This window comes from Elusimicrobiota bacterium (genome assembly GCA_026388155.1).
Taxonomy (GTDB): domain Bacteria; phylum Elusimicrobiota; class Elusimicrobia; order Elusimicrobiales; family UBA9959; genus UBA9634.
Genome location: JAPLKI010000006.1, coordinates 1 through 174,452, shown reverse-complemented (window position 1 = coordinate 174,452; position 174,452 = coordinate 1). Strand labels below are relative to the sequence as shown.

Below are 174,452 nucleotides of genomic sequence, written 5' to 3'. Positions count from 1 at the left end.
CCCGCAGCCCGCAGCCCGCAGCCCGCAGCCCGCAGCCCGCAGCCCGCAGCCCGCAGCCCGCAGCCCGCAGCCCGCAGCCCGCAGCCCGCAGCCCACTAAGCCTCCAATAAACCGCAGTAAAAACTTTAAAAGAAATTCCGGGGCAGCAACGCCTTCGGCTGTTCTCACACGTCCCTGCCATTCAAACTTCACTAATCAACCGAAAGCAACGAGGTTGAAGGCGGGTTCACACCCATGAAACCAATCATCCGCATAGCGATAACAGTGCTTTTAGTTGCAACCATTTTGGGTATTGGAATTATCAGCCGTCGCAGACACAATGATAAAACTAAAGATGAAGCTGCCGAAATGATTACGGGCACGGTTATGGATGGCGGCAATAAAATTGAAGCCGGGGTCCTGATATTCGCGAGTACCGGAACCATAACAGATCCGCCGCCCGTTCTCTACGCCAAAGCACCACCGGATTCAACCCTATACACGACTGTAAGCGGCACGGACGGTAAATACAGCCTGGAGGTGCGCGCAAGCAGGTCTTCTTATAATATGCGCGCTTTTTACTCGGTACCGAATTCCAACAACCAGACTTTTACCACTACCAGTAAAACCAAGTCGGGAATAATAGTCAACAAAGGTTCCAAAGTATCGGATCAGAATTTCGCATGGCCATGAATCTTAACCGCCGCTCCAATCATCTTCCCATCGCCCACAAAAAACCCGGCGTAACCACACTATGCACTTCTGAGCCGAATGGGCATATCTTCGGGCAGGCGCGTTGCGGGGTTACGCTGGTGGAATTAATGATGGCGCTGGCGCTAATGACTATCGGCATTGTAGGCCTGATGGGGTCCTTTAAGTACATACAGCAAGCTATTCAGTCCTCAAAAAACCGCACACTCGCTTCAAACCTGGCGCAGGAAAAAATGCAGATATTGAAGCAGAAAAATTATTATCAGGTATTGGTCACCTCGGACCCGGCCCATAACACCACGGATTTCGCTCCGGAATCCATAGACTACGACACCGGCTATTTCCCGCCGGAAGATATAACCGCAGCCGGCGTTACTTATAGGCGTTACACTTTAATTCAGGTGGCACGGGATGACTCAGGGACAATGGTTACGCTCAGTCCTTCCACTCCGGATACCGGCCTGAGGCTTATAACCGTGACGGTTGTCTGGAGCCAGGGCGGGGCCAAGAAGAAACAGCGGGCAAGAAGTCTGCTGGCCAATCCCAATACGGTTATGGCCAACGCGGTATTCAACGGCCTAGTTAGAAATTCGGTGACGCTGGCCCCTATATCAGGGGCGCTTCTTAACGCTGCCGAAAACATGGGCTGGCGGGACACCACCAACGCTTCCGGCATATATTCCATAAACCTGTCTCCCGGCAACTTCACGCTTGTCGCTTCAGCCCCCGGTTATTATACTGAGTTCCGCACCGTGTCCATTGCCGCCAATGCCACTCAAACACAGGATTTTAACCTGGCGAAAATAGCCACCGGCACGGTTACAGGAACAGCCTGGGTCAACCCCAACCTGCTCATCAGCCAGGTTGTGGTAGAAACCAACACCTGGGTTAGTGCCGCGCTGGGAAACAGGAATGTGGAATACATAGAACTTTTCAACCCCACGCCCGGCCCGATTGATATCGGTGTGACCGGAGATCCGGAGATCCGCATTGATTATGACTGCGAGCCGGCCGGACAGGACCGCGCCCACACCGCCTTTAACTTTATGTTCGTGAGTACCTATGTGGCCCCGGGCCACTATTATCTGCTGGCCAGCGCAATGACATTCATGATCAACGGTTCCATGATTAACGCCGACGCCTGTTTCGGCTCGGCCGCCGGTTGTAACACCGCGCCGACATTTCCTGATTATCTTGATAATAACCGGGCAGGCGACATACAACTAAGTCGTTATTCGGACAATGCGGTTTACGACATCGTCGGCTGGAAGGACTCGGAAGCCGGCTCGGACATGCCGGACTATTGGGAGGGAACCCCGATCCCAAACAAGGCCGGCTCTGATGGGATGGAGGAAGGCAACCAGATCGTGCGTACCTCAAGCCCCTCTTTCCCAAGCGGCATCTATGGAAAAGCTTATGATTCCGGCAACAACAGCGCCGATTTCATCTATCCCTCCGCAACCTTCACCGGCATCTCATACCCTCCCAGAAACAGCCTTGCCGCGTCACAAACACTCATAGCCGGCACTCCCGCGGCCGGGGCCGTGGTAACGGCCTCAGACGGCCTGTCGGCCTCAACCGTGGCCTGGCTGAGCGGAACGCCGCCCAGCGCCGTTTTTACCCTGGTGGATGTGGCAACCGGCACCTGGACGGCTATAATTTCAAGCGGCAACTTCACACTTGAAAACGATACCGTTACCATAGCCGCGTCCGGCTCCGTGTATAATTTCCCAAGCTCCACCACATTTTTAAATCAAAGTGCCACGCAGGGTTTAATTACCGGCCGGGTTCTTAATGTGTTTGGCCTGCCTATATCGGCGCCATCGGCTATCGTTTTAAGCCCCGGAGCTGCCGGAAGCGATGCAATAGCTGATACTTCCTACGGCAGGTATACTTTACGTGTCAGCTCGGGTTTGGTAGACGTTACGGCAAATCCCGCTAATACCAACCCGAGCTATGTTTCTATTTCCTCTTTGACCATACCCGTGGAATTTGGCGAAGTCCATTCCGGTGTGGATTTTATGCTTTGTCAGGGCGCTCGGATAAGCGGCTTTGTCACAAGGGATGGGATTAACGCCTTGCCCGGCGTGGCAATGGTAATTCTTGACTCAAACGATTCTTCCCGCGACGTGCAGATTACCGGCCCTGACGGGCGGTTTACCACTATAAGCGTCTCTACCGGTGTCTATACCGTTGAGCCGGCTCTTAGCTCGTATGAGCTGTCTGCCCCAAGCAGCGCTACTGTAAGCCTTGTTACTGCCGGTTCCACCCTATTCTCTACCACCTTTACGGTAAGCGGCGCTATGGGCGCCATAAGCGGCTCTGTCACCTCCGGTGGCCAGCCTATAAAAAGCGGAGCGCTTATTGTGGTCACTACCGCAACTCTTACAGGCACGCCGCCGGCCCCGCCTATTTTAAATTACGCCACGAGCACAGGCGGCACAAAGTATTATATTGTTTCCAGCCTGGAAACCGGCGTTTATACGGCTGAGGCACCCCAGGGCATATACCGTGTTTACGCTTATTACTCCACGCCTTCCGGAGCCACGGCCACAATACTCTCGTCAGCTACCGCTAATATAAATGTTATCGCCGGGCAGACCACCACGGGGGTGAACTTTTCATGGTAGCTTTTAGCCGCCGGGGCGTAACGCTGACGGAAATGATGATTGTCGTGGCTATTGTGTCCGCGGTGTTCGCCATTGCTGCGCCCATGTTTCTCCAGATCAACCGCACATTTATAATGAACCGCACGAGGATTGAACTACAGCAGGAGGCCCGGGCGGTTATGTATGTGGTAACGCGCACTCTGCGCCAAGCACAGTCCGACACTATTTCTATAGACCGCGTCAATACCAGCCAGCCGTTTTATTCAAAAATAACATTCACCAAGCAGCAGGGAACAACGCTGGTTTTTCAGCAGGAAGGAGTTTATCTATACCAGGTGTTCGGCACGGGCAAACGGGCGCTCAGTAAAAATCTTAAATATCTGGAGTTTAGTCTTACGCGCTCCGACGATATGGGTATAATTTCAGTTTCCCTTACCCTTGAGAAAAACATGTTTGAAGGCCGGAAAAAAGCGTTTCATATGGCGTCTGAAAAAGTGCGCGTGATGAACTAGAAAGGTTGAAACCATGAAAAACAGAAAGGGGTTTTTATTGCCGACGGTGATATTGATGTTCGCGTTACTGATGATTATGGTGCCACTGATGGTTAAATGGGTACAGGACGATACCAAGCTTTCCGTGAAAGACCAGAACGCCAGCGCCGCCTTCAACCTGGCTGAGGCGGCCGTGGACCGCGCCTACTGGAAGGTTAAGAGTTCTACGGCCACTTTCGTAACCATAAGGGATGGCGGCTCCCTTACCGGTTACAGGTTCGATACGACATATGCGGATGTTCCCGGTGGAACTTACCGCGTCTCTGTAACTTCCGGCCCCCTTGACGACCAGATAACGATACTTGGCGAAGGCCGGAATTCAGGCCGTGGCGAAGTGCGGGCGATAAAGGCTGTTTACCAGAACACCGCCATCCCCGGCGCGGTTATTTCAGCCGGAAACGTGAATCCGAAGGATAACAGCGTGGTGAACTGGGGCCCCATAATGGCCATGGGCAATATCACCATAACCGGAACCGCCGCCTTAAACCGCTATTCTCCGAGGAAACTTTCCAAACTGCGTGTTGTGGGCAGTGCGACCTACCCCCGCGATCTGAACGCCTGGAACGTAGCTCCGAACTGGGCCGGCGCTGACCCTAATTTAAGTGAGTGGTGGTCGGGTTATGATGTGCCGGAACTACCTATGTTTGATTTTGAAACAATGAAGACCTCGGCGATAGCGAACGGCACCTATAACTGCGGGGCCTCGGCAGGTTCATGGAACGATACCACACGCGTGTGGACGGGCCTTAAGCCGGAAGCCGCTAATAACTGGACACTACCTTGCAACGGCACGGCTTCGGTATGCACGACCGCGGTCTGTAAAGTCGGGAATATCTACGCCGACAGACGTTATAACAGCGACATGATCTGGTATTGGGACGAAGGGAAAACCGTCACCCTGTATAATACCGGCGTGAAAGGCACTTTTATAGTCAGGGGACAACTTATTGTTGAAGGGGATGACTGTTATGGCCCCACTTACGGCATGAATGATAGCGGCCACTATTGCGGAAGGGGCACCTGGACTGCGGGCCCCGGGAATGTTACCGTCAATTTGCCGCGCGACGCCTGGAAGCAGTATCGGAAAATAACAAAAACCACCGATGATACTGTGACTCTCAACCAGTATCCCGGTGATTTGGGTATAAGTTCAAGCGCGGTCAGCTACCTGATGGGCAGTTGCAGCGACACCTGCGAGGGCGGTGCCACCGGCGGGGATATCGGCTTTTACGGGTTTATATATACGGGCGGTAACTTTACCAATAACCTGGCCTCGGACGTTTACGGGGCCGTCTGGGTGGGTGGTGACATGCTCGGTACCGGCAACACCAATATTTTCTATAACTCCGGTCTCAGACTTCCGCTTTTAAACGTCGTGCTTATCAGGCAATCCTGGCAGGAAACAAACCCCAGCGCCCAGGCCTGGCCGTGACATTGAGCAACCCCCATCTGCCTTAACGGATTTTTACGGTATTTCGAATCCCGACCACCCGTGAAGTCCACTATTCTAAATTTAGCGAGAAGCGGATTCAATAGCCATTTTCAAGGCAAAACAGGCAGAGTTCGAATCCAGTTGACCACTAAGTCAACTGGATTCGAACTTTTGCGTTAAAAAGTGGGATTAGAGGCATTCCGGGACCATCGAGAGGAATCTTTCGCCCTCATAGCCGATGATTCTGAAGAGGTCTAAACGCAGTTCAAAGGCAGGCATAAAACGGGTTTTCCCTATGAAGGACGAATCTAAAAAGTTAGTTTTTGGCCCCCGTTGACCGCGCCAATTTTTTGGCACCGCAAAAGATAAAACCATTTGCTGATCCGCTACAAACCGAACTTGTTCACCGGAGGTATATATGCCTGCTTCACGCATTCTTCTAACATGTCTACTGAGTTTAGCCTTTTACCCGCTTTCGCTGCGGGCCCAGGCAGCCGCCCCGCAGGGCCAGGTCACGGATGTCGCCATAGCCGGCCAGGAGCGCGGAGCGCAGGCGCCGCAGCTTTCTCCGGAACAAACTGAACTTGCAAAGCTCACTACTGAGAACCTGCTTTCCGACCAGAAACTCAAAAAAAAGCTCCAGCAGTTGAACGACGAAAAAGAAGAGCTGCGCGCGAAGTATGAGCTGTCCCTGCAGAAAGAAAAAACAAAAATAGCGGAGATGGACGCCGAGCTTGACCGCCTCAGCACGGAAAACAAGCTCTCAGCCGAACAATACCAAAGCCAGATAAAAATCTTGAAAGCCGACCTGGAGAAAGCCGAAACCGAAAATAAACTGGCGGACGAAAAACACAAGGCGGAAATTTCACAACTGGACAACGAATACCAGAAGCTGACCGAACAAAATAAGCTTGCTCAAGAACAGACGGCGGCACAACTCTTCAAACAAAACAAGGAACTGGACACCCTGACGCTGGAAAACAAAATTTATTCGGAAAACAACAAGAAGGCTCTCCAGGCGCTCTCGGGCCAGCTGGACCAATTGCGCCTTGGCAACGACCTTATTGCGGAACAGCAGCGCAAACAGCTCACCTCGGACGCCACTGAAAAGAGCTCGCTGGAACTGGAGCTAAAGCGGCTGGAGGTCAAGGAACGCAAGCTGAACTTTGAAAGGCTGACCTTTGACAGCAGGATGGACAAGCTGAAAAGCGATCTGGAACTGCGCGGCAAAAAAGAGGAGTGGAAAAAACAGGCGAACACCGAGCCTGTTTACCTTGACAATCCGTTCAGGGACGGACGGCTTGTGGTGAGCGACCGCCGCATTTCGCTCAACGGGCCGATATTCACGGGGGCAGCGGATTACATAACGGAGCGGATCAGCTATTACAACAATATCTCAACCAGCCCTATTTTTATAGTTATAGACCGCTCCCCCGGCGGTTCGGTAATGGAAGGTTATCGCATTATCAAGGCCATGCAGGCAAGCCGCGCGCCGGTATCCGTGGTGGTTAAATCCTTCGCGGCCAGCATGGCGGCTGTAATCGCGACGCTGGCCGAAAAATCCTATGTCTATCCCAACGCCATTCTTCTCCATCATCAGATGTCAACGGTCAACTGGGGCAATATGACGCAGCTTAAGGAACAACTGGAACTGGCCCGTGAATGGGAACGGCGCCTTCATGTGCCTGTGGCGAAAAAGATGGGGGTTTCACTGGACGAGTTCAGAAAAATGATGTATGAGAAGAACTCGAACGGCGACTGGGAAGAGTTCGGCGACAAGGCGGTAAATTATCACTGGGCCACCAGCGTAGTGAATGAGATAGATGAAACCGGATTCGTTAAAAATCCGGATGAGAATACGGGCCCGTCCAAAACGCAGGAAGACATCCTTAATGAAAAAACGGACGAGAAAGGGCAGCGCTACGTCTCTTTACCGCGCCTTGAACCTTTTGATTTCTATTTCATCTATAACCCGGACCGCTACTTCCGCTGACCCGGATCTTGCACAGCCGCAAAGATCAAAGATCAAGAGTTGGAATCCCCTGGGTAGCGCCACCCCAAAAAACTAAGCCCCTGTTCGGGGCTTAGTTTTTTGGGGGCCCCTTAAAGCCCTAAAAACACCACCGCGCCGCCGCACATCAGGATGGCGAATCCCGCCATGGCGTGAGAATATTTTGCCAGCTTTCGCACTGGCAGGAATTGAATGCCGCGCAGGGCCGCAAATACGGTTATGAACATCGCCGCTATGGTGGTCAAAGCAAATACCAGCGTCACGGCAAACATCCCCGCCAGACTGCCTTTGGCCGCCGGATACATTACGAGCGGAATAAGCGGCTCGCACGGGCCGAAAACGAAAATAGTGAATAATATCCAGGGAGTGATGCTGGCTTTCCCTCCCTCATGGACATGGGCGTGTTCTTCCGAGTGCGAATGGGAGTGGGAATGCAGGAACGCGCCGTGAGAGTGTGCGTGCTCATGCGGTCTGCCCGAACAAGCCCGTTTAAGCCCCCATATGAAATAAAAAAGGCCGAACACCAGGAGCAGCCAGCCGGCCAGTCCCCCCCGGAAGGATTCTATGGCCTGAAGGCCCGCCAGCTTTGCCCCGGCATAAACGCCGGCAAGCCCCAGCAGCACTGAACTGCCGACATGCCCTAATCCGCACAGGAAAACAATGACGCCGGTCTTCGGATAAGACCAGTCCCTGGCCCTGGCCATCGCTATAAAGGGAAGATAATGGTCCGGCCCCAGCACCGTGTGAATGAAGCCGACCGAAGCGGCGGTCAGAAGAAGAGCGTTAATTTCCATGTGTTGTTATTCAGGACTTTTTCTTTAACTGGATTTACCGGCGCTGGTTACGCTTAAAGTAGCGTGCTTGACACCTTTTACGGACTTCAGCGCGTCAGCGAGCGCCCGCACTTTTGCGCCGAGGCCTTTAACGGCTATTATCTCAAGGCAATTGTCGTGGTCCAGGTGCACATGCTGGGAGGAAATGATAGTATCGCCGTGGTCGTGCTGAATATACAGCAGCTTGTTTACGACTTCACGCTTGTGATGGTCGTAAACCATAGTTATGGCGCCGGCCACGGTCCCGCCTTTGGCGAAAATATCGGCCACAAATTCCTTGCGGATGAGGTCGGCTATGGCTTTGGAGCGGTTGGTATAGCCCTCGCGCGAAATAAAGGCGTCAAAGCGGCGCAGGAGCTCCCCTTCCAGCGAAACCCCGAACCGTGAAAGTTTTTTTGCGGTTTGTGTCATCTTTCCGTAGATTGTAGCACAATGGACAGCGAAGAGCAAATAGCGAATGGCGAATAGTTATTAAGGTATGAGCTATTAGACTAAAAAACCCCGCCCCGGGGTTTCCGGGGCGGGGTTTTTATCGTCTAAGACTTTCACTTAGTTAAAGCCTACGCTCCCTGCATTCGCTTGCAAGGCTCCGATATCGCCCAGCTTTACTTCCTTTATGGTGTTATTCCTAATCAGGTCTTCCGCGCCCTTTTCGCCCGATGTCTTGGGGATGCCGCCTCTAACCAGCGCGATTTTTGTCACATCCTCACCCCTCCCGCCGTTTTGCGGGTTGACATAGTAGGTGTTTCCGCCGGTGCCGGCGGGTTTGAAATCTTTATCCCCCCGCACCAGTATCCCCTCAACGGCTTTGGTCTTTGCGTTGAAAACCGGGGAACCAGAGTTGCCCTCAAAGGTGTCAAGGTCGGTGACATAGTAGGCAGCCTTGGAGGCATCGCGCACCGTGGCGCCGGCGGCCACTTTAAGCGGCAGGCCTGAAGGGTGCCCTATTACGAAGATCTCATCGCCTTTTTTGAGCCCCGCGCCTCTGTTGACCGCAAGCGCCTTATGCCCCGCCACCTTTCTGTCAAGCTTTATCAGGGCGTAATCCCCGTCTGCGGCCGTGAAGAGGTGTTTTATTACGCTTTTGCAGGCATAGACCTCGCTTTCCGCTATTTTTTCCGGAGCGCTGCCGCCTGAGTTCGCCACGGCAAAGCCGAACGCGGCTTTAAAATCTTCGCATTTAAACCCGTGCTTAGTGTTGGCGCCGAACCTGACGCAATGCCCCGCTGTCATCACAATATCTTCGCCTACCAGAGACCCCGAGCAGAATGCGCCGACCGGCTGCGAACCAAAGGCTTCCCCCGGGCGCAAACCCTGATCCGCGGCGAGTGTGATGGTTTTGAGCTTATAGCTATTGGAGGCGGCTTCAAGAGTGATGCTGGAATTGTCCCACAGCGAAACCACCGAATCAGCCAGTGTTTTCATGTCGGCTGAAGCCTGGAACAGGTCAAGGCGGCCATCGGAGCCGTACAGGGTTTTACCGCCCGCGTTGGCAAAAAACGGTAATAGAGAGGATATTATCGTTATGGTCAGCATTGCGCTTATTGTCTTTTTCATAACTTCCTCCTTAGCTTTCATTGCTTCTACTCTGTTATACTCCGCCGGTTGACAAATATCAAAGGTCCCAGGGCCTACCCACTGGATTCCAATGGACCCAGTGCCAAATAGGCCCTTCGGCCGCCCAACAGTAGCGACTAGCAGATAGCGAATAGGGATTAGCGAATAGAAAAACGGCCCTTTCATAAGAAAAGGCCGTTTCAGAAGAACTATACACTAGCCGCTATTCGCTAACCCCTATTCGCTATTCACTGAACCCCTTGAGCGCGTACCAGGCCTGGCCGAGTGAAATACCGCCGTCGTTTGCGGGCACGGAACTATTGGAGAAAACCTGTAGCCCCCCGCGCTCAAGGCCGCCGCTTACAAGTTCCAGCAAGGTGCGGTTCTGAAAGACTCCGCCGGAGAGGCAGACTGTTTTTATGCCGGTTTCGGAGCTGATAGTTTTAAGCGCCTGGACCGTTGCGGCGGCAAGGCCGCAGTGGAAGCGTTCTGAAACCAGCCTGGCCTTGCCTTTGTCAGCCAAAGCGCCCAATATGGCTTTTGAAGGATCCATTATAAGCAGGCCCCGCTCTTTTGGCCTTGAACCGGCGCTTTTTCCCGGAGCTTGGTATGTAGTGTGTTTTCCTGCGTCGCCAAAAGGGCGGGGCAGGCTATTTTCCCTTATAATCGGAAACTCGTAAAAATCTTTGCGCGGCTTTTTAAAAAGGCTTTCCAGCTCCATGGGCGCCTGCCCCTCATAAGTAACAACATTCCTTATGCCCGCAAGACAACTGACAGCGTCAAAAAGGCGGCCCATACTTGAGGTTTCAGGGGAATTCAGGCCCAGCATTATCATTCGGTTCAGCGTTGCCAGATTTTTTGCCGGCACGCTTTTAAAGATCCGAGGGGCCGTCCGCGCGAAATCTGGCCCGAGCGCCGAACTAAGCAGCGAGAAAGCGCCGCGCCATATTTCATGGACAGCGGCCTCGCCTCCGGGCAGGCGGAAATATTTCAGATGCCCGGCCCGCCGCCAGCTTTTTTCCTCAAAAACAAGGAACTCCCCGCCCCAGATCCTGCCGTCCAGGCCGTATCCGGTGCCGTCAAAAGCCGCGCCTATGAAAGGAGTCTCCAGGCCGCGCTCGGCCGCCACGCTGAGTATATGCGCCGCGTGGTGCTGAACCGGCACTTTCCGGCCTTTAAAACCCAGGGCCATGGCGCGGGAAGCGTAGGCGGGATGGGGGTCGTAAGCTATCACTTCAGGTTTAAGCTTAAGCAGGACCTTCATTTTGGCCAGTGTTTCCAAGTAAAAATCCCTGTTAAGTTTTTCGCTTAAATCGCCTATATGCTGGGAAAGAAAAGCTTCGCTGCCGCGGGTAAGGCAAAAGGTGCTTTTAAGGTCCGCCCCGCAGCCGAGCGCTGAAAGCTTGAAGTTTCCTTTAAGTTTTACGGCCTCCGGCACAAAACCGCGCGCGCGGCGGACCAGCCGTATTTCCCCTTTTGAAACAAAAGCCACGGAATCGTCAATACGGTTATGAATCGGCCGGTCGTGAACAACAAAAGCGTCCGCAAACCCCGCAAGCGCGCGCCCGGCCTCCCCCGGCGATCTAGCTATGGGCTCATCCCTGCGGTTGCCGGATGTCATAATAAGCGGCCCGCCGCCGCCCCTCCGGCGCAACAGCTCAAAAAGAGCCGCGTGAAGCGGCGTATAGGCAAGCATAACTCCCGCACTCGCAAGCCCGGGCGCGGCTGGCTCAAGCAGCGCCTTGTTTGTTTTGAAAAGCATTAACACCGGAGCGCGGTGCGAGTCGAGCTCAGTCTCCTCCGGTTTTGAAACACGGCAAATTAACCGGGCCTCTTTTACGCCTCTTACCATGACGGCAAAAGGCTTGTGGGGCCTGTTTTTAAGTTTCCTTAAACGCGTCACGGCCGCGGCGCTGTCTGCCCGGCAGGCCAGGTGAAAACCGCCAAGGCTCTGGATAGCGGCTATGCCTCCTTTCCTTATAATATCAGCGGCAAATTCCAAAGCGGCTGGGCCGTAAAGTATTTTGCCCCGCGCATGGACCTGGCCGTTTTGTAGGCCAGTGACACTGGCCTGCCGCGGGCCTCTGGCGCTGTCCGCGGCTGAGGCCTTTGAGAAAACGACCCCTTCCCAACTGCTTAAGGGACACCGCATGGCGGTTTCCCCTCCTCCAGAGGATTGAAGGGAGGGACCGCAAACCGGGCAGGCGTTCGGCTGGGCATGAAAACGGCGGTCCAAAGGGTTTTCATACTCCGCCTTACAGGCCGGGCACATTTTAAAAGCGGCCATAGTGGTAAAAGGCCGGTCATAGGGCAGTTTTTTAACTATAGTGAAGCGCGGCCCGCAGTTGGTGCAGTTGGTGAAAGGATAAAGAAAGCGCCTGTTTCCAGGGGTCAGCAGTTCCCGGCGGCAGTCGGCGCAAAGGGCCAGGTCGACCGGTATTATGGCCGAGGATCCGGCTATTCCGCCGCTTTTAATGATTTTAAATTTGTTTTCGCTTAGCGGGGAAAGGGACGATACCGAAATGGAATCCACGCGGGAAAGCGGCGGTTTTTTAAGTTTTAAGTCGGAAATGAACTTTTTAAGGGAGGGCTCCGCGCCCTCGGCTTCTATGGTAACGCCGCCGGCGTCGTTCTTTACCCAGCCGCCTATTTTATCCGCCAGGGCCAGCTTGTAAACATTGGGCCTGAAGCCCACGCCCTGCACCACGCCTTTTACAAGTATCAATTTCCTTGAAAGTTTTGACATGATATTTTAGCCGTATAAATCTGCCATAAGCTATAAGCCATATGCCATAGGCTTGTAAGGAACTCATTAGCTTACGGCCTAAAGCATACGGCCTATGGCGCGGCTGGAACAGCCATATGGCTTATGACCGATGGCGCTACATTATCCGCTTTTGAATAATCCAGCTCGCTTCCGAGGACGCTGTGCGGGATGAAATAAACGGCGGCCGTGGCAAGAAATGCCGCTATAACCCACTTGCGCAAATTCACTCCGCCGCTTAGCGCGGAAACAGCCGACGCGGCCCAGAAGCCGAGAGGAAGCAGCGTTTTACTGTCGGTCAGGTCGTGGCCGAACGGAATACCCGTCCAATAAGAGCCGAAAGCATAATGCTGGGTAAGCGGTCCGAAGATAAAGCCGCCAAGGATGAGAAAGAAAAGATTAAAAAAAACAGCGTGCTTCAGAATCGGCCGGTTCATCAAAGCGGAAAGGGCTATTCTGACCGAGAAAAGCATGAAAGCGAACATCAGCAGTATGTGCGGGACCAAAACCAGCTCCGGCACCGCGCCTTTGAACCTGGCTACAACTTTTGGCGGGCCGATGGCTGTTTTGCCGCCGTTTTCAAGCGCATAAACGGAGTATTCCAATTTTCCGGCGGGAGGCTGATCGGGGGCAAAAGCGCACAGCGTTTCGCCCGACGCCGCGAAGGAAACAGCGGTCAGGGCGTCCGACGTTTTATAGCGCTTCCACTCGATAGAAACAGTAAGCGGCCTGTCCGTTTGTATTTTTACGGCGCCGTCATTTTGTCCGATGGTGCGGCTTCTTGGCAGCCGATAGGAGATATTTGCGCCCGTTGGTGTTACGAGCGCGCCTTTGGCCGGATAAGTTGGGCCGGTCATTCTCTGAAAAAGCGCGAAGATTACGGTTACAAAGAAACTGAGAGCCCATAAACTGATTTTTTTCATGATGTCAGCAGATCCGCGGCAGCTGCTCGCCCTCAAGCGGCAGAATTATCCGCGAGCCGCCTATGGCGGTATTCAGCCTTACCTGAGGTTTTGATTCCTTTATGACCCGGCCTACAACGGCGGCTTTCCGGCCGTATTTGCTTCTCTTTAAAGCGGAAAGTATTCCGGCAACGCAGGCCGCGGCCGCAAAAATAACGACTTTCCCCTCGTTAGCCACATAAAGCGGGTCCAAGCCGAGCATCCGGCAGGCATTATCGGTGGCAGGCGCGACCGGTACGGCTGTTTCTTCGATTTCCGCGCTGAGGCCGGCGGCTTCAGAGAGCTCGCAGAGAGCCGTGGCAAGCCCGCCCCGCGTCAGATCGCGCATGAGCCGCACTCCGCCAGGCGCCGCCCGCAAGACCCCGTCAATCATGGCGTTTAACGGCGCCCCGTCGCTTTTTATGACGCTCGAAAACCCCAGGGAATTTCTGGCGTTCATAACAGCCACGCCGTGGTCACCAAGAGTGCCGCTTACGATCACGGCGTCGCCGGGTTTTATTTTTTCACAGGATAAATTCACGCCTTTGGGAATAAGGCCGATGCCGGAGGTGTTTATAAAAAGCCCGTCGGCGTGCCCCTTTTCAACGACCTTGGTGTCGCCCGTCACTATCGGAACCCCGGCCTCGGCGGCGGCGGCTTTCATGGAACGGACTATTTTAGAAAGTCTGAGCGTATTAAAGCTTTCTTCAATGATGAAACCGGCCGAAATCGCGAGCGGGCGAGCCCCTTTGACGGCCAGATCGTTCACGGTGCCGCAAACCGCTATGCGGCCGATGTCGGCGCCGGGAAACTCAAGGGGGCTCACCACATACGAGTCCGTGGTGAAAGCGGCTCTCTCGCGGCCAAGCGCCACCTCCGCCGAATCTTCAAGCCTTGCGAGCGCCGGGTTTGAGAAATTTTTAAGAAAAAGCAGCTCTATCAGTTCGCGGGTAAGGCGCCCCCCGCTGCCATGCGCGAGAGTTATTTTTACAGGCAGGTTCTTTTTCATTGCCCGGCCCCCGACCATTTGACCAGCATTTCCATAAAACGCCGGGCCGCCGGGCTGAGCTTTTTATTTTTGCTGTAAAGGAGATACAAAGGCCTTGAAATTTTGGCGTCCGAAAATTTCATCACATGCAGTTTTCCGCCGTTCTCGCCCTCCCTGACGGTTGACCCGGGCAATATGGAAACCCCGACGCCGGAAGATACCGCCGTTTTTATGGTGTCCACATTATCCAGCTCCATGCGGATATTTACCTTTACGCCCTGCTTTTTGAAAAAACTGTCTATATAGCGGCGCGAGGGGAAAGCTTTGTCAAAAAAAATAAAATCCAGCCCGTCCAGGTCCTTTACGGCAAGGCTTTTTTTAGCGCAAAGCGGGCTGGCGAGTCCCGCTATGACCACCATATCATCCTGCGCTATCGGCACCATAGAGAGCCCGCTTATTTTTTTGTACGGGCAGGCCAGGAAACCGAAATCGGCCCGGCCGCAGGAAACATCCGCGTAAACCTGGGAAAACTGCCGGTATTCAAGGCTTATTTTGGTATCCGGGTTATCCGCCATGAATTTTTTGATGTAGTCCTGCACAAGATAGGGACCCGCGCTGTAAATGGTGGAGATCTTTATTTCGCCGGCGGTCTTAACTACGGCCAATTGTTTTATTTCGGAGAGGGAGGTTTCATAAAGCAGAACTACTTTCTTTGAGACCTCGTAAAATTTTTCCCCGCAGGCGGTTAAAACAAGCTTATTTGCCGCGCGGTTAAACAGCCGGCATCTCAGTACCAGTTCAAGTTTTTTTATCTGCTGGCTGACAGCCGACTGTGAAACATAGTTCATTTCCGCGGTTTTGGAAAAGCTGCCGGTATCGTACAGGTCCCTGAATACCTTAAGAGTTTCTATATTCATATCGTGTAGCGTATAGCGGATAGGGGCGAGGGATTAGCGCAATCGCGGAAGACACTTTTATATTTTCAGTCCGCCGCAGACTATACGCTATGCCCTATACGCTATCCGCTGCTGTATTATTATCCTCCGTATTTAAACCAGGCCGCGCAGGCGCCTTCAGAGGACACCATGCAGGGCCCGACAGCCGAAGAGGGCGTGCAGGCCTTCGCGAAAAGCCGGCAATCAGGCGGCTGGGACCGGCCCATAAGAATTGCGCCGCAAAGGCAGCCGCGCGGCTCGGGTGCCTCCCTGTAAGCTATTTTAAAGCGGCGGGCCGCGTCAAAACCCGCGAATTCCGGACTGAAGCCAAGGCCTGATCTTTTGACCCTCCCTATGGCCCGCCAGGAGGCTTCCACCGGGTTAAAGACCTTTGCTATCAGCTTTAACGCGGTTGGATTGCCGGCTTTTTTTACGGCGCGGTAATATTCATCTTCCACCTCCGCGCGGCCGCGGGCCAGCTGGCGCAGCAGCATGTTGATGCCGGCAAGAATGTCCAGCGGCTCAAAGCCGGTGATCACGCAGGGAACCTTATGGACACGCGCCACAAACCGGTAAGGCTCAACCCCTATTATGGCGCTTACATGGCCCGGCAGCAGAAAGCCGGAAATATTATTTTTGGGGTCCGACAAGAGCAGTTTAAGGGCCGGCGGGACCAGCTTAAAAAACGCTATGACGGAAAAATTTTTGAGCTTTTCTTTGCGCGCGCGCAGAACCGAAGCCGCTATAAGAGGGGCCGTGGTTTCAAAACCGACACCCGCAAATACCACCTCTCTCAGGGGATTTGACCGCGCGAAAGCAAGGGCGTCAAGCGGAGAATAAACCACAAGGATATCGGCGCCTTTCTCACGCATTGAGTTCAGATCAAGTCCGTTTGAGCCCTTAACTTTAAGCATGTCGCCGAAAGTGGCAAGCGTCACGTCAGGCAGGGCGGCCAATGCAAGAACACTATCTATATCCCCCTGTGACGTGACACAAACCGGACAACCGGGCCCGGAGAGCATTTTAAGCCCGGGCGGAAAAAGCCTGCGCATACCGCTTGAGGCTATGGCCATGGTATGCGTTCCGCACACTTCCATTATATTCACTGTTTTACCGGTCCGGCCTGAAACCTGGGCGGTCAGGGCGCGCATTTCTTCAAGCGCGCGCGCGGCAAGACCTTTATCCCGCCACATAGGCGAGTTAAAGCGGTATTTTTCTGCCGGATTACCGGGAGCGGTCATAGATCTCTTTAAAAAGTTTGAGCGTTTCACGGGCATCTTCGCTGTCTAAAAGTTGTATAGCGAAACCGGCATGAACCAGCACATAATCGCCTTTTTTAGCGGACGGCACAAGATCCAGAGAAACGCTCCGCTTCACGCCGCTGAAATCGACTTCGGCATTGCCTTTTTCAAGCGCTGTTATTTTACCTGGAACGGCAAGACACATAATTCCTCCCACTGTCGCACCCCGCTCGCACTGCACAGCGATCGGGGCGATTAACGCCGCCCTTTATAAGGTAACGGGCGATGCTCCCACAAGGAAGGGCTCTGCCCTCCTTGTGTTCACTCGCTGCCTTCACTTCGTTCAGTCGCTCGTTAAACCTCCCGAACAGTAATTTCTGAACAAAGTGGTAATATCAATCTGTCGCACCCCGCTTCGCACTCAGCGATCGGGGCGATTAACGCTCCCCCAGGCTTGGGGGTTGCTTCCACAAGGTGAAACTGCGACATTACCCACAAAAACTATAAGTTTTATTAATAACTAACCTAAATTGTACTATTTTTGCGGTGGAAAATGTCCGCTGTCGGCAGGATTTTTTTTGGTTTTTAAATTTTGCTATACTGTATCAACAGCAGCGTATAGCAAATAGAGGATAGCGGTTGAAGTATTAAGGAACTCTCCTTAATTAAACTGACCTCTAAACTCTATCCCCTATCCGCCGCGTTTAATACGGTTGGGTGGCTGAGCGGTCAAAAGCAACGGTCTGTAAAACCGTCGGGCTATGCCCTACGTAGGTTCGAACCCTACCCCAACCATTTCACTCTAGTCACAAGACACAAGTGACAAGTCACAAGCAAAAGATAACTCAAAAAAACTTGTGGCCTATAAACCCGCGCGATTACCTTCGTTAGTGAGCGCGGGTACCCTATAAGAGGGGTTCAGTGAGCGGGCCGCCAAAGGCGGCAGAGCGAACGACGAAGGGGAGCATCGCTCCCCTCGTGGAGCACCGGCCGTCACCGCTTAAAGGCCGGCGTTAATCGCCCGGAGCGCGTAGCGCGAAGGGTGCGACAGATGGGCGGGTGGCGGAACTGGCAGACGCGCACGGCTCAGGACCGTGTGGCCGAAAGGCCTTATGGGTTCGACTCCCTTCCCGCCCATACATTTAAAAAGGCTGTTCGCTTTTGCGGACAGCCTTTTTGATTCACGGCGGGAAGCGAATCAGCCATTTTACTGTAATGGCCGGTTGTCAGTGGACAGCCATCAGTTTTTCTGACCACTAATCACTGACTACTGATTACAGGGATGCTGCTCCGAAAATCATTGTAATCTCTCCCTAATCGCTGTAATCTCTTCTATAGGAAAAGGAAATATTCAGGCTTCACCAGCGAATAAAGATTTATCACCGCTCCCATGGCCAAAAAAGGACCAAAAGGGATGCTGGACAAACGCTCCGCTTTTTTAAGCAGAAGCAGGGTGAGGCCGTAAGCCGAGCCGAACAAGGAAGCCATTAGAAGCGTCGTGAGCACTCCCTGCCACCCTGTCAGCGCTCCTATGCCGGCCATAAGAAAAATGTCTCCCTCTCCCACGGCGTCTTTTTTGTAAATTTTCTTTCCCAGAACGGCCATAAGCCAGATAATGGCCGCGCCGGACGCTCCCCCGATCAAAAAACATTTTAACCTGGCAAAGGCCGCGCCTGAAAAATACGGATTTATAAAACTGCCAGCCAGGCCAAGCGCGGCAAGCGAGAACGAGAAAACATCGGCTATCAGCATGGTCTCAAAATCAATAAGGGCCGCTACCACTAACAGGTAAACCGCCGTCAAGGCGACGGCAAGCCATAAGGGATCGGCATACCATTTATAGGCAAAAAAGGCGGTGAGGAGCGCCGTAACCAGCTCCACCGCCGGGTACTTTAAAGATATGCGCGCGGCGCAGTTTCTGCAGCGGCCTTTTAGCAGGAGAAAGCTGATTACAGGGATATTATCGTAAAACTTTATGGGCGCCAGACATTTCGGACAGCGCGAGGAAGGCCTGATTATGGAAATATTCCGGGGCAGCCTGTAAACGCAGACGTTAAGGAAGCTGCCGATAATAAGCCCGAAAATAAAAGCGGCCGCGAAAATCATTTTTAAAAATCCGTGTAAAAGTGTCAGCCGCGGACAGCGCCCTTGCGAAAGGCTTTGCTGGCAGACACTAAACAAAAGGCCCCCCCTCCAAGGGGGGGCCTTTTGGCAACCACACTGTTGATCAGAACGCTGTCCAATAATTCGTAGGTTTCAGGTCCTGGTGGGTGCAGTTCACCATGATAGTGCCCCACATCGTGGAGTTAGTCGCGTTGTTAAAGTAAGCCCAGCCGCCGCTGTCAACGGTGCCGAAGCTGCCCACCGTGTCGACGGATGGGAGTCCACCCGCAGTGACGGAGGAAAACAGCATTACGGTCGTGGAATCGTAGTGCCGGGTCGGAACTTTGGCCGCAGGTATGCTGCTTATGTATTTGCCGCCCGCTGTAAGAATACTAAGCGAGTCGGTCGGGAACCAGCCTTCGTTATCGGCGTAATACACCTGCAGCGCGCTCCTGATTGACGAGAGCGCTCCCTTGGTGGCCCCTTCTTTCGCTTTATTGATTAGGTCGGAGAACTTCGGTATGGCAATGGCCGCCAGAATACCGATGATGGCTACCACGATCATGAGTTCGATCAGGGTGAAGCCCTTTCTATGCATCTTTATATGCATATTCATATCACTACCTCCTATGATAACCCATGTAACGTAACAGCCGTCACATATGATAATAGTCTCTTGGGATGATAATAGATAATACCCAAGAAACATTTACCATACTATAGTATACCTGACCACCCCCGGCTTGTCAATGGCATAAAAGTTACATAAAGGTTAAATAAAGGTTACTGCGGCTATTTTTTTAAAATGTCCCGGTCTAACCCGAATCCTGCAGATCAGGATGGTTTTCGTTGGCAAATCAGGCGGATAAAAATAGTGCAATACCCGCGTAGGCGGGGAAAGTGCGGGGCATGCCCCTTAACACGCCCAAATAAAAAGTCCCCCCTCCAAGGGGGGACTTTTTAAAGACCACACTGCTTTAGAACGCTGTCCAATTATTTGTGGGCTTCCGGTCCTGGTGGGTGCAGTTCACCATGAAAGTACCCCACATCGAGACGGCGGTGCTGTCGTTAAAGTACGCCCAGCCGCCGGTATCAACGGTGCCATTGCTCCCCCCCCCGGTGGATGGGAGTCCGGATGCCGCAACGGAAGAAAACAGCATTACGGTAGTGTCATCAGCGTGACGGGTGGGAGTCTTGGCCTTAGGGATGCTGGCGATGTATTTGCCGCTAGATATAAGAACGCCAAGCGAGTCGGTTGGGAACCAGCCTTCGTTATCTCCGTAATACACCTGCAGCGCGCCCCTTACTGCCGAAAGCGCTCCCTTGGTGGCTCCTTCCTTGGATTTATTAATGAGGTCGGCGAACTTCGGTATGGCAATGGCCGCCAGAATACCGATAATAGCCACCACGATCATGAGTTCTATCAGGGTGAAGCCTTTTTTATACATTTTCATTGTACTGCCTCCTATGACGAGACCTATACTGTCACATATGATAAGAGATTCCCGGGATGACGCCATAGATAATATCCAAGAAGCGCTTATCGTTGTTAGTTTACCTGAATATTAACGGCTTTGTCAACTGTATAAAGGTTATTTTCAAGGTCATTATCGCTAAAAAGTTAAAGTGTCATGGTCACAGGCAGAATTGGCGCCTCTGGACCGACTATCGGTCATAGCCCATTAATAAGCCCAAATAAAAAGTCCCCCCTCCAAGGGGGGACTTTTTAAAGACCACACTGCTTTAGAACGCTGTCCAATTATTTGTGGGCTTCAGGTCCTGGTGGGTGCAGTTCACCATGAAAGTACCCCACATCGAGACGGCGGTGCTGTCGTTAAAGTACGCCCAGCCGCCGGTATCAACGGTGCCATTGCTCCCCCCCCCGGTGGATGGGAGTCCGGATGCGGCGACGGAGGAAAACAGCATTACGGTATTGTCATCAGAGTGACGCGTGGGAATCTTGGCAAGAGGTATGCTGGCGATGTATTTGCCGCTCGCAATAAGAACGCCAAGCGAGTCGGTCGGGAACCAGCCTTCGTTATCTCCGTAATACACCTGCAGCGCGCCCCTTACTGAAGAGAGCGCTCCCTTGGTGGCCCCTTCCTTGGATTTATTGATGAGGTCGGCGAACTTCGGTATGGCAATGGCCGCCAGAATACCGATGATGGCCACCACGATCATGAGTTCTATCAGGGTGAAGCCTTTTTTCTTACTTTTCATTATTATATTATCTCCTTAATCTAGCCCTTTGGGATAATGGATAAACAGTGCCCAACCAGGGTATCATCTAAAATATACTTAATATACCTTTGCCTGTCAAACCAAAAAATGCCTTCACGAGTTCAAATCGCTAGTGCAACAAGCGGTGGAATTTATATGTCTCGTGGCTGCTAGTTCGGTGGTCCTGCCGGCGGATTGCCCTTCGACCCAGACCCGTGGGGGACCCAATGCCTACGCAGGTGCCGTATCAGGGCCTATGGCCATCAGACGGCCTCCCGTGGTCCCCCTCCTCCCCGCTACTGGGGCGCAGCGGGCAAACCCGCCGTCACCCCCTCCAATTATTCCCACGGCACAATGGTATTTTGACTAACCTTGTTGCACTAACACCTGGAATGTTTTGTATTAGGCAGTCAAAGACCTTACGCCCTATAAGTTTATAGAATCATGTAATGGGCGAACGGGACGGACTTTTTAAAATACTCGGCTGGGGCGCTTTCGCGTTTTCGGCCTCTGTTTTTTTTCTGCCGCTGGTAAATCCCGATCTGTTCTGGCATTTATCGGCGGGCCGCTATATCTTCGCGCATCTGGCGGCGCCAAGGGCCGATTTTCTTTCCTGGACCGCGCAGGGCCTGCCCTGGTATGATTTTGAGTGGCTTCCCCAGACGCTTTATTACGCTGTTTTTCTGGCGGGCGGCTTCAAAGCGTTGCTGGTCTTTAAAGCGCTGATACTGCTCTCCACGCTTTTTGTTTTCAAAAAAATACTGGACCTTTACAGCCGCGGCGCCGCCGCTTTTTTTGCGCTGCCCCTACTGGCAGCGGGGCTCATGTCAAACAGCGATCTGCGTCCCGAGAATTTTTCCCTTCTGTTCTTTACGCTTATCCTTTACGCGCTTGAGCGGGCGCGCCTGGCCGGCGGACTTGCGAAGGGCCCGGTGCCGGCCCTGAAAGCGTTTTTGTTCTTTGCCGTATGGACAAATTTGCACGCGGGTTTCGCTTATGGCCTGGCGCTTGTCGGGCTTTATGCCGCCGGCGCCCTGCTGCGGGAGGAACTGCCTTTCATTTACGGGCGCGGTCCCCGGGCCAGGCCGGTTCAAAGCCTGCGCCTTGGCGCGGTCTGCTTTTCCGGGCTGGCCGCCACGCTTGTAAACCCTTACGGCTGGAAGCTTTACGCGGTGCTCGCGGATCATCAGCGGTATATGGCCGTCCTTGAAGAACATATACAGGAGTGGACTTCTTTCGAACTTGCCAATTCCTACCAGTGGCCCTACGCGTTCTCGCTCGCTTTGGTTTTCGGCCTGGCCCTTTATTTTTTGCTCAAAAAAAAGCATGTGGTTTACGAGCATTTCTCCTGCCTGATGTTTTTCGCCTGGGCCTCCGCCAATCACTCGCGCCACATCCCTTTTTTTATGATCACCGGCCTTGCTTTCAGCGCGGCGCTGCCTTACGGGCGCCCGAACGGCAGAGCCGCGAAAGCGGCGGCGTCGGGCCTTGCTGCCGCCTGCGCGGCTCTCATCTTCTGGTTTTACAGCGGTTATGTCTGGCCGCATTATACCGGAAGAATTTGCCAGTTTGACTGCTATTCGGAGGGCCTGTCGGCCTTCCTTAAGACGAACAGGGACGAGCTTTCAAAATTGCGCATGTTCAATCCCTGGGGCTGGGGAGGTTATCTGGGCTGGGAGCTCGCGCCGGATTATAAGGTGTTTTTGGACGGCAGATACCTTTTTCACGACAAGCTCTCGGAAATGGCCGTCATGAAAGACAATATAAGCAACTGGGAGCGGTTCGTTAAAAAATATGATTTTGAGCTGGCGCTCATAAAAACCGATGGGCCCAAAATCGCCGTAAAACACAAGCTCAAAAGCGGCGCGACGGAGATATTCTGGCGGCCGGCATACCTGTTGTATCTGCCTAAAAAGGACTGGGCGCTGGTGTACTGGAATAATAAAATAGCCGTGCTGGCGCGCAGGAGCGCGGTACGGGCGGCCTGGCTTAAAGAGAACGAATACTCCTATTTCAGGCCCGGCGACAGCTACAACCTTCAGGCCCCGCTTTTCACCGGAGAGATATCGTTCGGGGAAATAGGGAAGGAGTTTTACCGCTATCTGCGCGTTAATCCGCCCTCCGACCCCGCGAGCGCCGGCGCGGAGCTTACGGGTTTTTACCGCTGGCTGAAAGATGCCTGCGCCGCCAAGGGGGCTGAATGCGCGAAATGATCTTAAGCGAAATAAAAAACCATCCGCTGGCGCTTTTCAGTGATTTCAGACGCCTGTTCGCGGGGCGTGTGGTTTCGGCGGTGGGAGACAAGTTTTTTGCCATCTCCATCGCCTGGTGGGTGCTGAGCCGGGCCGGGGAAAACGCCAAGTTCCACCTGGGGCTTGTGATGGCGGTCAATGTAATTCCCGTGGTGGTTTTCGGGCCCCTGCTCGGGACCCTGGCCGACCGCTCCGACAAGAGAAAAGTCATGCTATGGGCCGACGCCGCCCGCGCGGCGCTGGTTTTTCTGCTGGCCTGGTTTTTATTTGCGGAGAAACTGACTTTGCCGCTGCTCTACGGACTTTGTTTCTTCGTTTCAGCTTTCGGGCCGCTTTTTGAATCGGCGGTGGCAGGGTCGCTTGTCAGGCTTACCTCGTTTGAAAAACTTTCCCAGGCGGTGGCCGCGGATTCCTCGGTGATGCAGGTTTCAAATGTGATAGGCTCGGCGCTGGGCAGCGTTTTAATGGCCGTCATCGGCGTCGCGGGTGCGTTCGTCTTTAACGCCGTTTCCTATCTGGTTTCTTTCGCGGCGGTTTTTTCAATAAAAAAAAGCCTGGCTCCGGACGCCGGGTCCGGCTCGTCTTTCTGGGCGCAGTTTAAGGACGGCCTTTCCTATATTTTCCATAATAAACCGATACTCGCGCTTATAACGACTTTCGCGGCCTTTAATTTTTTCGTCGGGCCTATACTTATCATCATTCCGATGCTCGTCAAGTTCACGCTTAAGGCGGGCGTTTCCTGGCTGGCCGTTTTTGAGACTTTTTTCGCCCTGGGTTCCACGCTGGTTTCGGTCCTGCTCAGTTTTAAAAAAAGCTACCGCAACATATACGGCTGGTTTTTTGTATCCCTTCTTTTGATGGGATTTTCCTTCCTTGGGCTTTACTTTACGGAAAACAGATATACAATGTGCGCGCTCCTTTTAGCCGCGGGCTCGGCGCTGGGGCTCGGCAACGCCGTGGCGCTGACGCTTTTCCAGCACACGGTGCCGGAGGAGATGAAGGGCCGGTTTTTTGCCGTGCTCACCACGCTTTGCTACGCCGTGCTGCCGGTAACCTTCCTGCTTAACGGCGTGCTGGCCGACAGATTCTCGCCTGGATTCTCGATACTTATCAATTCTTCGGCCGTGCTCGCGCTGTCTATGGCGGTGCTTTTTCTGCCGAAAATAGAGGTGAAATTTGGAAACTGAAACCCAGGGCTCTTTCGCTTTAAACCGCGCGTTATTCTGGGCGGGGCTCGTTTTCTGCCTGTCGGTATTTGCCGCGCCCGTTATGAATCCGGACCTGTTCTCGAACTTGTCGGCCGGCCGGTATTTTTGGAAAAGTCTTTCCGTTCCGCGCTCGGATTGGCTGTCATGGACCATGGGGGGGCGGCTTTGGATCGACGCCGAATGGCTGGCGCAGGCCGTTTACTACCCGCTTTACCGCTTTGGCGGCTTTTGGCCGCTTTCGGTTTTGCGGCTTGTCCTGCTGTCCCTGGCGCTCTACCCGGCGTTCAAAATTTTAAAATTACGCGGCCTTGAAAGAACGGCTTTTGCGGCTTTGCCCGTTTTCGCCCTGGGGCTTTACCCGAACAGCGACCTGCGGCCGGAAAATTTCTCGGTATTGTTTTTCGCGTTCGAATTTTACCTGCTTGAAAAATTGAGGACCGGGCGGGAGCTTGACCGCGGCTGGAAGCCGTTCGCCGCGGCTTTCGCCGCTTTTGCGCTGTGGGCCAGCCTGCACGGCGGTTTTGTCTGGGGCCTGGCGCTCGCGGGCTTTTACTGCGCTGATTTTATTGTTTACGGCTTTTTCAAAAGACAGCCGCAAATATTAGCCAAAGGCGGCGCGCTTTTTTTCATTATTCTCGCGGCGTCGGCCGGCGCGCTGGCCAACCCCCGCGGGTATAAGGTTTACGGCGTGCTTATTGAACAGTACGGGGCACTGCCGGAGCTTTCCAGATCCCTTATTGATTGGCGCCCGCCCTCGCCGCTTAATCCGCTGCAGCTTCCCTACCTTTTTCTGCTTTTTTCCGCCTTCGGCCTGCTGATCTACGATTACTTTAAAAGCAAGCGGCTGGTTTACGCGCACGCTTTCGCGCTGGCTTTTTTCGGGCTTGTCTCGTCGGCACACGCGCGGCTTACGGTTTTTTTATCAATTACGGCTTTTGTCAGCCTGTCCTCCGGTTTAGGGGCCATAGTTCGAACGGTTCCTTTTGAAAAAATCAAGCAAGGAGCCGTCTTTACCGCCGCTTGCTGCCTTTTTTATGGATTTTTTTGCGTCTGGCCCAGGAATTTATCAAAGGCTCCTCCGCCGGGCGGGGAGGTTGACGGAGTGGTGTCTTATCTTTCGGTCAACAAGGAATTCCTTTCCGCCAGGAAACTTTACAATATCTGGGCGCTTGGCGGCTCTCTGGGATGGAAGCTTGCGCCCGACTACAAGGTTTTTTGGGACAGCCGGTATATTTTCAATCCTTATCTGAAAGATATGCGCCTTGGCCTTGAGTCGCCCAGGGCCTGGAACGCCTTTGTGGCAAAATATAATTTTGAACTGGTTATCCTTGCGCGCGACGGCCGGAAAGTCCCCCTGCGGACAGTCCTGGGCGGAAAACCGCTGCTTTTGGAGAGGCCGGAATATCTGGTATTCATGCCTAAGATCGACTGGGCGCTTGTGTACTGGGACGCCCGTCTGCTTGTGTTCGTAAAAAGAGAAAAAGCCGCGGAGGACTGGCTTAAGAGGGAGGAGCTTAAGTTCGTAAGGGCGGACGACTTTCCAGTCCTTAAGGACGCGCTTTGCTTCGGCGAGGCGCGGCCCGAAGAAATAAAAAAAGAACTTGAGATGTTCGCCGCAAAGCCCGGTTTTCCGATGCCGCCCAAAGAATTTATTGAGTTCAAGGATTGGTTCAGCGGGTATCCCGAAGCCTGCAAAAATATCTAAAGGCAGGATGCAGGGCAGAGGGTGCGGAAATAAGGAACTCCTTCCTAAAACCCTAACCCCTCGCCCTTAGCCCCTTTAAATATCAGCTTTTTACTATTTTTATTCCGGCTATCAGGTCATGCCAGGTGCGTCCGTCTTTTTCCCATACAGCCCAGGCGTAGCCCAGCCCCGCGGGGAGGGCGGAAACAATGCTGAAAACCGATCTCCAGAACGCTCTTTGCGGCTTGAGCCCGGTTTCAGCATTTTCCAATCCAAGGATGAGCCTGAAATCTTTCGGGCTGGAATTTAGCTCAACTGTCCGGGGCGGTGAAGCCGCAGGAGGAGCAATAGGCGGGCATAGGCGTAATGCCGGCGATGCTTTTGCGCAGCGCCAGCGCCTCCGCGCTGCCAAGGATATGCGCAAGCGTATTATCGTTAATATTTCCTATCGCAAGCCTGCCGTCAAAATCCGCGCAGCAGGGCACCACCCGGCAGTCGCTGAGAATGCCGAAGTGGTGCCTCAGCCCCAGGCAGCCGTGTTTTGCTTTTCCGCCTTCCCCGCCGGGCCAGCCCCGCCCTTTTGGGTTTTTTACATTGGGACCAAAAGGGCGGGGCCAGCCAAAAATCCCCCCGAAATTAAGAAAAATGCCTTCTCCCAGTTTCACAAAATCCGCCTCCGGCCGCCCGCCGCGGGCAAAAGCCGCCAGCAGGCTTTTCAGGGTTTCCCGGAAAAAAGTCTCTTCCCCGCCGGAACGCAGGCGGAAGCCTATGGTGAGGCCGGGAGGCTTTGAAAGAGCGAATCGCGCCAGGCGGCCTATTTCGGTTTCGCGCCCGGCCGCCGGCAGGCAGGAGAGCGCCTGCAGCGAAATTGAAATTTGCGACAGGCACTTCTCGGCAAAAACGGCGGGTGGGAAGTTTTCAAGCATTGTACCGTTGGTGACGAGGTTTAATTTAAGCCCCAGACGGGTGCAGCATGCAAGTATCGCCGGGAATTCCGGGTGGGTGAGCGGTTCGCCCAGGACATGCAGCGAAATGACTTCGGCCAGTTCCCCGGCCTGCTTTGCGGCGTTTTCAAAGGTCTTTATGGGCATGACGGCCGCTGGGCGGGAAGAAGCGGCGCAGAAAACGCAGGAGAGGTTGCATGCGTTGGTTATCTCGATAAAAGCGCGTCTGAAAGGTTTTTTCATATATCAGCTGTCTTTAACAATGCTCGCGTTCTGCATTATCCTGAATCCTGCAGTTCAAGGTCATTCTCATTTGGAAACATAAGGAACAAAAATATGCAGGATTCCCCGCGTTGCGGGTCGCAAATCAAGCGCATTGCGCGCAGAATTTGCGAGGGTGTATGCCGCGCGAAGCGCACCTGAGCTCCGCGAAGGGAAAAATTCAACTGAATTTTTCAGGCTATCGGAAGCCGGTTCATCAGCCTGAAAACCTCGGTTGACCGTTAAAATCGAGCACGGTTTCGTATCATCTGTCTGGAAGAACGGAGGAACGAAACCGTGCCTATACAAACTACCACATTACAGACCGCAAAGCCAACAGCGGCAACCTTCGCCGGCAAGCCTATAACCGCCTGGGGCGGCATGTCGCTCCTCCGTATTCCCGAAAAGCCCGGGAAAAAAGTTATAATTGTATTGGATTTTAGGAAAATCGGGATCGTTTAAGGAGCAAATACCATGCCCAATCTTACCAAGGTCGGAAAAACTGAAATTCAGGAGGATACCCAGACCATGAATAAGGATTTTAAAGTTAAAGACATTGCCCTGGCCGAATGGGGCCGCAGGGAAATAGAGATAGCCGAAAAGGAAATGCCGGGTCTTTTGGCCATACGCAAAAAATTCTCGGCCAAAAAGCCGCTGAAAGGCGCGCGGATAATGGGTTCGCTTCACATGACCACCCAGACGGCCGTTTTAATAGAGACGCTCGCGGCGTTGGGGGCCGAGGTGCGCTGGTGCTCCTGCAACATTTTCTCCACCCAGGACCAGGCCGCGGCCGCCATCGCCAGAACCGGCATACCTGTTTTTGCCTGGAAGGGCGAAACGCTGGCCGAATACTGGTGGTGCACCGACCGCGCTCTTGATTTTCACGGCGGCAAAGGCCCGAACCTTATAGTGGACGACGGGGGTGACGCCACAATGATGCTGCACAGGGGCGTGGCCGCGGAGAACAACCCGAAAATACTTGACGCGAAGGCCGGAGGAGAGGATGAGCTGGAACTCAACAATTTCCTTAAAGCGGAGCTTAAGAGGAACCCGAAACGCTGGCACAATTCCGTGAAAGAATGGAAGGGCGTCTCCGAAGAGACCACCACCGGCGTACATCGGCTTTACCAGATGCACGAAGCGGGCGAACTTATGGTGCCCGCCATCAATGTCAACGACTCGGTTACTAAATCCAAATTCGACAACCTCTACGGCTGCAGGGAATCGCTGGTGGACGGTATTAAGCGGGCAACGGGCGTAATGGTGGCCGGCAAAGTTTGTGTGGTGTGCGGCTACGGGGATGTGGGAAAGGGCTCGTCCAGGTCGCTGCGCGGTTTCGGAGCGCGCGTGATCGTTACGGAAATCGACCCCATCTGTGCCCTTCAGGCGGCTATGGAGGGCTTTGAAGTTTCCACGGTGGAAGACACGCTGGGCGTTGGCGATATCTATGTGACCACCACAGGCAACAGGGACATTATCCGCGTGGAGCACATGCTCAAAATGAAGGACCAGGCCATAGTCTGCAATATCGGCCATTTTGACAACGAAATACAGGTGAACGCGCTTAAAAAGACCAAAGGCGTGACTGTTGTCAACATAAAGCCCCAGGTGGACAAGTACTGTCTGCCGGGAGATAAGTCCATCTTCATACTGGCCGACGGCCGCCTGGTGAACCTCGGCTGCGCCAACGGCCATCCCTCGTTCGTGATGAGCAACTCGTTCTCAAACCAGACCCTGGCCCAACTGGAACTCTGGACTAAAAAGATGGCCGTGGGCGTGTACAGGCTGCCGAAACAGCTGGACGAAGAAGTCGCCAGGCTGCACCTTGAAAAAATAGGCGTGAAGCTGACCCGTCTCACCCAGGAGCAGGCTGATTATATCGGTGTAAAACCGGAAGGCCCCTACAAGGCGGATCACTACAGGTATTAACCCGAAAGTTGCAGCTGACTGCAACTTTCGCCCCAAAGAGGCCGCCCTTTTCCGACGGTAAGCAAGGCGGATGAGTATTTGGTACGGCGCGCGCAAAAAAATACGCTCAAAACCTGTCAGCGAGCGTAAAAGGGCGGGGTAATCCAGCCCTTTTACCCGATTAGTTGTTGAATCATAGGGTAAAAGAGCTGCCCTTCGGGCGAATCCTGCTTGCAGGATTCGGGTTAAGCGGTTGTTGCCCTGCGTAATTTCCCCCGGCGGCCATGAAACCGCCGGGGGTTTGTATTTTAGTCAAGGCAGCGCTTTTAAAAATAATATACCCGCGTAGTTTTCCGCGGGTATTTATTTTCTTACCGTTGGTCCAGGAAAAAAACTGGTAAGGCCGTGGGAAATAATTAAGAAGAACCTTTCCTGTTTTTCCTGCGAAATAAATAATATCCGGGAGGCAATCCTTCATTCGCGCTTATATTATCAAAACTGTTCATAATGTGCTCAAAAACCATGTGATAAGCAGCAGGAAAAGATCTGTCTTTATTGCCATCGAGATTCAAATAAGCAAAAAATATCAAGCCGACATTTCCCGTTTTTATCTCAGCGATGATCTCCTTTTGTCTGTCATCCGGTGCTTTAAATAAAGGATAAATTTCGTAAATAGGGGATTTTTGCTCTAATATCGGATATGCACCGGGGTAGAAAGGGATAGTCAAAATCGTTTCACCAGGCGACAGATATTTGTCTTTGCAATGCTTTAGCATTTGAATTAAGTTCGCTATATAAACAGGCGCAAAGATATTGTCGCCCCCTAATTTCACGATTGCCGAATTTTCACTTTTTTCGGTTAACCTTTCCGCTAATAAACTATTGTTTATGACAGGATAGGATAATAGCAGCAAAATCAGTGCTGTTGCGCCTAATATCTTTTTGTTTTTATGGTTAACTAAAAAAGGCACAGATAGTAAACCAAATAATACCGGATGAAGAGAATTGGCAAGATGTTCAAGGTCGGCCCTTGAAAGGAAGTGGTGTAAACGCGGAATAGACATGAATACGCCGGCAGCCAAAACGGTTATTGCCGGATTATCAGCGAGATGTTTCCTCTTGATAAAGAGATAGACAGGAGCCGATACAATTAAAAAAAGCCACACAATTAGAATAACACCGTCAATAAAATCTTTAAATAATACAGTATTTAAAAAGCCTGTTCGTGAGTACAGATTATTCCATACCACCCATGGCCATGGAATCGGCAGGGACAAGTTAGTGGTCCCTAATTGAAATAAGGACGTTATTTGCGCCATGCAACTTTTAAAAAATCCAGGGATAGTCAGCCACATTGCCAGTAATGGCAAGTTGCCTGCAAAAAAACCGCATATATAACTTGCAAAGCGTTTTAATAAATCATGCCGGGATATCCCTGCCCAGGTGAAAACGACAATTAAGAATAGCCCTGTGGCCGCATATAAACCATGATTTAACCCAAAAAACAGAGCAAGCCCGGCGAAAATTCCTCCGATAAAGTGTCTTAAAAGAGACGGGTTTTCCATAATAAGAACGGCAAAATAAACCCCGGCCATGGCTAGGCCTGAATCGTAAGATTTATATATAGGGAATATCCAGGTTAACAGGATAATGCCGGAAACTAAGAGAAACCATAGTGGAGCGCGCAGGCGGTTTAATGTAAAAAGCCCCAATGTAAGAGTAACAAATTGAAATATGATACAGGATAATCTTACCGAAATAAAGCCGTTTCCCAAAAAAATACTCCAAAACGCGCCCCAATAATATCGCCCCGGGAAATATGACTGAAAGTCGCGAACCGGGATTTCTCTTAAAATAGTCCTCCAGGTTCCATACCACAGAAAACCTTCATCGGCTATATTAAAACCGAAATCAATCTGCTTCCAGTCCCACAATATTGTCAATAAAAACGCCATGCAAAAAAGGTATAGGAGCGGCGTGGATATAGTTTCACTTATGGGTGCTGACTTCTTCATCTTGATCGCGAGAGGGCAATGCTTTTGTAAATTTTTTAGGTGTCCGGAAGTTTCAGATGGGGGGGTTAACAATAAGTGCCCTTATATTTACTACAGATCAGGTAGCGGTCTGTGTAACAGCGCCGGGTTTGATAAGTTCCCCTATCCGCTGACCCCTGTTTTAACCCTATACCGGATTCGGCACGTCTATGAATTCTGTTTTTACCTTGAATCTGTCTTTCAGTAATTCCGCCAGCGCCTGTACGCCGGGTTTTTCGGTGTTGTAATGGCCGGCCGAAATAAAATTTGCGGCGTTTTCGCGCGCCGTTTCCTGCACGAATTCCGAGACTTCCCCGGTAATGTAGAGGTCAAGTCCGGCTTCTATGGCCTGGATGAACATAGAATCCGCGCCGCCGCTCACCACCCCCAGCGTTTTTATTTTTTTCGGGCCGAAGCGAAAACCGAGGATGTCGGAGCCTAAGTCCCCGGTAAGGGCGTTTATCACGGCGTCAATGTTCTTGCCGCCGGGGAAAGCCCCTTTAAACCCAATGCTCACTCCGTCGTATACGCCGAAAGGCTTAAGCTGTTTCGCTCCAAGCATTTTAAGTATGCGCGCGTTGTTGCCCGCGACAGGGTGCTTGTCCAGCGGCAGATGCCAGGCGGCCAGCGACATCCCGCTTTTAAAAAGCAGTTCAAGTTTTTGTTTGAAAGGGCCTTTGAAGGGCTGGACCTTGCCCCAAAGCAGTCCGTGATGGACTATAAGCAGGTCAGCGCCTGAAGCGGCCGCGCGTTTTATACATTCAAGCGAGGCCGAAACGCCGAATGCTATTTTTTTTACTTCCGGCGCGCCTTCAACCTGCAGGCCGTTCCAAGAAAGGTCCTTCGTATTTTTGCTGTCCAGGTATCCGTCTATAAAATCTATTATTTTATCCCGTTGCATGTGAATATATTACAAAATAACGAAGGGCGTCCGCCTTAGGCGAACGCCCTTTGATTTTAAATTACTAATTCTAAAACAACCAAAGCAGAAGTGTTATTTTCTGCAGCGGCCGCTTCTGACAACCTGGCTTTCCCTGTTGCAGTTGGTGACGGAGCAGTTGCCCTGCAGGCCCTGTGTGGACTGCATGCAGCGCAGTACCGCGCTGTCCTGGGCGCTCCCCTGGTCCGGGCGCAGATCGCCGGTATAAGTGGAGGGGGCGGGCTGCGGCTGTCCGGCGGCTACCGGAGCCGGGTTGAACTGGGCGGTGCAGCGGAACTGTTCCACGGAGCAGCTGAAGCGGCAGTCGCCGTGAACCTGAAGACATTCCTGACAGGCGCGCAGCTCGCTTGGGCCGCCGCCGTGTCCGCCCCAATGTTCTTCCCAACCCATGTCCGATGCCACGCAGTTCATTCTGCCGTATTGGTCATAGCCATTGTTGTAGCCGTTGTTGTTGCCATTATTGTTGTTATTATTTCCGAAGATAGCGTCAATCCATGGATTTCCCTTGTCCATTTCGAAGAAAATGGTTCTGACCGGCTGGCCTTTTTCTGTGATGACGACGGCGGTGGCTTCAGGCTTGGCTTCAGGCAGTACCGCGGTCTGCTGCTTCGGGGCCTGGGCCGCAAGCTGGTCAATGGCTCTGGGGGTCCCGGCGAAGATGTTGGCGGATGAAGCGAGTATGAACGCTGTTATGGAACATAACACTGATTTTTTCATTTAAACTATACCTCCCTTTAATTTACTTCCGTTAAAATTCTATAAATTGTGCGGGGAGGTCATTAAGGCGCTAAAGTCCTTTTGTTTTCCGGCAACAGGCCCAGGCCGGAATAGGACTAAGGGGAAAGAAGGATTGAAGAATCCGGATTCAAGATTGAAGAGTTAAGATTAAGAATTGAAGACCTGCAAATCTTGAATTGCCCATGCTGTCAGGACTATTCCACCTAATCTTGAATCTTAAATCGTGAATTTTCTTTAGCGCGGTCTTAATGCGTAAAAGTAGCCGTTTGAAAAATCTTCCGCTATATAATCGGTTATAAAATATTTTTCTCCGGCGACCGGGGCGAGCATCAGGGCCGCATACCCCCATGAGAGCGGGTTGCCGCCAAGCAGTAATTTAGGCACCCGCACTGTTACGGCTCCGCTCTCAATCCGCGCCGCCGCACGGCCCAGCAGCTTCGGCCCTCTTGCCGTAGACAGGTAAAGAGAGGCCTTGCCGGGCAAAACCTGAAGGGCGTAGTCCCAGGCGTTATCAGGGAACAGGCGTCCGTCCGCGCCGTCAAGCAGTTTTGTGGAGCCGGCGCGCGGGCTGTGGTTTATGTCAATATAAAGGTCAAAGCGCGCGTAGCTGAAACCGGCCGGGGAACGCCTGGAATTATCTATCTGAAGCGGATAAAACTTAAACACCGTTTCGGTTTCGCCGAGAGTCGTTTCAAAGGCCGAGAGTTTCCACACCTTGTAGGGGTCTGAGTCTCTGGAGAGCGCGGGAGGGCTCTCCGGCAGTTCCGGCTTTCTGGAAGAATTAACGGCTCTGAAACCGGCGGTGTCAACGCTTACAGAAAGCTTGTCCTGCGTGAGTTCACCGCTTAACATCCGGGCAAAACCTGAGAATAGCCATGCGGGCGGATTTTTACCCATAAGGCGGTAGGCATCGGAAAGGGAGTTTTGCATTTCCGTTTCAGTTCCCCGGCCCAATTCGGTATCCGTTGAGGCCAGAAGCTCCAGCTTTTGTGTGTCTTCAGCCGCGAAATAGGCCTCAAAAGCGCTTCGCGCCGCTTTGAAATCCCCCTGTTTCTCGTTCAGGTAAAGCATCAGGTCCGCGCGCGTTTTGGCGAAAGCGGCCATGGCGCCGGTTTGGGCCGGAGCGGCGGCCCAGAGTGTGTAATCCCCGCTCCAGGGGCGCGCGGCGGAAAGCTCATGTGCCGTGACGGAAGAGGAAACGGCGATTTTAAGAGCTTGTGAAACCGTAAGCCAGCCCCCGGCCGGCTTCGCGGCCAGGAAAGACAGCAGCTCTTTTCTGGTTTCCTCCCGGGCGCCGGGCAGGGTCTCGTCAAAAACGGTGAAGGCCGCGGCGGAGCCGGGCGAGGCCTGCGAAGAATATTTTACAAAGGGAACCGCGTAAACTCCGCCGCACTCAAAGACTGAGGCCGCTGTGGACACCGCGGGTCCCGTGGCCGCCCATTTCAGCCCTAAAGCTTTAGTCAAGGGCAGATAATCCGCTAAAAATCCGCCCGGCGCGCTGACCAGCCCCTGCGGCTGCATTTTGAAAGTTTTCACGTATATATCTTTAGCCTGGGCCAGGCGCAGCGCCAAAAAATATTTATCGTTCGAAGCTATGGGCGTGGAGGGCTTGTTCTGCCACAAAACGCTTTGTTCGCCGGGGTAGTAAAAAAGCGGCAGTATGGGATCTCCCTGCGCCCGCATGGCCGGCTCAAGGCGGCCTTCTATGGCTAGTTTTTTCGCTCTTTCCTCCAGGGTTTTAGGCAGGACGCCAAGGGCTGCGGTAAGCTTAAGGTCTTTGCCGGTTTCAAGCAGGTTGAAAACTTTCTCTATATTCGAATCGTCCGCCGGAATCCAAAGCAAGGATTGCTGGGCGTTTGCCGCGCGGGAGAAAGATAAAAAGAATGAAAATATCAGTAAACGCGCGCGCATTATAATCTCCTGTGTTTTGCAACTCTCGGGTTCGCGGTTCAACGGTTGGAAATCAGGGAGCACAAGAAGATCGTAAAAAAATAATCTTGAACCGTGAAATTGAACCCTTGAACCGCGGACCTTACAACCTGAGCCGTTCCCTTATTTTACGGTAAGAAGTGAAACTTTTCGGCCCGCATCCATGTCGGTGTCCGGGTTCATGGGGTCCAAAACGCTTTGACCGTCTATATTATAAAGGTAACGGTAAACGCCAGGCGGCAGCGGCACTATCGTTTCCCAGACATTTTTTCCTTTTTTCACCAGCTCAAGCGCGTCCGGATCCCATTTATTGAAATCGGCCGCCACTTTTACTTTTTTCGCCCCGCGCAGCCTGACCGAAAATTTAATAAATCGCAGCTCCGGCTGGGGCGGTTCTCCGTATTTTACGCCGCGGTAGTGCGTTTCAGGCAGCCGGGCCAGCCTTGAGGGTTTTATCGTGGCCACGCTCCAGGAATTCACGAACTTGAAATATTTCTGAATGGCGTTGTTAAAAAGCACGCTGGGCACGCTTACAATGATGAGCGCGAGCAGTGCGACCGTCAGCAGCACGGATTTTTTTTCCATCATAGCGCAGCCCTTACCCTGGGTTTGGCGCCCAGTCCGGCAACCAGATTTTCAAAGGCGGCCATTTCCCGCCTGTCGCAATCAATGATGGTGGCGATCGTTTCCGGCAGGAGGCGGGCCGTGTCCCGTATAAAGTCTTTTACGCTTTCAAAGCCTTTTTCCGCGTATCGCGCCTGCGGGCGCATCAGTTCGGCCCAGCGCCCTGGCTCCGAGGCGTTCAGGCTTACATGTACGGCATCCACCAGGCCTTTAAGCTCCGGCGCCACATTCCTTCCGCAGATAAGGTTTGCCAGGCCATTGGTGTTCAGGCGTATCTTCATGCCGGAGGGAACGGGGGCCGCGCCGCCTGATCTGATCAGGCGCGCTGTTTCCAGAACGGCGTCCCAGCGCATGGCGGGCTCTCCGTAACCGCAAAAAACCAGTTCGTCAAATGATTTTTCCGCGTAAGTTTGAGCCGCCAGCCGCGCGACCTCCGCGGGGGACGGCTCAAGATCCTCAAGGTTTAAATTGGCTCCGCGATAGTCCATGTTCCACTTGTTTTTTATGCAGAAAACGCAGGCAGTGGGGCAGCGGTTGGTGAGGTTAACGTAAAGCCCGGTTTTATAACGGTAGACTATGCTGGGCTTGGTTGTGTTCATTGGATAAAATTCAAAATTAAAGATTCAAGATTCCAGATTTAAGATCAGATGCGGTATTCCACCGCTATTCGCTATTCTCTCCCCACTTATTCTATCATTTAGTCATGCGGATTTTAATAGCACCCAACGCATTTAAGGGCACACTTTCAGGCCGTGAGGCGGCCGCGGCGCTTGAAAGCGCTTTACAACCGCTCTTCCCTGACGCGGTTTTTGAACAGATTCCGGTTTCAGACGGCGGCGACGGCTTAATTGACGCTCTCTCTCCGGCGCTGGGCGGGCGTATCATAAGCGTCAACGTCAACGGGCCTCTTGGCGGGAAAGTTAAAGCGCGTCTGGCTTTGGCCGGTCAAACCGCCGTTATAGAAATGGCGGAGGCTTCCGGTCTGAAACTCCTGAAACCCGGAGTCAGAAAACCGATGGAGGCCGGCACCGCGGGCGTGGGAGAATTAATAGACGAAGCTTTAAGATCGGACGCCCGCGAAATTATAATCGGGCTAGGGGGCAGCGCGTCAAATGACGGCGGAGCCGGCTGCGCGGCCGCCTTCGGCTTTAAACTGCTTGATAAAAAAGGCCGCGCCATCGGTCCGGGCGCAAAAGGCCTGCTTGACCTGGCTTCCATATCCGGGCTTAATGCCGCGTTGAAGCTGGAAAAAGTGAAAGTGCGGGCTTTGGCGGATGTCGTCAACCCGCTTTGCGGCCCGCACGGTTCGGCCAGAGTTTACGGTCCGCAAAAAGGCGCCGGTCCCGCGCAGGTGAGGCTTATGGAAAAAGCGCTTATGAATTACGCGGCCGTTATAAAAAGGGATATTGGTTCCGCTGTCGCCCGTCTTGAAAGAGGGGCCGCGGCGGGCGGGCTTGGCGCGGGACTTTACGCTTTTTTCGGGGCGGAGCTTTTAGACGGCGCCGGCTTCGTTCTGGAAAAACTGGATTTCAAAACTAAAGTGAAAGCGGCGGATCTGGTGATAACGGGAGAGGGACGCTTTGACGACCAGACTTTTTCAGGCAAGGCTCCCGCCGCCGTGGCCGCCATGACAAAGACTTTCGGAAAACCGCTGGTTATGGTATGCGGCAGTTCCCGTTTTATCGCTAAAAAAAAGCTTTCCGCAGCCGGCATAACCGCCGTTATTGACGCCTCAAAATATTTTTCGCTCAAAGAATCGCTCTCTCACCCGGAAGAAACCCTGCGCCTGGCGGTTCAAAAGGAGCGGGGAAACGTATTAAGAATTATGGATGAGAGAAAATAGAGAGAAGCGGTATGGCATTGTCAAAAGGCCCACGCCGCACTGGGTCTTTTGACAAAACATAAAAGGCCGAAGGCCTCAAGTCATGGAAGTCCGGATTTTATTATATTGTACGTTGCGGCGGGGCGTAGACAGTGAAAAATTAAAGTCTGTTTAAAATTCCACACCCTTACACCCCATTTTTAACCTGACCTGACTTTTATGCGCATAGGAATTCTAGTTGAGAAACGGTATCTTTCCCAGGCCCAGCCGGGCGGCTTGATCGCGGCTCTGCGCGCCGCGGGCCATGAGACGATTTGTCTTGACCCTGAGGCCTCGGCTTACGCGCTGGAAGACAGCCGGTGGACTGAAAACCTGGATCTTATAGTGGCGCGCGGCCGCAGTTTGCATCTTCTCTGCCTGCTTGGCTGGGCTGAAGCGCGCGGAGTGCGCGTCATAAATCGGCGTTCCGCAATCGCCTCCGTTCATAACAAAGCCGATATGGCGGTGCTATTGGCCGGGGCCCGTCTCCCCACGCCTCAGACATTCCTCGGGCCGGTTCAGGAACTGTATAAAACTATTCCGTCCTCCGCCTACCCGATCATCCTCAAACCGATCTTCGGCGACAACAGCCGCGGTCTTCGTCTTGTGCACTCCCCGGAAGAAATGAAGCTGGTTGAATGGCCCGAGCCGGTTGCTTTAGCGCAGCATTTTATAGTCAATGACGGCCATGACCTCAAGCTTTACGGTATCGGGGACGAGATCTGCGCGGTGCGCAAACCTTCGCCTTTCGGCCTTGCAGTCAATGAAGGCGTTGGCGGCGGGAAAAGCCGCGCGGCGAAAGTTGAGCTTGTGCCGCTGACTACCGGGCTGGAAGATTTAGGCCGCAGTCTGCGGCGACTGTTCGGCCTGGAGCTCTACGGAGTGGACTGTATTGAAACTCCGGAAGGCCCTGTTGTAATTGAAGTGAATGAGTTCCCAAATTATACCGGCGTGCCTGACGCTGACCGGCGGCTGGCTGATTATGTAACCCGCGCGGGAGGAGAAAAGGCGCATATATGAAGATAGGCATAATCATGTCGCGTAAGGCGGCGGACCGCAAAAGTATCGTAATGCCGGAAGTGGTGCGGCTGCTCACGGAATACGGCGTGCAGGTGGAAATTATCTACCCGGAGGACCATCTTAACCGTCTGTGTCAGCTGCGCCCCGTTAACGACCTTTACGTGCTCAAAGATACCGGCGATATGGGCCTGGGACTTGCCGGTATCCTCCACGCAGCCGGGGCCGCGATCATTAACCCTTATCCGGCTTCCGTTATCCTCCGCGATAAGATCGCCTCCACCGGGGTTCTCAAGGCCGCGCAGCTGCCGGTGCCCGATACCTTTGTGACATCGGAATTGCATCAGCTCGCTTATTTGCTGAAAGACGGGCCGCTGGTCATCAAGCCGTATCGCGGAAAAGACGGGCAAGGGGTGCGGGTGGTGAGAGAGGAGAGCGAACTTGTCCATCCGTTAGACCGCCGTCGGGAACCGGTTTTCGCCCAGCGCTACCGCAAGCCGGACGGGCCGGACCACAAGCTGTATGTGATAGACGGGCAGGTGTTCGGGGTGCTGCGCAAATGGCCCGCCGCCACTTACAAGGAAAAACTCGGCGTCCCCTTGACGGTTACGCCCGCCCTGCGTAATTACGCCCTTCGCTGCGGCGAGGCTTTCGGCGTCAAGATTTTCGGGCTGGATGTCGTTATCAGTAAAGGCGAACCCTACATAGTGGATGTGCAGAGTTTCCCCGGGTTTAAAGGGGTGCCGGACGCCGCGCTCCGGCTGGCGGATTATATTTACCATGTGGGCCGTCAGGTATTAAATAAAAAGACGTGAATTTTCCGCCGCAGTTCCCGCCGTTTTCTCCACGCAAAGTCACCTTTTTTCGCGAAGGGATTGGACACAGGGCCCAAGGTTTATTAGGCCATTTGTTTTTATATACAAGGTCCAAAGACTCAAGGCAACCAGCCGGACAAAAAGATAGAGTGAGCATATGGCATGTATTGGATTTTTACGGACAGCCGCGTTTGCCGGAGATAATTTATGAAGGCGGTTGTAATCGGCGCCGGCCGGATAGGTTGCGGGCTGGCGGGCCAGCTTTTGCGCGATTCAGGGCACGAGGTGGTTTTTGTCGCCCGAAGCCCCGCGATTGCCGAACATTTTAACCGGGTGGGCCGCTACTGCGTGCGGCTGGTGGGGCAGGGGGAAACGCGGGAGGTGATGGTTGACGGGATACGCGCCGTATGCGCGGCTGAAATTGAGTGCGTGACTGAGGAGATAGCGGCCGCGGATCTTATCATTACCTCGGTCGGCTGCGATAATATTAAAAACATTTCCGGGCTTCTGGCCGCCGGCATAGAGCGGCGTGTAAAGCCGGTAAATGTGCTGGCTTTTGAAAATTCCGGAAGCATCGGACCCTCGCTGCGCGGCTGGGTGGGTCAGCATCTGCCGAAAGACTTTCCGTTGGACCGCCACGGCTTCGCCGGGGTCCTGATCTCCAGGGCCGTTACCCAGCGCATAGGCAACCCCGGGTCGGACGAGCCGTTCATATTCGTGGGGGACACTTATTCCAGATTTATCGTGGACGCTGCGGACCTGCGCGGGACGCTTCCTCATATAGAGGGTATGCTGGTGGCCGACAATTACGAAGCCTGGGTCCAGAAAAAATTTGCTATGTTCAGCGCCGCGCACGCCACCACCGCTTACCTGGGCCATCTGAAAGGTTATCGATATATACATACCGCCATCAGGGATCCGCAGATCTGCGCCGCGGTGCTGGCGGTCATAAAAGAGGGTCAGCAGGGACTGGCGGCCCGCTACGGCAAGGAGATAGCGGGCGACGACAGCGACTGCCGGGAGATCCTTGAGCGTATCGGCAATGCGCAGTTATGCGACCATATCGACCGCGTCGGGCGCGAGCCCGGCCGGAAACTGAAACACGACGACAGGCTGGTGGGAACCGGGCTGCTGGCCGAGGCGGCCGGTGTGGAGCCCAAAAACATCGGATTAGCCATCGCGGCGGCGCTATTCTTCAATAAGTACAGCGATTCTTCGGCGTTTGAGCTGCATCACTATGTTTCCACTCAAGGGGGGGTGGAGACCATTCATAAATTTTGCGGGATCGACAATACAAGCTCGCTTGGCCGGTCCGCCACGGATGCCTGGTACCGGCTTTTCGATGGGTGGCAGCATGGCAGGGTGTTGCTTGACCTTGAAAGCATGACCTGGAATTAGGGCAGGGTATAGGTGATAGGGTTGAGGGTGCGGAAATAAGGAACTCCTTCGCTATACCCTAACCTCTAACCCCTATGCCCTTTCCTTTAGGAGGCACAATGCGGCTTTGTTTCATGACGGCAAGGCGGGATCCGCCTGTGCCCAGCCAGATCGTCCTGGATGCTTCGGAGATATTGTCCCGGAAGGGCTACCAGGTAGAGAGCGAGATAGCCGAGGAAATGCTGACGCGGCTGGACGATATTAAAACGGAAAACACTCTCTATCTTCTTAAATCCTACACCGACCTGGCCCTCAGTCTTGCGGGGGTGCTTTACGGGCTGGGGGCCAGGATCCTTAATCCCTACCCTTCCTGCGCCGCCTGCCGTAATAAAATAATCTCGCTTCACTATCTGCGCGCCGGAGGCATCCCCGCCCCGCGTTCCTGGATTACCGGGGATATGGGTCTTCTCATTCCGCTCGTCAAACAGACTCCGCTCATCGTCAAGCCCTGTATGGGATGGCGGGGGATAGGCATTAAAGTGGTGCGGACCCCGGAAGAGGTCAAAGCGCTGCCCGCTCCGCAGGGCCCCGTGCTTATCCAGGAGTTCCTTGAAGGAACCGGAGAGGATCTGCGGCTTTATGTCGCGGGAGAGCGGGTTTTCGCCATACGCAAACCATTTTCCACCACCAGCTATTCGGTGCCCGGACGGTCATGCCCGGTCACTCCGGAGGAACGCGACATAGCCCTGCGCTGCGGTAAGGCCTTCGGCCTCGGCCTTTACGGGTTGGATCTAATTGAGACGCCGCGCGGACTTTCAGTAGTGGATGTCAACTGCTTCCCCGGCTATAAAGGCGCGCCGAACGCGGCCCAGGCCGTGGCGGATTATATAGAAAGTTACGCCGCGGGAAAAATTTCTCTGGCCCTCCCTTCCCCCGGGAGCGGCAGATGAAATTAAAAGTGCCGCGCGTTTCGCCTGAACTCCTGGCGCTTATCGGCGAGGGATTTCTGTCGCGGCTGAGTTTCGGAATCGTCAGTTTCGCCCTGCCTTTATACGCCTATCACCTTGGCATGAGCATGACCGCCATCGGCGTTTTGTTCGGCGTTAACGCCGTGGCGGAAGTTTCCCTGAAACCGTTTATGAGCCGGTTTGCGGACCGCTTCGGTTTCAAACCAAGCCTGAGCCTGGCCATCGCAGCCAGAAGCGCGCTCGCATTAATGCTGGCATTCGCCGGCGCGCCGTGGCAGCTCTACGGCATACGCCTGCTGCATGGCATGATAGAATCCCTGCGCGACCCGGCCATAAACTCCATGCTGGCTGAACGCGGCGGAGAGAAATCCGTGGCGTCCGCTTTTTCATGGTATTGGACCGCGCGCTACACCGCCAGCGCCATCGGCAAGACTGCGGCCGGGCTGCTGCTGGCCTGGACCGTCTCCAACTATAAATTTGTTTTTCTCTGCGCTTTCGCCCTGTCTGTATTGCCTTTATACGTGGTGCTGCGCTATACCAAAGAGCAGCCCCGTTCAAATCCTCCGGAAAAAGCCGCTTCCGGTCCTGAGCCGGCGCGGGCCCGCTCCCCCAAGGTCCCCATACTGACTTTCGCGGGTTTCGGGTTCCTGATTACCAGCACCAGCGCGATGCTGAACTCGCTCTTCCCGCTTTTAGCGACCAAGTACGCGCATCTAAGTGAAGCCCAGACCGGCCTGATTTTCGGGGTTTCAACCACTCTCATGCTGGTTTCAGGCCCGCTTTTCGGTTGGCTTTCCGATAATGTCAGCCGCAAGCTTGTGCTTCTTATCCGGAGCGCCTCAAACACTATTTCTTCTTTGCTTTATTTGATCTTCCCCACGCTGGCGGGCGTGGCGGTGGGCAAGGTTGTGGACGACATGGGCAAGGCGGCGTTCCGCCCCGCCTGGGGCGCCATGATGGCAAAGATATCGGGAGCGGACCGCGCCCGCCGCGCCCAAACCATCGGCACTATGACCATCGGCGAAAACCTTGGCGAGACGCTCGGCCCGGTCATGGGCGGGTTCCTGTGGAACACATACGGCGTAGCCTGCCTGCTGATCGCCCGCGCGGTTCTGGCTTTAAGCGCCGAGCTTTATGCGATATTTATTATTGACCCGCACATAACCCCTTCAGGCGAGCTCAAGGAAGAGCGCGGCGTTCTTGGCCGCGCCCAGGCGCAGTAAATCGTGGTTGTAAATTTTTCCCGCCGCCGCTAAAATCAGAATTATTTTTGTATTTAATGAACTGCCGGTAAGTGTGGTAGCGTAATAACATTCCTGGCTGCCGGCAGGCGTGTAAATATCGCGCCCGGCGGAAAAAACAACGGCATTCTTGTTGTTCAATATTTATGTTTTATCTGGGAGAGAACTCCTCGATTTTTGATACAATGGGCCTGTGAACAAAGGAAAAAACCTTCTATGAAAGCGATTATACTGCCGACGGTGTTTCAGATCTTGTTCTTAATTCTTCCGGCCGCCGCGCAGGATCTATCCTCCTCGACGGCGGTCGTTTACGGGGACAGCAGGACAGGCCATGAAATCCACAAAAAAATAGTGGCCGGAATCCTCCGCTGGAAACCCGCCGCCGTTTTTCATGTGGGGGACTTCGTCGGCAAAGACAAAAATCTCAATGAGTGGGCCCGGTTCCGCGAAATAACCGCGGAATTAAGGAACAAAACGGATTTCTTTCCCGCGAGGGGCAACCACGAGGGCAACGGCAAGAACTATTTCCGGCAGTTGGAAATTCCCGGCAACAAGAAATGGTATTCGCTGGACAGGAACGGGATCAATTTTATTATTCTGGATTCGGAAAGCGCGCTCGGGAAAGGTTCGGAACAATACAACTGGCTTGCAGCGCAATTATCAACCTCTTCCGGCAAAAATCTCTTTACCGCTGTCATTATGCATATTCCGGTTTTCACCTCAGGCAAACACGGCTCCGACCGGGAACTGGCGGCCTCTCTGGTCCCGTTATTTGAAAAATACGGAGTGGACATAGTATTTGCCGGCCACGACCACGATTATGAACGGCTGTACAAAGACGGCGTTTGTTATATAGTAACGGGCGGAGGCGGCGCCCCGCTTTACGACCTCAAAAAGAAGAATCCATACAGCCAGCTGTTTCTTAAAAAATACAATTATTGCGTGCTTTCCGTTTCTGAAGACGGTCTTTCCATAAACGTATTTGACGAGGAAAACAAGCGATTGGATTCGTTTATCGTGCCAAAACGCAAAGCGCGCGGGGAAAAGGCGGAAGTGAACCGCGCCCAGGCGCAGTAAATCGCAGTTGCAAGGGTTCCCCGCCGCCGCTAAAATCAGAATTATTTTTTGTATTCAATGAACCGCTGATAAGCGATGGTCGCGTAAGAATATTTCTGGCTGCCGGCAGGCGCGTGAATGTCCCGCCCTGCGGATACTACGATGGCGTGCTGGTCGCTCAATTTAAATTTGAAACCGAGATTCGCCAAAACGCGTTTTTCATCGGCATTGTTTAAATCAGAGCCGGCAATTTCACACAGAATAGCGAGTTTGTCCGTAAGCCGCGTCCCCGCGCCTAAGCTGGCGAAGGCGGCAATATGCGTATCCTCGGAGGACCTTTCACCGGAGACATTCGCGGTGACGGAGAATTTGCCGAACTCTTTCGTTAAAAGAAAAGGCAGCTCGTAAGTTACGCCCTTTTCGGCCACTCCGCCTTCGCCGCCTTCTTCCCTGGCGCCTGCGAGTTTTGAGCCCGGAGTTAGAAACTCGATTTGAGGATACACAGCCAGCGATAAACCGTTCTTTTCATTATCATAGAACTTGTACTTCACGCCAATTTTTGAATTTGAGATGCCGCGGGCTTTCTCGCCTGTGTTGTCGTTGAAAACATAGGGAACTTCGTATTTTAACTGAATGGTCTCCCCGACGCCGTAATTGATATCCAATAATGGCACTTCATAAGACTTGCTGTCTTTGGAAAGAACGGCATCGAACACGGCGTTGATCTCCCAGCTTTTAGGGCCGGGAGTGCCTGTATCGTCGGATATCATCGGAGGCGAGCCGACAGTCATTTCAACAGGCTCCGAATCCTCAGCAAAAGCGGCGGATGCGACAAAACCCGAAACAAGAACAGCGGTTAAAATACGGGCGTATACCTTCATTTTTTTCTCCTTTTCCTGCATTTATAAACAAAAGCCCTCTTTCAGGTGTAAAACCATGTATTTGCGACAGCCGCCGCTTATTTTCCCACCACCAGCAGGGTAAAACTGTCCTTTGTCGGCTGGGGTTTGGGCGTTTTTCCGTCTTTGTCGGCTTTGACCGGCAGGAATTTGGCGGACGGCAGATAGATGTTATGGGTTTTAGGGTCGATCGCCATGGTGCGGGTGCCTTTCCTGGTGGGCACTGTCTGAACAACCTCAAACTTGCCGGGTGAAATTTCCCGGGCTATAGTAAAAGTCCCGTCCCCGTTCGCGCTGAAGATAAAACCGGTTTCAGGGTCAAAAGCGTTGCCGTCTACGTCTTCGCCGATAGGTACGGCGGCTATAACTTTGCCTTCATTGGCGTCCAGTACGGTCATTATTTTATTGTCGCAGCCGGAGAATATTCTGCGGTTCTTTTTGTCAAAACCCATTCCCGACGGCTCCTCGCAAGGCTTCAGAGGATAGCGTTTTGTAATCGTAAGGTTCCGGCTGTCAAGTTCAACCACCTCGCTGGTATCTTCCATGTTCACATAAACCCGGCCTTCTCCATCCGCCGCGGGAAATTCCGGCTTGCCGCCAAGCGCGATAGTGGCTACGACGGTTCCTGAAGAAGCGTCAATCACCGTGGTATCATGGCTCTTGCCGTTGAACGTGAAAACCCTGTTCGTGGCCGGGTCGAAGAGAATTGAGTCCGGATTGCCGCCGGTCTTTACCTGGCCGAGCACTTTTAAAGTCGTCAGGTCAAAAATGGTGGCGCTGTCCGCTTTGCCGTTGCTGGTAAAGCCCCTGTTTAACGCGGGAGCGATAGCTATCCCGTGCACACCCGGAGTATCGGGTATATCTCCCGCCAGCTTATTTTTCTCTATATCCACTACCATCACATGCGTGGCTCTGGAAATATACAAACGCCGGGCCGCGCCGTCCACGGTAAGATAATCCCAGCGGCCTTCACCGCCCAGCTTGATCTTCTTTATCACGCGGTAGCCGGGGCCCGCCGCGTTAACCGCCGCGACAGACGCCAGCGCGCAGATAAAACATACTGTTTTCAGCAACTTTCTTTTCATGTCAGGTTCCGCCTTCCGGGACATTTTAAGATCCCCGGTTTTTTAAGTTTGGTAGCATATTCTATTGTAATATACATAATATCGGGGATTTCGGGCCACTTTTCCCGCTTCTGGCCCGCAAAAATATTGATTAACAGATTATATTTTTAATATCATATAGTTCAGGTTTAAACAAAGCGGACTTGTTATTTCGCGGAGGTTCCTAAATGGGTTCTCACCAGTCAAACCAGATTTCTTTCGGCACGGACGGCTTCAGGGGTATAGTGGCCCGCGGTTTCACCTATGAAATTGTAAGAAAAATAGCGCAGGGTATGGCGGATTATATCGCCTATAAGCATATGCGCAGTCCGGAAAAGCCGCAGGTGGTAGTGGGCTACGACCGCCGTTTCATGGGTGAGCGTTTCGCCCGCGCTTTTGCCGATATTCTGGCCGCTAACAAACTTACTGCCGTGCTCGCTGACGGGCCGCTTCCCACGCCCGCGATCAGCCTGCTCACGGTTAAAGGTTATGGCCTTGGCGTGGTTATAACGGCGAGCCACAACCGGCACTTCTATAATGGCATTAAAATAAAGCAGAACGGGCGCTCGGCGCCGCCTTCCGTGACAGCCGAGATAGAAAATTATTCGGCAAAAGCCGTGCCCATGCGCACTCCCGCCAACCCGCCGGCGGCCGTAAGATCCTTTAAAAAAGTTTACGTTGATTACCTGAACTCCAAATTGCCCGCAGCGGCGATAATGGCCAAACTGCCCGGCCCCGTGGTAGTGGATTTTATGCACGGTACCGGAGCCGAGCTTGCGGAAGAGATCTTTAAATCGAAAAATATCATAAAGATCCGCGCCGCCCACGACCCGCTTTTCGGCGGCATGGCGCCTGAGCCGGTGGAGCAGAACCTGGTACCGCTGATCGAAGCCGTAAGAAAGAATAAAGCGCTTTTCGGCGTGGCGCTTGACGGAGACGCCGACCGTTTCGCTTTGGTCTCCGACAAGGGCCAGTATATGACCCCTTGCCAGATAGCGCCCATGCTTTTTGAATACCTGCTTAGCCGGAACAAGTTCAAGGGGAAGCTGGCCCAGGCCGTTTCCATGGGCTATCTTACCCGTCGCATTGCCAGGGCGCATAACCTGCCTTTTGAGGAAACTCCGGTGGGCTTCAAATATATAGCCGAGAAAATGCTCTCCGAGGATGTGTCTTTCGGCGCTGAGGAATCCGGCGGTTACGCCTGGAAGGGCAATCTGCCGGAGCGCGACGGTCTGCTTACCGCTTTGATGTTCATGGAAATGGCTGTTAAGACCAAAAAAACCGTTTCGGAACTTTACAAAGGGATTGAAACTAAATACGGCAGGTCTTTCTTTGCCAGGAGGGATTTCGCGCTTGAAAAGCCGATCCCCAATAAACACTCCTTCGCCGTGAAAATAAAAAAGAAGCTGCCAAAGACGCTCCTGGGCAGGAAAATAGCCGAGACCAGCACCATGGACGGCCTCAAAATAATTTTGGAAGACGACAGTTGGCTTTTAATGCGTCCTTCCGGCACGGAGCCGCTGCTTCGGACCTATGCCGAAACGGACAGCCCGGAGAATACAAAAAAATTTCTTGAGTTGGCGCTTAAACTGACGGACCAGAAATAAATCTGGAATAACCAGGAGGATACATGAACTTCAAGGGGAAAAGGCTGGTAAGCTCGGAATCGGTGACGGAAGGACACCCGGACAAGGTCTGCGACCAGATTTCGGACGCGGTGCTGGACGAGATAATGAAAAAAGATCCGGCGGGCCGCGTGGCCTGCGAAACTTTCATCACCAGGGGCCTCGTGGTGGTGGGCGGCGAAATTACGACCAAAACCTATGTGGATGTGGATACCCTGGCGCGCCAGGTTATAAAGGACATCGGCTATACCCACGCCAAGTACGGATTTAACTACGAAACCTGCGCGGTGGTAAATGTTATAGGCCGCCAGTCCCCCGATATCGCCCAGGGAGTGGATACCGGCGGAGCCGGCGACCAGGGTCTGATGGTCGGGTATGCCTGCGATGAAACCCAGGAGTTCATGCCCATGTCGCTGGTGCTGGCGCACCGCTTGAGCATGCGGCTCGCGGAAGTACGGAAGAAAAATATTCTGGATTATCTGGGACCCGACGGCAAATCCCAGGTGACCGTGGAGTATGTGGACGGCAGGCCGAGGCGCATTGAAACCGTGGTGCTTTCTTCGCAGCACACCGAGGATATCCTTGACAAGACCGGCATGCACATCACCGAGACCTCCAAGCGCGAGATCATTGAAACGGTGGCCCTGCCGGTGCTTGATAAAAACCTGCTGGATAAAGACACCCGGTTCCTGATAAATCCGACCGGTAAGTTCCTGGTGGGCGGCCCGCAGTCCGACACCGGCGTGACCGGCAGAAAGATCATAGTGGACACCTACGGCGGCGTGGCCCCGCACGGCGGCGGCGCTTTCTCCGGCAAAGACTCGACCAAAGTCGACCGCTCGGCCGCCTACATGGCGCGCTATGTGGCAAAAAATATAGTAGCCGCGGGCCTGGCCCGGGAGTGCACCCTGCAGGTTGCCTACGCGATCGGCGTGGCGGAACCCGTGGGGCTTTATGTGGACACCCACGGCAGCGGCGTGATCTCGGATGAGAAGCTTGCAAAAATAGTGCTGAACTCTTTTGATTTCACGCCCCGCGGCATAATAAGATATCTTAAACTGCGCGAGCCCGTCTTCAGAAAAACCGCCTCTTACGGCCATTTCGGACGCATGGACGTGAAGTTTGAGTGGGAAAAAATCAACGCCGCCGAAATGCTCAGAAAAAAAGCCATGAGCGGAGTGAAAATCCGCGTCGCGGCGAGGGCATAAAATTTAAGGCTGGCCCGCCAGGCAACCCGGCGGGTCCGCGGCTGAGGGAACGCCGCACCGCGGTTTCCCCTTTGCGCGAAAATTTTCAACAGGGAAATCCGGGGTTGAAGCGAAAAGGGGGCTTGTTATGAAAGTCTTGATAGTTGACGACAACGAGCTTGCGCGCTATATTATCAGATCCATGCTGGACAAGCTGGGCCACGAGGTGGTGGGCGAAGCCGGGGACTCCGCGGAAGCGGTGCGGCACTTCACCAGGTTAAACCCTGACGTGGTGTTTTTGGACCTTATCCTGCCGGGCAAATCCGGGGTGGAGATATTTGACGAATTGCGCAAGATCAACCCGAAGCCTAAAATAGTCATTCTCACCGGAGTGGAGCAGGAGGAAATAGACCGGAAGCTTTCCGAAAAGGGAGCCGACGCTATAATGCACAAACCTTTCTCTTACGCGGAGTTTAAAAAATTACTGAAAAGCATCGCCTGAGACACTGGCCTGCCGCGGGCCTCTGGCGTAGTTCGCGGCTGAGGCGGCGCCGGGTACACTATCATGAACTCTAACAGCATCCTTGAAACCATCGCAGTCGCGGGCCTTGAAAAGTGCGTGGGAAAGCTCTCAAAAGTATCCGCCGGCCGCTGGAGCCTGGCGGATGTGAGCGTATCCCGCAGCGCTTTAAGCGAAATAGCGCTTGAGCGCCGCGCGGGAAAGGGCGGGACGGCCGTATATTTTGAAATTTCCGGAGCCCATCCTTTCACCGTCATGATAATTTTTCAGTCCGCTGATATAGAGCTCATCTCAAAGTGTTTCCTTGGTTTCGCTTTCCCCCGTATGGCCGATATAGACCATGCGCATGAACTGCTGCTTTCGGAACTTGGAAACATCATACTCAATGCGTTCATGGGCTCGCTTTCCAACGCTTTAAAACTAAGCTTTGTCCCGTCCGAGCCGAAGTGCCTGACGGGCAAGCCGCAATTTTTGCTCGAGTCCCTTTTAGCCGGCCTTGATAAAGAGCAGAAATACAGCCTTATTTCAATTATGCTCGACCTGCAATGCGGCCATCTTGTCACCCAGGCCGAAGTTATAGGCATTATCCCGAAAAAACTTGAGGAAGAGCTTGAAAAAGCTTCCGGCGGAAAATTTTCAGGGGATTTGCGGTAAGTGTGACGAAAAACTCATTTAACAAGGGGGGCTTGTTATGAAAGTGTTGATAGTTGAAGACAATGTGCTTACGCGCTATACCATTAAATCCCTGCTGAAAAGGCTGGGCCACAAGGTGGTCGGCGAAGCCGGGGATTTCGCGGAAGCGGTGAGCTGTTTCATGGAGTCGAAACCGGACGTGGTGTTTTTAGACCTCATTCTGCCGGGCAAGTCCGGGGTGGAGATACTTGAGGAATTGCGCAAGATCGACCCGAAGCCCAAAATAGTCATTATTACCGCCGTGGAGCAGGAGGAAATAGACCGGCAGCTTTCCGGCAAGGGAGCTGACGCCATAATGCGCAAACCTTTCTCTTTTGAAGAGTTTAAGGATCTATTGAAAGCCATCGCCTGAGACACTGGCCTGCCGCGGGCCTCTGGCGTAGTCCGCGGCTGAGGCGGAGCCGGAAACACTACCATGAACCCTGACAGCGCCCTTGAAACCATCGCAGCCGCGGGCCTTGAAAAATGCCTGAGCAGCCTCTCAAAAGCCTCCACCGGCCGCTGGAGCCTGGCGGATATGAGCGTGTCACGCGGCGCTTTAAGCGAACTAGCGCTTGATCGCCGCGCGGGAGAGGGAGGGACGGCCGTCTATTTTGAAGTTTCCGAAGACCACCCTTTTGCCGCCATGCTGATTTTCCGGTCCGCGGATAGAAAGCATATCTCAATGTGTTTCCCCGATTACGATTTTCCGCGCCTGGTCGATATTAACCAGGCGGAAGATCTGCTGCTTTCGGAACTTGGAAACATCATACTCAATGCGTTTACGGGTTCGCTTTCCAACGCTTTAGAACGAAGCTTTATCCCGTCCGGGGTGAAGTCCCTTAAGGGCTCGCAGCGGTTTTTGCTTGAGTCGCTTGCGGCCGGTCTGGGTAAAGGACCGAAGTACAGTCTTATTTCGATCATGCTTGGCCTGCAATGCGGCCAGCTTGTCACCCGGGCCGAAGTTGTAGGCATTATCCCGGAAAAACTTGAGGAAGAGCTTAAAAAGTGCTCCATCGGCGATAATAAAATATGATAAAAAAAACAATTCCTTTCGCGATTTTTTTTCTGTTATTCTCCGCGGCCGCGTCCGCGCAGGTGCGGGTGACGGCGGTATCCTGGGAGTCTTCATCTCCGCGCGCCAAAACCTGGACGCCGTTCATGCCGGTAGCCGGGCTGAAGCTTACGGCGCACCAGAAACTGACGGACAAGCTGCGCGCTATCTTTACCGTGCACAATTCATCCGCGTCCGCGGTGGAGGGCATTGTACTGCGCTATGCCCTGCGCCTTCGCCTGATCAAAGACGGAGACAGCCCGGAAAACGGGGTTTGGAACGTGCCTTTCCGCGTGGAAGAACTGCGTCTCGCCAAAGCGGGAGCCGGAGAGTCAAAGCAGGTGCGCGCCGAGCGCTTTGGACTGAACGAACAGATAAAAAAACTGGCCGGTACGGGCTTTTGGTTTGACGCCCTGAAGCTGGAAGTAACGGTCGATCCCCGTTATGGGGTGGAACTCCCCGGCATAACGCAAGAGTCTGTTCTCCCGGTAACGGATAAATAGCGAACAGGAAAGGAAAAACAGAAAAGACATTAATATCCGTATTACCACCACTGTTCGCCATTCGCTAGTTACTATTCGCTGTAGTTCTTATGCTTGACCTTAAATTTCTGCGTTCCAATCCCGGATCCGCCAGGGCCGCCCTCAAAGACAGGGGCGGGCGTTACCTTCCGGCGCTTGAGAAGGTTCTTGAAACCGACGCCCTGTGGCGCGGCCTGCTCGCCGAAACCGAGGACCTGCGCTCAAAGCGCAACGAGGTTTCAAAAAAAATACAGGTGTTTAAACTCGCCAAAAACGAGGCTGAAGTCGCGCTCGCGATGGCCGAGGCCAACACTGTTAAAGCGGCCATAAAAGAAAGGGAGGACCGGCTCTCCTTCCTTGAACAAGAGCTGAATACCCTGCTTTTAGGCGTGCCGAACCTCCCTCATGAAAGCGTGGTCAGGGGCGCGGGCCCTGAAGACAATAAAGAAGTGTTCGCGGACGCGTCAAACCGGCGCGAGTTCTCTTTCAAGCCGCTTGACCATCACGCCATCGGAGAGAAACTGGGAATACTCGATTTTGAAACCGCCACCAGGCTTTCGGGCGCGCGCTTCGCCCTCCTGAAAGGCGCGGGCGCCCGCCTTGAGCGCGCCATCATTTCGCTGATGCTTGATGTCCACACCCTTGAGCACGGTTATACCGAAATTTTCCCGCCTTTCCTTGTGAACGCGCAAACCATGACCGGCACCGGCCAGTTGCCCAAGTTTGAAGAGGAACTTTATAAAACAGCTTCCGAGCCGCCGATGTATCTTATCCCCACGGCGGAGGTCCCGCTTACCAACATGCACAGGGGAGACATCCTTAAAGAAGAAGATCTGCCTAAGCGCTTTGCCGCCTACAGCGCCTGTTTCAGGCAGGAGGCGGGTTCCTACGGCAAGGACACCCGGGGGCTTATACGCAACCACCAGTTCAACAAAGTGGAGCTGGTGTGGCTGACAAAACCCGAAGAGTCCATGGCGGCCCTGCTGAGCCTCCGCTCCGACGCCGAAAAAATACTTAAACTCCTTAAGATCCCTTACCGCGTTCTGGAACTATGTACCGGCGATATGGGCTTTTCCTCGGCTAAAACCTACGACCTTGAAGTCTGGATGCCGGGCGAAAACCGTTTCAGGGAAATTTCCTCCTGTTCCAACTGCCTGGATTTCCAGGCGCGGCGTATAAACATCCGTTTTAAGCGCGCGGGCGCCGGTAAAACGGAATTTGTTCATACGCTCAACGGCTCGGGCCTGGCCGTGGGCCGCACTTTCGCGGCCATACTTGAAAATTACCAGCGGGAAGACGGCTCCGTTGCCGTGCCGGAGGCGCTGCGCAAATACATGTGCTGTGAAACCTTATGAAAAGACTGTCAATTATTCCGCTGCTGTTTTTAAGTTCAGGCGCTTTTGCCGCCCGGGATGTTTCCGAGTCCATGGCGCCTGAGCTGCGGGAGCTTTCAAAAAAAGGGTTGGACGCCATTTACGAGGTGGACATTGAAACCGCGCGCGCTAATTTTGAAGAAGCGCTGAAAAAGTTTCCGGATAACCCGTTCCCCCATTTCGGCGTGGCCATAACCAAATGGGCCTCGCTTGAGTACCTTGAAGACGAATCGGACCCCAAGCTTGATAAGGAATATTCGGAAATGACCGACCATGCCATAGAGGTCGGGCGTCAGTGGCTTAAAAAACATCCGGGCGACGGCAACGCGCATTTATGCGTTGGCGGCATGTACGGCCTGCGGGCCCGCCTGGCTGTGCTGCAGCATCGCTGGTTTGCCGCGTATTTTGACGGTAAGAAAGCGCTTGCGCATACCCGTAAGGCCCTTAAGACAGACCCCGAACTTTACGACGCCTACCTGGGGCTTGGGATGTATGAATACTACGCCGGAACGCTCCCCGGCGTCATAAAGCTGCTGGCCAAACTTTTTTTAAGCGGCGACGCCAATAAAGGCATAGAATACCTGAATCTGTGCAGGGAAAAAGGATATTTCAACGCGCTGGGCGCGAAGCTGCTGCTTATAGAGATTTATACGCAGACCGGCAGCAAGTTTTCCAATCCTGAAACGGCTGTCAAGTGGTCGCGCGAACTGTTAACCCTCTACCCGGCGATACCGCAGATGCAGTTCATTGAAATAGTTTCGCTTTTTGAGGATAAAAAGTACGAAGAATCGCGCGAACTATCGCTTGATTATCTGAAGGCGATAAACGAAGGCCGCCCCAGATACCGCAAGCGCTACCTGCCGCGCATTCTTACCGCCATCGGCACCACCTACCTGGCGGAGAAAAATTACGCTGTGGCCGGGGAATACTTTGCCAAAGCCGCCGCCACCATTAAAGACGATCCGTCGGTGCATCCGGCGCGGTGGGCCGTGTGGTCCATAGTGCGCCTTGGCAATGTTTACGACCTCAAAGGCGAGCGCGCCAAAGCCGTTGAATTTTACAAAGAGGCCAAGGCGTATAAAGACGACTGGGGATTTGCCGAGTCTATAGGCAACTATCTTAAAAAACCTTTCACCGAGGCGGAACTGCCCGGCACGCTTCCGCCGCCGTAACAAGTTACAAGAGCACAAGAACACAGGAGCACAGGTCACAAGCGTGAAAACAAACAAGAGCAAAAGTAATAGCTTTTAAAAAACTTTATATTCTGTTCTTTCTTCCCGGCTTCTTACTTGTGCTCCTGTGTTCCTGTGACTTGTGACTGCCACTTATGGAACTATCCACGATAATATTCCTTGTGCTTGCAATAATCGCCTGGGGCTCGGGCGCTTTTTTGGACAAAATGACGCTGAGATATGTGGACGCTTCCGGAGCTTTTTATATCAGAACGCTCTTCATGCTGATCCTTTTCATTCCCTTCCTCGCGTGGAAATATATCCCGGCCAGGTACGCGCTTTTGAATTCCAATAAGCTGGCTTCTGTCTATATCCTCTCAAGCGTGGTAGTGACGATGGGCGGGGTCTTTTTTTATCTCAAAGCCATGAGCGGCGGCGAAGCCTCAAAAATAGTGCCTTTAAGTTCCACCTACCCGTTTATAACATTCGCGCTGGCCATGTTTTTCCTCGGAGAAAATTTTACCCTGAACAAGCTGATGGGCACGCTGCTCATCTCCGGCGGAATATATTTTATATCAAAATAGCTGTGCGATTTTGATATGCCATAAGCTATAAGTTTTAGATACGGCTTTTGCCATACGCCATACGCTTAAAACAGGCCGTAGGCGATATGCCTTAAGCCATAGGCTTTTAAGGAGTTTCTTATAACTTATGGCCTAAAGCATATGGCTTATGGCGGCTGATTATGACCATTGATGAATTTGAGAGGGCAGTGGCGGTCGCCGTAAGGGCATTGCCCGCTTTTTTTAAGGAGCGGATGGTAAATGTCGTTATCACTGTCCGCGCCCGGCCGGGCGCGGCGCAGGCGGGAAAATTCAGCGGGAAACTTTTGGGGCTTTACGAGGGCGTTCCGCTGCCGGACAGGGGGCGTTTTTACAGCGGAGCCATGCCGGATAAAATAACGCTTTTCAAGGATAACATCGAGGCCGCCTGCCTGGACGGGCGGGATATCAAGGCTGAAATACGCAACGTGGTAATGCACGAAACAGCCCATCACTTCGGAATTACCGACGCCGAACTCCGGCAGAAGGGCCTGTACTAGTGTAGTGTCTTGAAAATAATTTCAGCGCGGGGAGATTTGAATATGGAAAAAACATGGCGCTTCAAAGATGAATGGCTGCTGAAAGCCGTGGCGACAATACCCGTCGTCAGCCCGGCCCTGGTGCTTAAACTGCGCTCCGAGCAGCGGCCTTTGCTGTCCCAGGCCCTTATTGATGATAAGGCCGTTTTTCCGGAGCAGCTTGCCCAGGCGGTACTGGCCGTTTACCGCGTGAAGAGCGTCAAAATAACTCCGGAAAAAGTGGATAAGTTCGGGCTGACAATTCTTTCGGAAAGGCTTTGCCGCAAGTACCTGGTCCTGCCCGTGGCCGCCTCGGACGATGAAATACAGATAGCGACGGCCGACCCGCTTAATCTGGACGCTTTGTCCGACATCCAGGCGCTGACCGCCCGCGCCGCCGTGCCGCTATACGCTCTGCCCCGCGATATAGAAAGCTGCATGGAGGAGCTGTTTAACTAGGACAAGGTGATAGCCGAACTGCTGGCTAAAGTGGAAGCCCCGGAAGAGATAGAAGTGCTGGGGGAAGCCGCCGCGGAAGAAGACAGCAAGGTAGGCACCCCGGTTATAATGCTGGTCAACTCCATAATTTCGCAGGCACACAGGCAGAAATCCTCCGACATACACATAGAGCACGAAGAGAAGATCAGCCACGTGCGCGTGAGGATAGACGGCGTGCTGAAAAATATCATGTCCATCCCCAAGCACATAGCGGCCGGGCCGCTGGTCGCCCGCATAAAGATAATGGCCGAACTGGACATCTCAAACCACATGCGGCCGCAGGACGGCAGGGCAAAGCTCAAAATATCCGGCGTGGAAGTGGGCCTGCGGGTTTCCACCCTGCCCACCTCGTACGGGGAAAAAGTGGTAATGCGCATACTGGACCAGCGGGCGGCCGAGGTCCCTTTTGAAAAACTCGGCTTCGCGGCCGAGATTTCGCGGGCCTTTGAAAAATGCATAGAGGCCCCTCAGGGCATAATTCTTGTCACGGGACCTACCGGCTCAGGCAAGACGACCACGCTTTACTCGGTGCTGAACAAATGCAGGAGCGAAGGCACCAACATAACCACCGTGGAAGACCCCATAGAGTATAAGCTTCAAGGCATAAACCAGGTGCAGGTCAACGAGAAGCAGGGGCTTAATTTCGCGGCCGTGCTCCGCTCGGTGCTAAGGCAGGACCCCGACATCATAATGGTGGGCGAAATACGCGACCATGAAACGGCGGATATCGCGTTCCAGGCCGCCATGACGGGGCACTTGGTGTTTTCCACTCTGCACACCAATGACACGGTTTCCACTATTTCCCGCCTGGTGGATATGGGGGTCGAGCGCTTTAAAATCTCCCCCGGGTTGCTGGCGATCACGGCCCAGCGGCTGGTCAGAAAGCTCTGTCCGGCTTGCAAAGCGGAAGTTCCGCGGGACCTGTCGGACCCGGCCATCCTGGCGGCCCTCCGCGAGCATGGCTATCCGGAAAAGTATTATGTTTCAAAGGGCTGCAAAGAATGCGGTAACGAGGGGCATGCCGGCCGCACCTCCATTGTTGAGCTGCTTCTTATCACTGACGCCATAAAGACCGTTATAAATTCCGGCGCTCAAGGTGCGGAAATAACCCGCATCGCGCTGGACTCAGGTAACCTCCGGACTATGACCCGTGACGCGCTCTGGCATCTTGCAGAAGGCGTTACTTCGCTTGGCGAGATAAGTCCGTACCTGCTCCTGGACAAAAAACCGGCTGAGGCCGCCCCTGCCCCAGCCACTGCGCCTGTCCTTCAGACGGAGGCCGAGGCCGACGCGCAGGCCCGGAGCCCGGGCCCGGCTGCGGGCGGGCCGATGAGCGTGATGGTGGTGGACGACATACCGATCATTCGCCTGTTGCTGCGGAAAGCCCTGGAGGCGCAGGGCTATGAAGTGAAAGAAGCCGTGGACGGGGAAGAGGCGCTTACCTCTATAGCGGCGCAATCCCCCGACCTGCTGATTTCCGATATCAACATGCCGCACATGAACGGGCTGGACCTTATAAAAGGCATAAGGCAGGGCCTCGGCATCACCGATATGCCGATAATAATACTGACCACTGAAACCTCCGACGAAAGCCAGGAACTTGCCCTGCAGCTCGGGGCCGACGACTATATCACCAAGCCTTTCAAGCAGAACATCGTAGTGGCCAGGGTTAACGCCGCCCTGAGGCGGTTCGGGAAAGTGAAGTAACCCCCGCACTTTTTCCGAAGCGGCCAAAGTGCGGGGCAAAGGGAGGCTGAATGTCCGACGCGAAAATGCATACTGAGTTTTTGCCCGCGGAGAGAGCCGATGCGGATGAAGTCGCGCGCCAGCGGGAATTTATCAATCATATCCCGCTGCTTGCGGAGCTTCTTGACGCCATAATCGGTTTTGTTCTGATACTTAACAGACACAGGCAGGCGGTTTTTGTCAATAAAGCGTTCCGCGATTTCAACAGCGGAAAAGATGTAAAAAAAGAGATTATCGGGTTTCGTCCGGGCGAGATAATGGGATGTAAACATTCCGCGGAGACCCCGGGCGGCTGCGGAACCACGAAGTTCTGCCGTGAATGCGGCGCGGCCAAAGCATTGGCCGCCGCCCTTGCGGGGACCGAGTCGGTGGAAGAGTGCAGGATCATCACTAAAGCCGGAGGCGACGACCTCAACCTGCTGGTCAAAAGCCAGCCGTTCAAACAGGAGAACCAGGACCACATTATATTTTCCTTTGTGGACATAAGCCATGAAAAGCGCAGGACCGCGCTTGAACACATTTTCTTCCATGACGTTCTTAACACCGCGGGAAGCTTAAGCGGGCTTACGGAGCTTATGCTGATGCTCGGTCCTGAGAAGATAATTACCTATGTGCCGACGGCTCATGACGCCGCCAGGCGGCTGGTAGAGCAGATCCTGTCCCAGAGGGACCTGGCCGCCGCCGAGAGGGGAGAACTAAACCCGCAGGCGGCCGAAGTCAGGGCGCTGGAACTCATTAAAGAGATAGCGGACGTCTTTTCCGGCCACGAGGCGGCAAAAGGGCGTAAGATCACGATAACCCCCGATTCACAGGACCTGTCTCTGAAAACCGACGGCGTTCTTCTCTCAAGGGTCATCGGCAACATGGTAAAGAACGCAGTGGAAGCCGAAAGGGCCGGGGCGGAGATAAAAGTTTCATGCCGCCAAACGCCTGCGGGAATAGCTTTTTCGGTGAGTAATCCCACTCCCATGAGCGAGAGCACAAGGCTGCAGATATTCCAAAAATCCTTCTCCACCAAAGGGGTGGGGCGCGGCCTTGGCACCTACAGCATAAGGCTTCTTACCGAGAAATACCTGAAAGGCAGCGTTTCCTGTTCTTCCGGTCCCGGGGGCACGGTTTTTGAGGCTGTCTACCCGGAAAATCTCTGACCACGCCGCAGCCGGTTTATAAGGAATGATCATGAAGTGGATAAAAGCCGCAGTCGCCGCAGTTATTATCGCCGCTGCGGCGGCTTTTTTTATCCTTCGCAAGGAGAGTCCTGAGCTTTTTCGCCGGAAAACCGAAATGGAAAAACAATATCCGGTCTGTGTTATCGGGGTATCCGAGCCGACCGGAGTTATTTCAGCCGAAAAAGCCGGCATCCGCAACATTTATATAAACTGGAAAACCTCTTTCCCGGCATCGGCGGTAAAGGCTATACGGGCTTCCGGGGCGGTCCCGATGATAACATGGGAGCCGTATCTTCAAGACCTCAGGCGCGACACCCTTTTGCCGGCCATAGCCGGCGGCAAATACGACGCTTATATAGCCCGTTTCGCCAGGCAAGCCGGCGGTGGGCCGGTGTTTATACGGTTCGGGCATGAGCCTAACAGCGACTGGTACGGCTGGTCGGGCGTAAATGCGGCGCCCGAGCTTTATGTAAAAGCGTTCCGCCGGGTCCGGAAGATATTTTTAAACCAGAACAATGTAACCGCTAAATTCGTTTTTTCCGTTAACGCGGAAGATGTTCCCGCCGAAGCATGGAACCGGTTTGAAAATTACTATCCGGGCGACGACTGCGCCGATGTAATAGGCATAGACGCCTATAACTGGGGCGGCGGCCAAAAGACCTGGCAGAAATGGGTAAAGCCCTGGAAAATGTTCGGCGCGGCCTATGAGAGGACGGTAAAGGCGTTTCCTTTAAAACCGGTTTTTTTGACCGAAACAGCCTCCTGCTCAAACGGCGGCGACAAGGTTCTATGGATAGGGCGGCTGCTGGGTTCCATCGGGAAAAGATTTCCGGCGGTAAAGGCTGTTATCTGGTTTAACATCAACAAGGAGCGCGACTGGGCACTTTCTTCTGACGAAATGCGCGCTCAATTTTATGGTTCCTGTGGCGCCGGGCGTTTTGAGTGTTCGGATAAAAGCCTGGAATGGCTGTTTACCCCGCACTTTGACGGGACCCCTTCCGGGGATTGACCCACAGTGCCTCGGGCCTGTCGCGGGCCTATGGCGTTGTCCGCGACTGGCGGGCACCGCCGTAGCGGTTTCCCCTGCCTCTTGGGAAAAAGTGCGTGGTTCACGGGTAAATTATGATCTTCTGGTACTGGTACTTATTTGCGGCGGCTGCGCTTTCCTTTTCGGGGTATATCATCCTGGACATATTCCTGACGGCGGCGCTCGCGGTTATCGTGCATCTGCCGGTCCCTCCGGTCTTCTCAAAACCCCGCCTTATTACCGGCCTTAAAGCGGTTGCGGTTCCGGTTGCGGCGCTCGCCCTGCTATGGCGGGAATCTTATCTGCCTCCAGTCTCTAAACTTGTTTCCTTTCTGGCGGATCCCGTTACCCGTCCGTCAATGCAGTATGTTATGGAATTTGTCCGGCAATCCATAAGTTTATGGATGCTCTCGGCCGGGATCGTTCTTTTTGCGATAACGCTGTTAGCTTCCCGCAAAAAGTATGTGCTGCTTGCCATGTCCGCCTATTGTATCCTTACTGCGGCGTGGGTCATGCAGCCTAAGCGGACTATCCCGGATCTGGGCAGCGAGTCGCCTGAGGCTTTCTATAAAAAGGAAAGCGGCAGGGTAGTGGAATTCTCTCCGCCCGCAAAAAACTCCCCGCCTTTTGACGTGCTTATATTGCACATCTGCTCGCTGTCATGGGAGGATATTAAAGATTCAGGCTCCGACCTGATGCCGTTCCTTTCTAAATTTGATTATGTTTTCACCAATTTCAGCGCGGCCTGCTCCTATAGCGGGCCGGCGGCACTGCGTGTTTTAAGATCTTCGTGCGGACAAATGCCGCACCCGCAGCTTTATGCCGCCGCCCCCGCCAGCTGTTATCTTATGGACAACCTGCGGGAACTTGGCTTTAAGACATACACGATGTTCAGCCATGACGGTGTGTACGCTGATTTTTCCGCGGGTGTGCAAAAATACGGCCACGCGGACGCGCCACTAGGCATAGCGGGCCTGCCGGTGGAATACCAGATGTTCGACGGTACGCCTCTCTACGCCGACAATGCGGCGCTGCATAAATTCTGGAAGGCCAGGGAAGATTCCAAGGCGCCGCGGGCCGCGCTTTATTACAATACCGCCAATCTTCATATAGGCACGCATAAGGCCGGCGGTTCCAGGGGGCCGGACGACGCTGCCTCCTACAGACAGAGGCTTACCGAGATGACGGCGCAGCTGGAAGAGTTTTTCCTGGAGGTGGAAAGATCAGGCCGCAATGCGGTGGTTATATTCGTGCCGGAACACGGCGCGGCTTTGTCGGGCACCAAAATGCAGGCAAAAGACGTCAGGGAAATCCCGCTTCCGTCCATAGTCGTCTTACCGTTCGCCGTGAAATTGATCGGAAAAAGTTTTTACGCGGACACCGTAAAGCCGCAGGTAATAACCAAACCCGCAAGTCTTCAGGCACTGTCGTGGCTTGTCGCTGAATTCCTGCGGCATAACCCCTATACCAAAGACGCAGGCAAGCCCGCCGCTATCGCCTCGGAAATACCCGGCACTGATTTTATGGCGGAAAATGAAAATGCCGCCGTGATGAGGTTGGGGCTTGGGTATATTTACAAGCAGAAAGACGGGAAGTGGTCGCCGTTGCCGGCGTATGCTGGAATTCCGCCCGGTGCCATACCGTCCCCCCAGGATTTCAGACAGGCCGCCCGCAGATAGCCGGGGAAGGTTAACTTAACGGGAATTTTTAGGCTTAAGGTCCCAGGCCTTATAAATGGTGATAAAAAGTTCAAGGCCGCGATCCCGCTGGTTGATCTTCGGATACCGCCGCCACGCGTATTGCGTGCCAAGTTCTATCTCGCCGTTGCCTATTTCAAAGCCGGCGCAAACCTCATTGATGTTAAAATAATCCGCGTTGCGGGTGCGCAGGCGCCAGTTATACGAGGCGTACGGGCCCGCCATAAAGTTGTGCGGCAGCCAGAACAGGTCCGCCTCCAGTTTTGCCCAGCCCATCGTGGAAGAGCCGTTCTGGTTGCCCAGGTCGTAGGACGCGTTTCCCCAGGTAGAGAACGGAAGCGCCTTTATCAGTGAGTCCCTGCTCCATTCCTTCAGTCCCCAGTATCGGGACCAGTTGGCGAATATATTATAATCCCTGCTGCTGTTGGAGAGCGCGGTATAGCGCGGCCAGCCGAACTCGGCGCCCAGGTCCAGGCGCTTGAATGAAAACATTGTCCCGACATACGGGGTGTAAGCGTTATAATAATCCTGATTTATATTTCTGTACCGCCAGTTATAGCGCCCGTAAACCTGCAGGCTCCGCCCGCCGCTGAGGCGCAGCAGTTCAACGCCCTGCCTGACCATGCCCTGGGTGTTGGTCCCGTCTATACCGCTTGTGTCCCTGCCTGACAGCATCCATACTGCTCCGGGGTAGCCTGTGGGCGAAAAGGCGAAGCCGGGACCGTTGGCAAAAAGCAGGGATGAAAACAGGATCAGTGCTTTAAATATGCCGCAGTCAAAATAGCGGAAGGTTTTCATTTAAGGTTTCCTTCCGGCCCGCCCTGTGTTTCCTTATAACCAAAAGTTTCAAGCATGCCGGTCACTATCTTGTAATGGGCGTTCTCTTCCCGGTGCAGGCCGAAAAAAAATTTCTTTAATTTCGGGTCGTCCACGATTTGGGAATAGCCAAGGAATTTATCCCGCATGGTAAGCTCCACTTTCCTTATCTGGAGGAAGTACTTGATGTAGTCTTCTTTAGAAAACATTCCGTTTGTCCTCCTCAATTTTCTTTTTCATCTCACCGAGCACTTTCGCGTGCCGGTTGGATTCCTTTTCAAGTATGCCCAGCTGTATGCGCAATTGCTCCCGCGTGGCGGCGTTGAGACCTCTCCAGAACAGGGCGGTCTTAAGGTGGCGGCTGTATATCGGCATGGCCTGCTCTTCCAAAAAGAAGGCCTCCTCCAGCATTTTTATTAATTCTGCTTTTTCAACGCCCATCTCTCCTCCCTTTGCCCCGCACTTTTTCCGAAACGGCCAAAGTGCGGGGTTTAAAGCGCCAGTTCAACCGTCGTCTTTTGCGCGAACGCCGAAGTTGTTGTCAGGCCCGCCATTTCGCTTTTTCCTCCCTGCCAAGCACCGGCAGCTGGTTGAAAAAGAAAATATTCCAGAGTATAAAAAGGTGATAGGCGACCCAGAACATGTTTGCGCCCACCGGGTAGGGATTATGGCTGAACTTCGTCAGGCCTACAGCGAAAGCCGCAATATTGAGTCCCAGCATCACGCCGTAGGGCCAAAGGGCCGATAGCGGCATTATTTCGGCCTTGCCTTTTGTTGTCACCACGAATGTCATGCGTTTGCCAAGCAGGCCGTATACGGCGGCCCGCATAAGCAGCGGGAAGCAGAGAGAGCCGAGTATAAGACCGTAGTAGATCTGCTTGATGTTGTAATGCCGCTCCTTCATCGTCCCGAAGAATATCAGCAGTGTCAGGCAGAAATACGGTATGTAAGCGGCAAGATATATCTGGGGATACAGGAAAAACGAGGGGACATTGAAAAGCAGGTAGGCTATAGGGCAGATCATCAGAAAGAAGAATGCCCACCCGACGAAATAATAGGTGCCGGCGAGCATATATTCCCACCACTGGGCGGGGGAAAGGCTGAAAGGGTGTCTGGAAAGAGTGCTGAGCAGTTTGCGGAAAACGCTAATGGTGCCGCCGGCCCAGCGGGCCTGCTGCTTGAAATAGGCCGGCAGGGTCTCGGGGCCCAGTCCGAAAGCCACCACATGGTTGTGGTACCAGGAACGCCAGCCTTTTATATGCAGATTCACGGAGGTGGCGAAGTCCTCGGTAATAAATTCCTCCTCGAAACCTCCCACGTCCAGCAGCGCTTCCCTGCGGAAAATCACATTGGTGCCGCAGCAGAACATGGAGCCAGTGGCGTTCTTTCCTTCGCAGATGGTCTCGTAGAAGATGGCCTGCTGCATGGCCGCTCCTTTTGCCACGGGGCTTTCTCCGATGTTCGTGTAGAACTGCGGAGTCTGAACGAAGGCCAGTTTCTCGTCCCCTTCAAGTATCGGGACTATTTCATTGAGAAAATCAGGCATCGGGTTCTGGTCCGCGTCGAAGATGGCTATATATTTCTCGGTCATGCCGCGCAGAAAGTCGTTGACTATGCCGGCCTTGGCGCCGTGGCGCGCTTCGCGCCTGAATATTTTTATCCCGTGATCGCGCGCCAGAGCGTCGGCCTCCTCCTTGTATGCCTGTTCCGAGGAGTCGTCCAGAAAGTAGATGGTCTTATTCGGGTAATCCACGTTGCGGAAGGTGATTATAGTGCCCTCAAGCACTTCTTTTGGCTCGTGCCTTGCCGCCACCACTATGGCCACCGACGGTTCCTGGCCGGGTTCCGGTTTTACCAGTTTGGGCTCGCCTCGCCAGGAGGTCAGCGTGAAGACGTTCATCATATAGCCGAAGGCGTGCACCAGTATATAGGTTTCGCCGAGCAGCAGGAACAGGCCGAAGAGCTTTTCCAGCCTTGTGTAATCCGAGTAGGAGAATAGTATCACCCGGGCTATAAAATAGACGCAGACAGAGATAGCCGCTACCAGTGTGACTATGCGGAGTTTGCGCATGAAAGCGATAAGCATTATAAAGCCTTTTTTACAGAGAGTTGTTTAAACCACTACGAATGTCGATTCTACTTTATTTGACCGTTCTTTAATACAAACTCCGGCGGATCCGGCTTATCCACCGGGTTTGTAATACCGTAAGCTGTTCCTTAAATGTAAGGATTTGCGTGCAAAATCTTTTATGTCGGCGGGCGTCACGGCCGGATTTACGGCTTTCAATTTTAATTCCTTTTCGTGATTATTCCCCTGCGCGTGTAGCCCGACGCGCCCGTTATCTTAACCGTCACAAAATCCCCCGCCTTCAGCACGGGAGTTCCTCCCGCGCTGCCATAAAAGGCTGCCATAGGCTTTAAGCCGTACGCTATATGCTTTTCAGGAGTTTTCTTACGGTTTATGGCCTCTGGCATATGGCCTATGGCGGGCGCGGCGCCCTTATGGCTTATGGCGTCCGTTATCACTTCCACCTTTCCGTCAATATCCGGCGCGTCGCGGTATGTGCGGCCGAAAATATGGGAATCCATCAGAACCTTGAAAGACTTTCCTTTAAGGCCTGAGTTGATATCGTCTATCACCGTGCTCTGTGTGCTTATTAAAGAATTAAAACGCTCCGTCTTCACCTCGTCGGCGACCTGTCCTGGGAAAGAGGCGGCCGAGGTGCCGCTTTCCTGTGAATATTTAAACACGCCCAGGTTGTCAAAACGGGCTTCCCTGACGAATTTCTCAAGCCGGGCGAAGTCTTTGCCGGTTTCGCCGGGAAATCCGACTATGAAATTCGTGCGGAGCGCTATGCCCGGCACTAAAGCGCGGATCTCGCTGATCTTGCGCTTTATGGAACGCTCCGAGGAACGGCGGTTCATCTTTTTCAATATCTCGTCCGAGATATGCTGGAGCGGCATATCCAGGTAATGGCAGATGTTGCCGCGGTCGCGCATTAAAGCCAAAGTGTTTTTTGTGAGCCGCTCCGGGTAAACATACATTAACCTGAGCCACTCAAGGCCTTCTGTTTTTGTCAGGCTTCTCAGCAGTTCGAACAGTTTAGGCCTGCCGTAGAGGTCCGCGCCGTAGGAAGTGGTGTCCTGGGCTATAAGTGAAATTTCTTTGGCGCCGCTCGAAACCAGTTTTTTGGCCTCTTCAATAACGGCTTCCAGCGGTTTTGAGCGGAAGCGCCCGCGTATGGAAGGTATCAGGCAGTAGGAACAGTGGTTGTCGCAGCCGTCGGCTATTTTAAGGTAGGCGCTGTGCGGGGCTGTAAGGCGGGCCTTGAAAATTGGCGAATAAAGCCTGGCTTCAGGCGGGGGGAGGCGGGCTTTTTTCTCCCGTAAGGCCGAAACGACTTTGTTCAGTGCGTTTATCCCTACCACGGCGTCAAGTCCGGGGAAACGCTTTAGAATGTCGCCCTGCAGGCGTTCGCCAAGGCAGCCCGCGGCTACCACGGCTTTTAGTTTGCCGCGCTTTTTAAGCGACAAAAAGCGCTCAAGCTCCATCTCGGATTCGCGAGCGGCCGAGCTTAAAAAAGCGCAGGTGTTTACCAGCGCGATGTCGGCTTTATCCTCGTTGCCGGTCAGTTCGTAGCCGGCGGCCAGCAGTTCCCCCGCCATCACTTCCGCGTCCGTGAGGTTTTTCGGGCAGCCAAGGCTGACGATGAATACTTTTTCCATAGATGAAAGAAAGGGGATAGCGTATAGCGGTTGGCGCTTAGGGAATGAGTCCCTTATTTCCGCATTAAGAAACTCCTCCCCTGATCCTCTCGCCCCTAGCCCCTATCCGCTGTTCCTTTAATGTTTTTCCATGCGTTTGATGATGTAATAAGTTAGCAGGCCTATGACGGTCATAACGGCCACAAACGCCAGGAAGGCCAGGTGCGGGTCCGCTATGCCGGTAACCGTGCAGAGCTCGGACATTCCGCCCACCCCGGCGAAGAAACTCGGCACCGCCACGGCTATAACCACGGCGTTCAGATTTTTCATCATCACATTGAGGTTGTTGCTGACTATGGAGGCCCGGGCGTCCATAAGACCGGCGAGAATGCTCGAATAAATTTCAGACTGCCGCATGCACTGGTTGTTCTCAATTAAGATGTCGTCCAGAAATTCCCGGCTGCGCGGCGAGAAGCCGATCTTTTCCGCGTTATGCTTAAGGCGGTCTATCACATAGGCGTTCGCGTTTGTGGCGTTAAGGTAGTAAACCAGGCTTTTTTCCAGGGTGAACAGGTTCAGCAAATGCCTGTTCTCCATGGAGGAATTTATCTTGTTCTCCAGTTCGTCGGCTATCATGTTGATGGCCTTGAGGTGTTCCATGAAATGAAAAATAGAATTGTAAATGAGTTTCAGAAAAACTTCCCGTATCCCGGCGACATGTTTGAAATATTTGCCGGAGAACATGTTTATGTCTTCGGAAAGAGCCAGAATGAGCTTGTCCTTGAACAGGAACAGTCCCATGGAGGAAACCTTGAACAGAAAGTGGTCTTTTGAGGAATAATTCTTGGGGCGCTTTAAGATCAGCTCAAGATGGTCAGGCTCAAATTCAAGACGGGAGGGCTCTTCGGGGTCAAAGGCGGAAGTGAGGTTGTGCTCGTCCAGCTTAAAATTCTCCACCAGCCATTGTTTTTCGTCGTCGTTCGGGTTTATCACGACCAGAACCGGCGAGGCGCTGATTTCCGATAAAACCAGCTGGTTGTTTTCAAACTTATACTTTTTTATCATGGATCTGCTTCACCGTTTTTGGCTTCGCTTTAAGTACGGCGGCCGCGGTCGCGCCTATTTCGGACAGGTTCTCAACCACCGTAACACCCGCGGCTTTAAGCGCTTCCACTTTAGAGGCGTGCGTGCCCGCATTCCCCTCCACTATGGCGCCCGCGTGGCCCATGCGGCGCCCCGGGGGGGCGGTTTTTCCCGCCACAAAGGAAAACACGGGTTTGGTCATGCAGTCCTTAATATAGCGCGCCGCGTCTTCTTCGGCCGCGCCGCCTATTTCGCCTATCATTACCACGGCTTTGGTCTGACGGTCGTTCTGGAAAAGTTTGAGCGTGTCAACGAAATTCATGCCCTGCACGGGGTCGCCGCCTATGCCCACCACCGTGGACTGGCCAAGGCCGTTGCAGGTCAGCTGCCATACGGCTTCGTAAGTAAGCGTGCCGGAGCGCGACACTACTCCGACGGAACCCTTCTTGTGTATGTAGGCCGGCATTATCCCGGCCTTGCATTCCCCGGGCGTTATTACACCGGGACAGTTGGGGCCCACCAGGGTTATATTTGCGCCCTCGGCGTTAAGCCTTCTAAGGCGGCTTTTAACTTTTACCATGTCCATTACCGGTATGCCCTCGGTAATGCAGATAATAACCTTAATGTCGGCGTCGCAGGCTTCCAGTATGGAGTCCGCGGCGTACGGCGGCGGCACAAAGATCAGCGAAACATTGGCGCCCGTCTGTTTCACCGCTTCGCGCGTTGTGTTGAACACCGGAACGCCCAAATGCTCAGTGCCGCCCTTGCCGGGAGTCACGCCCGCCACTATTTTTGAACCGTAATCCAGGCACTGTCGGGCGTGAAACGAGCCCTGCGAACCCGTAAGCCCGTGCACTATAAGTTTACTGTTCTTGTTAAGTAAAATTGACATATTTTTATCTCCTTGAATAACCAAAAATGTGAATTTCGAGCGGCTAGGGGTTAGAGGCGAGGGGTTGGGGAAGGTAAAGAACTCCTTCCCTAATCCCCTCTACGCTATCCGCTAGCCTCTGATTGCGCCCACCGCTTTCTGCGCGGCTTCCCAAAGCGAACCGGCCTGCTCTATTTTTATGCCTGACGCGGCTAGTATCGCCCTGCCTTGCTCCACATTGGTGCCTTCAAGCCGCACAACGAGCGGCACGCCTATGCTCACTTTTTTTGAGGCCTCAACCACGCCGGCGGCTATATTGTCGCATTTCATTATGCCGCCGAAGATATTGATGAGTATCGCCTTTACCTTCTCGTCCTTCAATATTATCTGGAAAGCTTTGGTTATCTGCTCCACCGTGGCCCCGCCGCCCACGTCCAGGAAGTTCGCCGCGTTGCCGCCGGCAAGTTTCACTGTGTCAAGGGTAGCCATGGCGAGCCCGGCGCCGTTCACCATGCAGCCTATATTGCCGTCAAGGCCGATATAGTTTATGCCTATGGCCTTGGCCTCTTTCTCAATTTCCGAGGTCTCATGGTCCGGTTTTGAGGCCAGTTCTTTATGGCGGAAAAAGGCGTTGTCGTCGGTCACTATCTTTGAGTCTATGGCCGTCAGCTTCCCTGCGCGCGTTATGGCAAGGGGGTTTATTTCAACCAGGCTTGCGTCCTGCTCAATGAACAGCCGCACCAGGGCTTTAGCGAGTTCCGTAAATTCGCGGAACACGCCCGCCGGCATTTTCAGGCCAAAGGCGAGTTCGCGCGCCTGGAAGTCAAGCAGGCCGCAATCCGGGTCCACGGGCGTTTTAATTATAAGTTCGGGCCGGGTTTTTGCAAGCTCCTCTATGGACATGCCGCCCTCGGCCGACGCGATGACCACCGGCACACCCTCCTTGCGGTCAAGCACCACTGAAATGTAAATTTCCCTTTCAATGTCGCAGGCTTCTTCCGCCAGCACTTCCTCCACCGTAAGCGCGCGCCCCTGTGTCTGGTGCGTTATAAGCTGCATCCCGAGCATTTTTTGCGCCAGCTCACGCGCCGTGTCGGCGGTGTTGGCTATTTTAACGCCGCCCGCCTTGCCGCGGCCCCCGGCCAGCACCTGGGCCTTTATTACCCAGGGGCCCTGGCCGTCAAACTTCAGTTTTTCCGGGTTATCGCCTATTTTAAGCACGCCTATCCTTTTTAGCAGAGGCAGGCCGTACTTTTCAAAAATTTCCTTGCCTTCGTATTCAAGCAGTTTCATAAGGGCTCCTCAGGTGATGTTTTTGGCGGTCAAAAATCGGTTGTCGTGCGTTATTGATACTCTCATTATATAATTTGTAGTATAAATTTAGGCGCCAAGTCCAGTAACGGCGCTTCCAAAGAGGTGCAAAATGAATAAGTCCCCATCTAAAAAAGAAGTCAAGATAAGCGAGCTGAATTCCATAACTATACGTTTCGCCGGCGATTCCGGCGACGGCATACAGCTTGTGGGCCATCAGTTCGCCAATGCCACCGCTATAGCCGGCAATGACCTGAGCACTTTGCCGGATTATCCGTCCGAAGTCCGCTCTCCGGCGGGCTCGCTGGGCGGGGTCAGCGGGTTCCAGATAAGTTTCGGCGATGAATCGGTCAAGACGCCCGGCACCAAGCCGAATGTGCTCATAGTCATGAATCCGGCGGCGCTCGCCGTCAATATAAAGAACGTGGATAAAGGTTCCGTGATAATCGCCAATTCGGACGCGTTCAACCAGGGCGCCCTTGAAAAGGCGGGCTACAGTTCCAATCCCCTGGAGGACGGCACGCTCGCCAACTACAGGGTCCTGCCCGTGCCCGTGAATACGCTCACGGAAAACACGCTTAAGGATTCCGGGCTTACCAGGTCGCAGATCTTAAAGTGCAAGAATTTCTATATGCTGGGCATCATGTACTGGATGTACGGCCTGCCCTTAGAACCCACAGTGAACTGGATAAAGATAAAATTCAAAAAAACGCCGGAACTGGCCAAAGCCAATCAACTGGTTCTTGCGGCCGGCTCCGCTTACTCCGAGGCCACGGAGATGTTCGACGCCAGATTCCAGATAAAGAAAAGCCCCGTGGCGCCGGGCAATTACCGGAACCTCACCGGCAACGAGGCCGCGGCTTACGCGCTTATTACCGCCGCCAAACTCCTTAAAAGAAAACTTTTCTACGGTTCCTATCCCATAACTCCGGCGACCGAGATCCTTCAGACGCTGGCCAAGCATAGGGCTAACGACGTGGTGGTCTTTCAGACGGAGGACGAAATAGCCGCGATCTGCGCTTCCATAGGCGCCTCGTTCGCGGGGTGCCTGGCCGCCACCGGCACCAGCGGTCCCGGCCTCTCGCTTAAAACGGAAGCTATGGGCCTCGCGGTCATCACGGAACTGCCGCTGGTTATAGTGAACGTGCAGAGAGGCGGCCCTTCCACCGGCCTTCCGACCAAGACCGAGCAGTCGGACCTCCTGCAGTCCGTTTATGGCCGACACGGCGAATCGCCGCTGGTGGTGCTTGCCGCCTCAAGTCCGGCGGACTGCTTCACCACAACGCTTGAAGCCGCCCGGATAGCCGTAAAATATATGACGCCGGTCATAGTGCTTTCCAACGCGTATCTCTCCAACGGCTCCGAGCCGTTCCGGATACCCAAACTGAAAGAACTGCCCAAATTCGACGTTCCGCGCCTGCCGGAGCCGGGACAGTTCAAACCATACATGAGAAACCCTGAAACCCTGGCCCGCCCCTGGGCGTACGCCGGCCTTAAAGGCTATGAACACAGAATAGGCGGTCTTGAAAAATCCGACGGCGACGGCGCCGTCAGCCACGACCCGGAAAACCATGAGCTGATGTCCAAATTACGGGCCGAGAAGATCGCCAGAGTGGCGGCGGACATACCGCCGACCAAAGTCTACGGCGCGCTGGAGGGGGATCTGCTGGTCGTAGGCTGGGGTTCCACATTCGGCGCCATCACACAGGCCGTGAACGAGGCCAGGCGGACGGGTCTGCAGGTCTCATCCGCGCATGTCAAATACATGAACCCGCTGCCGCCGGACCTTGGAACGGTGATGCGCAGGTTCAGAAAGATCCTGGTGCCGGAGGAAAATTTCGGCCAGTTCAGGATGATGCTGCGCGCGGCTTACGCGCTGGAGCCTATCGGTCTCAATAAAGTCCAGGGCCAGGCGCTCAATTCGGACGAGATCCTTGTGAAAATAAAAGAAATCCTGAGAGGTTCATAGAGGAGCCTCCGCAGAATAACTTGAGCATTTGGAGGCTCAGATTTGAGATGGATGTGAGGCACGACGACGAAGGTGTAGCTGGGCCTACATTGAGGAGGAGTAACGAAGCAGACGCTCAAAGGTGAGCCTCCCCAAGGGGGCTGACCACTTTTGGGCTACAACTGCGTCACTCGTCACTTACATAGCGGTGCTATAGCGCGTTCCTCGTTCCTTGTTTCGCCACAAATTCGGTCAGTCAAATGTTCAATTTATTCTACGGAGGCTCCTAATATGGAAAACACAAAACTGACAGCCAGAGATTTCGCGCCCAGCCAGCCGGTAAAGTGGTGCCCCGGCTGCGGCGACTTCGCCATACTCGCCCAGGTACATAAGACCATGGCCGCCATGGGCCTGCCGCACGAGAAATACGTGGTGGTCTCAGGCATCGGCTGCTCAAGCCGCTTCCCCTATTACGTGAACACCTACGGCGTCCACTCCATACACGGCCGGGCGCCGGCGGTGGCTTCGGGCATAAAACTTTCAAACCCCGAGCTTTCCGTGTGGGTAGTCACGGGCGACGGCGACGGCCTTTCCATAGGCGGCAACCATATGCTGCACGCCATAAGAAGGAACATCGGCCTGAAAATACTGCTTTTCAACAACCGTATTTACGCGATGACCAAGGGTCAGGCCAGCCCCACCACGCAGTTGGGGACGAAGACAAAAACCACGCCCATGGGAACCATAGATTATCCCTTCAATCCGGCGCGCTTTGCGATAGGGCTTGACTGCACGTTTGTCGCCCGCGGCCTGGATACGGATATGGCGCTCACAAGCCGTATACTTGAGCGGGCTGCCGGGCATAAAGGCACGGCGTTCGTGGAAATATTCCAGAAATGCCTGCCTTTCTCCGAAAAGGAATTTGACGATCTCAAAGATCCGCAGAAAAAAGACGACCTGACCATAAAGGTGGAACATGGCAAGCCGCTCATCTTCGGCAAGAACAGGAACAAGGGCATAGTGTTCAGGAACTTCAGGTCCGAAATAGTGGAATTCGAGGCCGGCTCCATACCCGCCGAGGTGGCCGTTTATGACGAAACCAATGCCGAGATGGCCTACCTGATAAGCGGTTTTCAGGCTCCCGAATTCCCGATACCGTTCGGCGTATTCCGGGCCTCGGAGAAGCCGTCATATGAGGAGCTTTATTATAACCAGGTAGCCGCCGTGGGCGATACGAAGGGCAATGAGCTTGAAACGCTGCTCTCCGGCCCCGACGCGTGGGAAGTAAAATAACAGCAGAGGTTGGGATCTAGCGTACAGCGTATAGGGTATTAGGGAAGGAGTTCTTTACATTCCCCAACCCCTCACGGCTAGCCCCTGGCCGCTTGAAATTCACATTTTGCGGTTATTTATTTAAGGAGATAAAAATATGCCTAACAGATTATACGTGGCGGGAAAAGATTCTCGGTTTAAAGTCCAGGGCGCGGCGCCCGCCGGGTTCTGGGTGGGGCTATGGCACGGCCTGATAGCGCTTATCACGTTCATCGTAAGCCTGTTCAATGATGACGTTTCGGTGTATGAAACGAACAACAAGGGAAAATTATACGAATTGGGCTTCCTGATAGGCGTGGGGGCGTTTTCGGCAAAGACCAGTTCCCAGATACATTGCCATTAGAGTCTGGTTACAAAATCGCTTATGAGATTGGGGACTTGCCGCCGGGAGAATATGCCCGGCGGTTTTGTTTTACAGCAGGACGGCTGATTTTCCAACTCTTAAAAAGGTACCAGGTACCTTTTTACGGGCATATCTTCCCGGCGGTTTATTTTATGGCGGGGCGGAGAAAAGGCAGCAGGAGCCTTATATTAGTATAGAGAAAATGCTTATAAGATAAGGATAATTTATCGGGAACCAACCCTTAAAAAGGTACCTGGTACCTTTTTATGCTTTTTATGCCTTTTTACGGGCATATCTTCCCGGCGGTTTATTTTATGGCGGGGCGGAGAAAAGGCAGCAGGAGCCTTAATGGCCGATAAACTTGCGCAGGTTTTTGTGGAAAAGGCAGCAGGAGCCTTAATGGTCGGTAAACTTGCGCAGGTTTTTTGCCTGCTAAAATTGAAAAGCCCCGGGAAACCGGGGCTTTTCAATTTTACTTATTACCTTCCTCAGACTGCGGGTTTATCGGGGCCGGAGCCCTGCACCACTTTTATCGTGCCGGCCATCAGGCTCGCTATAAACGCGGCCAGCACATTTGACGAGGCGCCCTCGCCGGAGGCCCCCTGCACCAGCACATCAGGCGTTATTTTTATCTTGCCTTCCGAAACCCGCTTCATTATCTCTATCACCGCCAGCGGCGACTGGCCCAGCGCCAGCGCCTGTTTTGTGTAGGCCTGGGCGGTGGCGTCGCCTATGGCGCGTATCTTTTCGCCTTCCGCCCTGCCGACCGCCTCAATGCCGCCGGCTATTCCTTGCTGTTCAAGCTTGGTGGATTGACCGCGGCCTTCAGCTATAGTGATGGACTGCTGTTTCTGCTGGGTCGCTATCTGCACGTCAATTTCAGCTTTTACCAGGTTCGGCTGGAGGTCGGCCTGAGCTTTGGTCTTTTCCATCTCCCGGCGGCGGCCTTCCGCTTCCTGCTGGGCGTCGTACATGGATTTCTGCTGTGTGGCCACCACTTTATTCGTGAGCGTCTGCATAAGGCGCTCCGGCAGCTTTATCTGGCAGATAAGCACGCTGACGGATTCAACATGATACCTGGTCAGCTCCTCCACCACATGCTGTTCGGCCTTGCGCTGCTGCTCGTGCCGGTCCTGCATGAACATCATGGCCTCGGTGGAAGAAGCCTGGTTGCGGAACGAGCTGTCTATAAGCGGGTGTATGACCGCCTCTATCAGGTTCTGTATGGTGCCGATACGCGCCACCATGTGCGGCGCTTCCTGCGGCAGGACGCGGATTATCACTTTCACTTCCACCGTCATCTCGAACCCGTCTTTTGAAACTATCGCCAGCGGGTTGAAAACAAGCGGCATAGACTGCTCCGGTTTCTGTTCCGCCCAGTCTATGGTGATATTGGTGGTGGGGATGATATGCGGCGTGAAAGCCAGTTTGTTAAGGTAATACATGCCGGGGCCAAGAACTTCTTTCTGTATGCCGCGGTAGCCCGGCTCCACCACATAGCGCTCAACGCCCGCTTTCAGCCCGTCGCCTACGGAATCAGCCGGGGCCGTCGGGACGGGGGCCTGCTGCGAGGGATCCTTTCCTATGTTTGAAACTATAACGGCCACTTCGCCGCGCTGCACCTGCAGAACGTCGTCCGTGTTCACTTCGAACATCATGGGGTTGATGTAAACCGTGCCGGGCTTCAGGAAATCAAGCTGCGGCCCGCGCTGGCCGCCGCCCTCAAGAAAACTCGCCGCGTCCTGAAATTCCTTGTGTCCTTCAACCGGCCTTGCCACATATTCGCCCGCGGGCAAAGGCTCGCCGTCTTTTGCCGTAACCAGGCCCACGCGCCGGGTCGGCACTATGGTGGCTTCGCGCATTTCAATAAAGAACATTTTTGAGTTAATGCGGTAGGAGCCGGGCAGCAGTATATCTATCTGGGGGCCTTTCTGCCCGCCTTTTTCCAGGAACGCCTGACCGTCCTGAAAGTTATTGTGCCCCTCGCTTCTTTTGGCCAGCAGCCGGCCCGGGACTATAGGCTGGCCGTCGGCGGCCACCACCACGCCTATTTTACCGCTTGGGATCTTTACCAGCGGAACTTTCTGCACTCTGAAAAGGTAAGGGTTTATCCTGTGCAGTCCGGGCGGGAGGATCTGTACCTGCGGGCCCTTTTCGCCGCCGTTCTTTAAAAACTCCTCTCCGTCCTGGAACAGGTTGTGCCCCGGAACCACCTTGGCAAAAATTTTGCCCGCGGCCACCGGCAGGCCGTCTATGGATTCCACCAGCCCCACTTCCTGTTCCTCCACTTTTATCATCAGATTTTTTTCAACCCGGTAAAGGAAAGGTATCAGCAGGTGCAGGCCGGGCGGCAGTATGCGCGCCTGAATGCCCACTTCGTCGGGCATGGCCACCACGCGGCCTTTGGGCATCGCCCGGCCGAACCAGCGCCGTTCAAGCACGGCTATCTGCACGCCGCCCACTATGACCACGGAATTGTAAACTATCAAAAAAAGAATTATCGCCAGCGTCATTACTATCGCCGTTATAACATCCGGCTGCAGCATCAGTTGCCCAAGTGTATTTGTCATTGCCCCTCCAATACTTGTGTAGGTGCCGTATAAGGAGCTATGCTCATCAGACGGCCGATGTCTTTTACCTTCACGCTATTCTAGCAAAATCAGGAACGGCGCAGGTTGTTTAGGCTGAAGGCTGAGGGCTGAGGGCTGAGGGTTTATAAGATAATTTTCTCAACTTCAGCCTTCAGCCTTTCTTTTTGATGTACTTTATTTTCCTCAGCGCGGTGCCGGGGAAATAAAATTCAATTATTTCCCTGTAGTTCTTATTGTATTTTCCCGCAAGTCCCGCCGCGCCCGACTGGCACAGCCCTATGGCGTGGCCCCAGCCGCCGCCATAAAACCAGTAATTGCGTATCCTGCCGTCCTTGAAGCGGTTTATTTCAATTTCAAAGAGAGTGCTTTTAAGGGGGGCAAAGCCGAGCAGGTTCCGTATAAGGTGCTCTTTGGTTATGGTTATGGTCTTTTTGGAGCCCACCAGCTTAATGGAATTCACGTTGCCGGAGCGGCTGCGCCGGAGCGGCACAATTTCGCGCAGGTCGCCTATGGAATAGTCCCGTTTTACGCGGAAGTCCAGGTCCTTGTGCTTTATGATCTTCATCCAGCGGTATTCGGAAGCCCGCACTTTGCCGGGGTAATTGCAGTTGGCCTCGGGGTTGCCGGTAAGCCAAAGGTGGAATTCCCACGGGGGCAGCGCGGCGGCGGAGGAAATCTCCACGCTGTCGGGGTGGTCGTAGAGATACGGCGAATCGCCCCAGCCGCGGACCTCGCCGGAGGCCTGTATCCAGCCGCCGCAGTTCGAATGATAAAAGGTATAAGCGGGTTTGCCGTGATAGAGCAGCAGCTCCCCTTCGGTGTCAAGCACCGCGCGGTTGGTCGAGTTGGCCTCGTTTCCCATCCCCTTGTAGGCCTGGCAGTGCTCGCCGTCGCAGATATGGTAGCCGTCGGCCTTGTGCGCGCCGCCGCGGGCGCGCCGTATTATAGCCTGGGTGCGGGCTATCACGGCCTGCGCTTTCAGGGTTTCATAGGGCCATTGCGCCGAAACTTCGCTTGGCACGACTCCCATGAGGTACTGTTCCATCTCAAGAATATTTATCACGCCAAGGCCCCTGCCGCGTATAGGATAAAGCTCTATGGCCCCGCGGTACTGGCGGTCCGAGAACGCGAACCACGGGTTGCCGCATTTTTTCGAGCTCTCAAAAATAACGGAGCCGTTTTTCGCGTCTTTTGAGGCCAGAATAAGCGGCCCCTTAAAACGGCCGTAAACCGTGCCGCTTGAATCTTTCAATACCAGGCGTTCCCCGGAGTATTCCGCCGTCCATTCCTCGTCGGGCGGAAGTTCGGCGTATAATTTGCCGCTTCTCTTGCCGTTTATGGCAAGCCCCTCAAAAGACTTGAATTTCAGGTAATTATTCCGCCCCTGTTTGCCCGTGTTGCCGGTGCCTATGCCCACGCGCATTTTCGTCGACTTTGACAGGCTGTTTATCACATCCATCGGCTCCATGGAAAGCGGGCGGATTATTTTAAAAGGCGGGCGGATCTCTTCCGGTTGTTTTGTAAGTTTGCCTTCCAGCACTTTTATCGCCTTGGAGGCCACCGGATGGCCCGGCGCGGAATCAAGCACCCTGTGATATTGGTTCCATGCTTCGTTGAACTTGCCGTCCCTCGCGTAAATACCGGCAAGCGGCAGGCGGGCTTCGGTAAAAGTCGGGTCCTTGCGCAGAGCTTCTATCAGCGCGGCCTCGGCTTCTTTGTACATCTTGAAATTCATGTAATTCCAGGCGATAATATAGTCCACCCCGGCGAAATCCGGACGCAGCTGTTTATAGCGGCCAAGAAGCTCTATCGTTTTATCCTTATCTTCAAGGTTTGAATAGACGCTGGCAAGCCCGAGGGTGGCGCGTTCGTGGTCCGGCGCGAGACGCAGCGCCAGCTCAAAGGCCTCCTTGGCGGCGGCGTAATCGGCCCGGTGGAATTTCAGCCAGCCGGTTTCCGCCTGAATGTCGGGGTTGTCCGGAGCCAGGGCCGCCGCCTTGTCCATGACCTGCGCGGCCAGACGGTATTGTCCGGCCTGGCGCCAGCACATGGCGGCGTTTAAAAGCGGCTCCGGGTTCGCGGGCTCAAGCGCGGCCATACGCATATATTCGGCTCCGGCCTTCGGCAATTCGCCTTTAAGATAATAGGAATAGGCGTCCGGCTGCCCCGCACTTTGTCCGGAAGGGCCAAAGTGCGGGGCCGGCGTGTTGTCGGGAGCCGCGGCCCGGGCTTTGAGGCAGGCGTTAGACAAAATGAGGGCAAAAATAATTATAAGGCGCATGGTATAAAGTTTTATAATGATATCGTATGAAATTATTGTGGGTAGCGAAATAGCGAATGGCGAATAGCAAAAGGGCAGTGGATAGCGAATAGAGGTTTGTGGTGTTGAAGGAAACTCCTCCCCTAATCGCTATTCGCTAACCCCTATTCGCTTCTTCTTATATGACCGACGCTGAACTGATGGAGGCTTTCGCGAACGGGGAAACCGAAGCCCTGGGAGAGATCATTGCCCGCTACAAAACGCCGCTTTTTAATTATCTTCTGCGCATAACCGGCAATACGGCCGCGGCGGAGGACCTGTTCCAGGATGTTTTTGTCAAGCTTGCCCGGTCGCCAAAGGCCTACGGGGAGCGGTTTAAGTTTTCCGCCTGGCTTTTTACCGTGGCGCACCACGCGGCCATGGATTATTTCAGGCGCCGTTCGGCGCAAAAAACGGTGCCGCTTGACGGGGACGCGGAAAACCCGGGGGCCGCCGACTGCCTGGCTTCAGGCGAGCCCGGGCCTGAGCAGGCGGTTCAGAACCTGGAGCTTAAACGCCGCGTTGAAAAAGCTCTCGCGCTTCTTTCGGAAGATCAGCGCGAGATCTTTTACCTCAGGCATTATTCCGGCCTTTCTTTCAGGGAAATTGCGGCTTTGCTTAAAATACCCATAGGCACGGCTTTAGCCCGCGTGTCCAGGGCCGCCGCCGTGCTGAGGAGGGAACTGGAAAACAGGGAGTAACTGCTAAGGAATCCAGTAGCCAGAATTCAGTAGTCAGAATGAGAATACCCGTGACGAGTAAACTTCCCTATTCTGGATTCTGACTACTGAATCCTGTCTACTTGAGCAGTACCAACAAAGACCTGCAATAAAAACCCCGGATTTTGCGTTATATGGGTAGGAGGGGAATATGACCTGCGAAGAGGCGGAAAAAACGATCCTGTACTTTTACGGAGAGCTTGACGGCTCCGCGGCGTACCAGGCGGAGCGCCATATAAAAGCCTGCCGGTATTGCTCGGCCCAGATAGCCGCGCTTGCGGAGACCGGTCTTTACCTTAAAAGCGCCGGTTCCGAGCCTCCGGCCGCTTTAACGGAAAAGGTGCTTGAGCTTGTCAATGATATGCGTCCGCGCGGATTCCTTGAAATCCTGGCGTTTGCTGACCCTTTCCCAACGGCTGAGGGGACACCGCAGCGCGGTTTCCCCTGGCGCCGGACTGTCGCGGCTTCCGCGCTGGCGGTCGTTTTTGCCATCGGCTTCGCTTCAACGGGATATAAGAACGTGTCCTGGAAAAGCGATATAGAGAGCAGGCTGGATGCGGCGGAGTACAGCATTTGCCAGCTTCAGGGGGAGAATACCTCGTTATGGCAGGCCGATTTCGACTACAAGTATTCCGACCTGGAGTCAAAGATAGCAACTGGCGCGAATGCGGACAGCGTATAACAGGAATAGGGCTGAAGGCTGAGGGATAGGGGAGTTGAAGGCGTATAATAAGGAGAAATTGTATGAACAGAAAACTGGTGTTTTTAACGGCGGTTTCAGCTATACTGGCGGTTCCGGCGGTTTACAGCGCCGCACAGGACCAGGGCGGAGGCGGCCCGGACGAGAGGGAATCCGTGCAAAGAGAGGCTCCCGGCCCCGACCAGGAAATGGGCCCGGACATGCAGCAGCGCCAGAAAGAGGGCTTCGCGCCCAAGCGCGGAGTTAAGAAGGGTTTTGCCGGCGAGGCCCCCTTCGGCGAACCCGGTCTGAGAGGCGGCGGCGGACCTATGTTCCTTGCTGAGGACGAAGTTATAAGCGTCATAAAGAAACATGACGCGAAATTCGCGGAAACAATAACCGGCCTCAAGGAAACATCCCCCGGGGAATACAAGATGCTGCTTATGATGTCGGGGAAACTGCTGGGACAGGCCAGAATGGAGAACGACGATAAAATAGAGGCGGACGCGGTGCGCGGTCTTTTCCTTGAATATGAGACCAAAAGGTTGTCGCGCAAATATGAAAAGGCCGCCGATGCGGACAAAGAGGGTGTAAAAGCCGAATTGAAGGCCAAAGTCGCGGAACTCTTTGACCTGCGGCTTGTGGCCCAGGGCATAAAAGTCAAAAGGATAGAGAGCGACCTCGCCCATCTTAAGAAGAGCATCGAAAGCAGGAAAGTCAACAAGGATAAAATAGTCCAGGAGCGCGTCGGACAGCTGACCGGCGAAAACCTCGGCTGGTAGTTGAAGAAAGCGTATAGGGGTTAGCGAGTAGCGAATAGGGAAGGAATTCCTTAGCGGAAAATTAAAAAAGTCCCGCGGAATATTTCCGCGGGACTTTTAATTGTTCGCTCTTAATTCCAGCGATTCTTTAATGCGCGATCTTTGCCGCGTCTACAAGGCCCGCGCCTTCTTCAACAGGCTTAAGGCCCAGGCTTGAAGCCGATTTGGTTAGGGCTTCCCGTACCGCCGCCGGAGTTTTTGCCCCGGCCGCCACCGCCAAAGCCGCCAGGCCCGCCATATGAGGGCAGGCCATGGAGGTTCCCGACATGGTCGTGTATTTCCCGCCTTTGTAGGTGGAATAAATATTAACGCCGGGCGCTATAAAGGCGATCTCAGCTCCTCTTGAGGAGAAGGAAGCTATCTTGTCGCCTGAATCGGATGCGGAAACAGCTATAGCTTCGGGGTATTTGGCCGGGTAATTTACCGGGCCCGAATCATTGCCGGCCGCGCAGACTATGGTGACGCCGGCCTGGTTTGCCGCCGTCATGACTTTTGCCATGGCGTCCACCGAACCGCCGCCGCCCAGGCTCATGTTGATGACATTCATTTTGTTCTGGGCCGCCCATTCGATGCCTGAAATGACATTGGAATATGTGCCGGAGCCGTTCTTGTCCAGCACTTTCACGGCGTAAAGGCTTGCCCTGGGGGCTATGCCCACCACGCCAACAGAATCCCTCACCGCGCCTATGGTGCCGGACACATGTGTGCCGTGGCCGTGGTCGTCCATGGGGGTCATCGTAGAGACAATGGCGTTATAGCCGCCGGCGTAATTAGCTTTCAGGTCAGGGTGGTTGTAGTCCATGCCGGTGTCTATAATAGCCACCTTAACTCCCGCGCCTTCGGTGAAATTCCATGCGCCGGAAGCGTTTACGCGCTTCACGCCCCAGGGTATTTCAGCGAGCGCCGGGTCCGCGGCGGGTTTGCTGTCCCCGAAAACAGGCAGGCCCGCGCCTGCGCGTATCAGGTCCATCGCCTGCTCCATGGTGGGAAGCGGGTTTCCCGTCATGGACAGGGGGGTTTCCTCTATCCATTTGATATATTTGTCCTCTTCAACGGTTGTAACTCCTTTGAGGGCGTAAATGCTGGCGTCTTTAATGGCATCAGGAAAAACAGCTACCAGGGCGTCTATTATTTTAAATTCCTTTGTCACCTTTCCGCCGATGTCTTCAATGCTTTTCGCCATGGCGCCGCCGCGGTAGGCCGGATCAAAGCTTATAATTTTCTGCGAAGCCTGCGCGCGGGCCGCGCTCATCAGCAGCGCGCCGGCAAATATCCAGAGTAATTTCTTCATTTTTCCTCCCAGCGTGAATATCAAGAACTCCAAATATAGGACTTTTGTTTGATAAAAGTCAAGATAAGCTGCAAGTCTAAGAGTCTGGGAGTCAAGAGTCTAAGGGGCACAGAGGCTGGCGGTTTAGCAACCAACGGGTTACAATTAATATCTTCAATCTTGAATCTTCAATGTTTTTTACCGGTTACCGGATACTGGTTACTGGCTACCCCCGGCTTCACCCTGGCGTTTACCGCCCGCCGCCTACGTTCATCTGGTTGATGTAGTTGCTGGCGTTCGGATTGCTCATCAGCAGGCCCATGATCTTAGGGTCCTTCATCAATCCCAGCAGTTCCGGGTTCGCGGTGACGATGTCGGCCATGGCCTGGGGATTGTTCAGCAGGGCTTTGCCGGCGGGTGTGTCCAGCAAAGCGGTCACCATCCCGCTTGACGCCATGGCGTCAAGCGCCTTCGGATTGTTAAAGGCGCTTTGCACAACGCTGTCCTTCATGAAATTAGTTATCGCGGTTCCGCTTTTCAGGTAATTAGCCAAAGCCTGGGGGCTTGCCGTGGCGGCTTTTACATTGTCCCTGGACATAAACCCGTTGATAACGTATTTGTTGTTTAAAATCGCGCCCAGAGCTTTCGGGTTATTCATGAATTTTCCGACAGCGTAGCTAAGATAGCCTTCTTTGAAGCCGAAACCCCTCTGTTCCTGCGTCCGCAGGCCGGCCAGCGGCGACTGCCGATCGTCGGCCGCGCCTTTAGTATCCCGCGGGCGGGCGGCGGGGTTTTGCGCTTTGCCGGGGTTCTGTGTTTTGCCCGAGCCCCGCGTTTTCGCGTTATCCGGTTCTCTCGGCCCGTCGCCTGTTTGCGTTCCGGAGCCCCTCTTGTAATGCAGCGAAAGAACGTTATCTTCCAGGTTAGGGGTGTAAACGACAGTGCTTTTTTTTATTTCTCCCTCGGAGGAATTAAAAACCGTTTCTTCGTCCTTTGAAACGTCCACATCCCCTAAATTTACCTTCTTTGTCCATTGTATCAGGGGTATGGCTATGAGAATGTAAACAGGCGTCAGATACAGCCATATTTTCCAGCTTGATTTTTTATCTTTTTCTTCCATAAAAATGTGCCCCTGCCGCCTTTACGGCATGCCGCCCATATTCATTTTGCCCGCCGCGCCGGCTGTCCGGGGATTGTTCATCAGGGCGTTCATGATATTGGGGTTGGTGGCCAGCGTCATGGCTATCTGCGGATTGGAAACCATCAGATTGTTCAAGGCGTCAGGGTGTTTCAGCAGGTTCTGCATCGCCGGCGTATCCAGGACGGCGTTGGCCAGCTCGCTTGAGAACACGGCGTTCATCAGCTGCTGGTTCCCCATGCCCGCCTTTATCACGCTCTTATTCAAAAAACTATTCACGGCCTCGGAGTTTGAAAGATAATTCTGCAAACCCTGAGGGCTGCCTAAAGCCGCTTTTACCGTGCCTCTTGCCATGAAGCCTTTAACCACGAAAGAGTTGTTTAAAAGGGCGCTCACGCCTTTTACGGACAGGTTCTTGCCCGCCATGTAGGTAATATAGTCCTTGGTGTAGCCGATAGACATGTCCTTCCGCGCTTCTTTGGGGTTGCGCGGCTTAGGCGTTTGCCGCTCGCCTCCGGCCCCGCTTTTGCGCGCCTCCGGCTGCGCGGCCGGCTGTTTGACGGGCTCCGCCGCGGGCGCCGGCCTTGCGGCGGCGGTTTTTTCCGGTTCGTAATTGAGCGGGGTGCCGGTGTTGGGCTGCTCCGTGCCGTACTGCGGGGCGCCGGCTTTTTTAATTTCGCCCAGCGGGGCATTGACGGCTTTAGGCGCGTTGGAAATCTCCGTATCCGCCGTTTTTTTAGTCATTGCGTGTTTCACCATCGGTATGCCTACGATTATGGCAATGTAAACAGGCGACATATAAAGCAATAGTTTCCAGTTTGATGTTTTTCTTTCCGGGTACATTTTTTGTGTTCTCCCTTGCCCCGCACTTTGGCCCTCTTCGGAAAAAGTGCGGGACTTGCCCGCCCTTAGGCCGATATCTGTAATAATATAACAATGAATCCCGCCAATGTCAAATACCGGTTTATGTTATAATAGGTCAATGCAACTTCAGGCGGTTGGCGGTGTTTTATTGGAAAATTTATTTTATCTGTAGGAGGGGAAAATGAAAAAGATCATGATCGCGGCAATACTTGCCTGGCCTTTCGCTTTTGCCGGGGCGCAGGACTCAAACCCCGCTTCCGCTGACGGTCAGCAGGGGGCCGCCGATGAGCCCACAGCGGAGTCCGTGGAAGCGGTGCAGAGGCCGAACTCCCAGAGAATAATGCTCGAACTTTCCCCTCTGCGCCTGAGCTCAAAGCAGGAATCGCGGCTGACCGACGCCATAGACAAAAAGGCTAAAGAATTTGACAGGCTGATGAAGGAGTACGACAAGACCTCGGCCGAGGAAAAAAACCTGCGCTATAAAGTGGATGGGCAGCGCCGCGGCCTTCTGCAGATAAACCGCTCCATATCGGACCTTATAAAAGATTCTCTTGACGAAGAACAGCGCCAGAGCTACGCCGCCATGCTGGACGCGAAAAACAAATCCGCCCCGCAAGAGGAGCCGGCAGTGGCCGAAACGCCGGCCGTTCCCGGTAAGTCCGCCGCGCCGAAGCCTGTCAGGAAACACAGGGTGTTAAAAAAGAAACGCCTTCCCACGCCGGATGAAGTCTCTGACGCCGTCCCGGCGGCCCAGCCGGACGAAGCCGCTAAAGCCGCCGCCGAAGAGGAGCCCGGCTCTGTGATGGTGGATAAGGAACATGACTCGGTCCGGCCGCCCGCGCACAAAAAAAAGCGCGTTTTAAAGAAAAAAGCCGCGGTTCCGGCCAAGGCCCCGGAGCCCAAAGAGGATATAATGGCTAACGAGCCCGCCGCCGGCGCCACGCCCGCCGCCCCGCCGCCCCCCGCCGCCGAGGAGGATGCCGGGTCGTATCCGTAGGTGGAAAGCTGTAAGGAACAGTAACCGGTAAAGCAAAAAATATTGAAGATTCAAGATTCCGGATTCAAGATTGGCTTTAAGGTTAGGAAGAGTAAGAAGGGAATTTTAAGTCTTAAATCTTAAATCTTGAATCACTTGTACCCTCGACTTATGTTAAACAGAAAAGGCGCGACATTTATCGAACTCATGATCGCCGTGGCTGTTATTACTTTCGGCGTGCTGGCCAGCATGGGGGCTTTTAAGTATATTAACATGGCGATCTCCCAGGCCCGCCTTAAAACCATCGCCACCAACCTGGCCCAGGAAAAAATGGAGATGTTGAAAAACAAATCCTATTATCAGCTTCTGGTGACCGTTAACCCGGCGGTCAGTTCCGGTTATAGCCCCAATTTTGTATATGACTCGAGCAATTATCCCCCTGAAATCTTTGCTATGTGGGGATCACAGGCTTTTACGCGGGTCGTAAATGTGGATTATGCGTCAGTTTCCGGAACCAGCGTTTCCACGGTCCCTTACTCTTCGGATGATCCCGGCATGAAGAGGATAACCGTTTATGTTCTGTGGTCGGAGCGCGGGGTGAAAAAGAAAGTCCAGCTGGACAGCTACTACCAGAATCCCGATGCTGTCACTTTAAACTCGGGATTTAACGGTACCGTGACCATCAGCGGCGGCGGCAATCTTGCCGGAGCGCTGGTTCAGGTGATAGGCTCTCCAAGGTGGAAGGGCTACTCGGGCTCCGACGGCAAGTACACTTTCCAGGTGGTTACGGGAAGCTATACTCTTGTCTGCTCTTCGGCGGGCTTCTATTCCAACCCCACCAGCGCTCCCGTTTATGTCGCCGACGGCGCATATACGGCGCAAAATTTTTCGCTGGTCCGTATTGGTACCGGCACGGTGGGCTCAGCCAGCGTTTACACCGTAAGCCCCGGCCTGCTCATAAGCCAGGTGGTGGCTTCAACAGTTCAGGCGCCCGGCAGTTTTGACGCCCAGTATATCGAGCTGTTCAATCCCACCACCGCCGCTATTACCGTCGGCAGCAGCATTTCCGCGCATTCTATAAACCTGAACATCGCCTCTACCTGCGGCGCCGCCAGAACCTGCCAGGATGTCAACCTGAACTATGTAAACACCTCCGTAGCCCCCGGCGGTTATTACCTGATAGCGAACAGGTCTTCGGTCACGGTGATGGGAACAAATTATACCGCCGACGCCTATTACACGGACACAGCCAACATTTCCTGTTCCCCCGCTCCGCCGGACTGGTCCGCGCCGCTCGTCAAGCGGCTTATCCAGTCGGGCCATAACGGGGCCGTCTGGCTGACCGACAGCGGCGGCAATCCCCTTGACGCCGTCGGCTGGACTCACGAGTCAGACCCCGCGCAGTGCGAAGGCAACTGCATACCGTTTAACGGCGGGGCGACCCCCCACGGCCTGCTTCAGGGCGACCAGATAGTGCGGTTTTCCACGCCCTGCGCCGTGGGGATAACCTACGGCAGGGCCTATGACAGCGGCAATAACGCGACCAGTTTTTACTACAACAATGCCCTCACCGCGGCCGGCATCTCTTATAAGCCTTTCAGCAGATCCTCCAGCCTTACCGCCCAGACCATACTCTCCGGCGCGCCGGCGACGTCCGCTTATGTTTTCGCCGACGACGGACAATCCGCGGCGGCGCTGGCGTTCAACAGTTCAGTGACCGGCGCTCAGGGGCAGGTCTGCCCTGTTTCGTCTTTTACTTTAGTGGGAGTTGCCACCGGCACCTGGAAAGTTACGGTCGTGTCGGGGAACTACATGCAGACTATTTCCACCGTCATAGTGACGCAGAATGTAAGCACAGGCGTTCCCAACGGCATCACCGTGTCTTCCTGGCCCGCCTCCGGTTTCAGCTACACGGCGCTCACTTCCACCTATACCGGCGGTCTGGCTTCCGGTTTCGTTTACGGCGTGGATACGGCCTATACCGCGCCTTTGGCGGGAAAAACGGTGTGGGCGAATAACGGGGCTTCCACCGTTACCGACGCAAAGGGCTGGTATCTTCTGGCTTTGCCTGTCGGCACCGCGGCGCTTACCGCCAATTACAATTCGGCCGACTCAAGCTACGGCACCAGCGACGCTATCGTCAATATAACGCAGGGGGCGGTAACGACCGTACCCGATTTTCATCTGTCCCGGGTCGGAGTCATAAAGGGGTATGTCACCCCCGGAACGGGCGCTCTTCCCAATATCACGGTCACGGCGATTCTGAACCAGGATGTATATCAGGACGTCAGCGATAATACGGGGTACTTCTATATCAACGCGCCAGTCTCGGCAAGCTACTACACCGTTACGCCCGAGCTGGATCCGCTCCAGACTTATACTACGGCGCCCACAAGCCCTCTTCTGGCCCTGGTTACCACCGCCGGAGGCACCGTTCAGGTAGGAACTATCACGGTAGTGGGCGGCATGGGAACTATTACGGGGAGCGTCACTAACGGCGGCGCCGCTATCACCACCGGCGTGCTGATAGTCGCAAGCACGGCGGCCGTCCCCGACCCCCTGCCGGCCGTTTACGCCCAGACCTCCCCCGCGCAGACCATTCTTTATTCCGTCTCAAGCCAGGCGGACGGGACCTACAGCCTGGATGTGCGTTCCGGCGGCACTTATCAAATGCGCGCTTTTTACCCCATGGTGAACGTACAGACCGGCTCGGTGAGCTATACCAGCAAAACGCTCTCCTCTGTCGTAGTCATCGCCACAGCCACAGCGACGGGGAAGAATTTCACATGGCCATAAAACTTAAAAAAGGGTATACCCTTATAGAGGTAATGCTGACCGTCGCCATTATCGGCATCGTGGGCGGTATGGCCTTTCCGATCATGAGGCAGATGACCAACTTCTGGCGGCAGACCACGGCCAGAAACGACATTCAGCGGGATGTGAGGGTAGCCCTTGACACAATAAACAGGTTCGCCCGCCAGGCTCAGGGCGACACGGTAATAATAGACAACGCTTCGGGGCAGCCTCCCGCTTCGCGCCTGCAGTTTTCAGTCATAAATCAAAGCGGGCAGACTGTAACCATGCTCTTTTACCAGAAAGGGAACAGGCTCTACATGTCCAATAACGGCAATATCTCCGTGCTGTCCTACAACCTTTCCTACATCGCGTTCACTTACCCGCGCACGGACGACACAACCCTGATCTCGGTGGCCATCACCACCCAGTCGCCCACCTATATGGGCGGCAAGAAAGCGCTGCAGCTATCCATCCAGAAAGTGAGGATAATGAACTAGATGAGAAAAAATAAAGGGCAGGTTCTGGTCGGGGCGCTCCTGATCCTGGCGGTGCTGGCCATAATCGTTCCTATTATGGTGATGTATGTCAGAAATGAAGCGAAATGGAGCGTGAAACAGGGACAAAACTCCAACGCTTTCCAGCTGGCGGAAGCCGCGCTGGAAAGGGGCCATCAGAAAGCGACTGAATCCACCACTACCTGGAAAAGCCTCATGGACGGACAGGCCCTGCCGGGGTTTAACGCCAGCACTCCCACGGCTTACACCGAACTGCCCGGCGGCTCTTATGTAGTGTACATCACAAGCGGCCCCGGCCCCCAGTCAATAACCATCATCGGCCTCGGCCGCGATAAGAACGGCGCTACCAGTAAAGAAGTGCGGGCTGTGAAGGCGGTTTACGGCAACGCATACAACAGCAGAGCCGTCACTTATGAGGTGGCCACAGCCGTCTATATGAGCGGCAACAATGTGCAGGTTGAATGGGGCGGCATAGTCTCCCACGGAACGGCCACCATTGCCGACAAGCTCCATCCCACTTACAGGGCAGTCGCCGGCATTGACCTGGACACCAACGGCCCCTGGCCCCTCAATAACGACCCCAATAACTGGTGGTGGCATTCCTATGATACCACTGTCCCGCCTTTTCCGACAATAAACACCGAGGCCTACAAGGCCCTTGCCATCGGCCCCGACCCGGCCCACCCCCTCAAGGATCACTGTAATAACAATTTTTATACAGCCGGCAGCTACGACAAGAAGTCATTCACCGACTGCAACAAAAAGCAGGATAATGGGAATACTTATTATATCGGGGGGAACTGGTCCGACTTCAACAGCGCCTTCACCGGCAATATCATCGTGATGGGCGACCTCGCGTTCTCAAACGGCAAACAGCCCAGCGTTGACGCTTACGATGCGGTCGTCCCGCCGTTCGCATGGAAAGAGTACTGCAACGACTGGGCCGCCTACCAGGCCTATGACACGTACGCCGTGGGCAAGCCGGCCTGCTTCGGCAGCCTGAACTACAACTACCAGGCCAGCGGCGTGACCTACAACATCGCCCCCTCCATCCACGGTTTCGTGTATGTCGCCGGCAACTTCTCCATCCCCAACGGCGGCGGGAACAGCAACCTGCTCCACGGAGTCCTGCTTGTTAAAGGGGTGGCCGATGTGCAATCCAACTCTCATGCCCATGTATACTTTGATTCGTCCACCATGGCGGGCATCCAGGTTCTGAGCTACGGCGCTCCGCGGGTTTCCTGGGGGGATACGGTCTACAAATGGCCCTCCTCCCTTCCATAAGGGGCGCCGCTTGAACGCTTGAATGCGAGATGTAAAAATAACCGGGATATTGCGCGGCATCCCTGTAATAGCGTAAAATTGTTTTGAGGAACAACAAGAATGCCGTCGGATAAAGATTACTACAGACTTCTTCAAGTGCATCCGGACGCGGACCCGGCGATAATTAAGAGCGCTTATCGCACGCTGATGAGCGAGCTTAACGCGCACCCCGACAAGGGCGGTTCAACGCAAATCGCCCAGCAGTTGAACGAGGCCTATGAAACGCTGTCCGACGCCGTAAAAAGATTTCTCTATGACAAAGAAAGGCCCAAACCCCAGGCGGTAATGCCGCAGCCTGAGGCGAGAAGAGCTTACCCGGCGCCGGCCGGGCAAAAGCGGTCTTCCCCCGCGCCAAACGCTATTCCCCAGGTAAAGTGTCCTATATGCGGGAATACGATAGAAGTGCCCGGTCCGACATCCCGGCAGACCAGGGTGGCTTACATCAGGGAACTCTCGGGGTTCCAGATGTACAGCGGCCACGAAATATCCCACGCGGAAGCCGAACAGATAGCCATCAGGCTGGTGCCGAATTAAAAAAATTCCAGAATTTTAAAGGGAATCCCGGGGATAATACCGATTATGTGGTTCGGGGACATAATATTTAATTCCACACAACTTTCGCATATCAGGTCACACGAGCTTAATCCCCCGGACTTTCTTAAATTTGATATATTAGGGATATGAGGATTAAGAATGTCTATGTGGTTGCGGGGCCGAATGGGGCGGGAAAAACCACTTTTGCCAAAGAATTTCTGCCGTATTACGCCAAATGCCCCAATTTTGTCAATGCCGATTTGATAGCCCAGGGTTTGTCTCCTTTTGTGCCGCGCGCGGCGGCCATCAAGGCTGGTAAACTGGTTTTAACCCGTATACATGATTTTGCGGGGATTGGCGCGGATTTTGGATTTGAGACCACCCTTTCGGGAAAAACCTGTCTGAATTTATTTAAGCGTCTTAAAGCTCGCGGGTATAAAGTGCATATTTTTTTTCTATGGGTGCCGGGTCCCAGCCTTTCGCTTGTCAGGATTAAGGAGAGGGTCGCCTCAGGCGGACACGATGTTCCCGCGGAGGATATTGAACGCCGGTTTAGCCGGTCCATTCCCAATTTTTTCAAGTTGTATAAACCGCTGGCAAATTCCTGGATGTTGTTTAATAATGCGGGAGCCAAGCCGGTCTTGATTGCGAAGGGAAACAACGGGCATTTGGAAGTCATAGATGCCGCGTTGTTCGAAAATATTACCGGAGAGATTTGAGGCTGCATGAAGAAAAGACTTTCCTTGCAGGATAAAGCTGAATTGGCCATGAAAAGCGCGGTGCGAAAGGTTGTTGCGGAGCACAAGAAGTCCGGCCGGCCGCTGGCTGTCTGGAAAAACGGTAAAGTGGTTCGCATTCCCGCCGATAAGCTGTAACTCCGGGAATCCGGGGACACAATATTGTTTTAGAACTGTTTTGGAATTCCGCTGAAACCCCCCAACATTTAACCAGGAATTTTTGCGGGGCCTGCCCCGCTCTTTTCCGGACTTCCGCAGGCCCCCTAAAAATCACCGTCTCTTCATTGGCATCTCTCTTGAAATCCGGGTGCCTCAAGGGTAAGAGGGGGGAATGTTTTTTATCCGGCAGCCGGCCTTACGGGTTCGCGGGGCCTGCCCAGCTCTTTTGGCTTTGCGGCAACAGTCAATTATACAAGCTGGAGCTAATTAGCTATGGCTTCTGGGCCAAAAGGGCTGGGCCTGCCGCCGGACCGGAACGCGGGGACAGCCGTCCACACCGTGGCCGGCTTCCATCACTCACCTTCGGCGCTTGCGTAAGTCTCAGGTTCGCGAAGGCCCCGCTAACCCGGCTCCGGCAGCACCCGCTCCATTTATTCAAGGAAGAAACTTGTTGTAAAAAAGGGAAGAGTCAAAGGGCGGTGGTGTTTTCCCCGCGCGCTCCTTAGAGGGTTTAATCCTGAAGTCTGGAGTGGATCGCTCCGCGACGGTGAGGACCGTTCAAGTCTGAAAGCATTGTCTTTCAGACGCGTTCCGGAGCCGGCGGAAGACTTCAGGATTCTTCTTTAAAACCCGGTCCCGGAGCGCGCGGGGAAAGCGCCGGCGCCCGTTCCAGCAAGATACGCGGGCGTCAGGGTGCCTCATTGCGGAAGTCGGGTGCGGGGGAGGTCATATCTTCCGGAAAAAATCATTGCCCTTGTCGTCCACCAGTATGAAAGCGGGAAAGTCTTCCGCCTCTATCGCCCACACGGCTTCCATTCCAAGTTCCGGGTAGTCCAGCGTTTCCACTTTCCTTATATTGCGCTCCGCCAGAAGGGCGGCCGGCCCGCCGGGGGAGCCCAGGTAGAAACCGCCGTATTTTTTGCAGGCGTCGGTGACGGCCTGCGAGCGGTTGCCCTTGGCTATCATCACCATGGACGCGCCTTTGGCCTGGAGCGGGTCCACGTAGGGATCCATGCGGCCCGCCGTGGTGGGCCCGAACGAGCCGGAGGGTTTGTTCTCAGGCTGCTTGGCCGGGCCCGCGTAATAGACCGGGTGCTTTTTAAGGTATTCGGGCAGGTCCTTGCCGCCGTCCAGCAGCGCCTTGAATTTTGCGTGGGCGATATCCCTGGCCACCACTATGCGCCCGTTAAGCGAGAGCCGCGTGCCTATGGGATGTTTGGAAAGCTCGGCCAGTATTTCCTTCATGGGCCGGTTCAGGTCTATGCTGACGCATTGCGCCGCCGACGAGAATTTAGAGCGTATCTCCGCGGGGATAAGCCGGCCCGGGTCCTTTTCAAGCTCTTCTATCCAGAGGCCGTTCTTGTCTATTTTCGCCAGTATGTTCCTGTCCGCCGAGCAGGAGAGCCCCATTCCTATGGGACATGACGCGCCGTGCCTGGGCAGTCTTATTACCCTTATGTCGTGCGCGAAATATTTGCCGCCGAACTGCGCGCCGTAGCCGAGTTTATACGAGGCTTTAAGCAGTTCCTGTTCCAGTTTCTTGTCGCGGAAGGCCCGGCCGCCTTCATTGCCGGTTTCGGGGAGCCCGTCCAGGTAGCCGGCGGAGGCGAGCTTCACGGTTTTTAAACACATCTCGGCCGAGGTTCCGCCTATCACGAAAGCTATGTGGTAGGGGGGGCAGGCCGCGGTGCCGAGCGACTTCATTTTTTCAATAAGGAAGGGCTTTAATTTTTCAGGGGTCAGGGTGGCCTTGGTTTCCTGGTAGAGCATGATTTTGTTGGCCGAGCCGCCGCCTTTTGTGACAATTAAAAAATTATACTCCATGCCCGGCACGGCGTATAGGTCCAGCTGCGCGGGTAAATTGTTGCCGGAGTTCTTTTCCTCGTACATTGTAAGCGGCAGGGTCTGGGAATAGCGCAGGTTTTCCGCGGTGTAGGTCTCCCAGATGCCTTTTGAAAGCCATTCGGCGTCGTTCGCGCTGGTCCACACCTGTTCGCCTTTTTTAGCGACCACGGTGGCGGTGCCGGTGTCCTGGCAGAACGGCAGCTCGAATTTGGCCGAAATGGCGGCGTTTTCCAGCAGGCAATAAGCGATGAATTTGTCGTTTTCGGAGGCTTCTGGGTCGTTGAAAATTTTGGCCACCTGTTCCTGGTGGGCGGTGCGGAGCAGGAAGGAAACATCGCGCACGGCTTCGCGGGCGAGCGCGGCCAGCGCCTCAGGCTTTATCTCAAGTATTTCGCGTCCCCCGGCTTTTATAACTTTCACGCCCTCTTTAGTAAGCAGGCGGAATTTGGTCTTGCCCTTGGTCAGCTCGAACATTTCCTGATATTTGAATGTAAGTTTGGTTTCAGCCATAAATCTCCTTATTTATTTCTTAATGTAGTCGCCGGCAAATTTCCTGCGAACTCCGGGGAGAGGGCCAGTCATGGGGCTGCCCATTCCGCCGGAAAAAGTACCTTTTTCACTTTATAAGTCGCCAGCAAATTTCCTGCGCGCTCCAAGACCGGGTTTTGGCGGATAAGCACGGGGTCTTACGCCGGCGTGCGAACTCGCCTCGCACACAGTGCTCGGCTCAAACATTCACCGCCGTCGCTAATGATAGCGATACGCTCCAGACCCCGTGCTTAAACCCTCTAAGGAGCGCGCAGAAAATCCGCTGGCGACTTTTTATATAACACTTCCCACCCTTAATTTAGGTACATCCACATTTACCCGCCCCGCACTTTGGCCCATTTCGGAAAAAGTGCGGGGCCCGCCCAGTGGTAAACAAATATCCTTAATACCAAAAGTGGCCTGTCACCTTATTCCCCATAAGTTTTCCACCGGGTGGGTAATTATTGCCGTATCTACGATAAGGGCGGGGACACCTATTATATAAGGAGGGACAGGCATGGGATTGCTCTGTAGCCGCATAGCGGATGGGAGGCTCCAACCCCACAATCCGGGTTGGAGGGAAACCACGGGAGGGTTTCCTACGCGGCGGAATGGGCAACCCCATGACTGTTTCCTCAAAGAAGTTTCCTGATCCATTCAATATATCGCTCCACGCTGATTTTTAAGGCTTGCGCGTTTTTTTCCGGGAAAGATTTGTCAACGTATTCAATCAGGTTTTTCTGGGCCAGGATCTCTCCCAGCCTTTTTGCCTGTCTGGAAATATCAGGATCGCTGATTTTGGCGCTCAACAGCCCCACCACATCCTGGTGGGAATCCGACGAGGAACGGATACCCGCGTGTTTTACCAATAAAGCGTCCGTCGCCGATATACAGCAGTGAACGCCGGCCAGGCCCGTGGCGTTCCAGTTCTTTTTCTGGGAAGCATCCACCATGGCTTCAAAGAACTCCATCGCTTTGTCCCAGTAAAGGGTATAGCGGTCGCGTGAAATTTTTGTGAGACGGGTTTCTTTTGGCGTCATAGAATTTCCGTAAACAACTCCCCTCGTACAACTCTCCCTGTTCTCAGGATTTCCCGGGCGAATTTATCCTTTTGTTTGTACCGTTTGCGGAATTCATCCATGGTTAAAATAACAGGGGCCAGCGGATAATGATACCGTGCCAACACTTTTGGGCCATGCTCGCTGAAGCAATCCACCACTTCTTTCTCGTCTTTTTCGTTCTCAACCAAAGCCAACAGATCTATGTCGCTTTCCGGCCGGAGCTGGCTGCGCGACGCGCTTCCAAAAAGAATAAGGGATTTTACCGAATGCGGCAGTTTCCCGCCGAATTCCTTAAGTAGTTCATCCAACCACTGTTTTTCTTTCTCAAAAACAACCTTAACCACATCTTTAACTACCCAATGTTCCCTGTTCAGGCGGAACAAATGGGCCGGCGCCGCTATCTTCCGTTCCGCGATTCCCAGTGAAACCAGCGCCTTAAGTTCGTTGTGGGTTTGCTGGGGGCTGAAGCCGGAGCGCCTGGCTATTTCACGCCCCGTAAGTTCTTCTCCCGAATCGTAAAGACAGCGTAAAACTTCCAGGCGGGACTTCCGGCCAAAAATGCCTTGTGTGATAGATGTTGTCATATATAGTAGACAGATGTCTACTATATAGTACATTAAAAATCGGTGTTTTTCAAGGCTATGCCAGTGCCGTGACAAGAGCTATGCTCATCAGACGGCCAAGTCCCCGTCAACGGCAGGGTAGAGGGGCTTGGGGCGAGGGTATAGGGATCAAAAATAAGAAACTCCTTCCCTAATCCCTAACCCCTATACGCTATCCCCTGCCGTTCTTCTATTCTTCTTCCGGCACGTCGGGGGTGGAGATCAGATGCCTGGCGGCGGCTTTCGGTTCGGCTTTGCCGAACAGGTTCGCCAGCAGAAATTCGCGGTTCAGCCTGGCGATATTGGAGGCCTTTACCTCTTTGGGACAGACCGCCTCGCATTCATACTCATTCGTGCAGTTGCCGAAGCTTTCCCTGTCCATCGCCTCCAGCATGCAGAGCACCCGCCTTTCCCTTTCCGGCTTGCCCTGCGGCAAAAGCGCGAGCTGCGATACCTTCGCGCCCGTAAAAAGCATCGCTGCGCCGTTCGGGCAGGCCGCCACGCACGCCCCGCAGCCTATGCAGGCGGCCGAGTCCATGGCTTCTTCGGCGTTCTCTTTGTTAACCGGTATCGAATTGGCGTCCGGCGCGGCCCCCGTGTTCACGGAAATGTAGCCGCCCGCCTGTATAATCCTGTCCAGAGCCGAGCGGTCAACCGCCAGGTCCCTGATTATCGGGAACGATTTCACGCGCCAGGGCTCTACGACAATAACATCCCCGTCCTTAAAGCGGCGCATGTGCAGCTGGCAGACGGTGGAGTGCTCGTCGGGGCCGTGCACCTCGCCGTTCACCACCAGGCCGCAGCAGCCGCAGATGCCTTCGCGGCAGTCGCTTTCCACCGTTATGGGGCGTTCGTTTTTCCTGATAAGGTCTTCGTTTAAAACATCTATCATCTCAAGGAAAGACATATCGGGGGAGATATCATTCACCTGATAGGGGACCATCTTTCCCTTTTCGTCGGGGCCGTTCTGCCGCCAAACCCGGATAGTAACGCTGAAATGTTTGTCCATGATAAAGCCTCCTGATAATAGCAGCGTATAGGGGCGAGGGTATAGGGTTCCGAAATAAGGAACTCCTTCCCTAAACCCTAGTCTCTATACGCTATCCCCTTTCGTTACTTATAATTCCTCTCCGCCATCTTGATATTTTCAAAGGCCAGCGGCTCTTTGTTCAGAGCGGGCTCGTTGCCTTCGCCCTTGTATTCCCAAACCGCGGCGTGCGAGAAGTTGGCGTCGTCGCGCCTGGCTTCGCCCTCGGGGGTAACGGATTCTTCCCTGAAATGCGCCCCGCAGGATTCTTTGCGCTCCAGAGCGTCTTTTACCAGCAGTTCCGCAAATTCCAGAAAATCAGCCACCTTGAACGCTTTTTCCAGCGTCTGATTCATTTCCATGCTCGTGCCGGGCAGCGCCAGATTCTCCCAGAATTCTTCCCTTATTTCCGGTATCTTTTTCAGGGCTTTCTTCAGGCCGGCCTCGTTGCGGCCCATGCCGCAGTCGGTCCACATCACGTTGCCGAGCTCGCGGTGGAATTCAGTGGGGGTCTTTTTGCCTTTTATGGCCAGCAGTTTATTCAGCTTGTTCGTTACCGCCGACACCCCGGCTTTGAACTCGGCGGAGTTTTCGCTTACCAGCTCGAACTTTGACGAGCCCAGGTAGCCGCCTATAGTGGCGGGTATCACAAAGAAGCCGTCCGCGAGCCCCTGCATTAGGGCGCTGGCCCCGAGGCGGTTGGCGCCGTGGTCGGAGAAGTTGGCTTCGCCCAGCGCGAACAGGCCCGGCACGGTGGTCATAAGGTTATAGTCCACCCACAGGCCGCCCATGGTGTAATGCGAAGCCGGGTATATGCGCATCGGGACTTTATAGCCGTTCTCATCCGTTATCTGATGGTACATGTCAAAAAGGTTGCCGTATTCCTCGCGTATTTTGTTTTCTCCCTTCCTTTTTATGGAGTCCCTGAAATCCAGGTAAACCGAAAGGCCCGTGGGGCCCACGCCGCGGCCTTCGTCTATCATCGCCTTGGATGCCCTTGAGGCGATGTCCCTCGGCACGAGGTTGCCGAAAGCGGGGTAACGCCGTTCCAGAAAATAATCCCTTTCGTCTTCGGGTATCGCGTTCGGCGGGCGTTTGTCGCCTTTGCTCTTCGGCACCCATATGCGGCCGTCATTGCGCAGGCTTTCGCTCATAAGCGTCAGTTTCGACTGGTGTTCCCCCGAGCGCGGTATGCAGGTGGGGTGGATCTGGGTGAAGCAGGGGTTGGCAAATCCCGCGCCCTTTTTGTAAGCGGTCCAGGCGGCGGATACATTGCAGCCCGACGCGTTGGTGGAAAGATAGAACACGTTGGCGTAGCCGCCGGTGCATAAAAGCACCGCGTGGCCGGAATAGGTTTCCAGCTCGCCGGTGACCAGATTCCTTACAATTATTCCGCGCGCCTTGCCGTTCGAGATCACGATATCCGACATCTCGCGGCGCGGGTAAATTTTCACCGTGCCGGCGGCCGCCTGGCGCATCATTGCGGAGTAGGCGCCCAGAAGCAGCTGCTGGCCGGTCTGGCCCCTTGTGTAAAAAGTGCGCGAAACCTGCGCGCCGCCGAAAGAGCGGTTGGACAGAAGGCCGCCGTATTCCCTGCCGAACGGTACGCCTATGGCGGCGCAGTGGTCTATTATCTGGTTTGAAACCTGCGCCAGGCGGTAAACATTGGCCTCCCTGGCGCGGTAGTCCCCGCCCTTTATGGTGTCGTGGAAAAGCCGCCAGACCGAGTCGCCGTCGTTGGGATAATTTTTTGCGGCGTTTATGCCGCCCTGGGCCGCTATGGAGTGGGCGCGCCTTGGGGTATCCTGCAGACAGAAAACTTTTACATTATAGCCCAGCTCGCCAAGCGAAGCGGCGGCCGAGGCGCCTGCAAGCCCGGTGCCCACTACCAGAATGTCGAATTTTCGTTTATTGTTCGGGTTTACCAGCTTCACGTTGAATTTATGGTTGTCCCATTTCTTTTCTATCGGTCCCGCGGGTATCTGCGCGTCAAGTTTCATATTTTTATCCTCCACGATATACTGAAAACCAAATCGAAAGTGTAGAGTTGAGAGTGTAGTGTGTAGAGTATGAAGAGAACTCTTTTCCAATCTCTACACTATCCACTCTACACTACCCACTATTATATAACCACCACCATGTTTGCCGCCGTTCCTGAGTCAAGATTAAGCAGGAAATATACCGAAATGCACGCAAAACCCAGCATAGCCAGCGCCACTAGCCAGCCGCCTGCCTTGATGATAGGGGTATATTTGGGGTGGTTTACGCCCAAAGTCTGGAACGCGCTCTGCAGGCCGTGGGTCAGGTGTATGACCAGCGCCACCGCGCCGCAGATGTATACCGCCACAAAAACCCTGCTTCTGAAAGCCGAGGTAACCATCTGATAAAAGCCGATGGAATGGTCCACGAACTTGAAAGTCAGCATATGGTATGTCAGGTAAGCCAGAATTGCCGCGGCGGTATAAAGCTGGGTGGCGGAGCCTATAGTGCGGCCGCCCTGCCATTTCCGGGCTTCATAGCCTCTGGGGGCGTTCAGCCAGTCTTCCAGGCGCACCCAGGCGCCGAAAAAGATATGGACCAGAAATACCGCGGCCAGGCCCCACTCCAGGAAAGGGGTCACCGGGTTTGTAAGCAGCAGGTCCACCCAGTTGTTATAGGCTATCTCGCCCTTGAACAGCAGCAGGTTCTCGGCCAGGTGCACCAGCATAAAAATTCCCAGCGCGAGCCCGGAAACGGCCATCAGGGCTTTCCGCCCTATTGAAGTTGTAACCAGTCTTTTAATAAATGTGATATCCATGATATAAAACCTCTTTATAAGTAGAATGGCTGAAAGCCGCAATTACGAAGCGTTGAAAGAAAAACTTCAGGCTTCAGCTCTTCAGCGCTTCAGAGCCAGACAGCCTGCCGGAACATCTGTATCTATTCTAGAAACTAAAAGGGAGCGTTGGAAAGTATAAAAACTTATGTCATTTTTAAATTTTCTAATATCCCAAAAATACACTTTGCAGAGCCCGCTAAATATAATAGAATTAACCGGTAATCATTTTCAGGAGGGTTAAATGAAAAAGATCCTTTTTTATTCCGTATTCCTTTTGTCGTGCTCCTATGCGGGGGCTTATGAAAAGATAGAGTTCAAGGGCCAGATAACCAATTCGGCTATGGTAAAACCTTCAGCCGTGGCCACGGCTGAAGGCCGGATCTTCGTGGCCGACACGAAAGCCAACGCCGTTTTTATTTTTGATCCCGCAGGCAAACTGCTGAATAAAACCAAGGCGCCGCTTGCGACGCCCTCCGGGATCTCTTTCGGGAACGGTAAATTATACGTGGCTGAAAGCGATGCCTCAAAGATCGCCGTTTTGGACAGCGAAGGCAACGCGCTTTGGCAGTTTTCGGGTTCCGGTTCCGCGCCCGGCCAGCTTGATTCCCCCATGGGAGTGGCCTTCGGCCCTGACGAGCGCCTTTATGTGGCTGATACCGGCAACGCCAGGGTCGAGATTTTTAATTCCGACGGCATTTTTCTCTACGGATTCCCCGTATTTAAAGGCGGCAACGCCAAGTTCAAACTTTCAAAGATAGTCGCTGACCGGGCGGGATTTATTTATGTCTCGTCTCCGGACCAGGCCCTTATACAGAAATACGACAGGACCGGCAGGCTTGTAAAAGAATATTCCATGGAAAACAACGCCATGACCGTAAGCGAGTACGGCGTTGTGTATGTCGTAAACGGCAAGGAGGGGAAGGTGCGGGAGCTGGACCAGAACGGAGAGGTGGCGGGAACTTTCGGCACCAGGGGCAAGGGCAAGAGCGAATTTCTGAAATTAAGCGATATAACGCTTGACGCCGCCGGCCTGCTTTATCTCTGCGACGAAGGCAATAAAAAAGTTTCCATCATAAACCTTGAGGGTCAGCTGCCGGAAATGAAGCTGGAAAAAGCCGCAGCCGCGGGCCGCTTTAATATAAAAGGGCCTTCCAGTAAATACGCTTTCAAGGCCGAGGCTTTTGTGGTAAGGCCCAACGGCGCGATAGTCGCCTGGCTGCCGGAAGGCCGCGAGGCCGCGCGCATAGACGCTTCCGGCAAAAAAACGCTGCTGCGCCAGGGCAAAGAACAGGGCCAGGTGAAAAACCCCGCTGGTTTCGCCTCCGATTCGGCGGGCAGGCTTTACGTGGCGGACACCGGCAATGACAGGCTGCAGATCTTTGACGCCTCGGACACTTTCGTGAATTCGTTCGGCGAAAGCGGTTCAAAGGAGGGCAATTTTGACAGCCCTTCCGGCCTTGCCGTAAGCAGCAAGGGCAATATATACATAGCCGACACGGGCAATAAGCGGATGCAGGCCTTTAATTCCGACGGGTTTTTTCTGTTCACCGCGGGCCCGAAGATCGGCGGCATTATCCTGCAGAAACCGATCAGCGTGAGCCTGGACAATAACAGGAACGTTTATATTCTGGATGCCGGGCTTAAGAAGGTGATAGTGACCGACGCTTCGGGCAAATTTCTCAGGATCTGGGAGGATTCCGGCGATCTGCAGAACCCCGTGGCGCTCGCCTACGACGGCAAAGGCTATTTCTATATTCTTGACAAGGGAGCTTCAAATGTGAAGGTCTTTGACGAAAACGGCAAATTCACGGCCAGCTTTTTCGCCAAAGGCAAGGGCGAGCGGGAACTGCTGGACCCGCAGTATCTTGCCGTAAGAGGCAACACGCTCTACATTTCAGACAAAGAGGGCGCGAGGATACTCGCCTTCAGCCTGGATTACATACCCGAGGCCCCGCTGCTGGCGGCTTCCGTTGAAGGAGCCGCGGTTAAACTTTCCTGGCAGACTAAAGCCGGCCCCTGGATCAAGAAATTCGTCCTTTACAGGGCCAATAATCCGGACGTGGAACCCAAGCTTGTGGCTTCGCCCGTTAAGCCCGAGTATTCCGACTCCGGTCTGGCTTTGAACGCCACCTATTATTATTCCGTGGTCAGTGTTTCCGTTACCGGTTCCACAGGCGAAATGAGCGAGCCCGTGGAGGTGTTTTTAGAAGGCCCTCAGGAGCCGGCGGAAAGAGTGCAGGTGCAGTCCGCCTCCGCCGACGGCTCATATACGGGCGACGCCAAAAACATGGCTCCCATGGAAATAGTGCCCACCGAGCTTAACTATATATTCTCGGCAAATTATAAGCACTATCTCAAAAACCCGGTGGGCAGGGTGACGGTGAAAAACAACACCGACACCGCCTTCAGCAACGTCAAGCTTTCCTTCTACTTCAAGGATTTTATGGATTTTCCCACCGACACCGTGGTGCCGGAAATAGGTCCCAAAGCCACCGCCAAAGTGGACCTGATGGCTACCCTGAACAACCGCATACTGAGCATCACCGAGGATACGCCGGTGCAATGCCAGTTGACGCTGACCTATTATATGGACGGGCAGGAGAAAACTTTCCAGCTGAACAAGCCGGTAAAGGTTCTGTCAAAGAACGCCATAGTGTGGGACAGGGCGGAGCGCATGGGGAACTTCATCACTCCCAAAGACACCCCGGTGTTCGCTTTTGACCGTTACGCGCTGAGCAACAAGAAAAAGTTTGAAAAAGAATCGGACCTTTTAAACGAAAACCTGGTTACGGCCCTGATGGTCTGGGAGGCGCTGGGCGAGCACGGGGTAAGCTACTTGTCGGACCCGACAAACCCGTACGCGGCTATAAAATCCTCATCCGCAAAGGATCTGTCCCTGGACACCGTGCAGTTCCCCCGCACCACCCTGAAGCTCAGAAGCGGCGACTGCGACGACCTGACGGCGCTGTTCACCTCGATGCTTGAGGCCTCAGGCGTACACACGGCCCTGCTTGATTACCCCGCGCACATATCAATGATGTTCGACACCGGCGCCTCGGAAGCCAAGGAGGTCGGCATCCCTGAAGAATATCTTATAAATTACAACAACACTTGGTGGGTGGGGCTTGAAACCACCATGGTGGGAACTAATATTTATGACGCCATAGTTCACCAGGCCGACATGTACAAAAAAGCCGGCGCGGATGTCAGGATAATAGACACCCACGCGGCCTGGAGCGAGTTCGAACCGGTTACCCTCGCCGAAACGGGAGACGAAAAATACGATCTTCCGAATCTTGCTGAAAGGGTGACGGGGGCCGTTGACGTTCTGATGAAGGCGCGATATGAATATTTCAAAAAATACTACGGAAATGTGCTGCGTGAAAACCCAAGCGATCTGGACGCCAATCTGAACCTCGGTATTTTGGCGGGCCAGTACAAGGATTATGATGAGGGGATAAAGCGCCTGAACAAGGTGCTTGAGAAAGACCCTAAAAATGCCGCAGCCATCAATAACCTGGGCAACATAAGTTTCTCGCTCGGCAAATACGACGAGGCGCGAGCTTTTTATATGAAGGCCGCCAAGGCCGACTCCTACGACGGAGATATCTGGCTGAACCTGGCCCGGACCGCCGTAAAAACCGGAAATCAGGACGATGTCAGAACTTTCGTGGACAGAGCGGCGAAAATCAATCCGGACCTGAAGGATATCGGGGATAAACTTGCAAAATAGTTCCCGGCCGCCCGCGGCTGAAAAAAATCGTGCGGGTGAAAAGCGGCTGTGACTGAAAGTCCATTGAAAATTGTCGTTCCATGAGTTATTATATCGGTGTGCGCCGGGATTGAACGGCAGACAACTAAAAGAGGTGTGGTTATGAAAAAAACATTGTTCGCGCTGGTGCTGATGTTTTCCGTTAATTCCGTAATGGCCCAGGAATCAAAAGACTGGCAAGGCTGGTACAATAATCTCCTTAAAGGCCTTAAAACCAGGATACAGACCCGTCTTACGTCAAAAACCAGGGTGAGCGCGGTGGCCGCGGTAAGAGGCGCAAAGCAGGGTTCTGACCCCATGGCGCTTTACTGGAAGGGCGGTGTTTCGGACAACGCCCAGAAAAAACTGGACGCCGAAAAAAGCCAGTTCACGGACGCCGTCCAGCTGTCGGTGGACGGCAATGTTGAGGATGGCCGCCTGGCGCTATCTAAGTTTATAAAAGACAACCCGGACAGCGTATTCGTCCAGGACGCCAAAGAGGCCCTGTCAAAACTTCCCGCCGCTGAAAAAGCTGAAGTGAAACCGGCGCCGGCCAGCGCCGTGAAAACCGAAAATGCCGTGAAAACCGACAAACCGGCCGGTAAAACTTCCGGGCAGGCGAAAGACGAAGACTAGGCCGGACGATCAAAGCGAATAAAAAAGCCCTCCGCTTCACGCGGAGGGCTTTTTTATTACACTGTTAACGGAAAGGTTACAGGGTACAGGTGTCAGGCAGAAAACTGGAAAATAAGAGTCTTGGAAAGCCGGGGGTAAAACCACAAAACCGTCTCCCCTGTAACCTGCTACCTGACACCTGCAACCTGTTTAATCGTCAGGGTTTTTTTTCGGCGCCGCTTTTGTCAGCGTCCTGCGCCGGTACGGTTGCCGGTATCCAGGTTCTTTCCGGCGGGGCCGGTTTTATTTCCGCCGCCGGCTGGGCGGTTTCGCCTTTGTCTTCCTGCGCCATTTTTTGCGCTTGCGGCACCACCCATGTTTTGTCCGGAGTTTCCGGAACTATCGGTTTAAAATCTTCGTTATCATTGCCTGAGGGTGCGCCTTCCGCCGGTTTTGGCGGCAGCCAGGTCCTGTCCGGCGGTTCCGGCGGGCCGGCAGGGGGGCGTGTTTCCGTCCATCCCGCTGTTCCCGGAGCGCTGTCCGGTTTACGGCGTTGTCCGCGGTTTTCCTTTTCATACGCCCCGCTTTTCATTTTTTTATAAATTTCAGCGGATGCGCGCCAGATCATGTGCCTTATCAGGCTTTTTTCCCCGGCTCCGGGGGAGAGGAGCGGATACAAAGGCGCCAGCAGCAGGTGAAACGCGGTCTTGTTATAGGCTATTACTTCTGTCGTCAGCGTCCCGGAAGAAGCCGCGCATTCGGCTGTTAACGCGTAGGTGACTTTTATGGAGGAGGGGATTATAAAAACAAAAGGCGTTTCCACAAAGAACGACCTGAAAAGGTCATGGTAAGTCCAGCGGCCTGCTGTGGTAAGACTGAGCTTGATAGTGCCGGAGCCGTTTTTCAGGTCATAAAGGCCGGACTCGGTTAAAACATCTTCGGCTTTGCCCCTGAAATATTCCAGATCTTCGCTTTGCGCAGGCAGCGGAACTATTATTTTGGGATTTGAAATAGAGCCCTCGCCTATTGAGTCGGTGGGATTTCTGAACGGATAATTCTGCCAGCTTACCTGAATTTTGGAGAAGGGCTTAATGCTTTTGTCTTCAAGCAGCGCCTGAAGCGTGTTTCTTTCAAGCAGTATGTTGCCCGACTGAAACGAGGCGCAGGCGGCACTCAGCAGCGCCGCCGCGAGCGGTAAAATAATTTTTATCTTCATAAAACCGCCGGCCGCGGATTTTTTGACCTTTGCCATAGAAAAATACCTTGATTTTTACTATATTATATTAATTAAGGGGAAATCTCAAGGATAAGCTCATGCGAATGAATTTGAATTCTTATAAGTTTCGCACACATTCGCATATTCTTCATTCGCAGTATATTCGCATGAGCGAGTTGGAATTATGTCTATCAAAAAAATAGAACAGATAATAAAAGTGTCCGGCAAACCGGATGTGATAATACGCCTTGCCAAAGTTCAGGATATGCGCCGCATACAAATGCTTTACGCCGAAATATACGGCGGTAATTATTCCATTCCGATAGTCACGGACAAAGAAAAGATGCGCAGCGCCATAGAACATGACGATTATTACTGGCTGGTGGCCGAATCTTCCGACAGGATAGTTGGCAGCCTGGTTTATGAAGTGGATCTGCCTCACCGTATTTCCAAGGCCTTCGGCGCCGTGGTGTCGCAGGAATTCCGCAAGCTTGATCTGGCCTACACCATGATGAAGCTTATCCTTGACGATATCACCAAGGTAAAGGACCTTGTGGACATGGTATACGCCACGACCCGCACCGCCAATTACGCCCCGCAGAAGTTGACCGAGAACCTGGGTTTTGTGAAACTCGGTATTTTTCCTAACACCCACAAAGTGCAGGAAAATGAAACGCACTGCCTTACGGGCTATTTCACCGCCCAGGCCATGTCAAAACGGAGATGCCGGCCCCGCCTTATACCCGAAGTCGCTCCTTATTACGAGATAGTGAGCAGGCAGATGGACCTGGACAAGCCCTCAATTAAAGATGTGCAGGGGGACTACAGCGATCACAAGCAGAAAATACCGCCTCTTTCTTTTGAAGTCATTACCGCGCCGGATTTCATAAAAAACCGGTATAAAAAATTCAAAAACTCCGGTTTTTTCGAGCATATCGTAATGCCCTTTCATGAGCCGAACCTTATACTTATTACCCCCGACCAGGCCACCGAAGTTTACCTTACCTACAATAAAAAAGACAAATACAGTGTGATCGTGGGCGGCATGAGCGCGGAAAAAAGTTTCACTGTGGTGCTGGAAAGCCTGGCCCATAAAGTAAGCGAAATGGATATGGCCTACATAGAGGTGATCATAGACGCCTATTCCCCGGCCCTCCAGCGGGAAGCTATGGACGCGCGCTTTATCCCGAGCGCCTATTTTCCCTGCGTGAAAAAAGTGGGCATGAAGCGTTACGACTGCATAGCCTTCTCCCGCACCTTTGACGTGCTGGACTTCAGGAACGTGAAAATTATTTCGCTGTACAAGAACTTCTTAAGGGAATATCTTAAGCTCTGGCGTGAAAACTACATAGAACTGGTGTTCAAATCGGAGCCGAAGTAATTACAGGATGAAAGGGTAATATGTAGAAGGTTAGGTATTAAGGAACTCCTTCCCTAATCCTCTCGCCTCTATCCGCTAGCCCCTATTAATTATGGCCGACCTTTCAATTGAAGACCGCTTGCCGCCTTTTTATAAACCGCTCAAGGGGCGTACCGCGCTTGACGCGCTTTTTGAAACGCCGGCTTTTGAATATTCGCCAAAAACTTCAAAGGCCTTCTGCGCCGCTATGCGCGAAGCTATGGCCTTCCAGGCGCGGCGCTCAAAGTTCCTGAACAGTTTTTTTAAGCGGGAAGGCTTTGATCCCTCTTCAATAAAGGCGGAGAAGGACATAGCCGCCATGCCTTATGTTTTTGTGGCGGCCCTTAAAGAACGTGACCTCACCACGCTGCCCGAGAGTGAAATAGTGCTGGAGCTTAAATCCAGCGGCACTTCGGGCCAGCGCAGCCGTATGCAGCTGGATAAGGGCTCGCTTATGCGCGTGCGCCGCATGGCCTGGAAAGTGTTCGAGGGCCTGGGCCTGACGGACCTTGAGCGCGCGCACGATTATATCTGCTTCACCTACGACCCGGAAGTCGCCAAAGACCTGGGTACGGCCTGGACCGACAAACTGCTTACCGGGTTTACCAAAAAAGGCGAGATTTTCTACACTTTCCGCTGGAGCAAGTCCAAAAATGACTTTTACTTTGATATTGACGGCGCGGTTTCGGCCATGAAAAAATTCGAGGCCTCTCAAAGCCTGGTGCGCCTGGTGGGTTTTCCCGCTTTCGCCCTTAAACTCACCGAGGAATTCAAAAAACTCCATGGCCGCTACCCGCGCCTTAACCCCGGTTCCAGCGTGGTTACCGGCGGCGGCTGGAAAACGCTTTCCGACGAAGCTATAGATAAGCAGGTTTACCGCAAGATCCTGGCCGATAACCTGGGCATACCCGTGGAGCGGGTGCGTGACCTTTTCGGCATGGTGGAGCACGGCGTTCCCTATGTGGATTGCAGGCTTGGGAACTTTCACATTCCCAATTACGGCCGCGTAATAGCGCGCGACCCCGGTACGCTTAAACCGCTTGAATATGGTAAAACGGGTCTTTTGCAGTTTATAACGCCGTATCTTACAAGCTACCCGTCGCTTTCGGTGTTGTCTTCGGATTTCGGCTGCGTGCGCCGGAAATGTTCCTGCGGCCTGGCGGGGCCGGTGCTTGAAATAAAAGGCCGTGCCGGAGTAAAAAAACTGAAAGGCTGCGCGATAAGCGCGGCTACGATGTTGTAAAAGGCCATAAGCTTTAAGCCATATGCGGAAAGATTGCCATAGGCTATACGCCATACGCCATAGGCATTAAGGAACTCCTCAAAAGCTTATGGCCTAAAGCATATGGCATATGGCGCGGCTGAAACAGCCGCATGGCTTATGGCAATAATTGTATGAATATCAAAAACACTTATCTTTTTGGAAAGACTTCGAATAAATCACAATGGACTCCTGCCGAACTGGAAGAGGTCGGCCTGCAGGCGCAGGCGGCCCGGCCGCTGATGCGCGCGGCCTCGCGCGACTATATAACCGAAACCCTCGCCAAAGCGGGCAGTCTGTTCGCCCCGGGCGGTAAATACCGGAAGACGGCGCTTGCCCATCTTAAAGAAAACATACCTTTTTCCGAGCCTGTGATAGAAAAGAGCCTGGACATAATACCGGAGATACTGGATAAACACGTCCTTGTAAAGCGCATGAATATGGAGCTGTTCCTGCCTTATGCGCTTGAAGCTCCGGTGGAACGCCGCGGCTACGCGGGGGTGATAAGGGCCCTGCCCAAGGGCGTGGTGCTGCACGTGGGCGCGGGCAACGTGTTTCTGGGGATACTTGACTCCATGGTTATAGGCTTCCTGACCAAAAACGTGAATATCGTCAAGCTTTCCTCCTCCGGCTCCAACTTTATAAACCTGTTCATGGACGCCCTTAAAGAGGCGGACGAGAAAGGCATACTCTCCAAGTGCGCGGCCATCGTAAGCTGGAAGGGGGGCAGCCAGGCCCTGGAAGCTGCCGCGCTTAAAAATGTGAACGCGGTTTTTGTGTGGGGCGGCTACGACGCGGTGCAGTCCTACCGGAAGATCGCCCCTATAGACGTGAGAGTGGAAGGCTTCGGCCCGAAAACCAGCGTGGGCGTGGTCTTTGAAAGCTGCGTGGACAATGAGGGGATGGGCGAAGTGGCCCGCCGCGCGGCGCTGGACGCCTCGCTGTGGGACCAGGCCGCCTGCTCCTCTCTTCACACGCTTTACCTGATAGCCCCGGCAAAAAGGCATAAGGAGCTGGCCGCGTCTTTCCTGAAAGAGGCCAGGGGACATTTCGCGCGGCTGGCCAGGGAACTGCCGCAGGGCAGGTTGTCCCCCGACGAGCAGGCGGAGATAACCCGGGCGAGGGAACTTGCCCGCGTGGACGCGGCGCTGGACGCGGGGTCTTATGAAAGCTCCGCACCTAAAACGGATTGGACCGTGATCTACGAAAAAGATCCGGTCTACCGGGTTTCGCCCCTTAACCGCGTGCTGTACTTTAAAACCGTGGAGACCCTGGAAGAGGTTAGGGAAAAACTTATGCCTCTGCGCGGCTATATACAGACTGTGGGCGTCGGCGGTTCCATTGAGCGCAAGAAGGTGCTGGAAACGCTGGCGCCGGCGGGCATTGCCCGCGTGGTAAAGCTCGGCAAGATGCTGGAAGAGGCCAACGGCTCCCCGCACGACGGCATTTTCCCGATGATGTCGCTGATCAACTGGGTGCCCATAGAGGAGAAGCCGTCGCAGCTGGACCGTTTAAGCGAACTGGTGGAACACGCCAGGTCCCGCAGCCCTTTCTACGGCAGGCATTTTAAGGGAGTCCCGAGGATAACCGCTATAGCCGATTTCGCAAAAGTGCCTTTCCTTGAAAAACACCACGTGCTTGAAAATACGCCGCCGGACAGCGCGGACCTGCTGACCTCAAAGGTGCAGCGCGGAATTTATTTCGCGAGCGGCGGCTCAACGGGCCAGCCAAAATATGTTTTTTACGACCAGCACGAGTATGACCACACCTGCCGGATGCTCGCCTACACTTTCGAGGCGGCGGGCTTGAGCGAGAAAGATGTAATAGCGAACCTTTTTATAGCGGGTAATTTGTGGTCCAGCTGGCTTTCCGTGGAAAAGGCCATTGCCTACACCAAGGCTATTTCGGTGCCGGTGGGCAGCAATCTGCCGCTTGAAAATATTGTGCAGTATCTGGAGGACTTCAGCGTGACGGCGGTTATCGGGCTGCCGTCTTTCCTTGTTAAGCTGGCGGAATTCGTGAAGGCTAAGAAATATAAGCTCTGCGTTAAAAAGATATTTTACGGTGGAGAATATGTGGGCGAGGAGATGGTGAAGTTCTTTAAGAGCGTGTTCCCCGGGGTGGATGTGCGGTCGGGAGGCTACGCTTCGGCGGACGCGGGTGTTATCGGTTTTCAGTGCCCGGAATGCGTTAAGGGACAGCACCACTTGTTCGCGATAAGCCAGTTTATTGAATTTGTGGACCAGGACACTATGGCGCCGGTGAAGAAGGGGGATATTGGGGAGCTGGTCGTTACGGGGCTTTCAAAGAAGCATATGCCTATTATCCGGTACCGGGTGGGGGACCTGGGACGCTGGGTTATGAAGCCGTGCGGCTGCGGGCGGAAGGAACCTTTATTTGAAATTTTGGGGCGCTGCGACGACCGTATTCATGTGGGGGGGGCGCATTTGTTCGTGAACGATATCCAGAACGCTTTGGGAAAGGTGCCCGAACTTAGTTTTAATTTTCAGGTGGTTATTGAGAAGAAGGGGCACAAAGATGTGCTCAAGGTAAAAGTTGAAGTGAAAGATACGGGGGCGCTGGTGAGGGCGGGGAAGCTGGCGGACCTGTTGTGGACTGAGATCGAGGGTCACTGTGAAGATTTGCATGAAAGCGTACGTCTGAAGTGGCTGGACAAGCCTGTCATAGAGGTTCTGAAGCCCAACACAATAGAGCGGGTCCTCCGAACCGGCAAGATCCGCAAGGTAATCGATAAAAGAGTTAAGGTCTAACCCACCTTACAACTGCATGACTTTGGCTAGCCGCAGGTAGCAAAGTCGGGGGCCTGCCGACGGGATTTATTTGCGGGGGCCGGGTCGGCCAGCGCGGCCGCCCTTATCCTCGGCCTCCCCTGACTGCAAGCCCAAGTCGGCCTCCGGAAAACCCCCGCAAACAAACCCCGTCGTCACCCCTCCGTTTAACCATCACCGCTCACGTTTCTTTAAGGGTGTAATATAAATATCCCCGCCCATTAACGATACAGCGTATTTACCCACCCGGTTTTACTCTTCAATAAAAACTTGCCACCCGCCCCCTATTGTCGCATAATATCTAAACGGGTTAGATGAAGGGCTTGCAAATCACCAAAAAACAAAGCAACGCCCCCGATACCTTGGAAAATAAAAATATGAATAAAACGGATATAAGATATTGGAGAGTTGCCCCAGGTCAAGGAGGATTTTTATGGGTAGAGCAAAGAAATAACAATTGTGTTGCTGTGGGTTGGAATGAGACGGGAGACCTTGGCAGATTTAGAAACAAGGCGGGTTTTGAAAATAAATTTTTACGTATTTGGGGCAAAAAGAAGAGGAAATCAGCTAATGTATTATGGCAATTTTATAATGATGTGAAAAAAGGGGATAAGATTTTGATTAATTCTGGAGAGCAAATATTCGGCATAGGTACCATTGTCGGGGGATACAAGTTCAACAAAAACCTTTATTATAAACACAGCAAACCTATTAGATTGGAATTAAATTTTTGGGAACCCACAAACGCAAGAGAGCTTGGTTTACCTCAAAAGATAATCAAAAAAATTTGCGGTCTTAAACCAACGATTTCAAAATTAGAAGCAGATGATTGGCAAAAAATCAGCGAAAAACTACATAGAGCAAAAAATCCATTTAAGGGTATTTCAAATTATGAAGGATTGCCACGATCTCCAGCATCAGAGCAAGAAGTCATAGTTTTATTCAGCAAGATTTCGCCATTATTAAGAATGAAGATAGATGCAGTCGGCACTCGCTTTCCCGATGCTTACATAAGGACTAAAAAAAACAGGAAATGGGTCACCCAGAGATGCGAATTTGAGAAAAGTTCCTATGATTTTGTCGTGCATGGGCACGACCCAAAAGGTTGTGATATGATTATTTGTTGGAAAGATAATTGGAAAAATAAACCAAAGCATATCGAGATAGTTGAATTGAGAGCAGAATTAGAAAAATTAATTTAAAATACAGCTAGCTTTTTTAAAAGTTCTTGATACAAGCAGAGAGGATTCATTAAAAAAGGTGTCTGGCACTTTTTGTTAATTTAAAGGTGACAGGAAAAGGAACAGTGAAGGGGTGACGACGGGGTTTATTTGCGGGGGTTTTCCGGAGGCCGACTTGGGCTTATCTGCGGTGGAGGCCGAGGATAAGGGCGGCCGCGCTGGCCGACCCGACCCCCGCAAATAAACCACGGCGGCAGGACCCCGCCCTACCTTGCGCCACTTCTATAAATAACTGTATCGATTCCATGATTTCCGGGTTTATTGGATTTTTAGGGTTGGGCGGGGAGATTTGGGGAAGGTGATGTGGACGCCACGACCCAGGCTTGCGGCTACTTTCAGCAGGGTTTGCAGGGTTAGATTCTTGCTGCGGCCGGTTTCCAGTTGTGAAATGAACTGCTGCGATACGCCCAGCTTGGCCGCCAGTTCGGCTTGTTTCAGGTGATACGCGTCACGGAATTCCGCTATTTTCTGCGCCAGCTCCACCAGGGCGCACTCATACTCATAGGCCCGCCGGAATTTGGGGTCCTTTAATTGTTCTTTAAGGTCTTCTTCGACATTTTTCAGATATATCCGGCGTTTCATAAATCCTCCGTCAGTAATTTCCCGGCATCCCGGAAAGACTGCATATTTGCCTTTCGTTTAAGCGCAAGTCTTATATCCCTTTCCGGCAGCTTATCTGTTTTTTTGCGTATAGCATGCACAAACACCGCGCTTTCCTTAAGATAGAAGAAATAAAAGATCCGATTAGCTTTCGGGCGCAGTTCATATAACCCCTGGGTTACATAGTCCGCCATTGGGCGGCGCAGATTGTGTCCCTGTATGCGCAGTTCCCGTATATAAGAGTAGACTTTTGCCTGCTCATCCGGCGGCAGAGAATGGATGAATTCCATTACAGGGCACCGTCCGCGCTCATCGCTGAAATAAAAAATATTCTTCAGCATGCCGCCTCCTTATATTATACAAGCTATAGCTTGTATGTCAAGGCCTTATTTTTACATTCCATGCCTATAGTATAGCTGACCAGCACGACACCATATTGTCGTGTTGTAAATTGGAATAAAAGACGCGAAAAACAGGTTTCTTTTGACTGAGAGTGCCGCATATCCTAAAATCTACGTATGAAAAGCAATGACAAGCGGCGTGCGCCGCGGAACAGGCATAATTCGGTTATCGAGATTTTTGACGCGGAGGGTAAAGTGGCCGCTTCGGGCAGGCTTGTCGATTTTTCCACCGTCGGGGCCTCCTTTTTGGTGGGGAACCCTATTGCGCTGCCGGAAATCTTTTGGGCGAGGCTGAGGTCGCTAAAAGAAGGCATGTTCGATGTTCAGGCGTGGGTGGTGTGGATACGCAGAGAAAAGAACGCCACCCATTACGGCATAAAGTTCGGCTCGCTTACCCCTGTGCATCCGTCCGATGAGAATAGCTGATATGGAGGGAACGTGAAAATTACCGCTACGCATATTTGTTTTGAGGTGAGTAATTTTAAGACCGCCATGAAATTTTACGGGCCGCTTTTTAAGGCGGCCGGGTTTAAGAAGAGTTTCGGGGACGGCAAGAATTACGGCGGGTTCAGCAACGGGCCGTTCACGCTGATTATAGGCGCAATGAAGCCGCGCCGTGTGCTGCGCAAGGCCCCTACCGGCAGAGAATTCGTGGTGGCGGACCATGTCGGCTTTTATACGGGGAAGCGGCAGGATGTCTATACGATAGAGGCGGTTATGCTGAAAGCCGGCTTCAAGCCTTTGTTCCAGGCGCAGGAATACGCGGAGTTCGGCGGTGGTTTTCACGGAGTGACCTTCTGCGACCGCGACAACAACGTAATAGAATTCTCACATCGGCCCAAAAAATAGAGAAGGCCGCGCAACTTTTGTTTTATAGCTTTCATATGCGCATGAGAACCAGTCAGTTGACTTTTTATATCGTCGCGACCACCGACAGGCTGATCCGCAACGCGTGTATGAAAGGGGCGCTGCGGCTGGCCCGGCTTTTAAAGTCTTTGGGCGCCCCGCACGCCGCGGCGGGGCTGCTGAACGACGCGACCCGGCGGTTTCCCGTCGGCGCGCGCGGCGATTTCGGCGAAAAGGACCGGCGCATTTTCGGGCCGCATCCGGAAAAACTTATCGCCGATTACGCCGCCTATCTGAAGCGGCAGGGCCGGAACCCGGGCCATGCGCCCACGCACCAGCCCCCGCAGGATGCCCTGATGGCGCGTGAATTAATGAATGCCCGCCGGATCTTCGACCCCCTGTCAAAATTAGCGCTTACTTCGCCGCTATGGGGCGGCGCTCTGCTGTTCGCGCTGCTGGGCCTTGCCGGCTTTTTTATGGTTGCCGGGAATGGCAAAGCGGCGGGTATAACGGGTATTGTATTTTTTGCGGCTTGCATCGCGGCGCCCCTCTGTCTGCGGCTGAGGAAAAAATTCCTGGTCTGGATGACAATGCGCCTGTTTTACGCGGCTTCGCGGGAACTGGAGCGTGTCACGCACCATAACCGCCGAAGCGTGGAATAGGATGCGGGAAAACAGCGAGCCCTTAGCGGTTATTTTGCGCCCGCGGCTTTGTAATTTTGGGCCTGTTTATGCTAAAAAGTAAACAGGCGGGATCGGGGCGCGTCAACTGCACGGCAAACAGCCGTATTACATATTGACCGCTCTGGATTTTAATGGGTAAGCGGGAAAAAATATGTTAAATAAATGGAGGGAAAAATATGTTTGACACCGGTATTAACAGACAGGCTGTTTATAAATCCGCGGCGTTCTGTATTCTTACGGCGCTAGTGTTAGCCGGCTGCGCCCGCAGAAAAGAGGCAACGGTCGGCACTCCGGGAAATCCACTGGTAGTGCTTTTATCCGCGCCGTACATCCCGTCCGATTCCCGAAAGTCGCTGGACTTTATTGAGCGGTATCTCAGCACTAACACGGCGATGAGCGTTGAAGTCAGAACGGCCGAGGATTCCGTTGATGCCATAGAACAATTCGGCGCAAAAAAGGCCGACGCCGGCATCTTAACGCTGGACGAGTATCTTGTGGCCCGCGAGGAGCATGCTGTCCACGCGGACCTTCAGGTACTGCGCGGCAAGGGCGCCTCAAAATATGAAGGCGTTATACTGGTGCGCGCCGAAGATAAAATAAAAGATGTCAGCGGGCTGGCCGGCAAAAAAATATCTTTTTCCAATCCCTACTCTGTAAGCGGCTTTCTGCTGCCGAGCATCTATTTAAAGAAGGCAGGCGTTCAAATCCTTCCCGGGTTCGCGGCGAGCCATGATGTGTCCATCCAAAAGCTTATACAGGGTGAGGTGGACGCGGCCGCGACGTATTATAATATGGCGCTCCGCAACCCGAAACTGCGTATCCTGGCTAAAACGGGAACAGTGCCGAATGAACCTGTGATCGCCCGCAACGGGCTTCTGCCCGCCAAGCGCAAGGCCATAATGGCGGCCTTTGAAACGCTTGGAAATACTCCGGAAGGCAGGGACGCGCTGTCCCACATCGCCGACATCACCGGCTTTGTCCCTGTAAAGGAAGAGTCCTATCGTCAGACGCACGAGCTTATTCTTTCCGCGGGTAAATCGGTGTACGACCTGCTTCCTGAGGGATGGCATATACAGCGGCTGAACCAGCCTTATTTCCCGGCTGACCGCTGATCCTTTGTATCAGGGCCTTGAAATTTCAGGTTTTGGGAGCTATACTATATTCGGGGATGAGGGGACGGGGTCTCTCCCCTGAGGATGCAGCGAAGAGAAGTGAAGCGCAGCGCAGTTGAGACCCAGTTGAGGGCAGGCCACAGGGCCTGCCCCGTTTTTTAGCCCGGATCCTTCAACTGAATTTTCCGGGTTGACCGAAGATTTCAGGATTTACTCTTCCGTTCCGAATTTTATGCCGATGGCGTTGTCGCTGAGGCTTAAACCGGTCAGATGAACGTCCCCCACCACACCCTCGGGCAAGTAGCGTTTCAGGGCCGCGGTTGAAACAACCGCGTGAAGCGTCCATGCGGCCTTGTCATATTTGAAAACGACTATGTCGCTGGCCTTAAGCGGGCTATGGTTCTCTATCAGGCTCGCGTTAAACGCGTCCATAATGCCGCCGGTCAGTACGCCCATTATATCGGCCATCATATCTTCTTTGTTGAATTCAGGCTCGGTGTTGGCCGCGGCGGGCGCAGACACGGCGGCAGATTTGCTCTTACGGCTCGCGGAAGGAGACATTGAGGCGTGCATTTGCACGCGCTGGATCAGCATGGCGAGCTTGTCTTTGCCCTCAAAATAGGGCTTAAGGGTAACTACCGGTTCGATTATAATGCCGTTCAGGTCCAGGCGGATGTTGACGACCTTGAGCGATTCGCCGGAACGCTCCAGCACGGGCGCGGCGGGGTCTATTATGGAAAGCCGCTTATCCGAGGCCGCCATCATGACCACCGCTTTCTTTATGGCCTTGAATGGAACCCTGATGGAGAGGTCAATGCCCACCAGCTCGTCCGGGTCGGCCTTGGGCGCCCGGGGCCGGGGAACCGGCGCCGCCTTGAATTCGGTTCCGCGCAGGCCGCCGGCCGAGAGTGACGAAAGGTCGAAATCCGAAGCTGAAGCGGGCCGGGCTAAAGAGAGGGCGGCGGCTATCAGGATGTTTATCGCTATCGTTTTTTTGATAAGTTTTTTCATAAATTTTATCTCCGTGCCGCCGGCTTAAAACTCGAACCCCAGGTACATGAGGCCCTGCCCTATCTTCATATTTTTTATTATCACGCCCCTGGCGAAAGAGGGGAGGAAAGCGCTGTTTTTTAGTTTAAGTTCCACGGTGTTATCATCCAGCTTGCGGGCGGACATCGTCCGGGTCAGGTCCTGGCTGGTCATGATGCCGCTCACTATGCCGGTAATTGCCTTGCCTTGCAGCATGTTATTGATGAAGCCGGGAATGCCGATGCCGTAAGCCTGGTCCACAGTCACTTTTTCAAAGCGTATAACTATGGTGTTCGGCGCGATGAGGACAGGCGTAAGCTCTATGACGGCGTATACGTTGGGCTTGAAGGTCATGTCACGCATGTAGGCTTTCAAGGCCACTTCCACGCGGCCGTCGGCGCGGAACTTGACGCCGCCGTCGTGGCCCTGCGGGGCCAGATCGTAATCGCTGCCTTCGGCGTACTTGCGAAGAAAATTAGTGAGCAGGCCGTCGGAGAGCGCCAGATTGTAGCCGGGCATCTGGCTTATGGAGGCACCGGAACCGGATTTAACGCTCAGGATGAAACCTTTGTCGTCGAAGCTGAAGGCGGTCAGGCTGACATTGCTGATAAGGCCCGGCAGGAGCGGGGCCACGAAATCAGGGGTGACCGCTGCGCGCAGAGTCCAGGAGGCCTTGTCATAGGTGAAGGAAAGCATGTTCTTCGCCTTGAGCGGAACCTTGTTGGCGGCAAAGGACTCGTCCATGGATTCAAGCATGCTGGCGGTCAGGCTGCCGGCTATGGAGGCCATTAAGTCGTCTTTGTTGATATTGTTCATCCCTTTGCCGGTGTTGGGGCCAAAAGCGATATCCGCGTCCACTTTAGTGAGCCGGATGGCCAGGCGGTTATTCCCGTCAAAAGAGGGCTTGATAAGGACAGTCGGCTCGATATCCACGCCGTGATAGTCAACGGTGACATTGGTGAAGACTATGTGATCGCCCTGGCGGAACAGCACCGGCTTAGCCTGGTCCAGTACCTGCATGTCGTCACAAAGGCCGACCATGCGCTTATTGAGCTCGGAAAAGGGGAGTTTTATGCTCATATCCAGCGCGGGGGCCAGGTTGGGGGCCTTGGTCATAGCCGCGAGGGACTCGGCTGGGACCGGGACGGCGGCGATGGTGCCGTTATCGGAGCCTTTCAGGTCTGAAATGGAAACGGAGTTTAGATTAAAGCCGCCGGCGAATCCGCCGGAAGCCATGCACAGGAACATTGCTGCCGATAAAATAGTTTTTTTCATATATTTTTCTCCCCTGCTTATAGATATAGTCTAACAGCCGGGCGCCGGAAATCACAGAGCATTAAGGGCCCAAACCTTCTGGGCCCATAGGGTAAGCCCGGCCGGGGTGCTTTCAGGCCCCGCCTTTTTAGTCCGGGAGGCGGACTGCGCAGTGCCGTTCTTTATATTTTATAGAATAGATAAATTGTAAAGGACCCGCGTGTTATTTTTTAAAGGATCGGGCAAAGGCAAAATGAGCGTTAAAAGACAGCGCCTGATAAAATACAGCCTGATAATTTACGCGTTTTTATTTATTTCATTGTCTTTTGTGTCGTGCGGGAAAGCCCCCGGCTTCGCCAAAGAAATAAAAGTTTTATTTATCGGGAACAGTCTGACCTTTGTAAATGATCTGCCGGGGCTTACCGCCGGCCTGGCAAGATCCCGTAACTTTAAAATGGAATATGAATCGTACGCTCCGGGCGGATATACATTATCCCAGCATGCCGGGGACCCGCGCCTTTTGGAAAAAATAAATAAGGGAGGATGGGATTTTGTGGTTTTGCAGGAACAAAGCGAAATGCCGGCGTATCCCTGGGCGCAGACGGAAGTGCTGCCCTATGCCCAAACGCTTAGCCGGTTGATCAGGAATGCGAACCCGCGGGCGCAAATAGCCTTTTATATGACTATGGCCAGAAAAAACGGCGAACAGCGGGATATCCGGAACTTCCCGGAAATAGGCACGTATGAGGGAATGCAGCGAAAATTAAACGACAGTTATGATCAGATGGCCCGGGAGAACCAGGGGCTTGCCGTCCCGGTGGGGCCCGCCTGGGAAAATGTCCGGTCGCAAAACCCGTCGCTCAATTTATACGCCGACGATGTGCATCCGAACCTTACGGGAACATATCTGGCCGCCTGCGTATTCTATTCGGCCCTTTTTAAAGACAGTCCCGAGGGACTGCCGCATCCTCCGCAGATAGACGACGGTACCGCGAAGTTTTTGCAGAAAGCGGCGGGCGATGCCCTGACTCCCGAAGCGAAATGAAGCCGCAGAGAGGCGGCGCGAAGAAATAAAGGCCGGATTTTTGGCGCGGAAAAGACGGGAATATGACTCTAGTTTTGTTCCTTCTGTTGACCGGTTCCCCGCTGTCTGCCGGGGACACACGAACCGCTTCCATCGCCGTTAACGGCTCCGCCAGGAGTTTCCGCTATTATGTGCCTGGAAAACCGGCCGAGAAACCGGCGCTGGTTCTTATCCTGCACGGCGGCGGGGGCACGGCAAAGCATATGGAAGAGAAGCTTACCGTTTCGGCGTTCAATAAACTGGCGGATAAGGACGGCTTTATCGCGGTTTATCCGGAAGGCGTGGACAAGCATTGGAATGACGGCAGGGCCGCCGGAAATAAAACCGGGCGGAAGGGGGCTGACGATGTCGGGTTCATTTCAAGCCTGATCGATTTCTTCGGCGCAAACTACAAAACAGACGGAAAAAAAGTTTTCGCGACCGGCATTTCCAACGGGGCGATAATGAGTTTCACGCTTGCCTGCGGACTTTCGGATAAAATAGCCGCCATAGCGCCGGTGGCGGGGGCGATGTCGGAAAAAATATTTTCCTCGTGCGCCCCGGCCAGGCCTGTTTCCGTGCTTATGATAAACGGCACGGACGACAACCTGGTGCACTGGGGGGGCGGAGACGTAACGGGGCCCTTCGGCGGAAGGAAATTGGGCAGGGCCATTTCAGTGACGGGTTCCTTTAATTTCTGGGCGGGTAAAAACCGCTGCGCGAAGAAAGGCGCCCAGATCTTCCGGATAAATAACGACAAAAAGGACGGCACCGGCATAGAGGGGACTATTTATTCCTGCCAGGACGGCGTCAGAACGGCCCTGTATAAGATCAACGGCGGAGGGCATGCCTGGCCGGGCGGGGCGCAATATCTTCCTAAGTGGCTGATAGGCAGAACTTCAACCGAAGTGGACGCGGCCGGACTTATATGGCGGTTTTTTAAAGGGGAGGAACTGCCGTAATATTTTCAGCAGGCTGTCCGGTATGTTTTTCCTTAAGTCTTCCGATTTCCGGTCAGCGCCTCAGGCAGGCGCCTTTCCGGACATGTATTTTTTCTTAAACCATATCTCCAGGTCGTCTAAAAGCGAATAGGTGACCGGCGTCATAAGAAGGGTTATTAAAAGCGAAAGGGCCTGGCCGCCTATTATTACCAGGGCCATGGTGCGGCGCGTGCCCGATCCCGCGCCGGTGCCCAGCGCCGTGGGTATCATGCTGGCTATCAGCGTCAGCGTGGTCATGAGTATCGGGCGCAGCCGGGTCTTGTTGGCCTCGAGCATCGCCTGGTGGCGCGGCAGCCCCTTGGCCCGCAGGGTGTTGGTGTAGTCCACCTGCAGAATGGAGTTCTTCGTCACTATGCCGAAGAGCATGAACATGCCCATGATGGCGAACAGCGTCAAGTCCTGCCCGGCTATGAACAGCGAGATGATGGCGAACGGGATGGTCAGCGGCAGCACTATCATGATGGAGATGGGATAGGCGAAACTTTCGAACTGGCTGGCCAGCACGATGTAGATGAAGATAAAGGCCAGTAAGAAGGCTATCAGGAATTCACTTAACATGTTGCCGAGCTCTTTGGCCCTGCCGTAGACGTCGGCCCTGTATTCGGGCGGGGCTTTAAGCTCTTTAAAGGCCTTAGCCGCTTCTTTTATCAGCGCGCCTGTCGGGATGCCGTCTACGTTGGCCATTACCTGCACGTTGCGCTGGCGGTTGAAGCGCGATATCTGCGTGGGGCCCACGCCTTCCACCACTTTGGCGATATTGTCCAGCCGTGTCACGCGGTTGATCCCGGCGGGTATCATCAGGGCCTCTATGGCTTCCTTGCGGTCGCGGAAGCCTTCTTCGGCGCGCAGCCGCACCTGGTAAAGCTCGTCGCCGTCCTTGTACTTGGTTATGTCCTCTTCGCCTCCCACAAGTGTCCGCAGGGAGGTGGCTATGTCTTCCACTTTCACTCCCAGGTCGTGGGCCCGGCTGCGGTCTATCTCCACCCGGTATTCCGGCTTGGCGAAGGAGAAACTGGTGTCCACGTCCACCGCGCCCTTGACCTTGCGCAGCTTATCGGCCACGGCGGCGGAATATTCCTGCAGCTTGGCCAGGTCCGGGCCCATAATATTGTATTGCAGCGCGGCGTCGCCGCCGCCGAAGCCGCCTACGGCAGCCACGGAGACGCGCAGGCCTTTGTACTTGCTCATCATCTCGCGCGAGGCCAGCACCAGCTTCTCCAGGGGGAGGTTCCGGTCCTTTAGGTCCGCCAGTTCCACCAGCACGTAGCCCGAGTTGCTGGCCGCCGCACTGAAGTGGCCGCCGGTGCCGCTGCCTATGGAGGAGAGGATGTTTTTGACGTAGGGGAGCTGGCGCGTCTCCGTCTCCACCTGCGCGAAGATCTGCTTCATCATGGCGAGGCTGGTGCCTTCGGGCGAGGTGATGCTTATCTGGTACTGGCTGGTGTCGTCGGCGGGCATGAAGTCCTTGCCGAGGAATATGAACAGCGGCACCGTGGAAAGCATGATGAGAACGGCGTAAACCACCATCTGCTTGCGGCGGGCCAGGGCCCATTCCAGCATCTTTATATAGCGTGAGGCCAGCCATTCGTTGACGTTCTCGGTGAACTTCTCCAGGCCGGTCTTCTCCTTCGGGCTGATCTTCAGGAACAGGGAGCAGAGCATCGGCGTCAGCGTCAGCGCCACGAAGACGCTCAGGGCCACGGCGAAGGCTATCGTGAGGCCGTAGCTCTTGAGGAAGCGGCCTATGATGCCGCCCATGTAGGCCAGCGGCACGAAGATGACCAGCAGGGCCGCCGACATGGCTACGACGGCGAAGCCTATCTCGCGCGAGCCGTCCAGCGCGGCCTTCAGCGGGCTCATCTTATGCACTTCCATGTGGCGGTAAATGTTCTCAAGCATGACGATGGCGTCGTCGACCACGATGCCGACGGCTATGGTCAGGCCCAGCAGCGTCATGGTGTTTATGGTAAAGCCGGCCGCCTGCATGAAAATGAGGGTGCCGATGAGCGAAGTCGGAATGGCCAGCGAAGAGATCAGCGTGGAGCGGAAATCGCCGATGAAGACGAGCACCATCAGGGCGGCGCATAACGCGCCCAGCAGCAGGTGCTCCGTCACCGTATCCACCGAGTTCTTGATGAACACGGACTGGTCGCCGATTATGGTGGTCTCGATGCCCGGGGGCAGGGAGCCCTTCAGCTCTTTGATGCGCTCATTAATGTTCTTTACCACGGCCACGGTGTTCGTGCCGGACTGCTTCTTTACCACCAGCGTGACCGAGGGACGGCCGTTGTAGAAGGAGGCCGTGGTCATGCGCTCGCCGGTGTCTTCCACGCGGCCTATGTCGGAGACGCGCACCGGCGTGCCGTTTATCGTAGTGATAACGATGTCGTTAAAATCTTTTACGTCCTGTATGCGGCCAAGGGTGCGCAGTACGAATTCCCGTTCTGTCTGTTCCACCTTGCCGCCGGGGATCTCTATGTTCTGCTGGGTTATGGCGTCCTTCACCTGCTTGATGGACAGGTTCATCGCCGAGAGCTTGAGCGGGTTGACGACGATGTGTATTTCCCTTTCGCGGCCTCCCACGATGTCAACGGCGCCCACCCCGTTGACGGTCTCTATGTTCTCCTTGATCTTCTTCTTGGCTATCTGCGTCAGGTCTATCAGGTTGCGGTTGCCATAGACCACCACGTTCAGTACCGCGATGGCCCCTATGTCGAACTTGGCTATCACCGGCGGGTTGGTGCCCTGCGGAAGCTCGCCAAGCACGGAATTGACCTTGTCGCGCACATCCTGCGCGGCCACGTCGCCGTTCTTTTCCAGCGAGAACTTTATCAGCAGGACCGACATGCCCTCGTAACTGGTGGAAGTAATGTCCTCAATGCCGGAAATGGTGTTCACGGCCTCTTCGAGCGGCTTGGTCACGGAGGACTCTATCTCTTCCGGGCCGGCGCCGCGCAGCGAGGTCTGTATCATCACGAAAGGGAATTCCACGTTGGGCATCAGGTCTATGCCGAGGCGGATATAGGCGTAAGCACCGAGCACCAGGATGGTAAGGATCATCATAGTGGTGAAGATAGGTTTTTTGACGGCGATTTCGGTGATTTTCATAAGTTAAAGGTGCCATAGGCCGTAAGCCATAGGCGGTAAGCTATAAGGGAACTCCTAAAAAAGCGTATGGCATATGGCTTCGGGCTTATAGCGTTTATTCCGTCACTTTTATCTTGCTTCCGTCCTTCAGGCCGTAAAGGCCGAAAGTTATAACGTCCGAGCCTTCTTTTATCCCGCTTACCTGCACAAAATCGCTGGTCTTTATTCCGGTGCGCACCGGAATCCTGGCCGCCAAACCGTTGGGAGCGGGAACGAACACGAAGTCTCCTCCGTCCTGGCTGACCACAGCGCCTTCCGGCACTGAAAGGGCAGCTCCCCGCGAGGCGGTTATCAGGCGGACCTCGGCGAACATGCCTGACTTCAGCCTTCCGTCGTGGTTGTCCACCAGCACCTCCACCGCGGTGTTGCGCGATTTTGAGTCCACCACCGGGCTTATCCGGTAGACCTGTCCGCTAAAAGAATGGTCGGGGAAAGCGTCAACTTTTATCAGGGCCCGCTGGTCCTGAAATGTTTTGCCTATGTATTTTTCCGGCACATCCACGGCCACCCGCACCTGTGCCTGGTTTACCACCAGGGCTATTGGCGTCTGCGGCGTCAGATTGGCGCCGGTGTCCTGATAAATCCTGCCTATGACGCCGGTAAGTGTTGAGGGTACGGGGGCGGGCTCGTACACCGCGCCCACCTCGTCGCGTTCCACAAGGGCGACAGGCTCGTCCTTCTTTACCGGGTCGCCCTCCTTCAACAGGTTGCGCAGCAGTTTGCCCGAAGTTCTGGGGTAAAGCGTGGCTTCATCCAGCGCCTTAACGGAGGCTGTAAGCAGTATATACTCCTCAAGATTGCGTACCCGCACTTTTTCGGTTTTAACCAGAAAGCGGTCCTTTTCAAGGTTGTTGAGGGCTTCCACGTCCCTGCTGCGGCAGCCGGAGGCCATAAGTGCTACGGCCGCAAAAAATAGCGAATAGCGAATAGCGAATAGCGAATAGGAGCGAAGGCCGGTCCCGCAGGATATGTTTTTTGTAAGGGATTTGATCGTTTCCATAAATATTATTAATCTCCAGTCATGTGACTTGTGACCTGAAACCTTATTCTCCGAGCGTCCATTTAAGTTTCGCGTCGGCGGAACAGGTGTCGTGCTGTGCCTGTATGTAAAAAGTCTGTGATTTGTTCAGCGCCAGCGAAGCGTCGTTGAGTTCCAACTGGCTTGAAAGCCCGTTCTTGAACCTGACCTCGGTGGCGGTCAGCGCCTGGCGCGCCTGCTCTACGGCGGTTGTCTGCGATGCAAGCCTTTCTGCGGCTTCCTTCATATTGAGCCAGGCCTTCTTGACCTCTATTTTTATGTCGCGCTCCAGTTCCGCCAGGTTCGTGCGGACTATCCCGGCTTGCAGCTCAGCCTGCCTGGTCCTCGAGGATACGGAACCTCCGGCAAACAGAGGCAGGGACAGCTTCAATCCGGCGGTGGTGCTCCAGCTTTGCAGGCCGGGTGACGGGAAGCCGGAATCGCTCTGGCCCTGGAACTGCCGGGAGGCGACAGCGCTCAGGTAGGGAAAATGTTCCGCCCGTTCTATCGTTATCATCTCGGTGTACAGGTCCAGCTGGTACTTCATGTTCCGGTATTCCGGGCGGCCCGAGAGGGCTTCTTTGTAAAGTTCGGAAATTTCTCCGGGGTTCTGTGCGGCGCAGTTAAACCCGTCCGAGAGCGTAATATCGGTCTCCGGGTCCAGTCCCAGCAGGTTCTTCAGGTCTATCCGGCCTTCCTCGTAAAGGTTCTGGGCCTGCGTAAGAGCGGGTTCGGTGTTGGAAACCTCCACCTTCTGCCTGAGGACCGCGAGGTCGCTGGCTATGCCCTGTTTATACTGGGCATTTATCATGTCGAGATGCTGGCGGGCCAGGTCCAGCGACTCTTTCTGTATACCGGATATGGCCCTGGCGAGCAGCACCCCGTAATACACCTGCTTAACCGCCATGGATATGCTTTTCTGCGCGATTTTCAGCTGCTCGTCGCTGGCGTCGGAATATAAATGCGCCATCTTTATGCCGGTGGAAACCTTGCCGCCGGCCCAGAGCACCTGCTTCAGGTCCAGCGAAGCGGAGTAGACGTTGTTAAGCCCGGATTTTATCTTGGCGCCGCCGAAAAAGAACGCGGGCGACTCTATGTTGCGGGTGTACTGGCCGGTGGCGCTGAGCTGCGGATAAACCGAACCCCAGTATTCGGTGACCTTTTCCTTATATATACGGCGGGTCCCTTCGGCGGTGACAACAGTGGCGTTGTTTTTAAGCGCCGTCCGTACCGCGTCGTCCAATGTAAGGTTCAGCGCGGAAGCGCGGGCCCCGGAAACCAGGGCTGTCCACAGCAGCAGCGCTGCCGCCAGCGCCTTCGTGTGGCGCGTCCCGGCGCAGATAAGTTTTGCCAGGCGGCCCGGCAGGGCCTTTGAAAGGCTTGCTGCCCCGTGCTCGCGGGCCTCTATCATGAAATAGCTTATGACCGCGCTTATCATGTGCAGGATGTCGTCTGCGTCCTGCCGCGGGAGGTTTTCTTTTTCAAGGATCCGGCGGAGCACGGCGCGATTGCGCTGCTTTAGTTCGCGGGCCATGGAACTGAGCACGCCTGAAGAGGGGGAGGCCATTATTTTAAGCGCGCACTTCGGCATGTCGGGGTAGCGCTTTATGAAGTCCAGATGGTTGGAGAATAGCCGCGCCAGTTTTTGTTCCAGCGTCAGTCCGGGGTTGGCTATCTCTTTGTGCAGTTCTTCCAGATGTTTGGTGCCTTCCACGAAGGCCGCCTTTATAAGTTCGTCCTTGTCCTTGAAATAATAGTAGAGGACGGGCTTGGTTATCTTCAGGCGCGCGGAAATTTCCCGCATGGAGACGGCGTCAGGGCCGCGCTCGGCCATGAGCGCGGAGGCGGTCTCCAGTATGCGCCGGCGGGTTTTGTCGCCTTTTTTAAGTTTGAGCGTGGTTCGTTCTTTCATAAAAGCTACCTACCGGTAGATAAATTGTATCACAGCGGCCGCGCGCGTGTCAAGGCCGCTCAAAAGCAAGGGGCTGGGAGCGGCTGGAGATTTAGGGAGGGAGTTCTTTATTCCCCGCCTGACCCCTTTACGCTCTCCTCTGTCCGCTGCCCTTATTGCCCTAAAGGCCTATTCGAACCTGGGCCTATTTTCCCTCTTCCAATAGGTCTAAAGCACCTTGGCGGTTTTGCGCTTTATGTGTAAAATTAAAGGCAGCCGGGGCCGTCTGACGGGTATAGCCCTTTATACGGCACAGCTATAGCTAGTACCTTGTAATCCTTTGAAAGGCAAAGGAGCATCCACCTTCGGACCGAGGAATCCGGAGTAACCAGGGGAAACGGAATAATGAAAATTATTTTCGTTTCCTTTTTTTGTTTTTTAGGAGAAAAAAATGGTTAAAAAAGTCCTCTTCGCGTTTTTTTGCGGCTCCCTTTTTTGTGCTAACGCTTCCGCCCAGGAAACTCTCGGCTACGAACCCATGCTTATCGGTTCGGCTCCGTATTCAGATCCCGCTTTCCAGGATTTCATTGAAACCTCATATGGTTACCTGAATCCCAAAAACACTGTTAAAGTGCGCGGAGATTTCAGGGACGCCCCTGCCCCGCTTGACACCCCTTCGCTTAAAAAACTCAAGTCCCCTCCGCTGACGCCGCAAAAAGCCGCCCGACCGTTCGTCCGGCCGTCCATTCTCCCCGTTCTGCCCGCGGATTATTATAAACTCACTTTTGCCGGAGACGCGGGGCCTATCGCTTCTTTCGTGAAACCGCTGGAACGGGAAGGCGTATCGCCAAGGGAATATGTTTTTGTGAGCATTCTGCCTAAAGAAGCAGGCTATGCCGGCCTGGTGGAGGAAATAACTATTTCTGCGGGTTTCAAGTTTTCAGGAGAGAAAACGCTTTACTCGGAAAACACCAGACAAATCATCGTGCTCGGCTGGGCCCAGGCCGCCAGGCTTGACGCGATTTGTAAAAATCCAAAAGTGGCCGGCGTTTCCGTGGAGAAAAAAAGCTCCGGCATTCCGCTTAAAACCAGGGTAAGATTTACTTTAAAGGTGCCATACCAGAACCTTCCCGGCGCTTTTGTCAGCCGGTATATTAAAGACCTCAGTTCCGACAAGGGTTTTGTGTCGGAAAATGTTTTCCGTCTGCCCGCAAGCGGAAGCTCTTCAAAATTCACCGCTTTTGATGTAACCGGCAGCATTCCCGTCGACATGGTGGGCGAACTTTCCCGCTCGCCTTTCGTGGCCTCAGTGGAACTGAGAGAATCTTCGCTGTAACAGGCCGCGCTTTCGGGCTCCGCAGGCGGGGCGTTCCGTGAAAGTGCGGGGTAAACGGGAAGCGGTCGGGATAATTAAAAATGCCGGATGTTTTCAGCATCCGAGTCACCAAACTTTCTTCCTGCCGCCTGTGACTTTCAAACTAACCCGAATCCTGCAGCCAGGATTCGCCCGGAGGGCAGCTCTTTTGCCACCTGGCTCGGCAACTCATTGGTCAAAAGGGCTGGGTTGCCCCGCCCTTTTACGCTCATAGGCGAATTTTGAGCGCATTTTTTTATGCGTTCCGTAGTGAATGCACATTCGCCCTGCCTGCCATCGGAAAAGGGCGGCCCCTTTGGGGCGAAAGTTGCAGACAACTGCAACTTTCGGGCTAATCTCTCGATAGTCTGTTTTCGATTCCATCTGCCGCGTCCTTTCCGGGCCTGCGGCTTCCGTTCCAATATTGCTGGAAAAAGCGCTTTCACTTTGGGAAAAAAGCTATAATTTAACTTTTATAAGGCGGAAAACTATGGAAGAACATCATAACAAAGACCATCACGAAGCTCACCACGAAGCGCATCACGAGGCGCTTCAGGAAAGCAAAAGGTCGGCTGTGCGCAAGGGGTACCGGGTTGTGTTTTTGCTGGCGTTTTCAGCTGGCCTGGCTGCCGAACTTCTGCTTTTCCTGCGCGCGCAGATGACCCAGATCGCGCTTATACTTGAAGATGATTTCAGGATCGTGGCGGTTAAAAACGAGAAAGGCAAAGAGACCTCCTCCGTAGTGGAGGAGGGGCTGAAAAACATAAAAGGCACTTTAAATGTGGTTTTTGTCGACAGGGAAACCCGGCTTAAAAAGCTGAAAGAAGACGACCCTGAGCTGGTTTCTTCTGTGCTCGCCGTAGGCGGCAATCCGCTGCCCGATACATGGGAAATTGAGTTGCGGGAAGAGGCACTTGGCGGGGTGGATGCCTGGACGGAAGAGGCCTGGAAGGTGCCGGGTGTGGCTGACATCAAGTACAAGCCGCTTGAGGCCTATGCTATTTTACACGCCCTGTTTTACGCGCATCTGATAACCCTTGGATTTTACGCCGCGGCCTGTGCGTTTGTTTTGATGGCTGTTATGATCATGACTTATCGCAAAACTCCCGCCGGCCTGCTTGATGCCGTTCAAAAAGACAGCGTCTGGTTCGCGGCGGGAGCTGCAGGAGCGGGTCTTTCAGCGCTTGCGGCCTACGGCCTGATTTACCCTGTTAAGTATCTGAGTCCTCTTTGGGTGTGGCCGGGCCCCCTGTGGCACGCCGCCATTGCCGCCGCCGGCGGTTTCGGCGCCTGGGTGTTGTGTCAATGGAAAAACGAGCGGTAAATGAGAAAGGCACAGAGTAGTAAAGGCACAAAGTTACAAGCACCTCCTTCACTTTGTGCCTATGTGCCTTTGACCCTTCCGCTCCTTGTTTTGTATATGTTAAAAATTTCAACCATAAAATTCGGCTTAATGCTGTTGATGGTCCTTACAATCCTTTTCGGCCCCTCTTTATGCGCGGCCCAGGACCTTGTGGCGGTTAAAAAGAAAAATCTGGAAGAGATAAACCAGCAGCTGGAAGAAAAAAGAAAGGAGCTTGAACACTACAAGCAGGACGAGGACCGTATCAGCGGCGAGATAAGCGAGCTTAAAAAACAGGAAAAAAAGGATGGCGCGCGCCAGCGTGAACTTGAGTCGCGGCTGGTGTCGGCAAAGGCTAAAAGCGCCGAATCAGCGCAGAAATACAATTCCCTCGAAAAAACACGCAAGAGCCTGGCCTCGGATTTCCACGGCGAAATAGCCGTTTATGCCCTTTTGAAAGATTTTTACTACCCTTATTTCGGTAATCTGGAAATCTCAAAGAGCATTTTCCTCAAATACGCCGTTATTGAAAAACACGCCCTTATAGCCAAATTGAAGGGGGAATCTATAAAGGTGAACAAAGACCTGCAAACGCTTGCGCGGCGCGGCCAGGAACTAAAAGCCAGCAAAATTCTGCTTGAAAAACAGCGCTCCGCCCAGAAAAACGCGGTAAAAGGCAAATTTAACGAGTTGGAGCGCTCGCGTGAGCAGCAGGCGCAGCTTTCCCGCGAGGTGGACGACCTGCAAAACGCGGCCAAGGGACTCAGCCGGCTGGTGAAAAAACTTGAAAAACAGTCTCCCTACAGGCGTGAAACCGGCTCAAAGGACCTGCCCCTGCCTAAGCACTCCCTGCCCTGGCCTTCAAAGGGGAAAGTTATAAGCCGTTTCGGGCGCGAAGAAGTGCCCGCGCTTAAAACCTGGATAGTACGCGAGGGAATAAGAATACGCACCGAGCCCGACACCCAGGTTTTTGCCGTAATGTCCGGGAAGGTTCTTTACGCGGGACCTTTCAGAACTTACGGTAATGTGGTTATAGTGGACCACGAAAAAGGTTTTTTTACCATCTACGGCCTTTTAAGCTCCATGTCCGCGTCCAAGGGGGATGCCGTTTTCACGGGAACGGCGCTGGGTCTTTCAGGCCGTGATACGCAGGGTGTCGGCCCGGAAAAAGGCGGCGGCGACGGAGCGGTTTATTTTGAAATACGCAAGGGCGAACAGGCGCTGGACCCCATGGTCTGGCTTCAGGATTAAACGCGTTTATAAGGTATAATAGCAGTTCGCTCCAAGGAGAGGAATAATGAAGAATTTCAAGAAAATAGCTTTGGTAACCGCCGCCGCGCTGGCTATGGGGGCGGCTTTCCCCTATGTAAATCTGGCTGTGGACAATACCTATCAGCAACTGAAAGTTATCGTGGATGTCATGGAACTGATACGGGAGAGTTATGTGGAAAACATCGACTCCCAAAAGCTGGTTTATGGGGCGGCCAAAGGCATGGTGGGCGAACTTGACGAATTTTCCCAGTTCATGGAACCGGATCTTTATGAAAGGGTGAAAAGCGACACCGAAGGCGAATTCGGAGGCATAGGCATAAGGGTGGATATGCGGGAGGGCTGGCTGACCGTGGTTACTCCGCTTCCGAATACCCCCGCTTACAGGGCGGAAATGTACCCGGGCGATAAAATAGTAAAAATTGAGGGCGAGTCCACCAGGGATATGCTGATGGAAGAGGCTATAAAAAAGCTCAGGGGCAACCCGGGAACCAAGGTAACGATCACGATCGCGCGCGAGCCGGAAGACAAGAACGCGGACTGGATAAATAAGGACATTACTCTGATCCGTGAACTGATAAAAGCTGAAAATATCAGATATCGGATGTTCGATGGAAAGCTGGGTTATATAAAAATGGTGGAATTTACCGGCCACGTAGTGGAAGATTTCAGTAAAGCTCTTGAAGACCTTAAAAAACAGGGCGCTCAGGGCCTGGTGCTTGACCTGCGCTATAATCCGGGCGGCCTGCTGTCAGCCGCGGTTGACGTTTCAAAGATGTTTTTGGATTCAAACAAGATGATCGTTTTCACCAAGGGCCGCAAACCGGAAAATTACCAGGAATTCCGCGCCGGAGCCTCGGCGCCTTACGGGGATATGCCGCTTATTATTCTTCTCAACCGCTATTCCGCGTCGGCGAGCGAAATAGTCGCCGGCGCCGTGCAGGACAATAAGCGCGGCTTAATACTCGGCGAGCGCAGCTTCGGCAAGGCCAGCGTGCAGTCCATGATCCCGCTTTCCGATAAATCCGCCCTGCGCCTTACCATAGCCAAATATTACACGCCGAGCGGCCGCTCCATACAGCGCGATGTTAAAAAAGACACCGGCGGCATTACCCCCGATGTCGAAGTGAAAGTGACCTCTGAGGCCGAAAAAAAGCTTATCCTGCAGTCCGAGGAGATTTTCTATCCCGGCGGTAAAGCGGATAAGAAAGAAAAAAAGGCCGCGGACAGCGCCGCAGGCGGTGAAAACCGCGATACGGTGTCTCCGAAGGCAGAACCGAAGAAAGTCGAAGCGGTACGCGATGAGGTTCTTGACAGGGCGCTTGAGCTTTTAAAAGCCAGGGAAGTGCTGGGGAATCTGAAGCCCGCGAAATGACGGTGCTGTTGTAGTCTGAGAGTCTCAGGGTCTGAGGGTCTTAGAGTCGGGATAGGTCTTTCCCGGTATTTCTTGCGGTGACTCTCAGACTCCCGACGCTCAGACTCTTAGACTTCTTAACGATGAAAATCCTCGCCCTTGAAACCACCTGCGACGAAACCGCCGCGGCAGTGCTTGAGGGTGACCGGCTGCTTTCAAATGTGGTTTTTTCCCAAATTGCCCTGCACCGCCGCTACAGCGGCGTGGTGCCGGAACTGGCAAGCCGGGCACACCTTGATAAAATAGGCCCCGTGTTAAAGACGGCGCTTTCGCGCGCCGGCTCCGGAAAGATTCCGGTCACAGCTGTTGCTTTTTCGCGCGGCCCCGGTCTGCCGGGAGCCCTTATGGTGGGCCGGGTAGCCGCCCAGGCCGCTTCGGAGCTTTTGGGAGTGCCGTTAATCGGCGTTGATCACCTTGAAGGCCATCTGCTTGCCTGTGAATACGAGGGGAAAAGCGTAAAGAAAAAACTTAAATTTCCGCTTGTGGCCCTGCTGGTTTCCGGAGGACATACCGAGCTTTGGCACGCGCGCGGCTATGGCAGATACAAGGTGCTTGGCCGCACCCGCGACGACGCCGCGGGAGAGGCGTTTGACAAAGTGGCAAAGCTGCTTGGTCTGCCTTATCCGGGCGGGCCGGAGGTGGAAAAAGAGGCTGTACGTTCTTCCGGCCGCGGCCTTGAGTTCCCGCGGCCTTTCATGGAAGATACTCTGGATTTTTCTTTCAGCGGCCTTAAAACCGCGGTCAGTTATTACCTGGCTGAAAAGCTGGGGCGGGATTTTTACCGTAAGGGTTTGCGCCTGGCGCCAGCCCAACGCGCGCTGGTGTGCCGGGCTTTTCAGGACGCGGTTGTGGAGACCTTGGTAAAAAAGACGGCCCGGGCTGCCCGGGCGCTTGGACTCTCCCGTATAGCGGTCGGAGGCGGCGTTTCGGCTAATGGGGCGTTGCGCGCGGCTTTCGGGGCGCTTGAGGGCTTTGAGGTGCGTTTTTCCGAAAAGAATTATTGTTCCGATAACGCAGCCATGATAGCCCTATGCGCCATGAAAAGGCTTGAAAACCGGGCTGGTTGTGGTTCAGTTGAGATAGCGCCCGATCTCGACAGCGCGGCTTGGAACAGCAGAGGATAGCGGCTAGAGGCGAGCGGTGAGAGGATAAGGAAATCCTTCCCTGACCGCTATACGCTCTTCCCCAGCCCCTGCTTTTAAACTATGCTTATTTGGCTTTTATCAGATTCAGACGCTTCAAAGCATCTGGCTTTCAGTGAAACGCTTTCCGGGTTTTGCGCTCATTTTCCGGATGTTAAAGCGGAGTTTGCTGTTAAGACCAGGCATAGCCTGTGGGAAAGCGTTTTTGCCTACCTGCGCGACCCAAAACGCAACCCCATGGCCGATATTATTGAAATTCCGCACAACTGGACGGCGCTGCTTGCCAAACTCGGCCTGCTCCGCGACCTTTCCAGGGTTTTTGAAGATTTTAATCCGCTGGCTTGCCCGGAATTTATAACCAGGGAATTCGGGCCCGGAGAAAGCGGGGCCGTTTTCTCCGCCCCCTGGTGGATGGAAGCTCCGGCGCTTTTTTACAGCGCGTCCGCTCTTAAGGCTATGGGCGGGTATCCGGGGGAGCACGGGCTTTCCTGGGAAGAATTTTTGGCGGCTCTTGAAAAGCTTTCAATCGCGAACAGCGCCAGGGGAAACCGCAATGCGGTGTCCCCTCAGCCGTTGGGAAGGGGTAGCCCGCGACAGGCCGGTGTCACCGCGCCGCGCCGCGCCGGAAGCCCTGATTTTTATCCGCTCTGTTTCCCGGCATCCTCCGGCTCGCTCGGGCTTGAGGACGTTTTGCCCCGGGTCTGGAGTCGCGGCGGCGGGCTTTTTTCACAGGATCTAAGCCGCGCTTCTTTCAATAAAGACGAAACTTCGGAGGGCATTCAGGACCTGCTTAACCTGGCTGTAAACGGCCATGCCAGGTTATTTTCACCCGCTCTTTTTGAGGGAGGCGGCTGTTTTCAGGAAGGAGCCGCCTTTGCCTTTTCACCAAGGGATCTCTGTTCCGCCCGGGGCGCAGGCGCCCAAAAAGCCCCGCTCGGCATGCTGCCGTGGCCGGGCTACAATTTGGCCCACCCGCAGCCCAAAGCCGGGTCATCGGGAGCCAACGATACCGGCGGGCCGGTGAATATCAGCAATCTCGCGGTTTTTTCCGGAACGGCAGATTTGAAAGAGGCGGCTTCTTTGCTGAAGTGGTTACTGAAGCCGGAGCGGGCCGCTAAGTTTACCGCGGCTTTTTCTGTTTTTCCCTGTCATAGAGCCGAGTTTGAAGAGCGGCTGGAAAGTTCAAGGCAGGGAGGGCTTTACCGGCGCATTTTTGCCGGCGCGAGCCTCCGGCCCAATATAACGGTTTACCCGACTGCCGAAATGCTTTTTGAACGGGTGCTGTGGAACGTGTCGCTCTCCGTGGCGCGCCGGAATTATTCAAATGACGATTTAACCCGTGAGCTGATTATCGCCCAGGGAGAAGCGGATTATCTGTTGTCGCTGTATTAGTCAGAAGGCTTGGAAATTATGAGGAAGTCTAAAAAATACAGGGAACAGCCGGACGATTATTCCCAGGCCGCTTTTGCCGGCAGGGAAGCGTTTTTAAAAGCGGCGCTGGAAGCTGCCGTGCGCCGTTTTGATCTGGATGGGGCTTCTTTCTACGAATACGAGGAAAAAACCTCCCTTCTGCGCCTTTGCCTGAGGCTTGAGCGGAGCGTGGTTTTTGAACATGAGGAAAATTCCATGCCCGATGCGGACTCAAGCGCCCAGGAAGCGCTGAAAACCCTTAAGCCGGTCCCGTTTCGCGGGCCCGCCGGGTATTTTGCCGCGGTTCCCTTTAAGCTTGAGCACAGCGGAGCTTCACAGGAAAAATCAGCCGCCGTTTCAACCGGGCTTGTGCGCCTTGAACGCTCTTTGCGGAAAAAACGGTTTTCACCGTCCGAATGCGCGGCCGCCATGGCCTATATCAGGGAGTTTCTGCGCAATTATTACAAGGCGGAATTTTTTTCTCTGAACAAAAAATATTCCAGGAATATAGAAGCCATCACCGAACTTACAGAGGTCTTTGCCGGCAGCCTGCGGGTGCGCGACAGTTTCAGGCATATACTTGCCGGCATTCAGACATACTTCGGCTTTGACCGGGTGAGACTGTACCTGATAGACGATAAAAACAGGAAACTTAAAGGCGAGTTGAGCGCCGACATCAGGGGTCAGATAAAAAGCATCGCTTACGAGGAGATCCCGCTTGAGCCGGGAGCGCATCGTTTTGCCGACATCGTGCTGGGCCGAAGCTCCGGCGCTTTTATGGAGCGTTACAAGGACTGCGTGCTTTACCTGCCGCTGATCGTTCAGGGGGTTACCATAGGCCTGCTTATAGTCGATAATCTGCTCAGCCAGCAGCGCATCTCGCCGGAGGACCTGGTGCTGCTCAAATCTTTCGCCGGCCAGATAGGCCTTGCTTTGGACAATGTCCGGCTTTTCGACAAGGTCGAGGAGCTTTCTCTTTATGACGAACTCACCAAACTCCCGCTTCGGCGTTATTTTAACCAGCGCTTCCAGGAAGAGTTTTATCGCGCTGAACGCTTCAAGCAGCCGCTCGCTCTTATCTGGGGGGATATTGACTACTTCAAGGAAGTAAACGATACTTACGGCCACCAGATAGGCGATAAAGCGCTTAAGGAAATGGGACGGGTTATACTTTCAAACCTGCGCAAAATAGACTTTCCGTGCCGCTACGGCGGAGACGAGGTTATTATCATGCTGCCCCAGGCCACCGGCGCCGAGGCCTTTAAACTCTCACAGCGTCTTATTGAGGAGATTTCCGAAGTCCGTATCCCGGTGCCGTTCTCAAAAACGCGCGAACTTAAAATTTCCATGAGCCTCGGCATTTCCACTTTCCCGCAGGACGCCGTCTCGCAGGAAAAGCTGCTTGAGAAAGCGGACGACGCTCTTTACTGGGTAAAGTCGCATTGCCGCGGGCAGGCCGCGCTTTACGCGGAGTCAGCCGCAGCCGATAAGGGGAACTCCTCCAAGTCTGGCGGAATTCCGGAAGAGGGCCAACGGCAGGCCGACGGCGCCGCTGCTTGGGAAACGAAGAGAAAAAACGCCGATTCCGGAGAAAAATACAATGTCAACAACTAGTGCAGAGGTTAGAGGTCAGGGGTCAGAGGTCAGGGATCAGAGGTCCGGGGGCAGAGGTTACAAGTCACAGGTTACACGAAGTAAGGAACTCCTTTCCTATCCGCTATTCGCTATTCGCTATTCGCTTCTTCATGTTATTTGCTGTTCGCTGTTTTTCGCCGCGGGGCCCGCTTTTGCGGTGTTTGAAGACACGCCGCCCTGCGCGGTAAGTCTGGGGCTTGCGAATTCCGGCGCCGCCCTTGAATCTCCCGGTTGCGCGGGGCGTAACCCCGCCCTTAACGGTTCAGCCAGAAAATTTGAACTTAGCACCGATTTTCTTTCTTCCTTCCGTGTTCCGCAGGGTCCGGCGGATTTCAGTGAGTATTCACTGGGAGCTGCTTTCCCGCTTATGTCCTACGGCCGGCTTGCCACGTTCGGCGCGGGCGGCGTTTACCGCGATGACGGCGGGGTTATGACTGAACAAACAATGTCGTTCGGGGTCAGCACCTGGCAGCTTTTAAAAACAAACTCCGGCACGCTTGATTTTGGAACTAATTTCAAGATCATGCAGGCGGCCGCGGTAAAAGGCGGGGATTCCAAGGTCGGCGCGGCCGTAGATCTGGGGGCGCTTTTGCGCGCGGGAGAGGGCAGAACTATCGGGGTTTCGATTTTAAACCTTAATAGTCCGTCGTTTGATGTGGGCACGCTTAAGGGCAGGGCTCCGCTTTCCATACACCTTGGAGTGGTGGAAAAAAAAGAGGATTACACACTAAGTTTTGAGGCGGCAAACAGGACGGCGTCCGGAGAGTTGCCGGGAAACTTCAGCATCGCCTCCGGCTTTGAACACCTCTGGCGCACTTACCGCTACGGCATTTTGGCTTCAAGAGCCGGCCTTTTTCTGGCCGAGCGGGCCTCGGCATTAAGCCTGGGCTTTGGTTTCAAGCGACAGGCCGCTGAAATTTCTTATGCGCTTTCTGTGCCTCTGACCGGCAAAATAAAGGCGGCTCACGCTATAACCGTTATATTGCGGTTCGGTGAGAAAGATATAGAACCCGAATACGAGCGTCTTATCCGCCAGGAGATGAAATACCGGAAAGATCTGGTGTTGGCTCTTGATGAGTCGGCTAAAAGGGAAAATATTCTGAAAGACCAGCTGGCTATTCTTAAAGCTGAAATAGACGGGCTCAGCGATAAATTGCGCGCTTTGCGGGAGCAAAAGGCCGAAGTGAAGGACGCAAAGGATAAACTGGAAGCCGTGATAGAGCGCCAGCATAAAGCCGAGGAGGAGCTCAGGGGGTTGGAGGAAAAACGAAAATCCGACAAATTCAATTCACTGCGCTTTGATTTTGCGAGCGACTGGCAGAGTTATCTTAAGCTTAAAAACGGCGGGGCCCCGGCCGAAGCGCTTAGAGGGGCTTTGCAGCGCCTGGTGGCGCAGTATCAGGATACGGGCATAGATATTTCCCAGGCCACGGTGGAACTACAAGGTATAATTGGTAACCAGTAACCGGTTACCGGTCACTGATTACCGATTACCGCTGTTACCGCCGTTTCGTAACCTTTTGTTAACATTTATTTCACGGGCGGTTAATACCTTCTTGTTAAACTAATTTTAGTGGATAGTAGATAGTGGAGAGTGTAGAGCAGGAAGTGCAGAGGGTGAGGAGAACTTCCTTTCAGTCTCTACACTATTTACTATCTACTCTGCACTAGCAGCTTGATTTATGGACCCTAAAGAAATAGACCGTCAGCTGGAAGATATGTGGAAAAAGGTTTCCGGGCGCAATTATACGCCGGACGCCCCTTCTTTGCCTCCCGATGTCTGGGCTTCAAATCTTGACACGCTGAAATTACTGAAAGATAATTATTCAAAAGCCGAGGGAGAATGGCGGCGCATGCTTGAAATGAAGGAGTCGAATCTCCGCGATTTAAGCGCCCAGCTTGAAGAAACAAAGGCGCACCTGGCGGAACTTAAACAGCATTACCACATTGCCGGGGAAAAGCTCATGAACGAGGAATTATCCGCGGCGCTTAACCTGGAAGAATTAAAAAAAACCCTCGCGGCCCAGAAAAAGAACCACGCCAGGGAAATAACCCTTTTAAAAGAAGTCCTTGAGCGCACCAAGACCGAGATGGTCTCGCTTGGCGAGCGCGTGGACGCCCTGCGGCGCGAACGCGACGACTGGCAGAAAAAATTCTCGGAGCTTTCTGTTTCGGAGGCGGATTTTAAAGATAAGGCCGCGGACCTTGAACATAAGCTTGGCAACGCGAAGGAAGCCGTGGAACGCACCCTTACCGAACTGTTCGCCGAACGCAAAAACCGCCAGGACGCCGAAAACAAAATAAAGGCGCTTGAAAAAACCACAAAAGAGCTTTCGGGCGGGCTTGAAACCGCCAAAATCAACTGGGACGCCGAAAGGACGCAATGGCGGGAGCTTTGGGACCGTGAGCGCTCGGTTTGGGAAACTCATCGCCAGGAATTCGCCGTGTGGGAGGAGCGCCTGCGCTCCGAGCGCGAGGCATGGACCGCCAGGATGCGCGAGGAGGAAAACAAGGGCGTCCAGGCCGCCTCAGGCCTTTCAAGCCTGCTGAAGGACACCTCCGAGTGGTCTGAGAAAGTGACACAGATACTGAAACTTTACGCTTTAAAAGGCGTACAGCTGCCGCAGACTTTTGTTCCGTCTTCCATCCCGGCTGGTCCCGCGCCAAAAAAATTTTTTATCAGAATGGCCGCGGCGCTCCTTGCCGCCGTTCTACTTATGGCTCCGCTTGCCTGGTGGCTGTATAATTTCAGGACACAGGTCCAATTAAAGCCTGCCGGCGGTTACGCTCTTGACGCGCCCAACCCCTCAGGTCTCGCGGTTTCAAAAGACGGGTTTTGGGTAGCCGACTGGAACAGGGGCCTGATGCTTAAGGATAAGAAGGACCTGTCTACCCTTAAAATTTTTAGCGGCGCGGCGGGCGGGCCGTTCCGGCCGACGGCGCTTGCGGCTGCCGCCGACGGGCTTTGGGCGCTTGATATGTCCCAGCTGCTGTTCATAAAGAAGGATTTTAAAGACGGGACGACGCTTGAAACCGTGAAAACGCCGGGTCCCGCCCCGCAGGCGCTTGCCTATGACGGCGCCAACCTCTGGTCTTTTGACGCGGCAAGCGGCCTGCTTTATAAGTACTCCCTTGACCCGAAGGGGGGGGTGTCGGCAAGTTTTGAAGTAAAGGGCCTGAAGAACCTTTCCGCTATGCAATGGCGCGGAGGCGAACTTTGGGCGCTGGATTCGAAAAGTATGCTCTGGCGCTATAGTTTCAAAGACGGAGCTTTCCGCCTGATTTCAAGCCAGCAGCTTAAAAGCCCGGCTTTGGCTTTTTGGGTGGACGGCTCAAGCTTTTGGACTATGGAAAAAGCCGGAACTCTTGGCGGGCACGAGCTCCGGAAATACGCGGTAAAAATATATTAATCCTGGCGCAAAGCGCCAGGATTAATATACGCCATAAAGGCGCCGCGCCCGCCATACGCCGTAGGCAGAAAAGCTGCCATAAACTTTAAGCCGTCTGCCATATGTTTTGTGGAAGTTTCCTTAATAGCTTATGGCTTAGGGCATACGGCTTATAGCAATCATAGCGCTTTGCGCTATGATCTATGGCCTGAAGCATACGGCATATGGCAGACATCTGTTTTTATATATTGATTTGATATTTATAAAATGGCAGAATTGGGAGGCGAGTCTGAGCGCGCCCGCGGGCCGCAATAGAAAGTGTGAAAATATGCGGAGCGTTCCTTTGCGGGGATGGATTTATGATAAATAAAAAAATTTTGGTTCTTGCCGCTTTGGCCCTCGGGCAGTTTTTTGTCTTGAACGCCGACGCCCAGCAGCTCTTTGTAACTAAAATAGACGTGGGAGACGGCGGTTCGGCCGGCGCCGGCGTACCATCGTATTGCAATAACAATCCCCCTGACGGCCAGCTCGGCGCCACCGAGTCTTTCAACACCACGCTGACCGGCGAGGTCTGGTCCGGCTCTTCGCTTATACAATTTGAGCGCCCAAAAACCACGTATCCCGGCGGCTGTCTTTCCCTTTGCGTAAACATTGTCTGCGTCAGCACGGTGGGCGCTTTCGGCATTGACGATCTGACCTTCGAAATTTTCAAGTTCGGCCAGGGCGCTAACCCGCTTGACCCGGCCAGCACCCCGCCCATAAAAACCGTTTCCATGTATAATATCGGCATGTGCAACAGCAACAATAATGTTCCCTGTAACGTCGGGGGAGCTACCTGCAGCACCAAGCACGATTACTGCACGGCCTGGGATGGCGCATATAACTTGAACGGTATTTTCGGCAAAACCAACGGCCAGTACGGTTTCAGAGCCAAGGTAAAAACCAACGAGGTAAGCGCCACGGCGGGCAACATTTCCATAGAACAAACCGCCGCTTTTCCGGGCCAGAACCAGATCCCCATACAGATAGATGTTGTAAACATTCACACTGTGCGTTCAAGCCCCACGGTGGTCGGAAGATTTACCGGCGTGGCCGCCCAGCCGTACAATATCCTTTACCGGCTTTCAAAAGATTCCACGGTAACCATAAATATCTACGACACCGATAATTCCCATCAGACAACGCCGAAGGTTATGCCCTGGGTGCGCTCCGTACTCACAAGCGCGCCGCGCACGGGCGAAGGCATGCCCGACGGCACGCTGACGAACGGGGATTTTTGGGACGGCAGGGACAGCAAGGGCAACATAGTGCCCGCCGGCTCTTTTCTGGCGCAGATAGACGCCGGCTCCAACGATATGTGGGGCACGGACCTGGCTTACCCGTCCACGATACAGATCGCCATAGATCCCCTGCAGATAACCGATCTGGGAGTAAAGCCCCTGGGCCCGTCCTCCACCGATGTGGCCGTCATAAGCTATATGCTTACCGAAGCGGCTACTGTATATGTGGACATCTATACGCCGGGCACATCCTTCAATAACACGAACGTGTCGCCGCCGAGCGCTCCCATCGGCGGCAATCTTGTGCGGCGCTTTGTGGAGCAGAAAGACAGAAGGATCGCTGTTTCGACCTACTGGGATGGGCGAGACCTTAACGGCACCCCCGTCTGCGACGGGGATTACGTGTACGCCGTATACGCCGTTCTGCCTTCCGGCGCCCAATGGGCTACCGGCGGACAGATCTGGACGCAGAACACCAAGGTCGGGCTTATGCCCGTGGCGCGGGGCCCGGTTCTGGCCTTTATCAACCCCTCTTCCACGGTCATAGGCTCAAGTCCGGCGGTGGCGGGTCTTGACCCGTTCTATTTCCGCTATACCCCTAACAGGGACACCTATATCAGCCTGAACATACTCCCAATGACCAGTACCACGCCGGTGAGGCATGTGGTAAACAAGGAAATGCGTTTTGCCAATTTCTCCAACCGTGAATTCTGGGACGGGCGCGATGACAGCGGAAACTATGTGTCAAGCGGCGCCTACCTGGCCGAGCTTATCACCATTGACCCGTTCCAGTGCCCGGCGGTGAAATACTCTACGATGACCGCGCTTATTCCGGTGGACATGTTCCGCACGGTGGATGTGAAGGCCTCTCCCCTGCTCGGCGGCAGTTCCGACACGGCAAAGATCAGCTTTGAATTTTCTCAGGCTTTCTTCATGGAACTTAATATTTATCCGACCAATATAGTGATAAACCCGTCCGTTTGGCCGCCGACCGGGCTGGGGGAGCCTGTTTACAATGTAACGGGTATGAGGCCCGGCCGGTTCACCATAACGGAATACTGGGACGGGCGCGACAAGTACGGGCTTTTGGTGCCTGACGGGCGCTATCCGTTTACTCTGGTGGCGCATTCAACCGGGACGGCGCAGGTTGTGTATGCCACCGACAAGGTGTACGGTTCCGTTGACATAGCGCGCGGCCAGATAATATTCAGCATGTTCGAGGTGATCCCGAGCATCCCCACGCTGTACAGCTCTTCCGACACCATTAAACTGCCGCCGTTTGAAGTGGACTATGTGGTGACCAGGCAGTCTTCCGTAACGGTGCAGGTGGTTACCCTGGATATGCCGCCGAAACCGGTGGCCACCGTCACGAGCGGCGAGATACGCGACGGCGATACGCTTTATAAGGATTTCTGGGACGGCAAGACGGCCGCCGGGACCTTTGTTCCGGGCGGGACGTACAATATGCGCGTGACGGCGCAGGATATCGCCTCACAGCTTACCTCGCGGGCCACGGCGCAGCAGACCATAGATGTTTTCCCCCTCAGAATTTACGACGTGTCCATAACGCCGTTAACGCTGGACCAGCCGGCGGTCGTGTCGTATCAGGTATCGGAGCCTATGAAGGTGGTGACGAAGATCTTTAAGCCGGGCACGTCGTTCGACGGGTACGGGAACGCCTATCCGCCGGAGACGACTTCGCTGGTAAAGCGGATAATAGGCATAAGGCCCTCGCGCACGCAGATATCGGAATACTGGGACGGCACGGATATGACCTTGTCCAAGGTTCCCGACGGCAACTATGTGTTCAAACTGTACGGTTCCACTGACTCGAGCGCGATAAGCACGCTGGACGGTTCCTACGTCGCAAGCGCCACGACGCTTGCGGACGATGTCGTCACCGCCAACATACCTTTAACCAGGGGCGGCACGGCCGATCTGTGCGGGGATTTCAAGCACGATACATTCTTCGCGCCCAACCCCTATGTGGGGACCGCCGGGTGGTTCCAGATCCCGGTTATTATAAACGGCAGGATAACCCTTACTATTTATAATCTGGCCGGGGATCTGGTGTATACGCATGATTTTGGAGTTCTGAGCGCCGGCCCCGGTATTACGGACAAGTGGCTTTGGCCTAAGGTAAATTCAGCCGGCAGGACGGTGGCTGGAGGGGTTTATTTCGCGGTAATCAGGTTTGAGGCGAGCGCGGGCACGCGGGATGTGTGCCAGGTGGTGAAGAAGATACTGGTGCCGTAACGGCGGAGAATAGGGGCTGGCGTTAGGGATTTAGGGAAGGAGGTTTTTATCCTCTAATCTCTAACCGCTATTCTCTACACTCTGCCCCTTCGAGGGTAAATTTATGAAGACTATAAAAAAACGGGTGTTAAGGTTTTTGGGGCCGGTCCTTTTCGCCTCTACCCTGATCTCTCTACCCTCATCCCTCCTGTTTGCGGGCAGCGGCGCCGGCACCGGGGGTGCGGTGTTTATGAAAATTCCCGCCAGCAGCCCAAGAGTGCAGGCTCTTGGCAACTGCGGTGTTTCACTCGTGGAGGGCGCGGAAGCTATGGGGATAAACCCGGCCGGCATCGCCTCTTCGCAGATGCGGGAATTTTCTTTTTCCCACCTCGGCTGGTTCCAGGATTATTCCGGCCAATACCTCGGCTATGTGCACCCTATAGGCCAGTCCGTAATAGGTTTGAACATGGCTTATTACACTATAAACGGATTTGATGTGCGGGACCAGTCAGGTGTGCCGCAATATGGCGCCGATGTGAAAGTGCGCAACGGTTACGGCGGGCTTACGCTTGCCAAAAGTTTCTTTCTTGAAAAGTTTCTGGTCGGAGTGAGCGCCAAAGAAGTATTGGAGGACAATTCCACCCAAAAGTACCAGAACCTGGTTTTTGATGTCGGCGCGGTGCTGAAACTCGGACGCAAGCTGTCTTTGGGCTGGGCAAGCCAGAATTCCTCCGGCAAAGCCGGCCAGGTGGTTAAAATCCAGCGCCTTGGGTTCGCTTTCTCTTTTAATCCTTTCCTGACCCTGGCGCTTGAGCAGAAATCCTATTCCGACAGCGGCGCGAAGACCGGAGGCGGAGTTGAATTTAATTTACCGGAGGAAGTGTTGCAGGTCGGCCGCATAAGCCTGCGCGCGGGTTATACCGGGGCGAATACTTTCGGCAAAAACATGGATGATAAGGCCATGGAATCTTTTGGGCTTCAGAACACGGCGGGCTGGGCTTTCGGCATAGGCATTTACAGCGCCCAGGCGCTGGGTTACGGCATGGGCCTGGATTACACCATGGCGCCTTACGGCGCTTTGGGCAAGTCAAGCCAGCTGTCGTTGAAGTTTCAGTTCTAATCATAGCGCAAAGCGCTATGATTGCCATAAGCTATATGCTTTAGGCCATATAGCCATTAAGGAACTCCTTAAAAAAGCCTATGGCTTATGGCGTATGGCAGCCTTGAGCGGAAGGTGAAAGATGGCTTTTTTGGGCAAAGAATCAGGTTCCGGCTTGCGGCCTAAGGTTTACGGCTTAAAGCGCCGCGGGCAGACTGCCATAGAGTACCTGCTGGTTACGGTGTCGCTTTTAGTCGTTTTTGTGTTTCTTTATAAAAGCCTGCAGTGGTATCTTTCAGGGCAGTTCAAGAGCGGCGGGATAATTGTAATGAAGATGTACAAGCAGGACCCGAACTAGGGAAGTAAGCGGTACCCGGTAAAAGAAAGTAAAGTGCGGCGGATTCAAGGCGGATCGTAAACTAAATCGGAGGATAAGGAAAATGAAAAAAATATTCAGTAACAGGCCCGGTCAGAACACCGTGGAGTATCTGCTCATGCTGGCGGTGGTGGTGGGTGTGGTGCTTATTGCCGGCGTGGCGCTTAAAAATTACATGCCGGGCCTTTTCAGGCAGATATCAACAATGATAGGCGGCGCGGCCACCTCGCTGGGAGCCAGCGGCGGCAATCAGTAAGCTTTAAGAGTCCGGCAACGCGCGTTATCCGTCCGCCTTAGGCGGACGGGAGGTGTGCTTATGATAGTCGGGGAAGCTGAAAAAAGCTTCTTGAAGCTTTTTTTAAGCGCTTTTGTAAAGTACTTGCGCGCTTTCACGGGCAGCTGTTCTTTGAAAATCAGGAAAGCGGGGCAGGTCCCGCTCTTTTGGAGGCAGGATAGTTCGGCTGCTTCCGCAACGTTTCTTGCCGGAGGGCTTTGGGCGCGGACCAAAAGGGCGGGGCAGGTTACCGTTGAGTTGCTGTTGGTGCTGCCTATTTTCATGCTGCTGATTTTTTGCATCATGGAAATAGGAAACCTCGCCTATCAGACCATTTTGGTCCATCACTGCGCTTACGAACTGGCCCGCATAGGCTCTTTGGTAGCCGGTCCGAATGGCGGCGGATATGGTGGCGGCAATGAAGTATCAAAAATGAACAGCACGCTTAAAGAGATGCTGCCCACCGCCACGCTGGATTCTTCCAGAGAGTCGCGGCCTTACGGACCGGATCCCCAGTCCGCGGCTACCGGGAACAACTACACAAGCCAGGATCTAAGGGTAACTTTAACCTATCCGGTAAAGCTGGTTTTTCCCGGATCAAGCGTTATGTTGTCCGATCCACCGAGGTCTCGGCGAATAAAGACAATATCGGTTACGGTGAGAATGCCGATAGAAAAACCGTTTTTTCAGTAAGCAAAAAGCCGCCGGGCGGCTTTTTGAGTCACAGGTCGCAGGTCCGGCCCTTTTGGAAACAGGAGGGATGGGAGTGTGGTGCGGCGCTTCCGGCTGGAGGTCTTTGGGCCCGGGCGAAAAGAGCTGGGCGGGTAACAAGGCATAGGTTGGAAGCGGAGAAAAAGCTGTCAAGCTGCCCGGCCGTCCGGCGGCCCAGCGAAGATTTAATTGTATAGGAGGATTTAATATGGAAAAGAAAGGTGTAATCCTGCCCATGGTACTGGCTTTGGCCGCGTCCGCCATTTACTGGTTTGTTCTGACCTCAAAAGAGCGCGCGCTTTCCGCCGCTCACGAGGAGGCCTCGGTGCTGGTAGCCAGCTATGAATTGCCCGCGCGCACCATCCTTAAGAGCGACCTTGTGGAAACGGTCAAGATCCCGAAAATATACATGCAGCAGGACGCCTATGAAATCCGCAGCAATTCGGATATAAAGCTGGTCAATAATTTAGTGACCGCGATAAGAATCCCGAAAGGCAATCAGATAACGCAGTCGGCGCTGATCCCGCTAAGTCCCGAGGCGGGACTCAGCGTGAAAGTGCCGCCCGGCTACCGCGGCTGCATGATGCCGCTCGATAACGACCTGTTGCGCCTTATTAAGCCCGGTGACAAAATAGATGTGCTTGTCACCTTTGAGGCGGTCATGGCCGACAGCCGCAAGGAACGTGTGACGGCCACCATTCTGCAGAATGTTCTGGTGCTCGGTGTGGGCTCAAACCTGGGCCAGGGCCTGTCTTCCGTCCAGGCCAAGTCCAAGTCCGGCCAGGAAGCGGCCGATCAGGCTTTTTCGGAAAAAGGGGCTTTGAGCCTGGCTCTTAACCCCAACGAAACACAGTATCTTGCGCTCTCACTTGAGCAGGGCCATGTGTCGGTGGTGGTGCGCGGTCTTGGCGACGTGGAGTTGCATCCGATGGAGATAGCGAGTTTCAAGCGGCTGATAAAGTAACCGGCTTCCGCGGCGGGGAAGCCGGCTAGTCACAAGTCGCAGGTCATAGGCAGCATGGTTGGAGATTAATATGAAACCCATTACACAAAAAATACCACGAGGAACAGGGCTCCTTCCCTATTCGCTGTTTTTGGCTGCGGTCCTTGTCCTCGCGCCGTCCGCCTGGGCGCAGAAGGCCGAGATGGTGGCTGTATCCGCCGATATCGTTGAAATAAGCGGTTCCATACAGAAAACGCACGGTTTTTCTTGGAACCAGTTTTTTGATTTCACGGAGAAGACCATCTCGGGCATTATCACCCTCGGCGATTTCGAGCGAAAAACCGCTTTGAGCACTTCGCTGAAGCTTCTTGAAACGGAAGGCAAGGCCCAGCTGCTTTCAAACCCGAAGATCATCACTAAAAGCGGCACGCAGGCGAATTTCACGGTGGGCGGAGAGATCCCGGTGCCTTATTCCAACAACCAGGGCGTGGGAGCCGAGTTTAAAAAATTCGGCGTTATCCTGACCGTGCTTCCCGTGATACTCGCCGAAAAAAAAGACACGGTGGACGTGCAGCTGCAGCTGGAGGTTTCAAATCCCGATTATTCAAAACCGGTGGTCGTTTCCGGCACCACCATACCATCCATGATAACCCGCCAGATCCAGACCGAGGTTGAACTTAAAAGCGGGGAAACGCTTGTTATAGGCGGCTTAAAGCGCAGCAACCGCAATGTGGTAAAGAACAGGGTGCCGGTATTGGGCAGCATACCTCTTTTGGGAGCTCTTTTCAGCTCAACCGATGTGGTGGAAGAACAGAGTTCGCTGTTTTTGTTCGTGACGTTCGATATAATTAAGTAGGCAAGTGTACTGTCATAAGCCGTATGCCGTAAGCCATAAGCTTCAGGGAGTTCCTTATGGCCTATGGCTTATAGCTTAAGGCGTATGGCAGAGAATATGGACAACCAGAATACTACTCCCCGGGTAATAACTTTTTCAGGCCCCAAGGAGGGCGTGGGAAAAACTTCTATTGCGCTCAATTTAGCTCTTGCCTGGGCCAATTATCAAAAGCGCAATGTGCTTATCATACCGCTTGATCCGCTGTGCCGTCAGGAGCATACCGCCATGCTGGGAGTTGATCCGCCGTCGCTGGCCGAAATTGTCCGGACGATCGGGCGGGAATCCGTGGGAGCCGTCGGCGCCCTGTTGCGCGGGAAAATACCTATTTCCCAGTGGGGCGTAGGTGTGCTGCCGCTGAGCAAAAAACGCCAGGATGTGGCCAAAATGTCGCCCGAGCTGATTTTGCCCATACTTTCAAAGCTTTCCCAGTCCTTTGATCTCTTTATAGATGTCGATTCCTATTTTCCCATGCAGATCTTCGCCTTTGACATTTCAGACCTGGTTTTCTGGGTCACCAACTCAAATGTCAATGCCCTGAACGCCTCCGCTTCGGCTTTCCGCGAAATCAACGAACTTCACTTCCCGATGAACAGGTTCGAAGTGGTGGCCAACCTTTATGACATGCCCGGCGCGATCGGCCCCAAGGAAGTTGAGAAATTCTTCAAACAGATGGGCAAGGATATGCTGGCTTTCATGCCCTGGGAAGACTCCATGCCCGCTTGCGCCAATCAGAACAAACTTTTGATAGTTGAACAGCCCAATACACAGTGGATACGGATACTGCGCGTTCTTCTTGGACGCCTTGGCGAACTGAAGCCCGCCGAAAAACAGTGGGTTTCAAGCGTTTCCTCGCAGGAATTCGCCCACGGTTCCGACATGCTTTGGCGGCAACTCGAAAAAACCGCGCCGGCCGCTTCTGTCGCGGACTCCAAGGCCCCGCAGGCCAACGCCGGAAGAGTGGATGTGCCGCCTTTCTGGGAAACGCTGAAAATGTCGGTGCACCGCAATGTGGTGGCCGCGCTTGAAACTGAGCGTGTGAAAATAAGCGACGACGTGGCCGTCAACGCGGAAACCAGAAAAAAAGTCGACCTTATCATCAACGGCCTCCTTCAAAAAGAAACCGCTAACCCGCTTACCAGGGAGCAGCGGGTTAAATTCATAAACGAGCTGCTTGACGAGATCCTGGGTCTCGGTCCCCTGGAAGAAATTATGCGCGACCCCGGCATAACCGAAATCATGGTGAATTCCGCGGACCGTATTTATATAGAAAAAGCCGGCAAGCTGACGCTCACTAAATACCGTTTCAGAAGCGACGAACAGATCATGCAGGTAATTAAAAGGATAGTGGCTCCGCTTGGCAAGCGCATAGACGAATCCGTTCCGTACGTGGACGCCCGCCTGAAAGACGGCTCGCGCGTGAACGCGATCATCTCGCCGCTCGCGATTTCGGGGCCGACGCTCACCATACGGCGTTTTTCCGCCAAACCTTTTACCGACTCCGAGCTTATAAGAAAAGGCAGTATTTCCCAGACGGGGGTTGATTTTTTAAAGGCCTGCGTAAGGCTGCGCAAGGACATTATTATCTCAGGCGGCACCGGCACCGGTAAAACCACTTTCCTTAACATGCTCTCAAACTATATCCCTGAAGACGAGCGCATAGTAACCGTTGAGGACACGGCCGAATTGCGTCTTCAGCAGGATCACTGGGTGCGCCTTGAGAGCCGCCCGCCCAACATTGAGGGCAAAGGCGAGATCAGTATACGGGATCTGGTAAAGAACTGTCTTCGTATGCGGCCCGACCGCATAGTGGTAGGCGAAGTCCGCGGTTCCGAGGCCCTGGATATGTTGCAGGCCATGAACACGGGCCATGAAGGGTCTCTTGCCACCATACACGCAAACACTCCGCGCGACGCTCTTACCCGCATGGAGGCCATGTGCCTTATGGCGGGCGCCGACCTACCTATTTGGGCGCTTCGGGAAATGATATCTTCGGCCGTGCACATGATAGTGCAGCTGACCCGCTTTTCCGACGGTACCAGGAAAATCACCTCCATAACCGAAATAACCGGCCGCGAAGAGAACCAGATACTGACGCATGAACTGTTCAAATACAAGCAGCAGGGGATAGACGAAAACGGAAAGGTTGTGGGCTCATTCAGTGCCACGGGCGATCCGCCCAAGTTCTTTAATGATTTCGGAACCCATGGTATGCAAGTGCCGGTGGATATGTTCTGGACGGATGAGCAGAGGCAGCAGCGCACAGGTAAAGGATAGCGAATAGCGCATTTTACGGAATTGCTTAACTACTCTGTCTTTAAACTATGAAGAAGCTTACAGCGGGCATCCTTTTTTTAGCGGTTTTCGCCGGGAAACCGGCGAGCGCCGGAGTATTTAACCGAACGGAAATGTCCGAGGTGTCCTGCGCCGCGGTTAAAATGCAGCTTTTTTATTATTACCTCGCCCCCGAAAAAGATCCCAAAATACTCAACTACGCGATAAAGTGCGGGGGCGTGGCTTCCACTGTCCAAATGCCCAAATGGCTGGACACCACGGTGCCGGAAATGGTTTCAAAAAAAGTCTGGCATGACCCGGAAGAAGGGGATATCAGCGAAGCTTCCCTCTGGCAGACGCCGGTATCCATCCTTTATGAATACTTTGAACTTACCCGTAAAACCTTTCCGGCTGAGGCCGGCGGCGCGGAAATTCAGCCGGCGCTTTTGGTGAAGGAATACGCGGACATCCGCATCCGGTTCCAGATGTCGCTTGACCGGCTTTACCGGGCCCGAACGCGGGACTATTCCATGGGCGATTCCATGAACGGCCGCGGCCGCGCGATGATGGCGGAGTTTAACCTGATGCTGAAAGAAATGGAGTCCATAGCCGACGCCATCTCAAGCAGCAACCCCCGGCGTTACGCCGATGCCGTTACCGCCACCGCAGTGTTCTCGCAGGATTCTTTTTCCATGTTGTTCGGCGAACCGCGCAAGTATGAGGCGCCAAAACGCGAGTCAAGAGGGGGGCAGATCCTGGGTTCGGCTCTTACCGTGTTCGGCGTGCTGCTGATGTTTCTCGCTGTACGCGTTTTTTTAGCCCTCAACGACAAAAAAACCGACGCCCTGGTGGGCGATTACGCCAAAAAAGTCACAAAGTGGACCGATGCTTTTTCACGCCAGTTCATAGCAATAAATGTGAAATACCTGGTGGCTGTGCCGACGGGTATTTTTGCCCTCATCGGTTTGCTCACGTTTAATCCGTTCGCTTTCCTCGCCTTGTCCGGCCTCGGTTTTTTTGTGGGCCTGCGCACTCCGAATTTCGTGCTGAATTACATGAAGGTTAAGCGCGGAAAGAAAATTGACGGACAACTGATGGACGGCCTGATACTGCTCTCCAACTGTCTGCGTTCGGGCCTTGATGTGGTGCAGGGCTTTGAAATGGTTTCAAAAGACCTCGTTCCGCCGATATCGGACGAATTCGCCCTGGTTATAAAGAATTACCAGTTGGGCATGACTTTTGAAAAAGCGTTAGGCGTTATGGAAGATCGCGTGGAGAGCAGGATGCTGGCTTACATGATACGCGCCATTGTTCTTCAGCGCCAGATGGGCGGCAATCTGACCAAGGTTTTTGAAAGAATAGTGATAGACATCAGGGAAGAATCCAAGCTTGAGGAAAAAACAAAGGCCATGACGGCCCAGCAGAAGATACAATCCATAGTTGTGGGCATCATGCCCTGGATCATGGTGAGCGTCATGTTCATGTTCCAGCCTGAAACTATGATGAAATTTTACGGCAGTCCGCTCGGTATGGCGACCTTCATCGGCTGCGCCATCTGGATAGCTATAGGCATGAAAGTGGTTTCAAGCCTTGGCAAGATACGTGTGTAGTCATAGCGCAAGCGCTATGACTACCGCCATAGGCCGTAAGCCATATGCCATATGGTTTAAAGGAACTCCTTGAAAGCTTATGGCCTAAAGCAGATGGCTTATGGCGCGCATGGGCGAACGAATACCTCTTGTTTTGAGACGGATAATTACAGGCGCTTGTTATGGATAAAATTACCGGCATTTTTCTCTTTGTGATTTCGGTAAGCGGCTCTTTTGCGGCTTTCGCGGCTGTGCAGCGTTTTTTTTCCCCAAGGGAGGATTCACGCTCGCCGATTTCGGATATCAGCGACATGGCGGGAAAGGAAACTTCGGTTTTCAACAAACTGGAGGGCAGCAAAAATGTTTGGGACAGGCTGGACCTGCTTCTCGCGCGGAGCATGGGCCAGGAAAAAAAACTTGAGGAAACTTACATGCTTTTGGGCAGTCCCAGAAGCACCGATCCGTTAAAAATGCTGCACTTAAAACAGATTTTGGCCGTGCTCCTGCCGGCGTTGCTTTTCGTTCCTACCCAGTCTCCGTTTGTGCTTATTTTTGTGCCTCTCGGTTTTCTTTTGCCCAATGCCGCCTATTATTCAAGAAAAATACGCGCCCGCCAGGAAGATATTATAAGGAACTTTCCCACTTTCGTGGACCTCTCGGCTTTAATGATAGAGTCTGGGCTTGACTACATGACGGCTTTCACCCGCATAGTCAATATAGCTCCGGTTAAAACCGGGCTGGAGCTTGAAATAGAGCGTACCATAAACGAGGTGCAACTGGGATATTCCAGGCGCGACGCTCTGCGGCGCCTCTCGCTGCGCACCGGTCTCCAGGAGGTGCGTTCTTTTGTCGGACTTATCGTTCAATCCGACGAACTGGGAACGAGCCTCGTGGACTTGCTCAGAAATTATTCAACGGATATGCGTTTCCGCCGTCTTAACAGGGCCGAAAAGCTGGCGGCGCAGGCCTCCACCAAAATGCTTATACCGCTTTTTATTTTTATCTTCCCCACGGTATTCATCCTTATGCTCGCGCCCATGATAAGCGATCTGATAACAGGGGGAATGCCGTTCTAACATCGGGGGTTAGCGGATGGCGGATAGGGGTAAAGGGAACGAAGACAGTGAATTTTACATGGCACGGGTAAATTTATGAAGACCATAAACAAATGGGCGCTAAAGTTTTTGGGGCTGGTGCTTTTCGCCTCTGCCCTAACCCCTAACCCCTCTGCCCTGCTTTTTGCACAGGAAAGGCTGAAAGTCAAAAGCGAGGAGTCTCTTTTCCTGAATTTGCAAAAAACCGGCCTTGGCTCGCTCAGCGAGTTTGAGGAAAAAAAGCGGTTTTTGGGCACTGTGCAGCTGGAAAAGGAAAAAATCCAGCTGAAGATGCTGCAAAGTATTTACGAGAGCGCGTTTGACTATTACCGCCAGGGTAATTACGAAGAGGCAACGGAGCTGTCTTCGAAAATACTTTCCATAGACCCTAATTTTTCCGACGCGTCCATGCTTCTTGAAGCCTCCAGCCAGCTGCGCGGCGGCCAGCGCGTGTTCGTGTCCGCAAAACTCCTGATCGAGGACCGCTTCAAAACCGCTCTCTCGCTTTATAACGAGGGGCGCATAGCCGAGGCGTATAAAAAAATGGAAGAGGTGGAAAAACTCTCCCCCAACAACATCAAGGCCAAATACTGGCTGGGCCGTATGAAAGACGACTTAAAGCAGTATTATTTTGAAAAAGGCGCAGCAGCCTATCAGGCAAGGGATCTGAAAGGCGCGCTTGATAATCTCTACAACGCTCTGTTTATAAGGCCCAAAGACGCAGTTACCGTGCAGTGGATAACGCGTATAGAGGACGAATTGCGCCAGGAGCGGGCCAACGAGTCGCTGAAAGCGGCGCTTGAGTCTTACGCCCAGGGCAACCTGAAAGACGCCTGCGAGGGCCTTAAACGGGTGCTGGAGATCCAGCCGGGCGACTCCAAGGCCAACAAACTTCTAAACGAGGTCAAAGGCGAGATAGAGCAGGGCTATATTTCAAGCGGAAAAAAATTATATTCCGGCCGCCGCTACACCGAAGCTATAGCCGAGTGGAGCAGCGCGAGGCCCTACAGTCTGAATATTTCCTATCTTGAAGAACTGATTTCCCGCGCCCGCAAACAGATGCGCCTTGAATCGGATGACAAGCGCCGCCGCGCGGAAGAGACCGCCCGCCGCGTCCAGGAAGAAGAAGCCAAACGCAAGGCGGAGGAAGACGAAAATAAGAAGGCCGAGGAAGAAGCCAAGCGCAAGGGAATTTCCGTGGAGGAGGCGAAGAACAAGCCTCAGGGTATCACCGAGGAAAACCGCCTTGCCGCCCAGAATCATTATCTGGAGGGCCTCAAATACTTCCAGAACGCGAATTACGACAAGGCCCGCGACGAGTGGACCATATCAAAACAGCTTGACCCCTCGAACTCCGACTCAGGCGCCGGGCTAAAACGTATAGAGCAGATTCTGGCCGGCGGACAGTAGTTCAGAGTCAAAGAGTTATGAGTTAAGAGTTGTGGGTTTGGAGTTATTAATTTCCGAGTTCGGAATCTTTAAACTCCCAACTCCTGACTCCTAACTCATAACTCCCAAACCCCTCTATCCTTCAGCAACATTTCCGAAATACTGCTTTGGTATAATTTATCAGACACTTATGCGACTAACGCTTAAATGGTTGCTGTGGTTTATAGGTATTGGCATTTATGTGATGTGCCTCGGGGGGGTTTTTTATTACAACCTCTTTAAGTGGACCTTTGACGAAAAGCTCAAGCAGGATATTTTAGACACCGTTAAAGTTTACGCCCCGACCATCCGAAACGGTCTCTTAAACAGTCCCAAGGTTCCGACCCTGGACGAATACGACATCATGACTTCGCTCGCCAAGGACGAGCGCATTACCTCCATACTATATTTAAGCCGTCAGGGAACGGTGCGCTGGCACAAAGAATCCCGTTTTATCGGTGTGCCGTGGGACGAGTTCCAAAAGACCGTTCCGCCGCCCACCGACGCGATAAAGCAGGCCTACGATTCCAAAATGCCGAAATCCCGCCAGGTGGCGGACGAGCCCTTTTACGAGATAGCCATACCGTTCTCGGTGCGCGGCGACATCATAGGCATAATAGATTTGCTGGTTTCGCGCGCGGGCGCGAAGGTTCTTATCGGTTCCGCCATGCGCAAATATGTTTTCGGCGCTTTGGGCGTGCTGTTCCTGCTGGGGCTCCCGCTCTATTTTTTCATGCACCATTATGTGATTTTACCTATGTCTGTTTTGCGCGATAGCGTGGAGGGTATCTCGCTAAAAAACTTCGATCTGCGTTTCCCGGCCAAAGCGGATGAAATAGGCGACTTATCACTTGCTATCTCGCGCCTTCTGGGCAAAATGAAGACCGAAATGGATTCCATTTCAAACCGGGACAAAAAATACAAGGAGGCTGAGCAAAAGTGGTGGCGCTCGCTTTTAAGCATTATTGTTCCCGGTAATAATTATGTGATAGTGGTGGACGAGAATAACAATATCCTTTACGCCAATTTTGAACTGGTACAGGGCATGGACGCCAAAAATATTCATCTGCTTGACGTGGTGGACAGCCAGCAGCAGAATCTGCTGCGCCTTGTCGGCCAGGCTTATGAAACTCCCGACCAGAGCGTGGAAGGGGAAACTGTTTTTAAAAACCAGAACATGAATCTGAAGGTCCTGCATGTCGGTGAAGCCTCGGGCATAAACCGCACACTGATCCTTTTCTACCCCAAGTCGGGGCTAAGCATGTAAAATAGCGTATAGGGGCGAGCGAATAGTGAACAGGGAAGAAACGGAAACTTTATTTAAAGAACTCCGTCGCTGTTCGCTAACCCCTGTTCGCTATTCCCTTCAGCATTGCTTTTTCCTCAATAATTGCTAAAATTAATTAGTTCCCGCTCTGCTAAACGCAGCGGGAGTTGTGATTGCGCGCCTTAACGCGGATTGCGCGGGTAAAATCATCATCGGGAACCGCTGCAATCGTTTTCCGAAGTCAGTGTGAACAGGTGTTATTTATTTGTTTCTGGAGGGAAAAATGAAACTTGAAATAAGAAATATCAGCGTGAGTTCTCTGGTGATTTCTTCACTGCCGCTGGTGGTGTTCGTGATCGCAATTCTTGGCGGCGCGGTTACTTTCATGATAGTGCCGAACCCCCAGTTTTCCATGATGGGCACCGCGCAGAAACTGCTCGCGGTGGGGCTTTATTCTTTGCTTTACGCGGTGCTGGTTTCAGCCCTGCTTGTTTTTATCGCCTTCGTTTACAACATCCTGACCGGGGTGCTTGGAATGAAGGGCGTGAGCTTTGATCTTGAGGAAGTGCACGATCACGAATAAAAAGGCAAATAGCAAGAAAGCGAATAGCAAATAGCGGGAAAGCAAATAACGAATAGCGAACAGCAGGGTTCTTTCGGTTATCACTATTCGCTATCTTACTATTCGCTGTTCGCTGTCCTATAACTTAGGAGCCAATGTGAAAATAAATATTGTTTTTGCCTCAAAAGACCTGTCAAGGGCCTCGCTTATACTCGAAATGCTTTCACGGCAGGGTTACTGCGTGGTCACCGCCCATCGTTCGAGGGAAGTAATGGGAATGCTGTCCGAAAAAACATTTGATCTGGTAATAGTGGGCCAGAATCTGGCCGATGAGGAAGGCCTCACTTTCCTGCGCAATTTACGCGCGAAGAATAAAAATATCCCGGTTATAGCTATACTCGAATCTCCCGACACCTATCTTGACCATATGCCATCGGGGCTCAACCTTGAAACGCTGGCCCCCCACGGTCCCGCTTCAGGGGCCTCGCGCCCGGCGCCGAAGATCTCCTATAAGCTGGCGTTTTTTCAGCTTGGAGCCGACGAGTGCCTGTCTTACAGCCAGGATCTGCATGAAAGCATGGCCAGGATACGCGCCGTGGTCCGGCGCACCGTCTCAACCCAGCCTGACGAGGTGCTGAAGCTCAATGAAGTCGATCTTAACATGTCAAGCTACACCGTAAAAATTTCGGGCAAGGAAATAACCGTCACCGCCAAAGAGTTCGATCTGCTGTATGTTTTTCTCAGTTCTCCCAACAGGGTGCTTTCAAGGCCCTATCTTATAGAAAGAGTTTGGGGTTATAACTATTTTGGATCACCCCGCACCGTGGATGTGCATGTAAGGCGTCTGCGCTCAAAAATGGGCAAGGCCGCCAGGTACGTGCACACGGTCCCCTGCGTGGGATATAAGCTGGTGCCGAATACAAAATAAGGCTGAAGGCTGAGGATAAATTAGAAGAGGAGGCAAATGGGCAGAGACTGAAGATTTCAGGAAGACTTCCATGTGACTTCCTTTCAACTTCAGCCTTCAGCCTTCAGCCTGAACAAATAGGAGAATGTAATTATGCCTGCAAAGAAAATTTTGATAATAGACGACGACGCGCATCTTCGCGACAGCCTGGCCGAGGTGCTTGATATGGAGGGCTTCACCTGCTTTGAGGCCGGCAACGCAAAAACCGGCATAGATTCCGCCAAAAAAAACACCCCGGATGTGGTTATAATGGACATACAGCTGCCCGATTCAAGCGGCTTTCAGATCTGCCAGGAGCTGCGCAAGATGTCAAAGGAGTTTATTCTCATTATGATGACGGGCAGGTTTTTGTCTACCGAAGAAAAAACCCAGGGTTTCAGCCTTGGGGCGGACGAATACCTTACCAAGCCATTTGACATCGCGGAGCTTTGCATAAGAATACGCCAGCTTCTCACAAGGAAGGGCAAATAATGCGCCGTCTGGCCGTTTGTCTGCTTGCGTTCCTCGCCTTCCATGCGTCAGCCTCCGCCGCTCCGGCGGCAGCCAAGTCTTCAGCTTTCTCCCCCGTGAGTCTTGAGATGTTCTTTGAGGCCATGGACGGCCAGGGCTGGCAGGAGTTTTTCCTCGCCGACACCGTGAGAAAGCGCATTGGCGGCCCGGATATGAAAGTTTACCCGCTGGTCGTCAAAAACGCGGATGGAAAATTTGAAGCGCGAAAAGGGGAGGCGGAGTTGGCTGAGTCCATGCGTCTGGCGGTTTTAGGCCAGTCTTACCCCGGGAAACTTCTCACCTATTTAAACGCCAGAGCCCTGAGTCCATGGGCCGACGGCTGGCGCGACGCCGCGGTTTTCTGCGGGCTTGACCCTGATGAACTCGCGAAAAAGTCCGCCGCAGAGGGGCCGGGCGCGCTTGCGGCGGCCTATGACCGCTCCAAAAAAGCCGGTGTTGAGGCAGCTTCCCTGCTTATAAACGGCAAACTCTATTCGGGGCCTCAGCGTCTTTTGCCGCTGTTAGAGGCCGTAAACGCCGTTTTGCCGGCGGATAAGCGCGCGGAACTGCCTAAGTCATACACCGACAGGCCGAAGCTTCCTCCTCCGCAGCTGCTGGTGGTTTTAAGCTCCGGCACTTTTTCGCAAAAAAACGACGCCCTGCTTGGTGTTTTTGAAAAATATTTCGATGATATTAAGCCGAAGTTCCTTGATTACGCCTCCCCTGAGCGCGTTGAAAAAATACCCGGACTTGATTTCGTGCCTGCCTACGTCATTGAGGCCAGCACCGCCGCCAGAATGCGGCTGGACTCTGAAATTAAGGCCGGTATTTTCCGCGAAGTCGACGGCTGGCTGGTTTATTACGATCGCCAGCGCAAGGGCGTTTATCCGGGCAGGGCTAAGCTTGAAAACACGCTTGAGCTTTTTGTGATGGCCTATTGTCCGTTCGGCACGCAGGCTGAAAACGCTTTGCTTGAGGCCCAGAAAAACGGCGCTTTGCCGTCCGGGTTCAAGCTGGAGATCCATTATATAGGCGACGCGTCCAAAAAAGAAAGCGGTGAATATGAATTCAACAGCCTGCACGGCCAGGCGGAGTGGGAAGAGGATTTGCGTCAGCTTATTATAGCGAGGGACTTCCCTGAGAAGTTTTACGGGTATCTGCTTGAGCGGAACAAAGATATTAATGCCGCGCCCTGGGAAAACGCGGCCACGAAGGCCGGCATTGACCCGAAAAAGGTTTTGGGCGCTTTTGACGGAGGGAAAAAACTGCTGGCCGACGATTTCGCCCGCTCAACCGCGCTTGCCATAAGCACTTCCCCTTCCTTTGTGTGGGAAGGCCGGGCTTTTATGGTGGGAATCAACGAGCTTAACAAAATTCCCGGCTTTGAAAAGGTTGCGCTGCCCGGCACAGGCGGGGCCGGCTGCAATAAGTAAGGGCAGGGAATAGGGGTTAGCGAATAGCGGATAGGGTCGGAGTTCCTTAATATCAGATTCATTTTCCTTACCCTATTCGCTAACCCCTATACGCTATTCTCTGCTTTTGAAATATTTCCGTAACAATCTTTTGGAATAATATGTTTGGAGAAGCGGATAGCGTACTAGGGAAGAGCGGATAGCGGCGGAGTTTTTTAAAACATGGTCCCTTTTCCTCCCCTATTCGCTAACCCCTATTCGCTATTCGCTGTGTTTTTAATATGACCGACGTGCCAAAAAAGAAAGGCCGGCTTTTTTACAAGTTCCTTTTTATTTTTCTTATCGTTTCACTGGTGCCGCTTTCCATAGTAGGCTACTATCTTATAAATTTGAGCCAGCAAACCCTTAACAAAGCTATCTCGCGCGACCAGGAGGCTCTGGCGGTGGGATTCGCCGACACGGTTTCAAGCTATATCATAAATTTCCGCAACGTGCTTTTTGACGCCGCGCACATGGAGGATTTCTCCTCCATGAACACAGGCCGCCAGCAGGCGCTGGTCAATCACATCATGCAGCTGCACGCGGTGTTCCTTGAAATTTCCGTCATAGACGCCTCCGGCCAGGAAACGGTGCGCATCGGACGTTTCGTGCACGATACCCAGCTGCGCGATTTTTCAAACGACGCGGTGTTCGCGAAGGTGATGAAAACCGGGGAATTCATCGGCGGGCTTGAAAAGTATATGGGCTCCTACCCCGCCATAACCATGGGTATCCCGATAGTAAACCCCGTTACCAATCAGGGGGTGGGCGTACTGGTGGCCAAAATGACGCTTACCGGGCTTTCAAGCATTCTGAAAACCAGTTTCCCGGAAACCACCCACACGCAGGCGGCTATAATCGATTCCAACGGATTTTTGATCGCCCATTCCAACTCCAAAGAAATTTACAAGCCCGACGCCAAGCTCCCCGACGATATTTTAAAGATCCTCCTGCAAAATGACGCCAAAACAGGCGGCGGAGAGATAATACTTGAATCCACCGGCGAGCGGGTGCTGGGGGCTTTCGCCGAAGTCACGGACCTCGGCTGGGTGATCTACATACAGCGCTCGGTCACCGTCGCCTACCAGGCTTCGGACGATATGCTGAAGCGCACCTGGCGCATGATGGCGGTGGTTACGGTGTTCGTGCTTTTCCTGGGATATGCGGTGTCGCTGATCATTACCCAGCCCATACAGTCGCTCCGGGCCGCGGCCATAAAACTGGGCGAGGGGGATTTTGACTACCTGCCTGACCTTTCAATGCCGAACGACGAAATAGGGGAGCTCGCGCACACTTTTATGCAGATGAGCGAATCATTGAAAGTCAAGACCGCCGAAATAATGACGGCCCAGGAAGAGCTTCATCGCCTGAACCGCAGCCTTGAAAACCGGGTGGAGGCGCGCACAAGAGAATTGAAGTCGGCCCAGGACGAGCTGATCAAGAAAGAGCGGCTCGCTGCTATAGGCCAGATGGCCTCCGTTGTGGGCCATGAGATACGAAATCCGCTTGCCGTGATAAACAACTCCACTTACTTCATAAAGACCAAGATCAGCGCCATGCAGAACATGGAGCCCAAGATAATCAAACACATCTCCATCATAGAGTCGGAAATCAGGCAGGCGAACGGTATCATAGACGAAATCCTGGGTTTTGCCCGCACCAAAGAGCTTAATCCGAAGCTTACCCATCTCAATTCCTATATTGACGACCTGCTCATGTCTTTCCCGGTTCCGGCGCACATACAGGTCGAAAAAACGCTCGCGCCCGAGAATCCGACGGTCAATATCGACACCGACGAAATGACGCAAGCCCTGCGCAATCTCATCAAGAACGGCATAGAAGTAATGCCGGAGCGGGGCAAGGTGTTCGTGCGCACCGAAATTGCCGCCCCCGACATGGTAAGAATTGACGTTGAAGACACAGGCCCCGGCATTCCCAAAGAGACCCTTGAAAAAATATTCGCGCCGTTCTTTACCACCAAGGCCCGCGGCACGGGCCTGGGTCTTGCCGTTGTGAAAAAAATCGCCGACCGCCACAAAGGGCGCGTGGAAGTCTCAAGCGTGGTGGGCAAAGGCACCTGCTTCAAAATTTTCATCCCTCTTGCCAATTCCCCCGTAAATAAGTAACAATATAATTACAGTAGCGAATAGCGGATAGGGAATAGCGGACAGCGAGTATAAAGTCCCCGCTCTTTCCCTATTCTCTAACCCCTATCCGCTATTCGCTGTCTTTTATATGGAAAGCAAAATTTTAATTGTTGACGACGACGCCCACCTGCGGGAGACCCTGCGCGATCTTCTTGAAATGGAGGGCTACAAGGTTTTTGAGGCCGCCAGCGGCGCCGACGCCATGAAAATGGTGGTGTCCGATTTTTTTCATGTCATACTGATGGATTTCAACCTCACCGACAAAACCGGCATAGAAGTGATAAAAGACATCCGCAAATTAAATACCGACAGCCAGATACTGATGATGACCGCCCACGCCTCGCTTGATACGGCGGTGCGCGCCATACAGGAATCCGTTTACGACTTCCTTATAAAGCCGGTGGATTTCAATTACCTGCGCCGCGCCATAAAAAAGGCCGAGGAAAAGCTTTACCTTGAGCAGGAAAACAAGCGCCTTATGGACTCGCTCAAGAATAATAACTGCGAGCTTGACCGCTTAAATAACATGAAATCCAAATTCATGTCCATGGCCTCGCATGACCTGTCAAATTCTCTGATGACCCTGCAAATAAGCTTTGAGATGCTGGCTTCCACCATCAAACCCAATGAAGACCAGAAAAAGAAAATGGACTTTATCAACACCAGCATAGTGCAGATCTCCCGCCTGATAGGGGACCTGGTGGATTGGGCCTCCATAGAACAGGGCAAATTCAGGCTGGAAAAGAATTATTTTGAAATGGATAAAATGGTGGATGAGATCGTGGTCGGTCCGAAGGCGCGGGCCTCGCAGAAAAACATAGAGGTGGGAACCCAGCTTGCCGCTAAGGGGCTTCGGATGGTCTGCGCCGATAAGCGCCGCATAACGCAGGTGCTTTTAAACCTGCTTGAAAACGCGGTCCGCCACACACAGCGCGGCGGCAAAATAACGGTGCACGTCGATCCTCTTGAGGACGCCGTTTGCGTTTCAGTAGAAGACACCGGCGAGGGAATAGATCCCGTGGAACTGCCGAAACTTTTTCAGAGTTTTTACCAGCCGGCGGGCGGCAAGTCGCCGCACGGCCGCCTGGGACTTGGTCTTTCCATCGCGAGAGAAATAGTGCACACCCACGACGGAAAGATCTGGGTGGAAAGCGGAGGCGTGGGTAAGGGCTCGGCTTTCAAATTCACCATACCTTTCGCCAAGGAGCCCCCCCCGGCAATTCCAAAAGAGGAGGAGGGGGTAGAGAAAAACCAGTAAGTCGTTCAGGTGGATAGGCTGATAAATAGCCATATGCCGTAGGCTTTAAGCCATAGGCGGATACAAAATAAGCCCTTAAGGGTTCCCTTACAGCTTACGGCTTATGGCATACGGCTTAAAGCAATTGCTCAGCCTTCAGCCTTCAGCCTAAACAACCTAAAGGAGACTAGTTATGCCAACTGCAAAAAAAATAGTAACCGTGCTCATAGCCGACGACCAGACCCTTTTCAGGGAAGGAATCAAAGATTTGCTTGAAGATCAAAAAGGGATTTCAGTAGTGGGGGAAGCCACAACCGGGCCCGAAGTGGTGGCTCTCGCAAAAAAACTCAAGCCCGATGTGATTTTAATGGATATCAAGCTGCCGCAAATGGACGGCATGGCCGCCACCCGCATTATCCACAAGGAATGCCCGAATACGAATGTGCTTATCCTGTCCAGTTATGAAGACGAAGCCCACATCACCGAGGCCATACAGGCGGGCGCCAACGGCTATCTCTCAAAGATGCTGCCGGCTTCCGAGCTGGTTCACGCTTTGACCACTTTCAACAGCGAAGGCGTTATGATCCCCCAGCCCATAATGGGCAAGCTTATCGCGGGACTCCGGCAGATGGGCACTCCAGGCTACGAGGGCGCGCCAGATTCTCTTACCGCCACCGAAATAAAGGTGATGGCTCTGCTCGGCAAAGGCCAGTCAAACAAGGAAATAGCGCAGCAGCTCGGTTGCAGCGTGAAGACAATAAAAAACCACTTAAACAGCGTCTTCCAGAAGCTGGGCGTCAATAACAGGACAGAAGCCGTGGTAAAGGCCATTGAAAAGGGACTTATCTCGGCGGAGGACGGCCGCTAAAACAGCGGGGCAAGAAAGGGTAGAGGGGTTAGGGTAGAGGGTGAAGAAATAAGGAACGACTTCCCCCAAACCCGGTCACCTCATCTTTTAAGAGGCGGTTAGTTCCTGCAGCTAGGAACTAACCGCCTTCTTATTGCGCGTGGACATCAACAATAACGTAACATTAAAGTCCTATAATTTTAGTGCAAAGTAGATGGTGCGAAGCGATAGTAAATAGCGCATAGAGCGAAGCACATAGTTTGTTTCGGGAACTCCAAACGCTATTCGCTATTCACTAATCGCTATTCGCTGTTCTATTAAGCCTTGAAAAACACGCCTTTTGGTGCTATAACATAGGAGAGGGCGAATAGCAAAATTAGGGGAAGAATTGATAATGTTAACTATGTCTTCAGCTAAATTCATGGAGTTTTTCCGGCATATGCGCCGGAGGGCGGAGGTTTTTATATATTCTCTGCCCTATCCCCTGGCCCCTATCCCCTATACGCTGCGGCGCGGCCAGACCGTGATAGAATATATGCTCATGCTGGCCGTTGTGGCGGCGATGGCCATGATGATGGGGATTTTGTTCCATAAGAAAATACTTGGCGGGATATTTACCATGGTAGGCTTGATAATCGGCGCCGGGACGCCGAAGTGAAAACAGGCCATAGGCTTTATGCCATAAGCCATAGGCGGATAAGGTTCTGAGATGCATATGAAATTGCCTGAAACCATAAAAAGCTTAAAGCGTGCGGCCTACGGCTTATGGCGTTCTTGTGGCCTATGGCACCGCGCCTCCGCGCGGCGGGGGCAGATCTTAATCCCTTCCCTGCTTGTCATCCCTTCCCTGCTTCTGTTCGTTTATCTGATTTTTGAAACCACCAAAATTTCTCGGGAAAAGATCCGCCAGCAGTTCGCTGTGGATTCCGCCGCTTTCATACAGATGGGTGACTATACGAATCTGTTGAACCGTTCCGCTTATGTAAACGGCGCTTTCCCTTACCGCATCTTCAAAGAGGCCTACGAGTGCCCGCCAAGCGACTATTTGCAGAAAACCGACGGGTCGGGCCAGGTTTGCCCATACGACATGCTTTATGCGGCCGGCGCTTTCCCGAAGTATATAAATGACATCGAGGGGCAGCCCGCACAAGCCCTGGACAGCATGAAAAAATGGCAAATTGAATTCGACGACACCCATCGCTCCGGCATAAATAACAACCCGCCCTCAGTGGCGAGCCTGTTTACCCTTATCACGAAAGAGCAGGGCACAAAGATCTATATTTTCTGGGACCCGGCTTCCGGCGTTTACAGGTTTTACGCCCAGGTTTACACCCTGCTCGGCCAAGTGGAAGAATCCCAGATGACGGTGTTTGAACGGCTGACCGAGAACTTTAATTTTTTCCGTAAATCGTTTTACCTGAACGCAAACACCAAAGAATGCACGGATAGCCCCCAGTCTTGCGGCGATGAGGGCATAGCCAGCCCCGGCGGCTACAGGGCCAATAAACTCACAAGGCCCCATAGCATGGCCATGTACTACATAGACAAGATAGATTTTTACGCCAAAGTGCCTCAAAGCGGTCTGCCGCCGTATTATATAGGACACACCGATCCTCCGATGAATATGCCCGCCCCCGGTCTTTTCCAGCTGGCCGCCGTTACCGCTTCGGCGCTTAAAACGATAGGGGATGGTTATCAGGTTTACCAGGGCTGGACCGCGCCCTCAAATTATTTCAATGTGGATTTTAATCAGGATCCCAATGTCCTGGCCTCATGCAGGGGTAATGGAGTAAACCGTCCCTGTGTGCATGCCAGGATAGCCAGCCAGTGCCCCGCTCTTTCAAACGGAAACAACTGCGTTTGGCCCAATCCAACGCCGAAGTATCAAACACGGCTTTATCCTTGATAAAGCCGGAGGGAATAGCGTATAGGGGCTAGGGTAGAGAGAAGAATATGATGGGATTTAGCAGAGTGATCAAAAGTATTAAAAGGCGGTTTGTCGCCGCTTTGTCCGATTCTTTTCCTCGTTTTCGCTCTACCCTAGCCCCTAGCCCCTATACCCTCTGCCCTCGCCGCAGGCGAGGGCAGGCTATGACCGAAGTTGTGCTGCTTTTTCCGATTTTCATGATAATTGTTTTTATCACCGCCAAAATTTTCGCGCTTCTGGTGCTGGTGCAAAAAATGGAGATCGGCTCATATTACGCGGCCAGGCGCTGGCAGCTTGAATCGCACCTGAACGCGGATTATGCCGCCTGGGACAATGGCACGCTCAAGCCGGATATAGAAAAAAAAGTTAAAACCTACATGGGCTTTGATGATACGAAAAGAGGCGGTGCGTATCAGTTTTTGAACCTGCGGTCGCTTAATCTGGATGTTGTACGCACACAGGTATGGAATGTGGTAACGCTCACGGTGGAAACCAACCCCGCCAGAGTAAAGCTTTTATGCCTGTATCAGAAACAGGCCGTATGCGCCTATCCTTACGGCCAGGCTTGTAATGACGGCTATGATTACATCTGTACCGGCGGCAAAAAACTTGAAGTGATAAAATATGTGCCTAACCGCGACAGGCCCATACAATTCGTTCTGCCCGGATTGAAATAGGTTGATAGAGGAGAGGGGCTAGAGGATAGAGGATTAGGGAAGGAGTTCCTTATTTCTGCGCCTAAACCCTAAAACCCTAACCCCCAGCCCCTATTCTCTATCCCCTGCTCCTACCCCTTGAAAAGTACGGGTTTGTCTGCTATAACATACTATAAGATTTTCAAATGATGGGCCTTGGAGATAGTAGAAAATATTAGTCTCCAGACCCAGGTTTTTCTTTTTGAGAGTTTAGAATTCAATTGGAGGATTTATGGCTTCCGAAGATGAAGACAAAGACGAAAAACGCGGTTTTTTTTCTATTTTTGGCGGTTCGTCCGCCGGGAATAAAAGTTTTTGGTGGCTGCCTTTCGCTTTTATTTTTCTATTTCTCGCGGTTGGAGGTTTTTACGCCTGGAACACTATGAAAGGCGCGGCGCATAAACTTGTGGGCGGCGATACCTATAATTCGCTTTCCGCCAACAGCGTAAGCTACGGCGGCCTTTCTTCCTCGGAGAAGGAAGACAATTTCTTCGCCTCCGACGAAGAGATGTCCGCACAGTCCGGCAAAAAGGCTGAAAAGGCCGGCCTTGAGACTGTTTTGGCCCGGGCAGGAGCCGCCGGTGGCGGCGGGCGCCGGGGGGGGGCCGCGGGCGACGGGAATTCGGCAGTCCGGTCAGGCGGCGCGGCTGTGTACAACTGGGGGGGAGGTCAGTCCAACGCTTTGCAGTCAAAGCTGCAGGCCAGAGGATCGGCTCTGGCAGGGATGAAAGGCGGCCAAACCTCACAATCCACCGCCTTTAACGATGAAAGCGATGCGGAAAAGCCGTCCGTCGTTCCCATAGCCTCAACCGGGAAAACACTTAACGGCCAGTCCCCCAAAAAAGGCCCCGGCACCTCCGTCCTGGAATCGCTTAAAAGCGCTTTCAAAAGTTCCCTTTATGGAGCCCGGCTTGCTTCGCAGGATGCGGCCAGTGCCTGGATAGCCAAAAGTTTTACCGCCGCCCCGGAGGAGGAGATGGCTCTGCAATATGATGATAAAATGCGCTCAAAACTTGACAAGGTCAATCCGGAGTCAATTCCCAAGTTCCTGCGCGACCAGGACATAAACGCCACCGAGGCCAAAACCCTCGGCGTTTCCGATGTGCATAAGCCCGATCTGGACAAGGAGGCCACCAAAGACTCGCTCAAGGAAGACAAGGATTACCAGGCCAAAAAAGCGGCCAAGGATATGTCGAACGGCATGCTTAATCCGATGTTCGGCGGATTCGGCGGGACAAGCCAGATCGGGAGCGACACCGGCACTGGCACGGATAATCTCAATGTCATGTCCGACCCGAATGCTACACAGGATCTGTCGTGGACAGTGGATGAATACGGCAATACTATCGTGCCGCAATCCGACGGAACGAAACAGATTTATGATGGTCAGAGTGGCATGATACTCGGTTGTGAGGACCCCAAAGCCCAAATGTGTACACCGGCGGGGATGGGTTCCTGTCCAGGCGATTTGGCCATCAGCTAAGGAAAATTCAGAAACTGATCCGGACGCCGTCTCGGCGCCGTATATTGTTGTTTTATTCTAACTGCTAATTTCCTAAAATATAAGCCTGATCCCCGGAGGCAAGATGCGCAAGATTTTTTTTATTTTTCCGCTTTTATTCCTTTTAAGCTGCAGCAGCCATAAATTAAATCCTGACGAAATAGTGAACATATTCAAAAGGCACAGCTACGCCGAAACGGACTTTGCGGCGCTGCAGCGCTCTCTGGCCGGGGAGGGCATGTCGGCGCTGGCGGAAATAGATCCCCGTGCGGCTATAATAGATCCCAAAAAAAGGCCTGAGCGCGATTATCCGGCCCCTGTAAATACAGGCTGCGGGCTTTTGGTTTTCAGGACGGGTGGTAAAATTTTGGCGGCCAAGGTTTTTGAGGGCTCAAGCGCTTTTTTGGCGGGGATAAGGGAAGGTGACGCCTTGCTCGCGCTTGACGGGAAAGAAGTTCCCTCCCTTTCCGACGCGCAGGTAAACAGACTGCTTTTCGGCTCCTCCGGCGGCGGCTTCTCGGTCCGGTTTGAAAAAAAGGGCGGGGGTGCTTCCGAGGTTAAACTCACGCGTGATTTCGGGCTTTACCCCAATGTATGGGGCTTTGTGCCGCCCGGTTCCAATACCGGCTATGTCAGAATAATGACATTTTCAATGAAAGCCTCCGCTTTCCTGAAAAAACAGCTCGCCTCTTTAGAGCAATCGGGCGTAAAAGAGCTGACGCTTGACGTGCGGCATAATTCTGGCGGTTCGCTTGAGGAGCTTGCGGGCGCGCTGGGTCTTTTTTCCGACGGAAAAAAGCTCCTGTTCAAAGCCGTGTCCCGCCATCCCGGCTACACCAGGGATTTCGCCCCGCGCGCAGCCGGAGCCTACTCCGGCATGAAAATGCATGTTCTGGCCGATTCGCATACGCTTTCAAGGGCCGAGATCTTTGCCGCGTCCCTGAAAGAAATGACGGGCGCTTTAATAATCGGCTCCGCGACCGCGGGAGATGTTTCCATAACGAAAACTTTCCGCCTCTCGGACGGCCGCGGCCTTAAGCTTACCGTGGCAAGAATGTTCCCTCCTTCGGGCCTTGAGCTTGAAGGCAGCGGCCTTGTCCCCGACATCGCGGCCCCCGAATACGGCGAGTCCGAAGGTCTCGGTTTTGACCTGCCCGCCGCCTGCCTGAACTCAGACCCCGCCTTCATGAAAGCTGTTGAAAAATAGCGACACCCCCCGATTAATTGACTTGTCAAGGGGGGGTGGGTCTTGACAAATAAATTTTATCTGCTACACTATAACTGTAGTGCGGGTGTAATGTCCCGTTAGAGGCGCGTGTTCTGCGGTTGGCAAGGCAGTTCGGGAGCGTCGGTGCGGGTGTGCGGGTTGTTGGAGGCGTGACGGTGTCCGGTGCGCCTCTAACGGGACAAGTCGCGATAATAGCAAATCCGCCTTAAGGCGGAGGCGCAAAGCCAAGGGGCCTTTAAAGGCAGCCCGGTTACCGAAGACAAATAAAGGCAGGGAATAGCGAATAGCGAATAGGGGATAGGGAATGAAGGCTTTTGTTCCGTATATGCCCAGCGCTAGTCGTTAATTTTAGGCCGTTTCGGCTGTCTTCGGGATTAGTATATCCCAGTGAGAAGCAGCGAAACGGTTTTTTTATTGGCCGGCTATGCGGCTGTTTAAGCCGCGCCGTAAGCCATATGCCGGAGGCTGTAAGTTATAAGGGAACTCCTGAAAAAGCATATAGCGTACAGCTTAAAGCCTATGGCACGGTGTTGTTTTGGGGGTATTATGAAAGCGGGTTCTGAACAGTCGCGCGCGAAGAAAGAAAATAATCTTCCTGTAACCTTTATGAAATATTATAATACTTTAATATATACGCTTTGCCGCGCCAGCTTTTGTCGTGTTGAAAATGGAATCAGGCAAGCCCCGCCCTTTTGGTTTAGCAGGTTGGGTCTTAGATTGATGTCCTGTGCCCGGTTTGCTTGTTGCACAGCCAAAAGAGCGGGGCAAGGCTTGGCTGTTTTTGTGTCTTTTGCGCCGCTTATGAAAATAACCCAGCTGGTTTTTGCCTGGTTTTTGGTTTTCCCCGCATTGCTTTCCGCGCAGAACACGGCGCCCGATCCCGCCGCCGGCCCCGCCTTGTCCGCCGGCGCGGCCGCCGTTCCCGACCAGGCGCTGGACGACGCCGCGGCCAAGACCGAAATAAACGCCCTTTCCGGCAAAGACGCCTCAAGGCGCATAGAGGCCGCCCATAAACTGGGCGCCTCAAAGCGCGCCGACGCGCGCAAGGCGCTCGTAAAACAGCTCAAGCGCGAAAAAATCCCAGCGATCAAGCGCGCCGTCATAGAGGCGATGGCCGGAGACTCCGCGGCCGCCGGCGACGCCGCCGTGATAGCGGCCGCCAAAACCGGCGCCGACAGGGAAGTGCGGGCCTCCGCTGCCTGGACGCTCGGCTTTTCCAAAGACCCCTCCGCCTACAAAGCCCTTATTGCCATAATGCTGGACGCCAAAGAGGCTGAGCCGCTGCGCGTGAGGGCTGCCAGTTCCCTGTCCAATTTTCAGAACGCCGAGGTATTTAACGCCTATGTCACGGCGTTTTCCGACGCCTCCGCCGAGGTGCGAAAAACCGCGGCCATGATGGCGGCTTCCGTTTTTAGCGGCGAAAAGGAAAAACTCCGTCCGCATTTCGTGAAACTCTCCTCAGATACGGACTTAAAGACCGCGGCTTACGCGGCCGCTGCGCTGGCCGAGTGGGACAAAAAGGAGCAGGGGCTTAAATAAAGCGTTATGACGCTTAACACTACCAGGAAGGCAATTAATAAGTTCGCGGCTTGCGCCGCGGCTTTCTCGCTTTTCCTGGGCCTGCGCCTGCCGCTCAGCGCGGACAACTACACCCTTCGGGGCTACATGGACTTTAACGGCAGTGCGCAGTCCGGCTGCGGCGTTATTGCCAACTGCTCGCTCGGTAAGACAGGCGACTATCAGGCTTTTTTATTCCAGGCCCCCGCCGGAGGGAACCTTTCCAACCTGCACCTGAACATGAACTATGGCGCCAACTATAAAGTTGACGTAGCCCTTTACAATGCCGTCGACCTCAGCAACCCCCTGAACAATGTCTGCGTAACCACCGACACCAACAACACTGTCAACGCGGCGCATTGGTGGTCGTTCACCATGAGCAACAAGCCTGTTATAAAGGGGGCACAGTACTGGGCGGTTATCTGGTGGTCCGGCGGAACCTCCGACCCCTCTAACTTCCCATACACAATACCTCTGTCAACGACCGTGGGGGACTTTAACCGCGGCATTGTAGATTCCACCTTCAGGGTAAAAGTCCGGGATGGGGACGGCACCCCGTCCGGCTGGCAGGTCTCCGGTAATCACATGATTTACGCCCTGGAATACTCCACCGCCGGTATTTACGGCAATTCCTACGCAAACTGGCCCGGCGTTAGCGCCTCTTCCGGAATACACGCCAACAGTACCGCGGGTACCGGCGACGATGTTATACAGGCCGAATATTACCATAACCTTACGGGCGCCGATATAGCGGTTACAAGGCTTGAAGCCAATATGACGAAAGAGGGCAGCCCTGCCGGGAATGTCCTGTTTGAAATTTGGGAAGACACCGGTACTTCCTCTGCCAAGCTGATAAGTTCTGGGGTTTTAGTTGCCCCGGCGGATATCCCTACGGCCGATGCCTATGGCTGGTACGGCAGCAACATACCGGCGGTGAATTTAAAAAACGGCAAATACTACGCTTTTATTTTCAAACCTTCGGCTGACACGGGCACCGGTACGGCCAACTATTACTACATAAAGACTTTCGACACCGGGGCCCCGGACGGCAGCGATTCTATAGACCGCAGCACCGTCACCTATCTTAGCGGGGACGGCTACGGGCGCTATTCCCTAAACGGCGGCGTTACCTGGACCACCATGGCCAATGACGGCGATCTGACCATCCGTTTCTTTCAGGATACCACGCCCCCGGAGCACGACGTAACCCAGCCGGTAAGCGGGACCTGGCGCAAATCCCTGCCTTTTATCTCCGGCACGGCCACTGACCGCAATCAGCCGGGCAGCCAGTTCCAGCTGAGCGCTTCGAGCGGCGTCTGGGTGTTCGTGAATAACGACACGGACAACCGCTACTGGAAAGGCACCGGTACGAACCTTACAACCGACTGGGGCGACAGCACCGGCATATCCCAGTACAACTATAACCTCTGGGTGGCCACTCCCGCCTATCCGGTTACCGCCACCCCTGCCGCCTGGAACGTGAAAAACCCCAATTGGCAGACCAACAGGCTGTATCACATCTGGTCCCGTTCCATGGACGCTTCCTTTAATTACTCGGTAAACTGGACCACCGCCACTGTCTACTTTGATACCGATACCCCCAAATCCACAACCACCTTCCCCGTTAACGGCTCGTATATCAGCGCCATTCCATCGGTAGCCGGAACTGCCCTGGACAACACGCACGGCAGAATAGACGTGGTAAAATGGATAATCTGGCGCAAGAGCGACAGCCAATGGTGGAACGGCGCCTGGCAGTCCTCGGCCTTCCCACCGGCGCTGACCGGCTGGAACGGTTCCGACGTCAGCTATAATTCGGGACCCAACGACGCTTCCTGGCAGAATAGCACCAATATGCCCATTGCGGCCAATTTATCCGCCACGGACACCTATTACATAGCCGTGCGCAGCCAGGACTCGGTCGTGGACGCGACGGGCGCCCCGGACCCGAACTATGAAGTGGGCTGGAGCACCCAAACTTTCTACTGGGACAATGATCCCCCGACCTCGGTCATAACCTATCCAACTGATGGCGGCGTGGCGGGTATCAGCCCGGTATTCTGGGGCACATACTACGACCAGCGTTCCGGCATAAGTCCCACGCTCGGCGGCACGGTTAAGGTAAAGCTTTATGATAAGACCGGCAAAACTTATTATTATTCAAACACCTGGAATTCAGCGGTTCCCACCAATGACCAGTTGCCGGCCGCCAGTATCTGGGCCTCTTCCTGGACCTACACGAGTCCCGCGCTGACCAGCGCCCACAGCTACCTTATAGTTTCTATCAGCCGTGACAGCGCTTCGCCGGCCAATGAACAGACAGCTTTTGTCGTGGGGACCGCGTCCAACAGTTTTATCTGCGACAACCAGGCGCCTTCCAGCTATATAGACACTCCTTCCAGCGCCTTCATGGACCAGCTGCCGACCATATCCGGTACGGCCCAGGACACTCCGCAGCCCTCGCAGGTGAAGCAGGTTGAAATAGAGATCTATAACATTACCGACGGCAAGGCGTGGAGCGGCGCGGCATGGCTTAATTCAGCGGGTGATTTCAGCACGTATACTTATGTGAGCGGCGGCTATCCCGCCTGGAGTTATACGCCCGCGGGAATAGGCTGGCTGGAGAGCAAGAATTACAGGATACGAGCGCGCGCCCGCGACAATGCTAATAACCTTGAAGCGTATAATGAAAGGACCTTTAAATATGACGTCTCGGTGCCCACTTCCGCCGTGCTGAACGTCTGGCAGGACGGGGTGCAGACCAGCACTTCCGGGGTTTATTTTCACAATATAACGAAGATAGACGGAACGGCGGCCGATCTGCCCGCCGGGGCTTTTGGCGGTCTTGCCGGAGTTGACGTTTATATTGAAAAGACGGACGCGCCCTATGCCAACTATTTCTGGGACGCCGCTAACGGCATATGGCGCAATGACCTTGGCCCTGTCAAAAACAGCGCGACGCTTACCACCGGCTGGGAATTAAACACTTCGGCCATAGACTGGGCCACGGGCGGCGGGCTCTGGTCCGACGGCGGGACTTTTATTATCAAGTCGGAGGCGAGGGACGCGGCCATGCCCGGCAATGTGACGGGCTTACCGGGCAACAGGGAAAAAGCGGAGGTCTTTGTCAACCTGAGTACCGCCACCATAATATTCGACCCGAAGCGGCCGGCCAGCGGGATAACCAGTATGCCCGCCAATAACGGGTTCGCCAATACCCTGACCGTGCTCAGCGGCACTGCGAGCGATTGGGACACCGTAAGTTATATTACCAGGATATCGAGCGTAACGCTTCAAATTTACGATACACTCAATAATAAAACTTTAAATAAGAACACGCTGAACTGGGACACGGGCGAGCTTTTTGACGCCAACCACCTGGTCGCCCCCGCTTTCGTGGGCTACTCTTCCGGTACCTGGAGTTATAATATCGGAAACACCCACTGGACGAACGGCTGGTCTTACAGGGTTATCCCGAAAGCTTACGACGCGGGGAATTATTATGAGGTGGGTCTTGACACAAGGGTGTTCACTTACGATACCACTCCGCCCGACAGCACCATAGGCGCCCCGGCTGACGGCTATTACACCAATAACTGGAACAATCTGACCACTATTACCGGCACGGGCACCGATAGTTCGCCGGGTGTGTTGTCTACTGTCAAGCTTGTCCTGGCCAGGACCCTGGCGGCCGGGACTACCGACTATTGGGCCGGTAACACCTGGACCACGACCGGCGGCTATGACGTCCCGCCTGATACCGGCACGTGGAGGGACGCTACCGCCGCGGACGGCAGCTATAATTCCGGCAGCGAAGCGTTCGTCTGCGATAAAACCCAGACCGTAGATAAGTGTAAACTGCCTCCTTCCGCAAGCGACTGGACGCCTAATCTCGTATATCACATCTATACCCAGGCACAGGACCAGGCCGGTAACTACGATTACAGCAGAGACACCCATACTATCGTGTATGACCTGCTGCAGCCCACCGCTACCGTAACCTATCCGCAAGCCGGTCAATACATCAAATCCGGCGGAATGGTGGAGGGTACGTCCGCCGATATGCTGCCCGGCGGAGTCAGCAAGGTTTATGTGAGGGTGAAGAGGTCGGATGGCCAATACTGGAACAGAGCGACATCCGGCTGGGTAGGCACGATTGAAACATGGAACGATGTCTCTCTTTATGGCACTTTAAGCCCCAACGGCACCTGGTGGCAATTCGCCTCTTCGCCCTGGACAACCGGCTTTTCCTACGATTTTAACGTGAAGGTACAGGATAAAGCCGGCAACTGGCAGGTGGATTATTCCTCGGCAAACAGTGTCGCCGCCGATTTTGACATTCCCAGCTCAAGCGTGACATACCCGGTCCACAACAGCACCCTGAACGCTACCCCTGCCGTCATTTCCGGCTCGGCCTCCGACCTCGCGTCCGGAACGCTGGACCATGTGCAGGTTTCATATTTCAAGTGCATCACAAACTGTACTACGGGCAATAATTACTGGGACGCGACGGCGGGCAATTGGAATTCCGCCTCTGAACTTTTTTACACCGCCACCACTCTGGACAAAGTTAATAAAACATGGCAGGCGACCGGGGTTTCAACCCCGACCTGGACACCTTCCGGCACCCCCACCAAGTACAGGATCTTCTCTCAAGCCGTGGACCAGGCGGGACTGGCAACCCTCAAACCGGGCTCCTCGGCCGCCAACAGCGCGCTGGTGGATTTCACGCTGAACTACCCGTCGCCGGCGTCGGTTATCCTTACGCCGGACAGTTCCGTGCCGAACTGGACGCCGACCTCCGCCCCCGCTATCAGCGGCACGGCCGTGAACTCTTCCACGGTGGTGGTGCGCATAATAGACAACGGCCCCGACTTCACTTACGCCACGGGCGCCGACAATCTTGTCTATAACGGCGTCTCCTGGGTTTCAGCCTCCGCGAATCCGAACATCTTCCTTGGAGTGGATTCTTTTGACGGGACCAACTGGACTATCGCCCTGCCGTCCGCTAAATGGAACGGTAATCGCAGTTACCATGTGATCTCCAGAAGCAGCATAACCGTGATCGGCGCGGAAACTCCTGGCGCCGGCGTAGATTTTATAATAGACTCAAGCGCTCCGGCTGTGGCTATTGCCATGCCGGACAAAGCCTACCGGACCTCTTTAACCTCGCTTGTCGGCACTGTGTCGGATATCTCCCCCGGAACGCTCGCCGGCACTTACTTCAGGGTGAAGCGCTATGCCCTGAACCAATACTGGAACTGGCAGACCTCAACCTTTACAGCTTACGGCGGCGGCGAACCGTACCCCGCGTACCTGAACCTGACGGCAACGGTCGGAGGCGGCCTCGCCACCTATACCACCGCTTATTTCGCGAACAACGCGGCCTGGGAGCTTAACAATAAATATACCGTGCAACTCTTCTCGGTTGACAAGGCCGGCAACCTTGGTACGGCGGCCCCGGTGGATTTCACTTTTGACACTTCCTCGCCCACCGCGAGGATAGTCATCCCTTATGACGCCAATAAAAGCGGCATACGCTACCTGCCCGCGATTTCAGGCACCGCCGCCGACGCCTCCGACCAGCAGTTGAACCAGAAAGTGCAGATAGCCATAAGAAAGTACGCCACGACCCCGACCTGGTTCAATGGCGCTGATTTTAATACGCTGACCCAAACCGACCCGAACTGGATAGACATAACGACCGGGGGGGGCAGCTTTCTGTCGCCGAACGCCACTTCCTGGATCTACTCCCCGGCCGCGCTGGAAGGGGCGTTCGCTTCCGGTTACAACTACCAGATATTGGTGCGCGCGCAGGATGCGGCCGGAAATATCCAGGATGTATTCACCAATGACGTTTCCTCCATGGTGGTCCTAATAGACAAAAACGCGCCCACTTCAGCTATCGTCCTGCCGCTTAGCGACGCGGACGGGCAGAGCGGCCGCTACCAGGGCGCGTTTATAGGCCAAACAGGCAATTCCACCCAGTTGGGGGGCACAATTACCGAGAATCCCGTCGGCCTGCTTGTTTCCAGCGTTCCGGCGAGCAACAGCGTATCCATACGGCTTTCAGCTCTGGTCGCGGCAAATACTTATTATTGGACCGGCTCCGCCTTTGCCTTTATTTCCTCTGAAGCGGCCTCGGCCTGGCAATACGCCACGGTTGCGGGTTCTTTCCCGACCTGGACCTGGAACTACATGAACAACATCGCCTGGCTGGCTGCGGGCGACAAGGAATACACCCTTGAAGTAAAAGCCATGGACGACGCCCGGCTGTCCGACGACTCAGGCCTTGGGAACGTGGAAACATGGCCCTACACAGCCACGCGCAAGTTCATAGTGGACGACACGGTTCCCACGGTGGGTATAACCACTCCGACAGCCAACGCCCTTACCGCGCTTGATAAGATATACGGCACGGCGGCGGCTGATATATCCGGGCATCAATACACGAAAGTGCGCATTTCCACGGGCACGCTTTCTTTCACAAGATACTGGGCCGGTACCGGAACGGGCTGGGTAACGAACCAGAATACGTGGCTTAACACGGTCCGGCAGGGGAATACCTCCTGGTATTACACGGTCGACCAGCCTATGTTTGACGACGACACGATCTACACCGTGGAAGCCCGCGCCACGGACTGGGCCGGTTCGCGCTCGTAAGCACGGTGGCGGTGCAGATCTCGGACCTTGACCTGGCCGGCGGGCCCTGGTGTTTTAACGGCTCAACATTCACGACAACCTGTCCGAACTGGCTGGCGGCGCAGGGCACGGTTGCGAACTGGACCTACAACAGCGCCTCTTTCCCGTTCACGAACGACCGCCGCTATAAAATGGAAGCTAAAGCCATTGACTACGCGGGGAACTATCTCGTGAATTCGGTGACGATCAAGTATGACATTGAAAAGCCCACTTCCACCATAACCTATCCGCTTTCCGGCATAACTACCGGGTTCAGCCAGCTGACCGGCACGGCCTCCGATGAGCGCGTCGCCGTGCGGAATTATGAGGCGTCACTGGGCACTTACACGATAAAAGTGGCCATAAAGCGCGTTAACGCTCCCGCCGGGTGGTGGAACCAGACCAGCGGTAATTTCGGCGCGTCAAACCCCGTCTGGTACGAAGTTTACAACGCCACCAACACCGGCGGCGGCTACCCGACCAGATTCAGCTATTCGCTGACAGCGGAACTTAAAGCGGTAATGGCCGACCCCTTGAACGAAGGCGCGACGTACTGGTTTGTGCCGTGGGCTTACGACCTGGCGCAGAACCGGGAATTCGGGGC

Annotated in this window: 143 protein-coding genes, 2 tRNA genes, 2 pseudogenes and 1 riboswitch; of the genes and pseudogenes, 95 read left to right on the top strand and 52 right to left on the bottom strand. The window is 53.8% G+C overall.

Annotated elements, in window-relative coordinates:
* Positions 1-234: 234 nt before the first annotated feature.
* The 5 genes from NTX59_02305 to NTX59_02285 all read left to right on the top strand — a co-directional run bounded on the left by NTX59_02305 (position 235) and on the right by NTX59_02285 (position 7,275).
* Positions 235-672, top strand: a complete 438-nt coding sequence (locus tag NTX59_02305) for a hypothetical protein (GenBank protein MCX5784498.1) — start codon at positions 235-237, stop codon at positions 670-672.
* On the top strand, positions 663-3,320 hold the full coding sequence (locus NTX59_02300) for a carboxypeptidase regulatory-like domain-containing protein (protein ID MCX5784497.1): 2,658 nt from the start codon (positions 663-665) through the stop codon (positions 3,318-3,320). Before NTX59_02305 ends, NTX59_02300 begins: the two co-directional genes overlap by 10 nt.
* A complete protein-coding gene (locus NTX59_02295) occupies positions 3,314-3,811 on the top strand; it encodes a prepilin-type N-terminal cleavage/methylation domain-containing protein (protein ID MCX5784496.1) in 498 nt (165 codons plus the stop codon). Before NTX59_02300 ends, NTX59_02295 begins: the two co-directional genes overlap by 7 nt.
* A 13-nt stretch (positions 3,812-3,824) precedes the next feature.
* Positions 3,825-5,282 carry a hypothetical protein gene (locus NTX59_02290; protein MCX5784495.1) on the top strand — a complete coding sequence of 486 codons (1,458 nt, stop codon included), beginning with the start codon at positions 3,825-3,827 and terminating at the stop codon, positions 5,280-5,282.
* Positions 5,283-5,700: 418 nt separating this feature from the next.
* Complete coding sequence (locus tag NTX59_02285; GenBank protein ID MCX5784494.1) at positions 5,701-7,275, top strand: ATP-dependent Clp protease proteolytic subunit; 1,575 nt, start codon at positions 5,701-5,703, stop codon at positions 7,273-7,275.
* A gap of 110 nt (positions 7,276-7,385) precedes the next feature.
* Here the strand turns inward: NTX59_02285 and NTX59_02280 are convergent, their stop codons facing one another.
* The 9 genes from NTX59_02280 to NTX59_02240 all read right to left on the bottom strand — a co-directional run bounded on the left by NTX59_02280 (position 7,386) and on the right by NTX59_02240 (position 16,757).
* Entirely contained in the window at positions 7,386-8,087 is a 702-nt protein-coding gene (locus NTX59_02280) for a sulfite exporter TauE/SafE family protein (protein ID MCX5784493.1), read from the bottom strand.
* 24 nt (positions 8,088-8,111) lie between these two features.
* The gene (gene nikR / locus NTX59_02275; protein ID MCX5784492.1) at positions 8,112-8,537 is read right to left on the bottom strand and encodes a nickel-responsive transcriptional regulator NikR; all 426 of its coding nucleotides are present in this window, start codon (positions 8,535-8,537) and stop codon (positions 8,112-8,114) included.
* Positions 8,538-8,675: 138 nt separating this feature from the next.
* The gene (locus NTX59_02270; protein MCX5784491.1) at positions 8,676-9,683 is read right to left on the bottom strand and encodes a serine protease; all 1,008 of its coding nucleotides are present in this window, start codon (positions 9,681-9,683) and stop codon (positions 8,676-8,678) included.
* A gap of 244 nt (positions 9,684-9,927) precedes the next feature.
* The gene (locus tag NTX59_02265; GenBank protein ID MCX5784490.1) at positions 9,928-12,429 is read right to left on the bottom strand and encodes a carbamoyltransferase HypF; all 2,502 of its coding nucleotides are present in this window, start codon (positions 12,427-12,429) and stop codon (positions 9,928-9,930) included.
* A 92-nt stretch (positions 12,430-12,521) separates the two neighbouring features.
* Complete coding sequence (locus NTX59_02260; protein MCX5784489.1) at positions 12,522-13,370, bottom strand: hypothetical protein; 849 nt, start codon at positions 13,368-13,370, stop codon at positions 12,522-12,524.
* A gap of 4 nt (positions 13,371-13,374) precedes the next feature.
* Positions 13,375-14,397: a hydrogenase expression/formation protein HypE gene (hypE, locus tag NTX59_02255; protein ID MCX5784488.1), complete on the bottom strand. Its 1,023-nt coding sequence runs from the start codon at positions 14,395-14,397 to the stop codon at positions 13,375-13,377.
* Positions 14,394-15,293, bottom strand: coding sequence for a LysR family transcriptional regulator (locus NTX59_02250; GenBank protein MCX5784487.1), 900 nt, complete (start codon positions 15,291-15,293; stop codon positions 14,394-14,396). Before NTX59_02250 ends, hypE begins: the two co-directional genes overlap by 4 nt.
* Positions 15,294-15,412: 119 nt before the next feature.
* Entirely contained in the window at positions 15,413-16,552 is a 1,140-nt protein-coding gene (gene hypD, locus NTX59_02245; protein ID MCX5784486.1) for a hydrogenase formation protein HypD, read from the bottom strand.
* Entirely contained in the window at positions 16,536-16,757 is a 222-nt protein-coding gene (locus NTX59_02240) for a HypC/HybG/HupF family hydrogenase formation chaperone (protein MCX5784485.1), read from the bottom strand. Before NTX59_02240 ends, hypD begins: the two co-directional genes overlap by 17 nt.
* Positions 16,758-17,263: 506 nt before the next feature.
* Here NTX59_02240 and NTX59_02235 point away from each other — a divergent pair.
* Positions 17,264-17,347: transfer RNA gene (locus tag NTX59_02235), tRNA-Tyr, on the top strand.
* 258 nt (positions 17,348-17,605) lie between these two features.
* Positions 17,606-17,689 (top strand) — tRNA-Leu (locus NTX59_02230).
* 195 nt (positions 17,690-17,884) lie between these two features.
* Here NTX59_02230 and NTX59_02225 read toward each other — a convergent pair.
* The 4 genes and pseudogenes from NTX59_02225 to NTX59_02210 form a co-directional block, all read right to left on the bottom strand.
* Positions 17,885-18,658: a prepilin peptidase gene (locus tag NTX59_02225; GenBank protein MCX5784484.1), complete on the bottom strand. Its 774-nt coding sequence runs from the start codon at positions 18,656-18,658 to the stop codon at positions 17,885-17,887.
* 121 nt (positions 18,659-18,779) lie between these two features.
* On the bottom strand, positions 18,780-19,271 hold the full coding sequence (locus tag NTX59_02220; GenBank protein MCX5784483.1) for a prepilin-type N-terminal cleavage/methylation domain-containing protein: 492 nt from the start codon (positions 19,269-19,271) through the stop codon (positions 18,780-18,782).
* A gap of 745 nt (positions 19,272-20,016) precedes the next feature.
* Positions 20,017-20,109: pseudogene (locus NTX59_02215) on the bottom strand (prepilin-type N-terminal cleavage/methylation domain-containing protein).
* A gap of 649 nt (positions 20,110-20,758) precedes the next feature.
* Positions 20,759-20,875 (bottom strand): annotated as a pseudogene (locus NTX59_02210) (prepilin-type N-terminal cleavage/methylation domain-containing protein).
* Positions 20,876-21,324: 449 nt separating this feature from the next.
* Here NTX59_02210 and NTX59_02205 point away from each other — a divergent pair.
* Genes NTX59_02205 through NTX59_02195 form a run of 3 tightly spaced genes read left to right on the top strand, consistent with a single transcriptional unit; the run spans position 21,325 to position 26,040 of the window.
* The gene (locus NTX59_02205) at positions 21,325-23,088 is read left to right on the top strand and encodes a hypothetical protein (GenBank protein ID MCX5784482.1); all 1,764 of its coding nucleotides are present in this window, start codon (positions 21,325-21,327) and stop codon (positions 23,086-23,088) included.
* Positions 23,076-24,314, top strand: a complete 1,239-nt coding sequence (locus NTX59_02200) for an MFS transporter (GenBank protein ID MCX5784481.1) — start codon at positions 23,076-23,078, stop codon at positions 24,312-24,314. Before NTX59_02205 ends, NTX59_02200 begins: the two co-directional genes overlap by 13 nt.
* The gene (locus NTX59_02195) at positions 24,304-26,040 is read left to right on the top strand and encodes a hypothetical protein (GenBank protein MCX5784480.1); all 1,737 of its coding nucleotides are present in this window, start codon (positions 24,304-24,306) and stop codon (positions 26,038-26,040) included. Before NTX59_02200 ends, NTX59_02195 begins: the two co-directional genes overlap by 11 nt.
* Positions 26,041-26,122: 82 nt before the next feature.
* Here the strand turns inward: NTX59_02195 and NTX59_02190 are convergent, their stop codons facing one another.
* Both NTX59_02190 and NTX59_02185 read right to left on the bottom strand, forming a co-directional pair.
* Positions 26,123-26,290, bottom strand: a complete 168-nt coding sequence (locus NTX59_02190) for an RDD family protein (GenBank protein MCX5784479.1) — start codon at positions 26,288-26,290, stop codon at positions 26,123-26,125.
* A 40-nt stretch (positions 26,291-26,330) separates the two neighbouring features.
* Complete coding sequence (locus NTX59_02185) at positions 26,331-27,206, bottom strand: radical SAM protein (GenBank protein MCX5784478.1); 876 nt, start codon at positions 27,204-27,206, stop codon at positions 26,331-26,333.
* Between the two features lie 546 nt (positions 27,207-27,752).
* Between NTX59_02185 and ahcY the strand changes: the two genes are divergently transcribed.
* A complete protein-coding gene (ahcY, locus tag NTX59_02180; GenBank protein MCX5784477.1) occupies positions 27,753-29,153 on the top strand; it encodes an adenosylhomocysteinase in 1,401 nt (466 codons plus the stop codon).
* A gap of 395 nt (positions 29,154-29,548) precedes the next feature.
* Here ahcY and NTX59_02175 read toward each other — a convergent pair whose 3' ends face one another.
* The 6 genes from NTX59_02175 to NTX59_02150 form a co-directional block, all read right to left on the bottom strand.
* Positions 29,549-31,147 (bottom strand): hypothetical protein, encoded by a 1,599-nt coding sequence (locus tag NTX59_02175; protein MCX5784476.1) that lies wholly within the window; start codon positions 31,145-31,147, stop codon positions 29,549-29,551.
* Between the two features lie 166 nt (positions 31,148-31,313).
* Positions 31,314-32,066 carry a Nif3-like dinuclear metal center hexameric protein gene (locus tag NTX59_02170; GenBank protein ID MCX5784475.1) on the bottom strand — a complete coding sequence of 251 codons (753 nt, stop codon included), beginning with the start codon at positions 32,064-32,066 and terminating at the stop codon, positions 31,314-31,316.
* Between the two features lie 93 nt (positions 32,067-32,159).
* Entirely contained in the window at positions 32,160-32,822 is a 663-nt protein-coding gene (locus NTX59_02165; GenBank protein MCX5784474.1) for a hypothetical protein, read from the bottom strand.
* Between the two features lie 255 nt (positions 32,823-33,077).
* Entirely contained in the window at positions 33,078-34,754 is a 1,677-nt protein-coding gene (locus NTX59_02160) for a hypothetical protein (GenBank protein ID MCX5784473.1), read from the bottom strand.
* 141 nt (positions 34,755-34,895) lie between these two features.
* Positions 34,896-35,360 (bottom strand): glycogen-binding domain-containing protein, encoded by a 465-nt coding sequence (locus tag NTX59_02155; protein MCX5784472.1) that lies wholly within the window; start codon positions 35,358-35,360, stop codon positions 34,896-34,898.
* A complete protein-coding gene (locus NTX59_02150) occupies positions 35,357-35,995 on the bottom strand; it encodes a TatD family nuclease-associated radical SAM protein (protein ID MCX5784471.1) in 639 nt (212 codons plus the stop codon). The genes NTX59_02155 and NTX59_02150 overlap by 4 nt, the downstream gene beginning before the upstream one ends.
* Positions 35,996-36,099: 104 nt before the next feature.
* Between NTX59_02150 and NTX59_02145 the strand changes: the two genes are divergently transcribed.
* The 6 genes from NTX59_02145 to NTX59_02120 all read left to right on the top strand — a co-directional run bounded on the left by NTX59_02145 (position 36,100) and on the right by NTX59_02120 (position 42,657).
* Positions 36,100-37,239, top strand: a complete 1,140-nt coding sequence (locus NTX59_02145; GenBank protein MCX5784470.1) for a glycerate kinase — start codon at positions 36,100-36,102, stop codon at positions 37,237-37,239.
* Between the two features lie 198 nt (positions 37,240-37,437).
* Positions 37,438-38,277 (top strand): ATP-grasp domain-containing protein, encoded by an 840-nt coding sequence (locus tag NTX59_02140; protein ID MCX5784469.1) that lies wholly within the window; start codon positions 37,438-37,440, stop codon positions 38,275-38,277.
* Entirely contained in the window at positions 38,274-39,089 is an 816-nt protein-coding gene (locus tag NTX59_02135) for an ATP-grasp domain-containing protein (GenBank protein ID MCX5784468.1), read from the top strand. Before NTX59_02140 ends, NTX59_02135 begins: the two co-directional genes overlap by 4 nt.
* Positions 39,090-39,296: 207 nt before the next feature.
* Positions 39,297-40,487 (top strand): hypothetical protein, encoded by a 1,191-nt coding sequence (locus NTX59_02130; protein MCX5784467.1) that lies wholly within the window; start codon positions 39,297-39,299, stop codon positions 40,485-40,487.
* Between the two features lie 98 nt (positions 40,488-40,585).
* A complete protein-coding gene (locus tag NTX59_02125; protein MCX5784466.1) occupies positions 40,586-41,416 on the top strand; it encodes an ATP-grasp domain-containing protein in 831 nt (276 codons plus the stop codon).
* Positions 41,413-42,657, top strand: coding sequence for an MFS transporter (locus tag NTX59_02120; protein MCX5784465.1), 1,245 nt, complete (start codon positions 41,413-41,415; stop codon positions 42,655-42,657). Before NTX59_02125 ends, NTX59_02120 begins: the two co-directional genes overlap by 4 nt.
* On the opposite strand, the gene NTX59_02115 is transcribed toward NTX59_02120, so the two are convergent.
* Positions 42,604-42,816 carry a hypothetical protein gene (locus NTX59_02115; protein MCX5784464.1) on the bottom strand — a complete coding sequence of 71 codons (213 nt, stop codon included), beginning with the start codon at positions 42,814-42,816 and terminating at the stop codon, positions 42,604-42,606. The genes NTX59_02120 and NTX59_02115 overlap by 54 nt on opposite strands.
* Positions 42,817-42,891: 75 nt before the next feature.
* On the opposite strand from NTX59_02115, the gene NTX59_02110 reads away from it, so the two are divergent.
* On the top strand, positions 42,892-43,752 hold the full coding sequence (locus tag NTX59_02110) for a metallophosphoesterase (GenBank protein ID MCX5784463.1): 861 nt from the start codon (positions 42,892-42,894) through the stop codon (positions 43,750-43,752).
* A gap of 41 nt (positions 43,753-43,793) precedes the next feature.
* Here the strand turns inward: NTX59_02110 and NTX59_02105 are convergent, their stop codons facing one another.
* Both NTX59_02105 and NTX59_02100 read right to left on the bottom strand, forming a co-directional pair.
* Entirely contained in the window at positions 43,794-44,612 is an 819-nt protein-coding gene (locus NTX59_02105; protein ID MCX5784462.1) for a hypothetical protein, read from the bottom strand.
* Positions 44,613-44,689: 77 nt separating this feature from the next.
* Positions 44,690-45,715 (bottom strand): YncE family protein, encoded by a 1,026-nt coding sequence (locus NTX59_02100; GenBank protein MCX5784461.1) that lies wholly within the window; start codon positions 45,713-45,715, stop codon positions 44,690-44,692.
* Between the two features lie 206 nt (positions 45,716-45,921).
* On the opposite strand from NTX59_02100, the gene NTX59_02095 reads away from it, so the two are divergent.
* From NTX59_02095 to bcsG, 16 genes are all read left to right on the top strand, one after another.
* Positions 45,922-47,340: a hypothetical protein gene (locus tag NTX59_02095; protein ID MCX5784460.1), complete on the top strand. Its 1,419-nt coding sequence runs from the start codon at positions 45,922-45,924 to the stop codon at positions 47,338-47,340.
* A 23-nt stretch (positions 47,341-47,363) separates the two neighbouring features.
* On the top strand, positions 47,364-48,566 hold the full coding sequence (gene metK, locus NTX59_02090) for a methionine adenosyltransferase (GenBank protein MCX5784459.1): 1,203 nt from the start codon (positions 47,364-47,366) through the stop codon (positions 48,564-48,566).
* 127 nt (positions 48,567-48,693) lie between these two features.
* Entirely contained in the window at positions 48,694-49,047 is a 354-nt protein-coding gene (locus NTX59_02085; protein MCX5784458.1) for a response regulator, read from the top strand.
* A gap of 63 nt (positions 49,048-49,110) precedes the next feature.
* Positions 49,111-49,719 (top strand): hypothetical protein, encoded by a 609-nt coding sequence (locus tag NTX59_02080; protein MCX5784457.1) that lies wholly within the window; start codon positions 49,111-49,113, stop codon positions 49,717-49,719.
* Between the two features lie 37 nt (positions 49,720-49,756).
* A complete protein-coding gene (locus NTX59_02075; GenBank protein MCX5784456.1) occupies positions 49,757-50,110 on the top strand; it encodes a response regulator in 354 nt (117 codons plus the stop codon).
* Positions 50,111-50,173: 63 nt separating this feature from the next.
* The gene (locus NTX59_02070) at positions 50,174-50,773 is read left to right on the top strand and encodes a hypothetical protein (protein ID MCX5784455.1); all 600 of its coding nucleotides are present in this window, start codon (positions 50,174-50,176) and stop codon (positions 50,771-50,773) included.
* A complete protein-coding gene (locus NTX59_02065; GenBank protein MCX5784454.1) occupies positions 50,770-51,294 on the top strand; it encodes a hypothetical protein in 525 nt (174 codons plus the stop codon). Before NTX59_02070 ends, NTX59_02065 begins: the two co-directional genes overlap by 4 nt.
* Positions 51,295-51,383: 89 nt before the next feature.
* Entirely contained in the window at positions 51,384-52,667 is a 1,284-nt protein-coding gene (gene serS / locus NTX59_02060; protein ID MCX5784453.1) for a serine--tRNA ligase, read from the top strand.
* Positions 52,664-53,857, top strand: coding sequence for a hypothetical protein (locus tag NTX59_02055; GenBank protein MCX5784452.1), 1,194 nt, complete (start codon positions 52,664-52,666; stop codon positions 53,855-53,857). Before serS ends, NTX59_02055 begins: the two co-directional genes overlap by 4 nt.
* Before the next feature lie 155 nt (positions 53,858-54,012).
* Positions 54,013-54,441 carry an EamA family transporter gene (locus tag NTX59_02050; protein MCX5784451.1) on the top strand — a complete coding sequence of 143 codons (429 nt, stop codon included), beginning with the start codon at positions 54,013-54,015 and terminating at the stop codon, positions 54,439-54,441.
* A gap of 161 nt (positions 54,442-54,602) precedes the next feature.
* Positions 54,603-54,959 (top strand): metallopeptidase family protein, encoded by a 357-nt coding sequence (locus tag NTX59_02045; protein ID MCX5784450.1) that lies wholly within the window; start codon positions 54,603-54,605, stop codon positions 54,957-54,959.
* A 42-nt stretch (positions 54,960-55,001) separates the two neighbouring features.
* Positions 55,002-55,436: a hypothetical protein gene (locus tag NTX59_02040; protein MCX5784449.1), complete on the top strand. Its 435-nt coding sequence runs from the start codon at positions 55,002-55,004 to the stop codon at positions 55,434-55,436.
* Between the two features lie 6 nt (positions 55,437-55,442).
* Positions 55,443-57,182 carry an ATPase, T2SS/T4P/T4SS family gene (locus NTX59_02035; protein MCX5784448.1) on the top strand — a complete coding sequence of 580 codons (1,740 nt, stop codon included), beginning with the start codon at positions 55,443-55,445 and terminating at the stop codon, positions 57,180-57,182.
* Between the two features lie 50 nt (positions 57,183-57,232).
* Positions 57,233-58,369, top strand: a complete 1,137-nt coding sequence (locus tag NTX59_02030; GenBank protein MCX5784447.1) for a HAMP domain-containing sensor histidine kinase — start codon at positions 57,233-57,235, stop codon at positions 58,367-58,369.
* Between the two features lie 31 nt (positions 58,370-58,400).
* Positions 58,401-59,399 carry a glycosyl hydrolase gene (locus tag NTX59_02025; GenBank protein ID MCX5784446.1) on the top strand — a complete coding sequence of 333 codons (999 nt, stop codon included), beginning with the start codon at positions 58,401-58,403 and terminating at the stop codon, positions 59,397-59,399.
* 113 nt (positions 59,400-59,512) lie between these two features.
* A complete protein-coding gene (gene bcsG, locus NTX59_02020; GenBank protein ID MCX5784445.1) occupies positions 59,513-61,096 on the top strand; it encodes a cellulose biosynthesis protein BcsG in 1,584 nt (527 codons plus the stop codon).
* Between the two features lie 15 nt (positions 61,097-61,111).
* On the opposite strand, the gene NTX59_02015 is transcribed toward bcsG, so the two are convergent.
* From NTX59_02015 to sucC, 8 genes are all read right to left on the bottom strand, one after another.
* Complete coding sequence (locus NTX59_02015) at positions 61,112-61,912, bottom strand: hypothetical protein (GenBank protein MCX5784444.1); 801 nt, start codon at positions 61,910-61,912, stop codon at positions 61,112-61,114.
* On the bottom strand, positions 61,909-62,139 hold the full coding sequence (locus tag NTX59_02010) for a hypothetical protein (GenBank protein ID MCX5784443.1): 231 nt from the start codon (positions 62,137-62,139) through the stop codon (positions 61,909-61,911). Before NTX59_02010 ends, NTX59_02015 begins: the two co-directional genes overlap by 4 nt.
* Positions 62,129-62,371, bottom strand: coding sequence for a hypothetical protein (locus tag NTX59_02005; GenBank protein MCX5784442.1), 243 nt, complete (start codon positions 62,369-62,371; stop codon positions 62,129-62,131). The genes NTX59_02010 and NTX59_02005 overlap by 11 nt, the downstream gene beginning before the upstream one ends.
* A 100-nt stretch (positions 62,372-62,471) precedes the next feature.
* Entirely contained in the window at positions 62,472-64,016 is a 1,545-nt protein-coding gene (locus NTX59_02000; protein ID MCX5784441.1) for a glycosyltransferase, read from the bottom strand.
* A 203-nt stretch (positions 64,017-64,219) separates the two neighbouring features.
* Positions 64,220-65,656 (bottom strand): 30S ribosomal protein S12 methylthiotransferase RimO, encoded by a 1,437-nt coding sequence (rimO, locus tag NTX59_01995; GenBank protein ID MCX5784440.1) that lies wholly within the window; start codon positions 65,654-65,656, stop codon positions 64,220-64,222.
* A 117-nt stretch (positions 65,657-65,773) separates the two neighbouring features.
* Positions 65,774-66,700, bottom strand: coding sequence for a magnesium transporter CorA family protein (locus NTX59_01990; protein ID MCX5784439.1), 927 nt, complete (start codon positions 66,698-66,700; stop codon positions 65,774-65,776).
* Positions 66,684-67,610: a succinate--CoA ligase subunit alpha gene (sucD, locus tag NTX59_01985; GenBank protein ID MCX5784438.1), complete on the bottom strand. Its 927-nt coding sequence runs from the start codon at positions 67,608-67,610 to the stop codon at positions 66,684-66,686. The genes NTX59_01990 and sucD overlap by 17 nt, the downstream gene beginning before the upstream one ends.
* A gap of 111 nt (positions 67,611-67,721) precedes the next feature.
* Positions 67,722-68,882, bottom strand: a complete 1,161-nt coding sequence (gene sucC / locus NTX59_01980; protein MCX5784437.1) for an ADP-forming succinate--CoA ligase subunit beta — start codon at positions 68,880-68,882, stop codon at positions 67,722-67,724.
* Between the two features lie 130 nt (positions 68,883-69,012).
* Between sucC and NTX59_01975 the strand changes: the two genes are divergently transcribed.
* From NTX59_01975 to NTX59_01965, 3 genes are all read left to right on the top strand, one after another.
* A complete protein-coding gene (locus tag NTX59_01975; protein ID MCX5784436.1) occupies positions 69,013-70,869 on the top strand; it encodes a 2-oxoacid:acceptor oxidoreductase subunit alpha in 1,857 nt (618 codons plus the stop codon).
* A gap of 270 nt (positions 70,870-71,139) precedes the next feature.
* Complete coding sequence (locus tag NTX59_01970) at positions 71,140-72,141, top strand: 2-oxoacid:ferredoxin oxidoreductase subunit beta (protein MCX5784435.1); 1,002 nt, start codon at positions 71,140-71,142, stop codon at positions 72,139-72,141.
* Positions 72,142-72,277: 136 nt separating this feature from the next.
* The gene (locus NTX59_01965) at positions 72,278-72,523 is read left to right on the top strand and encodes a hypothetical protein (protein ID MCX5784434.1); all 246 of its coding nucleotides are present in this window, start codon (positions 72,278-72,280) and stop codon (positions 72,521-72,523) included.
* Positions 72,524-73,011: 488 nt separating this feature from the next.
* On the opposite strand, the gene NTX59_01960 is transcribed toward NTX59_01965, so the two are convergent.
* Positions 73,012-75,093, bottom strand: coding sequence for an SPFH domain-containing protein (locus NTX59_01960; protein ID MCX5784433.1), 2,082 nt, complete (start codon positions 75,091-75,093; stop codon positions 73,012-73,014).
* A gap of 172 nt (positions 75,094-75,265) precedes the next feature.
* Positions 75,266-77,395 (bottom strand): SpoIID/LytB domain-containing protein, encoded by a 2,130-nt coding sequence (locus NTX59_01955; protein MCX5784432.1) that lies wholly within the window; start codon positions 77,393-77,395, stop codon positions 75,266-75,268.
* Positions 77,396-77,556: 161 nt separating this feature from the next.
* On the opposite strand from NTX59_01955, the gene NTX59_01950 reads away from it, so the two are divergent.
* The 3 genes from NTX59_01950 (at position 77,557) to NTX59_01940 (ending at position 79,593) form a co-directional block, all read left to right on the top strand.
* The gene (locus tag NTX59_01950; protein ID MCX5784431.1) at positions 77,557-78,114 is read left to right on the top strand and encodes a sigma-70 family RNA polymerase sigma factor; all 558 of its coding nucleotides are present in this window, start codon (positions 77,557-77,559) and stop codon (positions 78,112-78,114) included.
* Positions 78,115-78,283: 169 nt separating this feature from the next.
* Positions 78,284-78,814, top strand: a complete 531-nt coding sequence (locus NTX59_01945) for a hypothetical protein (protein ID MCX5784430.1) — start codon at positions 78,284-78,286, stop codon at positions 78,812-78,814.
* Positions 78,815-78,876: 62 nt separating this feature from the next.
* Positions 78,877-79,593, top strand: a complete 717-nt coding sequence (locus tag NTX59_01940; GenBank protein MCX5784429.1) for a hypothetical protein — start codon at positions 78,877-78,879, stop codon at positions 79,591-79,593.
* Between the two features lie 127 nt (positions 79,594-79,720).
* On the opposite strand, the gene NTX59_01935 is transcribed toward NTX59_01940, so the two are convergent.
* The 3 genes from NTX59_01935 to NTX59_01925 form a co-directional block, all read right to left on the bottom strand.
* A complete protein-coding gene (locus NTX59_01935) occupies positions 79,721-80,923 on the bottom strand; it encodes a S8 family peptidase (GenBank protein ID MCX5784428.1) in 1,203 nt (400 codons plus the stop codon).
* 229 nt (positions 80,924-81,152) lie between these two features.
* Positions 81,153-82,022, bottom strand: a complete 870-nt coding sequence (locus NTX59_01930; GenBank protein ID MCX5784427.1) for a hypothetical protein — start codon at positions 82,020-82,022, stop codon at positions 81,153-81,155.
* A 21-nt stretch (positions 82,023-82,043) separates the two neighbouring features.
* Positions 82,044-82,883, bottom strand: a complete 840-nt coding sequence (locus NTX59_01925) for a hypothetical protein (protein ID MCX5784426.1) — start codon at positions 82,881-82,883, stop codon at positions 82,044-82,046.
* 202 nt (positions 82,884-83,085) lie between these two features.
* Here NTX59_01925 and NTX59_01920 point away from each other — a divergent pair, with 202 nt between their 5' ends.
* The 7 genes from NTX59_01920 (at position 83,086) to NTX59_01890 (ending at position 89,923) form a co-directional block, all read left to right on the top strand.
* Positions 83,086-83,901 carry a hypothetical protein gene (locus tag NTX59_01920; protein MCX5784425.1) on the top strand — a complete coding sequence of 272 codons (816 nt, stop codon included), beginning with the start codon at positions 83,086-83,088 and terminating at the stop codon, positions 83,899-83,901.
* Positions 83,902-84,051: 150 nt separating this feature from the next.
* The gene (locus NTX59_01915; protein ID MCX5784424.1) at positions 84,052-86,676 is read left to right on the top strand and encodes a carboxypeptidase-like regulatory domain-containing protein; all 2,625 of its coding nucleotides are present in this window, start codon (positions 84,052-84,054) and stop codon (positions 86,674-86,676) included.
* Complete coding sequence (locus tag NTX59_01910) at positions 86,667-87,173, top strand: type II secretion system protein (GenBank protein ID MCX5784423.1); 507 nt, start codon at positions 86,667-86,669, stop codon at positions 87,171-87,173. The genes NTX59_01915 and NTX59_01910 overlap by 10 nt, the downstream gene beginning before the upstream one ends.
* Positions 87,174-88,475, top strand: a complete 1,302-nt coding sequence (locus NTX59_01905; protein MCX5784422.1) for a hypothetical protein — start codon at positions 87,174-87,176, stop codon at positions 88,473-88,475.
* Positions 88,476-88,574: 99 nt separating this feature from the next.
* Positions 88,575-89,048 (top strand): J domain-containing protein, encoded by a 474-nt coding sequence (locus tag NTX59_01900; GenBank protein ID MCX5784421.1) that lies wholly within the window; start codon positions 88,575-88,577, stop codon positions 89,046-89,048.
* A 146-nt stretch (positions 89,049-89,194) separates the two neighbouring features.
* Positions 89,195-89,767 (top strand): zeta toxin family protein, encoded by a 573-nt coding sequence (locus NTX59_01895; protein ID MCX5784420.1) that lies wholly within the window; start codon positions 89,195-89,197, stop codon positions 89,765-89,767.
* Positions 89,768-89,773: 6 nt separating this feature from the next.
* The gene (locus NTX59_01890; GenBank protein ID MCX5784419.1) at positions 89,774-89,923 is read left to right on the top strand and encodes a hypothetical protein; all 150 of its coding nucleotides are present in this window, start codon (positions 89,774-89,776) and stop codon (positions 89,921-89,923) included.
* 747 nt (positions 89,924-90,670) lie between these two features.
* Here the strand turns inward: NTX59_01890 and NTX59_01885 are convergent.
* The 6 genes from NTX59_01885 to NTX59_01860 all read right to left on the bottom strand — a co-directional run bounded on the left by NTX59_01885 (position 90,671) and on the right by NTX59_01860 (position 97,804).
* Complete coding sequence (locus tag NTX59_01885; GenBank protein MCX5784418.1) at positions 90,671-92,299, bottom strand: fumarate hydratase; 1,629 nt, start codon at positions 92,297-92,299, stop codon at positions 90,671-90,673.
* Positions 92,300-92,952: 653 nt separating this feature from the next.
* Positions 92,953-93,357, bottom strand: a complete 405-nt coding sequence (locus NTX59_01880; GenBank protein MCX5784417.1) for a hypothetical protein — start codon at positions 93,355-93,357, stop codon at positions 92,953-92,955.
* Positions 93,354-93,962: a nucleotidyltransferase domain-containing protein gene (locus NTX59_01875; protein MCX5784416.1), complete on the bottom strand. Its 609-nt coding sequence runs from the start codon at positions 93,960-93,962 to the stop codon at positions 93,354-93,356. Before NTX59_01875 ends, NTX59_01880 begins: the two co-directional genes overlap by 4 nt.
* A 208-nt stretch (positions 93,963-94,170) precedes the next feature.
* Entirely contained in the window at positions 94,171-94,989 is an 819-nt protein-coding gene (locus NTX59_01870; protein ID MCX5784415.1) for a succinate dehydrogenase/fumarate reductase iron-sulfur subunit, read from the bottom strand.
* Between the two features lie 104 nt (positions 94,990-95,093).
* Positions 95,094-97,007, bottom strand: coding sequence for a fumarate reductase/succinate dehydrogenase flavoprotein subunit (locus NTX59_01865; protein MCX5784414.1), 1,914 nt, complete (start codon positions 97,005-97,007; stop codon positions 95,094-95,096).
* 122 nt (positions 97,008-97,129) lie between these two features.
* Positions 97,130-97,804, bottom strand: coding sequence for a succinate dehydrogenase cytochrome b subunit (locus NTX59_01860; protein ID MCX5784413.1), 675 nt, complete (start codon positions 97,802-97,804; stop codon positions 97,130-97,132).
* A gap of 262 nt (positions 97,805-98,066) precedes the next feature.
* Here NTX59_01860 and NTX59_01855 point away from each other — a divergent pair, with 262 nt between their 5' ends.
* Both NTX59_01855 and NTX59_01850 read left to right on the top strand, forming a co-directional pair.
* Positions 98,067-101,558 (top strand): tetratricopeptide repeat protein, encoded by a 3,492-nt coding sequence (locus NTX59_01855; GenBank protein MCX5784412.1) that lies wholly within the window; start codon positions 98,067-98,069, stop codon positions 101,556-101,558.
* A gap of 141 nt (positions 101,559-101,699) precedes the next feature.
* Entirely contained in the window at positions 101,700-102,212 is a 513-nt protein-coding gene (locus tag NTX59_01850) for a hypothetical protein (GenBank protein MCX5784411.1), read from the top strand.
* Positions 102,213-102,408: 196 nt separating this feature from the next.
* On the opposite strand, the gene NTX59_01845 is transcribed toward NTX59_01850, so the two are convergent.
* Positions 102,409-103,407: a hypothetical protein gene (locus NTX59_01845; protein ID MCX5784410.1), complete on the bottom strand. Its 999-nt coding sequence runs from the start codon at positions 103,405-103,407 to the stop codon at positions 102,409-102,411.
* A 184-nt stretch (positions 103,408-103,591) separates the two neighbouring features.
* On the opposite strand from NTX59_01845, the gene NTX59_01840 reads away from it, so the two are divergent.
* The 4 genes from NTX59_01840 to NTX59_01825 all read left to right on the top strand — a co-directional run bounded on the left by NTX59_01840 (position 103,592) and on the right by NTX59_01825 (position 110,058).
* Positions 103,592-104,788, top strand: a complete 1,197-nt coding sequence (locus tag NTX59_01840) for a hypothetical protein (protein ID MCX5784409.1) — start codon at positions 103,592-103,594, stop codon at positions 104,786-104,788.
* Positions 104,789-104,879: 91 nt separating this feature from the next.
* On the top strand, positions 104,880-106,049 hold the full coding sequence (locus NTX59_01835; GenBank protein MCX5784408.1) for a hypothetical protein: 1,170 nt from the start codon (positions 104,880-104,882) through the stop codon (positions 106,047-106,049).
* 152 nt (positions 106,050-106,201) lie between these two features.
* Positions 106,202-108,838, top strand: a complete 2,637-nt coding sequence (locus NTX59_01830) for an AMP-binding protein (GenBank protein ID MCX5784407.1) — start codon at positions 106,202-106,204, stop codon at positions 108,836-108,838.
* Positions 108,839-109,233: 395 nt separating this feature from the next.
* On the top strand, positions 109,234-110,058 hold the full coding sequence (locus tag NTX59_01825) for a hypothetical protein (protein MCX5784406.1): 825 nt from the start codon (positions 109,234-109,236) through the stop codon (positions 110,056-110,058).
* Between the two features lie 297 nt (positions 110,059-110,355).
* Here the strand turns inward: NTX59_01825 and NTX59_01820 are convergent, their stop codons facing one another.
* Complete coding sequence (locus tag NTX59_01820) at positions 110,356-110,679, bottom strand: helix-turn-helix transcriptional regulator (GenBank protein ID MCX5784405.1); 324 nt, start codon at positions 110,677-110,679, stop codon at positions 110,356-110,358.
* Positions 110,676-111,038 carry a type II toxin-antitoxin system RelE/ParE family toxin gene (locus NTX59_01815; GenBank protein MCX5784404.1) on the bottom strand — a complete coding sequence of 121 codons (363 nt, stop codon included), beginning with the start codon at positions 111,036-111,038 and terminating at the stop codon, positions 110,676-110,678. The genes NTX59_01820 and NTX59_01815 overlap by 4 nt, the downstream gene beginning before the upstream one ends.
* Positions 111,039-111,215: 177 nt before the next feature.
* Here NTX59_01815 and NTX59_01810 point away from each other — a divergent pair, with 177 nt between their 5' ends.
* From NTX59_01810 to NTX59_01795, 4 genes are all read left to right on the top strand, one after another.
* Positions 111,216-111,524 carry a PilZ domain-containing protein gene (locus NTX59_01810; protein MCX5784403.1) on the top strand — a complete coding sequence of 103 codons (309 nt, stop codon included), beginning with the start codon at positions 111,216-111,218 and terminating at the stop codon, positions 111,522-111,524.
* 12 nt (positions 111,525-111,536) lie between these two features.
* Positions 111,537-111,947 carry a hypothetical protein gene (locus NTX59_01805; GenBank protein MCX5784402.1) on the top strand — a complete coding sequence of 137 codons (411 nt, stop codon included), beginning with the start codon at positions 111,537-111,539 and terminating at the stop codon, positions 111,945-111,947.
* Between the two features lie 41 nt (positions 111,948-111,988).
* Positions 111,989-112,606, top strand: a complete 618-nt coding sequence (locus tag NTX59_01800) for a hypothetical protein (protein ID MCX5784401.1) — start codon at positions 111,989-111,991, stop codon at positions 112,604-112,606.
* 197 nt (positions 112,607-112,803) lie between these two features.
* Complete coding sequence (locus NTX59_01795; GenBank protein ID MCX5784400.1) at positions 112,804-113,739, top strand: PhnD/SsuA/transferrin family substrate-binding protein; 936 nt, start codon at positions 112,804-112,806, stop codon at positions 113,737-113,739.
* Positions 113,740-113,949: 210 nt separating this feature from the next.
* On the opposite strand, the gene NTX59_01790 is transcribed toward NTX59_01795, so the two are convergent.
* Positions 113,950-114,750, bottom strand: a complete 801-nt coding sequence (locus NTX59_01790; protein ID MCX5784399.1) for a hypothetical protein — start codon at positions 114,748-114,750, stop codon at positions 113,950-113,952.
* A gap of 24 nt (positions 114,751-114,774) precedes the next feature.
* Positions 114,775-116,043, bottom strand: a complete 1,269-nt coding sequence (locus NTX59_01785) for a hypothetical protein (protein ID MCX5784398.1) — start codon at positions 116,041-116,043, stop codon at positions 114,775-114,777.
* 232 nt (positions 116,044-116,275) lie between these two features.
* On the opposite strand from NTX59_01785, the gene NTX59_01780 reads away from it, so the two are divergent.
* Both NTX59_01780 and NTX59_01775 read left to right on the top strand, forming a co-directional pair.
* Entirely contained in the window at positions 116,276-117,067 is a 792-nt protein-coding gene (locus NTX59_01780; GenBank protein ID MCX5784397.1) for an SGNH/GDSL hydrolase family protein, read from the top strand.
* A gap of 62 nt (positions 117,068-117,129) precedes the next feature.
* The gene (locus NTX59_01775) at positions 117,130-118,047 is read left to right on the top strand and encodes a hypothetical protein (protein MCX5784396.1); all 918 of its coding nucleotides are present in this window, start codon (positions 117,130-117,132) and stop codon (positions 118,045-118,047) included.
* Between the two features lie 60 nt (positions 118,048-118,107).
* Here NTX59_01775 and NTX59_01770 read toward each other — a convergent pair whose 3' ends face one another.
* The 3 genes from NTX59_01770 to NTX59_01760 form a co-directional block, all read right to left on the bottom strand.
* Entirely contained in the window at positions 118,108-121,194 is a 3,087-nt protein-coding gene (locus tag NTX59_01770; GenBank protein ID MCX5784395.1) for an efflux RND transporter permease subunit, read from the bottom strand.
* Positions 121,195-121,288: 94 nt separating this feature from the next.
* Positions 121,289-122,233, bottom strand: a complete 945-nt coding sequence (locus NTX59_01765) for an efflux RND transporter periplasmic adaptor subunit (GenBank protein MCX5784394.1) — start codon at positions 122,231-122,233, stop codon at positions 121,289-121,291.
* Between the two features lie 43 nt (positions 122,234-122,276).
* A complete protein-coding gene (locus NTX59_01760) occupies positions 122,277-124,163 on the bottom strand; it encodes a TolC family protein (protein MCX5784393.1) in 1,887 nt (628 codons plus the stop codon).
* Positions 124,164-124,593: 430 nt separating this feature from the next.
* Between NTX59_01760 and NTX59_01755 the strand changes: the two genes are divergently transcribed.
* The 13 genes from NTX59_01755 (at position 124,594) to NTX59_01695 (ending at position 142,343) form a co-directional block, all read left to right on the top strand.
* On the top strand, positions 124,594-125,478 hold the full coding sequence (locus tag NTX59_01755) for a hypothetical protein (protein MCX5784392.1): 885 nt from the start codon (positions 124,594-124,596) through the stop codon (positions 125,476-125,478).
* Positions 125,479-125,986: 508 nt separating this feature from the next.
* Complete coding sequence (locus tag NTX59_01750) at positions 125,987-126,820, top strand: permease-like cell division protein FtsX (GenBank protein MCX5784391.1); 834 nt, start codon at positions 125,987-125,989, stop codon at positions 126,818-126,820.
* A 96-nt stretch (positions 126,821-126,916) separates the two neighbouring features.
* Entirely contained in the window at positions 126,917-128,089 is a 1,173-nt protein-coding gene (locus NTX59_01745) for a peptidoglycan DD-metalloendopeptidase family protein (GenBank protein ID MCX5784390.1), read from the top strand.
* Between the two features lie 46 nt (positions 128,090-128,135).
* Positions 128,136-129,482 (top strand): S41 family peptidase, encoded by a 1,347-nt coding sequence (locus NTX59_01740; GenBank protein ID MCX5784389.1) that lies wholly within the window; start codon positions 128,136-128,138, stop codon positions 129,480-129,482.
* A gap of 122 nt (positions 129,483-129,604) precedes the next feature.
* Positions 129,605-130,645 (top strand): tRNA (adenosine(37)-N6)-threonylcarbamoyltransferase complex transferase subunit TsaD, encoded by a 1,041-nt coding sequence (tsaD, locus tag NTX59_01735; protein MCX5784388.1) that lies wholly within the window; start codon positions 129,605-129,607, stop codon positions 130,643-130,645.
* Between the two features lie 81 nt (positions 130,646-130,726).
* Positions 130,727-132,055, top strand: coding sequence for an extracellular solute-binding protein (locus NTX59_01730; GenBank protein ID MCX5784387.1), 1,329 nt, complete (start codon positions 130,727-130,729; stop codon positions 132,053-132,055).
* An 18-nt stretch (positions 132,056-132,073) separates the two neighbouring features.
* A complete protein-coding gene (locus NTX59_01725) occupies positions 132,074-133,687 on the top strand; it encodes a sensor domain-containing diguanylate cyclase (GenBank protein ID MCX5784386.1) in 1,614 nt (537 codons plus the stop codon).
* 178 nt (positions 133,688-133,865) lie between these two features.
* Positions 133,866-135,173, top strand: a complete 1,308-nt coding sequence (locus NTX59_01720) for a hypothetical protein (GenBank protein ID MCX5784385.1) — start codon at positions 133,866-133,868, stop codon at positions 135,171-135,173.
* Positions 135,174-135,390: 217 nt separating this feature from the next.
* On the top strand, positions 135,391-137,118 hold the full coding sequence (locus tag NTX59_01715) for a hypothetical protein (protein MCX5784384.1): 1,728 nt from the start codon (positions 135,391-135,393) through the stop codon (positions 137,116-137,118).
* Positions 137,119-137,456: 338 nt separating this feature from the next.
* Positions 137,457-140,633 (top strand): hypothetical protein, encoded by a 3,177-nt coding sequence (locus tag NTX59_01710; GenBank protein MCX5784383.1) that lies wholly within the window; start codon positions 137,457-137,459, stop codon positions 140,631-140,633.
* 103 nt (positions 140,634-140,736) lie between these two features.
* A complete protein-coding gene (locus NTX59_01705; GenBank protein ID MCX5784382.1) occupies positions 140,737-141,732 on the top strand; it encodes a hypothetical protein in 996 nt (331 codons plus the stop codon).
* 121 nt (positions 141,733-141,853) lie between these two features.
* Positions 141,854-142,069: a hypothetical protein gene (locus tag NTX59_01700; GenBank protein ID MCX5784381.1), complete on the top strand. Its 216-nt coding sequence runs from the start codon at positions 141,854-141,856 to the stop codon at positions 142,067-142,069.
* Positions 142,070-142,151: 82 nt separating this feature from the next.
* On the top strand, positions 142,152-142,343 hold the full coding sequence (locus tag NTX59_01695; GenBank protein ID MCX5784380.1) for a hypothetical protein: 192 nt from the start codon (positions 142,152-142,154) through the stop codon (positions 142,341-142,343).
* On the opposite strand, the gene NTX59_01690 is transcribed toward NTX59_01695, so the two are convergent.
* Entirely contained in the window at positions 142,337-142,666 is a 330-nt protein-coding gene (locus tag NTX59_01690; protein ID MCX5784379.1) for a hypothetical protein, read from the bottom strand. The genes NTX59_01695 and NTX59_01690 overlap by 7 nt on opposite strands.
* Between NTX59_01690 and NTX59_01685 the strand changes: the two genes are divergently transcribed.
* From NTX59_01685 to NTX59_01575, 23 genes are all read left to right on the top strand, one after another.
* Positions 142,644-143,054 (top strand): hypothetical protein, encoded by a 411-nt coding sequence (locus NTX59_01685; protein ID MCX5784378.1) that lies wholly within the window; start codon positions 142,644-142,646, stop codon positions 143,052-143,054. The genes NTX59_01690 and NTX59_01685 overlap by 23 nt on opposite strands.
* 226 nt (positions 143,055-143,280) lie before the next feature.
* Positions 143,281-144,036 carry a Flp pilus assembly protein CpaB gene (cpaB, locus tag NTX59_01680; protein ID MCX5784377.1) on the top strand — a complete coding sequence of 252 codons (756 nt, stop codon included), beginning with the start codon at positions 143,281-143,283 and terminating at the stop codon, positions 144,034-144,036.
* Positions 144,037-144,106: 70 nt separating this feature from the next.
* Complete coding sequence (locus NTX59_01675; GenBank protein ID MCX5784376.1) at positions 144,107-144,871, top strand: type II and III secretion system protein; 765 nt, start codon at positions 144,107-144,109, stop codon at positions 144,869-144,871.
* Between the two features lie 84 nt (positions 144,872-144,955).
* The gene (locus tag NTX59_01670; protein MCX5784375.1) at positions 144,956-147,184 is read left to right on the top strand and encodes an ATPase, T2SS/T4P/T4SS family; all 2,229 of its coding nucleotides are present in this window, start codon (positions 144,956-144,958) and stop codon (positions 147,182-147,184) included.
* Between the two features lie 47 nt (positions 147,185-147,231).
* Positions 147,232-148,791 carry a type II secretion system F family protein gene (locus NTX59_01665; GenBank protein MCX5784374.1) on the top strand — a complete coding sequence of 520 codons (1,560 nt, stop codon included), beginning with the start codon at positions 147,232-147,234 and terminating at the stop codon, positions 148,789-148,791.
* 161 nt (positions 148,792-148,952) lie between these two features.
* Entirely contained in the window at positions 148,953-149,846 is an 894-nt protein-coding gene (locus NTX59_01660) for a type II secretion system F family protein (GenBank protein MCX5784373.1), read from the top strand.
* 75 nt (positions 149,847-149,921) lie between these two features.
* Positions 149,922-151,274 (top strand): hypothetical protein, encoded by a 1,353-nt coding sequence (locus NTX59_01655; GenBank protein ID MCX5784372.1) that lies wholly within the window; start codon positions 149,922-149,924, stop codon positions 151,272-151,274.
* A gap of 169 nt (positions 151,275-151,443) precedes the next feature.
* Complete coding sequence (locus NTX59_01650) at positions 151,444-152,559, top strand: hypothetical protein (GenBank protein ID MCX5784371.1); 1,116 nt, start codon at positions 151,444-151,446, stop codon at positions 152,557-152,559.
* Positions 152,560-152,842: 283 nt separating this feature from the next.
* Positions 152,843-153,142 (top strand): hypothetical protein, encoded by a 300-nt coding sequence (locus tag NTX59_01645; GenBank protein MCX5784370.1) that lies wholly within the window; start codon positions 152,843-152,845, stop codon positions 153,140-153,142.
* A gap of 136 nt (positions 153,143-153,278) precedes the next feature.
* Positions 153,279-154,049 (top strand): response regulator transcription factor, encoded by a 771-nt coding sequence (locus NTX59_01640; protein MCX5784369.1) that lies wholly within the window; start codon positions 153,279-153,281, stop codon positions 154,047-154,049.
* Positions 154,050-154,181: 132 nt separating this feature from the next.
* On the top strand, positions 154,182-154,559 hold the full coding sequence (locus tag NTX59_01635; GenBank protein MCX5784368.1) for a response regulator transcription factor: 378 nt from the start codon (positions 154,182-154,184) through the stop codon (positions 154,557-154,559).
* The gene (locus NTX59_01630) at positions 154,559-156,010 is read left to right on the top strand and encodes a hypothetical protein (GenBank protein MCX5784367.1); all 1,452 of its coding nucleotides are present in this window, start codon (positions 154,559-154,561) and stop codon (positions 156,008-156,010) included. The genes NTX59_01635 and NTX59_01630 overlap by 1 nt, the downstream gene beginning before the upstream one ends.
* 260 nt (positions 156,011-156,270) lie before the next feature.
* Positions 156,271-158,154, top strand: coding sequence for an ATP-binding protein (locus NTX59_01625; GenBank protein ID MCX5784366.1), 1,884 nt, complete (start codon positions 156,271-156,273; stop codon positions 158,152-158,154).
* Positions 158,155-158,263: 109 nt separating this feature from the next.
* Positions 158,264-159,433, top strand: coding sequence for an ATP-binding protein (locus tag NTX59_01620; GenBank protein MCX5784365.1), 1,170 nt, complete (start codon positions 158,264-158,266; stop codon positions 159,431-159,433).
* 172 nt (positions 159,434-159,605) lie between these two features.
* Complete coding sequence (locus NTX59_01615; GenBank protein MCX5784364.1) at positions 159,606-160,280, top strand: response regulator transcription factor; 675 nt, start codon at positions 159,606-159,608, stop codon at positions 160,278-160,280.
* Between the two features lie 382 nt (positions 160,281-160,662).
* A complete protein-coding gene (locus NTX59_01610; GenBank protein ID MCX5784363.1) occupies positions 160,663-160,917 on the top strand; it encodes a hypothetical protein in 255 nt (84 codons plus the stop codon).
* Between the two features lie 57 nt (positions 160,918-160,974).
* Positions 160,975-162,165 carry a hypothetical protein gene (locus tag NTX59_01605; GenBank protein ID MCX5784362.1) on the top strand — a complete coding sequence of 397 codons (1,191 nt, stop codon included), beginning with the start codon at positions 160,975-160,977 and terminating at the stop codon, positions 162,163-162,165.
* Between the two features lie 185 nt (positions 162,166-162,350).
* Positions 162,351-162,863: a hypothetical protein gene (locus NTX59_01600; GenBank protein ID MCX5784361.1), complete on the top strand. Its 513-nt coding sequence runs from the start codon at positions 162,351-162,353 to the stop codon at positions 162,861-162,863.
* A 250-nt stretch (positions 162,864-163,113) separates the two neighbouring features.
* Positions 163,114-164,364: a hypothetical protein gene (locus NTX59_01595; GenBank protein MCX5784360.1), complete on the top strand. Its 1,251-nt coding sequence runs from the start codon at positions 163,114-163,116 to the stop codon at positions 164,362-164,364.
* A 103-nt stretch (positions 164,365-164,467) separates the two neighbouring features.
* Positions 164,468-165,589 (top strand): S41 family peptidase, encoded by a 1,122-nt coding sequence (locus NTX59_01590; GenBank protein MCX5784359.1) that lies wholly within the window; start codon positions 164,468-164,470, stop codon positions 165,587-165,589.
* Positions 165,590-165,793: 204 nt separating this feature from the next.
* Positions 165,794-165,868: riboswitch (cyclic di-GMP riboswitch) on the top strand.
* A gap of 543 nt (positions 165,869-166,411) precedes the next feature.
* Positions 166,412-167,149 (top strand): hypothetical protein, encoded by a 738-nt coding sequence (locus NTX59_01585; GenBank protein MCX5784358.1) that lies wholly within the window; start codon positions 166,412-166,414, stop codon positions 167,147-167,149.
* Between the two features lie 6 nt (positions 167,150-167,155).
* Positions 167,156-173,830: a hypothetical protein gene (locus NTX59_01580; protein MCX5784357.1), complete on the top strand. Its 6,675-nt coding sequence runs from the start codon at positions 167,156-167,158 to the stop codon at positions 173,828-173,830.
* A 5-nt stretch (positions 173,831-173,835) separates the two neighbouring features.
* On the top strand, positions 173,836-174,452 hold a 617-nt coding region (locus tag NTX59_01575; protein MCX5784356.1), incomplete at its 3' end, for a hypothetical protein.

What these genes read in the sequence shown, in the direction of transcription:
- NTX59_02140 (MCX5784469.1), top strand. Translation starts at nt 37,438, where the DNA reads ATGCGCATAGGAATTCTAGTTGAGAAACGGTATCTTTCCCAGGCCCAG.
- NTX59_01920 (MCX5784425.1), top strand. Translation starts at nt 83,086, where the DNA reads ATGAAAAAGATCATGATCGCGGCAATACTTGCCTGGCCTTTCGCTTTT.
- NTX59_02100 (MCX5784461.1), bottom strand. Translation starts at nt 45,715, where the DNA reads ATGAAAAGAAAGTTGCTGAAAACAGTATGTTTTATCTGCGCGCTGGCG.
- NTX59_01915 (MCX5784424.1), top strand. Translation starts at nt 84,052, where the DNA reads ATGTTAAACAGAAAAGGCGCGACATTTATCGAACTCATGATCGCCGTG.
- NTX59_02295 (MCX5784496.1), top strand. Translation starts at nt 3,314, where the DNA reads ATGGTAGCTTTTAGCCGCCGGGGCGTAACGCTGACGGAAATGATGATT.
- bcsG (MCX5784445.1), top strand. Translation starts at nt 59,513, where the DNA reads ATGATCTTCTGGTACTGGTACTTATTTGCGGCGGCTGCGCTTTCCTTT.
- serS (MCX5784453.1), top strand. Translation starts at nt 51,384, where the DNA reads ATGCTTGACCTTAAATTTCTGCGTTCCAATCCCGGATCCGCCAGGGCC.
- NTX59_01595 (MCX5784360.1), top strand. Translation starts at nt 163,114, where the DNA reads ATGGCTTCCGAAGATGAAGACAAAGACGAAAAACGCGGTTTTTTTTCT.
- NTX59_01905 (MCX5784422.1), top strand. Translation starts at nt 87,174, where the DNA reads ATGAGAAAAAATAAAGGGCAGGTTCTGGTCGGGGCGCTCCTGATCCTG.
- NTX59_01625 (MCX5784366.1), top strand. Translation starts at nt 156,271, where the DNA reads ATGACCGACGTGCCAAAAAAGAAAGGCCGGCTTTTTTACAAGTTCCTT.
- NTX59_02125 (MCX5784466.1), top strand. Translation starts at nt 40,586, where the DNA reads ATGCGGCTTTGTTTCATGACGGCAAGGCGGGATCCGCCTGTGCCCAGC.
- NTX59_02110 (MCX5784463.1), top strand. Translation starts at nt 42,892, where the DNA reads ATGAAAGCGATTATACTGCCGACGGTGTTTCAGATCTTGTTCTTAATT.
- NTX59_02005 (MCX5784442.1), bottom strand. Translation starts at nt 62,371, where the DNA reads ATGGGCGTTGAAAAAGCAGAATTAATAAAAATGCTGGAGGAGGCCTTC.
- NTX59_01785 (MCX5784398.1), bottom strand. Translation starts at nt 116,043, where the DNA reads ATGAAAAAAACTATTTTATCGGCAGCAATGTTCCTGTGCATGGCTTCC.
- NTX59_01760 (MCX5784393.1), bottom strand. Translation starts at nt 124,163, where the DNA reads ATGAAAGAACGAACCACGCTCAAACTTAAAAAAGGCGACAAAACCCGC.
- NTX59_02080 (MCX5784457.1), top strand. Translation starts at nt 49,111, where the DNA reads ATGAACTCTAACAGCATCCTTGAAACCATCGCAGTCGCGGGCCTTGAA.
- NTX59_01825 (MCX5784406.1), top strand. Translation starts at nt 109,234, where the DNA reads ATGAATAAAACGGATATAAGATATTGGAGAGTTGCCCCAGGTCAAGGA.
- NTX59_02165 (MCX5784474.1), bottom strand. Translation starts at nt 32,822, where the DNA reads ATGAAAAAATCAGTGTTATGTTCCATAACAGCGTTCATACTCGCTTCA.
- NTX59_01670 (MCX5784375.1), top strand. Translation starts at nt 144,956, where the DNA reads ATGGCAGAGAATATGGACAACCAGAATACTACTCCCCGGGTAATAACT.
- NTX59_02260 (MCX5784489.1), bottom strand. Translation starts at nt 13,370, where the DNA reads ATGAAAAAAATCAGTTTATGGGCTCTCAGTTTCTTTGTAACCGTAATC.
- NTX59_01830 (MCX5784407.1), top strand. Translation starts at nt 106,202, where the DNA reads ATGAATATCAAAAACACTTATCTTTTTGGAAAGACTTCGAATAAATCA.
- NTX59_01955 (MCX5784432.1), bottom strand. Translation starts at nt 77,395, where the DNA reads ATGCGCCTTATAATTATTTTTGCCCTCATTTTGTCTAACGCCTGCCTC.
- NTX59_01725 (MCX5784386.1), top strand. Translation starts at nt 132,074, where the DNA reads ATGAGGAAGTCTAAAAAATACAGGGAACAGCCGGACGATTATTCCCAG.
- NTX59_02040 (MCX5784449.1), top strand. Translation starts at nt 55,002, where the DNA reads ATGGAAAAAACATGGCGCTTCAAAGATGAATGGCTGCTGAAAGCCGTG.
- NTX59_01815 (MCX5784404.1), bottom strand. Translation starts at nt 111,038, where the DNA reads ATGCTGAAGAATATTTTTTATTTCAGCGATGAGCGCGGACGGTGCCCT.
- NTX59_02050 (MCX5784451.1), top strand. Translation starts at nt 54,013, where the DNA reads ATGGAACTATCCACGATAATATTCCTTGTGCTTGCAATAATCGCCTGG.
- NTX59_02135 (MCX5784468.1), top strand. Translation starts at nt 38,274, where the DNA reads ATGAAGATAGGCATAATCATGTCGCGTAAGGCGGCGGACCGCAAAAGT.
- NTX59_02200 (MCX5784481.1), top strand. Translation starts at nt 23,076, where the DNA reads ATGCGCGAAATGATCTTAAGCGAAATAAAAAACCATCCGCTGGCGCTT.
- NTX59_02265 (MCX5784490.1), bottom strand. Translation starts at nt 12,429, where the DNA reads ATGTCAAAACTTTCAAGGAAATTGATACTTGTAAAAGGCGTGGTGCAG.
- metK (MCX5784459.1), top strand. Translation starts at nt 47,364, where the DNA reads ATGAACTTCAAGGGGAAAAGGCTGGTAAGCTCGGAATCGGTGACGGAA.
- NTX59_01910 (MCX5784423.1), top strand. Translation starts at nt 86,667, where the DNA reads ATGGCCATAAAACTTAAAAAAGGGTATACCCTTATAGAGGTAATGCTG.
- NTX59_01740 (MCX5784389.1), top strand. Translation starts at nt 128,136, where the DNA reads ATGAAGAATTTCAAGAAAATAGCTTTGGTAACCGCCGCCGCGCTGGCT.
- NTX59_02150 (MCX5784471.1), bottom strand. Translation starts at nt 35,995, where the DNA reads ATGAACACAACCAAGCCCAGCATAGTCTACCGTTATAAAACCGGGCTT.
- NTX59_02045 (MCX5784450.1), top strand. Translation starts at nt 54,603, where the DNA reads ATGACCATTGATGAATTTGAGAGGGCAGTGGCGGTCGCCGTAAGGGCA.
- NTX59_01700 (MCX5784381.1), top strand. Translation starts at nt 141,854, where the DNA reads ATGGCTTTTTTGGGCAAAGAATCAGGTTCCGGCTTGCGGCCTAAGGTT.
- tsaD (MCX5784388.1), top strand. Translation starts at nt 129,605, where the DNA reads ATGAAAATCCTCGCCCTTGAAACCACCTGCGACGAAACCGCCGCGGCA.
- NTX59_01965 (MCX5784434.1), top strand. Translation starts at nt 72,278, where the DNA reads ATGCCTAACAGATTATACGTGGCGGGAAAAGATTCTCGGTTTAAAGTC.
- NTX59_01935 (MCX5784428.1), bottom strand. Translation starts at nt 80,923, where the DNA reads ATGAAGAAATTACTCTGGATATTTGCCGGCGCGCTGCTGATGAGCGCG.
- NTX59_01795 (MCX5784400.1), top strand. Translation starts at nt 112,804, where the DNA reads ATGTTTGACACCGGTATTAACAGACAGGCTGTTTATAAATCCGCGGCG.
- ahcY (MCX5784477.1), top strand. Translation starts at nt 27,753, where the DNA reads ATGAATAAGGATTTTAAAGTTAAAGACATTGCCCTGGCCGAATGGGGC.
- NTX59_01940 (MCX5784429.1), top strand. Translation starts at nt 78,877, where the DNA reads ATGAACAGAAAACTGGTGTTTTTAACGGCGGTTTCAGCTATACTGGCG.
- NTX59_02030 (MCX5784447.1), top strand. Translation starts at nt 57,233, where the DNA reads ATGTCCGACGCGAAAATGCATACTGAGTTTTTGCCCGCGGAGAGAGCC.
- NTX59_01675 (MCX5784376.1), top strand. Translation starts at nt 144,107, where the DNA reads ATGAAACCCATTACACAAAAAATACCACGAGGAACAGGGCTCCTTCCC.
- NTX59_01770 (MCX5784395.1), bottom strand. Translation starts at nt 121,194, where the DNA reads ATGAAAATCACCGAAATCGCCGTCAAAAAACCTATCTTCACCACTATG.
- NTX59_01800 (MCX5784401.1), top strand. Translation starts at nt 111,989, where the DNA reads ATGAGAACCAGTCAGTTGACTTTTTATATCGTCGCGACCACCGACAGG.
- NTX59_02305 (MCX5784498.1), top strand. Translation starts at nt 235, where the DNA reads ATGAAACCAATCATCCGCATAGCGATAACAGTGCTTTTAGTTGCAACC.
- NTX59_01780 (MCX5784397.1), top strand. Translation starts at nt 116,276, where the DNA reads ATGAGCGTTAAAAGACAGCGCCTGATAAAATACAGCCTGATAATTTAC.
- NTX59_01845 (MCX5784410.1), bottom strand. Translation starts at nt 103,407, where the DNA reads ATGAAGATAAAAATTATTTTACCGCTCGCGGCGGCGCTGCTGAGTGCC.
- NTX59_02300 (MCX5784497.1), top strand. Translation starts at nt 663, where the DNA reads ATGGCCATGAATCTTAACCGCCGCTCCAATCATCTTCCCATCGCCCAC.
- NTX59_01880 (MCX5784417.1), bottom strand. Translation starts at nt 93,357, where the DNA reads ATGACGCCAAAAGAAACCCGTCTCACAAAAATTTCACGCGACCGCTAT.
- NTX59_01580 (MCX5784357.1), top strand. Translation starts at nt 167,156, where the DNA reads ATGACGCTTAACACTACCAGGAAGGCAATTAATAAGTTCGCGGCTTGC.
- NTX59_01895 (MCX5784420.1), top strand. Translation starts at nt 89,195, where the DNA reads ATGAGGATTAAGAATGTCTATGTGGTTGCGGGGCCGAATGGGGCGGGA.
- NTX59_02250 (MCX5784487.1), bottom strand. Translation starts at nt 15,293, where the DNA reads ATGAATATAGAAACTCTTAAGGTATTCAGGGACCTGTACGATACCGGC.
- NTX59_01930 (MCX5784427.1), bottom strand. Translation starts at nt 82,022, where the DNA reads ATGGAAGAAAAAGATAAAAAATCAAGCTGGAAAATATGGCTGTATCTG.
- NTX59_01900 (MCX5784421.1), top strand. Translation starts at nt 88,575, where the DNA reads ATGCCGTCGGATAAAGATTACTACAGACTTCTTCAAGTGCATCCGGAC.
- NTX59_01750 (MCX5784391.1), top strand. Translation starts at nt 125,987, where the DNA reads ATGGAAGAACATCATAACAAAGACCATCACGAAGCTCACCACGAAGCG.
- NTX59_01870 (MCX5784415.1), bottom strand. Translation starts at nt 94,989, where the DNA reads ATGGACAAACATTTCAGCGTTACTATCCGGGTTTGGCGGCAGAACGGC.
- NTX59_01715 (MCX5784384.1), top strand. Translation starts at nt 135,391, where the DNA reads ATGGACCCTAAAGAAATAGACCGTCAGCTGGAAGATATGTGGAAAAAG.
- NTX59_02205 (MCX5784482.1), top strand. Translation starts at nt 21,325, where the DNA reads ATGGGCGAACGGGACGGACTTTTTAAAATACTCGGCTGGGGCGCTTTC.
- NTX59_02290 (MCX5784495.1), top strand. Translation starts at nt 3,825, where the DNA reads ATGAAAAACAGAAAGGGGTTTTTATTGCCGACGGTGATATTGATGTTC.
- NTX59_01645 (MCX5784370.1), top strand. Translation starts at nt 152,843, where the DNA reads ATGAAACTTGAAATAAGAAATATCAGCGTGAGTTCTCTGGTGATTTCT.
- NTX59_01660 (MCX5784373.1), top strand. Translation starts at nt 148,953, where the DNA reads ATGGATAAAATTACCGGCATTTTTCTCTTTGTGATTTCGGTAAGCGGC.
- NTX59_01885 (MCX5784418.1), bottom strand. Translation starts at nt 92,299, where the DNA reads ATGGCTGAAACCAAACTTACATTCAAATATCAGGAAATGTTCGAGCTG.
- NTX59_02055 (MCX5784452.1), top strand. Translation starts at nt 52,664, where the DNA reads ATGAAAAGACTGTCAATTATTCCGCTGCTGTTTTTAAGTTCAGGCGCT.
- NTX59_01855 (MCX5784412.1), top strand. Translation starts at nt 98,067, where the DNA reads ATGAAAAAGATCCTTTTTTATTCCGTATTCCTTTTGTCGTGCTCCTAT.
- NTX59_01970 (MCX5784435.1), top strand. Translation starts at nt 71,140, where the DNA reads ATGGAAAACACAAAACTGACAGCCAGAGATTTCGCGCCCAGCCAGCCG.
- NTX59_02010 (MCX5784443.1), bottom strand. Translation starts at nt 62,139, where the DNA reads ATGTTTTCTAAAGAAGACTACATCAAGTACTTCCTCCAGATAAGGAAA.
- NTX59_02220 (MCX5784483.1), bottom strand. Translation starts at nt 19,271, where the DNA reads ATGAATATGCATATAAAGATGCATAGAAAGGGCTTCACCCTGATCGAA.
- cpaB (MCX5784377.1), top strand. Translation starts at nt 143,281, where the DNA reads ATGGAAAAGAAAGGTGTAATCCTGCCCATGGTACTGGCTTTGGCCGCG.
- NTX59_01610 (MCX5784363.1), top strand. Translation starts at nt 160,663, where the DNA reads ATGTCTTCAGCTAAATTCATGGAGTTTTTCCGGCATATGCGCCGGAGG.
- NTX59_02105 (MCX5784462.1), bottom strand. Translation starts at nt 44,612, where the DNA reads ATGAAGGTATACGCCCGTATTTTAACCGCTGTTCTTGTTTCGGGTTTT.
- NTX59_01650 (MCX5784371.1), top strand. Translation starts at nt 151,444, where the DNA reads ATGCGACTAACGCTTAAATGGTTGCTGTGGTTTATAGGTATTGGCATT.
- hypD (MCX5784486.1), bottom strand. Translation starts at nt 16,552, where the DNA reads ATGACCGCTCCCGGTAATCCGGCAGAAAAATACCGCTTTAACTCGCCT.
- sucC (MCX5784437.1), bottom strand. Translation starts at nt 68,882, where the DNA reads ATGAAACTGCTTGAATACGAAGGCAAGGAAATTTTTGAAAAGTACGGC.
- NTX59_01615 (MCX5784364.1), top strand. Translation starts at nt 159,606, where the DNA reads ATGCCAACTGCAAAAAAAATAGTAACCGTGCTCATAGCCGACGACCAG.
- NTX59_02075 (MCX5784456.1), top strand. Translation starts at nt 49,757, where the DNA reads ATGAAAGTGTTGATAGTTGAAGACAATGTGCTTACGCGCTATACCATT.
- NTX59_01730 (MCX5784387.1), top strand. Translation starts at nt 130,727, where the DNA reads ATGCTTATTTGGCTTTTATCAGATTCAGACGCTTCAAAGCATCTGGCT.
- NTX59_02160 (MCX5784473.1), bottom strand. Translation starts at nt 34,754, where the DNA reads ATGCGCGCGCGTTTACTGATATTTTCATTCTTTTTATCTTTCTCCCGC.
- NTX59_02130 (MCX5784467.1), top strand. Translation starts at nt 39,297, where the DNA reads ATGAAGGCGGTTGTAATCGGCGCCGGCCGGATAGGTTGCGGGCTGGCG.
- NTX59_02085 (MCX5784458.1), top strand. Translation starts at nt 48,694, where the DNA reads ATGAAAGTCTTGATAGTTGACGACAACGAGCTTGCGCGCTATATTATC.
- NTX59_02175 (MCX5784476.1), bottom strand. Translation starts at nt 31,147, where the DNA reads ATGAAGAAGTCAGCACCCATAAGTGAAACTATATCCACGCCGCTCCTA.
- NTX59_02120 (MCX5784465.1), top strand. Translation starts at nt 41,413, where the DNA reads ATGAAATTAAAAGTGCCGCGCGTTTCGCCTGAACTCCTGGCGCTTATC.
- nikR (MCX5784492.1), bottom strand. Translation starts at nt 8,537, where the DNA reads ATGACACAAACCGCAAAAAAACTTTCACGGTTCGGGGTTTCGCTGGAA.
- NTX59_01860 (MCX5784413.1), bottom strand. Translation starts at nt 97,804, where the DNA reads ATGGATATCACATTTATTAAAAGACTGGTTACAACTTCAATAGGGCGG.
- NTX59_02270 (MCX5784491.1), bottom strand. Translation starts at nt 9,683, where the DNA reads ATGAAAAAGACAATAAGCGCAATGCTGACCATAACGATAATATCCTCT.
- NTX59_02070 (MCX5784455.1), top strand. Translation starts at nt 50,174, where the DNA reads ATGAACCCTGACAGCGCCCTTGAAACCATCGCAGCCGCGGGCCTTGAA.
- NTX59_01585 (MCX5784358.1), top strand. Translation starts at nt 166,412, where the DNA reads ATGAAAATAACCCAGCTGGTTTTTGCCTGGTTTTTGGTTTTCCCCGCA.
- NTX59_01665 (MCX5784374.1), top strand. Translation starts at nt 147,232, where the DNA reads ATGAAGAAGCTTACAGCGGGCATCCTTTTTTTAGCGGTTTTCGCCGGG.
- NTX59_01790 (MCX5784399.1), bottom strand. Translation starts at nt 114,750, where the DNA reads ATGAAAAAACTTATCAAAAAAACGATAGCGATAAACATCCTGATAGCC.
- NTX59_01835 (MCX5784408.1), top strand. Translation starts at nt 104,880, where the DNA reads ATGGCCGACCTTTCAATTGAAGACCGCTTGCCGCCTTTTTATAAACCG.
- NTX59_01685 (MCX5784378.1), top strand. Translation starts at nt 142,644, where the DNA reads ATGCTGCTGATTTTTTGCATCATGGAAATAGGAAACCTCGCCTATCAG.
- NTX59_01990 (MCX5784439.1), bottom strand. Translation starts at nt 66,700, where the DNA reads ATGATAAAAAAGTATAAGTTTGAAAACAACCAGCTGGTTTTATCGGAA.
- rimO (MCX5784440.1), bottom strand. Translation starts at nt 65,656, where the DNA reads ATGGAAAAAGTATTCATCGTCAGCCTTGGCTGCCCGAAAAACCTCACG.
- NTX59_01865 (MCX5784414.1), bottom strand. Translation starts at nt 97,007, where the DNA reads ATGAAACTTGACGCGCAGATACCCGCGGGACCGATAGAAAAGAAATGG.
- NTX59_01975 (MCX5784436.1), top strand. Translation starts at nt 69,013, where the DNA reads ATGAATAAGTCCCCATCTAAAAAAGAAGTCAAGATAAGCGAGCTGAAT.
- NTX59_01620 (MCX5784365.1), top strand. Translation starts at nt 158,264, where the DNA reads ATGGAAAGCAAAATTTTAATTGTTGACGACGACGCCCACCTGCGGGAG.
- NTX59_01950 (MCX5784431.1), top strand. Translation starts at nt 77,557, where the DNA reads ATGACCGACGCTGAACTGATGGAGGCTTTCGCGAACGGGGAAACCGAA.
- NTX59_01890 (MCX5784419.1), top strand. Translation starts at nt 89,774, where the DNA reads ATGAAGAAAAGACTTTCCTTGCAGGATAAAGCTGAATTGGCCATGAAA.
- NTX59_02015 (MCX5784444.1), bottom strand. Translation starts at nt 61,912, where the DNA reads ATGAAAACCTTCCGCTATTTTGACTGCGGCATATTTAAAGCACTGATC.
- NTX59_01850 (MCX5784411.1), top strand. Translation starts at nt 101,700, where the DNA reads ATGAAAAAAACATTGTTCGCGCTGGTGCTGATGTTTTCCGTTAATTCC.
- NTX59_02065 (MCX5784454.1), top strand. Translation starts at nt 50,770, where the DNA reads ATGATAAAAAAAACAATTCCTTTCGCGATTTTTTTTCTGTTATTCTCC.
- NTX59_01755 (MCX5784392.1), top strand. Translation starts at nt 124,594, where the DNA reads ATGGTTAAAAAAGTCCTCTTCGCGTTTTTTTGCGGCTCCCTTTTTTGT.
- NTX59_01875 (MCX5784416.1), bottom strand. Translation starts at nt 93,962, where the DNA reads ATGACAACATCTATCACACAAGGCATTTTTGGCCGGAAGTCCCGCCTG.
- NTX59_01960 (MCX5784433.1), bottom strand. Translation starts at nt 75,093, where the DNA reads ATGACAAATACACTTGGGCAACTGATGCTGCAGCCGGATGTTATAACG.
- NTX59_02240 (MCX5784485.1), bottom strand. Translation starts at nt 16,757, where the DNA reads ATGTGTCTTGCCGTTCCAGGTAAAATAACAGCGCTTGAAAAAGGCAAT.
- NTX59_02155 (MCX5784472.1), bottom strand. Translation starts at nt 35,360, where the DNA reads ATGATGGAAAAAAAATCCGTGCTGCTGACGGTCGCACTGCTCGCGCTC.
- NTX59_01820 (MCX5784405.1), bottom strand. Translation starts at nt 110,679, where the DNA reads ATGAAACGCCGGATATATCTGAAAAATGTCGAAGAAGACCTTAAAGAA.
- NTX59_01600 (MCX5784361.1), top strand. Translation starts at nt 162,351, where the DNA reads ATGACCGAAGTTGTGCTGCTTTTTCCGATTTTCATGATAATTGTTTTT.
- NTX59_02225 (MCX5784484.1), bottom strand. Translation starts at nt 18,658, where the DNA reads ATGATTTTCGCGGCCGCTTTTATTTTCGGGCTTATTATCGGCAGCTTC.
- hypE (MCX5784488.1), bottom strand. Translation starts at nt 14,397, where the DNA reads ATGAAAAAGAACCTGCCTGTAAAAATAACTCTCGCGCATGGCAGCGGG.
- NTX59_01695 (MCX5784380.1), top strand. Translation starts at nt 142,152, where the DNA reads ATGAAAAAAATATTCAGTAACAGGCCCGGTCAGAACACCGTGGAGTAT.
- NTX59_02025 (MCX5784446.1), top strand. Translation starts at nt 58,401, where the DNA reads ATGAAGTGGATAAAAGCCGCAGTCGCCGCAGTTATTATCGCCGCTGCG.
- NTX59_01690 (MCX5784379.1), bottom strand. Translation starts at nt 142,666, where the DNA reads ATGATGCAAAAAATCAGCAGCATGAAAATAGGCAGCACCAACAGCAAC.
- NTX59_01840 (MCX5784409.1), top strand. Translation starts at nt 103,592, where the DNA reads ATGTCTATCAAAAAAATAGAACAGATAATAAAAGTGTCCGGCAAACCG.
- NTX59_01605 (MCX5784362.1), top strand. Translation starts at nt 160,975, where the DNA reads ATGAAATTGCCTGAAACCATAAAAAGCTTAAAGCGTGCGGCCTACGGC.
- NTX59_01745 (MCX5784390.1), top strand. Translation starts at nt 126,917, where the DNA reads ATGTTAAAAATTTCAACCATAAAATTCGGCTTAATGCTGTTGATGGTC.
- NTX59_01945 (MCX5784430.1), top strand. Translation starts at nt 78,284, where the DNA reads ATGACCTGCGAAGAGGCGGAAAAAACGATCCTGTACTTTTACGGAGAG.
- NTX59_01630 (MCX5784367.1), top strand. Translation starts at nt 154,559, where the DNA reads ATGCGCCGTCTGGCCGTTTGTCTGCTTGCGTTCCTCGCCTTCCATGCG.
- NTX59_02185 (MCX5784478.1), bottom strand. Translation starts at nt 27,206, where the DNA reads ATGAAAAAACCTTTCAGACGCGCTTTTATCGAGATAACCAACGCATGC.
- NTX59_02145 (MCX5784470.1), top strand. Translation starts at nt 36,100, where the DNA reads ATGCGGATTTTAATAGCACCCAACGCATTTAAGGGCACACTTTCAGGC.
- NTX59_01635 (MCX5784368.1), top strand. Translation starts at nt 154,182, where the DNA reads ATGCCTGCAAAGAAAATTTTGATAATAGACGACGACGCGCATCTTCGC.
- NTX59_01590 (MCX5784359.1), top strand. Translation starts at nt 164,468, where the DNA reads ATGCGCAAGATTTTTTTTATTTTTCCGCTTTTATTCCTTTTAAGCTGC.
- NTX59_02095 (MCX5784460.1), top strand. Translation starts at nt 45,922, where the DNA reads ATGGGTTCTCACCAGTCAAACCAGATTTCTTTCGGCACGGACGGCTTC.
- NTX59_02000 (MCX5784441.1), bottom strand. Translation starts at nt 64,016, where the DNA reads ATGCTTATCGCTTTCATGCGCAAACTCCGCATAGTCACACTGGTAGCG.
- NTX59_02285 (MCX5784494.1), top strand. Translation starts at nt 5,701, where the DNA reads ATGCCTGCTTCACGCATTCTTCTAACATGTCTACTGAGTTTAGCCTTT.
- sucD (MCX5784438.1), bottom strand. Translation starts at nt 67,610, where the DNA reads ATGTCAATTTTACTTAACAAGAACAGTAAACTTATAGTGCACGGGCTT.
- NTX59_02170 (MCX5784475.1), bottom strand. Translation starts at nt 32,066, where the DNA reads ATGCAACGGGATAAAATAATAGATTTTATAGACGGATACCTGGACAGC.
- NTX59_01775 (MCX5784396.1), top strand. Translation starts at nt 117,130, where the DNA reads ATGACTCTAGTTTTGTTCCTTCTGTTGACCGGTTCCCCGCTGTCTGCC.
- NTX59_01765 (MCX5784394.1), bottom strand. Translation starts at nt 122,233, where the DNA reads ATGGAAACGATCAAATCCCTTACAAAAAACATATCCTGCGGGACCGGC.
- NTX59_01710 (MCX5784383.1), top strand. Translation starts at nt 137,457, where the DNA reads ATGATAAATAAAAAAATTTTGGTTCTTGCCGCTTTGGCCCTCGGGCAG.
- NTX59_01655 (MCX5784372.1), top strand. Translation starts at nt 149,922, where the DNA reads ATGAAGACCATAAACAAATGGGCGCTAAAGTTTTTGGGGCTGGTGCTT.
- NTX59_01810 (MCX5784403.1), top strand. Translation starts at nt 111,216, where the DNA reads ATGAAAAGCAATGACAAGCGGCGTGCGCCGCGGAACAGGCATAATTCG.
- NTX59_01705 (MCX5784382.1), top strand. Translation starts at nt 140,737, where the DNA reads ATGAAGACTATAAAAAAACGGGTGTTAAGGTTTTTGGGGCCGGTCCTT.
- NTX59_02280 (MCX5784493.1), bottom strand. Translation starts at nt 8,087, where the DNA reads ATGGAAATTAACGCTCTTCTTCTGACCGCCGCTTCGGTCGGCTTCATT.
- NTX59_01925 (MCX5784426.1), bottom strand. Translation starts at nt 82,883, where the DNA reads ATGTACCCGGAAAGAAAAACATCAAACTGGAAACTATTGCTTTATATG.